This window comes from Roseiflexus sp. RS-1, assembly GCF_000016665.1.
Classification (GTDB): Bacteria; Chloroflexota; Chloroflexia; order Chloroflexales; family Roseiflexaceae; genus Roseiflexus.
In genome coordinates this window covers 5,308,329-5,539,014 of sequence record NC_009523.1, presented here as the reverse complement: position 1 = coordinate 5,539,014, position 230,686 = coordinate 5,308,329, and the positions used below count along the sequence as shown (strand labels likewise).

The 230,686-nt window shown below is 59.9% G+C and carries 188 protein-coding genes, 1 tRNA gene, 1 pseudogene and 1 CRISPR repeat array (2 of these 191 only partly in view); of the genes and pseudogenes, 99 read left to right on the top strand and 91 right to left on the bottom strand.

Going from position 1 to position 230,686, the window contains the following annotated elements; translation table 11 throughout:
- The 10 genes from asnB to ROSERS_RS22700 all read left to right on the top strand — a co-directional run.
- On the top strand, positions 1 to 237 hold the end of the coding sequence (gene asnB / locus ROSERS_RS22745; RefSeq protein ID WP_011959089.1) for an asparagine synthase (glutamine-hydrolyzing). Its footprint begins 1,761 nt before the window's first position; the window shows 237 of its 1,998 coding nt (coding positions 1,762–1,998); the start codon falls outside the window, past its left edge; its stop codon occupies positions 235 to 237.
- Positions 238 to 688: 451 nt separating this feature from the next.
- Positions 689 to 1,135 carry a type VII toxin-antitoxin system MntA family adenylyltransferase antitoxin gene (gene mntA, locus ROSERS_RS22740; RefSeq protein WP_011959088.1) on the top strand — a complete coding sequence of 149 codons (447 nt, stop codon included), beginning with the start codon at positions 689 to 691 and terminating at the stop codon, positions 1,133 to 1,135.
- Positions 1,089 to 1,502 (top strand): type VII toxin-antitoxin system HepT family RNase toxin, encoded by a 414-nt coding sequence (gene hepT / locus ROSERS_RS22735; protein WP_011959087.1) that lies wholly within the window; start codon positions 1,089 to 1,091, stop codon positions 1,500 to 1,502. The genes mntA and hepT overlap by 47 nt, the downstream gene beginning before the upstream one ends.
- A 378-nt stretch (positions 1,503 to 1,880) precedes the next feature.
- Positions 1,881 to 3,128: a glycosyltransferase family 39 protein gene (locus tag ROSERS_RS22730; RefSeq protein WP_011959086.1), complete on the top strand. Its 1,248-nt coding sequence runs from the start codon at positions 1,881 to 1,883 to the stop codon at positions 3,126 to 3,128.
- 98 nt (positions 3,129 to 3,226) lie between these two features.
- A complete protein-coding gene (locus ROSERS_RS22725; RefSeq protein ID WP_011959085.1) occupies positions 3,227 to 4,246 on the top strand; it encodes a glycosyltransferase family 2 protein in 1,020 nt (339 codons plus the stop codon).
- Positions 4,247 to 4,289: 43 nt separating this feature from the next.
- Positions 4,290 to 5,483: a glycosyltransferase family 4 protein gene (locus tag ROSERS_RS25450; protein ID WP_011959084.1), complete on the top strand. Its 1,194-nt coding sequence runs from the start codon at positions 4,290 to 4,292 to the stop codon at positions 5,481 to 5,483.
- Positions 5,484 to 5,514: 31 nt separating this feature from the next.
- Positions 5,515 to 6,495, top strand: a complete 981-nt coding sequence (locus ROSERS_RS22715; protein ID WP_011959083.1) for a lysylphosphatidylglycerol synthase transmembrane domain-containing protein — start codon at positions 5,515 to 5,517, stop codon at positions 6,493 to 6,495.
- Positions 6,492 to 7,403, top strand: coding sequence for a class I SAM-dependent methyltransferase (locus ROSERS_RS25445; RefSeq protein ID WP_011959082.1), 912 nt, complete (start codon positions 6,492 to 6,494; stop codon positions 7,401 to 7,403). Before ROSERS_RS22715 ends, ROSERS_RS25445 begins: the two co-directional genes overlap by 4 nt.
- Positions 7,404 to 7,469: 66 nt before the next feature.
- Positions 7,470 to 9,404: a DUF2079 domain-containing protein gene (locus ROSERS_RS25440; protein ID WP_198136337.1), complete on the top strand. Its 1,935-nt coding sequence runs from the start codon at positions 7,470 to 7,472 to the stop codon at positions 9,402 to 9,404.
- Between the two features lie 72 nt (positions 9,405 to 9,476).
- Positions 9,477 to 10,505 (top strand): DUF2079 domain-containing protein, encoded by a 1,029-nt coding sequence (locus tag ROSERS_RS22700; protein ID WP_041334373.1) that lies wholly within the window; start codon positions 9,477 to 9,479, stop codon positions 10,503 to 10,505.
- A gap of 102 nt (positions 10,506 to 10,607) precedes the next feature.
- On the opposite strand, the gene ROSERS_RS22695 is transcribed toward ROSERS_RS22700, so the two are convergent.
- The 4 genes from ROSERS_RS22695 to dnaN all read right to left on the bottom strand — a co-directional run bounded on the left by ROSERS_RS22695 (position 10,608) and on the right by dnaN (position 14,570).
- Complete coding sequence (locus tag ROSERS_RS22695) at positions 10,608 to 12,470, bottom strand: hypothetical protein (RefSeq protein ID WP_011959079.1); 1,863 nt, start codon at positions 12,468 to 12,470, stop codon at positions 10,608 to 10,610.
- 324 nt (positions 12,471 to 12,794) lie between these two features.
- Positions 12,795 to 13,064: a hypothetical protein gene (locus tag ROSERS_RS22690; protein WP_157041197.1), complete on the bottom strand. Its 270-nt coding sequence runs from the start codon at positions 13,062 to 13,064 to the stop codon at positions 12,795 to 12,797.
- A gap of 19 nt (positions 13,065 to 13,083) precedes the next feature.
- Positions 13,084 to 13,428 (bottom strand): hypothetical protein, encoded by a 345-nt coding sequence (locus ROSERS_RS22685; RefSeq protein ID WP_011959077.1) that lies wholly within the window; start codon positions 13,426 to 13,428, stop codon positions 13,084 to 13,086.
- Positions 13,429 to 13,436: 8 nt separating this feature from the next.
- Complete coding sequence (gene dnaN / locus ROSERS_RS22680; protein ID WP_011959076.1) at positions 13,437 to 14,570, bottom strand: DNA polymerase III subunit beta; 1,134 nt, start codon at positions 14,568 to 14,570, stop codon at positions 13,437 to 13,439.
- A 210-nt stretch (positions 14,571 to 14,780) separates the two neighbouring features.
- Here dnaN and ROSERS_RS22675 point away from each other — a divergent pair, with 210 nt between their 5' ends.
- Positions 14,781 to 15,746 (top strand): threonine/serine dehydratase, encoded by a 966-nt coding sequence (locus tag ROSERS_RS22675; RefSeq protein ID WP_011959075.1) that lies wholly within the window; start codon positions 14,781 to 14,783, stop codon positions 15,744 to 15,746.
- Positions 15,747 to 15,815: 69 nt separating this feature from the next.
- Complete coding sequence (locus ROSERS_RS22670; protein WP_011959074.1) at positions 15,816 to 16,568, top strand: sugar phosphate isomerase/epimerase family protein; 753 nt, start codon at positions 15,816 to 15,818, stop codon at positions 16,566 to 16,568.
- Positions 16,569 to 16,571: 3 nt separating this feature from the next.
- Here ROSERS_RS22670 and ROSERS_RS22665 read toward each other — a convergent pair whose 3' ends face one another.
- The 3 genes from ROSERS_RS22665 to ROSERS_RS22655 all read right to left on the bottom strand — a co-directional run bounded on the left by ROSERS_RS22665 (position 16,572) and on the right by ROSERS_RS22655 (position 20,589).
- Complete coding sequence (locus tag ROSERS_RS22665) at positions 16,572 to 17,588, bottom strand: SH3 domain-containing protein (protein WP_041334367.1); 1,017 nt, start codon at positions 17,586 to 17,588, stop codon at positions 16,572 to 16,574.
- 16 nt (positions 17,589 to 17,604) lie between these two features.
- Positions 17,605 to 19,251: a hypothetical protein gene (locus ROSERS_RS22660; RefSeq protein WP_011959072.1), complete on the bottom strand. Its 1,647-nt coding sequence runs from the start codon at positions 19,249 to 19,251 to the stop codon at positions 17,605 to 17,607.
- Positions 19,252 to 19,344: 93 nt separating this feature from the next.
- Entirely contained in the window at positions 19,345 to 20,589 is a 1,245-nt protein-coding gene (locus ROSERS_RS22655) for an MFS transporter (RefSeq protein WP_011959071.1), read from the bottom strand.
- A gap of 136 nt (positions 20,590 to 20,725) precedes the next feature.
- Here ROSERS_RS22655 and ROSERS_RS22650 point away from each other — a divergent pair, with 136 nt between their 5' ends.
- Entirely contained in the window at positions 20,726 to 22,771 is a 2,046-nt protein-coding gene (locus ROSERS_RS22650; RefSeq protein ID WP_011959070.1) for a diguanylate cyclase, read from the top strand.
- A gap of 105 nt (positions 22,772 to 22,876) precedes the next feature.
- Here ROSERS_RS22650 and ROSERS_RS22645 read toward each other — a convergent pair whose 3' ends face one another.
- Positions 22,877 to 23,803 carry a DMT family transporter gene (locus ROSERS_RS22645; RefSeq protein WP_011959069.1) on the bottom strand — a complete coding sequence of 309 codons (927 nt, stop codon included), beginning with the start codon at positions 23,801 to 23,803 and terminating at the stop codon, positions 22,877 to 22,879.
- Between the two features lie 187 nt (positions 23,804 to 23,990).
- Between ROSERS_RS22645 and ROSERS_RS22640 the strand changes: the two genes are divergently transcribed.
- Together ROSERS_RS22640 and ROSERS_RS22635 are read left to right on the top strand one after the other, a co-directional pair.
- Positions 23,991 to 24,380, top strand: a complete 390-nt coding sequence (locus ROSERS_RS22640) for a phasin family protein (protein WP_011959068.1) — start codon at positions 23,991 to 23,993, stop codon at positions 24,378 to 24,380.
- A 275-nt stretch (positions 24,381 to 24,655) separates the two neighbouring features.
- The gene (locus ROSERS_RS22635) at positions 24,656 to 27,154 is read left to right on the top strand and encodes a mannose-1-phosphate guanyltransferase (RefSeq protein WP_011959067.1); all 2,499 of its coding nucleotides are present in this window, start codon (positions 24,656 to 24,658) and stop codon (positions 27,152 to 27,154) included.
- A 7-nt stretch (positions 27,155 to 27,161) separates the two neighbouring features.
- Here ROSERS_RS22635 and cdd read toward each other — a convergent pair whose 3' ends face one another.
- The 7 genes from cdd to ROSERS_RS22600 form a co-directional block, all read right to left on the bottom strand.
- Complete coding sequence (gene cdd / locus ROSERS_RS22630) at positions 27,162 to 27,572, bottom strand: cytidine deaminase (RefSeq protein WP_011959066.1); 411 nt, start codon at positions 27,570 to 27,572, stop codon at positions 27,162 to 27,164.
- Entirely contained in the window at positions 27,553 to 28,872 is a 1,320-nt protein-coding gene (locus ROSERS_RS22625; protein ID WP_011959065.1) for a hemolysin family protein, read from the bottom strand. The genes cdd and ROSERS_RS22625 overlap by 20 nt, the downstream gene beginning before the upstream one ends.
- A 43-nt stretch (positions 28,873 to 28,915) precedes the next feature.
- Positions 28,916 to 29,854, bottom strand: a complete 939-nt coding sequence (locus tag ROSERS_RS22620; protein ID WP_011959064.1) for a ribose-phosphate diphosphokinase — start codon at positions 29,852 to 29,854, stop codon at positions 28,916 to 28,918.
- 5 nt (positions 29,855 to 29,859) lie between these two features.
- Positions 29,860 to 30,924 (bottom strand): bifunctional UDP-N-acetylglucosamine diphosphorylase/glucosamine-1-phosphate N-acetyltransferase GlmU, encoded by a 1,065-nt coding sequence (locus ROSERS_RS22615; RefSeq protein WP_011959063.1) that lies wholly within the window; start codon positions 30,922 to 30,924, stop codon positions 29,860 to 29,862.
- A gap of 31 nt (positions 30,925 to 30,955) precedes the next feature.
- Positions 30,956 to 31,029 (bottom strand) — tRNA-Gln (locus tag ROSERS_RS22610).
- 162 nt (positions 31,030 to 31,191) lie between these two features.
- A complete protein-coding gene (locus tag ROSERS_RS22605) occupies positions 31,192 to 32,058 on the bottom strand; it encodes a bifunctional 5,10-methylenetetrahydrofolate dehydrogenase/5,10-methenyltetrahydrofolate cyclohydrolase (protein WP_011959062.1) in 867 nt (288 codons plus the stop codon).
- A 187-nt stretch (positions 32,059 to 32,245) separates the two neighbouring features.
- Entirely contained in the window at positions 32,246 to 33,730 is a 1,485-nt protein-coding gene (locus tag ROSERS_RS22600; protein ID WP_011959061.1) for an O-antigen ligase family protein, read from the bottom strand.
- Between the two features lie 603 nt (positions 33,731 to 34,333).
- Here ROSERS_RS22600 and ROSERS_RS22595 point away from each other — a divergent pair.
- The 4 genes from ROSERS_RS22595 (at position 34,334) to ROSERS_RS22580 (ending at position 38,807) form a co-directional block, all read left to right on the top strand.
- Positions 34,334 to 36,721: an ATP-binding protein gene (locus ROSERS_RS22595; RefSeq protein WP_011959060.1), complete on the top strand. Its 2,388-nt coding sequence runs from the start codon at positions 34,334 to 34,336 to the stop codon at positions 36,719 to 36,721.
- Between the two features lie 89 nt (positions 36,722 to 36,810).
- Positions 36,811 to 37,416: an RNA polymerase sigma factor gene (locus tag ROSERS_RS22590; protein WP_011959059.1), complete on the top strand. Its 606-nt coding sequence runs from the start codon at positions 36,811 to 36,813 to the stop codon at positions 37,414 to 37,416.
- Positions 37,417 to 37,468: 52 nt separating this feature from the next.
- Entirely contained in the window at positions 37,469 to 38,206 is a 738-nt protein-coding gene (locus ROSERS_RS22585; RefSeq protein ID WP_011959058.1) for a zf-HC2 domain-containing protein, read from the top strand.
- Between the two features lie 22 nt (positions 38,207 to 38,228).
- Positions 38,229 to 38,807: a VTT domain-containing protein gene (locus tag ROSERS_RS22580; RefSeq protein WP_011959057.1), complete on the top strand. Its 579-nt coding sequence runs from the start codon at positions 38,229 to 38,231 to the stop codon at positions 38,805 to 38,807.
- 3 nt (positions 38,808 to 38,810) lie between these two features.
- Here ROSERS_RS22580 and ROSERS_RS22575 read toward each other — a convergent pair whose 3' ends face one another.
- The 3 genes from ROSERS_RS22575 to ROSERS_RS22565 form a co-directional block, all read right to left on the bottom strand.
- Complete coding sequence (locus ROSERS_RS22575) at positions 38,811 to 39,212, bottom strand: response regulator (protein ID WP_011959056.1); 402 nt, start codon at positions 39,210 to 39,212, stop codon at positions 38,811 to 38,813.
- A 170-nt stretch (positions 39,213 to 39,382) separates the two neighbouring features.
- On the bottom strand, positions 39,383 to 40,648 hold the full coding sequence (locus ROSERS_RS22570; protein ID WP_011959055.1) for a Glu/Leu/Phe/Val family dehydrogenase: 1,266 nt from the start codon (positions 40,646 to 40,648) through the stop codon (positions 39,383 to 39,385).
- 54 nt (positions 40,649 to 40,702) lie between these two features.
- The gene (locus tag ROSERS_RS22565) at positions 40,703 to 41,350 is read right to left on the bottom strand and encodes a GNAT family N-acetyltransferase (protein ID WP_011959054.1); all 648 of its coding nucleotides are present in this window, start codon (positions 41,348 to 41,350) and stop codon (positions 40,703 to 40,705) included.
- Between the two features lie 253 nt (positions 41,351 to 41,603).
- On the opposite strand from ROSERS_RS22565, the gene ROSERS_RS22560 reads away from it, so the two are divergent.
- On the top strand, positions 41,604 to 43,202 hold the full coding sequence (locus tag ROSERS_RS22560) for a glycosyltransferase family 4 protein (RefSeq protein ID WP_157041196.1): 1,599 nt from the start codon (positions 41,604 to 41,606) through the stop codon (positions 43,200 to 43,202).
- Between the two features lie 847 nt (positions 43,203 to 44,049).
- Here ROSERS_RS22560 and ROSERS_RS22550 read toward each other — a convergent pair.
- Complete coding sequence (locus tag ROSERS_RS22550) at positions 44,050 to 44,337, bottom strand: YkoF family thiamine/hydroxymethylpyrimidine-binding protein (protein WP_011959052.1); 288 nt, start codon at positions 44,335 to 44,337, stop codon at positions 44,050 to 44,052.
- A 4-nt stretch (positions 44,338 to 44,341) separates the two neighbouring features.
- Complete coding sequence (locus tag ROSERS_RS22545) at positions 44,342 to 45,007, bottom strand: class I SAM-dependent methyltransferase (protein ID WP_011959051.1); 666 nt, start codon at positions 45,005 to 45,007, stop codon at positions 44,342 to 44,344.
- Positions 45,008 to 45,724: 717 nt separating this feature from the next.
- Between ROSERS_RS22545 and ROSERS_RS22540 the strand changes: the two genes are divergently transcribed.
- The 3 genes from ROSERS_RS22540 (at position 45,725) to ROSERS_RS27470 (ending at position 47,906) form a co-directional block, all read left to right on the top strand.
- Complete coding sequence (locus ROSERS_RS22540; RefSeq protein ID WP_011959050.1) at positions 45,725 to 46,432, top strand: hypothetical protein; 708 nt, start codon at positions 45,725 to 45,727, stop codon at positions 46,430 to 46,432.
- 333 nt (positions 46,433 to 46,765) lie between these two features.
- Positions 46,766 to 47,317 carry a hypothetical protein gene (locus tag ROSERS_RS22535; protein WP_011959049.1) on the top strand — a complete coding sequence of 184 codons (552 nt, stop codon included), beginning with the start codon at positions 46,766 to 46,768 and terminating at the stop codon, positions 47,315 to 47,317.
- A 100-nt stretch (positions 47,318 to 47,417) separates the two neighbouring features.
- Complete coding sequence (locus tag ROSERS_RS27470) at positions 47,418 to 47,906, top strand: GYD domain-containing protein (protein ID WP_083763344.1); 489 nt, start codon at positions 47,418 to 47,420, stop codon at positions 47,904 to 47,906.
- Here ROSERS_RS27470 and ROSERS_RS22530 read toward each other — a convergent pair.
- Both ROSERS_RS22530 and ROSERS_RS22525 read right to left on the bottom strand, forming a co-directional pair.
- Positions 47,827 to 49,122: an MFS transporter gene (locus ROSERS_RS22530; RefSeq protein WP_011959048.1), complete on the bottom strand. Its 1,296-nt coding sequence runs from the start codon at positions 49,120 to 49,122 to the stop codon at positions 47,827 to 47,829. The two genes, ROSERS_RS27470 and ROSERS_RS22530, sit on opposite strands and share 80 nt — an antisense overlap.
- A 29-nt stretch (positions 49,123 to 49,151) precedes the next feature.
- Positions 49,152 to 49,946 (bottom strand): hypothetical protein, encoded by a 795-nt coding sequence (locus ROSERS_RS22525; RefSeq protein WP_011959047.1) that lies wholly within the window; start codon positions 49,944 to 49,946, stop codon positions 49,152 to 49,154.
- 901 nt (positions 49,947 to 50,847) lie between these two features.
- On the opposite strand from ROSERS_RS22525, the gene ROSERS_RS22520 reads away from it, so the two are divergent.
- On the top strand, positions 50,848 to 51,075 hold the full coding sequence (locus ROSERS_RS22520; RefSeq protein WP_011959045.1) for a DUF433 domain-containing protein: 228 nt from the start codon (positions 50,848 to 50,850) through the stop codon (positions 51,073 to 51,075).
- A 235-nt stretch (positions 51,076 to 51,310) separates the two neighbouring features.
- Positions 51,311 to 51,577 (top strand): BrnA antitoxin family protein, encoded by a 267-nt coding sequence (locus ROSERS_RS22515; protein WP_011959044.1) that lies wholly within the window; start codon positions 51,311 to 51,313, stop codon positions 51,575 to 51,577.
- 222 nt (positions 51,578 to 51,799) lie between these two features.
- Here the strand turns inward: ROSERS_RS22515 and ROSERS_RS27050 are convergent, their stop codons facing one another.
- Positions 51,800 to 52,021, bottom strand: a complete 222-nt coding sequence (locus ROSERS_RS27050) for a hypothetical protein (RefSeq protein WP_041334357.1) — start codon at positions 52,019 to 52,021, stop codon at positions 51,800 to 51,802.
- A gap of 464 nt (positions 52,022 to 52,485) precedes the next feature.
- On the opposite strand from ROSERS_RS27050, the gene ROSERS_RS22505 reads away from it, so the two are divergent.
- From ROSERS_RS22505 to ROSERS_RS22480, 8 genes are all read left to right on the top strand, one after another.
- Complete coding sequence (locus tag ROSERS_RS22505) at positions 52,486 to 52,716, top strand: hypothetical protein (protein ID WP_011959042.1); 231 nt, start codon at positions 52,486 to 52,488, stop codon at positions 52,714 to 52,716.
- On the top strand, positions 52,713 to 52,976 hold the full coding sequence (locus tag ROSERS_RS27465; RefSeq protein WP_011959041.1) for a ParE family toxin-like protein: 264 nt from the start codon (positions 52,713 to 52,715) through the stop codon (positions 52,974 to 52,976). The genes ROSERS_RS22505 and ROSERS_RS27465 overlap by 4 nt, the downstream gene beginning before the upstream one ends.
- Positions 52,977 to 53,199: 223 nt before the next feature.
- Positions 53,200 to 53,382, top strand: coding sequence for a hypothetical protein (locus tag ROSERS_RS27045; protein ID WP_232282715.1), 183 nt, complete (start codon positions 53,200 to 53,202; stop codon positions 53,380 to 53,382).
- Between the two features lie 399 nt (positions 53,383 to 53,781).
- The gene (locus ROSERS_RS22495; RefSeq protein WP_011959040.1) at positions 53,782 to 54,039 is read left to right on the top strand and encodes a DUF4258 domain-containing protein; all 258 of its coding nucleotides are present in this window, start codon (positions 53,782 to 53,784) and stop codon (positions 54,037 to 54,039) included.
- A gap of 11 nt (positions 54,040 to 54,050) precedes the next feature.
- The gene (locus tag ROSERS_RS25410) at positions 54,051 to 54,284 is read left to right on the top strand and encodes a type II toxin-antitoxin system MqsA family antitoxin (protein ID WP_011959039.1); all 234 of its coding nucleotides are present in this window, start codon (positions 54,051 to 54,053) and stop codon (positions 54,282 to 54,284) included.
- Between the two features lie 158 nt (positions 54,285 to 54,442).
- The gene (locus tag ROSERS_RS22490; RefSeq protein ID WP_011959038.1) at positions 54,443 to 54,910 is read left to right on the top strand and encodes an AraC family transcriptional regulator; all 468 of its coding nucleotides are present in this window, start codon (positions 54,443 to 54,445) and stop codon (positions 54,908 to 54,910) included.
- Between the two features lie 22 nt (positions 54,911 to 54,932).
- Entirely contained in the window at positions 54,933 to 55,307 is a 375-nt protein-coding gene (locus ROSERS_RS22485; RefSeq protein WP_011959037.1) for a bleomycin resistance protein, read from the top strand.
- An 86-nt stretch (positions 55,308 to 55,393) separates the two neighbouring features.
- The gene (locus tag ROSERS_RS22480; protein WP_011959036.1) at positions 55,394 to 56,161 is read left to right on the top strand and encodes an enhanced serine sensitivity protein SseB C-terminal domain-containing protein; all 768 of its coding nucleotides are present in this window, start codon (positions 55,394 to 55,396) and stop codon (positions 56,159 to 56,161) included.
- 117 nt (positions 56,162 to 56,278) lie between these two features.
- Here the strand turns inward: ROSERS_RS22480 and ruvC are convergent, their stop codons facing one another.
- From ruvC to ROSERS_RS22410, 14 genes and pseudogenes are all read right to left on the bottom strand, one after another.
- Positions 56,279 to 56,785, bottom strand: coding sequence for a crossover junction endodeoxyribonuclease RuvC (ruvC, locus tag ROSERS_RS22475; RefSeq protein WP_011959035.1), 507 nt, complete (start codon positions 56,783 to 56,785; stop codon positions 56,279 to 56,281).
- Positions 56,786 to 56,788: 3 nt separating this feature from the next.
- Entirely contained in the window at positions 56,789 to 57,556 is a 768-nt protein-coding gene (locus ROSERS_RS22470) for a YebC/PmpR family DNA-binding transcriptional regulator (RefSeq protein WP_011959034.1), read from the bottom strand.
- A 119-nt stretch (positions 57,557 to 57,675) separates the two neighbouring features.
- Complete coding sequence (gene ftsH, locus ROSERS_RS22465) at positions 57,676 to 59,598, bottom strand: ATP-dependent zinc metalloprotease FtsH (RefSeq protein WP_011959033.1); 1,923 nt, start codon at positions 59,596 to 59,598, stop codon at positions 57,676 to 57,678.
- 302 nt (positions 59,599 to 59,900) lie between these two features.
- Positions 59,901 to 60,611, bottom strand: a complete 711-nt coding sequence (locus ROSERS_RS22460; RefSeq protein ID WP_011959032.1) for a hypothetical protein — start codon at positions 60,609 to 60,611, stop codon at positions 59,901 to 59,903.
- 86 nt (positions 60,612 to 60,697) lie between these two features.
- Positions 60,698 to 62,488 (bottom strand): aldehyde ferredoxin oxidoreductase family protein, encoded by a 1,791-nt coding sequence (locus ROSERS_RS22455; protein ID WP_011959031.1) that lies wholly within the window; start codon positions 62,486 to 62,488, stop codon positions 60,698 to 60,700.
- A gap of 64 nt (positions 62,489 to 62,552) precedes the next feature.
- A complete protein-coding gene (gene tsaB, locus ROSERS_RS22450; protein ID WP_011959030.1) occupies positions 62,553 to 63,203 on the bottom strand; it encodes a tRNA (adenosine(37)-N6)-threonylcarbamoyltransferase complex dimerization subunit type 1 TsaB in 651 nt (216 codons plus the stop codon).
- A gap of 5 nt (positions 63,204 to 63,208) precedes the next feature.
- Positions 63,209 to 63,730, bottom strand: coding sequence for a tRNA (adenosine(37)-N6)-threonylcarbamoyltransferase complex ATPase subunit type 1 TsaE (tsaE, locus tag ROSERS_RS22445; protein ID WP_157041195.1), 522 nt, complete (start codon positions 63,728 to 63,730; stop codon positions 63,209 to 63,211).
- A gap of 240 nt (positions 63,731 to 63,970) precedes the next feature.
- The gene (gene pgi, locus ROSERS_RS22440; protein WP_011959028.1) at positions 63,971 to 65,602 is read right to left on the bottom strand and encodes a glucose-6-phosphate isomerase; all 1,632 of its coding nucleotides are present in this window, start codon (positions 65,600 to 65,602) and stop codon (positions 63,971 to 63,973) included.
- Positions 65,603 to 65,605: 3 nt separating this feature from the next.
- Complete coding sequence (locus ROSERS_RS22435) at positions 65,606 to 66,601, bottom strand: 2-hydroxyacid dehydrogenase (RefSeq protein WP_011959027.1); 996 nt, start codon at positions 66,599 to 66,601, stop codon at positions 65,606 to 65,608.
- 245 nt (positions 66,602 to 66,846) lie between these two features.
- A pseudogene (locus tag ROSERS_RS27230) lies at positions 66,847 to 67,252 on the bottom strand (glycogen/starch/alpha-glucan phosphorylase); the annotation flags it as partial.
- 364 nt (positions 67,253 to 67,616) lie between these two features.
- Positions 67,617 to 68,756, bottom strand: a complete 1,140-nt coding sequence (locus tag ROSERS_RS22425) for a DUF711 family protein (RefSeq protein ID WP_232282714.1) — start codon at positions 68,754 to 68,756, stop codon at positions 67,617 to 67,619.
- Positions 68,757 to 69,644: 888 nt separating this feature from the next.
- Positions 69,645 to 71,777: a DUF5107 domain-containing protein gene (locus ROSERS_RS22420; protein ID WP_011959025.1), complete on the bottom strand. Its 2,133-nt coding sequence runs from the start codon at positions 71,775 to 71,777 to the stop codon at positions 69,645 to 69,647.
- Positions 71,774 to 72,469 carry a 2-phosphosulfolactate phosphatase gene (locus ROSERS_RS22415; protein ID WP_011959024.1) on the bottom strand — a complete coding sequence of 232 codons (696 nt, stop codon included), beginning with the start codon at positions 72,467 to 72,469 and terminating at the stop codon, positions 71,774 to 71,776. Before ROSERS_RS22415 ends, ROSERS_RS22420 begins: the two co-directional genes overlap by 4 nt.
- Positions 72,470 to 72,644: 175 nt before the next feature.
- The gene (locus ROSERS_RS22410) at positions 72,645 to 73,208 is read right to left on the bottom strand and encodes a GNAT family N-acetyltransferase (protein WP_011959023.1); all 564 of its coding nucleotides are present in this window, start codon (positions 73,206 to 73,208) and stop codon (positions 72,645 to 72,647) included.
- Between the two features lie 434 nt (positions 73,209 to 73,642).
- Between ROSERS_RS22410 and ROSERS_RS22405 the strand changes: the two genes are divergently transcribed.
- A complete protein-coding gene (locus ROSERS_RS22405) occupies positions 73,643 to 74,833 on the top strand; it encodes an acetyl-CoA C-acyltransferase family protein (protein ID WP_011959022.1) in 1,191 nt (396 codons plus the stop codon).
- A 156-nt stretch (positions 74,834 to 74,989) separates the two neighbouring features.
- Positions 74,990 to 75,733, top strand: coding sequence for a 3-oxoacyl-ACP reductase family protein (locus ROSERS_RS22400; RefSeq protein ID WP_011959021.1), 744 nt, complete (start codon positions 74,990 to 74,992; stop codon positions 75,731 to 75,733).
- Between the two features lie 51 nt (positions 75,734 to 75,784).
- On the opposite strand, the gene ROSERS_RS22395 is transcribed toward ROSERS_RS22400, so the two are convergent.
- The gene (locus tag ROSERS_RS22395) at positions 75,785 to 76,078 is read right to left on the bottom strand and encodes a phasin family protein (RefSeq protein ID WP_011959020.1); all 294 of its coding nucleotides are present in this window, start codon (positions 76,076 to 76,078) and stop codon (positions 75,785 to 75,787) included.
- 119 nt (positions 76,079 to 76,197) lie between these two features.
- On the opposite strand from ROSERS_RS22395, the gene ROSERS_RS22390 reads away from it, so the two are divergent.
- The gene (locus ROSERS_RS22390) at positions 76,198 to 79,446 is read left to right on the top strand and encodes a BTAD domain-containing putative transcriptional regulator (RefSeq protein ID WP_232282713.1); all 3,249 of its coding nucleotides are present in this window, start codon (positions 76,198 to 76,200) and stop codon (positions 79,444 to 79,446) included.
- Here the strand turns inward: ROSERS_RS22390 and ROSERS_RS22385 are convergent.
- The 9 genes from ROSERS_RS22385 to ROSERS_RS22345 form a co-directional block, all read right to left on the bottom strand.
- Positions 79,424 to 80,422 carry a 2-dehydropantoate 2-reductase gene (locus tag ROSERS_RS22385; protein ID WP_011959018.1) on the bottom strand — a complete coding sequence of 333 codons (999 nt, stop codon included), beginning with the start codon at positions 80,420 to 80,422 and terminating at the stop codon, positions 79,424 to 79,426. The two genes, ROSERS_RS22390 and ROSERS_RS22385, sit on opposite strands and share 23 nt — an antisense overlap.
- Positions 80,419 to 81,951 carry an acyl--CoA ligase gene (locus tag ROSERS_RS22380; RefSeq protein ID WP_041334345.1) on the bottom strand — a complete coding sequence of 511 codons (1,533 nt, stop codon included), beginning with the start codon at positions 81,949 to 81,951 and terminating at the stop codon, positions 80,419 to 80,421. The genes ROSERS_RS22385 and ROSERS_RS22380 overlap by 4 nt, the downstream gene beginning before the upstream one ends.
- 248 nt (positions 81,952 to 82,199) lie before the next feature.
- Positions 82,200 to 82,943 carry a ThuA domain-containing protein gene (locus tag ROSERS_RS22375; RefSeq protein WP_041336063.1) on the bottom strand — a complete coding sequence of 248 codons (744 nt, stop codon included), beginning with the start codon at positions 82,941 to 82,943 and terminating at the stop codon, positions 82,200 to 82,202.
- A 147-nt stretch (positions 82,944 to 83,090) separates the two neighbouring features.
- A complete protein-coding gene (locus ROSERS_RS22370; RefSeq protein WP_049767561.1) occupies positions 83,091 to 83,333 on the bottom strand; it encodes an STAS domain-containing protein in 243 nt (80 codons plus the stop codon).
- Positions 83,330 to 83,776 carry a hypothetical protein gene (locus ROSERS_RS22365; protein ID WP_011959015.1) on the bottom strand — a complete coding sequence of 149 codons (447 nt, stop codon included), beginning with the start codon at positions 83,774 to 83,776 and terminating at the stop codon, positions 83,330 to 83,332. Before ROSERS_RS22365 ends, ROSERS_RS22370 begins: the two co-directional genes overlap by 4 nt.
- 13 nt (positions 83,777 to 83,789) lie before the next feature.
- Positions 83,790 to 84,443, bottom strand: a complete 654-nt coding sequence (locus ROSERS_RS22360; protein WP_011959014.1) for a cyclase family protein — start codon at positions 84,441 to 84,443, stop codon at positions 83,790 to 83,792.
- 56 nt (positions 84,444 to 84,499) lie between these two features.
- A complete protein-coding gene (locus tag ROSERS_RS22355) occupies positions 84,500 to 85,483 on the bottom strand; it encodes a metallophosphoesterase family protein (RefSeq protein WP_011959013.1) in 984 nt (327 codons plus the stop codon).
- 2 nt (positions 85,484 to 85,485) lie between these two features.
- Positions 85,486 to 86,217: a hypothetical protein gene (locus ROSERS_RS22350; protein WP_011959012.1), complete on the bottom strand. Its 732-nt coding sequence runs from the start codon at positions 86,215 to 86,217 to the stop codon at positions 85,486 to 85,488.
- 343 nt (positions 86,218 to 86,560) lie between these two features.
- Positions 86,561 to 87,244: a Uma2 family endonuclease gene (locus tag ROSERS_RS22345; RefSeq protein WP_011959011.1), complete on the bottom strand. Its 684-nt coding sequence runs from the start codon at positions 87,242 to 87,244 to the stop codon at positions 86,561 to 86,563.
- An 892-nt stretch (positions 87,245 to 88,136) separates the two neighbouring features.
- Here ROSERS_RS22345 and cas3 point away from each other — a divergent pair.
- The 7 genes from cas3 (at position 88,137) to cas2 (ending at position 97,167) form a co-directional block, all read left to right on the top strand.
- Complete coding sequence (gene cas3, locus ROSERS_RS22340) at positions 88,137 to 90,860, top strand: CRISPR-associated helicase Cas3' (RefSeq protein ID WP_442969649.1); 2,724 nt, start codon at positions 88,137 to 88,139, stop codon at positions 90,858 to 90,860.
- Positions 90,861 to 90,871: 11 nt separating this feature from the next.
- On the top strand, positions 90,872 to 91,600 hold the full coding sequence (cas5c, locus tag ROSERS_RS22335) for a type I-C CRISPR-associated protein Cas5c (RefSeq protein ID WP_011959009.1): 729 nt from the start codon (positions 90,872 to 90,874) through the stop codon (positions 91,598 to 91,600).
- A gap of 1 nt (position 91,601) precedes the next feature.
- The gene (gene cas8c / locus ROSERS_RS22330; protein WP_011959008.1) at positions 91,602 to 93,542 is read left to right on the top strand and encodes a type I-C CRISPR-associated protein Cas8c/Csd1; all 1,941 of its coding nucleotides are present in this window, start codon (positions 91,602 to 91,604) and stop codon (positions 93,540 to 93,542) included.
- 35 nt (positions 93,543 to 93,577) lie between these two features.
- Positions 93,578 to 94,552 carry a type I-C CRISPR-associated protein Cas7/Csd2 gene (gene cas7c / locus ROSERS_RS22325; protein WP_011959007.1) on the top strand — a complete coding sequence of 325 codons (975 nt, stop codon included), beginning with the start codon at positions 93,578 to 93,580 and terminating at the stop codon, positions 94,550 to 94,552.
- Between the two features lie 271 nt (positions 94,553 to 94,823).
- Positions 94,824 to 95,492 (top strand): CRISPR-associated protein Cas4, encoded by a 669-nt coding sequence (cas4, locus tag ROSERS_RS22320; RefSeq protein ID WP_011959006.1) that lies wholly within the window; start codon positions 94,824 to 94,826, stop codon positions 95,490 to 95,492.
- A gap of 118 nt (positions 95,493 to 95,610) precedes the next feature.
- On the top strand, positions 95,611 to 96,642 hold the full coding sequence (cas1c, locus tag ROSERS_RS22315) for a type I-C CRISPR-associated endonuclease Cas1c (protein ID WP_011959005.1): 1,032 nt from the start codon (positions 95,611 to 95,613) through the stop codon (positions 96,640 to 96,642).
- Positions 96,643 to 96,876: 234 nt separating this feature from the next.
- Positions 96,877 to 97,167 (top strand): CRISPR-associated endonuclease Cas2, encoded by a 291-nt coding sequence (gene cas2, locus ROSERS_RS22310; RefSeq protein WP_011959004.1) that lies wholly within the window; start codon positions 96,877 to 96,879, stop codon positions 97,165 to 97,167.
- Between the two features lie 162 nt (positions 97,168 to 97,329).
- Positions 97,330 to 104,768: a CRISPR direct-repeat array (repeat unit 33 nt; unit sequence GTCGCCTTCCCCCCGGAAGGCGTGGATTGAAAC).
- A gap of 210 nt (positions 104,769 to 104,978) precedes the next feature.
- Here cas2 and ROSERS_RS22305 read toward each other — a convergent pair.
- Positions 104,979 to 105,845 (bottom strand): hypothetical protein, encoded by an 867-nt coding sequence (locus tag ROSERS_RS22305; protein WP_011959003.1) that lies wholly within the window; start codon positions 105,843 to 105,845, stop codon positions 104,979 to 104,981.
- A gap of 315 nt (positions 105,846 to 106,160) precedes the next feature.
- Between ROSERS_RS22305 and ROSERS_RS22300 the strand changes: the two genes are divergently transcribed.
- Both ROSERS_RS22300 and ROSERS_RS22295 read left to right on the top strand, forming a co-directional pair.
- Entirely contained in the window at positions 106,161 to 109,250 is a 3,090-nt protein-coding gene (locus tag ROSERS_RS22300; protein ID WP_011959002.1) for an ATP-binding protein, read from the top strand.
- Positions 109,251 to 109,316: 66 nt separating this feature from the next.
- Entirely contained in the window at positions 109,317 to 109,880 is a 564-nt protein-coding gene (locus ROSERS_RS22295) for a YceI family protein (RefSeq protein ID WP_011959001.1), read from the top strand.
- On the opposite strand, the gene ROSERS_RS22290 is transcribed toward ROSERS_RS22295, so the two are convergent.
- From ROSERS_RS22290 to ROSERS_RS22280, 3 genes are all read right to left on the bottom strand, one after another.
- The gene (locus ROSERS_RS22290; RefSeq protein ID WP_011959000.1) at positions 109,831 to 111,906 is read right to left on the bottom strand and encodes a hydantoinase/oxoprolinase family protein; all 2,076 of its coding nucleotides are present in this window, start codon (positions 111,904 to 111,906) and stop codon (positions 109,831 to 109,833) included. The two genes, ROSERS_RS22295 and ROSERS_RS22290, sit on opposite strands and share 50 nt — an antisense overlap.
- Positions 111,906 to 113,768, bottom strand: coding sequence for a TolB family protein (locus ROSERS_RS22285; RefSeq protein WP_011958999.1), 1,863 nt, complete (start codon positions 113,766 to 113,768; stop codon positions 111,906 to 111,908). Before ROSERS_RS22285 ends, ROSERS_RS22290 begins: the two co-directional genes overlap by 1 nt.
- Positions 113,769 to 113,886: 118 nt before the next feature.
- Positions 113,887 to 114,627, bottom strand: a complete 741-nt coding sequence (locus ROSERS_RS22280; RefSeq protein WP_011958998.1) for a LuxR C-terminal-related transcriptional regulator — start codon at positions 114,625 to 114,627, stop codon at positions 113,887 to 113,889.
- A 184-nt stretch (positions 114,628 to 114,811) separates the two neighbouring features.
- Here ROSERS_RS22280 and ROSERS_RS22275 point away from each other — a divergent pair, with 184 nt between their 5' ends.
- From ROSERS_RS22275 to ROSERS_RS22240, 8 genes are all read left to right on the top strand, one after another.
- A complete protein-coding gene (locus ROSERS_RS22275; RefSeq protein ID WP_011958997.1) occupies positions 114,812 to 115,282 on the top strand; it encodes a flavin reductase family protein in 471 nt (156 codons plus the stop codon).
- Positions 115,279 to 116,349, top strand: coding sequence for an L-threonylcarbamoyladenylate synthase (locus tag ROSERS_RS22270; RefSeq protein ID WP_011958996.1), 1,071 nt, complete (start codon positions 115,279 to 115,281; stop codon positions 116,347 to 116,349). Before ROSERS_RS22275 ends, ROSERS_RS22270 begins: the two co-directional genes overlap by 4 nt.
- Before the next feature lie 55 nt (positions 116,350 to 116,404).
- Positions 116,405 to 116,737: a hypothetical protein gene (locus ROSERS_RS22265; RefSeq protein ID WP_011958995.1), complete on the top strand. Its 333-nt coding sequence runs from the start codon at positions 116,405 to 116,407 to the stop codon at positions 116,735 to 116,737.
- 20 nt (positions 116,738 to 116,757) lie between these two features.
- Entirely contained in the window at positions 116,758 to 117,321 is a 564-nt protein-coding gene (locus ROSERS_RS22260) for a hypothetical protein (protein WP_011958994.1), read from the top strand.
- Between the two features lie 43 nt (positions 117,322 to 117,364).
- Positions 117,365 to 117,832 (top strand): DNA methyltransferase, encoded by a 468-nt coding sequence (locus tag ROSERS_RS22255; RefSeq protein ID WP_041334337.1) that lies wholly within the window; start codon positions 117,365 to 117,367, stop codon positions 117,830 to 117,832.
- Between the two features lie 170 nt (positions 117,833 to 118,002).
- The gene (locus tag ROSERS_RS22250; protein WP_011958993.1) at positions 118,003 to 119,994 is read left to right on the top strand and encodes an amidohydrolase family protein; all 1,992 of its coding nucleotides are present in this window, start codon (positions 118,003 to 118,005) and stop codon (positions 119,992 to 119,994) included.
- 6 nt (positions 119,995 to 120,000) lie between these two features.
- A complete protein-coding gene (gene coaE / locus ROSERS_RS22245; protein WP_011958992.1) occupies positions 120,001 to 120,636 on the top strand; it encodes a dephospho-CoA kinase in 636 nt (211 codons plus the stop codon).
- Positions 120,637 to 120,755: 119 nt separating this feature from the next.
- Positions 120,756 to 121,808 carry a molybdopterin-dependent oxidoreductase gene (locus ROSERS_RS22240; RefSeq protein WP_011958991.1) on the top strand — a complete coding sequence of 351 codons (1,053 nt, stop codon included), beginning with the start codon at positions 120,756 to 120,758 and terminating at the stop codon, positions 121,806 to 121,808.
- 71 nt (positions 121,809 to 121,879) lie between these two features.
- Here the strand turns inward: ROSERS_RS22240 and ROSERS_RS22235 are convergent, their stop codons facing one another.
- Both ROSERS_RS22235 and ROSERS_RS22230 read right to left on the bottom strand, forming a co-directional pair.
- The gene (locus ROSERS_RS22235) at positions 121,880 to 122,374 is read right to left on the bottom strand and encodes a hypothetical protein (protein WP_011958990.1); all 495 of its coding nucleotides are present in this window, start codon (positions 122,372 to 122,374) and stop codon (positions 121,880 to 121,882) included.
- Positions 122,371 to 123,288 carry a radical SAM protein gene (locus ROSERS_RS22230; RefSeq protein WP_011958989.1) on the bottom strand — a complete coding sequence of 306 codons (918 nt, stop codon included), beginning with the start codon at positions 123,286 to 123,288 and terminating at the stop codon, positions 122,371 to 122,373. Before ROSERS_RS22230 ends, ROSERS_RS22235 begins: the two co-directional genes overlap by 4 nt.
- 387 nt (positions 123,289 to 123,675) lie before the next feature.
- On the opposite strand from ROSERS_RS22230, the gene ROSERS_RS22225 reads away from it, so the two are divergent.
- Together ROSERS_RS22225 and ROSERS_RS22220 are read left to right on the top strand one after the other, a co-directional pair.
- A complete protein-coding gene (locus tag ROSERS_RS22225) occupies positions 123,676 to 124,119 on the top strand; it encodes a DUF6623 family protein (protein ID WP_011958988.1) in 444 nt (147 codons plus the stop codon).
- A 40-nt stretch (positions 124,120 to 124,159) separates the two neighbouring features.
- Positions 124,160 to 125,836 (top strand): acyl-CoA dehydrogenase family protein, encoded by a 1,677-nt coding sequence (locus ROSERS_RS22220; protein ID WP_011958987.1) that lies wholly within the window; start codon positions 124,160 to 124,162, stop codon positions 125,834 to 125,836.
- A gap of 145 nt (positions 125,837 to 125,981) precedes the next feature.
- On the opposite strand, the gene ROSERS_RS22215 is transcribed toward ROSERS_RS22220, so the two are convergent.
- The 3 genes from ROSERS_RS22215 to ROSERS_RS22205 form a co-directional block, all read right to left on the bottom strand.
- Positions 125,982 to 126,251: a DUF3006 domain-containing protein gene (locus ROSERS_RS22215; RefSeq protein WP_011958986.1), complete on the bottom strand. Its 270-nt coding sequence runs from the start codon at positions 126,249 to 126,251 to the stop codon at positions 125,982 to 125,984.
- Between the two features lie 21 nt (positions 126,252 to 126,272).
- The gene (locus tag ROSERS_RS22210; protein ID WP_011958985.1) at positions 126,273 to 127,628 is read right to left on the bottom strand and encodes an MBL fold metallo-hydrolase; all 1,356 of its coding nucleotides are present in this window, start codon (positions 127,626 to 127,628) and stop codon (positions 126,273 to 126,275) included.
- Between the two features lie 62 nt (positions 127,629 to 127,690).
- A complete protein-coding gene (locus ROSERS_RS22205) occupies positions 127,691 to 128,068 on the bottom strand; it encodes a helix-turn-helix domain-containing protein (RefSeq protein ID WP_011958984.1) in 378 nt (125 codons plus the stop codon).
- 367 nt (positions 128,069 to 128,435) lie between these two features.
- Here ROSERS_RS22205 and ROSERS_RS26310 point away from each other — a divergent pair, with 367 nt between their 5' ends.
- Complete coding sequence (locus ROSERS_RS26310) at positions 128,436 to 128,639, top strand: hypothetical protein (RefSeq protein ID WP_157041194.1); 204 nt, start codon at positions 128,436 to 128,438, stop codon at positions 128,637 to 128,639.
- A gap of 960 nt (positions 128,640 to 129,599) precedes the next feature.
- On the top strand, positions 129,600 to 129,722 hold the full coding sequence (locus ROSERS_RS27225) for a hypothetical protein (RefSeq protein ID WP_269626647.1): 123 nt from the start codon (positions 129,600 to 129,602) through the stop codon (positions 129,720 to 129,722).
- A gap of 34 nt (positions 129,723 to 129,756) precedes the next feature.
- Here the strand turns inward: ROSERS_RS27225 and ROSERS_RS22195 are convergent, their stop codons facing one another.
- On the bottom strand, positions 129,757 to 130,998 hold the full coding sequence (locus ROSERS_RS22195; RefSeq protein WP_011958982.1) for an alpha/beta hydrolase family protein: 1,242 nt from the start codon (positions 130,996 to 130,998) through the stop codon (positions 129,757 to 129,759).
- A gap of 321 nt (positions 130,999 to 131,319) precedes the next feature.
- Entirely contained in the window at positions 131,320 to 131,928 is a 609-nt protein-coding gene (locus ROSERS_RS22190) for a TetR/AcrR family transcriptional regulator (RefSeq protein WP_011958981.1), read from the bottom strand.
- Between the two features lie 238 nt (positions 131,929 to 132,166).
- On the opposite strand from ROSERS_RS22190, the gene ROSERS_RS22185 reads away from it, so the two are divergent.
- From ROSERS_RS22185 to htpG, 3 genes are all read left to right on the top strand, one after another.
- On the top strand, positions 132,167 to 135,700 hold the full coding sequence (locus ROSERS_RS22185; RefSeq protein WP_011958980.1) for an efflux RND transporter permease subunit: 3,534 nt from the start codon (positions 132,167 to 132,169) through the stop codon (positions 135,698 to 135,700).
- A gap of 91 nt (positions 135,701 to 135,791) precedes the next feature.
- Positions 135,792 to 137,225, top strand: coding sequence for an efflux RND transporter periplasmic adaptor subunit (locus tag ROSERS_RS22180; RefSeq protein WP_011958979.1), 1,434 nt, complete (start codon positions 135,792 to 135,794; stop codon positions 137,223 to 137,225).
- A gap of 212 nt (positions 137,226 to 137,437) precedes the next feature.
- Positions 137,438 to 139,321, top strand: a complete 1,884-nt coding sequence (gene htpG / locus ROSERS_RS22175; protein WP_011958978.1) for a molecular chaperone HtpG — start codon at positions 137,438 to 137,440, stop codon at positions 139,319 to 139,321.
- A 66-nt stretch (positions 139,322 to 139,387) separates the two neighbouring features.
- Here htpG and ROSERS_RS22170 read toward each other — a convergent pair whose 3' ends face one another.
- On the bottom strand, positions 139,388 to 141,940 hold the full coding sequence (locus tag ROSERS_RS22170) for an ArnT family glycosyltransferase (RefSeq protein WP_232282711.1): 2,553 nt from the start codon (positions 141,938 to 141,940) through the stop codon (positions 139,388 to 139,390).
- Between the two features lie 158 nt (positions 141,941 to 142,098).
- Here ROSERS_RS22170 and ROSERS_RS26535 point away from each other — a divergent pair, with 158 nt between their 5' ends.
- The 7 genes from ROSERS_RS26535 to clpB all read left to right on the top strand — a co-directional run bounded on the left by ROSERS_RS26535 (position 142,099) and on the right by clpB (position 148,270).
- The gene (locus tag ROSERS_RS26535) at positions 142,099 to 142,263 is read left to right on the top strand and encodes a hypothetical protein (protein WP_011958976.1); all 165 of its coding nucleotides are present in this window, start codon (positions 142,099 to 142,101) and stop codon (positions 142,261 to 142,263) included.
- Positions 142,264 to 142,458: 195 nt separating this feature from the next.
- Complete coding sequence (locus ROSERS_RS22165; RefSeq protein ID WP_011958975.1) at positions 142,459 to 143,019, top strand: dihydrofolate reductase family protein; 561 nt, start codon at positions 142,459 to 142,461, stop codon at positions 143,017 to 143,019.
- Between the two features lie 160 nt (positions 143,020 to 143,179).
- On the top strand, positions 143,180 to 143,746 hold the full coding sequence (locus tag ROSERS_RS22160) for an IS5 family transposase (protein WP_049767560.1): 567 nt from the start codon (positions 143,180 to 143,182) through the stop codon (positions 143,744 to 143,746).
- 45 nt (positions 143,747 to 143,791) lie between these two features.
- Positions 143,792 to 144,004 (top strand): hypothetical protein, encoded by a 213-nt coding sequence (locus ROSERS_RS27035; RefSeq protein WP_232282710.1) that lies wholly within the window; start codon positions 143,792 to 143,794, stop codon positions 144,002 to 144,004.
- A gap of 128 nt (positions 144,005 to 144,132) precedes the next feature.
- Positions 144,133 to 144,348: a hypothetical protein gene (locus ROSERS_RS22155; RefSeq protein ID WP_011958974.1), complete on the top strand. Its 216-nt coding sequence runs from the start codon at positions 144,133 to 144,135 to the stop codon at positions 144,346 to 144,348.
- A gap of 114 nt (positions 144,349 to 144,462) precedes the next feature.
- On the top strand, positions 144,463 to 144,858 hold the full coding sequence (locus ROSERS_RS22150; protein WP_011958973.1) for a hypothetical protein: 396 nt from the start codon (positions 144,463 to 144,465) through the stop codon (positions 144,856 to 144,858).
- 796 nt (positions 144,859 to 145,654) lie between these two features.
- Positions 145,655 to 148,270: an ATP-dependent chaperone ClpB gene (gene clpB, locus ROSERS_RS22145; protein ID WP_011958972.1), complete on the top strand. Its 2,616-nt coding sequence runs from the start codon at positions 145,655 to 145,657 to the stop codon at positions 148,268 to 148,270.
- Positions 148,271 to 148,289: 19 nt separating this feature from the next.
- Here the strand turns inward: clpB and ROSERS_RS22140 are convergent, their stop codons facing one another.
- Positions 148,290 to 149,771, bottom strand: a complete 1,482-nt coding sequence (locus ROSERS_RS22140; RefSeq protein ID WP_011958971.1) for a tetratricopeptide repeat protein — start codon at positions 149,769 to 149,771, stop codon at positions 148,290 to 148,292.
- 187 nt (positions 149,772 to 149,958) lie between these two features.
- Here ROSERS_RS22140 and ROSERS_RS22135 point away from each other — a divergent pair, with 187 nt between their 5' ends.
- From ROSERS_RS22135 to ROSERS_RS22125, 3 genes are all read left to right on the top strand, one after another.
- Complete coding sequence (locus tag ROSERS_RS22135) at positions 149,959 to 158,631, top strand: SdrD B-like domain-containing protein (protein ID WP_011958970.1); 8,673 nt, start codon at positions 149,959 to 149,961, stop codon at positions 158,629 to 158,631.
- A gap of 69 nt (positions 158,632 to 158,700) precedes the next feature.
- Positions 158,701 to 159,450, top strand: a complete 750-nt coding sequence (locus ROSERS_RS22130; RefSeq protein WP_011958969.1) for a carboxypeptidase-like regulatory domain-containing protein — start codon at positions 158,701 to 158,703, stop codon at positions 159,448 to 159,450.
- 11 nt (positions 159,451 to 159,461) lie between these two features.
- On the top strand, positions 159,462 to 161,282 hold the full coding sequence (locus ROSERS_RS22125) for a potassium channel family protein (protein ID WP_011958968.1): 1,821 nt from the start codon (positions 159,462 to 159,464) through the stop codon (positions 161,280 to 161,282).
- Positions 161,283 to 161,398: 116 nt separating this feature from the next.
- Here ROSERS_RS22125 and ROSERS_RS22120 read toward each other — a convergent pair whose 3' ends face one another.
- Both ROSERS_RS22120 and ROSERS_RS22115 read right to left on the bottom strand, forming a co-directional pair.
- Positions 161,399 to 162,235 carry an NAD(+)/NADH kinase gene (locus tag ROSERS_RS22120; RefSeq protein ID WP_011958967.1) on the bottom strand — a complete coding sequence of 279 codons (837 nt, stop codon included), beginning with the start codon at positions 162,233 to 162,235 and terminating at the stop codon, positions 161,399 to 161,401.
- Positions 162,232 to 163,170 (bottom strand): metalloenzyme, encoded by a 939-nt coding sequence (locus tag ROSERS_RS22115; protein ID WP_011958966.1) that lies wholly within the window; start codon positions 163,168 to 163,170, stop codon positions 162,232 to 162,234. The genes ROSERS_RS22120 and ROSERS_RS22115 overlap by 4 nt, the downstream gene beginning before the upstream one ends.
- Positions 163,171 to 163,534: 364 nt before the next feature.
- On the opposite strand from ROSERS_RS22115, the gene ROSERS_RS22110 reads away from it, so the two are divergent.
- Complete coding sequence (locus ROSERS_RS22110) at positions 163,535 to 164,716, top strand: 30S ribosomal protein S1 (RefSeq protein ID WP_011958965.1); 1,182 nt, start codon at positions 163,535 to 163,537, stop codon at positions 164,714 to 164,716.
- Between the two features lie 64 nt (positions 164,717 to 164,780).
- Here the strand turns inward: ROSERS_RS22110 and gnd are convergent, their stop codons facing one another.
- Positions 164,781 to 165,680, bottom strand: coding sequence for a phosphogluconate dehydrogenase (NAD(+)-dependent, decarboxylating) (gene gnd / locus ROSERS_RS22105; protein WP_011958964.1), 900 nt, complete (start codon positions 165,678 to 165,680; stop codon positions 164,781 to 164,783).
- Between the two features lie 148 nt (positions 165,681 to 165,828).
- Between gnd and ROSERS_RS22100 the strand changes: the two genes are divergently transcribed.
- Entirely contained in the window at positions 165,829 to 167,004 is a 1,176-nt protein-coding gene (locus ROSERS_RS22100) for a diphosphomevalonate/mevalonate 3,5-bisphosphate decarboxylase family protein (protein ID WP_041336047.1), read from the top strand.
- Positions 167,005 to 167,037: 33 nt separating this feature from the next.
- On the top strand, positions 167,038 to 167,664 hold the full coding sequence (locus tag ROSERS_RS25395; RefSeq protein ID WP_083763339.1) for a hypothetical protein: 627 nt from the start codon (positions 167,038 to 167,040) through the stop codon (positions 167,662 to 167,664).
- Here ROSERS_RS25395 and ROSERS_RS22095 read toward each other — a convergent pair.
- Positions 167,656 to 168,600 carry a DNA-methyltransferase gene (locus ROSERS_RS22095; protein WP_011958962.1) on the bottom strand — a complete coding sequence of 315 codons (945 nt, stop codon included), beginning with the start codon at positions 168,598 to 168,600 and terminating at the stop codon, positions 167,656 to 167,658. The two genes, ROSERS_RS25395 and ROSERS_RS22095, sit on opposite strands and share 9 nt — an antisense overlap.
- Complete coding sequence (locus ROSERS_RS22090; protein ID WP_011958961.1) at positions 168,581 to 168,853, bottom strand: type II toxin-antitoxin system Phd/YefM family antitoxin; 273 nt, start codon at positions 168,851 to 168,853, stop codon at positions 168,581 to 168,583. The genes ROSERS_RS22095 and ROSERS_RS22090 overlap by 20 nt, the downstream gene beginning before the upstream one ends.
- 453 nt (positions 168,854 to 169,306) lie before the next feature.
- On the opposite strand from ROSERS_RS22090, the gene ROSERS_RS22085 reads away from it, so the two are divergent.
- The gene (locus tag ROSERS_RS22085) at positions 169,307 to 170,434 is read left to right on the top strand and encodes a class F sortase (RefSeq protein ID WP_011958960.1); all 1,128 of its coding nucleotides are present in this window, start codon (positions 169,307 to 169,309) and stop codon (positions 170,432 to 170,434) included.
- 7 nt (positions 170,435 to 170,441) lie between these two features.
- Here ROSERS_RS22085 and ROSERS_RS22080 read toward each other — a convergent pair whose 3' ends face one another.
- Together ROSERS_RS22080 and ROSERS_RS22075 are read right to left on the bottom strand one after the other, a co-directional pair.
- A complete protein-coding gene (locus ROSERS_RS22080; RefSeq protein WP_011958959.1) occupies positions 170,442 to 170,960 on the bottom strand; it encodes a Uma2 family endonuclease in 519 nt (172 codons plus the stop codon).
- Positions 170,961 to 170,982: 22 nt separating this feature from the next.
- Entirely contained in the window at positions 170,983 to 171,975 is a 993-nt protein-coding gene (locus ROSERS_RS22075) for a serine hydrolase domain-containing protein (RefSeq protein WP_011958958.1), read from the bottom strand.
- A gap of 40 nt (positions 171,976 to 172,015) precedes the next feature.
- On the opposite strand from ROSERS_RS22075, the gene ROSERS_RS22070 reads away from it, so the two are divergent.
- From ROSERS_RS22070 to ROSERS_RS22050, 5 genes are all read left to right on the top strand, one after another.
- Positions 172,016 to 172,447 (top strand): hypothetical protein, encoded by a 432-nt coding sequence (locus ROSERS_RS22070; protein ID WP_041334323.1) that lies wholly within the window; start codon positions 172,016 to 172,018, stop codon positions 172,445 to 172,447.
- Between the two features lie 15 nt (positions 172,448 to 172,462).
- On the top strand, positions 172,463 to 173,326 hold the full coding sequence (locus ROSERS_RS22065; protein WP_011958956.1) for an SAM-dependent methyltransferase: 864 nt from the start codon (positions 172,463 to 172,465) through the stop codon (positions 173,324 to 173,326).
- A gap of 195 nt (positions 173,327 to 173,521) precedes the next feature.
- Complete coding sequence (locus ROSERS_RS22060) at positions 173,522 to 175,594, top strand: Ig-like domain-containing protein (RefSeq protein WP_011958955.1); 2,073 nt, start codon at positions 173,522 to 173,524, stop codon at positions 175,592 to 175,594.
- 258 nt (positions 175,595 to 175,852) lie between these two features.
- A complete protein-coding gene (locus tag ROSERS_RS22055) occupies positions 175,853 to 176,782 on the top strand; it encodes a sensor histidine kinase (RefSeq protein ID WP_011958954.1) in 930 nt (309 codons plus the stop codon).
- Complete coding sequence (locus ROSERS_RS22050) at positions 176,779 to 177,459, top strand: response regulator (protein ID WP_011958953.1); 681 nt, start codon at positions 176,779 to 176,781, stop codon at positions 177,457 to 177,459. Before ROSERS_RS22055 ends, ROSERS_RS22050 begins: the two co-directional genes overlap by 4 nt.
- A 907-nt stretch (positions 177,460 to 178,366) precedes the next feature.
- On the opposite strand, the gene ROSERS_RS22045 is transcribed toward ROSERS_RS22050, so the two are convergent.
- Both ROSERS_RS22045 and ROSERS_RS22040 read right to left on the bottom strand, forming a co-directional pair.
- Positions 178,367 to 178,945 carry an IS630 family transposase gene (locus tag ROSERS_RS22045; RefSeq protein ID WP_041334319.1) on the bottom strand — a complete coding sequence of 193 codons (579 nt, stop codon included), beginning with the start codon at positions 178,943 to 178,945 and terminating at the stop codon, positions 178,367 to 178,369.
- Entirely contained in the window at positions 178,930 to 179,433 is a 504-nt protein-coding gene (locus tag ROSERS_RS22040; protein WP_041334316.1) for a helix-turn-helix domain-containing protein, read from the bottom strand. The genes ROSERS_RS22045 and ROSERS_RS22040 overlap by 16 nt, the downstream gene beginning before the upstream one ends.
- 364 nt (positions 179,434 to 179,797) lie before the next feature.
- Here ROSERS_RS22040 and ROSERS_RS24495 point away from each other — a divergent pair, with 364 nt between their 5' ends.
- The 13 genes from ROSERS_RS24495 to ROSERS_RS21975 all read left to right on the top strand — a co-directional run bounded on the left by ROSERS_RS24495 (position 179,798) and on the right by ROSERS_RS21975 (position 195,991).
- Entirely contained in the window at positions 179,798 to 182,356 is a 2,559-nt protein-coding gene (locus ROSERS_RS24495; RefSeq protein WP_011958952.1) for a beta strand repeat-containing protein, read from the top strand.
- A gap of 250 nt (positions 182,357 to 182,606) precedes the next feature.
- Positions 182,607 to 183,092, top strand: coding sequence for a response regulator (locus tag ROSERS_RS22030; protein ID WP_011958951.1), 486 nt, complete (start codon positions 182,607 to 182,609; stop codon positions 183,090 to 183,092).
- A gap of 197 nt (positions 183,093 to 183,289) precedes the next feature.
- Positions 183,290 to 185,107, top strand: a complete 1,818-nt coding sequence (locus tag ROSERS_RS22025) for a polysaccharide biosynthesis tyrosine autokinase (protein ID WP_011958950.1) — start codon at positions 183,290 to 183,292, stop codon at positions 185,105 to 185,107.
- A 17-nt stretch (positions 185,108 to 185,124) separates the two neighbouring features.
- On the top strand, positions 185,125 to 186,447 hold the full coding sequence (locus ROSERS_RS22020) for a polysaccharide biosynthesis C-terminal domain-containing protein (RefSeq protein WP_011958949.1): 1,323 nt from the start codon (positions 185,125 to 185,127) through the stop codon (positions 186,445 to 186,447).
- A complete protein-coding gene (locus ROSERS_RS22015; RefSeq protein ID WP_011958948.1) occupies positions 186,416 to 187,762 on the top strand; it encodes an O-antigen ligase family protein in 1,347 nt (448 codons plus the stop codon). Before ROSERS_RS22020 ends, ROSERS_RS22015 begins: the two co-directional genes overlap by 32 nt.
- Positions 187,763 to 188,983, top strand: a complete 1,221-nt coding sequence (locus ROSERS_RS22010) for a glycosyltransferase (RefSeq protein ID WP_011958947.1) — start codon at positions 187,763 to 187,765, stop codon at positions 188,981 to 188,983.
- Entirely contained in the window at positions 188,968 to 190,155 is a 1,188-nt protein-coding gene (locus tag ROSERS_RS22005) for a glycosyltransferase (RefSeq protein ID WP_011958946.1), read from the top strand. The genes ROSERS_RS22010 and ROSERS_RS22005 overlap by 16 nt, the downstream gene beginning before the upstream one ends.
- Positions 190,134 to 191,072 (top strand): glycosyltransferase family 2 protein, encoded by a 939-nt coding sequence (locus ROSERS_RS22000; protein WP_011958945.1) that lies wholly within the window; start codon positions 190,134 to 190,136, stop codon positions 191,070 to 191,072. Before ROSERS_RS22005 ends, ROSERS_RS22000 begins: the two co-directional genes overlap by 22 nt.
- Positions 191,003 to 192,181 (top strand): glycosyltransferase family 4 protein, encoded by a 1,179-nt coding sequence (locus ROSERS_RS21995; RefSeq protein WP_232282709.1) that lies wholly within the window; start codon positions 191,003 to 191,005, stop codon positions 192,179 to 192,181. The genes ROSERS_RS22000 and ROSERS_RS21995 overlap by 70 nt, the downstream gene beginning before the upstream one ends.
- A gap of 12 nt (positions 192,182 to 192,193) precedes the next feature.
- Entirely contained in the window at positions 192,194 to 193,384 is a 1,191-nt protein-coding gene (locus tag ROSERS_RS21990; protein ID WP_011958943.1) for a glycosyltransferase family 4 protein, read from the top strand.
- A gap of 4 nt (positions 193,385 to 193,388) precedes the next feature.
- Positions 193,389 to 194,009 (top strand): sugar transferase, encoded by a 621-nt coding sequence (locus tag ROSERS_RS21985; RefSeq protein ID WP_011958942.1) that lies wholly within the window; start codon positions 193,389 to 193,391, stop codon positions 194,007 to 194,009.
- Positions 194,006 to 194,689: an acetyltransferase gene (locus ROSERS_RS21980; protein WP_011958941.1), complete on the top strand. Its 684-nt coding sequence runs from the start codon at positions 194,006 to 194,008 to the stop codon at positions 194,687 to 194,689. The genes ROSERS_RS21985 and ROSERS_RS21980 overlap by 4 nt, the downstream gene beginning before the upstream one ends.
- Positions 194,690 to 195,355: 666 nt before the next feature.
- A complete protein-coding gene (locus ROSERS_RS21975) occupies positions 195,356 to 195,991 on the top strand; it encodes a YdcF family protein (protein ID WP_232282708.1) in 636 nt (211 codons plus the stop codon).
- 3 nt (positions 195,992 to 195,994) lie between these two features.
- Here the strand turns inward: ROSERS_RS21975 and ROSERS_RS21970 are convergent, their stop codons facing one another.
- The 5 genes from ROSERS_RS21970 to ROSERS_RS21950 all read right to left on the bottom strand — a co-directional run bounded on the left by ROSERS_RS21970 (position 195,995) and on the right by ROSERS_RS21950 (position 200,693).
- Positions 195,995 to 196,804 (bottom strand): enoyl-CoA hydratase, encoded by an 810-nt coding sequence (locus tag ROSERS_RS21970; protein WP_011958939.1) that lies wholly within the window; start codon positions 196,802 to 196,804, stop codon positions 195,995 to 195,997.
- Positions 196,805 to 196,901: 97 nt separating this feature from the next.
- Positions 196,902 to 197,552 (bottom strand): response regulator, encoded by a 651-nt coding sequence (locus tag ROSERS_RS21965; RefSeq protein ID WP_011958938.1) that lies wholly within the window; start codon positions 197,550 to 197,552, stop codon positions 196,902 to 196,904.
- A 59-nt stretch (positions 197,553 to 197,611) separates the two neighbouring features.
- Entirely contained in the window at positions 197,612 to 198,829 is a 1,218-nt protein-coding gene (locus ROSERS_RS21960) for a sensor histidine kinase (protein ID WP_198136333.1), read from the bottom strand.
- A gap of 179 nt (positions 198,830 to 199,008) precedes the next feature.
- Positions 199,009 to 199,758 (bottom strand): ABC transporter permease, encoded by a 750-nt coding sequence (locus ROSERS_RS21955; protein ID WP_011958936.1) that lies wholly within the window; start codon positions 199,756 to 199,758, stop codon positions 199,009 to 199,011.
- Complete coding sequence (locus tag ROSERS_RS21950; RefSeq protein ID WP_011958935.1) at positions 199,755 to 200,693, bottom strand: ABC transporter ATP-binding protein; 939 nt, start codon at positions 200,691 to 200,693, stop codon at positions 199,755 to 199,757. The genes ROSERS_RS21955 and ROSERS_RS21950 overlap by 4 nt, the downstream gene beginning before the upstream one ends.
- Positions 200,694 to 200,897: 204 nt before the next feature.
- Here ROSERS_RS21950 and ROSERS_RS21945 point away from each other — a divergent pair, with 204 nt between their 5' ends.
- Positions 200,898 to 202,085 (top strand): amidohydrolase/deacetylase family metallohydrolase, encoded by a 1,188-nt coding sequence (locus ROSERS_RS21945; protein WP_011958934.1) that lies wholly within the window; start codon positions 200,898 to 200,900, stop codon positions 202,083 to 202,085.
- A 30-nt stretch (positions 202,086 to 202,115) separates the two neighbouring features.
- Here ROSERS_RS21945 and ROSERS_RS21940 read toward each other — a convergent pair whose 3' ends face one another.
- From ROSERS_RS21940 to ROSERS_RS21910, 7 genes are all read right to left on the bottom strand, one after another.
- Complete coding sequence (locus tag ROSERS_RS21940; protein WP_011958933.1) at positions 202,116 to 202,898, bottom strand: SDR family NAD(P)-dependent oxidoreductase; 783 nt, start codon at positions 202,896 to 202,898, stop codon at positions 202,116 to 202,118.
- Between the two features lie 19 nt (positions 202,899 to 202,917).
- Entirely contained in the window at positions 202,918 to 203,583 is a 666-nt protein-coding gene (locus tag ROSERS_RS21935; RefSeq protein WP_011958932.1) for a carbohydrate-binding family 9-like protein, read from the bottom strand.
- Positions 203,574 to 204,314 carry a 2-amino-5-chloromuconate deaminase CnbZ gene (cnbZ, locus tag ROSERS_RS21930; protein WP_011958931.1) on the bottom strand — a complete coding sequence of 247 codons (741 nt, stop codon included), beginning with the start codon at positions 204,312 to 204,314 and terminating at the stop codon, positions 203,574 to 203,576. Before cnbZ ends, ROSERS_RS21935 begins: the two co-directional genes overlap by 10 nt.
- A 13-nt stretch (positions 204,315 to 204,327) precedes the next feature.
- Positions 204,328 to 205,188, bottom strand: coding sequence for a carbohydrate ABC transporter permease (locus tag ROSERS_RS21925; protein WP_011958930.1), 861 nt, complete (start codon positions 205,186 to 205,188; stop codon positions 204,328 to 204,330).
- Between the two features lie 13 nt (positions 205,189 to 205,201).
- Positions 205,202 to 206,200 (bottom strand): carbohydrate ABC transporter permease, encoded by a 999-nt coding sequence (locus ROSERS_RS21920; protein WP_011958929.1) that lies wholly within the window; start codon positions 206,198 to 206,200, stop codon positions 205,202 to 205,204.
- A gap of 70 nt (positions 206,201 to 206,270) precedes the next feature.
- Complete coding sequence (locus ROSERS_RS21915) at positions 206,271 to 207,656, bottom strand: ABC transporter substrate-binding protein (RefSeq protein WP_011958928.1); 1,386 nt, start codon at positions 207,654 to 207,656, stop codon at positions 206,271 to 206,273.
- Positions 207,657 to 207,851: 195 nt separating this feature from the next.
- Positions 207,852 to 209,078 (bottom strand): ROK family transcriptional regulator, encoded by a 1,227-nt coding sequence (locus ROSERS_RS21910; protein WP_011958927.1) that lies wholly within the window; start codon positions 209,076 to 209,078, stop codon positions 207,852 to 207,854.
- 281 nt (positions 209,079 to 209,359) lie between these two features.
- Here ROSERS_RS21910 and ROSERS_RS21905 point away from each other — a divergent pair, with 281 nt between their 5' ends.
- Positions 209,360 to 210,595, top strand: a complete 1,236-nt coding sequence (locus tag ROSERS_RS21905) for a hypothetical protein (RefSeq protein ID WP_011958926.1) — start codon at positions 209,360 to 209,362, stop codon at positions 210,593 to 210,595.
- On the opposite strand, the gene ROSERS_RS25630 is transcribed toward ROSERS_RS21905, so the two are convergent.
- The 8 genes from ROSERS_RS25630 to ROSERS_RS21870 all read right to left on the bottom strand — a co-directional run bounded on the left by ROSERS_RS25630 (position 210,553) and on the right by ROSERS_RS21870 (position 226,010).
- Entirely contained in the window at positions 210,553 to 210,903 is a 351-nt protein-coding gene (locus ROSERS_RS25630; RefSeq protein WP_198136332.1) for a hypothetical protein, read from the bottom strand. The two genes, ROSERS_RS21905 and ROSERS_RS25630, sit on opposite strands and share 43 nt — an antisense overlap.
- 690 nt (positions 210,904 to 211,593) lie before the next feature.
- Positions 211,594 to 212,700 (bottom strand): restriction endonuclease, encoded by a 1,107-nt coding sequence (locus ROSERS_RS21900; protein ID WP_011958925.1) that lies wholly within the window; start codon positions 212,698 to 212,700, stop codon positions 211,594 to 211,596.
- 240 nt (positions 212,701 to 212,940) lie between these two features.
- Positions 212,941 to 216,939, bottom strand: a complete 3,999-nt coding sequence (locus ROSERS_RS21895) for a DUF11 domain-containing protein (protein WP_011958924.1) — start codon at positions 216,937 to 216,939, stop codon at positions 212,941 to 212,943.
- A 711-nt stretch (positions 216,940 to 217,650) separates the two neighbouring features.
- On the bottom strand, positions 217,651 to 219,759 hold the full coding sequence (locus ROSERS_RS21890) for an outer membrane protein assembly factor BamB family protein (RefSeq protein WP_232282706.1): 2,109 nt from the start codon (positions 219,757 to 219,759) through the stop codon (positions 217,651 to 217,653).
- A gap of 443 nt (positions 219,760 to 220,202) precedes the next feature.
- Positions 220,203 to 221,057: an alpha/beta hydrolase family protein gene (locus tag ROSERS_RS21885; RefSeq protein ID WP_157041192.1), complete on the bottom strand. Its 855-nt coding sequence runs from the start codon at positions 221,055 to 221,057 to the stop codon at positions 220,203 to 220,205.
- A gap of 88 nt (positions 221,058 to 221,145) precedes the next feature.
- Positions 221,146 to 222,681, bottom strand: a complete 1,536-nt coding sequence (locus tag ROSERS_RS21880) for an ArnT family glycosyltransferase (protein WP_232282705.1) — start codon at positions 222,679 to 222,681, stop codon at positions 221,146 to 221,148.
- A 149-nt stretch (positions 222,682 to 222,830) separates the two neighbouring features.
- Positions 222,831 to 224,339: a hypothetical protein gene (locus ROSERS_RS21875; protein WP_011958920.1), complete on the bottom strand. Its 1,509-nt coding sequence runs from the start codon at positions 224,337 to 224,339 to the stop codon at positions 222,831 to 222,833.
- A 3-nt stretch (positions 224,340 to 224,342) separates the two neighbouring features.
- The gene (locus tag ROSERS_RS21870; protein WP_011958919.1) at positions 224,343 to 226,010 is read right to left on the bottom strand and encodes a hypothetical protein; all 1,668 of its coding nucleotides are present in this window, start codon (positions 226,008 to 226,010) and stop codon (positions 224,343 to 224,345) included.
- A gap of 269 nt (positions 226,011 to 226,279) precedes the next feature.
- Between ROSERS_RS21870 and ROSERS_RS21865 the strand changes: the two genes are divergently transcribed.
- The 5 genes from ROSERS_RS21865 (at position 226,280) to ROSERS_RS26290 (ending at position 227,670) form a co-directional block, all read left to right on the top strand.
- On the top strand, positions 226,280 to 226,543 hold the full coding sequence (locus ROSERS_RS21865; protein ID WP_011958918.1) for a hypothetical protein: 264 nt from the start codon (positions 226,280 to 226,282) through the stop codon (positions 226,541 to 226,543).
- 209 nt (positions 226,544 to 226,752) lie between these two features.
- The gene (locus ROSERS_RS26305; protein WP_157041191.1) at positions 226,753 to 226,890 is read left to right on the top strand and encodes a hypothetical protein; all 138 of its coding nucleotides are present in this window, start codon (positions 226,753 to 226,755) and stop codon (positions 226,888 to 226,890) included.
- Positions 226,891 to 227,012: 122 nt separating this feature from the next.
- Positions 227,013 to 227,150 (top strand): hypothetical protein, encoded by a 138-nt coding sequence (locus ROSERS_RS26300; protein ID WP_157041190.1) that lies wholly within the window; start codon positions 227,013 to 227,015, stop codon positions 227,148 to 227,150.
- Positions 227,151 to 227,272: 122 nt separating this feature from the next.
- A complete protein-coding gene (locus ROSERS_RS26295) occupies positions 227,273 to 227,410 on the top strand; it encodes a hypothetical protein (protein ID WP_157041017.1) in 138 nt (45 codons plus the stop codon).
- A gap of 122 nt (positions 227,411 to 227,532) precedes the next feature.
- The gene (locus tag ROSERS_RS26290; protein ID WP_157041189.1) at positions 227,533 to 227,670 is read left to right on the top strand and encodes a hypothetical protein; all 138 of its coding nucleotides are present in this window, start codon (positions 227,533 to 227,535) and stop codon (positions 227,668 to 227,670) included.
- Between the two features lie 168 nt (positions 227,671 to 227,838).
- Here ROSERS_RS26290 and ROSERS_RS21860 read toward each other — a convergent pair whose 3' ends face one another.
- Together ROSERS_RS21860 and ROSERS_RS21855 are read right to left on the bottom strand one after the other, a co-directional pair.
- The gene (locus tag ROSERS_RS21860; RefSeq protein WP_198136331.1) at positions 227,839 to 229,494 is read right to left on the bottom strand and encodes an outer membrane protein assembly factor BamB family protein; all 1,656 of its coding nucleotides are present in this window, start codon (positions 229,492 to 229,494) and stop codon (positions 227,839 to 227,841) included.
- 470 nt (positions 229,495 to 229,964) lie between these two features.
- Positions 229,965 to 230,686: the 3' end of a BNR repeat-containing glycosyl hydrolase gene (locus ROSERS_RS21855; protein WP_011958916.1), read on the bottom strand. Its footprint extends 991 nt past the window's final position; 722 of the gene's 1,713 nt are visible here — the last part of the coding sequence; the start codon falls outside the window, past its right edge; the stop codon is at positions 229,965 to 229,967.

Genomic DNA, 230,686 nt, shown 5'->3' with positions numbered 1-230,686 from the left:
ATCGCCTGGCGCAGTGATAAAGTTGGCTTCGAGACGCCGGAGGACGCCTGGCAACGCGACCTGCTGGCGGCGCGTCCCGATCTGTTTGCTGATGGGGCTGCCTGCGGCGCGTACCTTGATCTGCCTGTAGTGCGTCACGCTGTGGAAGAGTGGTGCGCGCATGGCGGCGATACGCGCCAGGTGTGGCGCTGGATCAGCCTGGAGGTGTGGCTGCGGGTGTGGGGGGATGAAGGTTGAAGGGTTGAAAGGTTGAAGGGTTGAAGGGTTGAAGGGTTGAAGGTTGAAGGTTGAAGGTTGAAGGTTGAAGGGTTGAAGGTTGAAGGGTTGAAGGTTGAAGGTTGAAGGTTGAAGGGTTGAAGGTTGAAGGGTTGAAGGTTGAAGGTTGAAGGTTGAAGGTTGAAGGTTTGAAGGTTTGAAGGTTTGAAGGTTGAACGTTGGGCGCTGGACGGTTGAAGGTTTGAAGGTTGAAGGTTGAACGTTGGAACGTTGAACGTTGTGATGACGGTGTGTTCTCTCTCGTGCTTGCTCGAAACCAGATATAATGATAATGATGAACGTTGAACATTTGAACGTTGAACCTTGAACATTTGAACCTTGAACATTTGAACCTTGAACCTTGAACGTTGAACCTTGAACATTTGAACCTTGAACGTTCAACGTTTTTCGGTGTGTTCTCTCCCGTGCGCGTATGAAACCAGATATGTTTCCCGAACTGGAACGATTGTCTGACATCTTCAGAACATACCCGGATATTCAGGCAGTCTACCTGTTTGGTTCAGCGGTCACCGGCAGGCTTCACGCAGAGAGCGACCTCGATCTGGCGATAGTGCCGCGACCGGGTGCGGGCGAGTTGCCGCGCCTCGATATTCTGACCGATCTGGCGCGCGCGGGATTCTGTCGGGTTGATCTGGTCATCCTCGACACTGATAATATCGTGTTGAAGCACGAGGTGGTGCGCCATAACCGGTTGATCTATCAGACGGAAGACTTTGATCGGGGAGCGTATTTTTCCAGAATCGTGCGTCAGTTCCTGGATTTTCGGCCATACCTGGATGTCCAGCGACAGGCGTATAAACAGAGGATCTTGCATGGTCAGACCCGACGTCATCCGCAAGAGGCTGGAGAAACTGGATAAGTATCTGGCTATTCTCCGCCAGTTGCAAAAGTATTCGTATGATGAGTTTGTCAGTAACCCGGAGCGATACGGGAGTGCAGAGCGCTTTCTTCAACTGGCTATCGAATCGATCAACGATCTGGGCAATCACGTTGTGGCCGAATCGGGGCTGGGAAATGTTGATTGGTATAGCGATATCCCTCATCGATTACGTGAAGGTGGATTGATAGACGCATCCCAGGAGGAAACCTGGATTAAGATGATCGGTTTTCGCAATATCCTCGTCCACGACTATCTAAAGATCGATAGAAGCATTGTTTTTCGGGTCTTGCAGGAAAATATCGACGATCTTGAAACATTCCAGCGGATATTCGCACGGTTCCTGTGATCGATCCGGTTGCAGAACGACACTCCCTCGCAGACTCGCTGCCAGAACCTGCACCACGACGGAGTGCAGCGTGTGGTTCCCGCGCAGACGCTGCCGCAGCGTCTCCAATGATGGCGGTTTTGCATACGGATTGATGCAATTCTGCGACTCTTCTCCAGGTGCAACAACGTTATACTGAAGGTAGAAACTGCAACAAGCGGTAACAGGAATGGGGGCGGCAGAGAAGACGTCAGTGCAGCGCTTGCAGGTTGAACACCGGGACGCGCCTTCGCATGGTGAACAGCCTGGCGGTTGGTGCGAAACCACGACATCCCTACGCCTCTGTGCCCCGGTGTACAATTCCTGATCACAGTCAACCACAGGAGTGAGCAAGCTCTGATGGAGGTCACGACCGACATCGGGATTGATCGATCTGTCGCGCAGACTGCGCAGAAGCCTGCAATGGCGTGGCGTTGGGCGCTGCGGCTGTATGCTGGCTATTGTGCGCTCTTCGTGCTCTGGAATGCCTGGGTTTCATTGGTCTACCCGAAGTGGGTGGAAGAAGCCTCGGTCGCGGTCTGGCCCCCGTCGGCGCCGCTGTGGACGTGGCTGGAACGTGTGGTGCTGCTGCCGCTTTTGCGCTATGACGTCATCTGGTATATTGGTATTGCACAGCACGGTTATGGGCATCGTCCGGGTGACACTGCATTTCACCCTCTCTACCCGTTGCTGACCGGTCTCCTGGGGCGAATGTTCGGGGGTGAATACCTGCTGGCAGCCTGGTTGATCGCGCACGTGTGCTGTGTGACGATGCTTGCGCTGCTCTACCGTCTCGTCGCGCTTGATGACGATGAAGCCACGGCGCAGCGCACAACACTGTTTCTGATCGGCAGTCCGCTCGGTTTTTCATTCCTGCTGCCGTACACCGAATCCCTCCTGTTGTTGAGCATCGTTGCAGCGTTGTACGCAGCGCGACGCGGGCGCTGGTGGCTTGCCGGAGCAGCCGGGGGCGCCGCAGCGTTGACCAAACAACCCGGAGTGGTGGTTGTGCTGCCGTTGCTGTGGGAACTGTGGCAGCAACACAGGGATGCTATGCGCATGCATGGGGTGCGAGTGGTGTCCGGTCCGCTGGCCGGTCTGGCGCTGACGCCGCTGGCGCTGCTGGGATGGATCGTATACCGTGCAACCCTCGGCGATGTTGCATTTTTGTGGTACAGGCCCGATACACTCATCGGCGCCCTGCTGGTGACGCCATCGTATGCTGATGTGTGGGGAGAAACGTTTAGCTGGCCCTGGGTCAATTTTGGCTATGCGCTCGACCAGTTGCGTCAGCGACCGTATTTCTACCTGCTTCTCAACGTCCTGGTCATGCTGATCATGCTGGCGCTGACCCTGGCAGCCGCCGTGCGCGTGCGACGAAGTTATGCGATCTATAGCCTGACCCTGGCGGCGCTGAACCTGTCGATCGTCTATCCATTGTGGCCCTATATGGGAATCATTCGCCGGTTCACGATCATTTTTCCGCTCTTCATTCAACTGGCGCGATGGGCGCGGTCGCCGGTTGTTCTGTGGCTCACGCTGGTCTGCAATGCGCTGCTGTGGGCGCTGATCGCGTCGATGTATGTGCGCAATGCGTTTGTGCCATAAGGGTTGAAGGTTGAAGGTTGAGGGTTGAGGGTTGAAGGTTGAGGGTTTGGGGTTGAAGGTTGAAGGCTCAGCAAAGCGCAGACGGGTCGCCAGAACCTATGACGGAAATGGTTACAGCCCACGAACCATACGCCAGAGCAGTGCAGGAACCGGACGACGCGCCTGTTCCGCATCTCTCGGTGGTGGTGCCGGTGTACAACGAGGAAGAGAGCATCCCGCATCTCTACCGGCGGTTGACGGTGGAACTGGAGAATCTCGGACTCCCCTACGAAATCATTGCCGTCGATGATGGCAGCCGTGACCGGAGTTTCGCTCTGTTGCGCGATCTGGCGCGGCGCGACCGGCGGTTGCGGGTGGTGCGTTTCCGGCGCAACTTCGGGCAAACGGCGGCATTCTCCGCCGGGTTCGACCGGGCGCGCGGCGATGTGGTGGTGACGATCGACGCGGATCTGCAGAACGATCCGGCGGATATTGCCGCGTTGCTCGCAAAGATCGAGGAGGGATACGATGTCGTGAGCGGATGGCGCGAGCGCCGCCGCGATCCGTTTCTCAACCGGCGACTGCCGTCGATGATCGCCAATCGCCTGATCTCGTGGGCAACCGGCGTCCATCTGCACGATTACGGTTGTTCGCTCAAAGCGTACCGCCGCGACGTGGTGCGCGGCATCCGTCTCTATGGCGAGTTGCACCGCTTCATCCCGGCAATCGCCAGCTGGCAGGGGGTTGCGGTGACCGAACTGCCGGTGCGTCACGCTCCTCGTCGTTTCGGCAAATCGAAGTACGGCATCAACCGTACCCTGCGCGTCCTGCTCGACCTGGTGACCGTGCGATTTTTACTGTCATACTCGACTCGTCCTATGCAAGTGTTTGGCAGCATAGGTTTGATTAGTGGCGCTATTGGGACGGGTATGTTGTTCTATCTTGGGTATGTTCGTCTTGTACTTTTACAGGCGATTGGCGATCGTCCTTTGTTACTGCTTGCAGTGCTAATGGTTCTCATTGGTGTGCAATTTCTTGGAATGGGGCTACTCGGAGAATTGATCATCCGAGTATACTATGAGGGGCGAAACGTGCCAATCTACACAGTACGCGAAGAGATCAATCGACCTGAAGAGTAACTCTAGATTTCTAGAAGCAACACGTAGAGATCAAAAGTCTGAGATGTCTCGAAAACGTATACTTATGGTAGCGCCGACCCCCTATTTCTCTGACCGTGGTTGCCACGTTCAGATTTATGAGGTTGCTCGTTCACAGCAACTAAATGGCAATAGTGTTGTTATTGTCACATATCACCTGGGCCGTGATATCGGTGAAATTCCCACCTACCGTATTCCTCCAGTTCCATGGTATCGCAAACGCTCAGCAGGACCATCCTGGCATAAACTCTACCTTGACTTTCTCCTGATGATACGTGTGCTTCAAGTGGCACGACAGTATAAGCCACACATTATCCATGCTCACCTTCACGAAGGTGCCGGTCTTTCTATCATTGTAGCCCGTATGCTTCGTGTTCCCCTCTTGCTTGACCTTCAAGGAAGTTTGACCGGCGAGATGCTCAATCACAATTTTGTTCGTAAAGGTAGCATACCCTATTTGCTTTTTCGCAAACTTGAACAGAAGATCATATCGCACGTAGACGGAATTCTTATGTGGAATTATATTAAGGAAACCCTTCAAAAACTTTTTATATTCGACTCCGGGAAGGTTTTTAGCGTTAATTACGGCGTTGACCTTCAGAGTTTTAGACCCCACAAAAAAGAGGATTTGGATGATCTCTACAATAACCTGCAAATACAGCGTAATCGCACCATAATCGTCTATCTCGGCGTGCTAAGCCCCTATCAGGGTATTGATCTTCTTATTGATGCAATTCCTCGCGTGTTGAAATTCCTGCCGGACGCGTACTTTCTCATTATGGGCTATCCTAATGAAGAATACTACCGCGTAAAGGCACACAATTTGGGCGTCTCTGACCATGTTTGTTTACCAGGACGCATCGACTACACGCAAGCAGCACGCTATCTTTCACTCGGTGATCTGGCAGTGGCGCCCAAACTTACATCAATGGAAGGAAATGGTAAATTGCTCAACTATATGGCTTGTGCTCTGCCGACAGTGGCTTTCGATCTTCCTGGCAACATTGCAACCCTCGCTGATACAGGAGTCTATGCCGTAACCGGTGATGTGCAAGCTTTTGCTGATCAGATTATCACTTTGGGAAGCGATCCACATCTCCGATCCGATCTCGGTAGACGCGCTCGTGAGCGCGCAGAGCGTTATTTTTCCTGGCACAGGATCGGGAGAGAAATTAACGATATATACGACGTTCTTCTTTCTAGAAAAGGATTAAATTGAAATTTTTGTCATCAAATTTTGGAGATAGCAGATGAAAAAAACGATTCTGAGAGTCTTGTTTACGATTTTCCTGTTCGTTTTGTTGATAAACCAGGTAGACTTTTCGGAAAAAGATGATCTTTTGATTCAAATTAGTCCGATATGGATGGTTCTGGCCATCTTAATGAATATATTTGCGTTATTAACGATAGTTTGGCGCTGGAAGGTCATTATCAACGGCATGGGTGTTCATAAGTCATTCCTTGATCTATTTTATATTAATCTAGTCAGTACATTTTTCGGTATGTTTCTTCCGTCATCAGTCGGTGGAGATGTGTCGAAAATGATAATGGTTGCCGAGAATACCTTAAATCGAGAAGCAGCAGCTTCTTCCGTACTAATTGATAGAATGATCGGTATGATCATTACTACCGTTATAGGAATTGTTTCGCTTTTTTTCTTGTCCAGCCTACGAGATAATCGTATTATCATGGGATCTTTGGTGGTGACTTTGCTGATTATTTCATTTTTTATTTTCTTAATTCTTAATCGTCGCGCTTTCGAGAAAATGATCAGTTTCATACCTCTATCGATAAGAAAGAGATTCGGAGGATCAATTTCTAAGATCGATCAAAGCATTGCAAGACTGCAGGGTGATCCAAAAATCTTAATCCTTGCGTCAATCATATCTATGTTGCGACAAATAGCCATATGCGTCTCTTTTTTCTGTGCAGGTAAATCATTTGGGATAAATGCGGAAATGGCTGTTTACTTTGTGGTAATTCCTATAGTCATGGCAGTTATAGTTTTGCCCATTTCAATAAATGGACTGGGTTTGCAGGACAATACAATGATCTTTCTTCTCGGCATGGCTGGAATTGGGTCTGTTGAGGCTTTATTCCTTTCAATTTTTATGCACATCACACGGAATATCACCGGGATTATCGGGGGAATACTCTTTGCCCTTGGACATCGACGAAATAATATATCGTCAGCTGTTTCCAAATTTTCGGAAAGAGAGAGATTCTTATGAAAGAGATGGTTTGTATCCTATGTCATAGCTCTGAGCGACGCCTGGTTTGTGCAGGAACCGATCGGGATAGTACTCTTGATAACCGTATTTATTACCTATACCAATGCCGTATTTGCGGTCTGGTTTACCTTAGTCCGCGCCCAGATACTCCAGAGGAGATAGCAGAGATATATCCGTCTACTTATGAAAGTTATGTAACAAAGAGACGATTTTTTGTAATGATGATGAGAAAAATTGCGTGGAGACCTGAAATTGCAGAAATTATAGGAAGGACATCGCCAAGTAGCAATATTATTGAGATAGGTGCTTCCACAGGAGAGTTTCTCCACGAACTACGCAAAAATGGACGTAAATTTCTGACTGGCGTCGATATTAACTCCGAGATTGCAAAGATTGCAAAAGACAGGTACAATCTGAATTTTCTCGTCGGTCAATTAGAAAACTTGAATCTTCCGGCGAGAAGTTTCGATATGGTAATCATGCGCCACGTACTCGAGCATTTGCCTGACCCAGTGCTAACTATGAAAACAGTTGCAAATATCCTGAAACCTGAAGGATACTGTATTATTACCGTTCCTAACATCGACTCACATACATCACGTATATTTGGTCCCGATTGGTATGGATACCAGATTCCTCGACATTTCTTTCTTTTTCCACAGCATACACTGACAAGAATTTTCGAGATTGCGGGATTACATATTGAGCGAGTTATTCACAGTGCAGCTCCTAACATATGGATCGGCAGTGTTCGATTTTGGCTCGCCAGAAACGGATACAAAGGGCTTGCGCAATTGATGCACTATACCAATCCTCTGGCAGTAGCCGCTTTTGCTCCCCTCGGTATTTTATCGATGCTTCTCCGCTCAAGTGGCGTTATTCGTGTCATTGCTCGACGTTCGACATAATTATATTATATGCGAATATCACCTCTTAGTCGTAATGTTATTCATGACCCTGTGCTCTGGGTAGCAGTGATCATCTATCTAGTGATGATCGGTTGGTTGAGTATAGCCCGTTACATGGGTTTCAACGCAGGTGTTCTTGATTTAGGGACTATGTATCAGGCGATTGCTTCAACACTTAGAGGTGAACCGCTCATAGTAACATCTCCTCAAGGAAACGTCTCGCGACTTGCAGGGCACTTTGAACTTATCTATTATGCGTTTGCCCCATTGATTGCTCTATGGCCTGATCCACGAGTACTGTTGATTGGACAGACATTATTGGCGGCAAGTGGCGCTTTTCCAGCGTATGCGATTGCGCTACGTCGACTGGATAGTGTGCTGGCTGCACGTAGTATTGTGCTGATCTACCTGCTCTACCCGGTTGCCCTTACCGCCGTCCTCTTCGACTTCCATGGCGATACACTGGCCATGCCTATGATTCTCTGGTTAGTCGATGCTCTTGAGCGACGTAGTAGGTGGTCAGCGGTTGTCTGGGCGGGTTTGTGCCTCCTGTGTAAAGTGTATGTTGCTGTCGCTGTGGCAGCAATAGGCGCTTATTTCTTTCTGTGGGGCGGACAACGCCGTGTCGGTCTGGTGACAAGTGTATCTGCAGTAGCCTATGGTGCGTTGGTTTTTTTTGTCCTGCGCCCCCTCTTTGAAGATGCTGGTGGAAGTCGCATTCACAACAATTATGTAGAGCAGTACTTCGGGGCGTTTGATACATTGCTGAGTACTGTCGGTGAGCGATTGCTCAATGCTCTGGTAGTCGTTGGTCCGGTGTTGCTTTTGGCATGGCGCGGGTGGCGATGGCTTTTTGTATCTACTCCTATTCTGTTTGCTGTGCTCATCAGTACTGGTCCTGGTACGACCTACCATTATGCTTACCATCACTATGCGCTGGTGGTGCCATTTATAGTTTTATCTGTTATTGAAGGTGCTGAAAAGCTTTGCCATCTGGTAAAGGTAGATCAAAAGAACGGTATAATCTCTGCTTCGGGAAACATGGTGAAATCCTCGGTCAAAACCCTTAATTCCTTCCAAAGGAGCTGGCGTTCCGACCTGGTATTCTGTACCGTAACTACTGTTCTCACAAGCGCAGCTCTGGTCGATATACCGCTAAACCCAACTTTTTGGGTCGGTTTACCAGGTTTAGGAGTCGATCAGGCTTCTTATGGCATAACATCGCGTGATTTTGTAAAGTCACGATTCCTGACCAACCACGTGCCACCAGGCTCCCCTATAGCCGCTTCAATGTTTCTTGGAAGTCACGTGGCGGGACGTTCTGAGCTCTACGTTCTGCGCTATCCAGACGATCCTGGTGGGGTGCGACTCCCCATTATTATCGATAAAATCGATTATGCTGTCGCTGATGCTCTATTTGACTGGAGAACCACTATAAATGGTCGTATGGTCGGAGGAGTTGATTATGAGGCGAAGGAAATATCAATCCTGCTGAACAATTCTAATTTCGGTTTGATCTACCAGGAGGACGGACTTCTTCTCTTTAAGAGGGGCGTAACTGCCGAAGAATCATTGCTTCAGAAGATCGAGTTTGTGAAAGGTTATAAACTAACACAAAAACAGATAGCTGATTTCGGTCCTGTGCGACTGCTCGAAGCCCGGATAGATTCGTCAGAAAATCGGTTATTCCGTGCTTATTTTTCCTGGAAGTTGGTAGGAGATTCGATAGATCGACGCCTCATCGCCGTTAGTCGTCTGGAAGGGGTAGATGGCGGCAGAGTCGTCCATTTGCCGAGCGCTTTCCTGAAACCAACAAATACATGGCCAACAGACCACGTTGTCGTGGAGCAGTTTGAAATTCGCCTTCCTGCCGATCTACCTCCTGGAAACTATCGCTGGATCACGGCGTGGTATGATCCAACACACACTGACGCATACGCGACCGATCAACGTAGTCGCATCGGTAATGAAGTTGTGATTGATACTATCACTATACGTTAGGTATTATAGTCATTCTCATAGAGGTTTGACCTGTTGGAGCAGGTTAACCACTCCGCTGCAGGCTGGCGCCTCGTGCAATATCGCAGATATGGACGACAGTCAACATATCTGAGAAATGCTGTAATCCTTACAATTGCGTTGACCCAACCATCGGATGCGACCCGGCGCGCGCGACGTTCGTGGCGCGGCGATCTCGGCTTTACCGTCGCAGTGACGGCAATCTTCAGCGCATTGCTGGTCAATACGCCGCTCAATCCGTTGTTCTGGTCCGGTGTGCCGGGGTATGGCTTCGACCGATCAATCTACGGTGTTACTCCACGTGACGCGCGCCTGGCATCATTTCTGGCAACCCGTGTACCGCCCGATGCGCCGCTCGCCGCTTCGACCTTCGTCGCTACCCATCTCGTGAACCGCGAAACCGTGTATCTGGTGCGCTACCCGTTTGAGGCGCGCGCCGAACGCCTGCCATCGCTGTTGCCGCAGGTGCAGTATGCGCTGCCTGATGCGCTCTTCGACTGGTACCTGCACCTCGATGACGGGTATGGCGGCGGTCTCGACTATGACCGCGACGCGATCACAACCCTTCTGAGCGATCCAGCATTTGCGCTGGTCGATATGGAGGATGGATTGTTGCTGTTCGCGCGTGACGCTGCCCCTGATCGCGCGTTGGTCAACCGCCTGTCGCTCATTCCTGACAATGGCGCACCAGTGTTGCAACGGTTCGGACCGTTCGACCTGGTGCGCGCACAGGTTGATACGATCGCGCCGCGCCGGTTACGGGCGACGTTTGTGTGGCGGGTGCGCGAGGCGTTGCCGCCAGGCGCACAGTATGTCGCGGTGAGTCGGCTGGAGGGAGTCGCAGGCGCGCGGTTTGTCCATGTGCCCGGCTACGCACTGCGACCGGCGTGGGAATGGCGGGAGGGCGATGTCGTCGAAGAGACCTTCGATGTGGTTGTGCCGCCTGATACGTTGCCCGGTCGCTACTCCTGGCGTGTCGGTTGGTACGATGTGCGTCATCCCGATGCGGCGCTGACCGACGAGCGCAGTCGGATGACAGGCACAGACGAGTACCCTGTTGCGATGATCGAAGTAGAACAGTGATCGAACGCTGCACACTATACGGGCGCAGCGCAGCTGCGCCCCCTGCGCCAGGGAGAGCATTCGACGTTCATGGCGCACCTTCGGACTTCACGGCGAACGTTATCACCCCTGTGCTGCAATTGTGCGTTCAATCCGCTCCTGAACCTGTTTCAGCGCCGGGTTATCGGGGGCGACTTTGATCGCCTTTGCGATAGTTTCGCGCGCCTTCTCCCATTCGCCAAGTTTCGCATAGGCGACCGTCAGTGCGTGGAGGTAATCGGTATCACGTGGCGAATTGGCGACTGCCGCCTCCCACTGTTTCATCGCCATCCACCACATGCCTTTGCGCTGCAGCGCCAGACCGGTGTTGAACAGTTCGTAGTCGGTCGAGCCGTGTACCTCAGAAACGAAACGCTCCTTGGGTCCGTAGAAATCGCGCCAGCTCAACCCGACCAGCAGCATAAAGAATGCCTTGATGCCAACATCGATCAGCACAACTGTCCCAAAGATGCCGGTGACCGCAGCGGCAGCAGTTGCGGCTTCTGATGAAGGCAGAAGCGCCTGTGCCTGAGCGATGGCGTCGCGGATTGTCGCAGCGGCGCCGAGCGCGCCAAGCAGCGATCCGCCGAGTTGCAGCGCGGTCAGTACGGCAATAATCCAGTATGCCCAACGGGCGCGGTTCAGCATTGCGCGCGCAATCGCAATTTGCCCCCCATAGACCAGGGCGATGATCACACAGACCACCACAATGATGAGCGGAAAATCGGAAAGACTGCCCCTCACCGAGTTGTACAACACGAGCGCGCCAATCAACCCTGCGATAGCCCCCAGAATCCCCAACACGCCGCCGAGAACCCACAGAATGCCAAGGATCGACAGCCAGGGAGAACGCTGCGCGCGCGCCGGACCGCGAATCATCAGGCTGCGGTCGCAACGGCGGCACCATGCCCGATCCGGCTTGTTCAGTTCGCCGCAGTACGGGCAGCGGTCGCGCGTGGGGTCGCCTTCCTCTGGTGGTAGTTCTTTCTCTTTCCGGCGTGATTTCGGCGCTGGTGTGGCAACCGGTGCAGTCATTGTCGCGCCTGCTGCGCCAGCCGCTGCCGTGGCGACCATTGCGGCAGCGGTCGGTTTGGGCTTGCTGAAGAGCGCAAACCGGCGGGCGGGTTGGTCTGTCGGTTGGGCGGTGTTGGGTGCTGGAGCAGCGCTGGCGGCGTCGGCGGCGGGTTCAGGTTTGCCGAAGAAGGCGAACCGGCGGGCGGGTTGGTTGGCTGGACGCGGGGCGTCGGACGCGGGAGCGGGAGCGTCGGCGGCGGGTTTGGGCTTGCCGAAGAGGGCGAAGCGGCGGGCGGGTTGGTTGGCTGGACGCGGGGCGTCGGACGGGGCGGCGGCAGCGGGAGTAGGTTTGGGCTTGCCGAAGAGCGAGAAACGACGAGCAGGCTTTTCAACGGTTCCGTCAGCGGACGTTTTGCCAGCAGCAGACGCAGGACTGTCAGACAGGCGAGAGTCGCGAGCGGATGCCGGTTTTGCCGACGCGCTCGACTGAGATGCTGGCGACGGACCGTTCGTCGCAGGGGGCAGTTGGAAAAGCCCTCGATCTGCATCAGACGATGCCTGTGGCGGCTGATTCGCTTCCTGGGACGGCGTCGGACGCGCCATAGACGATGGGGACACCGATGATGCCTGACCGTCAGGCGGGGCGCCTGCGGATGATGAGGTCTTCTGCGCCTGCCTTGCTTGTTGATCGAGCCACGCAATTCCCTGACGCGCATGTGGGTTCAACGGATTGATCCGCAGCGCCTGCTGCAGACAGCGCCGCATATCAGCAGGGTCATCCACCACACCTGCAAGCCAGACCCACGCCTCGTCGTTGTACTGATCCGCCTGGATGACGCGAACGAAGAGTTGCCGTGCCAGGGCGCGCTGTCCGGAGCGCGCTGCCGCAATACCTTGCTGGAGCAAATCGTTGGTCGTTGTCATGAATGGCATGCTCCATTCCCTGAGAACCAAGAACCGAGAACTGAGAACCGAGAACCAGGAACCAGGAACCGAGAACTGAGAACCGAGAACCAGGAACTGAGAACCAGGAATCAGTCAGGGGTTGGGGAACCTTCCCACGTGCAACGTGCAACGACCTTCCAACCCCTCACACCTCGCGCCCCTCACCTCGCGCCGCTCGCCTCTTACGCCCCTCGCTTCGCTCGCCTGTGTCGTGGCACACTTCTCCGACTATTGACAGCATACGACGATGGCAAGGAGAAGACAAGAGAGAAGGTAGTACTGATGAAGAATAGAACCAGGGGGTACGGCGTTTTAGTCGGGTATGGAGGAGGAGTGGGCGTGTTCGACAGACAGATCAAGACCATTGCGCCAGGCGCGATACCACAGTAACACCAGCGCTGCCAGGACAGGACCGTACGCCACCGCCGCACTCTGATTTGGAAGCAGGTTCAGACTGCTCAGAAAGATCAGTCCGCCTCCTGCCAGAAACAGAACCTGTTCGAGCCGCGTCAACCTGAGCAGTCCAACGTGGATGATATAGTGGCTCCACACCAGTGGTGTAACGAGGAGTGTTGCCGGCAACAATAGAGTTGAATAAGATTTACAACCCCACGCTGCGCAGCACGATTGCCACGGCGACCAGCGCGAAAATGAGACCCGGAACGAGATAGATCAGCGCAGGACCGATGCTGCGCACGTCGGGCAGTGCAGGACCGGCACGCGGCGCGCCGACTTCGATCCGCTGACCGCGCCAGTAGGTCACTTTGCTGCGGGTTGGAGGTCCGCCCGCACGCCGCCAGACACGCCATCCTTCGCGCAGCAGATAACCCGCCGTCACCCCCAGAACCAGTGTCACGAAGGGCCAGGGCAGGTTGCGGCTGTTCGTCAGCACCGCAACCACGGCAATCAACGCCAGCCAGCGCCAGTATGTGCGCAGCAGGTCCATTACAAACGTCAGCGCACCGTCATCGGCATGACGATGTGGATATAGCCATCAGCGCCGACAGGCTTGAAGACTGCCGGATGCTGCGGCGATTGCGTTTCCAGCGCGATTTGCGGCGTGGGAATCGCAGCGATTGCATCGGACAGGAATTTGACGTTCAGCGCAATCTGCCCCCCGTCGCCCTGGATCGTTGCATCGATCTGCCCTTTGTTGTCACCAACCTCGACCGCATTCGCACTAATGGTGATCCGTCCTGGTCCCATCTCGCCGCCCGGTTCCATGTGCAGTCGCACGATATTCGAGGAAGCGACGGCGAAGAAGGATGCCAGTTTGACGGCTTTGGTCAACTCCTGGCGGTCGAGAACGGCGCGTGTCTGATACTGCTGTGGGATAACCCGATCAACATCGGGGAACCTGCCTTCGATCAGGCGCGACACCAGATCGACGGTACTGGTATGGAAGAGGACCTGCCCGCCGCCGGGCGTGATCATCATTTCGACGGGGCTTTCATCGTCATCGACGATCCGTGCCAGTTCGGTCAGCGCGCGCGCCGGAATGATCAGTTCCTGCTGTTGAACAATCGGTTCCGGCAGTTCGATAATCCGCTGCGCCAGACGGAAACCATCGGCGGCGGCAAAGATAGCGCGGTTGTCGCGCAGGCGGAGTTGCACACCCTGAAGGACAGGGCGGGTTTCTTCCGTCGCTGCCGCGAACGCCACCTGTTCAATCGTCTCACGGAGCAGCGCCGGTGGGAAGATCGCAGCCGGCGTGCGGTCGTCGATCGTAGGGATCGTTGGAAACTCACCGGCTTCCGTGCCTTTGATGTTGGTCTCGAAGCGGGCACACTTCAGGTTCAGCGTCTGAGTGCGCACATCGAGCGTCAGATCGATCCGGTCGTTTGGCAGGCTGCCGACCACGTCGCTCAACAATTTTGCCGGAACGGTCACGGCGCCCTCGTCCTCGATTTTGGCGCCGATCCAGCAGGTGATCCCGATTTCGAGATTGGTCGCCGCCAGTTTCAGGCGCCCATCGTCGCTGGCAAGCAGGATGTTGCTGAGCACCGGCAGGGTGCTTTTCCCGGCGACGGCGTGACTGACGATTGCCAGACCGCGTTTCAGATTTTCCTGAAGGCACGAAAGCTTCATGAGCGACTCCTTGAGATGCTCGTGAGAAAACCATGACGAGCAGGGCACAACCTCCAGGCGCCCGCAATGGGAGCGAACCGCCAGCGGCGCGCAAAAACCTGGGGTTGTTATTATACCATCTTTCGCGGGTGCATTGACGCAATGCTCACTCACCGATACAATGCACGATTGAATCATGACTCCCGCACGCAACAATGAAGGTACGCACACATGACTGACCTGCTGCACGAGGTGTTGCGCGCTGCCCGGCGGCTGCGGCGCGCGCTCCGTCCAACCCCGCTCGATGAATCGATCCGGCTCGGCGCGTTGACAGGCGGCCGGGCTTTGCTGAAACTGGAAAATACCCAGCCGACCGGATCGTTCAAAGTGCGCGGCGCGCTGAATGTGTTGCTGGCGCTGCCGCATCACGTCCGCGAACGTGGCATTGTAGCGGCGTCATCTGGGAATCATGGGGCGGCGGTCGCCTACGGCGCGCTGACGCTCGGTGCGCCGGCGCTGATCTTCGTCCCTGAAGACACCTCGCCGGTCAAGGTAGATGCCATGCGCGACTTTGGCGCCGATGTGCGGATGTATGGCGATGATTGTGTCGTCGCCGAAAGGTATGCGCGGGCCTATGCCACCGAACATGGGCTGACCTACATTTCGCCCTACAACGACCCGCTGGTCATTGGCGGGCAGGGAACGATCGGTGTGGAACTGGCGCGTCAGATTGATCGGCTCGATGCCATCCTGGTCGCGGTTGGCGGCGGGGGGTTGATCAGCGGCATTGCGACCTATATGAAGGCAGTGCAGCCTGATGTGCGGATTATCGGGTGTTCGCCGATCAATTCGCCAGCGATGTACGAGTCGGTGCTGGCTGGCGAAGTTGTGTCTCCGCCCATTCTGCCGACCCTGTCGGACGGTACAGCGGGCGGAGTGGAACCGGACGCGATAACGCTCGATCTCTGCCGGACACTGGTTGACGAGTGGGTGCTGGTGTCCGAAGATGAAATTGCCGCTGCGATGCGTCTGATGATCGAAACCCAGCACACCCTGGTTGAAGGGTCGGCGGGGGTTGCGGTCGCAGGGTATCTGCGACTCAAAGACGAGATGCGCGGCAAGACGGCAGCGATCGTGATCTGTGGCAGTAATGTGAGCCTGGCAACGTTGCGAACCGTGATCGACATGAGCGTTTGACAGGTGCGGTACAATGCTCCGGGTTGCCAGAGCGGGCAACATGCTCCAATGGAAAGGATAGGGTCGCCAATGGCGCGGATTCCGATCGCTCTGCAATTGTACTCTGTGCGCGAGGATGCTGCGCGCGATCTGCAAGGGGTGCTCGCCGCAGTCGCGGATATGGGGTATGAGGGGGTCGAATTTGCCGGGTACTATGGTCACGATGCTCGCACAATCCGCAACTGGCTCGATGCGTATGGCTTAAAGGTCGCCGGAGCGCATGTCGGCATCGAAACGCTGCTCGGCGACGAACGTGAGCGCACGGTTGAGTTTCATCAGATCCTGGGCAATACCACACTGGTCGTGCCCGGTCTGGCGGAACAGTGGCGCAGCTCGCGCGCTGCCTGGTTGAAGACGGCTGCGACGCTCAACGAGATTGCGGTTGCGCTCAAGCCATATGGGATGCGCACCGGTTACCATAATCACCATATCGAGTTCGTCCCGATGGAGGGTGAACTGCCATGGGATACGCTTTTCGGCAATACCACCGATGATGTCATCATGCAGTTCGATACCGGAAATGCGCTGCACGGCGGCGCGCAGGCGGCGCCATTCCTGCGCCGGTATCCCGGTCGCGCCAAAACCGTCCATCTGAAGGAGTACTCGGCAACGAACGATGCTGCGCTGATCGGCGAAGGCGATGTGCCGTGGGCGGAGGTGTTCGAGTTGTGCGAGACGATTGGCGGGACTGAGTGGTATATCGTCGAACAGGAAAGTTACGCCTACCCTCCGCTTGAGTGTGTGCGCCGCTGCTTGCAGGCGCTCAAGGCGATGGGCAGGTAGGCGCTACCGCAGGAAGGCGCGGAAGACCCAGCCTTCCTGCGTCCCCGCCCGCACCCGCACCCACCTGTCTTCACCGCTGCCTGCGGTTTCTCCCAGATCAATGACGTCGTCGCCGCGCTTCAATGTTGTAACGACCGGATAATCGATGCCAGGACCGGCGCGCAGGTTCAGGCGCTCGACAGCGACAGACCATATCTGCGGTGCAGCGGTTGGCGCTGCCTGCACGTCAACCTGCGGAGTGGCAGGGAGGGTCGTTGGCGAGACGACATCTTCTGGCGGCTCGGAGATCGGACGGCTTGTTATCGGCAACTGCCAGGCGGCAACTGTCTGGATGATGGCATCGCGGTACACAAAGCCGGTTGCACCAACCACCAGCAGCGTTGCCGCCATCACGACGATCCGCTGCAACCGTCGAGGTTTGGGTTGGGGTGGCGTCAGCATCTGTTCCACTGTCGGCATCTGAACAGGGTGTGGCACAGGTCGTTGAGATGGACGGCGCGTTCGCAGCATTACGAGCGGCGGTTCCTCCTCTGACTCAGCGACATTGCCCGACAGAACCGGCAGTGCACCGGCAATCGGCGGCGCCGGTTCGGGGCGAATGATGCGTCCTTCCGGAACTATCTCCGGGCGCATCGGTTCGCGCGGTGGTGCGGCGGTGCGGGAAGACAGATGACGGATCACGATCATCGAAACCAGGAGTGCAATCAGGCTGCCGATCGCAAGCCCCGCTGTGGTTCCATCGATCTGTCCCACCAGACCTGTTGTGCGCTCAAACATGTATGACGCCGCTTCGATCATGATCTGCATCAGCGCCACCGCACATCCGACGAATGCGAACAGGGCGGCAGCGATCGCCAGTCCATCCAGCACAAAAGCAGGCGCTCCGACCGGCTTCCCGGCAAACCGGCGCGTGCGCGTCCAGATTCGCTCCAGTTCCAGCAGCACTACTGCGCTGAGCAGCAGAGCGATGATGATCGATGGCGAACCAGACACGGTAACAATCGGTGAGAAGGGAGACATATGCGCCTCGTGCACATCAAGACGACAAAGGCGTATTGGATTCATCGACAGTGCGCCAGCCCGACTCTTCCTGCGAATGCGAAAGATGACGCTCCGATGACTGCCCGGCAATAAACAGGTTCTCTTCGTTCATCTCCAGAATGCTCTTCAGCGTTTCTGCGAGCAAAAGGCGGCATCGAGGGTCGGCTGCGTGATTGCAGAGCGTTGGATCGTCGGTCAACCCACAGATGATCGTCTCGATTGTTTCTGGACGTTCTGCGATCGTTCGCGCGGTGTACTGGAATGCCCATGCCTCTTGAGTGCTCAACAGTTCGACCCAGCGCGCCACAATCTCGAGCCGTGAGGTCTCGCCGCTCCATAGCGGCGGCGCCGCCCATGGCAGTGAGACATCGCCATCTGCTGTTTGCGCCTGATCAAGCGCAGCTCGCCAGGCGACCCATTCAGGAGGATCGTCGCGCCCGTCCTCGTCGTCGTGCATGGGGGAGACATGCGTCGGGACATGCTGATTGTCGTTCCGAGGATCAGCGTCACACGCCGGAGCGCATGTTTCTGGTGCGACCATTCGCCATGCAGACGTTTCGTTTCCTGTCTCTTCGACGTTGGTGCGCTCATCTTCCCAAATCGGGCTGATCGATGCAGTATGGTGCGCTGATGGGAGGGGCTGATCGGCGCCGATGTCATCGTGTTGTACGGGACCTCGCGCATCTGCCGCCTGTCGTGCCCCGATAGTCTGCGAGTCGGACAGCATCGGGCGCAGCGCAGGTGCATCCAGCGCAGGCGGATGCGCAAGAATCTGCACGGCAGGTCGCAGCAGTTCGAGATTACTGGCGGCAAGTGTGGCTTTGAGCACCGTATCGTGCCACAACTCATCGGTCATCGCTGTGATTGCGTCCCGTTCCTGATGCGGGGCGAAGCGCGCAGCGACCCGGTGCAGCGAGCGGTGCACTGCGGCGTGAATAATCGGTTCAGCGGTTGCTGGTGTGTGCAGTTCGCCATCGCGTGAGCGCAAGCGGTAGAAACCGCCGACTCGTACTGTAAACGTCGCACCGGGCTGGCTGCTTTCGAGCACAAGTGACAAGATCAGCGGACGATCACGGAATTGCTCATACACTGTCTCGGCGAACTCGCGGGCGTGATGATCAAGTTCGATGGCCACATCGGCGCGTCGTAACGCCAGCCCCAACTGATCGAACCGCTGCGGCAGTTCATTGCCGCTCATGAGCGCTTCGAGGAGGTATTCTTTGAGCAATCCGCTCTGTTCGATACCGAGTTTCTGCGCAATGGCACGCGCGCGCTGAACGATTGCCGCCTCGAATTCGTGCAGCACGTCGGCGTGCTCGACGGCGATGCGCTCGGGTCGCACCACCTGATAGACAAGCCGCAGCACAGCAGTGAACGCATACCCGACATCACACGAGTCGAGGCGCAGGTTGAGTTCGAGCAGACGTTCGCGCAGATCCACTTCACGGTATTCGAATGGCCAGTCGAGATAATCCGAGAGAGTTCGGCGCGTATTCGCGGGAATAATGGAAATAACTCGCCCGCGACGGGAGATGACCAGCGCGATGTGCGGTTGCGCGGTAAGGGGCGCAAAGCGCACGATCTCGCGCCATCCGCGGCGACGGATGGGACTGACCAGCGGATCTGACTGATATGCTTCCATATCGCCGCTCCCGTGCATTCCTGCGATCTTCCAGCATAAAGGGAACGATGAACGCACCTATGAGGATACGGCAGATAACAAAAATGCAACGTTTCAGTCGCGATAGGACACGGCTGCATCGGCAACATTCGCCGGATGACGGGTAAGGTGGCGATCGAGCAGCGCCAGACCGATTGCCGAGCCGATGCCGACCACCAGACAGACCAGCCAGGGGAGTGCTGGTGCGCCAATGTGGTATCCCAGGCTGTACAACGCCCCCCCGGCATAATTCCCGATCCCGCCGCCCAGCGCCAGCGCCAGTGCGCTGACGCCGAAGTACGAGCCAAGCGCCGTCGGATTCGCCAGTTCGGCAGCGACCGTCTGTTGTCCCGGCGCAGCCAGCAAGGCGCCAAATGAAAAGATCGCCACACTCGCCAGCAGCAGCCCGGTCGTACTGGCAAGCGCCACGCTGCCCAACCCCAATGCCATCAGCGCAATGCCGATCAGCAACACCGGGAGCGGGCGCAACCAGCGTTCGGCGATGCGCACCACCGGATACTGCAACACGATGCCCATTCCTGCATTCAGGGCGTAGAGCCAGCTCACGGCATCAGCAGTCCCGGCAAGCGTGCGCGCCGCCAGGGGAAGCGAGATGGTCATCTGCACCCACATGAACCAGTATCCCATCAGCAGCACATTGAACGCCATGAAGCGCCGGTCGCGCAGCGCAAGCAGAATGCCCGCCAGCAGTTCACCGCGTTCGGTTGCAACCTGCACCGGCGGCAAGAGCAGCAACGTCACAGCCGCAGCGATGAAGAAACAGCCAGCCGCCGCAAGCGCAACAAAGGCAAAATCGATCCGTAGCAACACTGCGCCCGCCAGCGGACCGAGGGACATCCCCAGGTTGCGCACGACTCCCAGCACTGCAAAGTACCGGTTGCGCTCTTCCGGTCGCGTAAGCGCAACCATCGCCGCCGACGATGGCGAATCGAACAATGCGCCGCCAATCGCCGCCATGAGCGCGCTGATCATCAGCAGCGGATAGGTTGACGCAAGCGCCAGCGCACTGAAACTGACCGCACGAATGAACATGCCGACGACGATCAATCCCTTCGCGCCGAACCGGTCTGCCAGCGCGCCGCCGAAAACGGTCAATCCCTGCTGCGTTAACTGACGGATCGCCAGCACCAGTCCTATCGCTCCCGCCGACCATCCCAGGTCATCAACGTAGCGTATCGATATAAGGGGGATAACCATGAAGAATCCGCCCCACATGAGGAAAGTAATCACCAGCATCACCACTGCGCCGCGTCGTCGCTGTGCAGGTGGAAGGAGCACCGGGTTCCGTGCGTCTGTCATCAACTCGTCATCCTGACTATACGAGCGGCTATGGACGAATACCGTCGGGCATAGTAGCATGGAACATCACAGGCGGCGAGCTCGCTCAAAAATCCACGGCACCCGGTATCGACAGAGGCACGGAAAGTTTGCATCTATGACCCAGGCAGGTCACAGCGAAACACGGCAATCCGCCGATGCTTTGCTTCAGGCGCGTGCTGTGAACAGCGCAGCCCATATCCGGGTTGTTGCCGATACTGGCGATGGCGTCGAGCACAAATCGGTTGCGCAGACGCTCAAACGCGAACGACAGCTCAATCTCCTGACGCAACTGTTGCACAGTGCACACGACATTGAGAGCATCATGCCTGAATTGATGCGTCTGGTTGTTGACCTGGTCGAAGCAGACGCTGGCGCACTCCCGCTGATCACACCGGACGGTGAGAAACTGGAGTTTCGCTACACCTTCGGGGTGCCAGAGGCATTGCAGGGGCTGCATCTCCCCCGCAGTTCTTCGCTTGCCTGGAAGATCATTGACGAACGTTTGCCAGCGCTGGTGAACGGCTATCATCGCAGCGAGCGCGCGCTGCGCGAACTTGTTGAGCACGATGTACGCGCCGTCGTTGGTGTGCCGGTCGTTGCCGATGGGCGACCGATCGGCGTCCTCGCGGTCTATCGTATCGGACGCGATGAACCATTTACGGTTCACGACCTGAACATTCTGACGGTTATTGGCAGGCAAATAGGACTGACCATTGAGCGCCTCCGGCACTATCAGGCAGCCATTCAGGAAGCGGAGCGCCGGGCGGCGCTGTTCAACGCCAGTCAACAGATCGGCGCGATCCTCGATCTGCCGCACCTCTACCGGGCTATTCATCAGGCGGTAGCATCGCTCATTCCCTGCGATTCCTTCGCGCTATCCCTGGTCGATCCTGGCAGTGAGCGATTGAACACTGTCTACTCCAGCAGTGACCAGCCCGATCAGGACAACCATACCCTGGATGATGCAGTGGCGCAGGCGATTGCTGGCGGACAATCGCTGTGCATCACGGGTGGCGGTCGAGACACGCGCCTGCTGATCGTCATGCGGCGTGGCGACCGGATATTGGGCGTGATGTCGGTGCACGTGCGCGCGACCTGCGTGTATTCAGCCAGTGACCTTGAGATGCTTGATCAAGTGGCGACGACGGCTGCTATTGCGATTGAGAATGCGCGTCTTTTTGAAGACGCACGGCGTGAAGCGGACGTGCGCACCCGTCTGTACGAAGCGAGTCAACGTCTCGGCACCCTGTTCGATCTGAACCAGATCTACGACGAGATCTATCGCGCCACGATATCGCTGGTTCCGTGCGATGGCTTTCTGATTGCGCTCAAGATGGGTGAGCAGGGTCCAGCGGGGGTTATCTACTGCGTCGGGCGCGCATACAGCAAAGCGTGCGCCGATCTGGCGAACCGCGCAATTACGAACCGGGAATCGTTGCGCTGTGACCATGATGAATGCGGCAGCAGCGTGCTCGTTGCCGTCATGCGGCGCGGCGGGCGGGTCATCGGTGCAATTCTCGTTCGTGCGTCTCGACCATATGCGTATACTGACGCCGACTGCAGCGCACTCGAACTGCTTGGGGCGACGGCGGCGATTGCCATCAACAATGCGCACCTGTTCGCCGAAGCGCGTCGCCATGCAACCATTGATGAACTGACCGGCGTCTGGAATCGACGTACCTTCTTCGAGAATGTCAGACGCGAGTTTCAACGCAGTCAACGCACGTTGCATCCGCTGGCAATCCTCATGATCGATGTTGATCATTTCAAGTCGGTCAACGACACCTACGGGCACGCAGCCGGTGATCAGGTGTTGCGTGGCGTGGCAGAACGTTGCCGCAATCAGTTGCGCGTGATTGACATTATCGGTCGCTACGGCGGCGAAGAATTTGCGGTGGCGCTCCCTGAAACCGACATCCACGCCGCCGGACAGATCGCCGAGCGCCTGCGCATCGCCGTTGAGCGTGCTCCATTTGTGACCGATTACGGATCGATTTCGCTCACGATCAGTGTCGGCGCAGCAGTCTATCATCCCGATGATCACGTCACGCTTGATGCCGTCATTGATCGCGCTGATCGGGCATTGTATATCGCCAAGCGCAGCGGTCGCAATAGTGTTCGTGTCTGGTCATATCCGGCGACGACGGTGACTGACGGATAAGCTATCTTCCTGGTTCTTCGGAGTATGCCGAAGAACCAGGAACAGAGAACCAGACGCTGCTCGCCGTCCGCTCGCTTCCACCTGCCATCCGAAATGTCCTCCTGTTTATTGTGGCGCGCCTTCAATCTGCGCCACCAGTCGCGGCAGAACAACGGCAACCAGGATCATGCCCATCCCTGCGATTTGCAGAGCTTCGAGGCGCTCGCCGAGCAATGTGACGGCGATGAGTGTCGCAACCGGCGCTTCGATCACTGAGATCAGTCCGGCGACCTTCCCTGGAATGTGACGCAACGAAAGGGTGAACAGCGCATACCCGCCAAGGGTTGGACCGATAGCAATGATTGCCAGGATCGCCCAGGCTGCCGGGGTCTCGATTGCCCAGATATACGATCGCGTCATTGGAGCGAGTTGATCGGCTGCCAGCGCCAGCGCCAGGAGCGTGAGCGAGCCGAAGGTCATCGTATATGCCAGTGTCGCCCACGGACTGATGGACGGTGCATTGCGCTGACCAACCAGCACATAGACGGTATGGGTCAGCGCAGTCAGCAAGCCGACCATCGCGCCCAGCCAGCTGATCCGCAGGATCGCAGGATCATACGCGCGGACAACGAGCGCGCACCCTGCCAGCGCCAGCGCCAGCGCTGCCAGATGCACCTTCTTGATCGGTTCGCGAAACAGCGCCCACGCGCCAAGCGTGACAAATGCGGGATAGGTGTAGATCAACACAACGGCAATCGCCGCACCGTTCAGAGTCACCGACCAGAGCCAGAGAGCGTGGTAGATGCCGATGGAGACCATCCCGGTCAACGCAAGATGTCCGACGGCGCGCCTGCCGATATGCAAGAGCGAAGGACGGAATGCCAGAAGCCCGCCGCCGCAAACCAGCGCGATCAGCAGATCGCGCCAGAGCGCCAGCGTCAAACCAGGAGTTGCATACTGTGTCATGAGGTACGCCAGACCAGGCGCTGTCGATGCCCAGACGACCGCTGCGAGCGCACTGAGCGTATAACCGGTGTGGGGTTGGGGTTGCATAATACCGATGTTCCTTTTGAATGCTGCGCCGGTACCGGCGCGATATTTCTGCTACAATGACAGAGAGGAGCATGTCGCTTGACTTCCTTCCATCATGGTGCTATACTACAGCCATAACGCAGTGCGTTATGAGCGTGGGACGCGACATGATCCTTCGTGAACATATCGTAGCAGCAGGAGGTCACCCATGACCGAGGAAGTCGAAGTCAAAGTCACCGAAGTCGAGGAGAGCGCCCCTGGCGCCAACAAGTGGATCATCGATGGCATGCGTCGGTTGTTGCTCGCCAGCTTTGGCGCCGTCGCTATGACCTTTGATGAAGTCGAAGCATTCGTCAAGAAACTTGTGGAGCGCGGCGAACTCGCACAGAAAGACGCCGAGAAGTTGCTGCACGAAATGCAGCAGCGTCTGACCGCCAATCGCCCGCAGGTGGAGAAGGTGAGCGACCGGGTCGAGCAGGGGATGGAGGAGTTTCTCAACCGGTTGAACATTCCGTCCAAGCGCGATATCGATGAACTGAGCGAGAAGATCGCGCAACTGGCCGCGCGCGTTGAGGAACTGCGGAAGAGCCAGGGATAACCGAAGTCTGACGCCAAATCAGTACGAACAACCGGAAACCGGGAGGCGCTGTCGCACTCCCGGTTTCTGTGTCAATTCTCAATTCTCAATTCTCAGTTCTCAGTCCTCAGTTCTCAATTCTCAATTCTCAGTTCTCAGTTTTTGGTTCCCGGTTCTCAGTTCTCAGTTCCTGGTTCTCAGTTCTCAGTTCTCGGTCCCCGGTTCTGGTTTGCAGCACATCCCCATGCTATACTGATGCCATGCACAAAACCGGCACATCAAAGGCGAGGTCGTCGATGAAGGCTGTGGTCATGGCTGGCGGTGAGGGATCGCGTTTGCGCCCGCTCACAATCAACCGCCCGAAACCCATGGTGCCCATTGTTGATCGCCATGTTCTGGCACATATCATCGAGTTGTTGAAACGGCACGGCATCACTGAAATTGTGATGACCGTTCAATATCTGGCAAATGTTATTCAGGATCATTTTGGCGATGGATCGGCATATGGCGTACATATCGAGTATTCGCTCGAAGAACAGCCGCTTGGCACAGCTGGCAGCGTCAAGAATGCCGAACGTCTTCTCCGCGAGCCTTTTCTGGTCATATCCGGCGATGCGCTGACCGATTTCGATCTGAGTAAAATCATCGAATTTCATCGCAGCAATGGCGCTACTGCGACCATTACCCTGACCCGCGTGCCCAATCCGCTCGATTATGGCGTCGTGGTGGTGGATGAACGCGGGTATGTGCGTCAGTTTCTCGAAAAGCCGAGTTGGGGCGAGGTTTTTTCTGATACGGTCAATACCGGCGTCTATGTCGTCACTCCGGAGATTTTCCGCTATATCGAAAAAGGTGCATTCACCGACTGGTCGAAGGATGTCTTTCCCAGGATGTTGCGCAGCGGCAATATTCCGATCGGCTATGTCGCCGAGGGATACTGGACGGACATCGGCACCATTGAAGAATACATGCGCGCCAGCCGCGACTATATGCAGGGCAGGGTCAATCTGCCGCGCGTCGGCGAACGCATCTTCGATGAGGTATGGGTTGAGGGGGATGTGGAGATCGCGCCCGACGCACAGTTCCACGGCCCGGTGTTCCTGGGGCATGGCGTCAAGATCAAGGGCGGCGTCATCATCCACGGTCCTTCGGCTATTCGTGACTATACCATTATCGACACACGCGCAACGATTGATCGGTCGATCATCTGGCGCAACTCGTACATCGGCGAACGCGCTGAACTGCGCGGCGCCATCGTGATGCGGCAGTGCAATATCAAAAGCCGCGCCGTACTGTTTGAGGGGTCGGTGGTTGGCGACCAGACGATTATCAATGCTGGTGCGGTTATCGGTGCAAACGTCAAAATCTGGCCCAGCAAAGAAGTTGAGGAAGGCGCAACAATCAGTTCCAGCATCATCTGGGGGTCGCAGGGACGTCGCGTACTGTTCGGTCGGTCAGGAATATCGGGGCTGGTCAATATCGACCTGACGCCGGAGTTCGGCGCGCGGCTCGGCGCCGCCTTCGGCGCTACGCTGCCACGTGGCGCCGTGGTGACGACCAGTCGCGATACGCACTACACGCCGCGCATGATTAAGCGTGGATTGGTCGCTGGACTGCCGTCCGCCGGGGTACACGTCGCCGAATTGCACGATGTGCCGCTGCCGGTCGCACGTGTCATCACGAAGGCGATCAATGCTGCTGGCGGCGTTCACGTTCGCCTGTCGCCACTCGATAATCGCGTCGTAGATATCAAGTTTTTCGATGCCGATGGTCTTGATATTGATACCGCCACCGAGCGCAAGATCGAAGGGATCTTTTTCCGTGAAGATTACCGGCGGGTCTATCTCGACGAAATTGGGCGCATCAACGAGGTTGAGCATATCAATCAGATCTACACCGACATGTTCCTTGGCGCGTTGCGTCCTGATGCGCTTGCCAGCATTGCGCGCAATTTTCAACTGGTGATCGATTACGCCAACGCGAACACGTCAAACTTCCTGCCAGCGATTCTCCGTCGCCTGCACATCGAAGCGGTCGAACTGAATGCCAACCTCGATGCGCAACTGCTCTTCCAGACGCCGCAACAGTTCGAGGCGGGCATGGAACGGCTGGCGCGCATCACGCCGGTGCTCGAAGCGTCACTGGGCGCCCGGCTCGATGCAGGCGGCGAGAAACTCTTCCTGGTAGACGACACCGGACGACGCCTGCCAGGGATGCAGGCGCTGGCGGCGGTTACCGCGCTGGCAATGGCGGTCAACGGCGGCGGCGCTGTTGCAGTGCCGGTGACGGCGCCACGCGCATTTGAAGTCATAGCAGCCCGCTACGGCGGTCAGATCGTGCGCACCCGCGCCACGCTTGGCGCGCTGATGAGAACGGCAGCCGCTCATCGCGACATGTTATTGCTCGGCGATGGCGCCGGCAACCTGATCTTCCCCTCGTTCTACCCCATTGCCGACGGTATGTTCGCCATCGTCAAGATCGTAGAGTTGCTGGCGCTGCAACAGGTGCGTCTGTCGGAGATCGTGCGCGATCTGCCGCACTATTTCATGAGCCAGGCGCGCGTTCCCTGCCGCTGGGAGTTCAAGGGCAAGGTCATGCGCATTTTGAACCAGCAGTATCAGGATCGCAAACTCGATCAGGTTGATGGCGTAAAAATCGATCTTGGCGATGAGTGGGTCTTGATCCTGCCCGATCCCGATGGTCCCTTCTTTCACGTCATTGCCGAAGGCAGCAGCGATGAACAGGCGCGGGTGCTGGCGGAGAAGTATGCCGGGTTGGTGACCGGCTTACAGTAACAGCAGGTTACTCGTCGAAACTGGCAGAGGAGAATCCATCAGGCAGCAACTCGCCGATCAATGCCACGCGCCACGCGCCGCGCAGGTTTGCCATGACCACAATGGCGCGCGGCGCAAGTTCGAAGATGACCTGACGGCACCCGCCACAGGGACTCACCGGTCCAGGCGTGTCGGCGATCACTGCCAGCGCGACAATCTCGCGTTCGCCAGCAGCGTAGGCGTTGAACAACGCCACCCGTTCGGCGCAGATCGTCGATGGGTACGCAGCGTTTTCGATGTTGCATCCGGGAAACGTCACTCCCGACGCCGTCAGCGCCGCAGCGCCAACGGCGAACCGTGAATATGGGCAGTACGCCCGTTGGCGCGCAGCGGCAGCGACAGCGAGGAGATCGGCAAGATCAGGTGTCAGGGTGTGCATGTTCCTGATCCTCATTGTCGCGCACAGCGTGAACTTCGTTTTCCTGCGGTAAACGGTACTGCAGGCGCAGTCGCCGCAGGCGTAACCCATCCATCGAAAGCACCGTGATGGTCACATCGCCATCCAGATGCACCGTGTCGCCAACCTTCGGCACGCGACCCAGGCGCTCGAACACGATCCCGCCGATCCGATCCGACTCTTCCGACGTCAGGCGCAGACCGGTCAGGTCATTAATGTCATCAATCGGAACGCGTGCATCCACCTCCAGATCGCCAGCGCCAAGTTCTGTGATCGGTTGCTCATCGACGTCGTACTCATCCTGAATTTCCCCGACGATCTCTTCGATCACATCTTCGATGGTAACCAGCCCGGCGGTGCCGCCATACTCATCGACGACGATCGCCAGGTGCACTTTGCGCGCTTGCAAATCCTTGAGCAGGGCATCGACTTTCATCGTATCGGGGACGAAATGCGCGGTTCGCAGCAGTGATCCTATTGACGCCTCTCGCTGCCCGGAGCGCAACCAGAGCAGCAGATCTTTGGCGTACAGAATCCCCACAATATGATCGATGGTCTCGCGGTACACCGGAATACGCGAATGTCCTTTGGCGATGATCACATTCAGCGCCTCATCGATGGACGCCGTTTCCTCGAGCGCGACAATATCGACCCGCGGGATCATCACTTCGCGCACGGTTGTATCGCCGAAGGAAAAGATGCCCTCGATCATTTCCCGCTCATCCGGTTCGATCAACCCCTCTTCTTCGCCGACATTCACCAGCAGACGCAGTTCTTCTTCGGTCACCAGCGGCATCTGTGGCGCCGCCTGACCGCTGGCGACGCGGATGAACGGGCGGGTCAGCAGTTCGACCACCCAGATCAACGGCGCCAGCACGCGGGCGCTGAGCGCCATCGGACCGGCAAGCGCCTGCGCAGCATGGGTGGGATTGCTGATCGCCAGCGCCTTGGGCAATGCTTCGGCGAAGATCAGAATAAGGAACAACAACCCGCCAAGCGCAGCGATCTGCCACTGAAGCGGTTGACCGGCGCATAAGCGCAACAGCAGCGCAGTTGCAGCAATGGTTGCAGCGCTGTTGAGAAGCAGAATGGTCGCTTTGAAGCGGTACGGTTCGGTAAGCAGGCGGTCGATCAGTTGCGCACGCCGCCTGTCGCTCTCGTGAAGCAGCCCGAGACGATGGCGTCCAATCGCGGTCATTGCAGCATCGACCGCTGACGTGAATGCCAGGAGCAGGAGACTGACGATAATACCTGCCAGAACCAGGCCAGTTTCAACGTCCAACGTGCCAATCCTCAACCGTGCGGTCGTGCGATGTCGGGTTTTCTCACGAGAACAGCGCGCTCAACGACAGATCCTTATGGATGCGCATGATGGCTTCGGCAAACAGGGGCGCAACGCTGATCGCGCGAATGCGCGCTTCACGACATCCTTCGGGGAGTGGAATGGTGTTTGTGACGATCGTTTCAACCAGCGTTGATCGGGCAATAATCTCAGTCGCATCGCCGGCAAAGATGCCGTGGGTAGCGCAGGCGTACACCGCATTCGCACCACGTTCACGCAAAGCGCGCGCCGCTTCTGCCAGCGTTCCCCCGGTTGAGATCATGTCATCGACGATCACCGCCGTCTTTCCTTCCACATCGCCGACCATATCAAGCATCTCAGCCACGTCGGGTTGCGGGCGTTGCTTGGCAATGATCGCCAGCCCGGCGCCGATCCGCTCACGAAAACTGTTGGCGCGCCCCACGCCGCCAGCGTCGGGAGAGACCACCACCAGGCGCGGCAGGTTCATGCTCCGAATATGCTCAGCGAGAATGGGACCGGCCTGCAGATGATCGACCGGAATATCGAAAAACCCCTCGATCGCTGGCGCGTGCAGATCCATCGTCAGCACTCGATCGGCGCCAGCGGTGCGGATCAGGTTGGCGACCAGTTTTGCCGAGATCGGCTCACGCCCTGTGGTTTTCTTTTCCTGCTTGGCATACCCGTAGTAGGGAATGACCGCCGTTACCCGCGCTGCTGACGCGCGTCGCAATGCATCGATCAGGAGCAACAGCTCCATCAGATTGTGGTTGACCGGAGTGCAGGTTGGCTGGACGACGAACACATCGGAGCCGCGCACATTCTCCTCGACCTTGACGCGCGTTTCGCCGTTTTTGAATGTGCCGACCGTAGCGCGACCGAGGTTGATGTTCAGGTATGATGCAATCTCCTGCGCCAGGGGCCGGTTCGCATTGCCGCTAAAGATCTGAAGACGCCCTTCCATATGTGTTATGCCTGGTAGAATGTGTCGGCGCCATCCTGCACACCACGTAGATGGGCAAATGGACCGACGATAGCCTGTGCCGGTATCACAACTCTTTCAGCAAATGTGTAGCGCACATGTGCGCCATCAGCAACGATCGTATCGATCAGCGATGTATGGGGACCGATGATGCAGCCAGTTCCTACCCGGGTCGCCCCGCGCAGCATTGTTCCCGGCAGCAGCATCGTATCCTGCCCAACAACCACATCAACATCCACATACGTTGCCTCAGGATCGACGACGGTCACGCCGCTGCGCATCAGCGTGTCGAGCAGTCGTGCGCGTAGAATACGTTCCGCCTGCGCCAGTTGCACGCGGTCATTCACGCCGAACGCTTCGGTCGGGTCGGTTGCGACGAGCGCCTGCACCGCGCCAACGCCGCCATCAGCAATTGCCAGTGCGATCAGGTCAGTCAGGTAATACTCGCCTTTCACCGGGCTGCGCTGCACACGGTCGAGCGCGGGCCACATCCATTCGGCGTCGAAGCAGAGGATTCCGCTGTTGACTTCGGTGATGGCGCGTTGAGCGTCGGTGGCGTCGCGTTCTTCAACAATGGCGGTCACATCACCTTCCGCATTCCGCACCACCCGACCATACCCGGTTGGCGGTTCTGCGATAAAACTCAGGAAGGCGACCAGGGCGCCGTGTTCACGGCGCAGCGCCACGAGGCGTTGCAGGGTGGCGCTACGGATCAGCGGCGCATCGCCAACCAGCACCAGCACATCATCACACTGATGGCGCAGGATTGGGCGCGCCTGGAGTGTTGCGTGCCCTGTTCCAAGCCGGTCAGCCTGTACGACGTAGCAATACCGGTCACCAAAGCGAGCGCGCACCGTATCGAGCGTATCCGGGGCGAGCACGATTGCGCTGATTGCCGGTTGCAGCATATCGACCGCTGCCAGGATGTGTCCGAGCAGTGGCCGACCGCAGAGCGAGTGCAGCACTTTGGGCAGCGCCGACCGCATACGGGTGCCTTCACCGGCGGCAAGAACAACAACTCCCAATCGCACTGTCGTGAAGAAGGGGACCACAAGGTGATCCCCTGCGCTCGTCCCACTGCCATGGCTGCCGGGCCAGGATTCGAACCTGGACAGACGGATCCAAAGTCCGCCGTGCTGCCATTACACAACCCGGCACTGCTTTCTATGTACATTATAGCACACGGGCTGAGAGTTCTGACAGACGATGTGGCGACGCTGCACCCTTGCCGGTTGCGTTGCATCGGTACGGGAGAGCGCGGTCACGGCGTCCGTCCTGGCGTCGTGGCGGGCATCACAGCGGCGCCGACGGCGCACGTCTCAATGATGGCGGGACGCCAGCTGCTGTTGCGCTGCGCGCAGAACATTGCGCAACAGCATGACATTGGTCACCGGTCCTGTACCGCCGGGAACCGGGGTAATCGCAGAAGCAACGTTGACGACACTGTCAAAATCTACGTCGCCAACCACACGCCCGTCTTCGAGCACATTGACGCCAAAATCGACGACGACAGCGCCGGGTTTGACCATATCGCCGGTGATCAGGCCGGGTTTGCCGGTGGCAGCAACAACAATGTCGGCGCTGCGCACGACTGCTGCCAGGTCTTTTGTGCGCGAATGGGCAATGGTGACGGTGGCATGCTCGTTCAGCAGCAGCAGCGCCATGGGTTTCCCCACAACGACGCTGCGCCCGACAACCGTTGCGTGCTGCCCTTTGAGGGGAATGTTATTGCGCAGCAGCAGTTCCATACCGCCAGCCGGAGTGTTGGGGATCAGTCCCGGTCGCCCCATGGCGAGGAGTCCTGCGTTGTACGGATGCACGCCATCGACATCCTTAGCCGGGTCGATCTGCGCAATAGCGCGGGCGGAATCCAATCCCGGCGGCAGTGGCAGGTGGAGCAGAATGCCGTGGATCGTCCGGTCGAAACTCAGCGCGCTGATCGTTTCTTCGAGCATCGCCTGGGTCGTTTCCGGTGGCAGGGTGTGGTCGGTGAAGGTTATGCCGATCTCCTCACATCCTTTGCGGATGGTGCGTGTGTAGCGATCAGAGGCGGGATCGCCTGCAATTTTGACGACGGCAAGCGAAGGAGCGATGCCGTTGTTCTGAATGAATGCCTGCGTATCGGCGCGCAGTTCCTCGCGGAGTGTTTTTGCAAGCGCCCGCCCGTCAAGTATGATGGCAGTCATAGATACGCCTCCCTGTTGTCTGCTGCGACGTAAGTATTATTATGAGTTGAAGGTTGAAGGTTGAAGGTTGAAGGTTGAAGGTTGAAGGTTGAACGTTGAAGGTTGAAGGTTGAAGGTTGAAGGTTGAACGTTGAAGGTTGAACGTTGAACCTTGAACCTTGAACCTTCCACCTTCCACCTTCCAACTTCAACCTTCCACCCCCATCTCCTCAATCGCCACCGCCAGCCCGATCGTTCCCCAGAGCAATGCGCTCATATGGCTGAACTCGATGTTGAAGAAGTAGTGATCGAGCAGCCCCACCGCCAGCGCAGCAGCCAGCGCCGCCTGCAACGACACCAGCCATGCGACCCGTTCTTCGTCGCCAATCACGCTGGCAGCACGCAAAGCGCGCCAGTTTCGCACGAAAAACCAGATCATAATCCCCAGAAATGCGGTCAGACCGACGAGACCGGTGCGTTGAGCAATCGCCAGATAGATGCTCGACACTCCTGCAACCAGGTCGATCTCCGGCGCCTGACCAAAGCCAATGCCGAACACCGGATATGCCTGAATAATGGCGATGGCATTCTGGTATTCCGCCAGGCGCATCTGGTTCGCCCGGTCGCGGAACTGCACCCCTTCGACGATCCGCTCGACGAAACGCTCACCGACCCCAAGCCCGATGAATAGAACGGCAGCCAGGGCGCCGGTCGCCAGAATGACCCACCAGAGCTGTCGGTAACGCAGCGTCGCCACATACATGGCAGCGACGATCATACCACCCAGCGCCGCGCGCGAATACGTCAGGAACAGCGCCAGCAGAATGACGCCCGTAGCAACGAGCAGCATGCGTCGCGGCAGCGTCGGACGTTCACTGACCAGTTGCGTCGCCGCCAGCGCCCCGATCAGCGCCAGCATGCCACCAAAACTGTTGGGATCGACCGACAGACCGATCGCGCGCATCAATCCATTCGGGTCGTCTTCAACATAGCGCAGAACGCGCCCCTCGGTGGGGTAGCCGATCCGCCCAAACGACACCAGAATCTGAAGCGCCATCTGGTCGGGAATAACATACAACACCAGCGCGATCACTGCCGAGATTGCTGCACCGATGATGAGAAAACGGAAGACCCAGCGCACCGTTTGTCGGTCGCGCACGCAGTTGACGACGCTGAAGAAGAACAGGGTCGCCATTGTGAATTTGACGTAGTTGTGCAACAGCGATGGTTCCGGACTGGCATTTGAGCCAAGCAAGAAAGCAAACAGGGTGATGCCCAGAAAGCCGATCAGCGCCATGCCCATCGGTGTGATCGTCACCCGCTCATCACCGCGCACCAGCATCCGCATGATCCAGACCCCCATCAACGCCGCAAGCGCCAGGGTCAGCAGGGTTGGCGTGATCACTGCCCGGAACGGCAGCGTTGCGAAGGGCACGATCGTTGCGATCCCGATGACGGTCGCAAGCCCGACACGGGTATCGACCAGAATGGCGTAGACCCCTGCCAGAGCTGCCAGGGCTGCGAATCCAAGCCAGAACGGCGCGAATGCCGCCACTGCGCCACCGGCAAGACCGACCAGGATCGCAGCCAGCGACGCCATCAGCGGGCTGCGTCCGATCAGAGCGGCAAGACGGTCGCGTTCGCCGACCGGGAAGGAAGAAAAGCACGTTCTTAATCGCATATTGCGGGTCATAAGCAGCCTCTTGCCGGTCACGTGCCCGTTCGTAGCGTACTCGTTACTAACGAACTGGTTTGACGGACATAGTATACTGGAATTAGAATGTTAAGGCATTCACGTATTTGACCCCTTTCAGCGATACCAGTAGCGGTGTACTCATCTTGCTGGCCACGTTGCCCGACACATACTGGAATGTACGCACAAATTAACCCACGACCTGTTGTTCTAGCCACAAACCATTCCCAACAGATCTGCCCCTGCATACAACGTCGCTTCCACGCCGACATGCAGGCGCAGCGTGTAGCCATCTCTCGTCGATTATCGACCTGTGGAAACCATACGCCTACTTTCCTGCGACGGCATGTGAGTGTCAATGATTGGCGCCTGTGTCAGGAGGCAGCACGGGCGTTCCAGGAAGGAGCGCGTCATCGTTGGCGCCCGGCGCGGAATTGCCCGTTTCGCAGTCTGCACATCAGAACGCTACGGTACAGTCTGCCTGAACGGCACGCCCGGTCTGAGCAGTGGCGTCCCGTTCAACATCAGGTGCGATGCGCGCAATTGTAACCAGAACCTTTATCATCCGTTACAGTGTAACACCTGCAAGAGACTCTACCTGCTATGCACCTTCAGCGACAGCACTTCCCCTGGCAGGCGACGATTCTGCTCGTTTTTGCAGTGGCGCCGATGATTGCCGGAGCGATCAGTTTTTCCAGTTCGCTGAATCTCATCGGGAAACCGTCGATAGGCGTCCTTCCCATCTGGCAGGACGCAATTCGCTGCCATGCCGTGTCACCGATCACGCCGCCCTCCTGGCCCGCAATGGCTGATGGTTCGCTGCAAACCGGGGATTGTATCGAGACGATTAATGGCATCTCGGCATACCACTGGCCCCTGTCCGAAGTTGAGCGCTATGCCGATGCGAAGGATGGCAGAAATCTGGTCGATGTGGGGGTGCGTCGTGGCACTGAGCGATTTCCTGTCCAGGTTGCCGCGCTCCGGTTGACCTGGCTGCACGTGTTGCAGCTTCAGTTTGGCATCCTGCCGATTGCCCTGTTCGTCTGGATGCTGGCGCTCATTGTGCTGCTGGCGCAACCTCGTGCTGAAGTGAACCAGACTTCTGCGGCGCTGTTCCTCACCCTGGCGCTGGCGATCGTCGGGTTGTATCACGGCTTGAATGATGAACAGGGCCGGTATTATACCGCTTTCACCATCGTGATCAGCATGGCCTGGATCGGGCCGTTCCTCTACCATCTGGCGCTGCTCACCCCTCGTCCTCTGGCACGGTTTGCGCCGCTGCGCTTTGCACTCCATCCTGTCGGTCTGACGACGATGATCCTGCACCTCGATAGCATGCTGGCATTCGTGCCGCTGCTGCGTCCGTGGCGTGGCGACGCTCCCGGGATCGCAACGACGATCAACGGTATAACCATGCTCATTGGACTGGGAGCATTCCTGATGCGCGCGGGATGGTGGGTATGGCGCGGTGATCGGGCAATAGCCGACCAGATGCGGGTGTTACTGCTGTCGTGGGGGATTGGCGCAGGACCGCTGACCCTGGCAAGCGCGTACTATCTGCTGACGTATCGCGCACCGTTGGGCACGTCGTTCCAGCCATTTCTCTTCTTTCTGGTCATCCTCTGCTCCGGTATCGCATATGTCATGCTGCGCTACCAGCATTTTGCCGGTCGCAGTCGCGTGCTGAACAGCCTGGCGATGATCTATATCAGCGCAACCGTCGCGTGTGCTGTGATGGTCGTGGTGCTGATCGGAATCATCCGCATGCCGGTGGATGGTCTCATGTTTACGGCGCTGTGGTTCGCCACGTTCGCAACGACCGTCTTCTGGCATACCGACAATCCATTTCAGCGTTTGTATCGCCGCTTCTTTTTGCGCCATCACCATCACTATCAGGCAACGCTCGACTTTGCCACCCGGATGAACGAGGTGTCGAACCTCGAAGATGCAGCGAAGCATGGTGCAGCCCTGGTGCGCACGGCAGTAATGTGCGATTGGGCGGCGGTGCATCCCGCGCTGACGCCGGATCGAGTATGGCTGGCGACCGGAAGCGGGGTGGAGGTGCGGCGTGTATCCGCCGCGCGCGAGGTTTCGTTCTCCCTGCCCGCGTCGCCTGCAATGACACGCGCCCTCATAAGCGAAGGAGAACAACTGGGGACGCTCTACGTTGGTTCGCGGAGCACGCAGGAGCCGTTCGACGAGGAAGATGAACGGTTGATCGGACTGCTCGCAACCATGCTGGCGAATGCAATGCATATTCGCGCGCAGATTCAGCGGCTTCTGGCAGTGCCGGCGCTGATGATCGCAGCGCAGGAACAGGAGCGTGAACGCATTGCGCAGGAAATTCACGATGGCGTCATGCCATTTTTGGGCGCCATTCCACTGGGATTGGCGCAGATCCAGCGTCGCGTGCAGGCAGGCGATTCCGTTGACGAAACCATCAGTGTCTGTGAAACCTATCGGCAGCGCGCTATCAAAACGGCGCAAGAATTGCGCGCTATTATGCGCCGCCTGCAACCGCCGCTTGTTGGTGCGACCCGCCTGGGATTGGCGATCCAGGCGTTTACCGAAGAAATCTGCGCCCTATACAATGTGCCATGTATCATCAGCGGCGCCGGAGTCGCCTATCCGTTGAACGACACGACTGCACGCCAGGCATACCGGATCGTTCAGCAGGCGGTGGTCAATGCGTTGCAGCATGCCCATCCCCGTCTTTTGCGGGTGACCGTCGCCGCCGATGAACATGGCTGGGAATGCGAGGTATCCGACGACGGAAGGGGGTTTGACCCCGATCAACCGCAGCGAAAGAATCATTTTGGACTGTTTTCGATGCACGAGCGGGCACGGACGATCGGTGCTGCCCTGACGATCGACTCGCGGCCAGGGCGCGGAACGACGGTGCGGTTGAGGTTGAAGAAAGCGTTGAAGATCGAAGATGAAACGTGGGATGTCAGCCGGTATCCGGTAAGCGTTGAAAACGTTGAAGGTTGAAGGTCGAACGTTCACCTTCAACCTTCAACCTTCAACGTTGGTTTGGTTATAATACACCTGCCCTGGATCATACGGCGGGAGCGAATTCGGTGGCAAACGAAGAGTTGCGCCTGGTCGAGTCTGCGCAGCGCGGCGATATCGAGAGTTTCAACGCGCTGGTGCGATTGTACGAAGGGCGGGTCTACAACCTGTGCTATCGGTTGCTCGGTGATGCCGAGAGCGCTGCGGATGCGGCGCAGGATGCGTTTCTGTCGGCATATCGCCACCTGCGCGCGTTCCGCGGCGGATCGTTTCGTTCGTGGGTGCTGCGCATTGCAACCAACGTCTGTTACGATGCGTTGCGCGCCCGTCAGCGCCGCTCGATTGTATCGCTCGATGCTGCGGTCGAAACCTCGTCGGAAGAAGCTGCACCGCTTCAACTTGCCGATACCGCCGAGTCGCCGGATGAATTTGCGCTGCGGCGTGAACTCGCGCGCGCTATCGAGGCGGGATTGGCGCAACTGCCGGTCGATCAGCGATTGGTTGTCGTTCTGTGCGACCTGCAAGGGTTGACGTATGAAGAAATTGCTGAAGTGACCGGCGCGAATGTGGGAACGATCAAGTCGCGGCTCAGCCGCGGGCGCGCCCGCCTGCGCGACGTGCTGCGCCAGGGGGAACTTCTGCCGCTGCGGTTTCGTCATGAGGGGGAAGAGTAAGACAGGAGCGAGGGAGTGATACGGCTACGCCTCGCTTCGATGAAGATGCACGATGACGACGCAACCACCACAACTGAACGATCGCGACCTGGAGTTAATCTCTGCCTACATCGATGGGCAGTTGAGCGCCGAAGAGCGTCGTGAAGTCGAGCGCCGTCTCGATAATGAGGCGAATCTGCGGCTGGCGTATGAGGAGTTGCGCGCAACGGTGCAGGTACTGCGCGACCTTGAGCCGGTGCGCCCGCCACGCTCATTTACGCTCGATCCGGCAAACGTTGCGCTGCAACGACCACCCGCGACACGATTGGGTTGGGGGCGGTTGCTTCAGGTTGCCGGCGTGTTTGCTGCGGTGCTGGTTGCTGCAATCGGAACGTTGAGCGTGATCGGTTCGCTGGGGAGCGGCGCCCCGGCATCGGTGCCAATGGTTGCTGCCCCCACACCTGCGCCAGCGTCTCCTTTAGAACTGCGCGAAAGTGCGCCGACTCCAGAGCGCAGCGACATTGCAGCAGCGCCAGCGGCGCTCGATGATGGATCGGGACCGGTTGCGCCCCAGGCACGTGCGACGGTCGTTGCGACGGAAGTCGCCGCACTTCCCGACGTTGCTCCGCAACCAACCATCGTGACCACGCCAGCGATTTCGTCGCCGGGAACGGTTGATCTTGCTCGACCAAAGCCACCTGCCGATTCGACGCCGCCTGCCACTCCTCCTGATCTGACCCTTCTGCTCACGCTGGCTGTTGTGGCGCTGGCAGCTGGCGGCGTGCTGCTCTGGCGCCGTCGTAAAGGATAGGCTCATATCGTAGAGGTACAACGTGTCAGAAGCTGAAAGCCGCGTGACGCGCAACCAGGAGATTGTAATCACTCCGCAAAAGCGCTCCTGGATACGCCCGATGCTGGTCGCCGCCATTGCCGTTGCCCTGAACATCATCGCATACCTGATAATACCGCCAGACCTTGCGTATCGTCTCGGGTCGCTGGGATATATCGGGGTGTTTCTGATCACCCTTATTTCCAACGCAACAATTGTTGTGCCCATTCCCTACTTCGGGCTGGTAGCAGCGCTTTCACCCGGACTGAGCATGGTCGGGGTAGGCATTGCCGGCGCGCTTGGTTCGGTGATTGGCGAGTCGGTCGGTTTCTTTGTGGGGCGGTCGGGGCGCGGGGTCGTTGAACAGACACGGTTCTACCGTTGGGTGCAGCGCCAGCTCGAACATCCCTGGCGCGCGTTTGTGGTGTTGTTTGCACTCTCGGCGCCGCCCAATCCGGCGTTCGATGTTGCCGGTCTTACGGCGGGTGCGATGGGGTTGCCGTACTGGATCTTCCTCAGCGCTGTCTTTCTGGCGCGGCTCGTGCGTTTTGGCATCGTGGCCTTCTTTGGCGGCGCAACGTAAACGTCAGGCGCCGATCGCACGCGCGCGGGGTTGTATCAGCGCTGCGACACAGCGGTTGAAGGCGATCAGATCGAACGGTTTCTCAATGATCGGCACACCTGCGCTTGCCAGCATTTCGTAGATGCTGCGCGGCGGTTGCATACCACAGACCAGCAGTATCGGAATGTGCGCGGTATGTGCAGTTGTGCGCAGTTCATCGACCCATACATATCCGGCGGCATTGTGCAACGACCAGTCGAAGATGATCAGGTCCGGCTCTCGTTGGCTGAGTATGCGGTGCGCTTCGTAGATGTGGTGCGTCACGGTGACGTGGTATCCATCAATCGTCAGCACCGCTTCGAACAATCGTCCAAGGTCGTGATCTTCTTCGACCACCAGAATGTACCCACGGCACAAATCCTTCATTGCGCTCCTCCCGTGCGTCCGACGCTCACAAATAGTGTTGCGCCCAACCGCCTGATCAGGACGAAGCTTGAAGTTGTGCGGCACAGGGAAGGCGGGTATGGCAGGCTGTCGGGCGCTACGTAAAGGAACCGTTGCAGAGCGAGGGAAGGATACGCGCGGAGGAAAGGAATCTAGGGGTACAAACCGCGAATGAGATTGGCATCGGCAACCCGGCGCACCGCCAGCAGATATGCTGCCAGCCGGAGGGAAATGCCGCGCTGCTCTGCGAGATCGCATACCTGCTCGAAGGCGTTGACCATGATCTGCTCGAGGCGCTGGTTCACGTCCTGTTCGTTCCAGAAGAACGATTGCAATCCCTGGACCCACTCGAAATAACTGACGGTAACGCCACCTGCATTTGCGAGAATATCGGGTATGACCGTAATCCCGCGCTCTTCGAGAATTGCGTCCGCCTGCGGCGTTGTTGGTCCGTTCGCGCCTTCGACGATCAGTGTGGCGCGAATGCGTTCTGCATTCTGATCGGTGATCTGATTCTCCAGCGCCGCTGGAACCAGGACATCGCACGGCGTTTCGAGCAGCGTTTTGTTATCGATGCGTTCAACGCCTGGGGCGCTGTACCCTTCCAGCAGACGGCGCGGATGTCGATCGGCGAACCGGCGCATCTCAATGATATTCAGCCCATCGCGGCACAGATACCCGCCGCTGGCATCGCCGACCGCGATCACCCGGCATCCCAACGCCGCGATGAGCGCCGCCGCCACACTGCCGACGTTCCCGAAACCCTGGACGACCACACGCAGGTCTTCCAGGCGTCGCCGCTGGCGCCGCGCCCATTCACGCACCATCAGGCTGACACCGCGCCCGGTCGCTTCGTTGCGCCCCAGCGAACCGCCCACCTGGATGGGTTTGCCGGTGACAACGGCGTTGATCGTATGTCCCTGCTGCATTGAGAGGGTATCCATGAACCACGCCATGACCTGGGGATTGGTGTTGACATCGGGTGCAGGGATGTCGCGTTCGCTGCCGACCACGATGGCGACCTCGGTCGCAAAGCGGCGTGTCAGACGTTCGAGTTCGCCTGACGACAGCGTCGTCGGATCGCAGACCACCCCACCCTTTGCACCGCCATAAGGAATGTTGACCAGCGCACATTTCCAGGTCATCCACATCGCCAGCGCGCGCACTTCGTCGATATCAACGCTTGGGTGATACCGGATGCCGCCTTTAGTCGGTCCGCGCCCCAGGTTGTGCTGCACCCGATATCCGGTAAAGATGCGGGTGGAACCATCGTCCATCAATACCGGAAAGCGGACGGTCAATTCGCGCTGTGGAACACGCAGCACCTCCCGCACATTGTCGGGCAGATCGAGCAGGGCTGCGGCGCGGTCGAACTGTTCCTGGGCGATCCGAAAGGGATTGTTGCGATCAGACCTCATTGTCTGCTCCTTGTGTTCAAAGGGTTGGCACAACCAGATAGAAAGAAAAGGACCTCAGGCGAGGTCCTTTCGCATGTAGATCCAGCTCCGTTGGTGAAGAATGAGACCGGCGAGCCAGGAGCGGCGCGTCCGATAATCGACGAAGCCAGCGCTGGCGTAGAGGCGACGAGCGGGTGTGTTCGACGCACTGACGTACAACCCCAGAAACTTTTTGCCGCGCTGGCGGGCTTCCTGTTCCACGTGATCGAGCAATGCGCGCGCAATGCCGTTGCGCCGGTAACGGGCGAGCACGGCCACATCGGTGATATACCCCTCGCTCCGCTCAATGGTATGATCGAGCAGCGACAGCGCGAAGATCGAACGCACTGCGCCCCATACGCCCAGCACCTGATGAAACGCAAGTTCTGCAGCGCCACTGGCGTCGCTGGCTGTATCCCAGGTGCGCAGCGAGATGGTGCCAACGACAAGCCCGTCAGAGTCCGCAACGAACATGCCGCGCAGGGCGCTACGCCCCTGGCGACGCCAGGCTTCTGCCATCGCCTCGATACCGCGCGCTGTACCGCGAACGCCGAAGGCGGCGCCGAACTTATCGGCGAACGCTTCGCAGTGCAACCGCAGGATGGGATAAATATCGTCCATACGCGCTGCACGGATCTGCAACGGGATGGAGATCGGCATCGAAGCGCGCGAGATTGTCAGCATATCGTTGACATCAGCAGTGCAAACGATGAGTCATGCGATGCTGCGGAGAAACGCCGGTAGGCTATGCACACGCAGCGGTATCACATTGTACCGTTGCCGGGAATGGTCGTCAACTGGAAGAACAGTATCGATATGCTATAATAAGCGAACCGTGGTCCTTCTTTGTGCGGTATACTGGCCTGTCGTCAATCGCTGCCACGCTGCAACTCGCAACGCCGCATGCGGCAATTCCCTGAAAAGTTAGATGAGCGTCATGCGCATTGCAATCGACGCCCGTTTGAATGCCTATCGTACCGGTGGCATTCCTCAATATACGCGCCAGTTGATGGCTGCACTTGCCCACGTTGCGACTGATGACCAGATTATCAGTCTTCAGCATCGTGATCATCTGCGCCCGCTAGTCGTCGCGCCGAACGTTGCGCGCCATCCACTCTTTACTCCGCCGCATCATCGCTTCGAACGCTGGATATTGCCGCTGGAAGTGCTGATCACGCGACCTGACGTTCTCCATTTCCCGGATTTCATTGCGCCTCGTTATCGATTCTGCCCGACAGTCGTGACGATCCACGATCTCGCATTTATGCGCTATCCTGATATTCTTGACCGTGCCGCTGCTGCATATTACCGGCAGGTGGGTGAAAGCGCTGCACGCGCTGATGCGGTGATTGCGGTTTCTGAAACGACCCGGCAGGATATTGCTCAGTTTCTCGATCTTCCACCCGAGCGGATCGATGTGATCTATGAGGCTGCTGCGCCGATCTACACGTCGCTGTCGCTTCGTCCTGGCGAGGCGCGGGTGTTATCGGGCGTGCCTCTGACTGAAGGCTCATTTATGCTATTCGTCAGCACCCTCGAACCGCGCAAGAACCTGCCGACCCTGTTGCGGGCGCTGCGGATCTGTCTCGACCGGCGACCCGATCGCGGGTACCGGCTGGTGGTTGCGGGGGCGCGTGGATGGCGTGATGAAGACATCTTCACGACAGTGCGCGATTTGCGCCTCGCGGATGACGTCATCTTTGCAGGACGTGTCGGTCAGTACGATCTGCGCTGGCTGTATAATGCATGCCGTCTGTACGTCAATCCGTCGCTCTACGAAGGATTTGGTCTGCCATTGCTGGAAGCAATGGCGTGTGGCGCCGCCTGTCTTGCCTCATCGAGTTCCAGCCTGCCCGAAATCGGCGGTGACGCGGTCGAGTATGTACCGGCGCTCGATGCTGGCGCATGGGCGGATATGATCGAGGCGCTGTGGGACGATCCGGATCGTCGCGCCACGATGGGCCGACTCGCGCGTGCGCGGGCGGATCAGTTTTCGTGGCAGCGCACTGCACGTGAGACGCTGGCGGTCTATCGTCGCGTCGTCGCGCGCGTGCCGCGTCCATCCCCGCTCCCCGTGGCGGTGAACGTCAATCCTTCTCTACCTGAGTCACCGGAACGACTGGCGAGGTGTATCCGCTGCGGGCAGCATCTTGTGTCGGCGCCAACCGAGGGAACGATCATCGTCGGCGCGTCTCAGAAATGCCAGATTGCTCCGAGAGCGTGGATGTGCCCTGATTGCGGTCACATCGAACTGCTGGCAATACCGGCGGAAGCGCCATTCCCTGCTGACCGCGCTGATTCTACCCCTGTGATGTCGCAGCAACCGGACGTTTCATCAGAATCGTTCGATGTCGCCGTATCTGCCGCCCCGCAAGAGCCGGTATCGCTCTCCGACGAAGCGCCTGATCTGCCAGTCGATCAGGCGCACGGAGACGAGACGATCCCGGTAGCAGCGCCTGAGCGTGAAACCGCGCATCCAGGCGACCTGTCGTTGGGTATGGGCGCCCAAAGGCAGGAAGGCGTCGAGGGGTCGTAAGGGCGTCAGATCGACTCTGGTAGGACACGGTGCACAGTCCACCGGTGTTTGTTCCCTCTCTGCGCTGTGTGCCACGGAGTGCGGGCGTCCCGCCCTTGCAGGGCAGGCGGGGACGGGATGAAGATTAAGAAATGACAGCATTTCTCAGATACGTTGACCGTCGTCTGGATCCTCCGTGTCGCAGGAGGCGCCCGCTTCCGGTGGCGAGTTTAACCTTGCCTGATAGGTTCAACGGATGACACCCTCCCGCAGGCTCGGAGCCTGCGAGGGTCTTCTTAAGGCTCAACCTCTATGAGAACTGGTATAAATCGGTATTCGCCCCTTGCCGTGGGGCTGATGGAGATTGAGAATTTATTCCGCTATACCGCACGAGCCGTCGGGCTGATGGAGATTGAGAACTTAATCCGGTATGCGCCTCTTGCCGTCGGGCTAATGGAGATTGAGCAATTAAATCCGCTCTACCGCGCTAGCCGTGGGGCTAATGGAGATTGAGCATTAAATCCGCTCTACCGCACGAGCCGTGGGGCTGAAGCCCTCGGCTAGACAAGGCGAAGCCCGCCTGCGCGGGCTCGAGCGGATTATGTATTCAAAGACCATGAGCCCTTGGCTAGACAAGGCGAAGCCCGCCTGCGCGGGCTAGAGCGGATTAAGTATTCAAAGACCATGAGCGCCTGGCATTTCCGTGCGCCTTTGCCCCCTCATCCCCCTAACCCCCTTCTCCCACAAGGGGAGAAGGGGGAGTCTGGGCGTCCTGATGCCTGAAACGGAAGATGGCACGCAGGGGCTTTCCAAAAGATCTACCCCTGTGAGTTGTCCTCCTCTCCCCATCCAGGTTGCTGAGCACACGCTACCTCTGCGCAGGCGGGGTCCAGGGACAGGCATTCGACACCGTGATCACCATCACCGTTTCCCCCAGCGCAGTTGCGGCCGCAAATGCCGCGCGCAGCGCTTCCCACACGGTCGTTTCATCACCGGCGATTAGCGTGCTCATCGCCCCTGGTTGCACATCCAATTCGCGCTCACGCCAGATTGCCAGCGCCGCATCGATAGCCGGGCTGAGGTGCTGCTGGCGTAACGGGTAGATGCTGACCTGCGCGGTCAGACCGGCCGGATAGGACAGTCCTTCATTCGTCATGATGTCACCCCTTCTGTTTCAGGAGAAGCACACGCATACCGGTAAAAGCGCCCAACGGCAGGCGTGAGGAGTACCACCACAGTCCGGGCAGCAGTGTGGTACGCCACGTTATCTGAAGGTTGAACGGATGCAGCACCCGGCGCACCAGGCGCTCAAGTTCAGCAGGGGTGTAGAAACGCGCAATCTGCCAGACCGGCAATCCGCTGCGTTTTCGCTGCCATGCCAGGGGATGCCAGCGATTGAGCACACCCAGGACGATCCCATGCCGCGCCACACGCGCCGCCTCCTGCAATGCGCGTTCGGGATGTGGCAGGAACTCCAGCGCGGTGATCAGCAGCACTCCGTCGAAGGCGTTATCGGGGAACGGTAGCGCTTCCGCATCCGCGCGCGCCAGAAGCACACTGCCACGACGGGCGGCCTCGGCAATCATCGGCGCGGACAGGTCCACTCCTGTGACGCGATACCCTTCCGATGCCAGCCAGCGCGCAAAGTGACCAGTCCCGACGCCGACCTCCAGCAGACTCTGCGCCTGCGGCACCCCTGACAGCAACCATCGGATCAAACGACGCTCGGCGATGTCGGCAGTGCGCCCGTCGGTCTCGTACCAGGTTTCATAACCGGCGACCAGTTCGGGGTTGTCGAAAGGATTGAACCAGTTTTCGGCAGTCACGGCATCTCCTCTGCGGGAACGATGATCCGAATACAAGATACGACGGTTACGCACCCCTGGTTGGGCGCAGAGCGCGAATACCTTTTTCAAACAATAATACCAGATACACCCTGTCGCGCCTCTTCTGCAGGCAGGGCGCGCAGCGTTGCTGCCGGGTCACGGCCCGCGCACGCAACCAGTCTGTTCCGCACCATTGCCAGAGTCGGGAATGTGGCGAGCCTGAGTCGCCTTCTGACCGGGGCGCCATGAGGGGCAGACGCGCTTCGGGCAGAGTGGTCTGGGCGCTCTCTGTGGCGGCCGGTCGTCGCGGTCTGCCTGCACCGCAATTGTGGTGCCAGAAAGCGGTCAGTGAGGTGGAAGATGCTGGTCAGAAAGACGGTCAGAATGACCTTGACGGGTCAATTGCAATCGTGATACGATGTATCATGTTGTCTCCTCGACTTCACGAAGTACAGCCCTTTGAAGAAGGCAACCAAGGCTGCTGCGGTCTGACTCTCCGCAGAGGGATAGAAAGCCGCGTCGGTCTGATAGTAGTTGGGCGACTCAATGTCAGGCAGTGTAGTATGTGGACTCTGTCGCTCTTGATTCTCAACTCACGACAGGAGAACAAATGACTCATCTGACGACCACGACGTTTCCGAGCTCCTGTCTTGAGCACTACGGCTGGAGTCTCGTTTGTCCAGGGTTTACTTGATCTCTCTATAGATAAAGGGTAATATGGCGCACAACCAGCGCTTCCAGCCGACAGCGCCTTCGCTGCGGTTGAAGCGTATGTCGTTGGGGAGCAATATGATTGGCGCCTGGTCAAGAACATGGTGGATTGCCTTCGCAGGCTTCGCTCTCTATTTCGGTTTGCTCCTTATCCCGAAAGTTGTTCCGGGTTTCGGCGCAACCCTTTTCCTATTGTCGTTGACATTCTCGTTAATGTTGGTTGTCCCTTTACTGATTCTGCTCGCGCTGTGGGGAACCGCTGCGCTTGTTATCTCGAGAGTGAGAAAGCGCCCTGTTAGACCACGTTCAAAAGCAGCAGGGCAGATAGCTTTGGCGGGGTTTGCTGCATTTGCTGCTTTCATAGTTCTGGCAAACGTGCTGCCCTCTCCGTTACCGGGAGGGTCATACGACAGGCAGTTTGATCGTCAGGTCTGGTTAGACCCAGAATCCGCAAACTACATATCGGGAGACATCACGCCCCGGCAAAAGATGCTTGCGGAAGTCGTGAAAAAACTGCCCGGACTGCATCGCTCGGAAATTGAGAACATGTTGGGACCCTCGCTTGATACCGCCTATTTCCAAAGCACAGGGCGAGACCTGATTTACATAACTGGCCCGGAACGCGGCTCTCTTTTTGGGATGGATTCAGAATGGCTACTCATCTGGCTCGATGAAAATGGAATCTACAAGCGACATGCCGTCGTCACGGACTAATCTTGCTGCCCAACCCGTCGCTCCAGAGAGGCGCAGAGACAGCCAGCGAAGATTGCTGTCTCCGCCCCCTGAGATTGAACATTGGATGGCAGCCATTGAAACCAGTACCCCGTGTCAACGTTGTTTGAGTCTCCGCTCAGCTGTACCGCATCGAGATCGGGCGTAACGCAGATCACGCCCAGACCACGGCAGATCCTCACTGATGTGGTATCACGCGGCGGGCGGTGGCCGATAGCTATGCGGCGCCGCTGATTGACGGCGACTTTACCATGGGAAACCGATCACCACATTGATTTGGCCCGTGGTGGCTGAAAGTTGAGACATCAAACGATTATGAAACGACGCTGGGACGAGGTTCAGTACGCTTACCATGTGCCTGAGGAGCTTCGGAGACGAATTGGACAGACTCCCGTCTTTGAAGCGGGGAAGCCGCTGAAGTTTTCCAGTTTCACCGTATTTCTTTTTGGGATGCTTGTCGGATTGCTGGCTGTCATCATGCTTGGACTGGCGCTTGCTGACGGCGTCGGGAAATCTGGCTGGGAAATCACGCTTTTGCGTGGTGCTGCCGGGATTTTGCTCGGTTGGGCCGCGTGGTGGATTCTGGCTGGTTGGCATCGTGAAAGATCTGTCAGGGCGACGTGCGAGCGCGAGTATCGGGAGCATGGCATCCTCTGCCAGGCCCGCGTTGTCTTTTTTGAAATGACAGGCCTGGGGGGAGGAAATGATACAGACTTTTATGTCTACTATCAGTTTCGGGATGACTTTATCATCAAAGAACGAATGGATGACTCGAACCCTCGCAAGGTTGCGGAAGCGGGTGATCACATTCAGGTCAGTTATCTTCCGCGTGACGTCCGCATTTCCCGCATTGCGACATGGAAATGAACTGACATTTCCATATCCGGACGCGGGCTCAACTGCTTCCCTTTCTCAAGCCACGTTCTCTCAGGGACCGGTTGCAAGCGAATGATTCAGACGCGCGGCGATTGAGAAGGCAATCAAATCGGTGGGTGGCGCCCTGGAAGCCTTTTACTCTGCTTTCGACGAAACCAATGCCTGCGTGATCGCCGAAGCCCCCGACAACGTGAGCGTGGCTGCCCTTGCCCCGACGGTCAATGCCACGGGGTGTCAGCTTCACCCCTGGCTGCTGGACGTTACCGCTGCCCTGCGGCACGAGGTCGGCGGTGAGGTGAGCGCACCAGATGACGGATTCGCCCGGCGTGGGGGAATTGCAGTCCGCGCCGGGCGACGATCAGCGGCCCAACACCGGCATGAACCCGACGCGCTCCGCATCGCTCCGTGTGAAGCTGAACCCGACCGTTGGGCAGGCGCGCCAGGGCTGCGTGCGCCGCACCCGTGCTGCACACCCGTTGGCTTCTGCAGAGGTTGGGGCGCTACAACGCGCTCGGAACCGACAGGCGGCGCACTCGCCACACACCGCCGAGGATCATCGGAATGCAAGCACAGCAACTGAGGAGCGCCCCTGTCCAGATTGTTGTTTGAAGCCCGATGGCTGTCGCCAGCAGACCGCCGATGATCAGCCCGCTGGGAATGCTCGACCAGCTAATCACCCGGGCCGTCGCGGTGACGCGCCCGAGCATCTGTGATGGCGTGACGCACTGGCGTATCGTCACCTGGCTGATGTTGTAGGCCACCACTGCCGCTGCCCGCACCAGATAGCCTGTGATCAGGAAGGGCAACGGCGCCAGCGGCGCTAGCGCGATCAGCAGGATGCCACCAGCGTGCAGCACCACTGCGCTCCCCACCACCGGTCCCAACCCCCAGCGCCCAACCAGGCGCCCGGTCACGGCGGCGGCGACCAGCAACCCCACGTTGCCGACGCTGAAGATCACACCGGTCAGCCCCGCGTCAAGCCCCAGCGTGCGGATGAGGTAGAACAGAAAAATGCCCTCGACCAGCGCCCAGCCAACACTCATCAGCACCGTACATCCCACCAGTGAGCGCAGCAATGGCTCGCGCCAGAAGAACACCAGCCCTTCTTTGATGTCCACGCGCAAGGGTCGGTTGGCGCGTGTCCCCAACGGCGGCATGTCGGACACCGTTTCCGGCGCGCGGATGCCCAGGAGCAGCAAGGCCGAGAGGAGATAGCTCAGAGCGTCGAGCAGGATCGCCAGCGGCGCGGTGAGCAACGCAATCAACGCGCCCGCCAGCCCGGGACCGACGATGCGGGTGCCCGACTGGGCGATCTCAAGCCCGCTGTTAGCCGCAACCAGCTGCCCGGCGGGCACCAGGGAGGGCACGCGCGCCTGGTAGGCCGTGTCGAAAAAGGTGCTGAACACGCCCGTCAGCAGCACCACTGCATAGAGCTGCCAGAGCGAAAGCCCGCCGAACAGGCAGGCGATCGGGATGGTCAGCAGCACCACTGCCCGCGCCACATCGCACCAGATCAACACCGGTTGCCGGCGACCACGGTCGATGATCGCCCCGGCGACGAACCCCAGCGCGACCACTGGCACCCAGCCAAGCGTCGCCAGCACGCTGGTTAGCGGAGTGGCGTTCAGCATTGTGACGGCGAGGAACGGCAGCCCGAGAAAGGTGATCTGTGTGCCAAGCTGGCTGATGACAGTGGCGCCCCAGAGATACAAAAAATCACGATTGGCCCAAACCGACCGTTCCCGTGCTGTGTCGGAAAGAAGCTTCATTGGCACGACAATGTAGAAGGCGCTCACAGGACCGCCCTGTGAGCGCTTTCCCTCAACTATCGACGCTCAAGCTCTAATCGGTAGACAGCATTCCAGGATCTGTCACACACATATGCTTCCGTTCCGTCCGGCATAAAGCGAATACAGCTTGGCTCGGCAAACCCGGCGATGAACGTTTCTGCAAAGCGAGCATAACCTCCGACCTTGGGAATGCGTTTGATAACGCCCGTGCCGCGCTCGGTCACGTAGAGGTTGCCATCCACAGGGTCAACGGTCATACCCAAGGGGAGTGTCAGCCCCCACGTATAGCGTGAGGCGCGCAGCTCATCAAAGATCCCACCTGCAGTAACATCGAAAATTGCGCCGAGTGCTGAATGTGCAAGAACGAGTCGATCATCAAGGATCATGCCAACCCAGCTGCCACCACACCCAAGCAATGCAGGATATGGCTCCAGGGTCTTCACTACGGGAAAGCCATGAACGAAAACATCTTCTGGTAAGTAACGACCACCGGGTTTGATCTCGGCCATGCCCACCATTAGGTTGTCCGAGAAGGACACCAGAAGGCGCTGCCGGAATTCCACCAAGCTATACGGGTGGGAGATGCCTTCGTATAGCACGTCTCTGGCTGTTACTTCGCCCGGTTCACTGACGTCCACAATCGCGCCAGCACCGGCATCGGCAACCAGGATACGACCATCAGTGATGGGTTGGATGCTGCCGGGATTCTTGAGATTCCAGGCATAGCGACGCACGGTCGGATTGCGATAATCGCCCGGCTCTGTGACATCACGAATAATACCTGCACCAAACTCGCTCACCAGAACACGACGATCAGGAGTAATCGCCATGTGGCCCGGCAAGTTGAGGCCTGTCGCGTGGACCGAAACGCTCTTGATGCGGTAGCCACCAGGATCATAAGCGGGTGTGTAAGACGGCGGATCGTTGTAGTCAAAGACTAACGGGGGGGCTTTGCGTACTCCACGTCATAACAACCTCCTATTGGAACCATTAAGCGCTCAATATCGAAGCATGACGTTCAACAGACGCTGGTAAGGGCAATTGCGGAGATGTCTCACATAATACATCAAACCATTATTCAGGAGCAAGGGAGAAAGATCCTGAGTTCATAGGGAAGATTTTCCTGGTGCGCTGGTCGGCTGACATTGCACATCGCCCCGAACACGGCACGTTGCAACTGCGAACGGCGCCAGCCTCTGCACACCCCGGACGTGCGCATAACGGGACAACCATACCACAAATGGTCATCCCAGCCCGGCACCGCACTAACCCGGAACCACGGATGCACTTCCCGATATAGCACGCCCGGAACTGACAAGCCAAAGTGTCACGATGCGCCGGAGTCGTTCCGCTCCCTTCGGGTCGGCCCTCATCATGCCTGGTCGCCCAACACCGCATGCAGCCGACGCGCGGTCTCAGGGTGATCTGGAACGTTGTGCGTGTGCCGACCGCCCGTGCGTTGCCGGGCACTCTTCCACGCACGGCTGATGCCTGGCGTTGGGCCGCCGGGAAGCGCCTGTTGCACTCCGTGGTTCTGCCGGTAATCGGTGTAGTCCTCCGCCGGCCCTGTGGCGCGCCGCGTATGCTTCCCGCCACGCTCGACAACTACTCGTCTTATGGTCTTTAGAATAGTTACTCCGCCTTCGGCGGCATGGCTAAGCCCGACGCCATCGGGCGAGGCGGAAGAAACACGGTATAATCTGAAGGAACGATGATCCAGGGAGACTGCTTATGAACTGGCGAGATTACATTGTTGTTGATCCAGGCGTTTGTCATGGGAAAGCCTGTATCAAAGGCACACGCATTCCGGTTTCGGTCATCCTCGACAATCTGGCTGCGGGTCTCTCGCTGGATGAGGTTTTGCGCAGTTATCCATCGTTGAATCGGGAAGCGGTGCAGGCCGCTCTTTTATACGCTGCTGAGTTAGCCCGCGAGCGGGTGGTCGCCATCCCTGCATAGACAACGCGATGATGTTCAAGATTGACGAGAGTCTGTGTTCTTGAGGGCATTGAGCATCTGATGCCACTGCTTTCCAGTAAGCCGCTTGAACACCTTCTATGGATTGTTGAAGAGACGCGTGTAAGGATCAGGAGCCAGCCAGATATGTGCTGGCTCATCAGATGATTTCCCCCAGTGAACAGGCTTGTCTTTCTCACCTTCTCCGGCTATACTGCACCTGTGCGATTTGAGTGGGATGAGCGGAAGAACCAGACCAACAACTGACTGGGCGCGCATCGATGCGATGACCGACGATGAAATCGATACCTCGGATATTCCGCCCTTAACCGAAGAGTTCTTCAAACGAGCAACGGTGCGGCTGCCCAGGCACACGGTCACGGTGACGATCCAGGTTGACCCGGATGTCCTGGCATGGTTCAAAGCCCAGGGTGATGACTACGAACAACGGATGCAGGCCGCTCTCCGCATCTATGCAGAGGCGCACAAGGACCTCCAGCGCTAACCTGACCGTGTCGCCCAACACGCAGCTGGGGAAAAAGATGCCCAACCATCATTCCACGGATCTGCGCGAAAAGCTGCGCAGTCTGGTGAATTCAAATGTTGGGCGTGCGCGAGAAGATTGGCGCTACAACAGTGCTGTTCAGCATCAGAGAATGTAATCCGAAGAATACGTCCTGATCGAGAATGTGCCCGCTGGTGTATGCACCCAATGTGGCACACGCTACTACGCAGCAAACGTGCTCAAGACGATAGAAGAAAGCCTGCGCGGACGACGCCAGGCGACACGCCAGGTGCTCGTGTCTGTATACTCGCTATAGCCAGCATGGGCACGCGCCCAACCCGCGCCTGCACCTGACGCCGCTCCGCTGCGCTTCGCGGCGCCGGTGAAGCGCAGGACGTTGGGCAGGCGCGCCAGGGCTGCGTGCGCCGCACCCGTGCTGCACACCCGTTGGCTTCTGCAGAGGTTGGGGCGCTCCGACGCGCCTGAAACCGACAGGCGGCGCACACGCCGCATGCCGCCGAGGATCATCGGAATGCAAGCACAGAAGCGTTTGTAGTGGAACAGAATGGAGTGTTGGACCAGTCCGCATAAACGTTCCCAGTGTGGATGGAATAGTGTTTGAGACGCAGCGCATCGCGAACTGGTCTGGCAGTTTCCTGGGTTCTGGTTCTATTACAATTCTCGTGTTACAATAAGTCGGCGGTTGTGCGTAGATCAGAGCGGTTGCCGGGGGTTATGATACATCTCCGCGCATGGGAGCAGACTATTCGGAATCTGTATAAGACGCTCTGGAGGGGAGAAAGGCGGAATCCGTATAAAACAGGTTAGCCCGCCTTGTCTCAACCACCGCAGGTACGTATAATCAATCGTGTGGGACATATGAAAGGACTGAAAGAGAGGCTTTAGCGATGACATCTCCAGCTATTGCGACGGTGATAAAAATGCTGGAATCTTTGCCCGAAACGGTGCAAGACCAGGTGGTGGAACATCTGCGCGAGTATCTCGCAGACCTACAAGACGAACTGGAATGGGATAGCTTGTTCAAGCGAACACAACCGCAACTCGTGGCGGTTGCACGCCGCGCTAAGCAGGAAATTGCTGAAGGGCGCGCGCGACCGCTGGATTATGATCAATTATGAAATCGGCCGCCTTGCCATCTTTTTGGACGGCCTATGTGTCCCTTGAAGAAGACATCAAGCGTAGCACCAGGAAAGCCTATCGTTTGTGGGCGCAGAGTCCTTTTCATCCTTCTCTGCATTTTAAGTGCATCAATCGTGAAGAGAATGTCTGGTCCGTGAGAGTCACACGCGGCTATCGCGCTTTGGGCATTCTTGAGGGTGATACTATGACGTGGTTTTGGATTGGCAGTCACGATGATTATGAGCGTTTCTTCTCATAAGGGGGCACGGCAGGCTAACCACTCGCTCCAGCCGACGCCTCGCTACGCCCGGCACGGCTGAGCTCAGTGCTGTGAGGCACTGTTGAGGAACTATGTTTGAACCAGTCAACGATCTGGAAAGATCACTCATGCGCGCTGCGCTGAACCCATCTTAGAGGGCGATCAGAAATCCGGATTTGTGGTATTATGAGAGCAACCATGCCGTTCTGATGAGGAGCAATCTGTGATGCCGCACCGTGCGCGTCGATCCTCTCCAACGAACGATGCGACCGATCTGACCGATGAACCGTGGGCCGCTATCGCGCCGCTGGTCATCACCCCGTCGTCCAAAGGCGGGCGTCCGACCGAAATTGATCGCCGCGGATGCACGAGATTCGGGTGGATGAAGGATAGAAACAGGGGTTAGATGAATGGATGCAAAAGAACACGGCGATACGCCAGAATATCATTGAAAAACCGCCTGGACAAAAGGATTTGCCGTTATTCCGAAGCAATGGGTGGTGGAACGATCGATTGCGTGGGCGGGACGCAATCGGTTGTTGCGGCGAATAATTATTCGCCGCAACAACCGCAACCCAGAATCAAGCGAAGCCTTTCTTTATCTTGGTTCTATCGCAATGCTCCTGAATCGGCTTTATCCGAGATTTTAGTTTTTGATCACGCTCTAAGACGCCTTGGAGAAAAGAAAGGCGGAATTCGTATAATCAATAGTTAGCCTGCATTTTTTTGGAGCTGAATCGAGTAAAATTGCGATGAAGTCATCTTTTGTGTGGGGAGATCTGTGTTCCAACGCATTTTGAAGTAAATGCGTGATAAGGTTCGTAACCGCCAGTATGTGAAGACTTTGCACGCCGAAGAAGAAATGAGCGATGATGAATTGACGATTTTTGACGTAGAGCGTGGTATTCTCACAGGAGAAATTGTAGAGCGGCAGAAGGATGCCCAAACAGGCGAGTGGAAGTATCTGGTCAGAGGACACACTGTAACAGGCGATGACATCGCGGTGGTTGGCAATATTGGTCTCACGGGCAAATTGGTCATCATCACGGTGTACCGTTTGTAGGAGAAGACGCTATGGTTTGCGACATTTGTGGTAAAGAAGGCGCGCGCATTCGCTATGTGACTCGCAGTTATGGCAAGGGTGATAACCTGCTGGTCATTGAGAACATTCCGCTGGTAAGTTGTCCCCACTGTGGTGAAAGTTATTTCACGGTGGAGACATTGCACGAGATTGAGCGCATCAAACTTCACCGTCAAAGTTTTGCTACGAAGCGGCAGGTAGCCATAGCGGAGTTTGCATCATCCTAACAGGGCGGCTGGCTAACCCGCGCTTAAGCCGACTGTGTTCCGCTCGCGCTTCGCGCTTGCTCCGCGCAGCGGCTTAAGCACATACCGTTGGGCCGCTTTTGCCATCTTACCTTCAATAATGCTTGGTACAACCTCAATTTCAAGTATAGGAGAATTTGATGAATATTTATGTTGTACAACCTCTACACGTTACCATCCGAGACTTGCCACCGACAATGATTGTCTATACGTCTGTTCTTCTACAACAAATGAAAGGCAGTTATAACGACCAAATTCGAGATGGCTTTGAAAATATAAAAGATTGGGCTCGACAGCAAGGATACGACCCATCGGCGCTCAAGGTCATTGGAATTCCGAACATCAACGGCGCACAATTAATCGGTTATGAGTGCGCTTTGGAACTGGAAATCGCGCCCTTGAACACAGAAGATATTCACACCAAACAACTCCCAGGTGGGCGTTATGCAATTCTATCACTTGAGAAAGATTCGGCTACAATAGGAGAGACTATAAGACGTTTCTTTGCTGAGTATGTACCACAACATCAACTTACTGTCGATCTGCGACGCCCCAATTATGAGATCTACTATGAGCACGTTATGGACTTTTGCGTTCCGATTCAATGATTAGCAATCAAGACGGATAACCGTGCAACAAATCGCTCACAAGATGATGTTTAGATATGCCATACCAAAATTCCCCGCTTCTGATATACAGGCTTCGCTTGAATTTTACAAGAATAAAATGGGATTTACAGAAGTATTCGACTATGGCGATTATGCCGCCATCAAACGTGACGCAGTAGAGATCCATTTATGGGAATGTCAGGATAAGAATATTGCTGAAAACACTGCTTGTAGGGTGGCAGTCAGCGATATTGAATCTCTCTACGCAGAATACAAGCAAACGGGCGTTATACATCCACATGGAACTTTAGAAGAGAAGCCTTGGGGCGGCAAAGAGTTTGTTGCACTTGGTATCGATGGAAATGGATTATTCTTCTTTGAGTATAAGGGCAACTAGACTCAAACCAATGCCGCCCCACACCTACTGCACCCGACGCCTGCGGCACGGCTGAGCTCAGTGCTGTGAGGCACTGTTGAGGAACTATGTTTGAACCAGTCAACGATCTGGAAAGATCACTCATGCGCGCTGCGCTGAACCCATCTTACAGGCCACAGTTTTATCGTGATTTGTTGGAAGCAGACATTTTTATTATTAACTATGCTGAAAGCGATTCCGAGGAGCAAAACAACACCATGTCGGAAAGTTTTGAATTGAAAGTCCCCAAAATTGAAAGGAACGGACAGGCCTGGTTGCCTGTTTTTTCGTCTCTACAACGATTACAGGAATTTATTAGTTCTGAGACGGCATATGTAGTACTAAAAGGAAGAGATTTCTTCGAGCTTACCAGGGATGTCCATATTGTATTAAATCCTGATTCTGATTATGGAAAGGAATTCATTCCGCAAGAGATTGAGCGAATGTTAGACGGGTCTATTTTCCAGCCTGACCAAAGATACACTGCCCAGGAAGAGACTGCATTCCTCATTGGGCGGCCTGCTGTTTACCCTACCAGTCTGGTCAAAGCATTGTGCGAGTATTTTGCAAAAAACAAATTCGTAAATCGGGCATACCTGGTACAGTTCTACAATCCGAAAAGTGGTGAACCACCTCATTTGCTGATAGCCATTGACGCCAGTAGGGATTGGGAGAGAATTGTTGGTGATGCTGGGGTGATTAGCTCTGAAGTTATGGGAAAAGATGACATTGTTGATTTCATGCGTTTGGATGACTCTGATTTCTCTCAGCATATTATTAACTCGACACGACCTATCTACCAGAAATCTTTCCTGAAGAAACTGTTTGGGTATTGAGTCAACTGTGCCTGACACCATGATTGATTGGTTTTCGCGCAGGCGGTGGGGTAGAAGGTGAGCGCAGGGTTGTGCCAGGCTGGGTAGAGAAGGGCCATATCAGCGCCCGGCAGCAATCTACCGACCTTCCTCGATGCGCCGGATCATCGGTGCGGCGTAGGTGTGACAGATCGCAACCGCCACGGCATCAGCGGCGTCATCGGGGCGCGGAATGGCAGGGAGGCGGAGGGTCAGCCGAACCATCTCCTGCATCTGACGCTTATCGGCGCCGCCGTACCCCGCCAGCGCCTGTTTGACTTGCAGCGGCTTGTATTCGTACACGGGAATGCCTGCCTGGGCGAGGGTCAGGAGCACAACACCGCGCGCCTGCCCGACGGTCAGCGCGGTATTGACGTTCTTGCCGAAGAAGAGTTCTTCGATAGCAGCAGCGGCAGGGTGGTATTGTTCAATCAAATGGCGAAGTTCGTTGTAGAGCAGGAGCAACCGTTCTGCCTGCGACAATTCCGCCGATGTGGTCAACACGCCGCAATCGACCAGACGCAGCACTCCATCCGTTTCTTCAACGACGCCCCATCCCATCCGGGCGGTGCCAGGATCGATCCCGATTGTCCGCGTGGCAGTCACCCATTAACCCTGCACAAACTGTTCCGCCAGTTCGCTGGTGATATCCAGATTGCTGTAGACCTTCTGCACATCGTCGAGGTCTTCCAGTTTCTCGATCAGTTTCATCGCCTTGAGCGCATCGGCGGTATCAGGCTGCACCGTCGTTTTGGCGATCATGGTCTTTTCGGCGCCGGTCACCGGCAGCCCGGCGGCGATCAGGTGCTGACGCACTGCGGCGAGTTGTTTGAAATCGGTGTACACCTCAACGATATCGTCGTCGATCTGTACGTCTTCTGCGCCAGCGTCGATGGCAATCAGCATCACTTCATCTGGATCGAGGCGTTTGACCGACAGATCGATGGTGATCAGCCCTTTGGTTTCGAACATCCAGCTGACTGAACCTGGTTCGCCGGGGCTACCGCCATTCTTCGTCATGGTTGCGCGCACGTCAGAAGCGGTGCGGTTGCGATTATCGGTGGCGGCTTCGATTAAGAGCGCCACGCCGCCAGGGGCGTACCCTTCGTAGTAGATCTCTTCAATCGCAGCGGCATCGCTGCCACCTTTGCCCAGGCCGCGATCAATAGCGCGCTGAATGTTCTCCATCGGCATATTGGCGGCGCGCGCTTTATCAACTGCCAGGCGCAGGCGAAAATTTGCTTCGGGGTCGCCGCTGCCTCCCTCGCGCGTTGCAATCGTAATATCGCGCGCCAGTTTGGTGAAGAGTTGCCCGCGCCGCTGATCGAGCACGCTCTTCGTGCGCCGTATTGAGTGCCATTTCGAGTGACCAGACATAACCAGACTCTCCAGAACTGCCGCGTGTCAGAAAAAGCTATCTCATCGTTCTGGCATTATAGCATACAGAAACAAAACAGGGGAGGCATTGCCTCCCCTGTTGCTGCCTGGCGCGGTGGTTATGCCTGTGCAGACGGAACGTTCATGCCCGATGGCGTGGTCAGCATGCCGTTGCCGCCGTTCACCCGACTCTCGATCTCATCGATCTTCACCACACGGCTGAGCAATTCTCTCAGGCGTTCGCCATCGAGCGTTTCATACTCGATCAGCGCACTCGCCATATCGTTCAGCACCTCGCGGTTATGCGTCAGGATCAGGCGTGTGCGCTCATACGCTTCCGAAACGATGCGATGCACTTCATTATCGATCTCGCGCGCGACATCGTCGCTGTAGTTGCGTTGCTCGGTGATCTCTCGCCCGAGGAAGATCAGTTCCTCACGCTCACCGAACGCAATCGGACCGAGCTTCGGACTCATACCGTAGCGCGTCACCATTGCGCGGGCAATGCGCGTCACCTGCTGAATGTCACCTGCGGCGCCGGTCGAGACCTCATCAGGACCGAAGACGATCTCTTCCGCCACGCGCCCGCCGAGCGCCGACACGAGTTGTGCGGCGAACTGCGATGCGGTAGTGTAGCGAATGCTATCTTCTTCCGGCAGATAGAGCGTATACCCGCCAGCGCGTCCACGCGGCACGATCGTCACTTTCTGCACCGGGAAAGCTTTGGGCATACCAGCGGCGGCGATGGCGTGCCCCGATTCGTGGTATGCAGTCAGCAATTTCTCACGTTCGGTCAGCACCCGACTGCGGCGCTCCGGACCACCGAGCGCCACGCGCTCAATCGCGTCCTGCAACTCTGCCATGCCGATCTTCTTCTTCGAGCGGCGCGCCGCCAGGATTGCCGCCTCGTTCACTGCATTCGCCAGGTCCGCACCGGAGAAACCGGGGGTCTGACGCGCGATCACATCGAACTGCACATCATCGGCGAGCGGCTTGCCCTTGGTATGCACCTTGAGCACCTCGATGCGCCCTTTCACGTCCGGAGCATCGAGCACCACCTGGCGGTCGAAGCGACCGGGGCGCACCAGTGCCGGGTCGAGCACATCGGGGCGGTTCGTGGCTGCAATCACGATGACATTCGTATTCGTATCAAAGCCGTCCATCTCGACCAGAATCTGGTTGAGGGTCTGCTCACGCTCATCGTGGGAGCCGCCAAGCCCGGCGCCGCGCTGACGCCCGACGGCATCGATCTCGTCAATGAAGACGATGCAGGGGGCATTACGCTTCGCCTGGTCGAACAGGTCGCGCACACGGCTGGCGCCGACGCCGACGAACATCTCGACGAATTCTGAACCGGAGATCGAGAAGAACGGCACCCCGGCTTCACCGGCAACCGCGCGTGACAGGAGGGTCTTGCCGGTTCCTGGCGGACCTACCATCAGCACACCACGCGGAATACGCGCTCCAAGGGCGGCAAACTTGTCGGGAAACTTGAGAAACTCAACGACTTCTGTCAAATCCTGCTTGGCTTCTTCCTGACCGGCAACATCGGCAAATGTTACCGTCGGCTTATCGCCGGAAAACATCCGCGCCCGGCTCTTGCCGAACGAGAGCGCCTGATTGTTCGACCCCTGCGCCTGACGCATAAAGAAGATGAAGAAGCCGATCATCAGTAAGACTGGCAGCAGGAACGTGAAGACATTCAGCAGACCGCCCCATGCTGGCGCTGCGCGCACCTCGACGTTCACTGCGTCGAGCGGCACGCCTGCCTGCACAAGCAGCATCGTAATACTATCGTTCGACTCGATGCGTGACCGCACCTTAGCCCTGGTATCGCGGTACGTCACCAGGATTTCGGAGTTGCCCGACTGCGCTTCGATCTTCTCAACTCTGCCAGCTTTTGCATCGGCGAGCACCTGATAGATGCCGCGTTCCTCTTGCTGACCCTGCGCATTGTTGAAGTAATTGATGAACAGCGCCAACGCAGCAACAAGAATGATGAGGTAGACGAAACTATTTTTCAGCCAGCGATTATCACCCATAATCGTTCACGTTCTAGGAGCGCTGCTCCTGATTGATCTTGCGCGGCAAGAAAGCGAACACAACTCCACTGTGCCGGCCTCTTTCGACCTTCATTGGTGATATTATACCAGACGCCTTCAAGCCAGACAATGTAGCAAGATCACAATTTTCCCATCCGGCGTGCAGCCTGGCACAGTGGTTGATTACCCGGCGGATGGTTCTTCAGGATGCGCGGTTATGCGACCGACCGCCGTCTCAAGGCATGACGGATGGACGCGCTGTGTGGATGTATCGCGTGGACAGCAGGGAGATGCAGACGTCGTCAGGTCAACCATCCCAGGCGCAGCCATGCCAGAACGGCAAGATCACGCAACAGTAACAGGCGACGCACGGCAAAATATGTCAATCGGTACAGTCGCCCCCGGCGCACCGGATCGTAGTCGATCAGGACGATTCGATACTCTGGATCGCGGATCAGCACCAGGTTGTGCGATCGCAGCAGTGTGCGTTCAACCAGGAAACTCCAGAGGCGTTGCGGCAGGTGAGGGATTGACTTCCTGGATTTGCGTTCATCGCTGCTTCTGGCGGATTGCCCATACAGGTCGGGCATACTGCCGGTTGCCCGGTAGAAAGCGTGCGCTCTGCGGAGGATCTCGCTGAGTTGTGCGGCAATCAGGGCGCGTTGTGCCGGGAGCAGTGCGCGATAGTCAACAGCATCGAGGGGGCATGCATCAGACAGGAGTGGCTGGATCGTCAACGGATGCGCCTGCCCGTCGCTGCCGCGCGCCACAATGAAATAGTTGGGGATAGTATAGCGTTCTCCCAGGCATGCGGTGTAGCGTTCGGCGGTATCGCGCATCCACCGCGCCTGGCGGATCGCCGCGTCACGGGCGCCCCCCAGGTCGTGTTTGACTTTCACGACGTGGCGATGGTCATCGGTTTTGTACACCTCCGTCTCGTTGCCGCCTGCCAGCCGTTGCAGGACGTGGTCATCGTCGAGCGGCGCGAATACGTCATCAGCGTGCAGCGTCATCGTGTTGTACTCCGGTGTGTGTAGCGTGATCTTCCGCCGCTGAGACGCTCAGAATCGCGGATCGGTTGCAATGGAGCGGCGGGGGGTCAGTCGGGCAGGGTGATACCCAGTTCTGCCAGGCGCGCTGGTGAGGGCTGTCCCTGCTCATCCCACCCGTGGCGGCGATAGTACTCCGGCAGCATCTCTTCAAGCATGGGCAATTTCCCCGCCGCCGGTCCATCTTCGAGGGGTTCTTCCGTCCAGCGATGCGGTAGGGTGTCGCGCCCGGCGCCATATCGGATCGCCAGTGCGCGTTCGAGGGTCACGATCCGTTCGCCGATCTTCGCCACATCGACGCTGGTGAATGTTCTTCCCAGAGTTGCCGAGAGCAGTTCGTTGAGGTCGGCTGGCGCGATCTGATACGCCAGCAGCGCCAGGCGTCGGCACAACCCGGCGGCATCGACCGCCGCCGCGAAGCGTTCGTGCCAGATCAGGCGAGGCACTCTGCCCTGGATAGTATGCGGATTGTTGGGGTCGTTGGGGAGCCACACGGGTGGTTCGGCGAGGAGCGGCTCGTAGAACATTGCGTAGCGATAGTCGCCGCCGATTGGCGCTGTTGCATCGGCGAGAGCGATTTCCGGCACGGTGCGCGGATCGATCGCTGGCAGCGCCAGTTGCCGCGCCTGGGGGGCAAAAACGTTGCTGCCGTAGTAGACTTCCTGCATTTCGCCGACACCCAGCGACAGAATATCGCGCTTCTCCTGACGCTGCCCCAATCGGCGAATAGCGCCGACCACCGCATCGAGATCGCCCCACGTCAGATTGCCCACATTGCTCAAGCCCCGTTCGCGGCATTCCATCATGAATGCCAGCGCCGCGCTGGTTTCGGTCACATCGAGACCCAGGCGCAGGCAGAGATCGTTGACCAGGATAATGGCGTCGGGTGTGGTCAGACCGCAACTCCAGCCAAAACCAGCGAGCGCTTCGAGGTCGGGATAGGCGATTGGTTCGCCATTCTTGCGAATATAGGCGCTATGACAGGCGAGCGGGCATCCATCGCACCCGCGCGGCTCCCGCCGACCGCGCTGCGCCAGAGCGGTGCGACTGATTGCGCTCGCATGCGGCACGGTGTGCGCCTGACCGTTGCGCACACTGAATGCGCCCAACTCTTCGGCGCGCTGCGCGTAGTACAGACTGCCATACTGACGGAAGTCGGCAGCGACATCACTGGCGGCAATGCGTCTGGCAATACCTGCCAGGGCTGTGTCGAGCCGTTGCCGGTCGGCAACCGGGCAGGCGTTCGTGCCACGCACTGCAATAGCTTTCACGCGCTTGCGCGCCATCACCGCTCCTGCGCCCGCCGGTTCAACCGCAAAAGCGCCTTCGGCGACGATGGCGCTGTACGACACACCTGCTTCAGCAGCCGGACCGACGCACACAACAGCATACTCATCCCCAAGTTCTCTGCGCAGCGTCTGATTGGTCGCCTGGGTATCAAGCCCGATCAGATGCGTTGCCGGATGAATGTCCACCTGCGATCCATCGATCCGGATCCAGCACCAATCGGGGCTTTGCCCGTCCAGGATCAGCAGGTCGTGACCGGCGCGCCGGAGGTTTGCGCCCCATCGCCCGGACGCCCAACCATGCGAAATGGAATTGGTGATCGGTGAACGTGTTGTCACCGTGATGCCGCTGAAGGTCACGCCGGCAAGCGGTCCGGCGCTGAAGATGAGGAGGTTGGCAGGCGCCAGTGGACCGATCTTTGCGGGAACGCGTTGGGCAAGGAGCCAGGCAGCGGCGCCGCGCCCACCCAGGAAGTGGTGCTCAACATCGGCAGGCAACTGTTCTGTCATCACACGCTGATCGGTCAGTACAATCTGGAGTGCTTGCAGCGGCATGACATCTCCCTCCGTCCGCGCATTCAGGATCGAACATCTGCGTTCTATGACCTGGTGTGCTGGCTCAACCGACAGTTTTGGTCGGTTGTCCCAGATAGAGCGGTTCAAGCGTGGCAATGGCATCGCGCTCGCCGGCGGAGAGACGACGCCATGCAAGTTCTGCCAGATACGCCGGGCGGCGCGTATTCGCAGCCGGTGATGGAAACCGGGCGCGATCGTGCAGCAGGCGGCGCAGGGTTGTCTGTGTTTCAGCGTCGATATCGCCGCAGAAGAGCGTCGGTTCACTGACGGACGCGGCGAGTTCAGCCAGGGTCACGTTCTGTGGCGTCAGCGCGTCGTCGGCAAGCGTGGCCACTCTGCCGCGTCCCAGGTTGATGATCGGTGCGACGCGCAGAGGTGATGTGCGGTGCTGATATGCCAGCGCCTGTAATGTACCGATGCCGAGGAGCGGCAGATCGCGCGCCAGCGCGAACCCTTTGGCGACGCTCATTCCAACCCGCAATCCGCTCCAGCTCCCTGGTCCCAGCGCGACGGCAACCGCCCGAATATCGCTGCGCGCACAGCGGATGTGACGCAGCAGCAGATCGATCTGCGGCAGGAGTTGCGCCGTGTGGTCGCGTCCCGCGCGCCAGACGCACTCGCCGAGCACGCCACGCTCCCCATCATAGCAGGCGATACCGGCGTCGGCAGTTGAGGTGTCGATTGCAAGCAACATAGGTCTCAGTTGAACGCCGCTTTCTTCAGCGTATCGACCAGTTCTTCGTAGCGACGACCCCGCGGCGCGAAGCGCACCACGCGCTTGGTTTCACTCAGGTGACTGAGATGCACGTCGAGGCGCTCATCGGGAAGCAACGGCTCCGCGTGGTCTGCCCACTCGATCAGACACACGCCATCGCCATCGAGCAGTTCTTCCAGTCCGACGCCCTGCAACTCCGCCGGTCGCTCAATACGGTACAGATCGGCGTGATAAATCGGCAGATCGCCACGTTGTGCACTGGCGCGATACTGATTGATCAGGACGAAACTCGGGCTGTTGACCGTATCAGTCGATCCCAGACCAAGAACGATCCCCTTGACCAGATGCGTCTTTCCCGTCCCCAGGTCGCCACGCAACGCCACGACATCGCCGCGCTGCAACAGTTCCCCCAGGCGCTGCCCGACACGAATGGTCTGTGCAACGCTGTGTGACACAAAATCCAGAATGTGCGGCGAACGAACGGTATGGACGTTTCGTGTACTCATATCGCCCATTGTAGCACATGCCTGCGGTACCGGTATACCCGGACGCATGGTAAGTGTTCACATTTCTCCCCGGAGCGAGAGCATCTTGCTCTCGTAGACGCGACGAGGGCAGGACGCGCTCGCTCCCGGGCGCGTGTGTTATCCCAGGTGTGAACAGGTACGCGCCCGACGCCGGGGAAGTGAAGGCAGCGCCTTCGTCCGCCCGGCGCCTGGCGCCTATCGCATCGCCTCCCAACCGTGCTATGAGACCCGCCCGCGCAGGGTGCGGTAGCGCCGGATGAGCGCATTTGTTGAACTGTCGTGTGCCAGGTGTGGGGCGGACTCACTCATCAACTCAGGGACAATGCGCCCTGCCAGCGCCTTCCCCAACTCGACGCCCCACTGGTCGAATGGATTGATGTCCCAGATTGCACCCTGGGTGAACACGCTATGTTCATACAGGGCGACCAGCGCGCCGAGTGTTGCTGGCGTCAACCGTTCCGCCAGGAGCGTGTTCGATGGACGATTACCGGCGAAGGTTCGGTGCGGCGCCAGCCACTCCGGCGTTCCTTCCGCCAGCGTCTCCTCCGTTGTTTTGCCGAACGCCAGCGCCTCAGCCTGCGCAAACATATTCGCCATCAGCAGATCATGATGGTTGCCGAGCGGATTGAGCGGTTCGGCAAAACCGATGAAATCGCACAGCGCCAGGCGTGTGCCCTGGTGGAGCAACTGATAGAACGAGTGCTGACCATTCGTTCCCGGCTCGCCCCAATAGATCATTCCCGTCTGATACGAGACCGGCGCGCCGGACAATGTCACCGATTTGCCGTTGCTTTCCATCGTCAGTTGCTGGAGGTATGCCGGAAAACGTTTCAGGTAATTGTCGTAGGGAAGAATCGCCACCGTCTCGATGCCGAAGAAATTGGCATACCAGATAGTCAGCAGTCCATGGATCACCGGCAGGTTACGGTCGAACGGCGCCGTGCGGAAGTGCTCGTCCATCGCGTGGAAGCCGGCGAGCAGTTCGTGGAACCGTTCAGGACCGAGCGCGATCATGGTTGACAGCCCGATTGCCGATGTCATTGAGTACCGTCCGCCAACCCAATCCCAGAAGCCGAACATATTCGCCGTGTCGATGCCGAACTTCGCCACCTCGGCGGCATTAGTCGAAACGGCGACGAAATGACGTGCAACCGCAGCCTCGTCGCCGAGCGCCGCCAGCGCCCAGGCGCGCGCAGTGCGCGCGTTGGTCATTGTCTCCAGTGTGGTGAACGTTTTCGACGCCACAATGAACAGGGTTTCCGCCGGATCGAGATCACGGGTCGCCTCGGCAAAATCGCTCCCATCGACGTTCGACACAAAGCGAACGGTCAGATTGCGGTCACTGTAGTACCGCAACGCCTCATACGCCATCACAGGTCCCAGGTCGGATCCGCCGATGCCGATATTGACAATGTTGCGGATCGGTTTGCCGGTGAACCCGGTCCACCTGCCGCTGCGCACCTGTTCGGCGAACGCAGCCATGCGATCAAGCACTGCATGCACTTCAGGGACTACATTTGCGCCATCCACCAGAATAACAGCGCCGCGCGGCGCGCGGAGCGCCACGTGAAGAACGGCGCGGTTCTCGGTGGCGTTGATCCGTTCGCCACGGAACATTGCATCGATTCTGGCGCGCAGATCACATGCCTCCGCCAGCGCGATCAGCAGGCGCAGCGTCTCGTCGGTGATCCGGTTTTTCGCATAGTCGAAGAAAAGTCCAGCGGCTTCGGCGGTCAGGCGCTCGCCGCGACCAGGGTCTTCAGCAAACAACTGGCGCAGATGCACGTTACATATCGCGTGATAGTGCGTCTCGAGCGCGCGCCATTCAGGGCGGTGCGTCAGAACCGTCATGCACTACCTCCTTGGTCGCAGGATATTCTCATTTTCACGCCCTTCCTCGAAGTCGGTAATGTTGCGGATGGTCGTCTCTGCGATTGTCGTCATCGCCTCGCGGGTAAAGAACGCCTGGTGACCGGTGACGAGCACGTTGGGGAACGTCATCAGACGAGCCAGAGTATCATCGGTAATCACCCTGTCCGAAAGGTCGTGGAAGAAAACCCCTTCTTCCTCCTCGTACACATCGAGACCGACACCAGCGATCCGTCCAGCGCGCAGTGTTTCGATCAGTGCATCGGTATCGATGAGACCGCCGCGGCTGGTGTTGATCAGGAATGCATCCGGCTTCATCAGCGCCAGCGTCTCACGATTGATCAGGTGGTACGTTTCCGGCAGCAGCGGCACATGCAGACTGACGATATCCGATGAACGCAGCAGTTCTTCAAGCGTCACATAGCGCATTCCCAGCGCCAGGCAATCCGGATTCTGGGAGACATCGTAACCGAGCAGCGAACACCCGAAGCCGTGCATAATGCGCGCGAAGACTGCCCCGATCTTGCCGGTGCCAACGACGCCAACCACCGAGCCGTGGATGTCGCGTCCGAGGAGACCGGCAAGGCGAAAGTTGAACTCGCGGGTGCGGTTGTAGGCGCGGTGGATGCGCCGGTTGAGCGTTTGCAGCAGACCGACGGCGAACTCCGCTACCGAGTAGGGAGAGTAATAACTGACCCGCATTGCGGTGATACCATGCTGTTCGGCTGCCGCCAGATCGATGTTGTTGTAGCCGGTGGAGCGCTGCGCGATCAGGCGAACGCCGTTGGCTGCCAGCCGTTCGATGACTTCCGCCGTCGCCTGATCGTTTACAAAACAGCAGATCGCCGGGAAGCCCTGCGCGAGCGCAGCGGTGTGCAGGTCGAGCTGCGCGGCGGTGTAGGTGAGCCGATGCCGTCCCTGGTTGGCGGCATCCAGAAATGTGCGGTCATATGAGTGAGCATCGTAAACGAGAACGTCCATACATGTACATTCCTTTCCTGTCAGGCGTCAGGGAGCAGGTCTGCTGGACTTGCACCCTGACGCCTGTACTACCTTCCACCTGTCATCTATCACGTTTTGTAGTGCGTAGAGATGCACTGCAACGTCTCTCCTGTCGTCAACCGACGCGCTCTGCACGCTACGTCGCGGTTACTGGGGTTCATTGTGCAGAAACGTTGCACTATAGCGTCTCTCCCTTCCCGCTCAGCAACGTTCAATGACCGCCTCTACCCCGGCAACTGCACGCGCACTGGATGAATCCTCCGGATCTCGTCGCAATACTTGCGGATCGTGCGATCTGACGAGAAGTAGCTGCAGCGCGCCGTGTTCAGGATCGACATGCGCGTCCAGCGTTCCTGGTCGCGGTAGGCGGCATCGACCGCTTCCTGCACAGCGGCGACGCCGTTGATTCAGACGGATGATCAGTTTTGCCATCCAGTAGCCAGGCGCCGCCTTCGCCCCAAAAATGAAGGTGCGGGGTGCTATGTCGGGCGACGGATTTTCGAGGATGCGCCGGTAGAGCGTGATAATATGGAGCGCCTTGAGCAATTGCCGTTTGTACTCGTGCAGGCGCTTGACCATCACATCAACGAGGGATGTCGGGTCAATGGCAAGCCCGAGGCTCTGCTGAATATCGGCTGGCGTGGCGGAGCTCGCATCTTTGCCCGGAATGTAGTAAAGGTTGTCGAGCAACGCACGTTTGAACGCATCGACCGTCATATCGGTGCGGGTGGGGACGTACTGTGTCGTGGTCATCTCCTTCTCCTCCTCCTTGCGCGGTTCGTCCAACAACCTCGCGCGCAATGTCATTGTACCGGACAGGGCAGCCCCGGGCGCTGCGGCGCTACGCCCCTACGGCGCCCTGCTGCCGCTCCGGGCGCTGCGGCGCGGCGCCCCTACTGCTGCCGCTCCGGGCGCTGCGGCGCTATGCCCCTACATGTTGTCATCCCACGTTCAACGTGCAACGTTCAACCTTCAACCCCTCGCGCCTCACACCTCACGGCGCCATGATGCGCGTATTGACGAAGTACGGGAAATCAAACGCCGTCATATCGCCCGCGCGCAAGCCGGGAATGGGCATAAGGCGCGCGGTGAGCGGTTTGCGTAATGCGCCTGCCAGCGCCGCAACTTCGGCAAGCATACCTGCGATCGATTCAACCGGAGTATCGCCCGGCAACGGAATGGTGTCGAGTCCCGTGCCGCACACCGCACTGAACGTCAGCAGATCGCGCCACACGTAACGCCCCTCCGCATTGCGCTGCGCCAGAACCGCATCCTCCAGCACCGGCAGCATCACCCCGCTGAACCCGATCAGGATGACCCGCGCTGCGCGGATCGCATCGGTGCAGGCGCGAATGGTCGCCAGCGTGCCGGGTTCGCCGAACGGCGCTCCGCTGACGCGCTCAATGGCGGCGCCGATGCTGCATGGTGCGTCCGGATGCGGTGCAAGCGACCAGTCGCATCCCGCAACATAGATGTCGTCAGTGACCGCTTTGAGCGCAGCGCGAATGCGCAGATCATGCGCTTCGATGCGTGCTGTCAGATGCTGTGCGAAACGTTGCGTTCTGGCAGCGACGGATTGGGCGGCATCCTCCCCGGCGGCTTCATGCGCCGCTTCCACAGCGAGCGCGGCTGCTTCGGGACCGATCGCCAGCCACGGTTCGCCGCCGCTGTGATAACTTGCCGGGAAGAATGGCGAACCGGGCGCAACACTCGCCAGCGCCGCAAAACGCAGGTTGCCAAACCCGCCCGGCGTTGCTGATGCCAGGGTTGTTATCACCTGCGCCGCTGCGGTGACCGCTGCCGGATCGGTCTTTCCATCACGCCCGGCAATGCGCGCGGATGCGAAGACTGCATCAGTTGCGGCGAGTGCTTCCGCCAGCAGTGGCAGGCGGTCATTTGCAACCCGCCCGATAGAGACATAGTCGAAGCCGGCATCGAGCGCAAGCGTCTCGGCGCCGCGCAGCACTGTGGCGAGATCGGCGCACCGGTTCGTGCCGGTTGTGTCGAGTGCCAGGCGCAGCGTCTGCACCGTGTATCCGGCATCTTCCAGGCGCTGCCGCGCCGTGCGCGCCACAAGCGCCGCGCGCGGCACATCCGCTTCACAGGCGCCAACGGTTATTGTGCGAATGCGCATGGTCATCCTTCTGGCTTCTCTCATAGACCGACATTCCTTGTCGTCGGGCTCATGGAGATTGAGCATTTATAGCAGTTCTCAGAGCCGTTGACCCCTGTCCGGGTCTGCCGCATTGCGCGCGGCGCCCGCGTGCGGCGACAGGTGCAGCCCCGTCCAACCGGCCGTGTGAGCGCTGCGCTCCGCCTCTCCGCGCCCTCGGCGTCGCTGCGGTGGATGTATTGTTCACCGCCGAGACGCGGAGCACGCGGAGAGGATGGCGCACGAGGCGTCTGCTTTCGTTGGCGGGTGGAACCCTGCCCAACCGGACCAATCTTTGTGAGAACTGCTATAATCCGCTCTGCGCCTCGTGCCGTCGGGCTCATGGAGATTGAAAATTAAATCCACTATACTGCGCTAGCCGTGGGGCTGAAGCCCTCGGCTAACCAGGGCAAAGCCCGCCTGCGCGGGCTATACCGGATTATTTCTTCAAAGACCATCAGCCCTCGGCTAACCAGGGCAAAGCCCGTCTGCGCGGGCTATGGCGGAATAATTTCTCAAAGACCATCAGCCCTCGGCTATGCAAGGCAAAGCCCGTCTGCGCGGGCTATGGCGGATTATTTCTTCAAAGACCATCAGCCCTCGGCTCAACCCCCCCGACCCCCCGCGTGCGGGGGGCGTAGGGCGAAGCCTGCCTGCGCGGAACGTGAACTCCAACGGTGACCCTCTCGACCATCGACTATTGGCTATCGGTTATCGGCTATGATCAGCCCTCGGCTAGCCGGGGCGCAGCCCGCCTGCGCGGAACGCGAACTCCAATGGTGACCCTATCGACTATCGGCTATCGGCTATCGACTATCGGCTACCGGCTATCGGCTATCGACGCCTTCGCGTCTCCGCTAAACACGGAGATCATGAAAGTGTTGTTTCCAGGGCGAACCCGCCGGTTTCGACGCGCAGTGTACCACCGGCGATGCCCGGCGGCAACTCGATTGCCAGCGGCAGATCGGGGCGCAGGACTACAGTCGTGCTGCGAAAGATTTCACGCCCGTTATGGATCACACGCACCGGCGCTGCGGGGAGGATACGCACCGAAATGACACTGACGGTGAAACCTCCGTCTGCCCGGCGTTGCACGCCAAGTGCGCCGTGATCGCTTGCGGTTGCCAGGTCGCCCAACCCCTGGAGCGGAATCCAGTCGGCGGCGATGACACGCTGCTCGCCAGCGTCCAGCGGCGGATCGTCCCAGAACGTCGGTTGTGCGCCGCACCAGAGTTCGGCATAGTCGCTCCCATCGTCGGTGAACAGGCGGCGGTCGAAATTCGAACTGAAAGCGAACACTTTCGCGCCAGCGAAGCCTGTGCTGGACGTTGCAGCAACTCCCGCGTCCGCCTGCGAGTCGTACAACCCGATGAACGGCGTCGGACGCGCGGCGAACAACCCCACATACCCGTTCCAGGTCGATGGGCGCGAGAGATCACGATTCTGATGAAGGGTCCATTCCACCCTGGCGCGTGGTGGCGGCAACGCCCGATCTTCGGTCGCGTGAACGATCATCTGATCGACGGGCACGACGAAATGGGTGACATGTCCTACACGATTGGCGACGGGAGCGAGCGCAGCGTTCATCCACATTTGCAACGGTTGGGCGCTATCGGTGCGGTTTTGTGCGACCAGCATCGTTGCGATACTTCCCTCGTCAGCGCGCAGTCGGACGCTGGCAGTCACATCGAACCCGCGTTGTTGTTCAACAGTGGTCATGCGCACAACCAGCCCATCGCGCTGCGTTTCGAGCGCGAGATCCCATGGGAATGCTTCCAGGTAGCCATGTTCTTCGGTTGGCGCCGCCCATTCCAGCCCGCCGACACCCAACCACCAGCCGCGTTGTCCAAACGGAGCCGGCTTGATCACCGGGTTCTGGTAGAAGATGTTTTGACCGGTGGATTTGATGACCGCGCGGTACAGTCGCCCGCCAAGTTCGGGCAGGAAGGTCAGTTCCAGGAAACGATTTTCGACCACCACGGCGCGATAGGTGCGTGGTTGCAGCGAACCGACGCGCGCCAGATCGAGCCGCGGGTAGGGATGGATCGGATCGCCGGGAGAGGTCGGCACGAGCGCGCTGCTATAGTCGTATGTTGGCAGGGTCAGCGTCGTTTCGCGGGCGGTGACGCCGGAGAACGGGGGAACCGCGTAGCGCAGCGGTCGCCCGTAGCGCCAGAGGAAGTAGTGCTGTCCGACGTTTCCCATTTCGACCTGCCAGCGCGGCGGGTTGGCAGGGTTGAATGTCAGCAGGCGACGCTCGAATGCCTGAAAAAGAATCGGCAGTTCTTTTCCGCCAACGCGAACCAGCGCCCAGTACGGTTCGCTGATCGGATACCCGAAGACGAACAGCGTATCGACCGGCGACGCTGCCATGAAGTCGCGGAAGGCGCGCGGCACATTGTGCCCGGTCACCGATTCATAGCGCACAATCGTCGTCGCTGACAGCGCCAGGTCGGGTCGCTCACGCAATCCGTCGGGACCGAGCAGTGCGCTCACCCGTGCCCCGATGCGGTTGGGCGCGCGCCCGCCGCCGTCGAGCGACACGTATGCTGCCAGTTGCGCATAGGTTGGCGCCTGTGGATTGTTGATCGGATCGCCAGCGACCGGAATGGCGGCGGGCGCGCGTTGTTCGACATCGTTGAAGCCGGTTTGCATGCTGCCGGTGATCAACTCAACCACCAGCCGTCCGCCGGTGACAAACCAGGGGGACTGGCGGTCGCCACCCGGATTGTTCACCTCCATCCGCGCCTTGTCGAAGTACTGCACCAGACGCGCATCGCCCGGTGCGCCAGCGAAGCGCTCATAGCGCATCTCGCCGGGGGATGCGCCATACGTCCAGGAGCGACGCGCACTCCCCGTGGCGACCGCCCGATCGGCGCGGGTCCACAATGTTGCAAACGCCGGATCCGCGAATCCATCGGGGATCGCTGGCGCCGCAGCGACCGGTGTGACAGGAATGATCAGGGTGGCAACCAGGAGGAAGATCGGCAGGAGAAGTTTCACAGCGTGAGCCTTTCGATAAACGTCTTCCCGGCGCGTCGTGCAATCGGCATCGCAAAATCGAACACATCGGCGCGTGCGCAGAGGTCCAGGTCTGCCTGTGCGAGGTGGGGATACGCCGGATCGCCAAAGCGTCTGCCGAAGGTCGATTCGCGCACCCGACGCTCGAAGGGCGCCGGGTCGGGCGTTTCACCGCGCAGTCGGGCTGCAAGATATTCCGCGCAGGCAATATCCTCATCACCATCGCGATCAACGTAGACGCCGGTGATGAGCAGCGTCACGCGCAGCGGGGCAATGCGACGCAGAACGTGCGCCGTGGCTGCGGCGCACACCAGCGATCCGCCAAGCAGCACGGCAGCCTGGTGTGCCGCAATGACGCCGCGCACGCCGCCAGCAGTGCAGAGTGCCACGTCATACCCGGTCAGATCGACAGTGCGGAGGGCAGCCGGTGAGTTGCCAACATCGAACCCATCGATAGGAAAGCCGCCTGGAACGGCGCCAATCGTCAGTGCCGCAGGGGAACGATGAACCAGGGAGCGGGCTTCTTCGGGAGTCGCTGCAAGCATGAGTGCGCGCGCGCCGGCATGCAACACATATGCTGCGGTCGTAAATGAGCGTAATACATCAATCACAACGACGGCATCATCGGGCGCAGCACCGCGATACGTTGGCAGATCGGCGAGAATTATCTCCATATCTGCTGCATTGTACCAGAATCCGCATGGTCAGGCGCCGAAAGTCAATCACTGCGCCTCACGGCGATCAGAAACCTGTGTTGGACTGGCAACGAACAACCCCGCACATACGCGGGGCTGCACAGAAAGGACTGAATTGTCAGGCAGATCGGGAAATGTCACGGCTCACCAACGTTCAGAAACCCGCGTGTGCTCCATTCACGTGGTACGCCAGCACGTGAAGCGTATGACGATGACCGATATGATCGCGGGCGTGATCGCTGAAGGTCCCCTCAATCTGGAAGCCCAGGCGCTCGAAGATCGCAATACCGCCTGTCTGTTCCTGCAATACTTCGACAATTACCTTCTCCACCCCCAGGTCACGCGCTGCATCGACAATCGCCTGCGCCAGCGCCGTTCCCAGACCGCAGCGGCGATAATCCTTGCCCACAATCAGGTGAATATCTCCGACGTGGCTCGACCATCCCGGCAACCGCCGCACGGCACTGTAACCGACGATCTCGCCATCCTCCGTCACCGCGACGATCTGGCGCCAGTTTTCGGCAGCATACGCATTAACCAGGCGGTCAATGATCTCGGGGCTGTGAAGGTCGGTTTCCAGGTAGAGCCAGTCATCGTCCGGCAGCGAACGACCAAAACGGAGTAGCGCTTCGCGATCCTGCTCGGCAAGCGGGCGAATCATTACAGTCTGGCCGTTGCGCAACGTTGCAGCAACCGGCGCTTCAGCGCGCTCAACCATACACGTACCTCCTCTCACGATGCTACAGCTTATGATCGCCTTTCGGCGTCTTCCAGTTTCGTCGTTGCGTGCCGACGGTCTGCGCCAGAAACATTAAGGAGTGACATGACTCTACTATATCATATCAGGTTGCACATGGTCATCTTCGCTACATCTGGTGAAGAAACGGTTACTCCTTACAAAAACATGCTAACGCCAGACTGGTAGCCTTTCCATTACAATGGTACAATAGAAATCGCAACTCACCCTGCATATCTGCTGCGATAAACGAGGCGAGGACTGACCTGGGTGCGATCGTCGCTCCGCAATTCCGAACGGTCGAGCGCAGGCGGTCGAGTGTGCACATGTGGTATCCCATAGCCAGACGATCTCAGTAACGAGGGCATGCATCTTCGCTCTTGCGGACGCATGGCAATCAGTCAAAGGAGGCAGCAATGACGGCGAATGGACGCGACGTAGTGGTGCTGAGTGGTGTCCGCACCGCGATCGGCAATTTTGGCGGCAGTCTCAAGGATCAACCGCCGAGCGAACTGGCGGCGCAGGTCGTGCGTGAAGCGGTCAGGCGCGCGGGTGTCGAGCCGACGGAAATCGGGCAGGTTGTGTTTGGTAATATCATCCACACCGACGGGCACGACCACTATCTGGCGCGGGTTGCAGGGGTCAAGGGCGGCTTGCCGGTGGACGTTCCGGCGTTGACGTTGAATCGCCTGTGCGGCAGTGGCTTGCAGGCGATCATCTCGGCAGCGCAGACAATCATGCTCGGCGATGCCGATGCCGCCGTCGCTGGCGGCGCCGAGTCGATGAGTCGCAGCCCATACTGGGCGCATGCGATGCGCTGGGGCGCGCGGATGAATGATGTTGCGATGGTCGATGCAATGGTAGCGGCGCTCAGCGATCCGTTCGATGATGTGCACATGGGCGTAACAGCTGAGAATGTCGCCCGGAAGTGGGAGATTACTCGCGAGGATCAGGATGCGCTGGCTGTTGAAAGTCATAAACGCGCTGCCGCTGCCATTGCGGAAGGGCGTTTCAAGGATCAAATTCTGCCCGTTGAGATCAAGGTCAAGGGCGGGGTTCAGATGTTTGATACCGATGAAAGCGTGCGCCCTGACACAAGTCTTGAGAAGCTTGCCAAACTGCGTCCGGTCTTCGACAAGCAGGGAACCGTGACCGCCGGTAATGCATCGAGCATCAATGATGCTGCGGCTGCTGTGGTGTTGATGGAACGCAGTGTTGCCGAACAGCGCGGCTACAAACCGATGGGTCGTCTGGTGGGGTACAGCGTTGTCGGCGTCGACCCGAAGTATATGGGCATCGGTCCGGTTCCGGCAGTGCGCAAGGTGTTGGAGCGCACCGGACTGAGCATCGATGACATCGATCTGTTTGAACTGAACGAGGCGTTCGCGGCGCAGGCGCTCGCCGTCATCCGCGAGCTTGATCTACCAATGGAGAAGGTCAATCCGAACGGCAGCGGCATTTCGCTCGGTCACCCGATTGGCGCAACCGGCGCGATACTGACGGTGAAGGCGCTCTACGAGCTGCAACGCACCGGTGGTCGCTACGCCTGCGTCACCATGTGCATCGGCGGCGGTCAGGGCATCGCTGCGATCTTCGAGCGGATATAGGTGAGGCGAGAGGCGAGGGGCACAGCGCCGCTGCGCCCGTACCGGCAGCAGGGGCGTATGGAGGAGAAGCAGCGGCGCTGCGCCCGTACTGGCAGCGGGCGCTCAGTTCTCGGTTCTCAAGTCTCAATTTATAGACACACATAAGGAGGTAAAGGGATGGGTCGTCTCGAAGGAAAGTATGCGATCGTGACGGGAGCTTCACGAGGGATCGGTCGTGCAATTGCGCTGGAACTGGCGCGCGAGGGATGCACGGTCGGCGTCAATTATCAGCACAATCAGGCGCTGGCGGAAGAGGTGGCCGCCGAAATCAAGTCCATGGGACGTGAATGCATGCTGCTCCAGGCGAATGTGGCCGATCCGACCGAGGCGCGCGCCATGGTGCGCCGATTCCTGGATGCGTATGGACGACTCGATATCATGGTCAACAATGCGGGGATCACCCGTGACCGGTCGCTCCGTAAAATGACCGACGAGGATTGGCTCCAGGTCATCCAGACAAACTTGAACGCCGTCTTCTTCTGCACCACTGCGGCCATGCAGCCGATGATCGAGCAACAGTACGGTCGAATCATCAACATCAGTTCGATGAATGGGCAGACGGCGGCATTTGGTCAGGCGAACTACGGTGCGAGCAAAGGCGGGATCATTGCCTTCAGCAAGACTGCTGCGCTCGAACTGGCGAAGTACGGCATTACGGTGAACGTTGTGGCGCCCGGCTTTACCCTGACCGATATGCTTTCGAAGGTGCCGGAAGAGGTTCAGAACCAGATCAAGGCGCGCATCCCGCTGGGGCGGTTCGGCTTGCCGGAGGAAATGGCGAAAGCAGTCGTCTTCCTTGCAGCGGATGGGGATTACATCACTGGACAGCAGATCAACGTCAATGGCGGGGCGTATATGTAACGGGTAGAGACGTTGATGGCGCAACGTCTCCCCCGTGGTGCGTCTCCGACATCACTCTTTCCGGGCGGTCCGACTGATGATGTCGGAGACGCTCTCGGCATAGTCTTTCCAGACCCCCATCATTTCGCGGGCAAACCGCGCCTGGGTGTTGAGCGCGTCTTCGATGGCTTGCTCGGCGGAACTGCGAATACTACGGCTGTAGTTCCAGTTCTTCAGCACCATCTCGTAGGCCATATCGGTGCTGACGGCGATGAGTTCAGTCCAGGCTTTGACTGATTTTCCTACCATTTCCTGAGCGCTGCTGTAGGTTTTGTGTGCAGTCTCTTCAACGTTTTTGACGGTCACAGAAGTGCTCCTTTCCAGGACAGCGCTTTTCGTCAAAAGATGGTAGTATTAAGTATAATACAATCATATTTCTTTGCGACATGCTAAGTTCACGAGTTACGGGCGAGTTCGGCGCTACTGTGTCTCTCGCATCTACGGTACTGCTTCCGCGTCTGGAGCCGCCGCCGCAGCCGGCCCGGCTCATCGAGCGTCCACGGATCGATGGGTTGCTTGCTGCGGTCGCCGATTATCCGGTGACGCTGGTGACCGCGCCGGCAGGCGGCGGTAAGACGGTTGCGCTCACCGGTTTTGCGCGTCACGGCGGCTGGCCTGTTGCCTGGTGTCGTCTTGATGCTGCGGATACGCCGATCTCACTGGCGCTCCATCTGGCGACGGCGTTTCGCCCGATTACCGGTTTTGATCCCTCCTGTTTCGTCACCGTGCACCCGGTCGATGTGCTGGACCGGTTGATCAATGCGTTGACCGCGCTCGGTGATGAGACGCTCCTGGTGCTCGACGACGTCCACTGCGCCGACAGGCGTCCCGAACTGCGCGTCCTGATCGAGCATCTGATTGATCGCCTGCCGCCACGTCTCCATCTGGTGCTGGCGAGTCGCGAGATGCCTTCACTGGCGCCACTGCCGACAGTGGCAGCGCGCGGTGAACTCTACCGCCTGAACCGGGCGCAACTGGCGTTCACCAATGAGGAGGCGCGTGAATTCTTCGCCGCCTGCGGGTTGCCGCCGAGTCCTTATGATGATGAACTCAATACACTGGCGCGTGGTTGGCCCCTGGCGCTCCGTTTCTTTGCAACCGCTCGTGTTGATTTGGGCGCCACGCAGCACGAACCGATCCTGCCAGAACGGTTGCTGGAGCACATTGCACCCCAACTCGATGCGTATCTGGCGCGTGAAGTCCTGGGCGACCTGCCGTTCGATCTGCGCACCTGGTTGCTGGGTACAGCGTTGATGCGCTGGATCGATGAATCGGCATGCGCTGCCGTCGCTGAACTGGCCGATCTCCATATCGATCTCAAGATGATCGAACGACATGAGTTGTTCATTGAGACTCTGCCCGACGGTCGGTCGGTCTACCAGCCGTTACAGGCTGCCAGTTTTGCGCGCCTGGCGGAACGTGAATTGCCGAACTGGCGGAGCATCCATGCGCAGTTGGGTCAGTACTATGCAACGAAGGGCGATGATCACGGCGCGGCGCACCATTTTCTTGCTGCGGCGCAATGGGAGGAAGCGTCGGCGGCATTGAGTCGTATGGCGCTCGCCGGCGTTTCTGGGGCGCAGGCGGTTGCGCTGCTGTCGTGGATCGAACAGATCCCGACCGACCACCGGAACAATGCTGCGCTGCTCGAGGCGCGGGCAATCGCCGAACGTCGCCTCGGTCGCTACGCGCAGGCGCTGGAGTCGTACCGCCAGGCGGAGGATCGCTACCGTGCGCAGGGAGATATGGATGGTCAGGTGCGGGCATTGCGCGGTCAGGCGGAGGTGTACATCGATACGGTGCAGCCAGCGCCAGCAGCGGTGCTGTTGAAGCGCGCGATGAAACTCTTGCCGCGCCATCGTCGCGCTGAACGGGCGACTATTCTGAGTCTGCAAGCTGAGAACTGGATCAACCGGGGCCGTGCTGATGTGGCAATTTTCATCATTGCTGCCGCCCACCGCGAAGCGTATGGGAGAACGTCGCGCGGCGATCCGGGCGGTGGCGGTCTCCGCCGCTCTGCCGTTCTGTCGCCCCGCCTGCTGCTGCGGAGCGGCCGGCTTGTCGAAGCGCGACGTTTGCTCGAAGAGGAACTCGGTCTCGATACGGGCAGGGCGCGCGGTGAGCATATGCTGCACCGCGATCCGCTTCTGCTCCTGGCGTTGATCGAGTGCATGCTGGGCAATGGGGTGCGCGCGCTGGCGCTTGCACAGCGCGGCTTGCTCGAAGCACAACGCGGCGACTCGCCGCTGACCGAGGCTATTGCTCATATGCGCCTCGGTCATGCCTATCTCGTGACGGCGTCGAGCGACGAGATGGCGTATCGTCACTACCGCATTGCGCTCGATATGATCGAGTCGAGCGGTATTCCCCGCATGCGCGCCGAGGTGATGATGGGTCTGACGCTGCTTGAAGGGCATGCGGGCAACCTTGCCGCCGCCGAAGCGTATGCCCGTGAGGGTCTTGACCGCACGCTGGAGGCGGGTGACGACTGGATGGCGGCGCTGATCTGGCTTGCGCTCGGAAGCGTTGCGGCCACTGCCGGCGATCCGCGCGCGGCGCAATGGCTCCACGAAGCGCAGCAACGCTTTGTGCGGGGTGATGATCAGTATGGGCAGACGGTCGCGCTGATCTGGGAAGCGCACATCCTGCTGCAATCCGGGAAGGAAGCCGAAGCCGATCGCACTCTGGCGCGCCTGCTTGGATTGATCGATGCGTGTGGCTTCGATGGCGTCTTGACAACGCGCACGCTCTTCGGTCCGCACGATCTTGCAGTTCTGGTTCCGCTTCTGCTCCGCGGTCGGGCGCTGCGCGGCGCTGCATCGGCGCAGGCAGCAGTGGCGCAGCGTCTGTTGCGCCAGGGTTTCCCCTCGATTGCCGCCGATGACGCGGTTGACACCTATCATCCCGGCTATACACTGCGGGTCTACATGCTGGGTCGTTTCCGCATCTTCCGCGGCTCGCACGAGATACAGGCACGCGAGTGGCAGCGTGAGAAGGCGCGCCAGTTGCTCCAGTTGTTGCTGACGTATCGCGGCATGTGGTTGCAGCGTGAGCAGATCTGCGCCTGGCTCTGGCCCGACAGCGAACCGTCGGCTGCCGAGCGCCAGTTTAAGGTGACGCTCAATGCGCTCAATAATGTGCTGGAGCCGCGTCGTCCGCCACGGGTGGCGCCGTTCTTTATTCGACGGCAGGGGCTGGCGTACAGTTTTGCACCCTCGTATGGCTGCTGGATCGATGTGGATGAGTTTGAACTGCGCACTGCCGGCGCACCGGGACGCGATCCCGAAGTGGAGATCCGCAGTCGCCGCACGGCATTCCAGTTGTACCGCGGCGATTATCTCGCCGAAGCGCTATACGATCCCTGGACGCTTGAAGAGCGTGAGCGTCTCCTGGCGCGTCATCTGGCATCGACGGCGACACTTGCCCGGTTGTTGATCGATCGCGAAGAGTTCGATGAAGCGATCGATCTGTGCGAGCACATCATCCGCCGCGACCGTGGCTATGAGGAAGCGTACCAGATGCTGATGCGCGCCTATGCGCGCTCTGGCAGTCGCTCCCAGGCGCTGCGCGCCTATGCGCGCTGTGTCCAGGCAATGCAGGACGAACTGGGGATGGAGCCGCTGCCAGAGACGACCGAACTCTGTGAGCGGATCAAGCGGAATGAGCCGGTGTGACGCGCGTCACGGTCTGCTCCAGCAGTTTGACGGCAGCGTAGATCGCGTTGATGTGCGGCGTCGGCACGTCTGTCAGCCTGCCAAGTTCGGCGACTGTTCCCACCAGGGCGTCCACTTCTGTTGCTCTGCCAGCCTCGATGTCCTGCAGCATCGAGGTTTTGTGCGCACCAACCCGTTCGGCGCCAGCGATGCGCTGGTCGATGGTCATGTCGAACGTAATGCCCAGGCGCTCTGCGACTGCCTGCCCTTCCGCCATCATCGCAACGATCAGGGCGCGCGCCTGTGGATGACGGCAGATGTCGATCAACGTGGCGCGGGTGAGCGCACTGACCGGGTTGAATGCCAGGTTGCCCCACAGTTTGATCCAGATGTCGGTGCGGATGCGGGAGCGCACCGGCGCTTTCAGCCCGGCGCGCGTCAGTGTCTGGGAGAGCAGATGCACGCGCTCGCTGCGCGAACCGTCAAGTTCGCCAAGCGTAAACCGATCTCCCTCGATATGGCGAACAACCCCCGGCGCTTCCAGTTCGGTCGCCGGGTAGACGACACAGCCAATGATCCGTTCGGTTTCGATATTGGCTGCAATGATTCCGTCGGGATCGACCGATTCGATGCGTCGTCCCTCCAGCGGCCCGCCGTGCCGCTGGAAGTACCACCAGGGGATGCCGTTCTGCGCCGGAACGACGATCGTCGTGTCGTGAAACAGCGGGCGCAGCAGTGGCGCGACGGCGGGCAACTGGTGCGCCTTCACGGCAATGATGACGACATCGTGCGGTCCGGCTTTTGACGGGTCATCGGTTGCCAGCGCCGGTTGCGCCGTTATCGTTGCGCCATCGGTCTCGATCAGGGTCATGCCGCGTTCGCGGATGGCAGTCAGATTGGCGCCGCGCGCAATCAGCGTCACCTGTTCGCCGGCATGGATCAACCGCGCACCCAGGTAACCGCCGATCGAACCGGCGCCAACAATGCAGATCTTCATCGTGCGTCTCCTGATGAGTCGTCAGTCAACCCCAGCAGTTTCGCCATCCCGATCCGCTGCACCTTGCCGGTCGCGCCGCGCGGAATTTCCGGGAGAATATGAATGACGCGCGGAACCTTGAAATCTGCCAGAAATGCTGCGCAATGGTCGCGCAATTCGCGCTCAGTCGCTGCGGCGCGCAGCACGACGGCAGCGTGCACCTCTTCTCCAAGCGTCCGGTGAGGTGCAGCGAACGCCACCGCTTCCGCGACCGCCGGATGCCGGAGTAACACATCGTCAATTTCCAGCGGCGAGATCTTTTCGCCGCCCCGATTGATCAGTTCCTTGAGGCGTCCGGTGAGCCACAGATAGCCATTGTCGTCGATCCGCCCCTGATCGCCGGTGCGAAACCAGCCGTTTGTGAAGGCGGCAGCGGTGGCTTCTGGATTGTTTTCGTAGCCATCGAACACATTCGGACCGCGCACGGCGACTTCGCCGCGCTCACCGCGCGCCTTTTCCGCTCCCTGCTCATCGAGGATGGTCACCTCGACGCCGAAACCGTACCCGACGGAACCGGCGTGATGCGGCAACGGCGGCAACGGGTTGGTCGTCATCTGATGGCTTGCTTCGGTCATGCCATACGACTCAAGCACCGGCGCCTGGAACGTCGCTTCCAGCCGTTCGAGTACGACCGGCGGCAGCGGTGCGCTGCTGGAACGGATGAAACGCAACGGCGCCGCGCGGATCGCTGCGATCTGGCGTTCGGCGCGCGCCAGCAGCATCTGATGCATGGTCGGCACCGCCGAGAACCAGGTCGGACGGAAGGCGGTCAACCATCCCCAGAAGCGCATGGCATCGAAACCCGGAGGAAGAACGACCGAACCGCCAGAAGCGAGCGGCGCCAGCAGCGTGGCGACAATGCCGTGGATGTGGAAGAGCGGCATCACACACAGTGCCCGATCATCGGGACTCAACCGATATGCGTCGATGATATTGCGCGCCGAGGCGATCAGGTTGCGCTGACGCAGCGGTACCCGCTTGGGACGGCTGGTCGTTCCGCTGGTATGCAGGATCAGCGCCACATCGTCTGGTTGGGGCGGGATGAATGGTTGGGGCGGGCGCGCGCCGCGTTCGAGCGACAGGTCGAGCATCCCATCGGCACGCAGCGCCGCAACCACAACAGTCATGCCAGGGAAGGCAGCGGCGCGCGCCGCTTCCATGCCATCTGGCGGCACAATCAGCGTCGTTGCGCGCGTATCCTCGAAATAGAAGGCAAACTCCTCCTGGCGGTACTTCGGGTTGAGCGGCGCTGCGGTGGCGCACGTTGCCGCAGCCAGGAAACTCAACGCCATTGCCGGACCATTGCCGAGCGCAATCGCCACCCGTTCACCGCGTCCGACACCATATGCCGCCAGACGTTCCGCCAGTTCCACCACATGCGCACGCAGACGCCCAAACGTGAGCGGTTGGGTGTCCGGCGCCAGAAGCGCGAGCGCATCAGGTTCACCAATGTGCAGAATATCCACAAGTGTAGACACAGTTTCCCTCATCCTCGCACAGGGGCGCTGCTGCGCAGCGCCCCTACTGGCACGGGCGCTGCTGCGCGGCGCTCCTACTGGCACGGGCGCTGCTGCGCGGCGCCCCTACTGGCACGGGCGCTGCTGCGCGGCGCTCCTACTGGCACGGGCGCTGCTGCGCGGCGCCCCTACTGGCACGGGCGCTGCTGCGCGGCGCCCCTACTGGCACGGGCGCTGCTGCGCGGCGCCCCTACTGGCACGGGCGCTGCTGCGCGGCGCCCCTACTTGTTTCGCGGCTTTGCGTTGCCGAACACCGGTTTTGGTCCGCCCGACGGCGCTGCCCAGCGCGCAGCGTTGGCGATCACCCGGCGCACATTCGGATCGCGATAGGTCGGGTAGGACTCGTGACCGGGGCGGAAGTAGAAGATTTTGCCCCGTCCACGGGTGTAGCAGCAACCGCTGCGAAAAACTTCGCCGCCGGTGAACCAGCTGATGAACACCAGTTGCTCCGGCGCCGGAATATCGAACCGCTCGCCGTACATCTCCTCCGGCAACTCAAAGCACTCGTCGAGACCGGCAGCGATCGGGTGACCCGGCTCGACGACCCAGATCCGCTCGATGTCGTCCGCCTCGCGCCATTTCAGATCGCAGGTTGTGCCCATCAGTTTGCGGAAAATCTTCGAGAAATGCCCGGAGTGCAACACAATCAGCCCCATGCCGTCAAGTACGCGGGCATGCACCTTCTCGACAATCGTGTCCTGCACCAGATGGTGCGCCATGTGCCCCCACCAGATCAACACGTCGGTCGTCGCCAGCACCTCGTCGGTCAAGCCGTGTTCGGGTTCGTCGAGCGTGGCGGTGCGCACCGCGAACCCGCCATGTTCCCGGAGTCCTTCGGCGATCGCGCCGTGAATACCCTGCGCGCCGTATATGCTGCTTGCTGGATGGCGACTGTCCTGCTCGTGGCGGAACTCATTCCAGACAGTGACTCGGATTTCGCTCACACCTGTGTCCTTCTGCTTCATTGCAACGATTCCGCCGAACGGTTCTTCGGCGCGCGCCAGTATACCCGGCGCACGAAGGAACGTCAATCATCGATCCACCCGTACCGTTGAGCGTGCGCGATTGCTGCGCCTGCACTGACGCCTGACATGTGATATGCGGAAAGGCTCTCAACGTGCGGACGAAGATGTTTGCCGCCGCTTCATCACAAATGCAATCGCCGAGCGCAGATCGCTGTGGGTCATCAACTTCTTCACATCGATCCCCAACCCAACGATTGTCTGCGCCAGCTCGGGAGATACGCCAACCAGGATCGTGCGCGCCCCCAGGAGTGCGATCCCCTGCGTCGCCAGGATCAGATGGTTGGCGACCGCCGTGTCGATCAATGGCACGCCGGTAATATCGATAATCATCCATCTTGCCCGGTATTGCCCGTCATCGCTGCAAGCACGCGGCAGAACGGCGCAACGCCGTAGGTTGCCAGAAACGCCGATGGCACACCGCCGTACAGGATCCACCAGATCGTCATGTTCCAGCTGCCCATCATGCCTGCCGCCGGACCGAGCACACGGCTCACATAGACATAGTCGCCGCCGCTGCGCGGCATTGCTGCCGAGAGAAAGGCATAGACGCAGGCGGTTGGCAGCGCCAGCAGTGCGCAGAAGAGGAGCGAAAGGTAGATGTTGCCGCCAGCATACGATGGGATGATCAGCACCATCAGTGCGACCATCAACCCGACGCTGATAAAGTTGACGTTGTACACCAGCACGTCGAAGATGCCTGCCTGGCGCACCAGACCGGTCGCTTTGCGGGTGAAGGTGCGCGGCGCCGTGATTGATTGTGAACGTCCTGCCACGTTGCGCCTCCTGTCAAAAACGAAGGAAGGTTCCAAAGCGATGATCGATATCCCATGCCAGGGCGCGTGCGGGTGCGCCATCGGCAGCGTGGAGCAACAGCGGTGTGATGGCGAACATGTACGCCTGCCCGCATATCAGCGCATCGAGATTGCAGAGATTCTCAGCGATGAGCAGATCGGCGCCGAGCAGCACGGCATGCGCCAATTCGCCGCCGCCAGGGGTTGAATCGACATTCAGTGCATCGATCGCCACCAGCGACACACGCCGTTCGACCAGAGCGTGCGCCAGATCGACGCTCAGGTAGGGGTGCTGGAAGTAGCGTGCATCCTGCCAGAATGCCTCCCAACCGGTTCGGATAACGACGATCATTCCTGGCTGAAGATCGTAGCCATCGAGAATGGCGGCGCCAATCGGGGCGTCTGCCGCATATCCGCGGGCATCGACGACCATTCCTGGAGCGATGAAGCGATCAGGTGGAAATGTATCGATGCTGCGCCCGCCAGCGATGTAGTGTGACGGAGCATCGAGGTGGGTGCCGCTGTGACTCCCCAGATGCAGGGCGCTGACCTGCCACGGCGGGGTGGCAATCACATCGAGGCGCACCTGCGGATCTCCCGGATAGACCGGCATTCCTTCTGCAAGCGTTCGTGTCAGATCGTAGATCACAACGTCCTCGCCTTATCTAATGTGCTTCCAACCCTTGCCAGATTGCGCAATGTGCGCTATCCGCTCACCAGTTGATGCGCCCGAATGCGATCTCCTTCCAGGGTGATCAGTGCGCCATGCAGCACCCCTTCGCCATACGCGCTGCCGGGGTTGATGCAGAGGGTGCGCCCGATGCGCACCGCGCCGCGCGACTCGTGAATATGTCCGTGCAGCGCAAGCACCGGTTGGAACGCTTCGATCACCCGTCGCACGGCGATACTTCCCACCGGCGTCATCACGACCTGACCGCCCTCGGTGACAACTGTCAGGTCATCGCGCACCTGCGGTGCATCGTCGAGCGTGCTGCGGTACGGCGGACTGTGCAGCACGAAGATTGCCGGACGATCATGCGTAAGGCGGTCGGCGACAGTGCGGATTTTGCGCTCCAGTTCTTCTTCACTCATCTCACGCGGGCTGTGCCAGGGTGTTGGCGGCACCCATGACTCGCCGATGATCTGGTACTGTCCCCATTCCAGCATGCACCCATCCGGGTTGCGTACAAAAGTGCTGTTGCGCAGCACCTCGTCCAGCGCCGGTTCATCGTCGTTGCCAGCCATCACAAAGCAGGCAATGCCGCTTCCTGCCAGGCGTTCTTCGGCGAGCGCAACCCAGCGCCGTACTGCGTCGATCATAACGCGGCGGAACACCTGATCCAGGTAGGCGGGTTCCTCTTCCAACCGTCGATACTCGGATGGCGCGCAGCGGTACGGATAAAACCCGTTGAAGCGGATATTCTTTTCCAGCGCCGCCAGTTCAGCGTCGTCGCGGGCAAGCGTCTCCTGCCCCAGAAACGTCGCTCGATAGCCTTGCGGCTCCTCCACCAGCGGCACGAGCATTTTACCCGTCAGATCGCCGCCCATAATAATCGCCTGCGCATTGTAGAACTGCGCTGCGTTCAAAAACTTGAGCCAGCAGCGTTCCGAGCCGTGAATGTCACTGCTGTAGAACAGGCGCACCTGCGCGCTGTCGGTTGATCGTTGCTTGCGTCCAAAGATCCACATTGCTAGCCGCCTTCGTCAGGAATGTCGTACCAGCGCACACGGTCGCCGATCCGTGCGCGCATCTTCCACGCCACGGTCTTCGGATGCGCCTCGATTGCTGCACGCAAGGCAGCGATCTGCGCCGAAACCCGGTAGACGCCATACGTCGGTCGTCCGGCAGACCATTGTTCGAGTCGCTCCAGACTGAGCATCAGCGTCCGGTAGACGCCCCAATCGCGCGATGCCAGTTGTGCGATATAGGAAGCATCGATGGCGTTGGGCGCATCACCAAGCGGAAGGTCGGAAAGAACGGCGAACAGATCGCGCAGATCGTTCTCCGTTGCCTCGACCACCTGCAACTTGGTCAGCAACAGATCGGACGGCGTCAGGGTAACGGGATGCAGGATCAATCGTTCGCGCAGGTCGAACGTGTGACACATCTGAAACCGGTCGAGAAACACGTCGATGTGACGCTCATCGGTTGGGTGACGAAAGATCAGGCGTTGCGCGCCGTGCAGCAGGTTAAATTCACGGTCTGGCTCGTACCCCTGTTCGCTGAACAGGCGCTGGAGCGCAGTGCGTTCTCCCGTGCGCCCGATCATGTCGATGTCTTTATACGAACGACTGAGATCGGGATGACGCGCCGTCGGGCAGAGATGGAACACTGCGATGCCGCCAAGCAAACGCAGGCTGAGACCGGCGCCTTCCGCCGCAGCAACGATGTGTCTGGCGTCGTCGTAGAGGGTGTTCGACATATGGAGAGATGTCCGGTAGCCACGTGAGAGCGATCAAAACAGTATCACTATCAGGATAGTGACAGAGAGCGAAATTTGTCAAGCGGACGAAGGGGCGCCCCTCCAGGCAGTGCTGACAGCTTACGGGTTTTGTGCTATCATCGAATGGGTTAACAATATCTTGTTACTCCGGGTAGCAGGGGGTCAAGAACTATGGAGCCTGCAAATATCGTTCGTGAAATAGCTTCGTTGCCTCCAGAAGCGCAGAAGCAGGTTATCGACTTTATCGCTTTTCTGAAAACTCGTTATCCTGTCACACAGCCTGTCAGGAAAACGCGGCGAACCAATCTGGCCGATGAGCCGTTCATCGGGATGTGGCGAGACCGTGAGGACATGCAGGATAGCACTGCGTGGCTACGCAGTCTGCGTCAGCGCGAATGGGGTCGTAGAGCGTGAGCGGGCTGATCATCATCGATACCGACATCCTGATCGGAAACGGGTGCGCCAACAGGGTTTCGGCAGCGCCGACCAGCAGCGTGAATGTATAATCGCCGAGCGTGGCGTCGGGGTTGCGACACACCAGCACATCGCGCGTTTCAGGGCGAATGATCCAGTACTCGGGCACGCCTGCACGGGCGTAGACGCGCCTTTTGATCACCGTGTCCTGCTCAGGATTTGATGGTGACAGCACTTCCGCGATCAGATCGGGGGCGCCGCGGATACGGCGTTCGCTGATGATGCCCGCGCGATCACGGCGTACCAGCGCAAAATCCGGCTGTACCGGCTCACAACCGGGCATCAGCACGCCAATCGGCGCAGTGGCGGCATATGCCAGCCCTTGTTGTTCCAGCGGCACGCCGACGTATTGATCCAGACGACGCACGATCCACTGGTGGAAATAACCCGGTGCAGTAGTCATGTACAGAATGCCCTCGATCACCTCGTAGCGATTGCCGTCATCAGGAAGTTCGCGCTCCCAACGCTCATAGTTCCAACCTGCATCCAGAGATCGGAGCGTTATCGTTGGAAGGGCTACAGTATCAGCCATTGTTCTCTCCTGTGAATGTTCCTGTGCCCCCATGATACGGCTGACGATAAGAGAACGTCAAGCGTCCTGCGCTGTTGGGGTGCAACGTGCGCATTCATAATGAACTACGGATTGCTGCGGATGTTGGGAGAAAAAACCGTGCCGATCCACGCGCTTTTCAAAAAGAAACCACGGATTGGCACGGATCGAACGGATTGCCACGGATTCTGTTATGAAGAAATCCGTGCCCATCCGCAGTGCGTGTGCCGATCCATGTGCTCTGAAATCCGTGCCGACCTGTAATCTCCTATCCTGTATCGTTATCGTATGACCTTTGCCCCTTGTGACATTCCCTGACACATCCCCATGCTACAATGGACAAAGAACCCCGTTGTTCTCCCACTGTTCCCCGTCGCTGAACTTCCAGTTGCAAGATCGCCTTTCCCCCAGAAGGCGTGGATTGAAACGAACAAACAAGCAAACAAACAGGCAAGCAGGTGAACTCAGGATGGTGCGTCTGTCAGCGGCGCCATCGGAGCAGAGACGTGCACAGGCGAGATCTGTGACCAGGAAAAATACACATGAAATGTTGCATTACATGCAACACTCGTGTGCTAGAGTCGCTATAGCGGACCAATCGGGCCAGCGCTGCGGGCAAGCCGCCGACGAGCAGCGATCAACGGCAGCGCGAAGGGATTGAAAAAGTAGATCATTTGTGCTATATTTTGCGCAATGCACGGTGTTTTAGTCGCCTTTCCTCGCGGATTGAAACGCAGAAGGCGTGGATTGAAACAAGATCGAGCGCATTCGCCGTGCCGAGCTAACCACTGAAGCCTATCAGATACCCGACGACTTTGACCCGCGCAGTTATCTAGCCGACGCATGGGGTATCTGGACATCGGAAGATGAGCCGGTGGAAGTTGTGCTACGGTTCAGCCCGCATGTGGCGCGACGGGTGCAGGAGACGCGCTGGCACCGCTCCGAGCGCACCGAGCCGCAACCCGACGGATCGCTGGTGTGGCGAGCACAGATCGCTGAGCCGAAAGAGATGCTGCCCTGGATCCGCGGCTGGGGCGCCGATGTGGAAGTGCTGGGACCGGAGGGGCTGCGCGGGACGCTGGAAGCGGAGGTGCGAAAGATGGCGAGGGTGTATGGCGTGAGTGAGATGAAGTTGCAGGATGCTCTGATTGCGCATCGACGCGAACGCGATGGTAAAGAACAATCTTTAGTTGATCATCTGAAAGGAACCGCAGAACTGGCGAAGCGTTTTGCCGGAAAAATAGGATTGCCAGAACTTGGAGAAGTCATGGGACTGGCACACGACTTCGGAAAAGCCAGCAAGGAGTTTCAGGATTACCTGAAGTCTGCTACAGGGTTGAAAAATCCAGATGAAGATGACTATATAGATTATGAGTCGCGGAAGGGAAAAATAGATCACTCTACAGCAGGGGCACAGCTTGTATATGAGAAATGCAGCCATTTAGGCAAGGAAGGCGAGTTCCTTGCGCAATTTCTGGCTCTGGCAATAGCTTCGCACCACTCCGGACTGATCGATTGTCTGACACCCACAGGTGAAGATAACTTCAGTCGACGTATTACTAAAGATGATAGTGTAACACATGTATCTGAAGCCAGGGGTAAGTTACCTGAGATCGAGGATGGTCTCAATAAAACTCTTACGCTGGATATATTAAAACAATTCATGCAAAAACTTCAAAGTCTGAGAGAACAGAACGACTCAAAGGAGACTATTGCTTTCAAACTCGGTATTCTGGCTCGTTTCCTGCTGAGTTGTCTTCTGGATGCAGATCGCCTGAACACTGCTGATTTCGAGTTTCCTGAAAACAGTGTAATCCGTAGTTATGGCAACTATGTATCCTGGGATATGCTGATTGAGCGACTGGAGAAAACATTTAATGAATTTGCACAGGCAGTCGCACAAACGAAGGAAGGTAGCCAGGCGCGGGAAGTATATCAACTGCGATCACAGGTGGCGCGGGCATGCCGTGAAGCAGCTACGAAACCAAAGGGCATTTACCAACTGACTGTACCGACTGGCGGTGGCAAGACTCTGGCAAGTCTACGCTTTGCGCTACACCATGCAAAGCATCACGGGATGGACAGGGTTTTTTACGTGGCGCCATACATTACGATTATTGACCAGAATGCTGACACCCTGCGAACAATTCTTGAGCCTGAAAGTGAACGCGGTCGTGTCGTACTCGAACACCACTCCAATTTTGTTCCAGAAGAAGATACGCATCGTCGTCATAGCCTGCTGGCGGAAAACTGGGATGCGCCGATTGTATGCACCACGCAGGTCCAATTCTTAGAGGCCTTGTTCGGTGCAGGCACGCGCGATACTCGTCGCATGCATCAACTGGCAAAAGCGGTGATTATCTTAGATGAGGTGCAGACAGTTCCAATTAGAATCGTCCATATGCTGAACGTGGCTCTGCGTTTTTTAGCGCATAGTTGTGGCTCAACGGTTGTCCTTTGTACGGCTACACAGCCGCCGCTGGATCGACTACCGGACAATCCATACCGTTCGCTTATTGTTAAGCAGGAACAACGAATCATCCTGAACGAAGTGGAACTGTTCAAGAGCATGCAGCGCGTCGAGGTTCACTATGCACGTAAAGATGGAGGAATGACGAATGATGAGATCGTCGATCTTGCCGGACGGGCACTGGATTCGGAGGGCAGTGTTCTGATCGTGGTCAATACGCGAGCGATGGCGCGAACATTGTATGAACAAATCAAAGTCAGGCGTCTGGCGCCAACATATCATCTGAGCACCAATATGTGCCCTGCACACCGAATGGATGTGCTGAATACCATCAAGGAAAAATTAGCGGCAAAAGAACCTGTTATCTGCGTGAGTACGCAACTTATCGAGGCAGGTGTAGATATTGATTTCGGCGCAGTTATTCGCTCGCTCGCAGGGTTGGACTCGGTCGCGCAGTCAGCCGGACGCTGCAACCGCCATGGATTACGCGCGACACCAGGAAAAGTTTGGATTGTCAATCCACAGGAAGAGGATATCGACCAGCTTCTCGACATTAAGATCGGTCGAGATCAGGCGCAAAGAGTTCTTAGTGAGTTCAAATCCGGGAACGACTTTATCGGATTAGAAGCAATCACTACCTATTACAGGTATTACTATTCTTCCAGGAAAGATGAAATGGACTATCTCGTTCGTTCGAGCTCAGCGGTTGGGAGGGATGATACACTGTTCAGATTGCTGTCAACAAACGAGCTTTCGGTGGCATCATACCGTTCGAGTCGTGGGGTGAATCCACCGCTCCTCTTGAATCAGTCATTCCAATCCGCCGCTAGAGAGTTTTGCGTGATTGATTCACCCACAATCGGGGTCATTGTGCCGTATGGTGATGAGGGTAAAACGATTATTAATGCATTGTGTAGCGCGTCAGAACTTGATAATCGGGTGAAATTCCTCAGACAGGCACAGAGATTCTCAGTATGTTTATTTCGGCGTCAATTTGAAGAATTAAATCGAGTTGGTGCCATCCTTGAGACGAATTCAGGGATCCACTATCTGGATGAGCGATATTACAGTAAGGAGTTTGGTTGGAGTCATGATCCGGTTAACGATATGGATACACTCATTGTATAAGGAGGGTCTTCATGGATCATCGAAACAGTGTGACGTTCAAGGTATGGGGAAGATATGCCCTGTTCACCGATCCACTCACTCGCATTGGCGGGGAAAAATACTCATACCAGGTTCCCACGTATGAGGCGCTGAAAGGGATATTAAGCTCGGTCTACTGGAAGCCGACTATTGTCTGGATCATTGACAAAGTGCGGGTCATGAAGCCTATCCGCACGCAGCCGCGTAGCGTAAAGCCACTCAAGTATCACGCGAGTGGCAACGATCTCGCAATCTACACCTATCTTGCCGATGTCGAGTATCAGGTTCAGGCGCATTTTGAGTGGAATAAGAATCGTCCCGATCTGGAACATGATCGCAATGAACACAAGCATCATTCGGTGGCCAGGCGAATGATAGATCGTGGCGGCAGGCGAGATGTATTTCTCGGTACACGCGAATGTCAGGGATATGTTGAACCGTGCAAGTTTGGCGAGGGGGAAGGATTCTACGACAACTACGGCGAGTTGTCGCTTGGCGTTATGTTTCACGGCTTTGACTACCCTGATGAGTACAAACCTGGTGAATTTTGGGCGCGGTTCTGGCGCGCAACCATGAAGGATGGAATCATCACTTTTCCAAGGCCAGATGATCAGAACAAAATCCTGCGCAGATTTGTGCGCCCGATGAATGCTAAACCACCTGCTACGGTGGGATTGCAAGAGAAAAACTTGCTGGAAGGCGATGAAGAAGGGAGGCAGTAAGATGAACTGGATGCAGAGCCTGTATGAGACGTATGAACAGTGTGCCAAGGGAGGACTCGTCGGCTACGTTTCCGGTACGAAGCGACCGTTGCTACCGATCTGTCATATCACCATCCAGGCGCATATCGAGGTCGTCATTGACGGCTGTGGTAACTTTCGTCGCGCCCAGTTGGTTTCAAAAGACGATGCGGTGACGATCATACCTGCAACAGAATCATCCGCCAGTCGCAGCGGTAGCAAACCAGAATGCCATCCACTCTGCGATAAATTGCAGTACCTGGCGGGAGATTTTGTCAAGTACGGCGGTAAGGTGACTTCTGGTTTTCAGCGCAATCCCGCGGAGCCGCATCAAAACTTCGTCACGTTGCTGTCGGGCTGGAACTCCAAATGCCTACATCCGAAGGTTTCGGCAATACTCAAGTACATCCAAAAGGGGACACTCATGGCTGATCTGGTGAAAGAAGGTGTCTTACTGATCGATCATCGGCGATTACTCGCAAAAGATGACATTGAGCCAGAGAAACGTCGTGGAACTATCTTTGATGTATTGAATGATCAGGGTGACGCGGTCGTGCGATGGGTCGTAGAGATACCAGGAGATACTGAAAGTCGCGTGTGGCGTGATACGAAAGTATGGGACAGTTGGATCGACTATTACCTGAATCACAGATCAGGAACAAGCGAAATCTGTTTCGTGATCGGAGAAGAGCGGACGCTGACCAACAATCACCCAAAATATATTCGCCGTGAAGGAGACAATGCCAAACTAATCTCGTCCAATGATACCCAAGGTTTTACCTTTCGCGGACGATTTATCACCGACGAGCAGGCTTGTAGCGTCAGTTTAGAGGCGTCGCATAAAGCACATTACGCACTAATGTGGTTGATCGACCGACAGGGGTACCGTGACGGTGATCTGGCGATTGTTGCCTGGGCAATCTCGGGCGCGACAGTGACAGTGCCACAACCAACCGATGACCCGATTGCCACTCTCTTCGGCGATCTCCCATCTGATGACAAGAGTATTGACACTGCTCAGGACGTCGCTATTCGCCTGAAGAAGAAAATCGCTGGCTATCGCCAGGAGATTGGTGATCGAACGGACGTCGTTGTGATGGGGGTTGACTCGGCGACGCCAGGGCGATTGGCGGTTATCTATTATCGCACCTTGAAAGGTTCGGATTTTCTTGATCGCATCGAAACATGGCATGACACCTGCGCCTGGCGACACACCTATCGGGTGATTGAAGAACGCGATACAAATGGGAAGCTTTACAGGCGCAGGATTCCATTTATTGGCGCACCTGCGCCGGCTGACATTGCTGAGGCGGCGTATGGTCGTCGTCTTGATGACAGATTGAAGCAGGCAACGATTAAGCGTCTGCTTCCCTGCATTGTGGATGGTCAACCGTTACCGCGTGATCTGGTTGAGTCAGCGATCAGGCGGGCTTCCAACCCGGTCGTTTTGAGCGATGACCAGAAGGAGAAAGTCCTTACCATCGCCTGTGCACTCTACCGAAAATATATGTATGGAAAGGAGCAATACGACATGGCGCTCGATGAAACCAGGAGAACGAGGGATTATCTCTACGGTCGTTTGTTGGCGATTGCTGATGTTATTGAAGAGCGAGCACTCTATAAAGCAGAGCAAAATCGTCCAACAAACGCAATCCGCTATATGCAGCAATTTTCACAGCGCCCCTTCCGCACATGGAAGCAGATTCACGATCTGCTCATGCCTTATCTCATGCGTCTGGGCGGTAGAGCCTACTACTACAAGAACCTGATTGCAGAGGTTGAGAGCATGTTTACACCTGAAGACTTTGTGAGTACAAGATCGCTCAGCGGCGAGTATTTGCTCGGTTTCTACTGTCAGCGGCAGAAACTGCTGGAAAAACGGGCTGATGACAGGGAAGATGATAATGATGGCACATCCATCTAAATTGTACACATAGCTAAATGCGAGGAGGAACTACCATGACAACAACACTCTCGAAAAAGATCGACTTCGCCGTCATCCTGTGTGTCAGGAATGCCAACCCGAATGGCGATCCGCTCAACGGAAATCGCCCTCGCACCACCTATGAAGGGCTTGGTGAGATTTCCGATGTCGCGATTAAGCGCAAGATTCGCAATCGCGTGATGGAACTGGCAAAAGAGATAGAAAGGATCAAGGAGGAAGAAAGAACAGAGGCCCAGAAGCAGGCTTACGAACGGCTCAAGGGTGTAGAGCATCCAATATTCGTTCAATCTGATGATAATCGGAACGATGAATATACCAGTCTACGTGAGCGTGCCGAGGCGTATCTCAAGGATTTCATGAATGACAGATCGGCGTATCAGAAGAAAGCCTGCGAAACCTGGTTTGATGTCCGTGCCTTTGGGCAGGTGTTTCCTTTCAAGGGGAAGGGAAAAGGCAAGAAGGGCGATAAGAGTAATGAAGGTGAAGAGAGCGATGGCGTCTCGATTGGGATTCGCGGTCCGGTATCGATCCATCCCGCCTTCTCGGTTGTCCCTGTTCTCGACCGCGTTTCCAGCATTCAGATCACGAAAAGCGTGAGCAACGAACCTGGCGAAAAGCGCGGTTCTGATACGATGGGCATGAAGCATCGCGTTGATCACGGCGTGTACGTCTTTTATGGCAGCATTAACCCGCAACTGGCGAGCAAAACCGGCTTCTCAGACGATGATGCAGCAGTTATCAAGGAGGCATTGCGGACGCTGTTCCGTAATGACGCTTCCTCTGCCCGTCCTGAGGGTAGCATAGAAGTTTACAGGGTCTACTGGTGGAAGCACAACAGCCCGAATGGACAGTATTCCTCGGCGAAAGTACATCGTTCGCTGAGAGTTCGGGTTAGGGATGGGATTGAAGATCCGAAGAGTATTGACGACTACGTGATCGAGCTTCAAGACCTCGACGGTTTGAAGCCCGAAGTTATTGAGGGTGAATAGGCGGTTTTGAATGTTTGATGACGTTGCCTTTCGTTACAGAAGGGGTGGAATTAGTGATTTACGAGGTAGTGGTCGATATAATAATTGGATGCGGAGCGCAGATTAGAGATCAAGCCCTGGCCGGATAACCGCGAAGGTTAATAGCGCTGATAGAACCACTCCGGCGGAGGAGAAGAGAGCGCCCTTCGTTTTCGGTCGCTCTCTTCTCCAAAAACTATGTCGTCTCCCTCACCGGAGGTGCAGACTGAAACATTGCAAAATCAACAACCCTATGACCCGCGAATACACACCAGACGAACTACTGCCCCTTTCCGGCATCCAGCACTTTCTCTTCTGCCGCCGCCAGTGGGCATTGATTCACATCGAGATGCAGTGGCAGGACAATGTGCTGACGGTAGAAGGCAAACAGTTGCACGAACGGGTCGATGATCCCTTCTTTGTGGAAACGCGCCGCGATGTGGTCATTTCACGCTCAGTTCCGGTTGCATCGTACACGCTCGGTCTCTCAGGCGTCTGCGATGTGGTGGAGTTCACCCGCAGCCCGGAGGGTGTCCGGTTGCCGGGACGCGAAGGGTTCTACCAGCCTGCACCCATCGAGTACAAGCGTGGTCACCCCAAGCGCGATCCGGTAGATGAAGCTCAATTGTGTGCACAGGCGATGTGTCTGGAAGAAATGCTGGCAGTTCCCATTCCGCGCGGCTTCCTGTACTACGGCAAAACCCGTCGCCGCGAACCGGTGGAGTTGACAGAAGATCTGCGTCGTCTGGTGCGCGACGCAGCCGCCGAGATGCACGCATACATGGCGCGCGGCTATACACCGCGTGTGAAGACCAGCAAGGCGTGTCGATCCTGCTCACTGGCAGATCTCTGTCTTCCGAACCTCCAGGAAAAAACTTCTTCCGTTCAGACCTACATTCGACGGCAGATCGAGCAGGCGTGAAAGAACTCAATGATGAACAACAGGTGCATAACTCTGAAGCCACTTCTCTCACACGTAAGTCACGGAAGGAAAGCACGGAATGATATCAAGGGTTTGAGTACACATCAGGAGTCGCGTCGTGAAACGGCTGAACAATACCCTTTACGTCACCACGCCCGATACCTATCTCTCGCTTGACGGCGAGACTATCGTTGTCAAGAAAGATGCTCACGTTTCAACCCGACTGCCCCTCCATAATCTGGAAAACATCGTCTGTTTCAACTACCAGGGGGTCAGTCCTGCCCTGATGGGCGCCTGCGTTGATCGCAACATTGGACTGACATTTCTTGATGCAAACGGGCGATTTCAGGCACGGGTCGGCGGCAGGACACGCGGCAACGTGCTGTTGCGCAAAAAACAATACCGCATATCAGAGGATCGTGAATTACGCGCAGCGATTGCCACCTCATTTATACAGGGAAAAGTTTACAACTGTCGCAAAGTGCTGGAACGCACGCTGCGCGATCATACGCTCCTGATCGATGTCGAAGTCGTCAGGAACGCATCGGCGGCGCTCAAGGAAGCGCTCACGTCCATTTCCCGGTGCAGCAGCATAGAAGCGCTGCTGGCAGTCGAAGGCAATGCTGCCAGCGTCTATTTTGGCGTTTTCGACCATCTCGTCCTGCATCAAAAGGACGACTTTCGCTTCGAGGAACGATCACGTCGTCCGCCACGCAACAATATGAACGCACTGCTCTCGTTTCTGTACACCCTGCTGACGAACGAAGCAGTTTCGGCACTGGAAACAGTTGGGCTTGACCCCTATGTCGGCTTTCTGCACACCGACCGACCGGGTCGACCATCGCTCGCCCTCGACCTTATCGAGGAACTACGACCGATTTTCGCCGACCGGATGGCGCTTTCGCTGGTTAATCGCAAGCAGATCACGGCGAAAGGCTTCACATCCAAAGAGAGCGGCGGAGTTGTGATGGACGCCGATACTCGCAAGGCCGTAATCGGTGCATGGCAGGAGCGGAAGAAAGAGGAGATTCTCCACCCTTTCCTGAAAGAGCGGATACCTTTCGGTCTGATCCCGCACGTCCAGGCGACGCTTCTGGCGCGGCATCTACGGGGCGATCTCGACGCCTACCCGCCGTTTTTCTGGAACTGAACGATAGAAAGGCGAACGAATACAGGTCGAAGGTCATGCGCCCACGCATCTCGTAGCCGATAAATGATAGCCGGTAGACGATAGGTGATAGACGAAAAAATGAATATATGTCGAAGATTATCCGCTCGCGCACCGCCGCCTTTTTCCAGAACAGAACACAGAAAAGCGAAGGATATGGCTATAGCGGTGCAATAGCGACGAGGCTTATACGAAACCAGACTCACAGGAGGACATATGATGGTACTGATCACCTACGATGTCAACACGGAAACGGAAGCTGGCAAACGGCGACTGCTCAAAGTTGCAAAAGCCTGTCAGGACTACGGACAACGGGTTCAGAAGTCGGTATTTGAATGCATTATAGATGCCGCGCAACTCCGCCAGTTGCAAGCCAGGCTGGAGCGCATTATCGATGTGGAGACCGACAGCATACGCTACTACTACCTTGGCGACGAATGGCGACACCGGGTCAGGCACGTAGGCGTCGCCCCTGACGTTGACATAGAAGGGACGCTTATTCTTTAGTCTGCGAACCAGAAGCGAACATGGAATCGCCGGGAGGTTCGCAAACTCAGCAGCACCTTAAAAACCTTATATATGGACAAATTGCACCGAGAGCAACCCTGAAGATCCGGGTCATGCTACAATATCTGGCGGAAGCAGGGCATAGCAACCCTAGATATTGCGGTCGCCTTCCCCCCGGAAGGCGTGGATTGAAACATACTCGTAGATTACCTTCCTCCCCTCGGCATAGGTCGCCTTCCCCCCGGAAGGCGTGGATTGAAACCTCAAGGTTGCGGAACCGGAAGATGTGTCCGTAGGTCGCCTTCCCCCCGGAAGGCGTGGATTGAAACTCCACTCTCCGTCCTGTAGACGTAGTACGCTGTGTCGCCTTCCCCCCGGAAGGCGTGGATTGAAACAACTGCGCCAGCGTCGCGTACATCCGTCACCTCAGTCGCCTTCCCCCCGGAAGGCGTGGATTGAAACGCCGAAAGCCGCGAAGGTGCTTGAGGCGCTGGCGTCGCCTTCCCCCCGGAAGGCGTGGATTGAAACCGCGTCCTCATCTCGGTTGGTATGTCGGGGTCTGTGTCGCCTTCCCCCCGGAAGGCGTGGATTGAAACTTCGGTCATTGCGAACCACGTCGTCGTGTTGGTGTCGCCTTCCCCCCGGAAGGCGTGGATTGAAACGTCTGGCGCGAGTATGAAGGACAGTTGATAGGGAGTCGCCTTCCCCCCGGAAGGCGTGGATTGAAACAAGAGATAAACCGCTTTGGCACTCGTACCCATTATGTCGCCTTCCCCCCGGAAGGCGTGGATTGAAACATCCGGCGCGCGAACAACACCGAGATACGGTTAGGTCGCCTTCCCCCCGGAAGGCGTGGATTGAAACCGGCATCTCGCGCTGTCAAGCGAGATCAAAACCGTGTCGCCTTCCCCCCGGAAGGCGTGGATTGAAACCGACTCCCGACCGAGTCGGAAAACTCCGTACTGGTCGCCTTCCCCCCGGAAGGCGTGGATTGAAACCCCCCCCCGAACCTGATGAACCTGTTGCCGCTGAGTCGCCTTCCCCCCGGAAGGCGTGGATTGAAACACTCGAACCCGCAATCATCAACACGGATGGAAGCATGTCGCCTTCCCCCCGGAAGGCGTGGATTGAAACATCGCGTATGACGCAATGCGTTCAACCCCCCTGCACGTCGCCTTCCCCCCGGAAGGCGTGGATTGAAACAGCGCGTAATCCGAACTGATTCGGCGCGTTCAAGGTCGCCTTCCCCCCGGAAGGCGTGGATTGAAACCATCCCATACTCAACGCATCCGGGATGCGTCCGGTCGCCTTCCCCCCGGAAGGCGTGGATTGAAACCATCGTGAACCATCCCAGGTGTGCGACTCGTACACGTCGCCTTCCCCCCGGAAGGCGTGGATTGAAACTCGTACACACTGGGAATCATATCGGCGTCTGAAGTCGCCTTCCCCCCGGAAGGCGTGGATTGAAACCCTGATACGTATACGTTGTACGCGCAACCCGCTAGGTCGCCTTCCCCCCGGAAGGCGTGGATTGAAACTTCCTGGAGTACTTGCGCAAGATGGCGGATGAGCGTCGCCTTCCCCCCGGAAGGCGTGGATTGAAACTCCAACAGACGCGCCAAATCGGTACGCCGCCGCCGTCGCCTTCCCCCCGGAAGGCGTGGATTGAAACTCGCAACGCTGGCGGTGCTGCTGCTGAGCGCGCCGGTCGCCTTCCCCCCGGAAGGCGTGGATTGAAACAGCAGACGCCGGTTGAGGGGTATATCATTCCGGCGGGTCGCCTTCCCCCCGGAAGGCGTGGATTGAAACTTTGGAGTAAAGATACAACAGCGACAACCGCTCGGTCGCCTTCCCCCCGGAAGGCGTGGATTGAAACTTGACGAAGCTTCAGTAGGTACACTCGGTCTCCGGGTCGCCTTCCCCCCGGAAGGCGTGGATTGAAACGCGCAAACGGCAATCTTTGACCTGGTGAACCGGCTGGTCGCCTTCCCCCCGGAAGGCGTGGATTGAAACGAGATGCGCGTGGATCGCATCGCCGATCAGCGCCGAGTCGCCTTCCCCCCGGAAGGCGTGGATTGAAACTGCGCGGGCTGACCGAGGGGTTAGCGCCGCTGCCGGTCGCCTTCCCCCCGGAAGGCGTGGATTGAAACCGACCGCAGCGATAGAGTACTGCGGGCTGCGCATGTCGCCTTCCCCCCGGAAGGCGTGGATTGAAACGTCGCGGGCGTCGTTGCACCGACGCTGCTGCCGGCGGTCGCCTTCCCCCCGGAAGGCGTGGATTGAAACGACTGCGGGCGGGCAGCGCTGCATATACCGCCGCGGTCGCCTTCCCCCCGGAAGGCGTGGATTGAAACATCGAAGTGCTGGCGTTTGAACTGGCGCGCATTGGGTCGCCTTCCCCCCGGAAGGCGTGGATTGAAACTTCCATCTCGCCGGTGTCGCGGTTGACCAGCAGCGTCGCCTTCCCCCCGGAAGGCGTGGATTGAAACCGGCGCGATCTGCGCCAAATAGCGGTACTTCGCGTCGCCTTCCCCCCGGAAGGCGTGGATTGAAACGAGCAATCCGCCAGGCGCGCCGACGGATCGAGTAGTCGCCTTCCCCCCGGAAGGCGTGGATTGAAACCGCTGCACGCTGGAGCAGTTCCGGCTGCACCGCGGTCGCCTTCCCCCCGGAAGGCGTGGATTGAAACGTGCACGGCGCCGATGAACCACGGTGCATCGCATGTCGCCTTCCCCCCGGAAGGCGTGGATTGAAACGTCGATGGCGGCGGCGACATGGCGCCACTCCTCGGGTCGCCTTCCCCCCGGAAGGCGTGGATTGAAACCGCGCGTTGACGCCTGCGCGGCGCGGAGCAGCACGGTCGCCTTCCCCCCGGAAGGCGTGGATTGAAACCCAGCGCCGCGCCGCAGCGCACGGGGTCCCCGGGTCGCCTTCCCCCCGGAAGGCGTGGATTGAAACCGGCGATCCGCCGCGCTTACGCGCTGCGCGTCGCCGTCGCCTTCCCCCCGGAAGGCGTGGATTGAAACCACAAGCAGGACGGCGCCGCTGCCGCCCTGTCCCGTCGCCTTCCCCCCGGAAGGCGTGGATTGAAACTTTGGGACTGCGGCGCGTCACCGGACGGGCGGCGGTCGCCTTCCCCCCGGAAGGCGTGGATTGAAACCAGCATAGCCGCCGGCGCCGCGCCGGACATCACCGGTCGCCTTCCCCCCGGAAGGCGTGGATTGAAACTAGCGCTTTTGCCAACAGTTGTACGACCGTCTCGGTCGCCTTCCCCCCGGAAGGCGTGGATTGAAACTTTTTCTATGCAGTGTTGTGACACTGCTGACAAACAGTCGCCTTCCCCCCGGAAGGCGTGGATTGAAACCCCAAGCGACCGCCTCGGCGATATACCCCTCCAGGTCGCCTTCCCCCCGGAAGGCGTGGATTGAAACCGGGGAAGCGCCACGTCAGCGGACTATCGGTGCGGTCGCCTTCCCCCCGGAAGGCGTGGATTGAAACGGTGATTGCGATCTCCGCGCCTTCCTCGATCCGCGTCGCCTTCCCCCCGGAAGGCGTGGATTGAAACTTCCTCGCTTTCACCTCAACGGCAAATCCCGGAGTCGCCTTCCCCCCGGAAGGCGTGGATTGAAACTCTCCGACGTAATCTTCAGTATTCGCGCGTCCGGGGTCGCCTTCCCCCCGGAAGGCGTGGATTGAAACTCCCCGCGCTGGAGTGGTTACTCAACGAGTTGGAGTCGCCTTCCCCCCGGAAGGCGTGGATTGAAACCCTCCCCGGAACCCCGCCAGCGTCGGTGGGGTTTCGTCGCCTTCCCCCCGGAAGGCGTGGATTGAAACGGCGACGGCGATGCGGTTGATGTCGAGATGGCGGTCGCCTTCCCCCCGGAAGGCGTGGATTGAAACATCTTTTGGAGCACTGGTCGGAACCCGCGCTGCGGTCGCCTTCCCCCCGGAAGGCGTGGATTGAAACTGGAGTATACTGCGGGGTAAGGCGATTGTGCCGAAGGTCGCCTTCCCCCCGGAAGGCGTGGATTGAAACCGCTGCGCACCAACGTTGCAAGCCGCCGCTCATCGTCGCCTTCCCCCCGGAAGGCGTGGATTGAAACATCGCCGGATGCACGCACCCCAACAACCCAACCGGTCGCCTTCCCCCCGGAAGGCGTGGATTGAAACTTCGTACGCACCCGCACTTGTGAAAACCCGCCGGTCGTCGCCTTCCCCCCGGAAGGCGTGGATTGAAACGTCGGCGAGGTACGCCGTCGCCGCGCCGATTGCGTCGCCTTCCCCCCGGAAGGCGTGGATTGAAACGTCGAGGACGCGGCAGACCAAGAACTGCTGCGGTCGCCTTCCCCCCGGAAGGCGTGGATTGAAACGTCCGTCATCACAGACACACCGTATAGCGCTGCGTCGCCTTCCCCCCGGAAGGCGTGGATTGAAACCTCTCCTCGGCATCGATGTCGACCCTGATGTGACGTCGCCTTCCCCCCGGAAGGCGTGGATTGAAACGCGTCGAAAACAAGCGTCCCGATCTGCCGTATCCGGTCGCCTTCCCCCCGGAAGGCGTGGATTGAAACAAGCCGCAATTGAAGCGCTGGTTGCGGCAGCGCAGTGTCGCCTTCCCCCCGGAAGGCGTGGATTGAAACTATTTCTATAGAGTGTTGTGACACTGCTGACAACCGTCGCCTTCCCCCCGGAAGGCGTGGATTGAAACTTCCATCATCTTCCTCCTATCACTGACCTCCCCGGTCGCCTTCCCCCCGGAAGGCGTGGATTGAAACGCCGCGTCGTCTGTCGGTTCCTCACTCACCGCAGTCGCCTTCCCCCCGGAAGGCGTGGATTGAAACTGGTCGTTGGACAACGAGGACGCCGGGCGGTCGGTCGCCTTCCCCCCGGAAGGCGTGGATTGAAACTGCCCGGCGACGACACCAGCAAGTACAAAGTCTTCGTCGCCTTCCCCCCGGAAGGCGTGGATTGAAACGATGACGACGGGCGCGTCGTCATCCCCGACGCCGGTCGCCTTCCCCCCGGAAGGCGTGGATTGAAACATTATACCGTTGAACACCGCGATGTAGCGACTCGAGTCGCCTTCCCCCCGGAAGGCGTGGATTGAAACCGCTGCGCACCAACGTTGCAAGCCGCCGCTCATCGTCGCCTTCCCCCCGGAAGGCGTGGATTGAAACATCGCCGGATGCACGCACCCCAACAACCCAACCGGTCGCCTTCCCCCCGGAAGGCGTGGATTGAAACTTCGTACGCACCCGCACTTGTGAAAACCCGCCGGTCGTCGCCTTCCCCCCGGAAGGCGTGGATTGAAACGTCGGCGAGGTACGCCGTCGCCGCGCCGATTGCGTCGCCTTCCCCCCGGAAGGCGTGGATTGAAACTGTGCGCTCCGATACGTACCCGACGACGATTATGTCGCCTTCCCCCCGGAAGGCGTGGATTGAAACGTAGACCAGCCGCCCGTCGCGCACCGACCAGCCGGTCGCCTTCCCCCCGGAAGGCGTGGATTGAAACGCAGCGCGACTGCGCGGCGCTGAGATGGACGAGGTCGCCTTCCCCCCGGAAGGCGTGGATTGAAACGGCGACGGCGACGCTGTTGATGTTGAGCTGGCGTATGTCGCCTTCCCCCCGGAAGGCGTGGATTGAAACAGGTCGTAGATCACGAACTCCCCCGCCGCGCGCACGTCGCCTTCCCCCCGGAAGGCGTGGATTGAAACAACGAAGCGCTGTATCCGGCGATGCGGCGCAACAGTCGCCTTCCCCCCGGAAGGCGTGGATTGAAACGGAATTATCGGATCATCATCAAGTAGGAGGAGAAGTCGCCTTCCCCCCGGAAGGCGTGGATTGAAACAAGCGATCAGCCCGACATCCGCCACCGGCGGAATTGTCGCCTTCCCCCCGGAAGGCGTGGATTGAAACATACGCCATTACATACGCCCACCGCGCCGCCAGAGTCGCCTTCCCCCCGGAAGGCGTGGATTGAAACGACCAGCAGCGCGTCGATCCGCCCCGACACCGCGCCGGTCGCCTTCCCCCCGGAAGGCGTGGATTGAAACATTATGCCGTTGAACACCGCGATGTAGCGACTCGGTCGCCTTCCCCCCGGAAGGCGTGGATTGAAACTGCACCTCATCGATGATCAGCGGACAATCCCAGGTCGCCTTCCCCCCGGAAGGCGTGGATTGAAACCGTTGCTGCGGCAACATAGGCGTCCGCCGCGTGTGTCGCCTTCCCCCCGGAAGGCGTGGATTGAAACCGCCCACATACGCCTCACCGGAAGGGCGGGACAACGTCGCCTTCCCCCCGGAAGGCGTGGATTGAAACTGGCAGGCGCGCCGGATCGTGAGCGGGTGCGAAGTCGCCTTCCCCCCGGAAGGCGTGGATTGAAACTGTACGGCGTGCATGCCGACACCGGGGCGCCGGGTCGCCTTCCCCCCGGAAGGCGTGGATTGAAACCGCAACGCCCCGCGCCGCGTGCGCAGCCAGCGAAGTCGCCTTCCCCCCGGAAGGCGTGGATTGAAACTCCGCCGACGCGCGTATGCCGCGCCACAGCGCTTGTCGCCTTCCCCCCGGAAGGCGTGGATTGAAACTCAACCGCCAGCAGCACGTTGTAGAGACCGGGTCGCCTTCCCCCCGGAAGGCGTGGATTGAAACGCACTCGACATCAACGCCGCAGCGTTTACGCCGCGTCGCCTTCCCCCCGGAAGGCGTGGATTGAAACCGCCAGCAACTGGGACGCATCCGCAACCCGCTCGAGTCGCCTTCCCCCCGGAAGGCGTGGATTGAAACCTGTTTGTTCGGCGCTGTCACAACACGCTATAGAGTCGCCTTCCCCCCGGAAGGCGTGGATTGAAACAGTCGTTATATCAGGATCAACATCGACGCCAAGGTCGCCTTCCCCCCGGAAGGCGTGGATTGAAACAGTACGAATAACCGCCCTTCGCTGAAAGTGCGCCTCGTCGCCTTCCCCCCGGAAGGCGTGGATTGAAACGTCCGACGCGCGAACAATACCGAAGTGCGCCTCGGTCGCCTTCCCCCCGGAAGGCGTGGATTGAAACGGTTCGCCGACGCTTACATTGAAACCGAAGGACAGTCGCCTTCCCCCCGGAAGGCGTGGATTGAAACGCGTCCTCAAACGACGCAAACGAAAAGTATATCGCAGTCGCCTTCCCCCCGGAAGGCGTGGATTGAAACTGGTTTGCCGACACCTTCGTTGAGCGTGAAGGGCGTCGCCTTCCCCCCGGAAGGCGTGGATTGAAACCCACGCGTGGAGTTGGAGTTGATAGCGCGTCATCACGTCGCCTTCCCCCCGGAAGGCGTGGATTGAAACGATGTCGAACGCGAGCGTCTCGCATTCGACCAGCGGTCGCCTTCCCCCCGGAAGGCGTGGATTGAAACCCGTCTGATGACGGCGCGTAGCGCGGCAACACTTGGTCGCCTTCCCCCCGGAAGGCGTGGATTGAAACTGTAGTAAATTGTGAGTGAAGCGTACCAGCGATAAAGTCGCCTTCCCCCCGGAAGGCGTGGATTGAAACGGCCTGTGGGGCTATTACAGCGAAGCCGCTACAAAGTCGCCTTCCCCCCGGAAGGCGTGGATTGAAACCCCTCGCGCCACGCCAAAGAAACCACGGATTGGCATGGATCGAATGGATGGGCGCGAATGCAGGTAGAAAAACCCGTGGCAACCCGTGCCGATCCGCAGTTGAATTAAAAGCCTGTCCGTGGTTGATTTTTCCGGAGCGCCTGTCCCGATCCAGGGGCGATTGCGCTGGATCGGTTTCCCTTCACGCCTGTCAGGCGCCTGGAATGGCGATCACCGTATCACCAATGGCAACGCCACACCGAATGGTCGCCCAACATTTCCGATGAGCGGAATATCATCAGTAATGCCGAACGCCACAACAAACTCGGCATCCCCGCCGTCACGGGCAGTGTCGCAGAAGAAGCGCAGCACCGACGGACGATAGACGCACGGGTCATCGCGCCCGTCGCCGTTAACATCACCGAGCAGGGGAATATCCCCGGCGACGCCGAACGCCACAACAAACTCGGCATCCCCGCCGTCACGGGCAGTGTCGCAGAAGAAGCGCAGCACCGACGGACGATAGACGCACGGGTCATCGCGCCCGTCGCCGTTAACATCACCGAGCAGGGGAATATCCCCGGCGACGCCGAACGCCACAACAAACTCGGCATCCCCGCCGTCACGGGCAGTGTCGCAGAAGAAGCGCAGCACCGACGGACGATAGACGCACGGGTCATCGCGCCCGTCGCCGTTAACATCACCGAGCAGGGGAATATCCCCGGCGACGCCGAACGCCACAACAAACTCGGCATCCCCGCCGTCACGGGCAGTATCGCAGAAGAAGCGCAGCACTGACGGACGGTAGATGCACGGGTCATCGCGCCCGTCGCCGTTAACATCACCGAGCAGGGGAATATCCCCGGCGACGCCGAACGCCACAACAAACTCGGCATCCCCGCCGTCACGGGCAGTATCGCAGAAGAAGCGCAGCACTGACGGACGGTAGATGCACAGGTCGTCTCCCCGAAGTAAGGTGGTAGCAGCAGGCATCACAGCCAGAGCAGCAGGAATGGCGTGAGCAGGGGTTACAGATCGACCAGAGGCGATGAACAGCAGGAGCGGCGTGATCAGAAGATAAACGAGAACAGGTTTCATTCTCCTCCCCTCACAGTCTGCGTTGCTGGCAGCTCAACAAGGAAGGAGTATAACTCTATCACGACTATCGATCAATTGCTATATGTGGATACGATCAGGAATGCTTCCGAATGGTATAATTAAACAGAGTCCACTGCAAAAAGGGTAGGTCACCACTGCGGTGCAGCGTTCGCAGCGGCGGATTCCATCGCAAGTCACGCACCCGCATGCTGCGCTACGTCTCCATCATGGTTCATTTGGAGGGTTCTCTGTGCCCTCGGCGTCTCAGCGGTGCGTGTTTGCAGCGAAGTCATAGTATCGTCTTCCAGAGGCGTCATGCTCACCATCCTGGTACTCGGTCCGCCGCAGATCCTTGTTGATGGCGTTGCCGTGGTTGTGCCGCGTCGTCGCGCGCGGGCGCTGGTCTATTACCTGGCTGCGCAGCGGCGCCCCATCAACCGCGAGCGGTTGCTTGCCCTGTTCTGGCCCGATCACGAGCGCACAGCTGCCCGGCAACTGCTCCGCGCCGCCCTTCACGGCGTGCGGCAGGCGGTTGGTCCGCTCATTGAAGGTGAGGAAGACCTGGCTATCAGCGATGATGTCGAGGTGGACTACCGCACGCTGGAGGATGCGGTGACAGCGCCTGCCGTCGATGAGGCGGCGCTGGCGAGCGCACTGGCGCGCTACCGCGACGATCTGCTGGCTGGCTTCACCCTTCCCGATGCCGCGCCGTTTACCGAATGGCTCGCTGCCGGGCGTGAACACGCGCGTTCGCTGGCGGTGCGCGGTTACACCCGCCTGGCGCGCGCTGCCGGAGCGCGTGGCGATATGGCCGCCGCCCTGACTGCTCTCGACCGTGCGCTCGCGTTCGATCCGCTTCAGGAAGACCTGCAACGTGAAGCTATCCGGCTGCACTACCTGGCAGGCGACCGCGTCGGCGCTATTCGTCGCTATGAACAGTTCCGGGATCTGCTCGATGCTGAACTGGGGGTTCCGCCGATGCGCGAGACCCGTGACATCTACGATGCGATCGTGACTGATCGCCTGAATGCTGATCTGCCGGGTGCGTGGCGCCATGCCGAACAGCGCGAGCGCCCGATGACGTCTGGAAACGGACGGGATGCGACGACACTCCCCTTCATTGGGCGCAAGGCGGAGATGGCGACGATCGCAACGATTGGGGCGGGGCGTCTGGCGCTGATCGAAGGCGAAGCCGGGGTTGGCAAGACGCGCCTGGCGTTCGAAGCAGCGGCGCAGCACACGGCGCAGGGTGGTCTGGCGCTGGTGGCAGCGGCGCGTGAACTGGAGCAGGGGTTGCCCTATCAGCCGTGGATTGGCGCCCTGCGCGATCTGCTGGCGCATCCCGGCTGGAGCATGTTGCGCGCCAGTCTGGACATCGCGCCGGTATGGTTCGGCGAGGTGGCGCGCCTCTTGCCGGAACTGCTGCCAGGAGCAGCGCCGCCGACGCAGGCGGATGAAGCGCGCCTCTGGGAGGGGGTGGCGCGGTTACTCATCGCGCTGGCGCAGCAGAAGCCCCTTATGATCGTGATCGACGACCTGCACTGGGCGGATGCCAGCAGTCTCGCTCTGCTGGGGTACGTGCTGCGGCGCGCCGGGAATGTGCCGCTGCGCGTGGTGGCGACGGTGCGCGCAGCCGATCATCCGGCGCCGCTGCGCACACTGCTGACGGCATTGATCCGCGAGGGACGGCTGGAGCGCGTTCTGATCCGTCGCCTGGGCGTCGCCGAGACCGAATCTCTGGCGCGCGCCTTGAGTCCGCGCGATGCGGCGCGTCTGGCGTCCTGGCTCTACCGCACCACCGAGGGTAATCCGTTCGTGATCGCCGAACTCGTGCGCCATGCCCGCGCAACCGGGTTGCTTACTTCCGATGGACGGTTGAGTGCAACGCTTCCTGATGAGCCGGTTGTGCCGGCATCGGTGTACAGCCTGATCCAGGATCGTCTGGCGCGTCTTTCCGATGCCGCGCGGCGTGTGATCGACACCGCTGTGGCAGTGGGGCGCGTGTTTTCGTTCGATGTCGTCGCGCGCGCGGCCGCTCTTTCCGAAACAGCGGCGCTGGACGCGATCAATGAACTGCACGCCGCCCGTTTGATTGAGCCGCTGCCCGACGGACGCTTTCAGTTCGACCATAGCCTGACGATGGAAGTAGCATACCGCGAAGTCGGGGAACCCTGCCACCGGGCATTGCACCGGCGCGTTGCTGAAACGCTCGAAGCCCTGAACCGTGATCGGTTGGACGAGGTGGCTGGACAGATCGCCTGGCATTTCATCGAGGGAGGTGCGCCGGAACGCGCCACACCCTATGCGCTCCGCGCCGGTCGCCATGCCGCAAGCGTCGCTGCGTGGACGGAGGCGATTGCATTCTACGAGCAGGCGCTGGTCGGCATCCCGCAGTCCCAGCGTTTCGATGCGCTGATGAGCCTGGGCGAGGCGTTGTTGACCGGCGGCAGAGCGGCGCAGGCAACCGAACGTTTCCGCGAAAGTCTGGCGCTTGCCCGCACTCCAGCCGAGGCGCGTCGGGCGCGGTTGAGCCTGGCGCGATCCCTCGCACCGCAGGGGCGCTACGCTGAAATGATCGAAACCGTGCGCGGGCTGGAGTACGCCGACGACTATAATGTTCGTGTCACTGCCCTGTTTCTGTGGGGCACGGCGCTGTCACTGGAAGGGTCTGATCTGGCGGGCGCCGCGCTCCGTCTGCGCGAAGCGGCGCGGTTGCTCTCATCCCAACCTGCGCCTGATCGCGTCGCGCTTGCGCAGGTACGCTTTGAACTTGGCGGCGTGGCAGCCCAACAGGGTGACCTGCTCACTGCACTCGCCTGCTACCGCGAGGCGCTGGCGGTCGCCGATAAGGCGGCGCACGATCCGGCAGCGACAACGTGGCGCATCCTGGCGCGCAATAACCTGGCGTATCACCTGCACCTGTTGGGAAACCTCGATGAGGCGGAGCGCTGGGTGGCGGAAGGGTTGCGTCTGGCGAATGAGTATGGTACGCCGGGACTTCAGCCCTACCTGCTTTCCACGCAGGGTGAAATCGCCCTTGCACGCGGCGACCTGGCCGCCGCTGAAGCCAGTTTTATGGCGGGGTTGACGCTTGCCAGACAGATCGAACTCCCTGAACGCATTGCCGGTATCACCGCCAATCTCGGACTGGTCGCCATGCGGCGCGGGCAGACCGCGCTTGCGATTCATCACCTCTCGACGGCGCTGGCGCACGCCGATACCCTGGGGACGCGCCACCTCGCCGCCCAGATTCGTATCTGGCTCGCTCCGTTGATCCCGCCCGATGAGGCGCGCGCAGCGCTCGCAGTCGCCCGTGCGTTTGCAAGCAATGGTGAGCGTCGCCTCCTCCTGGCTGAAATCGACCGCCTGGAACAGACGCTGGCGGCATGTTCACGCCCATGTTGACGCTGGTGTTCATGCCGGGCTGGTATCCTGCGTCTGACAGACGATACGAGACAAGGAGCGCCAGGTATGGCACAGTGGATTATCGACGACAGTCACTCCCTTATTCAGTTCACCGTTCGCCACATGATGATCTCGAAGGTGCGCGGGCGATTCGACCGCTTCAGCGGCGCCATTGCGGCAGATGAACAGAATCCGGCGCATTCATCGGTCAACGTGCAGATCGAGGCGGCGAGCATCAACACCCGCGATGCGAAACGCGACGCGCACCTGACGTCACCTGATTTCCTCGATGTCGCCAATTACCCTTACATCACCTTCGTCAGCAAGCGCATCGAGGTGCAGGATGAATCCCACGGTCGCATCATCGGCGATCTCACCATCCGTGGGGTGACCCGCGAAGTGACGCTTGAAGTTGAGTACAACGGTCAGGCGCGCTCGCCGTGGGGCACGGTTAGCGCCGGTTTCCACGCTCAGACGACGATCAACCGCAAGGACTGGGGCCTGACCTGGAACGTGGCGCTGGAGACCGGCGGCGTGCTGGTTGGCGACGAGGTCACGATCGATATCGAGGTCGAACTGATCAGGCAGGAGGATCAGCCGGCGCTGACTGAGGCGGCAGCGGCGTCATAAGCAGGTTCAGATCGGCATCGACGACGGCGCGCCAGCCAGGCGGCACGATCGTCGTGGCATCGAGTTGGGCGATGATCGCCGGACCGGCGATCCCATCGCCGGGGCGCAGGTCGTCACGTTCGTACAGCGGCGCGGGTTCAAGCGCCGCTGTATCGCCGGTCAGCGCGGCGTTCACCACTGCGTGCGGCGCCAGCGGCGTTGCGCGGGGCGGCAGATCGTCCGGCGCGAAGGTAAGCGCGTCGCGCGGGCTGACCGCCCGCACCCGCAGCGTTACTGCTTCGATCTGTCGGTTACGCATCGCGTGCCCGTAGCGTCGCTCGTGCAGCGCGTGGAACCGTTCCGCCAGGTCTGCCAGCAGCGCTGGCGACGCTTCCCATCCCTGATCCAGCGGGGTTGGAAGTTCATACGATTGCCCGACGTAGCGCAGATCGAGCACGCTCTCGATCCGGCAGCCATTGGGGTCTTCGCCGTCGGCAGCCAGCGCCGCGCGCGCCTCGTCCGCCAGTGTGCCGATATGCGCCGCGAGCGTGGCAGGATCCAGTGCATCGAGCGTCATCAGCAGCGCCCGACTGGTCTCGCGGGTGACATCGGCGGCGATCATGCCGAACGCCGAAAGCACACCCGGATAGCGCGGGATCAGCACGGTGCGGATCCCAAGCGCCGCTGCCAGGTGCGCCGCGTGGAGCGGACCCGCTCCCCCGAAGGCGACCAGTGCGCAATCGCGCGGATCATCGCCGCGTTCGACCGAGATCGCCCGGATGGCGCGTTCCATCAGCGCATTGGCGACGCGCACCACCCCCAGCGCAGCGCGCTGTTCGGCAGCGGCATCGTGTGCGCCGAACAGATCGCGCGCCAGCATGGCGAACACAGCGCGCGCCCGATCCACGTCGAGCGCCATCCGCCCGCCCAGAAAATAGTCAGGTTGCAAGCGTCCCAGCAGCAGATTCGCATCGGTCACGGTTGGAAGCGTTCCACGCCCGTAGCATGCCGGTCCCGGATCGGCGCCGGCGCTCTGCGGACCGACACGTAGCGCGCCTCCGGCATCCACCCGCGCAATCGAGCCGCCCCCTGCGCCTACGGTATGAATATCGAGACCCGGCAGCCGCACCGGTACCCCGCCGACGCGCGACTCAGAGGTGCGCGGCAGCGTTCCGTCCACCAGCGCCACATCGGTCGATGTGCCACCCATATCGAACGTGATGATCCGGGTGAACCCGGCGCGACGCGCGACGGCGAATGCGCCAACGATCCCGCCCGCCGGACCGGAGAGGGTCGCGCGCGCCGCAAGTTCCCGCGCTGTGACCAGCCCCATACTCCCGCCGTCGGAAGCCATGATGCGCAACGAGCGCACACCGCGGTCCGTCAATGCCGGACCAAGGCGATCCAGGTAGCGTCCGAGCGTCGGGCTGACATACGCATTGACGACGGTGGTGCTGGTGCGTTCATATTCGCGTGGTTCCGGCAGCACGCGGTACGAAGCCGATATGAAGAGCGAGCGTCCGGCGGCGCGCGCCGCCTGTTCGAGCGCAGCAGCGACCCGCACTTCGTGGGAAGGGTTGGCGTAACTGTGCAGCAGACAGATCGCAACCGCCTCGACGGGTTGCGCTGCGATCCAGGCGACCATGCGCGTCAGTTCGGCGTCGTCGAGCGGGATGAGCACGCTGCCATCGGCACGCAACCGTTCGACCAGTTCAAAGCGCCATGCTTCAGGAACCAGCGGCTCCGGTCGGGTCACATTCAGATCGTAGAGCGCCGGTCGGTCACCGCGCCCGATTGCCAGCACATCACCAAACCCGGCGGTCGTGATCAGCGCAGTGGGAGCGCCGCGCCGTTCGAGCAACGCATTCGTCGCCACTGTCGTCCCATGCACAACCGCAACCGGCGCGCCGAGGAGATCGATCCCCTGCACCAGCGCGCGCGCCGGATCGTCAGGAGTCGAAAGGGTTTTATAAATGCGCACGCGACCATCGCGCAACAGCACGAAGTCGGTAAAGGTGCCGCCAATATCGATGCCGATCACGTCCATCACGGCGCCAGAGCAGTAATTGCACGATTGGTTTCCAGCAGGCGCGCGCGGGCATTGCCTGCCAGATCCCAGTACCAGAGCGCCGATGGCGCGTCTGGATCGACGCGGAGCGGACCCGCTGATCCTTCCGGCAGGCGGTCGAACGTCACATACGCCAGTGCATTCCGGCGCACCGCGAACACCCCCAGGTCGCCAGGCGCGATCCCGGCGGCAATCACCCGATCCGCGCCATCGAGGGTGCGCACGTGCAGGGTATACTCAAACACCGCCCCGCTTGCACACGCCGTCGAGAGATAGTAGAGCGCACCATCGGCGCTCCAGGCGACGGGGCGGTTCCAGAAGCCGGCAGCAATCGGGCTGAGACGTTCGATTTCGGCGCCGGTCGGGTTCAGGATCAGTAGATCCGCCCCCGGACGGTCGATCCGCAGCGCTTCAACGGCGATAGCGCTGCCGTTGGGATCTGCCAGCATGCGACCGAAGCCACGGTACCGCGCGCTGCGCTGCCCGCCTATTCCCGATACCAACAACCCCATACCGATGTCGAGTTCCGTGCCATCCGGTTCGCGCAGGAACAGCGTCTGCCGTCCATCTTCCGCTGTGGCGGCATAGACAATGCGCGCATCATCGAGCCACTGCGGTGCATAGCGGCTCCACTCATCGCCGGAAGGTGTCAACGCCACTGCCGGTGCACCGGGGAAGATCTGCACTGAAAAGATGCGCAGTTGCGGCGGTGAAACCCCCGACTCATCAACGGCATAAGCAATCGTCGTACCATCCGGCGACATCGCCGGGTCGGCGCACGAGCGCCCGCGCGGCGGCGGAGTCAACTGACGCACCGCGCCGCTGTCCAGTTCCAGCACCCACAGGGTCGATGCCGCTGTTACATCCGCCGCAATTGCGCCCGGTGCGGTTGCACAGAAGGCGATCAATCGCCGGTCGGCGCGCGCAGTCAGCGCCGTCACATCGCCAAACTGCCCGGCGCGAACGCTTTCGGTGAGATTTTCCGCTGTGCCGTTGCTGAGACGCCAGATATCGCCATCGGCGAGGTAGAAGATCGGCGTTGTCGGAGCGGGCGTTACGCCGGTCGGCATGCGGAGCAGATCGCTCGCCTGGCTGACCGGTCCGCTCGTTGCCACATCGATGATCAGGCGCAGCGGGTTATCTTCCAGGCGCAGGCGGAACGGCAGCGGTTGATCCACGCCGATGACCAGCGTGGCGCCGGTTGCAACGCCAGGGGGAATGCGGAATGCCGCCGCGCGCATCACCTGCGTCCCGCTCAGCGGCACGGTCGGCGCAGCGAGCGACGCGCGAAACGCCTCATCGCGCAGCCATCCGTCGAACTGCACCTCGATCAGGTACGCGCCCGCCACCTCGACCTCGCCAACCGTCTGGGGCGCGGCGGGCGCGGGGCGGCAGCGGGCGAACGCATGCGGTTGCGCCGAGTCGGCAGGAACGTCGAGCGCAACTTCGAGGCGTTCAAAGAACAGATCGACCGTCGTTGTGATTGCTGTTACCCGCATACTGAACCTGCCGCCGGTCGGGTCGCCAGCCGACTGATTGCACAGACTGAACTGCGCCAGCGCCGGGTTGGGCGTGGGAGTCGGCGGCAGCGGCGTTGGCGACGGCACAGGGGTGGCAGTGGGAGGAACCGGCGTTGCTGTCGGACCGGGGGTTGCGGTGGGAGTTGGCGACGGCGGCACAGGCGTATCGGTTGGCGGGAGCGGCGTCGCCGTCGGCGTCGAAGCTTCAACCGTTTGGAGATCGCGGATGCGCTCCTGTTCGGCAATCGAGAGGGGTCCGCAGGCGGAGAGCGCCAGTGCCAGACAGGAGACAAGCCAGAGGACGATACGGATTCGAGTCATGCCGTCTCACCAGACTTCAGGGCGACGACAGGTCGCGCAGCGTGATCCATCGCGGTTTACCGGATTGGCAGAACCGCCACATTATCGCACAGGATAGCACGTCTGCCGAAAAGCGCAACTATGTCGCCGTGTCGTCGGGCAGCGGAACTTTGATCCAGCCGCGGCGCATTGCATAGACGACCGCCTGCGTCCGGTCGTTGACCGCCAGTTTGCGCAGGATCGACGAGATATGGTTCTTGACCGTCTGATTCGAGATGTCGAGTGATTGAGCGATTGCCTTGTTGGTGTGCCCGGCGGCGACCAGTTCGAGGACCTGCAACTCACGCGGGGAGAGGGGCGAATAGACATTCTGCGTCTCCTCATCGACCGCCATCTGGCGGAATGCGTTGAGCACCTGCGCTGCCACATCGGGCGAAGAGAGCACCAGGTCGTTGATCGGGTAATGCCCGCGCCGCACCTGATGCAGGGTCTGCAACAACTTCTCCGGTGCGATATTCCGTGGCACATAGGCGGCAATGCCGGCGCGGATCGCCTTGACCACCTCCTGCCCGTCCATCGTCGAACTGAGCAGAACGATGCGAATGTGCGGATGGGCGCGTTTGATGGCGCGAGCGACTTCCAGACCGTTGACCCCCGGCAGATCGACTTCCATAACAACCATATCGGGGTCGAGCAGGTCAACGACCTGGATTGCCTGCTGGCCATTGCCCGCTTCGCCGATGACGTGAAATTCGCCCGTTTCTGTCAGATGGTGGCGCAATCCCTCACGAAACAGCGCATGCGCATTGACCAGCACTATCGAGGTTGGATTCACCCCGTCCTCCTGTTGTGATCGAGCCCACGCCATCGTGCTGGACATATAAATCTCCACAACCCCATGACCCCGCTCGACGAGCGGGGTGATCGGAGTGAGACGACAGGCAAAGCGCAAATAGTACGGTTAACTGGTATTATACTGTAGGCAATTCCTTTACACAAGGCAGAACCGGGTATAAGCGCAGTGTCGTTCTACGACGCAATTCGATACAAGCAACGGAGTATCCATGCCAGTCGATGAAGCCCGTTTTCGTCAATTGATGGGTCATTTTGCCAGTGGCGTCACCGTGGTGACGACTGAGTACGAGGGGCAGTTGTTCGGTCTGACGGTCAGTTCCTTCTGCTCATTGTCGCTCCGCCCGCCGCTGGTGCTGATCTGTATCGATAAGCAGGTTCGCGCCCACGACGCGATTGCCGCCGCCGGGCGTTATGCCGTCAATATTCTTGAGAAGCACCAGGAGTATCTCTCGCGCCGCTTCGCCACGCCGGAGATCGACAAATTCATGGGGATCGCCTGGCGTTTCGGGCAGTTGGGGTTGCCAATCCTGGAAGATACGCTGGCGGCGTTCGAGTGCCGGTTGACCGATACGTTGCCGGGCGGAGATCATTCCATCTTTGTCGGCGAAGTGCAGAACGCGGAGATCCGTGAAGGTTCACCGTTGATCTACTATCGTCGCGGCTATCACGAGTTGAAGTGACCGATCGCATCCAAACCAGGGTTCTGACCGTCGATCCCGCTGTACCCGAACCGCAGATCATCGCCGAAGCGGCGGCAGTGATCCGCGCTGGCGGGCTGGTGGCGTTTCCCACCGAAACGGTCTACGGTTTGGGCGCCAGCGCCCTCGATGAGCAGGCGGTCGCACGGATTTTTCACGCCAAGGAACGCCCGGCGACTGACCCGATCATTGCGCACATTGCCGATCTCTGCCAGCTCGACGTGCTTGCGCGCGACGTTCCGCCGGCGGCGCACGCACTGGCGCGTCGCTTCTGGCCCGGTCCGCTCACCCTGGTGGTGCTGCGCCGTCCCATCGTTCCCGCCAATCTGTCCGCCGGACGGGCGACCGTTGCGGTGCGCATGCCGGCGCATCCGGTCGCGCTGGCGTTGATCGCCGCATCTGGCGTGCCGATCGCTGCGCCGAGCGCCAACCGCTTCAGCCGTCCAAGTCCCACAACGGCGGCGCATGTGCTCGACGACCTGAACGGACGCATTGACCTGGTGCTCGACGGCGGCGCCACCCATATCGGCGTTGAGTCGAGCGTCGTCGATCTGACGGTCGATCCGCCGGTGTTGCTGCGCCCCGGCGGTGTGACGATTACGGCGTTGCGCGAGGTGCTGCCTGAATTGACCTTCGCGCCGCGCTATCTCGCCGGTGACGAAGAGGCGCTGCCAGCGCCCGGCATGCTGCTGCGCCACTACGCCCCCAACGCAACGCTGACGGTGGTTGCTGGCGACCATGCCGCAGCGCTGGAGCGCATTCGCGCTGAAGCGCAGGCGGCGATCAACGCCGGGTTGCGTGTCGGTGTACTGGCGTTCGACGAAGATGCGCCCGCCCTGGCGGATCTGCCGGTGCGGATCGTTCAACTGGGACCGGCTGCCAACCCAGAGGTGGTGGCGCAACGTCTGTTCGCCGCGCTGCGCGCCATTGAACAGACCGGCGTCGACCTGATCCTGGCGCGTGATCCCGGTCAGGAAGGGTTGAGCCTTACCATCCGCGACCGACTGGTGCGCGCCGCTGAAGGACGGATCATCGTCGCCGGACAGTGACGGCGCGTCCGTGGTATACTTGCCCATAGGAAGCAACCTGGCGGACACGACAACAATGGACTTCCTGAGACGACTGTTCGGCAGCGATGAGCGTCAACGTGATAACGCAATCCACCTGTACGTTGCGTGCGGGCGCTGTCAGGCTGTGGTTCATGTGCGCGTCGATCCGCGCAACGACCTGATGCCGGAATATGGCGACGGTGATGATCTGATCGGTTACCGGTTGATCAAAGAAATCATGGACTCGCGCTGTTTCCGCCTGATGCGCGCCGAGATCGAGTATGATGCGCGTCGGCGCGAGATCCGACGCGCTATCGAAGGTGGCGCATTCATTACGCGCGACGAGTACGAACAACGGCGATCAGCGCAACCCTCGTCGCGTGACTGAAAGGATCGTGGTCTAACCCTATGACTGCCGATACCACCCCTCTCCCCTGCTGCCCGCAGTGCGGGCAGAACGACACGGTTCGCCCGGTCAGCGCAATTGTGCAGGAGGAGCCGGAGTCGCCGCTGGCGCAGAAACTTGCCGCACCGCGCTCACCGCGCCCCGTTCCGGCAATCGGCTGCGCCACGCTCTTCTTTGGCACAATGGTCAGCATCAGCGCCGCGATCTTCGCAGTGGGGCTTACTGAACTGACGGCGACAGCGCCACGCACCAGCCTGCTGTTCGGCGTGCGCGACACGTCGGTCTTCACCGGGATCATCACCTTTCTCTTCGTCTTTGTTGGGGTGCATGGCATGTTCGTCTGGCGACAGGCGCGCCTGAACCGAGTCTTTCGTCGAGCGTTCGTCGCCTGGCACCGCGCCAGTGAGCGCTGGCAGCAACTCTTCTACTGCGCCCGCTGCGATGGCGTGTTCCTTCCAGGGCAAACGACGCTGACGCCGGTCGATCAGATGCAGACGCTGATCTATGCGCGTCGCCAACCGTCGCAGGCGACAGTTGCCCCGCCGTCGGGGGCGGAGGGAGGGTAAAAGGTTCTGCTTCATCTATTCGAGAATAACACATATGAGAACCATGGACTCGCTGCCGTCGCAATTGACCGAACCGATCGTTGTTCAGAATCACCGTGCAGCCGTTGAAGCCTATCTTGGCGATACGCGCCTCCGACCTTTGCTCCTGCTGGGCGATGCTCACGTGATTTTGGAGCAGTTCCCTGAGTCGAGCATCGATGTCGTCATGACATCGCCGCCGTACTGGGGGAAGCGCGACTATGCCGACGGCGGCATCGGCATGGAGCCTGATTACCATTGCTACATTCAGCATCTTGCGCAAATATGCCTGCGTATCAAGCGTGTCCTGAAGCCGGGCGGCTCTTTCTGGCTGAACCTTGGCGATACCTATCACAGCAGTTTAACTTTGATCATTTCCATACGCCGCCTGAAGACAACGACTCTTTTCGCATTCACACGTATCGGATGGAGACAGGAACGCAGCAAGAGTTCAGGCTTGCTCTACAATCACGTTTGGGTACTGATGCCATAGGTGTTGCTCAATGCCTGGGACTGCGGGCAGATGCTCGCATCGAACTATCGACTATAACGCAGGCGCTGACTGCGCGACTACCTGCTGCATTGCGACTCGACGACTGCTGATCGGGATCGCCGAAAAGATTGCGCTGCGCCTGCGCGTGCGTAAGGAGCGCAAAGCAACGTATGGAGACTGTCGATATTCTGCTTGTTCATGGCGCGGTGGTGACCATGGACTCCGCGTGGCGCATCTTTCTCGACGGGGCAGTCGCCGTGCGCGGCAACGAGATTGTCGCCGTCGGTCCTTCCGCCGACCTCACGGCGCGGTTCAGCGCACGCGAAACCGTCGATTGCCGGGGATGCGCGATCATCCCCGGTCTGATCAATGCCCACGCACACGTGCCGATGAGCCTGTTGCGCGGTCTGGTCGCCGATCAACAACTCGATGTCTGGCTCTTCGGGTATATGTTCCCGGTCGAGAGCCGCTTTGTCGATCCGGAGTTTGTTTTCACCGGTACGCAACTCTCGTGCGCCGAGATGATCCGCGGCGGGACGACGACCTTCGTCGATATGTACTATTTCGAAGAAGAGGTCGCCCGCGCCGCCGACCTTGCCGGTATGCGCGCGATCTGCGGGCAGACGGTGATGCGCCTGCCCACCCCCGATGCGGCGTCCTTCGATGAGGGGTTGGAGCGCGCGCGCATGTTCATCGAACAGTGGCACGGGCATGAGCGGATCATTCCAACCATTGCGCCCCATGCCCCCTATACCTGCACCGATACGATCTACCGTGAAGCGGCTGCACTCTGCCGTCGCTACGGCGTGCCGCTGGTCACCCACCTCTCGGAAACCGAACGCGAGGTCGAGGAGAGTCGTCAGGAGCGCGAGGTGACCCCTATTCGCTACGCCAGACGGGTTGGCGCGTTTGATGGCAAGTGCATCGCGGCGCACTGCGTCCACGCAACCGAAGATGATATCCGGTTGCTGCGCGAGGGACACGTCGGGGTCGTCCCCTGCCCATCATCGAACCTGAAACTTGCCAGCGGCATCGCTCCCATCCGACGCTTCATCGAAGCCGGTCTGCGCGTGGGTCTGGGCACCGATGGACCGGCATCGAACGATGATCAGGATATGTTTACCGAGGTTCATCTGGCTGCCCTGCTGCCAAAAGGGGTGAGCGGCGATCCGACGGCAGTGCCGGCACGCGATGCGCTGGCGCTGGCAACATCATCTGGCGCGCGGGCGATCCATCTCGACCACCTGATCGGGTCGCTCGAAGCAGGGAAACGCGCCGACATCGCAGTTGTCGCGCTGGGGCGGCTCCATTCCGCGCCGCGCTATCACTACGCGCCCGACGCGCTCTATTCACATCTGGTCTACGGCGCGCGCTCGGCGGATGTGCGCGACGTTTTGGTGGATGGGCGCTTCCTTCTGCGCAATCAGACGCTGCTGACGATCGATGAGGAAGATGTGTTGCGCCGCGCGCAGATCATCGCCGACCGGATCGATGTGTTCCTGGCTGCGCGGGAAGACAACCTGCTCGATAAGATCCTGGCAATCGGCGGCGTTCAGCAATCCGAGATTTTCGAGGTGCAGGCGAAGGCGCCAATCGACCCGCAAACCGCCGAACGTGTCATTCAGTCGCTCTACGAACCCGGCATTACGATTACCAAGGCGAGTGAACGCACCCAGTACGATACCTACTTCCTGTGGGACGACGAAGAGCGTGGGCGTATCCGCATTCGTGAAGATCACCGTACCGATCCAGGCGCGCGCGCCGAGCCAAAGTACACCATCACCCTGATGGCGCCCGCCCTGCGTGGCGAATACCAGTCGGCGATCCTGTTCGGTCGCGCCCGCTACACCGCCCGCGCCGACCGTACCCTGCGCTTCTACCGCGAGTACTTCCAGCCAGATCGGATCGTCGAGATCGAAAAGCGCCGCCGCCGCTGGCGTATTCAGTACCGCGACGCCGATTTTGCAGTCAATCTCGACACCCTGATCGGGCACGCACGCCCCGGACCGTACCTGGAAATCAAGAGTCGCACCTGGAGTCGGAAGGACGCCGAACACAAGGTGGAACTCATCGGTGAACTGCTGCGACGCTTCGGCGTTCCCGAAGATGCGCTGATCAGGCAGGAGTACGTTGAACTCGAACTGGCGAGTGTTGAACGGTGAGGCGGTATGCCGTACAAGGGTCTCTATCTGATCGGTCTGACCGGCAACATCGCCTGCGGCAAGAGCACCGTGCTGGCGATGCTCCAGGAGCGCGGCGCGGCGGTCATCGACGCCGATCAGGTGACCCGGCAGGTGCAGCAACCGGGTGAACCGGTCTACCAGGCGATTATCGAAGCTTTCGGCGAGGCAATCCTGGTTGCGCCGGGCGGACCGATCGACCGGCAGCGGTTGGGGGCAGTCGTTTTCTCAGACCCGCAGGCGTTGCGGCGGTTGGAGCAGATTGTCCATCCTGCGGTTCACGCACGCATCCTGGCGTGGCTCGACGAAGTTGCGGCGCATGCACAGGTCGCCGTGATCGATGCTGTCAAACTCCTGGAAGCTGGCTGGAAGCAGGTCTGTGATGCAATCTGGGTGGTGACCTGCACCCCGGAGCAGCAACTGCGCCGCCTGATCGAAACGCGCGGCATGAGCGAAGCTGAAGCGCGGATGCGCATCGCCGCCCAACCGTCGCAGGAAAGCCGGGCAGCGCAGGCGGATGTCGTGATCGACAACAGCGGCTCGCTCGACGCAACCCGCGCGCAGGTCAACGCAGCGTGGGAACGCATTCCCATCGACCGGCGAACAGGGCGGGGGAGCCAGTAATACTCCACTGCAAAAACGCACCGCAGAGACGCCGAGAGCACAGAGAACTCCAAAAACCAGACGCCGGGCTAAAACAGGCGCACCATGCTATAATCCTGGCGAACACAGGAATCAGCCATATGCGACCGCGAGCAACCGATTGGAGCCTGGCGCTGGCAACCGGCGCCGCTTTCGCCACCGGTCTCTGGACCCTTACCGTCGGGCGACCGGAGGGATGGTGGGTTTTTGCGCTGCACGGCGCGACCGGTTACCTGGTGCTGTTGTTGCTGTTCCCCAAACTGGCGCGTGTCAGCGGGCGCCTGCTGCCGGGCATGCGTGATCCACGCGCCTGGGCGGGATTGACGACAACCCTCCTGGCTGTGCTGACGATCCTCTGCGGCATCGCCTGGATCGGCGGCGGCGATCTCGTGATCCTCGGCTACAACCTCCTGAACTGGCACATTCTGCTTGGCATCGTGCTGACCGTCGCGCTTTCCGCCCACATGGTCATCCGCGCCAGACCCTTGCGTCCGACGGATCGCACCCGGCGACAGGCGTTGCGCGCAGGAGCGTTTGCGCTCGGTGCAGCGCTGATCTGGCCCCTTCAGGAGCGACTCATCGGCGGGTTGGGGATGGCAGGCGCACAGCGACGTTTTACCGGCTCGCGCGAAGTGGGAAGTTTCAGTGGGAATGCCTTTCCGGTCGTCAGCTGGATGGCGGATCGTCCGGCGCCACTCGACGTGGCGACCTGGAGGTTGCGCGTTGCCGGACTGGTTGCCGCGCCGTATGCCGCAACCCGTGACGAACTCGATGTACGCGATGAGTTGATTGCGACCCTCGACTGCACCGGCGGTTTCTACACCACCCAACGCTGGAGCGGTGTGCGGGTGGGCGCACTGCTCGACCGGGCGGGGATACTGCCGGAGACGCGCTGGGTACGCTTCGTATCGATCACCGGGTACCGCTGGAGTCTGCCGCTGGCGCAGGCGCGAGAAGCGTTGATCGCCGTGCGGGTCGGCGATGAACTGCTCAGTCATGGTCACGGCGCGCCTGCCCGCCTGGTGGCGCCCGGCGAACGCGGGTTCGTGTGGGTCAAATGGCTGACGCTGATCGAAGCGCGCGCTGAACCAGACCCCGGGCAGTTGCTGGCGATCAACATCAGTGGATTCATCGACGACCCTGAACACACGTAGCGCCCGCCTGCGGGCAGGCGCGCGTCGTTGGGGTGGTGGATGCCACGCTGCGGGCAGGTGGAACAATCACGCTACCCGCTACGCGCTCCGACAACCAGCGCCCCGGCGCGCAACGTTGCAGCATAGCGCCCCGGCGCCAGCCGGTCGAGCGGGGTGCCGTCGGGAACGATGCACCCCGGCAACCCCACATCTGTTTCGACGCGCAGACCACCTTCACCTTTGGAAGCAACGATCCAGATCTCTGCGCCGACACGCTGGATGACGATCCGCTGCGGGCTGCCGAGGTCGAACCAGACCTGTTTGCCGAACAGAAGGCGGATGCGGCGCGTCCCCGTGTGGGGGTCGGGTTCGTGACGAATACGGATGTACATCCCGGCAGCGCGATCGGTGCGGCGCGCAGATTCGCCAGGCGTCGGTTGATCCTCCGCACGTTGCGCCATACGTTCCTGTTGTTCGGCGAGCGCACGCAGTTCCGCCGCAATCTGACGCCGGCGTTCGGGTGTTGCGCGCGGACCGAGCGCCTCGACCACAGCGCGCCGCAGGATGTCGTAACTATCGCTGCTCATCGGGTCGTGTCCAGCGGAATGCCGCGGTGCAACCCAAGTGAACGGGCACAGGCGACGACCTCAGCATACTCGTTCGGTGTCAGGCGCCGCGTCAACTCAGGATAGCCAAAGGCGCGATACGCCGGGTGATACTGATCCATCAGATTGATCCACGAATCGCGCGAAATCTCTTCGGCAATAAAGCGGAGCACCTCCTGTGAACCGGCGAGTCGCCCCGGTAGCACCAGATGGCGGATCAGCAGCCCGCGCACCGCCAGCCCGCGCTCGACGCGCAGATCGCCAACCTGGCGATGCATTTCGCGTAGCGCCGGACGCACCACTTCCCAGTAGTGGGGAATGCCTGAGTACTGCTGACCGATTGCCGAGTCGCTGTACTTGACGTCTGGCATATAGATGTCCACAACACCGTCGAGGAGCCGCAACGCCGCAACCGAGTCATACCCGGACGTATTGTAGACAATGGGCAGGCGCAGACCGCGCGGAATGGCGATCGTCAGCGCTTCGAGGATCTGCGCAATCACGTGGGTTGGCGTCACCAGATTGAGGTTATGGCACCCATCGCGCTGGATGTCGAGAAATATGTCCGCCAGATGCGCAGCATCAACCGCATGCCCGCTGACGAACTGGCTGATGTCATAGTTCTGGCAGTAGACGCAACGCAGATTGCAGCCGCTGAAGAACACCGTCCCGGAGCCGCGCCAGCCGCGCAGCACATCTTCCTCGCCAAAATGCGGACCAAACGACGCAACAACCGCCTCCCGCCCGACACGGCACTCTCCCGCCTCGTCGTGCAGCCGATCAGCGCGACACGCCAGCGGGCAGAGCGTGCAGGACGCCAGCCGCTCATGCGCGATGGCAGCGCGTTCGTGCAGCACTCCCTGATCGTAGAGATCCAGGTACGCCGGATATGACATACGTCATTGCTCCAAATCAATCTGCTACGCGCAGATACATTGTACATCACAAAGGTTCAACGATCTGGCATCGTCCGTGAGCGGATGTTCACCGCTGAGCGAACACTTCTCCCATCAAGACGGGCAGATACGGTGTATACTGGAAACAGTTCGGCGGTTCGATGGAGCGCCGCTCTGAACACAAGTTCCTCACGAACCACACACACCTGAACGGTTCCTCGCAACCGCAGAACCCCAACGGAAGAGACCGCCCGGAAGACAGACCAGAACGGTGAGCGCCATAACGTCTGCCGTATCTGGATCGTTCCGAATGACGCTATCGCGCCCGCAGGAAGCGACGGGAGGGAAGGTCAATTCTGATTGCTTTTGTGTTCAAGGAGGCGTGCGATGTCAACCACCGTTCTCCAGACCATGTGGGTGCATGGTCACAGCCTGCAGATCGAAGACCACGATGCGCTTGTGTCACACTGGCGCTCTGGTTTCTGTCTCTACGTCGAAGGCAAGCCCGACAGCCTGAACTGGCTGCATGCCTCGATCCCGACGCCGGGATCCGCTGGCGACCGTCCGAGGCGCATTGGCGCAGTGATGATTACGGGTTGCACAATGTCGAACGACGCGATCGTGCGCGATATTCACGTGTACGACGGCGATATCAAAATTGGCGACATCAACGACGTCAACCTGAGCGGCGATATTGGAATGGTTCGTTTCACGCTGCTGGATCACCCGGAGGTGCACACCGCCATCGGAATTTCGCTCGGTCTCAGTTTTGGCGCAGCGCCGCTGCCACACGGGATCAGCATCACCGCTGTCGGAGCGGAGTTCGTATAATGGTATCGTTGATGATCGGCGTATTGTGAATGGAAACGCTATGATCGAACTGTTCCATCAGCAACCCCCATCGTTGGGGAACCAGTACACCGACGACCGGGTGCTCCGGTCGTTCCTGCGCCGCGCGCTGCCGCGCGATGTGCTGGCGCAGGTTGAACCCGATCTGACGACGATGGGCGAACTGGCGGGGGGTGAACTGTACCGCCTGCACCTCGCCGACCGCCTCAACGAGCCGGTACTGACGCAGTGGGACGCCTGGGGTGAACGTATCGACCACATTGAGGTATCGCCGCTCTGGAAGCGCGCTGCGAGACTCGCCGCTGAGTATGGGCTGGTCGCGCTGCCCTACGAACGAACCTACGGCGTGTTCTCGCGGATCGTACAGTTCGCGCTCGTGTACCTGTTCCACCCCTCAACCGATGTGTACACCTGCCCGCTGGCGATGAGCGACGGCGCCGCGCGCACCCTGGTGGAAGCGGGGGATGCTACCCTGATCGACCGCGCCCTGCCGCGCCTGATCAGTCGTGACCCGGATCGCTGCTGGACGAGCGGGCAGTGGATGACCGAACTCCCCGGCGGTTCCGATGTCAGTCGCACCGAAACCATTGCCCGCCCTGGTTTCGACGGCGTCTGGCGATTGTTCGGCAGAAAATGGTTCACCTCAGCAACGACCGGGCAGATGGCGCTGGCGCTGGCGCGACCCGATGGCAACCCGCCCGGCAGTCGCGGGCTGGCGCTCTTCTACATCGAACTGCGCGACGACGAAGGGCGACTCCAGGGGATTCGCGTCAACCGTCTGAAGGACAAACTCGGCACGCGCAAGGTGCCGACCGCCGAATTGAGCCTGGAAGGAACGCCGGCGCGACTGGTCGGTGCGCCGAACGGCGGAGTGCGCGCGATTGTGCCAATGCTCCAGGTCACCCGCATCTGGAACAGCGTCTCGGCAGCGTCATTCATGCGGCGGGGCATTGCCCTGGCGCGCGATTACGCCCGTCGGCGCGTTGCCTTCGATGCGCCGCTGAACCGGCAACCGCTCCACACCGAAACCCTGGCAACGTTGCAGGCGGAGTTCGAGGGCGCATTCCACCTGAGTTTTCTGACCGCCGGGTTGTTGGGCGCCGAAGAAACCGGCGTCGCCGATGAGCGTCAGCGACATCTGCTGCGTGTTCTGACCTCGATCACAAAACTGACGACCGGACGGCAGGCGGTCGATGTGATGAGCGAAGTGATCGAGGCATTCGGCGGCGCCGGATATGTGGAGGACACCGGTCTGCCGACGTTGCTGCGCGACGCGCACGTGCTCCCGATCTGGGAGGGCACGACCAATGTGCTCGCGCTCGACACGCTGCGCGCACTGGCGCAACCGGGGACATGGGAAGCCATTCTGAGTCTGGCGGACGAACTGATGGCGGGCGTCAATGATGCCAGCCTCGCCAGAGCCAGCGTACATGCGCGCACCGCACTCGACCATGCCCGGCGCTGGTTCGGCGAAGCGCGCGACCGGGCGCGCCTGGAGCGCGGCGCGCGTCGCCTGGCGCTGACGATCGGGCGCAGCCTGGAACTGGCGCTTCTGATCTCCCATGCAACCTGGTCGCTTACGGAGGAGCACGATGGACGGACGCGCGCGGCAGCACTGCGTTTTGCCCGCACACCCATCGACCTGATCGACGATGACGACTGCGACGACACCGCGCTGGCGGATGACATGCCTATGTAAGGAAAGTTGTACACGCTATCGGCATTCCAGGAGTTTGGGTCTAAAGTGGTGAGTCACTTTCGACCCGACTCTGCCGAACAGTTTGGGATAGTCGTCTTCTACTAAAATCTGTAAAAGAATGTAGTCTTTTTGCAGCGACATCATGTTACGCATCCCTGAGATGTTCACCTTTGCGCAAACGCTCTAACTTGGAAAGAATGCGTTGTCGAGCTGCTGCAGTGGCCTCAGGGTCAAGTTGAACGGTTATAATCTGATTGTCAATACGTTCAATCCGCAACCAATCTCCTTCGCGAGCAGCTGGTGGAAGACGGTGGCGCGGTATATCGTATGGTCGTTGCATCTCGCCGACTAAAATGACGGCATATTCGCCTTCGAAGCGATCGATGACAGCAGGCTCATGGCTCGATTCTCCCATAGTACACTTCCTTGTCATTGATCAGGGCAGCCTTTCACAGGCAATGCCATCGTTGTCTCCGTCTAACCTGTGTGGATCACGGTCAGGTCCACCATTGGCAAGGAAGAATGCCTGTGCCTCGGCCTGAGTTGAAAAGTCGCTACAATCCTTATCTGCGATTGAAATGTTCGATCCAGGGATAAGGGATATTGAGTCTTGCCAGTTATCAGTTGGCGGCACCTGGATGGTGGGACGATCATACTCAGTTTGTACATGATAGTTTTTGCCATCGGTGGTGATGACAATAGTACCGTGTTCGGCTGTGCCGTAAATTGTAGCGCCTATGCGCTGGAGAGCCTGGATCGTCTCAGCGTGCGGATGCCCGTAGTTATTATTGCGGCCAGCCGAATAAATAGCAACTGCCGGTTGAACAGCGGCAAGGAACTCTGGCGATGATGAGGTGTACGATCCGTGATGAGCAACTTTCAGAACTGTAGCGCTGAGTTGATCGCGGACAGTTGCAAGCATCTCGTACTCAGCAGCGTGCTCAGCGTCACCGGTGAAGAGAAACGAAATACGACCATAGGCCAGGCGCAACACAACTGAAGTGTTATTCAGTTCACTTGCATTCGGATCACTATGCAGGACGTTCAAGTTCAGGCTACCAAGAGGAATAACATCGCCTCGACGCGCCTCGTGGTACGGCACCTTCGCTGCTATGATCGCATCTAAAAAGCGCTCATATGTGCCAGTTGTGTGGGTCGCGCCGGATGTCCAGACCTCACCGACTGATAGCGCTGTCAGGACTTCTACTAAACCACCAATATGGTCAGCGTGGGGATGCGATGCGACCATCACATCAACATGTGTCACGCCTTCCGCCTGCAGATACGCGAGTGCTCTCCCATTGTCATATCCGCCGTCAATCAGAGCAGTCTTCCCTTCTGGCGTCCGGATCAGGATACTGTCGCCCTGCCCGACATCGATGACATGGACTTCCAGGAGCGATTTATCGCTCGACTCTGCTACAACATGTGTCGTTGGTGAAGGAGGCGCAACGGCAACTGTCGGCGTCAATAGGCTGTCATTTGTTTCTCTGACATCAAAAGTCGTCATCGTTGCCGTTGCTGTAATGATTGGTAGGGCGTCGCTCTCGTCCCAACCGATGACAGCGAGCAAACTCTGACGCACCGGATTGATGATAGTGAGAGCAAAACATATGAGCGCTAAGCTGATCAGGCCAGGCAAAATCTTGCCGCCCAGAAAGCGGGAGCGATGTTTGAGTGTGCTGATAGGTGATTGTGCCCGGCGAGAAAGCGGCTTTCCGCACATCCCGCAGAATTTTGCCGAGAGACGAAGAGGTTTGCCACAGTGCGGGCATGTGGACGATTGGCACATGATCGACACCTTACGTGTGGAGATCGTCAGGTTGATAGAGGCAGCGGAAAACACTCCCCAGGTTACGAATCAACGATCACGTCGACGCACGCCGCGCATGAATATCTCCACCAGACTGTCAGCGGCGCGCTGCAGGCCAGGGCGATCAGGAACGCCTCCTGTTTGCTGTCCAGTTTCGGCTGGGCGCCAGGCCGGGGGCGCTCCTGCACAGCGGCTTCCAGCCCCTCCTCTACGAACCGTTTTCGGATGTTCCGCACCGTCTGCGGATTCACCTTGAGCACATCGGCTCTCGATTGATCGGTCGCGCCCTCTGCGGAACGGAGCAGAATCCGGGCCCGAGTAACCATCCGGGCTTTCACTTCCCCCTTCTTCAGGAGATCAAGCAGGGACAAGCGCTCCGTTTCGGTCAGCGTCACCACGTATGCTTTGGGTCTGGGCATGGCTCCTTCACTCCACGAGAGGAGTGTGGAAGAAAGAATACCCTATGAGACCAGTGTGGTCAAGTACTAGGTTTCGAGTATCTCATTAATCCCCAAATCACTCTCCCCAACGGTGATGATTTTGAACTCGACATCCTGGCCTCAATCGGATCGTCAATCTACTGGATTGAGGCTAAGTCCGGTGACTACCAGCAACACGCAGCAAAGTATTCCAAGTTTGCGCGCCTTCTGGGACTCGACCCTGACCATTCGTTCATGGTGCTAACAGACGTGCCTGATAATCGTTGTGGTACACTCTCATCGCTGTTCTCAATGACCGTTTGTAACCTGCAGACATTCGAAGAGAAGCTGTTAGCGGTCGCGCGAAGTGACACTGCCCAACAAAGCGCAGCAACTGATGATCTATCGCCTGCCGCTGAGCACTAGGGACAGTAAAGCTCTGCTCGATGCGAGTCGCGGCGGCAGGCTGATTGCCTTCGGGTCACTCGAAAAGTCGAGCACAGCACACCTGATCTTTGCCGTACAAGAAGCGCTATCACTTGGCGAAAGAGACACATTTGCTCTGTTCTAATCTGTGTCCACTACAGGTGAGCTTCAGCGTTGTACGGAACAAAGGTGGGGCAAAGTAGTCCACATAACTGAAGGCAACGCCAGCACAGCTCTTCGGTGCGCAGATCGACTGCAGTGCGTCGAGCAGATGCATTTCCACTTATTGCTACGCTTTCCGGTTTCAGGGTGGCTCCCGATGTTGGCTGAATGGCGAACAGTATGGTGTATCAGGTGGGTGGCAGTAATGGTCAGATCACGCATGGTATGTAACACTTGACAACTTTACGCCGGAACGCGGCGCGCCGTCTGGCGGCGCCCCAACCCCTACCATTACCGCGACGGCGACCGCCACTGCTACTCGCGCAGCGACGCCGAGCGCCACCGCCCCGACCTTCCCCATACCTGCGGCGGTCGCCCTGCCGACGCTGAGCGAGACATATGCCTGCGACCGGCTGGGGAGGAACGGGAGCGGCAGCAGCGAGGGGTGAGAGGAAAGCAGCGCGAAGGGTGCACGTATCCTGGCGCATCCTTCAGAGTTTCATCACTGATCGAGCAACCCCCCCGCCTGACAGGTGCAGGTTTTTTGGAAGCCCCTGCGTGCCATCTCCCGTTTCAGGCATCAGGATGCCTAAACTCCCCCTTCTCCTGAAGAACCGCAAAGTTAGCAACCTCGGTGCGTTGGTTTCAGGCATCAGGATGCCTAAACTCCCCCTTCTCCCCTTGTGGGAGAAGGGGGCAGGGGGGATGAGGGGCAACGGCGCACGGGATTGCGGAAAATCACTCATCACTCCCAGGATCTACCCTTAAGAGACTCCCCCGCCCTCTCCACACGTACCACAAAATGCCATTCTGTCACCAACCGACGTACTGGGGCGCAACAGGACGTTTCACCTATAGATGGCGGTCAAATGTGCTGCTATACTACCCATCAGAAGAAACGCGGCACGGCGCTCGACCGATGCTCACCCCAAAGGAGGAACCCATGATGACGGCACTTCTCATCGCTTCTGCCATCGCCCTGATTGTCTTCGCGTCGCGTCGCGCCGCTCTGCGTCTCCGGGAGCGCCCCATTCCCGTGCGGCGCGCTATGCGTCGCTACCGCTGAAGGTCTCCCTGAAACCCAATGCTGTGTCACTGCTTCACACCCACAGTCGCCTATCGCCTGGCGTATGCCCAAACACGCGGTCGAGCCAGTCGAAGATGACCAGGTGCGCCAGCCGCAGATTGTTCACCTGGCAGTGACCGTCTGCACCTTCGGCGGCGGTAAATTCGCAGAGAGTGACGTCGACGCCGCGTCGACGGAGATCATGGTATATTTCGAGCGTCTGGCGCTTGAGTTCATCGCCTTCCCCTTCGCTCATGAGAAACAATGATGGCGTGGCGATCCCCGTGTAGTCCACTCGCTTTGCCAGGGCAACGACGCCATCAACGACGCTCTTGAAATCGGTTGCGCCAAATTGCCAGGCATACTTGTCGAGATTGATCTCCGCACTTTTGTTCAGCATGCCCGCCAACCGCATGAACGTGTTGATCACCCAGCCGGGCGCTTTCATCGCGCTGCCGAACTCGCGTCGGAACACTTCGACCAGATCGAAAATGGGAGTGCTGGCAATCCAGGCGCTGATGCGCGGGTCGGACGACACTGCCAGCGCCGTCGTGTATCCGCCTCCGCTGACGCCGTAGATGGCGATCTGCGTGGGACGAGCGGCGGAGTGCGCTTCGAGCCAGTCCAGCACGGCGCTGATCGGTCGTTCCATGTCTGCACGGAAGTGCAGCCCCCGGTCTGGCGTGACACCCTGCCCCGGCAGATCGACCATCACCACGTTGTAGCCGCGTTTCCAGCCAGGGTACCCCGCAAAGTAGAACAGGTCTTCACGGAATGTATCCCCGCCGCCGACCATCATCACAACCGGGCGCGACTGCTCATCGTGCTCCAGATAATAACCCGGCAGTGCGGCGTGCTCGAACGGAATCTCGATAGGACGCATCGGGATGCCGATCAGGTGGACACCCTGCTGAAACGCGCGCTCCATTGTTTGCACGCGCGTATTGAAATCGCTGGCGCTGGGGTGGGTGTATTGCAACGCCGAACGGTACGCATATGCGGCACCGAGGTGCAACTGTCCAGCCGCCAGTTGCTGACCGTGTTTGAGAAACTCTCGCGCCCGTTCGACCTGATAATCGCCCTGACGCCAGAAACCATCGCGCCAACCGTCTGGATCGCCGTCTCTGATATCGTGGACGGCGTAGAAGACCTGTGATGGCGACATACCGACAATCTGGCTCACACCCAGCGCCCAGTTGAACATGAAGTCCATATCGCCGTTCTTGAACCGCGTGTTGTACTTCTGCCGCTTCAGGATGACGTCCTGCTCTTGCATTGCGGTCTCCTCTGCGCGTTGTGCGCATAGCAACGTCTTACAGCCCGCACCTCGAACGTTCGCTCCGTCGACGTACCGCGCCTCGATCTCCGACAGCAGGATCGTCGTCGCGCCGCTCCTGCCGATAGCGCCTCCTATAGCGAAGAAACATAGCCGTTCCCATAGAGGTTGAACCAATTGGACAGGGTTGAACGCTCCCAGAATCGCGCTGCCAAACACGGTGACCGAAATGAATTTCGGTCTACGCTCTGCCGGAAACGGGCGCCCCGCACGACACGGCAGACCCGGACAGGGGTCAACGTATCTGAGAACCGCTATACATCATTCGGCGCTGTCATGACTGCGACGCACGCCGCGCATAAAGATCTCTACCAGACTGTCGGCGGCGCGCTGCGGATCGCCGGGACCGGGCGCTGCCACATACCACTTATGCAACGCGCTCGCCAGCCCGAAAAAGGCGCGCACCACCGCTTCCGGATCAAGCGCAGGGTCGATTTCCCCTTCCGCAATCCCCTGCTGCACCAGCGCCACAATGTCGCCGCCGATGCGCTGCATATACCCCAGCGCCTCATCGTGCGCGCAGAGCAGTCGGAAGATCTCAGGCCACGGACCGATGCCCAGCGTATGCATCTGCACCTGACGTTGCAGAATCTGGCGCATGATGAAACATAACTGATCCATGGGCGACCGGTCAGCCTGGGACTCGATCAGCGCAATCATCTGCTTCATTTCGCGTGTCGCCGCCTCGATGACCAGTTCGTCCTTGTTGGCGAAATGAGCGTAGAGCGTTGGCTTGGAAATGCCAACCCTGGCAGCCAGTTCGTCCATCGACATGGCGCCGTATCCCTTTTCCGCCACCAGTTCCTGGGCGGCGTTCATGATTTCCTCACGCAGCGCCTGTTTCTGACGCTCACGAAGTGTCAGGGTCATAATCCTCCTCTATGCGACATCCAGCATGCGCACCGGTGCGTATTGTTGAGATGAAGTAAAAAACCTACCAACCGGTCAAAATTCCTACTTGCGCGTAAAGACATTTTACTGTATAGTAGTCTTGTTGTAAAGGCGCGACGCGCAACGCGGCGCAGGCGTCGGGACGATGTCCTTCGCCGCGTTCTTGTTGTACACCCATATCTGCGACATTCATACGATAACCTGGAGGCAGACGTGCATGGCTATCCAACGACGTGAAGAGAAGCTCAATGGCATGCCGATTTCCGACACCTCGATCCGTCAGCCGGTGTTTGTCACCATGCTTATGCTGCTGACAATCGTGTTCGGCATTCTGGCATTCCGTTCGTTGCCGGTCAATCTCCTTCCCGATTTCGAGGTGCCGGTGATTGCAGTCACCGTTCCCTACCCTGGCGCCGGTCCGGAAAGCGTCGCCGATCAGGTGGCCAAACCGATTGAAGACGCAGTCAACACCATCGAGGGAATCGAGAACATTACCACCAATGCCAGTGAAGGAGTGGCATTGATCTTACTTGAATTCAAAGAGGGTACCGACGTCAACCGCGCCGAGCAGGATGTGCGCGAAAAGGTGAATGCCATCCGCCCAACGCTGCCACGCGATGTGCGCGACCCGATCTTCCAGAAGTTCGACCCGAACGCGGTGCCGATCGTTTCATTCGCCATCGCCAGTACGCAGAACCTGTCGCCGCTTGAGGTGCGCCGCATTGTGGATAACGACATTGCACCGATCATCCAGCGCGCCGAAGGCGTCGGCTCGGTGCAGGTCTCCGGCGGTCTGCAACGGCAGATCAATGTATTGATGGATCTGGAGAAACTGCGCGCCTACGGCATTCTTCCGGTTCAGATCACGCGCTCGTTGCAGCAGGCGAATGTCAATCTCGGGCTTGGCACGATCAATGCCGGGGCGCAGGAGATCAATCTGCGTGCGCCTTCGCTGTTGCAAACGCCAGACGATATTGCCAGGATTCAGATCACCGGCACGCCATACCGCATCGGTGATGTGGCCACCATCGAAGACGGCGTGGCGGAGAAGAAGAGTTTTACCCGTCTCAACGGAGTCGAAGCCATTATTATCGACGTTCGCAAGCAGAGCGGCGCCAATACCGTCGCCGTGGCCGATAATGCGAAGGCGGCGCTTGAGCGCGCACTCGGCGCTCGCAGCGATCTGACCTATATTGTGCCGCGCGACGCCTCTGAAGCTGTGCGCCAGTCGACTATCAGTTCGCTCGAAGAACTGATCTATGCATCGGTTGCGGCACTGCTGGTGGTGATGATGTTCTTCAGCGGCGTGCGCAACATGCTCGTCACCGCTGCCGCTCCTGCCGCAATTGCGCTCGTTGGTCTCGTCATCCTGCCTGCCATTGGCATCCCGGTCGATAAGGTGCTTGTTCTGGCAATTGCTATCGGTCTGCTGGTGGTGCTGACCTTCATCCGCGACCGTAACACGCTGGTGACGATGGCGGGTCTGCCGATCATTTTGATGGGCACCTTTGCGCTGATGCCGCTTTTCGGGTTGTCGATCAACCTGATCACGCTGCTGGCGCTGGCGCTCTGCGTCGGGTTGGTGATCGACGACGCGATTGTGGTGCGCGAGAATATCTTCCGCCACACGCAACGCGGTGAGACGCCGCGCGTCGCCGCCAGCAAAGGCACGGCGGAAGTGGCGCTTTCGGTTGTGGCGATGACCCTGACAGTTGTCGCCGTGTTCGTGCCGGTGACGTTTACATCGGGCACCACCGGCATCATCTTCAAGTCGTTCGGTATCACAATTGCAGTTGCTATTCTGCTCTCGCTGGTGGAAGCGTTCATGTTCGCGCCGATGCTTTCCGCCAATCTCTTCCGCCGTCAAAAGGTGCAGCCGCACCCGCACGATGAAGCCCATTCACACACCGGCGATGTCGGTCGCGCGGCGCGTCATCTGCGCGGTATCGACCCGAACCAGGCGGATGCCGGTCTGCTCCACGAAGCGGAAGAAGATCCCGGTCCGCTGGGACGCTTCTACGAACGCATCCTTTCCTGGAGCCTGAGCAGCCTGCGCAATCGCCTGATCGTCATCGCTACCGCCGTTATCGTGCTGGTGCTGAGTGTGGTGGTTGCCAGCGGGTTGAAGTTCAGTTTCTTCCCGCAACAGGATGCAGGTGAGTTCCTGGTCGGGTTCGAGTTGCCCCCCGGCACGGCGCTTGTCGAGACTGACCGCCTGGCGCGTCAGGCGGAGGAAGTTCTGCTCGCCGATCCCGATGTCGAGTCGGTCATCAGCACGGTTGGCTTCTCCGGCGCGCCGGAGCGCGCTGAGTTCTTCGTGCGCCTGAAGGACGAGGTTCCCACCCGCGCGGCAGAAGAGCGCCTGCGCCCGCAACTGGCGTTCCTGCCGAACCTGACCTTTGGCCTGCCTTCGATTGGTGTGCCGACCAGCACCGGCGTCACCGGGCGGCAGTTGCAGTTGAGCCTGCAAACGACCGAGCCGGTACAGAACCTGGCGCCGCTGATCGAGCAGATTAAGGCGGAGATGGCAGCCATTCCCGGCGTTGTCGATATTGACACCAGCTACCGCCCCGGTAAGCCGGAACTGCGCTTCGTCGCCGATCCGGAGCGCATCGGCGATCTGGGCATCACCAATGATGAGATCGCCGCGTCGGTGCGTGCGCTGGTGAATGGCGACCGCGCCACTGTCCTGCGGCAGGCGGGGCAGGATGTCGATATTGTGGTACGCCTCCGCCCCGAAGACCGCGCCACACCGGCGGCGCTCCAGAACATCGCCATTCCGACCCGCAGCGGCGCGGTTCCGCTGACGTCGCTCGGCACGATCGAACTGGCGTCAACGCCGCAGACGATCCGACGCTACAACAAACTCAACCAGGTGATCATTGGTGCAAACCTCCAGGGACGCAACCTCGGCGAGGTGCAGGCTGAACTCCAGCAGCGTCTCGATGCAAAAGGTCTCATTCCGCCGACCGTGTTCGCTGAGTTTACCGGTCTGGCGCAACAGCAGACGGAAGGGTTCGAGTCGCTCCTGCTGGCGATGCTTCTGTCGGTGATCTTCGTCTATATGGTGCTGGCGTCGCAGTTTGGGTCATTTACCCAACCGCTGGTGATCATGGTGGCGATGCCGTTCAGTTTCATCGGCGCCTTCCTGGCGCTGCGCCTGATCAACATCGATCTGGACATCACCGGCATGATCGGTCTGATCATGCTGCTCGGTCTGGTGGTGAAGAACTCGATCCTGCTGGTTGACTTCACCAACCGCCTGCGGCGCGCCGGTCTCGACAAGCACGCGGCGCTCGAACTGGCTGGCGCTATCCGTCTTCGTCCGATCCTGATGACCACGCTATCGCTGGTGGCGGGCGCTTTGCCGGTGGCTATGGGCATTCACCTGGTCGGAACCGGCGAGGGCGGCGAGTTCCGCAAAGGGCTAGCGACCGTGCTGATCGGCGGGTTGATGACCTCGATGCTACTGACGCTCCTGGTTGTGCCGACAGCGTACAGCCTGATGGAGTCGTTCACCGAACGGGTATCGACCTGGTTCCGCCGCCGCTTCGACCCCGAAGGATGGGCGGAAGAACAGGCGGCGCTTGCGGCAGAAAGCATGGTTCCTGTCAACGGCAGCGCTCCAGCGGTCGCGCTGGCTGTTCCGAATGGTGGATCGGTCATTGCGCCGCCAAACCACGCCGCTGCTGGCGAGCCGAACGGACACGAACCGGTGAGTTCGCCGCCGGTCCGAGCCGAAGAACAATAGTGCCGGGTTGTTCCTTGCGCAGGTTTCAGCGGCATCAGGGAAGGAAGAGAAGATCAATCGACACCAGTCCACATAAGAGGAGAATCGTACCGTGAAACGTGATCGTGTGATCACAGGCGTCGTAGCAGGTTTGACCGCTCTTGTACTGGCGGCGTGTGGCGCACAGTCTGCTGCGCCTTCACCGACCGTTGGTGCACCGACGGCGGTCGCGCCGACCGTCCCTGTGCCGACGCTCGTGCCGTTACCGACCAGTCAACCGATCCAGTTAGGCGTCACCGGCATCGGCGAAGTCAAGAGCGCGCAGGATGCCAACCTGTCGTTCCAGGTGCAAGGAACTGTCGCACAGGTGTTCGTCAAGGAAGGCGATATTGTCAAAAAGGGCGATCTGCTCGCTATTCTCGACACGCGCGCGTTCGATCAGCAACTGGAGCAGGCGAAAGCAGCGCTCGCCAACGCACTGGCGCAGGAAGCTGCGCTGACCGAAGCGCCGCGCCAGGTGGATCTCAACGCAGCGCGCGCCGCCGTCGCGCAGGCGCAGGCGGCGCTCGAGGCGCTGCAACGCGGACCGAAGGAGCAGGATATTCGTATGGCAGAGGCGGCGCTCGCGGCAGCCGAAGCCAATCTGCAAGCCACCCGCGACCGTCTCTCGTTCGCCAAGACCCAGGCTGAGATCCAGATGGAACAGGCGGCGGCAGCGCTGACACAGGCGCAGGCGCGGTATGCGCAGGCGAAGTATAACTGGGAGTATGCACGCGATACCGGCAACGACCCGATCGTTCCCGAAGTGGCAGCGCCCAACGGTCAGCGCGTGCCCAACAAACTGAGCGATGGGCAGCGCGAAAACTACTATGCCCAGTTCGTCCAGGCGGAAGCCGGATTGCGCCAGGCGGAAAAGGCGCTCGAACTGGCGGTGAAGGGCGCCGAGAGCGCGCGCCAGGCGGAAGTGACCGGCATCCGGGCAGCGGAAGCGCAGGTCGAACAGGCGCGCCTGACTCTCGAAAAACTCCGGTTGCCGCCCGATCCGGACCGGCTTGCGGCAGCCAGGGCAGCGCTGGCGCAGGCGCGCGCCCAGGAAGCGCGTATTGTGCCAGATCCGCGTGAATCGCAGAAAGCCGCAGCGCGCGCAGCGGTGGAACAGGCGCAGGCGGCGCTGACGCTGGCGCAGATCAACCGCGAACGCGCTGAACTGCGCGCGCCGTTCGATGGCGTTATCTCGATTGTCTCCATCGATCCTGGCGATCCGAGCGTGACCCAGGGGCTGCCGGCGATCCAGATCATCGATATGAGCAGCCTCTACGTCGATGTCCAGATCAGCGACACGGATATCGTCCGGGTGCGTGAAGGGCAATCGGCGAAGGTGACCGTCAGCAGCATTCCCGACCGCGAATACACCGGCAAGGTCGAATTCATCGCTCCAACCGCGACGGTGCAGGGATTGTCGCGCAGTTATCGGGTGCGCATCGCGCTGGACGATATCACCGGGCTGCGGGCTGGCATGAGCGCGCGGGTCGATATTCTGGAATAAGGGTTTTTTCCGGTTTCATTGCTGAAGGGACGTTGCCCGGCAACGTCTCTTTTTTGCGTCAAACTCTAACAAAAGATTAGCGCGCGCGCGCCGCCCTTCCCGTTATCATGGAGCAAGAAGACATTCCGGTTTGGTGGAGCGCGCTGCCGGTGTGGAGCGATCCGCACGGGGCGGCGCGCGCGCGATCTTCTGAAGACACTGGAGCACACCGTATGACTGCTGAAACTGAAGCCACGACCCACGCACCCACGGCGGTGCCGTTCCGCGCCGAAGTGCGTCAGTTGCTCAATATTCTGGCGCATTCGCTCTACACTGATCGTGAAATCTTTCTGCGCGAATTGATCTCGAACGCCTCCGACGCCCTCCACCGTGTTCAGTTCGAGATGGTGACCAATCAGCAGGTGCGTGATCCAGACGCCGACCTCGAAATTCGGATCAGCGTCGATAAGGATGCCAAGACGATCACGATCAGCGACACCGGCATCGGCATGACCCGTGAGGAACTGATCGAAAATCTGGGAACGATTGCGCACTCCGGCACACGCGCCCTGATTGAACATCTCGAAGAAGCGCAACGCTCGAATATCATCGGTCAGTTTGGCGTCGGCTTCTACTCCGCATTCGTTGTTGCCGATGAGGTGACTGTCATTTCGCTCTCCTACCGTCCCGACGCTGAAGCGGCGCTCTGGCGTTCGCGCGGCGGCGAGAGTTTCGTCATTGATGCTGCGGAACGCGCGCAGCGCGGTACGACGATCATCCTTAAGCTGAAAGAAGAAGCGCATGAGTTCGCCGATGAGTGGCGCCTGCGGCAGATCGTTCGCCGCCACTCGAATTACGTCGCCTTCCCGATCTACATCGGCAACGAGCGCGTGAATGAATCGACCGCCCTCTGGCGGCAACAGCCGCGCAACGTCGAGCAGTCGCAGTACAACGAGTTCTACCGCCAGATGACCTTCGATTATGAAGACCCGCTCCTGGCGGTGCATTTCTCGTCCGAAGCGCCGCTCGATCTGCATGCCATCCTGTTCGTGCCCGCGAAGCGCGAGCGTGGTCTGATCGAACGGCGGATGGAAGGGAAGATCCGTCTCTACTCGCGCAAGGTGCTGATCCAGGAAGACGCGAAAGATGTGCTCCCGCCATACTTCCGTTTCGTCGAAGGTGTGGTCGATAGTGAAGACTTGCCGCTCAACGTGTCGCGCGAAGGGGTGCAGCGCGATGTTGGACCGAACCGCGACCCGGTGTTGCAGCGGATCAAGAAGTCGCTGACCAACCGCCTGACGAAGGAACTGGTCGAACTGGCGGAGAAGGATGCGCAAAAGTACGCAACTTTCTGGAATGAGTTCAGCCCGTTCATCAAAGAAGGGATCGCAACCGACCCGCTGGCGCGCGACGACCTGTTGCCGCTACTGCGTTTCCACACCACCAGATCGGGCGATCAACTGGCGTCGCTCGCCGAATACAAGGAGCGGATGGTTGAGGGGCAGAAGGAAATCTACTACGTGCTCGCTGCCGACCTGGAGAGCGCGCGCCGCAGTCCGCATCTCGACGCCCTGACCGATCGCGGGATTGAGGCGCTGCTGCTCTACGATGTGATGGATAGTTTCATGCTCAACGGGTTGCGCGAGTACCAGGGGTTGAAACTGCGCAATGTAGACGATCCTAACCTCTCGTTGCCGGGTGAAGCGCCAGCGCCTGAGGTTTCGATCAGCGATGAGCAATTCACCAGACTGGTGAACGCCTTCAAGGAAACGCTCGGCGACCGGGTCGTGTCGGTACGCGCGTCGAACGTGCTGCGCCACAACCCGCTGCGCCTGGTGTCGCCGGAGGATCAGCAGTACAACCGCGAGATGGCGCGCGTTCAGCGCATCCTGGACCGCGATTTCAAAGTTCCGCCGAAGATCGTCGAACTGAACCGCGGTCATCCGCTGATCGTCGATCTGGCGCGCCTGGTGGAGTCGGGGAACGATGCGACGCTGGTGCGACACCTGATCGAGCAGATGTACGACAGCGCACTGTTGCTCGAAGGGTTGCACCCCAACCCCGCCGATATGGTCGGGCGCATTCAGGCGTTGATGGAAGCCGCCGCGCGCAGGTAGACACGAGAAGGGAGAGACGGTGCGTGACTGTCTCTCCCTTCTTCTATCGAGCGCTTCCCTGCATCCTTACCGGCGTGCCGGAAATGTTTCCGCCAGCAACCGCGATGCCCCGTCGCCGACGCCATACGCCAGGAACAGCGGCGCTTCACCGTTCGGCAGGAGCGGCGCTTCCAGTTCGCGCGCCGCAGGACCGAGCGTTGCCAGCGCTGCTGCGCGTTCATCGTCAGACGCATCCGGCGGCAGGATCAGCAACGCATCGCCATCCACCGTTCCCGACAACCGCACCCCGTCGAATGCGCCAACCGTCACATCGAAGGTCAAAAAGCGCACCGTGTCCTGGGCTGTCAACCGTCGATCCAGGAACACGTGCACTGCACGCAGACGCGGATCGTCTGCCAGCGCCGCTGCGCGCACCAACCGCCCGACTGCCGTCTCGGTGAGGTCGAACTCGTGGTAGACCGCCGGATTGCGCGGCATGTGAACGAAGTAGAGCCAGACGTTGAACCCCAGGCTGAGCGCCAGTGTTCCTGCAACGGTTGCGGGAACAACCTGTCGCCATCGCACTGAGGTTGCATTTCTTACAGACACAACCAGAGCGTCGAGCGCCATTCCCGCCAGCATACACGAGGGCGCAAGTGCGCCGAGCGAACGCATGGCATGTGGCGCATTCGTGCTGAAAATGCCCGGAATGAGCGCCAGCGCCAGCCACACCAGCGGAATGCATGCGCGCGTTCGCCATCGTGCGACTGCCAGCCCAACCCCGACAGCGAAGCACGCGCCCGCCAGCGGATCGAGCATCGGCGCGCCGGGCGCGTGGTGTCGCCCATTTGGATCACCGGCGATGTGCCACATCCCCAGGTAGCGAGCGACATTATCCAGCACCAGCGCTATCGTGCGCTTCTCCAGGCTCTGACTGTTAGCGATGGCAACCGCTCCCGTGCGGCGGTTGTACCCCTCGAAATCACCGGCGATGAACCACAGGAGCGGCAGGAGCACAATCATGCCCGCAACAGCCGCCGCCGCCAGTCCGGGGAGCGCCCGTCGCCAGGCTCGCGTGTCACGACCAAGGTGTAGCGCGGTGAGGAGCGCAAACACGAGTGGAGCGAGACGACCGGTATGGTAGGCGTATGCCGCCAGCGCTGCCAGCGCGCCTGCCAGCGCCATGCCAGCCATCATGCGCCAGCGTGTGGGTTGCCCCAGCGCCCGCCACATTGTCCCAATCGCTGCAAGTTCCAGCAGATGATCGAGGGTCGCAGGAAACGCCCAGCGACTCATGCTCAAGCCCCACGAAGCCCAGGCAAGAAATGCCGCACCATACACCGCCGCTCGCGCCCCCAGGATCGGTCGCGCCGCCCACCAGAGCGCCAGCGGCATGAACGCCCCCGCCAGGGCGCTGACCAACCGCGCTGAGCCTGCACCCGGTCCCGTGATCGCCAGCACCGGCGCCATCAGGTAGAAGAGCAGCGCTGGCAGATCGGCGCCAGCCACCACATAGACCGGACGATAGGTCGGGTCGTTCCAGATCCGCAGCGCCTGCATCCCATGACGCGCCTCATCGCGCCACATGCCAGCGGGGAGATCGTCGAGGCGGTAGAGACGCAACACCAGCGCCACAACTGTGATTGCGACCAGCGCCAGCGCCTCAGTGCGGTATGCGAACCGCTCGCCTGAAGCCGCTGTTGCAGCATACGCGCCAGACGCCACAACCGCCAGCGTCACAGCAGCCGCCACCCCGCTCATTCCGATCACCGGCGGCAGTCCAAGGCGCAGCGCCACGACCAGCGCCAGCGTAAGACCAGCGCCGCCCCACAGCGCCGGTACCCCCAGAGAACGCAGCCGGGCAACGCTGTGTATCACCAGCGGACGCATCGGTTGCCAGGCAACGACCAGCATCAGCGGCAGCAGGGGCCACCAGGGCCATCCAATGGTTGGAAGCCAGTACCCTGATACACGCGGAAACGCGGCGGCGGCGCCCGCCAGCAGCGCCAGGAATACAACGACGCTCCAGCGCAACAGCTGGCGTTCCAGCGCCTGGCGTGGCGCGCGCCAGAGCAGTGCAAGCCAGCCAAGCACAGGAAACGACGCAAGAAAGATCGCGCGCACCGGCGGCGGAAACCATACCGCGTCGTTCGATGGCAGCGCAGCGAACTCCGCGAGAACCACCCCAAGATCGCGCCCATCGCCGGGCGGACGGTAGGCAGCGGTTCGCAGCAACAGCGGCGTATCGCCTGCCGGATCGGTTGGAGTGAGCAGGTAGTAGCGTCGCCAGCCGGGCGCGACGGAGAAGGTTCCGACAGCGCGCCCGCGCATGCTTACCGACAGCACCGGCGGATCGGCATCGCCCCGCGGCGCGGCGAAGCGCAGCATCACCTGTGCCGGGCGTCCGTCGAAGCCGAACAGGAACAACGCCGCCTCCGGGCGCGACCAGCGAAACAGATCGGTCGGGTTGCGCTCGACATCGTAAAAACCCACCAGCACGCGCCGCGCATCCGGATCATCAACCGTCAGATGCTGATCCAGTCGCGCCAGGCGCGCCCCCAACACCAGCGACAGGATCACCAGCGCCAGCGGAACGACGCTGCCGGGCGCAACCGGAGCAGCGTCGCGAGCGTGTTGCATATGAAGCCAGCGCACAGACCGGTTCCTATACCAGCAAAAGCCGCAGCGACGCGACATCATACTCCAGGGAAGCACACACCGCAAGTCATGCTTGACATTTAGAACACCTGTGCTATACTATACGTGGAACACAAACGGCGTACAAAAGGGGGACGAGCATGTACCAGAAAGAAATCGTCTACGACCGCGAAACACACGACTACGCGATGTACCTGGATGGAGAACTCGTTGGTTTCGCGCGGACCTACCACGAAGCCGAGATCACGCTCGATCAGTTGATCTTCGAATTGATGAGCGGCGACTATTTCCGCAACGCGGCGTAGGTTTCGAGCCTATCCGAATAACCCGGCGGAACGCAAGGCGATCAAGCCACAAGCGAAGAGGTGCATCAGTTCTTCGGATAGGCTCTAAGCCGAATCCACGCCCGCCCACCAGCGGCTAACGCAAACCGTTAGCCGCTGCGAGGTATTCGTCAACAAGCGACAATCCAGCGGAACGTCAAACTCGGAGTAAAATGCGTGGGACTTCTAACCTTCAGCCTCAATGTAACCCTGGACGGTTGCGTCGACCACCGGGAGGGAATCGTCGACGACGAGACACACGCTTTCTTCACCCGCCTCATGGACGAGGCAGGAGCGATGCTGTGGGGCCGCGTTACCTACGAGATGATGGAGAGCTACTGGCCATTGGTCGCCCGCGGCAACGTGGAGGCGCCGCCAGCGATGCGCGATTGGGCGGTCAAGCTGGAGGCCAAGCCGAAGTACGTGGTGTCGTCGACGCGAACGAACTTCCCGTGGACCAACAGCCATCACATCGCCGGTGACTTGCGCACGAGCATACAGAAGCTCAAGGACGCAACCCCGGCTAGCGTGCTTCTCGGTAGCAGCAAGCTTGCGACTGAGCTCGATCAGCTGGATCTGATCGACGAGTACAAGTTCCTCGTCCATCCCAGGATTGCCGGCCGCGGCCCGACCCTGTACCAGAGCGGACTATCCAGCACGCGACGACTCGAGCTGGTCTCAGCGAAGCCCCTCCGCAACGGTGCGGTCGCCATGCACTACCGGCGGGCGCGCGGCTAACAACCGGTTGCAGCATGCGGCCCTGCGCACCGCCGCTGAGCCGGGTCGTTGGGCGGCCTACATCGGCAAGCGGAGCCAGAGGATGTGAGAGGGCGATCAGAAAACCGGATTTGTGGTATCATGATGGCGACCATGCCGTTCTGATGAGGAGCAATCTCGTATGCCACGACGTGCGCTTCGATCCTATCCAACGAAGGATGCAACCGATCTGACCGATGAACCGTGGGCCGCTCTCGCACCATTGGTCGTCACCCCGTCGCCCAACGGCGGCCGCCCGACCGACATCGATCGCCGCGCGATCGTCAACGCGCTGCTCTCCAAAAATCGTACGGGCTGTCAATGGCGCATGCTTCCGAAAGATGTTCCGCCGATGAGTTCGGTTCGCTCTTATTTTGACAAATGGAATCGTGATGGAACGTTCATCAAAATGAATGATATGCTGCGGAAACTGGCGCGACACGCGCTGGATCGCGATCCGGAGCCATCTATCAGCGTCCTGGACTCCCAATCCGTCACAACGACCGAAGCAGGCGGAGAACGCGGCGACGATAGGAGAAAAAAGGTCAACGGGCGCAAACGGCAATTCTGGGTTGATGCCAATGGGTTCTTGGTGCGCGTGCGCGTGCATCCAGCAGACATCTCGGATACCAAAGGCGCAGCATGGCTTTTGGCCGCGCATCATCACTCCTTTCCTCGGATGCACGAGATTCGGGTGGATGAAGGATAGAAACAAGGGTGAGATGCATGGATGCAAAAGAACACGGCGATGCGTATGAATATCATTGAACAACCGCCTGGACAAACAGTATGTGCCGTCATTCCGAAGCGATGGGTGGTGGAACGCTCGATTGCGTGGGCGGGACGCAATCGCTGGGAGCGGCGAATAATTATTCGCCGCAACAACCGCAACCCAGAATCAAGCGAAGCCTTTCTTTATCCTGGTTCTATTGCAATGCTCCTGAATCGGATCTATCCGAGGTGTTAGTTTTTGATCACGCTCTGAGTTGCCATCTATCGAAGCTGCCAGCGGCGCACCTGACACCTGTCGTTGGGCTACCCCATCATGCCCATCTTGTCGTATAATGCCAGCAGGCGAGCTGCAGGAGATGAGCAATGAACGCCTATCGTGTCGAGACCACAGCACCGCCGGATGGTTCACTGGCCATTCGCCATCTGCCGCTGCAAGCCGGCGAGTCCGTGGAGGTGATCATGTTGGTTCGCCCGCTACTGACGGCAATCACCCGCCGCTATCCGTTGCGTGGCACCCCAATCACCTATCGCGCCCCAACCGAACCCATCGCAGCGTCCGATTGGGAAGCCACGCAATGATCATCTTCGACACCCATATCCGGCTCTGGCGGGTTCATGATGACCCACAACTCCCGCCCACCCAGGCTTCACCCGCGACTGCACTTTATTGAATGAGAATGAGGAGGATCGGCGATGGCCCTGCAAGAACGACGACTCATCCAACAGCACACCGACACCCTGCTGCCCCAAGTCCAGGCCGACCTTAAGCAGGCTTGCGGCGGCGACATCGAGGTGTCCGTCGAATGGGATGGATTCGAGAGCGATATGGCTGCCCTGGAGCGACTGCCCTCTCAGTGCTTCGATCGGTTGGTGACGGCTATCGGATGGGTATGCAAAGAGGAGATCGGAAAAGCGGCCATGCGGGAGAAAGTGCGTCAAGTGGTGGTACGGAACGTGCGCACGGCGGCGGAGCGGAACCTGGCGTTGTCCGACGGGATACTGACGGTGGCAGGGGTGTGGGCATCAACGGAGTGGGATGGCCTGTACCACCAGAACGAGTATCACAGGTTCTTCGAGTCGCATCTGTGAGCGGGAACCTGCCGCCAGCAGCCACAAAGGTGCGGATGTTCGCCTGTCTGCTGTCGCGGTAGTACTCCGGACCGGGAGCAATCGAACAGCGCCGGATCGCATTCTCGGATTGATCGGCGGTGGCAGCGGCGAGTCGGCGCTGGTCGCTGCCTTGTCCACCCTTATCGTCTTCCCATGCTGCACGGATTCGATGCGAGGGGAATGCTCTCGATAACGACGAGGGTCTCTCACTTCTCACTCGTCACTCGTCACTCGTCACTCGTCACTCGTCACTCGTCACCCGTCACTCGTCACTCGTCACTCCTCGCTCCTCGCTCCTCACTCCTCGCCGAGGACCCGCCCACCCCACCGCCGTTGCCGCGTCAACACAAAGACGCAGGCGATACGCAACGACAAACGGCGCTTCCGACGGGTGCGACGGCGTGATCCACAGCGGCGCATGATCGCTGCTCATTCATATGTTGCTCCAACAGTTCACTAACACGCTTGAGACTGAAGCATGATATGCTACCCTCAGATGCCCGTAGGGGCGTAGCATCGCTGCGCCATTCGCAGCATAGCGTATCTTCCTCTGCGAACACTGCGCCTCGGCGGTGACATGCCCTGCACAAGCGCACCGCTGAGACGCCGGGAGCGCGGAGAACTGCACAAACGAGACGTATGTGCCCGTGACGTATGCATATGAGGACGCGACAGCGCATCTTCCGCTGCGAACGCTGCGCCCCGGCGGTGACATACCTTTTTGCCGTGGACTTGAGTATCAAACCCACGGCACATGTAACCAGGAGGGACATCCATGACCTTTAATACGAATCGACTGACTCAAAAATCCGAAGAGGCATTACTGGCAGCACAAAGCACTGCGGAGCGCAACGGCAACAGCCAGGTCGAACCGGAGCACCTGTTGCTGGCGCTGCTCGAACAAACCGACGGCGTTGTTCCACAGGTTCTGGCGCGCCTCAACGTAGCCGTTGGCGTGCTGGTGCAGCAGGTCCGCGCAGAGATCAACAAATTCCCGCGCATCAGCGGCGCAGGCGTGCAACTCCAGTATTCGCCGCGTATGCGCAATGTCGTGGTGCGCGCCGCTGACGAAATGCCGCAGTTCGGCGATGAATACATCAGCACCGAGCATCTGCTGCTCTCGATCCTGCAACATGCCGGCGGCGGCGCCGAGCGCATCCTGCGCCAGGCGGGCATTACCCGCGACAAACTGCTCCAGGCGCTGCGCGAAGTGCGCGGCAGCCAGCGGGTCACCAGTCCAACGCCGGAAGGAACCTACGCCGCGCTGGAACAGTACGGACGTGATCTGACCGAACTGGCGCGACGCGGCAAACTTGACCCGGTGATCGGGCGTGATGAGGAGATCCGCCGTGTGATCCAGATTCTCAGCCGCCGTACCAAGAACAACCCGGTGCTGATTGGCGAACCGGGGGTTGGGAAAACGGCAATCGTCGAAGGGCTGGCGCAACGCATTGTGCGCGAAGATGTGCCTGAAGCGCTGAAAAACAAACGGATCATTGCGCTCGACATGGGGGCGTTGATCGCCGGTGCGAAATATCGCGGCGAGTTCGAAGAGCGACTCAAGGCGGTTCTGAAGGAAATCCAGGAACGCGACGACATTATCCTGTTTGTTGACGAGTTGCATACCGTTGTTGGCGCAGGAGCGGCCGAAGGCGCCATGGATGCCAGCAACATGCTCAAACCGATGCTGGCGCGCGGCGAGTTGCACATGGTCGGCGCCACCACGCTCGATGAGTATCGCAAGCATATCGAAAAGGATGCGGCGCTCGAACGACGCTTCCAGCCGGTGATGGTCGATCCGCCCTCGGTCGAGGATACCATCTCGATCCTGCGCGGTCTCAAGGAACGCTATGAGACCCATCACGGTGTGCGCATCACCGATGCTGCCATCGTGGCGGCCGCCGTCCTGTCGGATCGCTATATCTCCGACCGCTTCCTGCCAGACAAGGCAATCGACCTGATCGACGAAGCCGCAGCGCGTCTGCGGATGGAGATCACCAGCGATCCGCAGGAGCTCGACGACCTGAAACGGCGCATCATGCAACTCGAAATCGAGCGTGAAGCGCTAAAGAAAGAGAAGGACAAAGCCAGCAAAGAGCGGTTGGAAAAACTCGAACAGGAGCTCGCCAACCTGCAAGAGCAGCGGCGCGCCGTCGAAGCCCAGCTGCAACGCGAACGCGAGCAACTGGCGCGGGTGCAGCAACTGAAGGAGCAGATCGACCAGACCCGCATCGAGATCGAACGCGCACAGCGCGTCTACGACTATAACAAAGCGGCGGAGTTGCAGTACGGTCGGCTCAACACGCTGGAGCGCCAGCTGGCGGAGATCGAAGAACACATGCGCGCTTCCGGCAGCGCGATGCTGCGGCAGGAAGTGACCGAACAGGACATTGCCGAGATTGTCTCGAAGTGGACTGGCATACCAGTATCCCGGCTACTCGAAGGCGAGATCGAAAAACTGGTGCATATGGAGGAGCGCCTGCACCGGCGCGTCGTCGGGCAGGACGAAGCGGTATCGGCAGTGGCGAACGCGGTGCGGCGCGCGCGCGCCGGGCTGCAAGACCCGAACCGACCGCTTGGATCGTTCCTGTTCCTGGGTCCGACCGGCGTCGGCAAAACGGAACTGGCGCGCGCGCTGGCGGAGTTTCTCTTCGACGACGAGCAGGCGATGATCCGGATCGATATGTCGGAATACATGGAGAAGCACACAGTTGCCCGGCTGATCGGCGCGCCTCCGGGGTATGTCGGCTACGAAGAGGGCGGTCAGTTGACCGAAGCAGTGCGCCGCAAGCCATACTCGGTCGTGCTTTTCGATGAGGTCGAAAAGGCGCATCACGACGTGTTCAACATCCTGCTCCAGATCCTGGACGATGGGCGGTTGACCGACGGACATGGGCGCGTGGTGAACTTCAAGAACACGGTCATCATCATGACCAGCAACATCGCCAGCCCGACGATCCAGGAACTGGCGCAGCGCGGCGCATCGCAGGAGATCATCCGCGCCAGTGTGATGGAGGAACTGCGCGCTCAATTGCGACCAGAGTTCCTCAACCGGATCGACGAGATCATCGTCTTCCGTCCGCTGTCGCGTGATCAGATCGGGAAGATCGTCGATATCCAGCTCAACCGGCTGCGCAAACTGCTGGCGGATCGCAAGATCACGCTCGACCTCAGCCCGGCTGCGCGGGAGAAACTGGTCGCCGAAGGGTACGACCCGGTGTTCGGCGCACGACCGTTGAAGCGGGTGATCCAGCAGCGCATCCAGAACCCGCTGGCGCTGCGCCTGCTCCAGGGTGAGTTCCGTGACGGCGATACCATTCTGATCGACGTCGCGTCCGACGGATCCTTCACGTTCGAGCGTGTGGTGGTTGGCGAGGTCGTCACACCCTGACGTTGACACCCTGAATCCGTCACGGCAATCCCCACACCGCCATTTGCGCCTCGGCGCGCACGCGCCATTCCGACGCAGGCGCGAGATCGGCGGCGCGGATCAACGCATCACGCGCCGCCGTCCGGTCTCCCAGCGCCGCCAGCGCCCGCCCATAGTGATACGCCGCTTCGGGACTGGCAGGATCGAGGCGGGACGCCTGCGCGGCTGCATCGCGTGAACCAGTTGCATCACCGCACACCAGGCGCGCCTGCGCCAGCGCCGACCACGCCTGTGCGTTTCCCGGCAGCCAGGCGACGGCTTCGGCAGCCGCCGGCAACCCATGCTCACACACCTGCAACGATGTTTTCAGATGATACTGTGCCTGTGTCAGCGCATACGCGCCACGTCTTTCCGGCGGCGCCAGCCGCAGCGCTTCAGCGTATGCCGCCGCCGCCGCCACATAGTCGCGCTGAGCGGCATGCCATTCTCCCAGCGCCAGCAGCACGTCGGGATCGTCCGGCGCAAGGCGGCGCGCTTCCCGGATTTCAGCGAACGCTGCGGACGCATCCTGTGCCGCAAGGTACGCCAGCGCCAGCACAATATGTGGACGGGGATCGTCCGGCGCAGTTGCGACAAGATCGCGCAGGCGCGTCATCGCAACCGCATAGTCGCCATTCAACAAATGTGCATATGCGATATATGCTTCTGCCGGTTGCGCCAGCGCTCCTCGTTTACGTGCAACATCGAACTGCGTCTCTGCCAGCGCCGTCCATCCAGCATCCAGGTAGACCTGTCCCAGTAGTTGCGGTCGAATTGCTTCATCGGACGCCAGAATCGCGGCGATCTGTGCGGCATCGGGGCGCGGCGACGGACGCAGCGGCGCAGCGAGGGGCTGTTCAGCCGGAAGCGGATCGCGCGACGCGGCGGTTGCCCGACGCAGGTCCTCCCAGGCGCTGGTCGGGTCATACCCCGCGCGCAGAGCGGCAATCCGGGCATATGCCGACCGGCGCCACGATTCGGGCAAACCAGCAGCGAGCGCAGCGCGATACCCGGCTTCCGCGCCAGCGTAGTCATCTCGGCGCAACCGTTCTTCCGCTTCCAGCGCCAGGCGTAACCCATACAGCGCCGACGACGGCGGAATCTGCGCCCACATGCGCGCCGCCTCATCGGCATACCCCATATCTGCCGCCATGCGCCCCTGATAGAGACGCGCCAGCATCATCGCGGCATCGTTCAACCCCAACTTCAGCGCCCAACCGAACTCGCGGCTCGCCGCCGAACCCTCGCCGCGCACCACCAGCGTCATCGCCAGACGCAGGCGCGCCGGGGCAAAATCCGGCGTATGCGTCGCCAGCGCATGGTATGCGTGAAACGCCTCGTAATACCGCCCCGCAGCGAAGAGCGCATCCGCCTGGCGCAATGCATCGTGCGGATCGGGTTGAAACGCCAGATGCGCCGCAGCGATCAGCAGCGTCAGCACAAACACCGCTCGCACGATCCGGATGGGTTGAACACCACTCATAACTTCACTGTATGTTTACAACTTCTGCTCGATTTCGCTACCAAATTGCAACTATTCTCATGATGTTCTCTGTAGTATAGTTGAGGTGAGCTGTGCCTGCCACGTATGCGACAGTGTGTGCGTGGCGGGCACGTGTATGTTGAAATGTCGCGTCGTCCGGTCTCCTCTTCAGCGCGAGGTGGTTCGCATGGCAACAAGCCGCTCATTCCATCGCACTCAACGCACGCATATGCGCCGCTGGGCGGCAATTGCCGCTGCCGCTTTGATGATCTCGACGCTGTTCGCTTTGTTTGGCGCACGCGTCGCTAGCGCGGTCGGTGATTTGACGATCCGCGTCTATACGGATAGTAATCGTAATGGACAGTATGACTCTGGCGAGCCCGGAGTGAGCGGAGTGCCGGTGGCGGTGTACAATACCGACAACAACCTGAGCTACCTTGTCAATACGGACTCTAATGGTCTGGCAACTTTTCCGAGCATACCCAACGGCGACTACCGCGTTGAAGTGACGAACCCCGTAACTACTGTTGTCTCTATCCCGCCATCGTCGCCAACAGAGGATAATGCCCTGGTGTTTCGTGTGACGATCAGTGGCGGGCTTGTGTGGCGTGATGTCGGGTTGCGGACGCTTGTCGGCGGCATAGACCCTGACGCACCTGACTCGCCACCTCGCCGCACGATCGTGGTGCGCGCCTGGGATGACCTCGACGCCAACGGTATTCAGGACGCCGGTGAACCGGGGATTGATGGGTTGACGCTTGGTCTGTACAATCCCTCGAACGGTTTGGTTGCCACTGCGACCACAGGACCGGACGGGACATACCGCTTTGTGGACAGTGTACCGGCAAACGTCAACAATTACACCATCCGCGTGACCGGCGGCGTTCCCGCCGGATATGTGCTGACAACGCAGAACGCAAACTTCGACAGTGAGGATCGGCGCGACTCTGATGCCTACTTTGCGGGCGAGCCGCGCATTAACGTGCCCAACCAGGCGCAGGGCGTGAATGACGATAGCCTGGATATCGGGTTTTCGCGCGGCGCGGTGAGCGGCTTCGTCTGGCGCGACCTCGACCAGAACGGTTTGCGCGACCCCGGTGAACCGTTCATCAACGGCGTGACGGTCGAGTTGCTCTCAGGATCTACCCCCATCATGACGGAAACGACGCGCTCGATCCTCAACGATCCCTTCAACCGCGCCGGTTTCTTCGAGTTCACAAGCGTGCCGCTGACGGCGACCTACCGGGTGCGCATTCCGAACGCTGAGTTTGACCAGTCAACCGACCTGCTCTTCGGACACGCAACGCCGCAAACGCAAACGGTGTCGCTGCCGCAGATCGGTAATCAGGGTCTGCGCAATGGGACAGATCCTGGTCCTGTGGTTATCGGCACGGGTGATTTCCTCCAGACGCCTGATTTTACCCTGAATGCGACCAATCGCCGCAACGAGACCTCGAACTTCGGTCTCTACGCCGGCACAGTTGGCGATTTCGTCTGGCACGATGTGAACCGTAACGGAATTGTCGATCCACTCGAAACGACGCTTGGACTGGCGAATGCCCTTGTTTTCATCGATCTGAACAGCGACTGTCTGATCAACACTGGTGAACTGACGACGACAACCGATCTCAACGGATATTACCTCTTCGACTCGCTGCCGCTCGGAGTAACGTACACTGTCGTTCTTGATGCCTCCAACTTCGCCCCCGGCGGCGCGCTCGAAGGGCTTGGCTACACCACCGGCGCAGCCTGCGGCTCAAACGAAGGCGTCTTTATTACGATGACGACAGCCCTGACTGCGACCGCTCCTTCCTTCCTGAACGCTGACTTCGGCATTGCGCGCGCTGAAATTGGCAACTTCGTCTGGGAAGATAACAACGGCGACGGAATTTTCAACCTGAGCGAAACAGGCGTTCCGAGTGTGACCGTTCAACTCTACACTGCTGATGGCGTGCCAGTTGGCTTGCCGCAGACGACCAATGCCAGCGGCATCTACACCATCACCGATATTCTCTCCGGCACATACTACGCGACGTTCGATCTGAGTGCGCTGCCGCCAGACTATGTAGCAAGCGTCTACACCCCAACCGGATGGCTCAGTGTCGATCCACCCGCTGCGAACTCCGATGATGTCAACGACGTTCGCGCGTTCGTCGGCGGGCGCGTCTGGCGCACACCCACGTTTACGATTACGCGCGGCAGCCAGAACCCCGGCGTTGATGCGGCTGTTTTCCGACCTGTTACTGTCGTGGCGCGCGTGTTTGACGAAAACCCACCGGTCGATAACGCCTACCAGATGGGCGACACCGGCATCACCACCGCCACGGTGACGATCACCACCACCAACGGGACGGTGACGCCGCTCAGCGTGACGCCCATCGACCCGACGACCGGGTTGATCACCTTCACCCTCGTGCCGACCACAACGCCCTACTGGGTCAACGTCGCCGCGCCGCCCGGCTTCACCCCGTCGCCGGGGAACAGCGGCGCCGTTCAGATTACGCCTGATCCAATCAGTGGGGACACCGTCGGACCGACCGGATTAGAATTCGGCTACTTCCGGGCGGTGACCGTCGTAGCGCGCGTGTTTGAGGAAAACCCGCCGGTCGATAACGTCTACCAGATGGGCGACACCGGCATCACCACCGCGACGGTGACGATCACCACCACCAACGGGACGGTGACGCCGCTCAACGTCACGCCCATCGATGCGACCGGCTTGATCACCTTCACCCTGGTGCCGACCGACGCTGCCACGCCCTACTGGGTGAATGTCGCCACCCCGACCGGCTTCGCGCCGTCGCCAGGGAACGGCGGCGCGCTGGAGGTGACGCCCAATCCGGGACCGGGCGACAGCGCGGGGGTGTTCCAGTTCGGCTACTTCCGGGCGGTGACCGTCGTGGCGCGCGTGTTTGAGGAAAACCCGCCGGTCGATAACGTCTACCAGGCGGGCGACACCGGCATCACCACTGCCACGGTGACGATCACCACCACCAACGGGACGGTGACGCCGCTCAACGCCACACCCATCGATGCGACCGGCTTGATCACCTTCACCCTGGTGCCGACCGACGCTGCCACGCCCTACTGGGTGAATGTGGCTACCCCGCCCGGCTTCGCGCCGTCGCCAGGGAACGGCGGCGCGCTGGAGGTGACGCCCAATCCGGGACCGGGCGACAGCGCGGGGGTGTTCCAGTTCGGCTACTTCCGCGCCGTGACCGTCGTGGCGCGCGTGTTTGAGGAAAACCCGCCGGTCGATAACGTCTACCAGGCGGGCGACACCGGCATCACCACCGCGACGGTGACGATCACCACCACCAACGGGACGGTGACGCCGCTCAGCGTGACACCTATCGACCCGACGACCGGGTTGATCACCTTCACCCTCGTACCGACCAGTAACACCACGCCCTACTGGGTGAATGTGGCTACCCCGACCGGCTTCGCGCCGTCGTCGGGGAACGGCGGCGCGCTGGAGGTGACGCCCAATCCGGGACCGGGCGACAGCGCGGGGGTGTTCCAGTTCGGCTACTTCCGGGCGGTGACCGTCGTGGCGCGCGTGTTTGAGGAAAACCCGCCGGTCGATAACGCCTACCAGATGGGCGACACCGGCATCACCACCGCGACGGTGACGATCACCACCACCAACGGGACGGTGACGCCGCTCGACGTCACGCCCATCGATGCGACCGGCTTGATCACCTTCACCCTGGTGCCGACCGACGCTGCCACGCCCTACTGGGTGAATGTCGCCACCCCGACCGGCTTCGCGCCGTCGCCAGGGAACGGCGGCGCGCTGGAGGTGACGCCCAATCCGGGACCGGGCGACAGCGCGGGGGTGTTCCAGTTCGGCTACTTCCGGGCGGTGACCGTCGTGGCGCGCGTGTTTGAGGAAAACCCGCCGGTCGATAACGTCTACCAGGCGGGCGACACCGGCATCACCACTGCCACGGTGACGATCACCACCACCAACGGGACGGTGACGCCGCTCAACGCCACACCCATCGATGCGACCGGCTTGATCACCTTCACCCTGGTGCCGACCGACGCTGCCACGCCCTACTGGGTGAATGTGGCTACCCCGCCCGGCTTCGCGCCGTCGCCAGGGAACGGCGGCGCGCTGGAGGTGACGCCCAATCCGGGACCGGGCGACAGCGCGGGGGTGTTCCAGTTCGGCTACTTCCGCGCCGTGACCGTCGTGGCGCGCGTATTTGAGGAAAACCCGCCGGTCGATAACGTCTACCAGGCGGGCGACACCGGCATCACCACCGCGACGGTGACGATCACCACCACCAACGGGACGGTGACGCCGCTCAGCGTGACACCTATCGACCCGACGACCGGGTTGATCACCTTCACCCTCGTACCGACCAGTAACACCACGCCCTACTGGGTGAATGTGGCTACCCCGCCCGGCTTCGCGCCGTCGTCGGGGAACGGCGGCGCGCTGGAGGTGACGCCCAATCCGGGACCGGGCGACAGCGCGGGGGTGTTCCAGTTCGGCTACTTCCGGGCGGTGACCGTCGTGGCGCGCGTATTTGAGGAAAACCCGCCGGTCGATAACGTCTACCAGGCGGGCGACACCGGCATCACCACCGCGACGGTGACGATCACCACCACCAACGGGACGGTGACGCCGCTCAGCGTGACACCTATCGACCCGACGACCGGGTTGATCACCTTCACCCTCGTACCGACCAGTAACACCACGCCCTACTGGGTGAATGTGGCTACCCCGCCCGGCTTCGCACCGTCGCCAGGGAACGGCGGCGCGCTGGAGGTGACGCCCAATCCGGGACCGGGCGACAGCGCGGGGGTGTTCCAGTTCGGCTACTTCCGGGCGGTGACCGTCGTGGCGCGCGTGTTTGAGGAAAACCCGCCGGTCGATAACGCCTACCAGATGGGCGACACCGGCATCACCACCGCGACGGTGACGATCACCACCACCAACGGGACGGTGACGCCGCTCAACGTCACGCCCATCGATGCGACCGGCTTGATCACCTTCACCCTGGTGCCGACCGACGCTGCCACGCCCTACTGGGTGAATGTCGCCACCCCGACCGGCTTCGCGCCGTCGTCGGGGAACGGCGGCGCGCTGGAGGTGACGCCCAATCCGGGACCGGGCGACAGCGCGGGGGTGTTCCAGTTCGGCTACTTCCGGGCGGTGACCGTCGTGGCGCGCGTGTTTGAGGAAAACCCGCCGGTCGATAACGCCTACCAGATGGGCGACACCGGCATCACCACTGCCACGGTGACGATCACCACCACCAACGGGACGGTGACGCCGCTCAACGCCACACCCATCGATGCGACCGGCTTGATCACCTTCACCCTGGTGCCGACCGACGCTGCCACGCCCTACTGGGTGAATGTGGCTACCCCGCCCGGCTTCGCGCCGTCGCCAGGGAACGGCGGCGCGCTGGAGGTGACGCCCAATCCGGGACCGGGCGACAGCGCGGGGGTGTTCCAGTTCGGCTACTTCCGGGCGGTGACCGTCGTGGCGCGCGTGTTTGACGAAAACCCGCCGGTCGATAACGCATATCAGGCGGGCGACACCGGCATCACCACCGCCACGGTGACGATCACCACCACCAACGGGACGGTGACGCCGCTCAGCGTGGTGTCTGACACGACCGGGTTGATCACCTTCACTCTGGTGCCGACGAGCAGCACCACGCCGTACTGGGTCAATGTCGACACTCCGACGGGCTTCACCCCGTCGCCAGGGAACACCGGCGCGGCGCAGGTCATCCCCAACCCGGTGCCAGGGCAGACGGTTGGACCGTCCGGGCTGGAGTTCGGCTACTTCCGCCCCGGCACGGTGACCGGCGCGGTGCGCTTCGACCGCGACGCCGACAACATCCTGTTCGCCGACACCGAGCCGGGGATGCAGGGCGTGACGGTCACGCTGCGGTTGGGCGGCAGCGACGTGCTGACCACCACCACCGACGCGACCGGCGCCTACACCTTCACCAATGTGACTCCAGCCGTCAGTTACACGGTGCGGGTGACCAACCCCGATACGCTGAACTTCCTGCTTGTCACGCCTGCGGGCGGCGACAATGATATGGCGGCGACCGACGGCGGCAACACGTATGCCGAGACAGCGCCGTTCACCGTCACCTCTGGCGCAGCCATCAGCAGGACGGCGGCGGTGCGCGGACGCGCCACAGTGACCGGGCAGGTGTGGGAAGACCTCAACGGCAACGGGCAGCGCGACGCTGGCGAAACCGTCGGCGCGCTGCCGGGGGTGACGGTCAACCTGACGGTCACCGTCAACCTGCCGGGGCTGCTGAGCACGACGATCACGACCAACACCACGACCAACGCCAGCGGTTTCTACACCTTCACCGCGCTGCCGGGGTGGGCGAACGCCAGCACCGAAGTCTCCTTCACGCTGGACTTCGCCACGCCGTCCGGGTGGTTCGCCACCCTGGCGGATGTCGGAGCGCCAGCGACCGACAGCGACGGCATCGGAACCGGACCTGATCAACTCGATGACCAGGGGTTGCAGCGCAATACAACCGAAACCCGCGACCGCGGCTACTATCGCCCGGCGGTCATTCAGGTGCGCGTCTTCGAGGAGACCACATCACCGATCAATAACGTGTATGCATCTGGCGATGCGCCGATCACTGGAGCAACGGTAACCCTGACGCCGAACGTGACGCTCGGCGGACCGTTCGGACCTGATGCGACCGGTATCATCTCGTACACGGTTACACCGACGACAACTGCGTACACGGTGGGGGTGGCGAGTGTGCCTGCCGGCTACTTCCCCTCGCCGGGGAACACGGGGACGGTAACTGTCACGGCGCCATTGACCAGCGGGCAAACGATCACGCCGCTGCCGTTCGGCTACTACCGCCCCGGCGTCATCAGCGGCACAACCTGGTTCGACACCAACGTCAATGGAACGTTCGATACCGGCGAGCCGACGATGGCAGGCGTCACTGTGACGCTCTATCTCGATCCCGATGCGACGGTCAACGGCAATGAGACATCGATCGGTACATTCACGACCGGTGATAATGGCATCTACCAGTTCACGAACATCACACCAACCGATGTGCTGACAACCGGTACGCTCTACCGCGTCCGCTTCGAACTGCCGACCGGGTACGCCTTCACAACCCAGGGCGCACCCATCACAACGGACAACAACAGCGACGCGAATACAACCAATGGCTACACCGACCGCTTCAGCGTCGGATCGAACGAGACGGTCACCTATGTCGATGCTGGCGCAGTCGGCAACCTGTCGCTGAGCGGCACGGCGTGGGAAGACACCGACGCGGATGGAACGTTCGATGCGGGTGAGACCGGACTATCAGGCGTCACGCTGACATTGACGGTGACCACATCGATCAACTCGACCAATCCCACGGTCACATACACGGTGACGAGTGGCGCAGGTTCGCCTAACTTTACCTTCAACCAGTTGCCAGCGGGCAATTACCAGCTCAGCGTCACCGCGAAGCCGCTCGGCTACCTGCTTTCGACTGCCGGGACGTTGAGCGGAACGCTGCCGGCGACCGGGCAAAACTTCGGATTGTACCGCACCGCAGCGGTCGGTGATCGCGTCTGGCTCGATGTGAACGGCAACGGAACCTACGAAGCCGGTGTCGATGCCGGTCTGCCAGGCATTACCGTCCGGCTGCGTGACGCTGCAACCGATGTGGTCATCTCTACGACCACAACTCTGGCAGGCGGCAATGCAGGCTTCTACGGCTTCGAGAATGTGACGCCCGGCTCGTATGTGGTCGAGTTTGTCGTGCCGTCAGGCTTCCAGACGGTCAATAACGGTCTCGGTTCACTGAGCGTCGATAACGACAACGACGCGCAGAGCAATGGTCGCACCGCACCCTTCGTGCTGGCAAGCAACCAGATTTCGGCAACAATCGACGCCGGACTCATCGGCAACGGGTCGATCTCCGGCATCGCCTGGATCGATGAGAACTTCGACGATATTCGCAACCCGAGCGAAACGCAGCGCATCGCAGGCGTGCAGGTCACCCTGACGATCACGCCGACCGTCCTGTCCTCGCCGTTGACGCTCAGCACAACCACCAACGCCAGCGGCGCCTACACGTTCGCTAATCTGCCACCGGGCACATTCGTGCTGACATTCACCAAACCGGCGGGATACTTCGACATCACGCCGCGCGTCGGCAGCGATCCAGCGGTTGACAGCGACGCGCCGGTTGCAATCGGAACGCTGGGGGCCGGTCAGTCGATCACCACGCTGGATGCCGGGTACCGGACGCAGACACGGGTCTTCCTGCCGCTGGTTATGGTACCGGTAACGCCGCCAGACCTGGTGGTCGAAGCGTTCACGGTCACACCCGCGAAGAGCAGTTATGCGGCAGGCGAACCGGTGCTGATTACGGTGAAGGTCAAGAACGTTGGCGGTTCACCGACAACGGTCGGGTTCTGGGTCGATCTCTACATCAACCCATCGACGCCGCCAACCACGCCGAATGTGCGCTGGAACGACGTCTGCGGCATCTCGCCGTGCTACGGCATTGCCTGGTATGTGAACCAGTCCCTGGCGCCAGGGCAGAGTATCACCCTGACCTCTGCGCCAGGACAGTTCGCCGGACCGCAATCGATCTGGCCCGGCTCCTTCGCCAGTGGCACGAATGCCCTGTACGTCTACGTCGACAGTTACAACCCGCCGGTGCCGACAGGCGCAGTGGTCGAAAGCAACGAAACCAACAATCGCGCTCAGATTACCGGTTTCGTTGTCGCAGGAGCATCGTTCAGCAACGGCGCCGATCCGGGAGCGCCCTCCGGCGCACCTGACGCACCGGTTGCCCTGCCGCCACGCGATTTGCCGGGTCCGGTTGAACCGTAAATCGTGAGTCGGACATCCTTCCCACGGAAGGCACCTTCCGTGGGAAGGGTAACAAAAAGGAGTGTTCGTATGCGTCTTCGCCATGTTTCAACGTCGCTTATCGTCTGTGGCGTGATGCTGCTGATGGCTGGCATAAGCGCGCTTCTGCCGGGCGCGGCGTTCGCGCAGCAGGATCCATTGCCGGCGCCATCGCCACGACCGGCGGTGGAATTTACCGAACAGAGCAGTGGAGGAGGATCGGCGCCCAACCGGTCGGTGATCCCCGGTCACATTGGCGGAACGGTGATTGATGTCGTGAGCAGCGCGCCGGTTCCCGGTATGCCCGTTCGGATCGGAGATAACATTGTAACAACCGATCAGGACGGCAACTACGGCATCTGGGTATCGCCGGGAACCTATCTGGTCAATGTGGCGCCAGCGCCGGGTCAGGGTGACGTCGTTGACGGACCGATGACCGTTGTTGTCGAACCGGAAACGCCGGTTATCCAGCATCTGCGCGTTGCCCTGCCCGTCCGCCAGGCGCCAGCCGCCGAACCTGCGCCGGTGGTTGAAGCAGCGCCGGTCGAAGCGCCGCGTCGCCTGCCACGCACCAATGACGCTGCCGACGGCGCATGGTTGTGGGTATCATTTGGTATCATGTTGATTGGCGGCGGTATTGCGCTAAGCCTGCTGCCATCCGGCAGGCGCGCACTCGCAGCGCGGGCGGCAGAGGTTGCGCACCTGAGCAATCAGGCGCTGCTCCGCCGGTTGCTGCACGAACGTCCGACGCCGCACCGGGAGAAAGACGAAGAATTGCTCAGAAAACTCCTTGACTCGTAACTCATAACCACATGATCCGGAACAGTCTCAGAGCGCGCACCAGAGGTAAACCGTACATTGGTCGTCTGGTGCGCGCGAATGTGTATGATCTCTGGTTGCTGCTCAACGAGTCCTGGCTGGTCCTGATTGCATTCGTCCTGCTTGCCGCACTGACATCGAGTTACCTGGCATTCCTCTATCCCGAAACCGCCGAATCATCGCGTCCGCAAGGATTGCCGGAAGCGCTCTATGAAACGCTGACCTTGATGACTCTGCAGAGCGATCTGGCGTTTCCGCGCGGTGATCTGCTCGGCGAACTGATCTTCTTTCTGACGCCGCTCCTCGGTCTGGCGCTGATCTTTCAGAGTGTGTTGAACTTCGGGCGCCTGTTGCTCGACAAGGGAAGTCGTCGTGAAGCCTGGCAGGTGGCGCTGGCTTCGACCTACCGCAATCATGTGATTGTCTGTGGGCTTGGGCGCGTCGGGCTGCGCATTGTCACGCAGTTGCACGCTGCCGGGTACGAGGCAGTTGTGATCGAGCGCGACTGGAACAGCGAGTTTGTGCAGCGCGTGCTCAACCTGGGCGTCCCGATTGTGCTGGGCGATGCCCGCGAACCAACGGTGCTGCGCCAGGCAGGTATCAGATATGCGCGCGCGGTCGTTGCGACGATTAATGATGACTTGCTGAATGTGGAAATTGCCCTGGGGGCACGCGCTGTTCAGCCGGGCATTCGGGTGGTGCTGCGCGTGTTCAACGAGGAACTGGATCGCAATCTGGAACGCACGCTCGGACCGAACAGTGCGTTTAGCGTCTCACTGGTTGCCGCCCTTACCTGTGCCGCTGCCGCAGTCAGCCGCGATATTGATTATGCGCTGACTACTGGCAGTTATCAATTGGGGGTTGCGCAGATTGTGGTTCAACAGGACAGTGAGATTGCCGGCTTCATCCGCGCCGTCGAGTCAGCATATCACGTCCGTATCGTGTATCAGGTCAGTCAGGAAGGTCGACCCAAGCTGTACAGCTCGCTCAACCGGTTGAGCGCTGGCGACCGGATAACGGTCATCGGAACCCTCGAACGGATCGAGGAGATGCGGCAGCGCAATGTGGCATTCAGCAAAGCAGCGTTTCTCACGCCAGGAAAACTGGTGCGCCCCACCGAACAGTACAATACGGTTATCGTTTGCGGATTAGGGAAGGTCGGGTTTCGGGTGGTCAACCAGTTGCACAAACTGAACCCGCGCCCACGGATCGTTGTTGTGCGCCTGGGGAATGATCGCCCGGAATTCGTCCAGCAGATCGGTCAACTCGAAGGGGTCGCCGACGTGATCGGCGATGCGCGCAACGTCGAGGTTTTATGCCGCGCCGGTCTCAATGAAGCCTATTCCGTCGCGGCAATGACTTCCGATGACCTGCAGAATGTGCAAATTGCACTCGCAGCCCGGCGTTATCGCCCCGATATCCACATCGTTCTGCGCACCTTCAGCGACGTGCTGGCAGAACGTCTGGTTGAGATTTTTGGCATTCATACGACCTACAGCACCTCGGCGCTGGCGGCGCCGACAATGGCAGCGGCGGCGCTTGTGGGGAATGTCCGCCAGGCGTTCTTTATCGACGGGCGCCTGGTAGCCACCGATGAAATCCGGTTGTGCGATGGACACCCCCTGATCGGCGTGCGCATCGACGATCTGCGCGAACGGGAATCGGCGCTTGTGATCGACGTGCAACGTAACGGTGAGAACCTTCTGCTGCCCGACCTCGATCTGTGTCTGGCTTCCGGCGATCACGTCACCCTTCTGGCGCCGATCGAGAGTATTCAACGGATACGGAACCGGGGGATGAGGACTGGGAATTGATGGAGGGCGCAACGCCGTTGCGCCCTACTGCGCCATCGCCCCGCTGCCCCTGTACGGACGCAGCGGCGCTGCCTCCCTACTGCGCCCCCGCAGCGTGCTGCGCCCCCATAGCGCCCCTATTCCCGCCGCAGGCGCTGCATCATACGCGCATAGAAGGTGCTCTGCGGATAAACGCGCGCAAAGGTGCAACAACGCTGCGAACGTTGAACAATCACCCGATCCCCCTCGTGCAGGGCAATATGATCGTGCCCATCGGCGGAGAAGCCCGCCGGGTGACGACTCTGCAACGTCAGGGTCACAACCGCATCCTCGTGGAGCACCAGCGAAGGAACATTCGTCAGGTGAGCGGCGACCGGCACAAGCACGAGGGCGGTTGAGCGCGGATCGATGATCGGACCGCCAGCCGCCAGCGCATACGCGGTCGATCCAGTCGCACTGGCAACGATGACCCCATCGGCGTGGTATGTTGTCAGGCGCGCATCGTAGATCTCAACATCGACGAGCACTGTGCGATTAATGTCGCCGCGCGCCACAATAATCTCGTTCAGTGCGAGGATCGGCGCGACGGTGATACCATCGGCGCGCTGAACGGTCGCCTCCACCAGGGTGCGCGAATCGAGCCAGAAACGCCCCGCCAGCATATCTTCAAGCCCTTGATAGAGGGTGGAAGGTTCCAGTTCCGCCATAAAGTTGAGGCGCCCCAGCGCCACCGGCAGCACCGGCACTCCGCTGGGAATGGCGAGACGCGCAGCGCGCAGCACGGTGCCATCGCCTCCAAGCGCCAGCACCAGATCGGTATGATCCACAGCGTGCTGTGCGCGCCCCTCGTGCGACACGCCCCGCCACACCTGGATCGAATGCGCGGTGAGCCAGCCAGCAATCTCATCGGAAAGACGCAGCGATTCTTCCGAATACGGATTGAAGATGATCGCCACCCGTTTAATAGGTTTCACGCGAGAGACTCCTGCGCCGCAGCAACAACGGCGTCGGCAACCTGAACAATACTGATAAGGTGTTCAAAACGTGAGGTATCGCGCCCAATCACCAGCAATGGCGTTGGGTTGCACGTATGCGTTTTCGCCGTCAGACTTTCGATATTTCCATGATCGCTGGTAAGGAGCAGCGTATCACCCGAACGCATCGTGTCGAGTACTCCGGCGATCAATCCATCCACCCGCTCCATCGCCATATGGATCTGTTCCGCCACTGCAGGTGGAGGTTGATCGGAAGAAGCCATGTGCGCCAATCGCCCGTGACCCGCAAGGTCGGTAATGAACGTCTCGAAGAACACGAGATCGTAGTGTGCAGCAAGACGCGCCAGACGCGCGCCGGCAGCGCGTGCAGAGATAATCGGCGCATCACCGCCGCTGGCGCGGATCGTTTCGCCGGTAATATCCCATGTCAGCGCGCTGCCGGCGCGCAGGTCGGTGTCGTTGCGAAAACGCACGCCTGCGCCTTCCGCCGCGATCACACTGGCAGAGCGTCGCAGGCGTCGCGCTGCCAGCGCCTCCCAGTAACGCACACCAAATGCGTTGGCGAACGCAACCCGCCTGCCACCCTCGGTGAGACGACGAAAGATGCTGTGTTCCATCAGCAGTGGTCGCAGCGCTACAGGCGGAACATGTGGTTGATGACGACCGTGGATCGCTGCCACATTCACGCCGGTCAGCAACGCCGTCTGCCCGGTGCCGCTCTGCGGCAACCCCGCGACGCCCATCGTCGCATCGACTGGGCGCAGCAGTACACCGGACGAAGCGCCAACACGCTCGATGGTGAATGCACCGTTGAGCAGTGAACGAATGGCAGGAGTCGGCGCATCCGAAAGTGGATTATCCGGGCCTTCCGGCGCCAGACCTACTCCGTCAACAAACAGAAACAGAATGCTCACAACCCGACTTCGAGACAAGAGAAGAAGATCTGTACAGGCAGTATAGAGCAACCTGAAGCAGGACGCAAACTTGACAGTCAGAGCGTCGCCGTGTATACTTTGCCTCTCGTAAATGAACATATCCGCACAGGCTCACCTCCCATACCTCGCTGGAGTAGCCGGGCAATCAGGAGCAGGCCAGAGCGGAGCCTTCGTGGGCGCCGTCCAGAGCGACGCCGTGATGTGGCGTCAGGTGTCGCGCATCCAGCGCGACACCGTTCGTGTCTGCCTGGAATCGCCCTCCCGCCTCGACGAAGGTTGTGTTACTGGCGCCATTGTGCACAGGCGGGCAATGGCTGACACTATCATGTCTGGAGGTCACTGCATGAGCGCAGTACCCGACAATGCCGTCCAGGAAACAGAAGATTTCGATTGGACGCAGATGCTCGACGACTACGATTACGCGCGTCCGCAGCGCGGCGAGGTGCGCGAAGGGGTCGTCATGAAGATCGAAGAAAGCGGTATTCTGGTTTCAATTGGCACCAAACGCGAAGGCATCATCCCAATCGCCGATGTGCGCGCTACCGGTGATGAGGTGCTGAGCAATCTGAAAGTGGGCGACCGGATCCAGGTGTATGTGCAGGACCCGGAAAATCGCCAGGGCGACCTGGTGCTGTCGCTGACGATGGTACAGGTCGCGCGCGATTGGGAAGAAGCAGCCCGCCTGAGCGCCGAGGGCGGCATTGTGCAGGGCCAGGTAATTGGCTACAACAAGGGTGGCTTGCTGGTGCAGTTCAATCGCATTCGCGGGTTCGTGCCGGCTTCGCAGGTGGCGCAACTCCACGGGCGTACTGCCGCTGAGGAGCGGCAGCAGGCGTTGCAGCGCATGGTCGGGCAAACGATCCCGCTCAAGGTGATCGAAGTCGACCGTGACCGTAACCGACTGGTGCTTTCAGAACGCAGCGCAACCCAGGAGTGGCGCAAGGCGCAGAAGCAGCGTTTGCTGACCGAACTTCAGCCTGGCGATATTCTGACCGGTCGCGTCAATCAATTGACGAACTTCGGCGCGTTTATCGACCTGGGGGGCGCCGATGGTCTGGCGCATATTTCTGAACTCTCCTGGCAGCGCGTCAACCATCCGCGCGAGGTGCTGTCGCCAGGTCAGGAAGTGCGGGTGATGGTCGTGGAGATCGATGCAGAACGCGAGCGGATCGGTCTCAGCCTGCGCCGCCTCCAGCCCAATCCCTGGGATACGATTGACCAGCGCTATTCGCTCGGTCAACTGGTCAGCGGTCCGGTGACGAATGTTGCACCGTTTGGCGCATTTGTGCAGATTGAAGAGGCGGTCGAGGGATTGATCCACGCGAGCGAGCTCGACGCCGATCCACAGGCGCAACCCCGCGATCTGTTGCAGCCGGGTCAGATCATTACGGCGCGCATTATCAGCCTCGACAAGCAGCGCCAGCGCATGGGGCTGAGCCTGCGTCACAACGGCGCCGATGAGTCGGGGGCAACCGAAACGCCCGAAACGCCTGCGCCGGTCGAGGAAACCAGCGTCGAGAACTGAAGTCGTCTGTCAAAAACGTTGCAAACATCCGGTAGACACGGGTCTACCGGATGTTTGTCTTCAATCACGCCGGTTTGACGGGATGCCCGCCAAACCCTTTGCGTAACGCGGCAAGCACCTTTGCCGCAAATGATTCCGGTCGGCGCGAGTGAAACCGCTCAAAGAGCGACAGGGTGATCACCGGTGCAGGAACATCGAGTTCGATAGCGGTCTGGATCGTCCAGCGCCCTTCGCCGCTGTCTTCCACATACCCCTGGATGCTCTCAAGATGCGGGTCCTGCCGAAAGGCATCTTCCGCCAACTCCAATAACCACGACCGCACCACGCTGCCATGGTTCCAGACAGCGGCAATCTTGTGGAGATCGAGATCGAACCCGGTTTTGGAGCGCAAGATCTCGAACCCTTCGGCATATGCCTGCATCATGCCGTACTCGACGCCGTTGTGCACCATTTTCACAAAATGACCGCTGCCGACCGGTCCGCAGTGGAGATAACCATCTTCCGGTGCAAGTGTGCGGAATGCCGGTTCAAGCCGCGCAACCACGTCTGCATCGCCGCCGACCATCAGGCAGTAACCGAGTTCCAGCCCCCAGATGCCGCCGGACGTTCCCTGATCGACATAGTGAATGCCGCGCTGTTTGAGCTCATCCGCGCGACGCAGATCATCCTTGTACATCGTGTTGCCAGCGTCAACAATCGTGTCGCCCGGCGTCATAAGGTCTGCAAGTGCAGCAATCGCGCGTTCGGTCACGTCGCCGGCCGGCAGCATCACCCACACCGCGCGCGGCGGCGCCAGCGCAGCGATCAGTTCTTCGAGGGTATACGCAGGAACAGCGCCGACGGCGGCAAGTTCGTCGATCGGTCCGCGACTGCGATTGTGAACGACGACGCGGTGACCGCCGCGCAGCCAGCGGCGCGCCATATTCGCGCCCATACGTCCAAGACCGGTGATACCGATGTCCATACCTCTTCTCCCCAGGATTTGTAGAAGCAATCGAAAGCCCGTCAATCATACGCGACCACAGGCAACGTGGCAAGACGCGGCTCGCCTTGCGTTGCAGGAGGTATGGTATAGTACCGCTGCGACCGCATTCAGGAAAGGAACTGTGACGTTGGCAACGACCGTCCCCGTTTCATATGTCGATCTGATCGAGCCGATGGCTTCCGCCGATGCCGAACTCCGTGCAGCGCTGCGCGCTCATGGGCTGAGGTGGGAAGCCTACCCGGATCTGACAGGGGCTGCGCGCGTGCGTGGCGTGGCAGCCGCGCTCGCCTACCCGATGCAGGGGGTCTTGAAATACCACGGACTGAGCGACTGGAAGTATCGCATCGCCTTCCTGCCGAGCATCTCGCTCTGCAACGACGCAGGGCATACCCTGACGCTGGTTGAGTTCGATCCCGATCTGCCGGACGACAGCGCAACCATCAATGGTCAACCGGCGCGTGGGCGTGAACTCGAACGGGTGCAGCAGAGTCTCGACGCGATCCGCGCCGTATCCGGCGCGACCGTGCACGCCCGTGTGACGTCACGCAATGTCACCCGCGGAACACGCTTCGGAAAAGGGCTTGGGTCGAGCGCGTCGGCGTCAGCGGCGCTGGCGCTGGCAGCAATCGCCGCCCTGTACGGCGAGGAGGCGGCATCCAACCGTCGCCTGGTCAGTTGCATGGCGCGACTGCTGGCGGGTTCCGGCTGTCGCAGTGCAGCTGGCGGATGTTCCATCTGGCTGTCGTACCCTGGCATCGCGCACGAAGAGAGTTTTGCCGTGCGCCTCGATGATGCCGGGCAACTCGATGATGTGCGCCTGATCACTGTACCGATCGATTCGCGCATCGGACTGAAGACCGAACAGGCGCATATGGACGCGCCTGCGAGCGCGCTGTTCCGCTGCTGGATGCTCAACCGTCGTGACGAGGCGCTGGCGTGCATCGCGGCGGCGCGTGCAGGCGACTGGCGCACCCTTGGGCAATGGGCGGAACTGGACAGCATGCGACTGCACGGCATCACCATGTCGGGGAGTCTGGAGAACAAACTGATTGGCTGGGAACCGGAGAATATTGCACTGTTTCGCATGTGCAACGATCTGCGCAGCGGTGGCGTCCCCGTCTACTGCTCGACCGACACCGGTCCGACAGCGGTGTTCATCACTCACCGCGACTATGAGGAGGCGGTCGTCGCAGCCATCGAGGCGACCGGTCTTGGACTGGAAACGATCCGTGGACGGATCGCCGGTCCGGCGCGCCTGGTCGATGTCGCCTGGGCGCAGGGAGCGTTGGGGGTTGAAGGGTGAACATCTCGTGCGAAAAAGGGGAGAAAGTAAGCAATGGGTGGCACGAACGAAAAAGAGGCATGCACACCTGAACCGGTAAACCCAGCGTGCTTTAATTCAAAATGTAGCCTTCCCTATAGCTTAGAAATCGAACATATTCGTCAATCCATGGAAGATTTCATACACTTTCTAGGCGTCATAAACAGACAGCTTAATTCGGAAGGAATGCCCAGAATCGAGACATTTCTGATGGCTGCCAGCTTTAGTAGCATCGTTGGAGAGTTCATAGCTTCCAGAATCCCCAAATACTGCCCAACTCTGGTAAAGAATCGATACCATAACGGACATCCTGATCTCATTCCTAAGGGTATGTTTTCCGATGACGCGGTACAGTATACGAACGAAGGCATTGAAGTCAAAGCCTCAAGATACACAAGCGGCTGGCAGGGACATAACCCGGAACCCGTCTGGTTGATGGTGTTCCACTTTGATAGCAATACACCCGGTGATGCGTCTCCCAGACCATTCTGCTTCAAGGGCGTTTATTCCGCAAAGCTGGATAAAAATGACTGGTCCTTCTCCGGCCGCTCAGGAACCAGTCGTCGAACAATAACAGCAAGCGTCACACGAGAGGGTGTAAAGAAAATGAAAGAAAACTGGATATACAAAGTATCATGCTAACTGGAGCAGTAACTGTGTCCCTTCACTATCCAGCGAGGAAAGAGCAGGAATAGATTGCAGGCTCATCAAGAAATACTCCCTGTACTGTTCGACACCGAGAGCGGAATATCCCACTGCTTCAGCCGCAGCGACGGTGGAACCAGAACCCATGAATGGATCGAGCACGATCCCTTCACCGAGGGGGAGCGAAGCATACACTATCTGGCGAAGAAACGATTGTGGTTTGAGACTCGGATGATCTGCGATGTACCGTTCTTTTTGCGGGGTACGTTCACTCTCAATCACATCCTCAAAAGGATTCCCATCGGGTTTCCTTCGTAAGCCGCCGGTCTGGAATGTGCGCAAACACTCGCCGATGGTCATTCCTTTTGGGACAGGTTTGCGGAAGATGCCCCACGGTTCATAGCAACCGCGTGGCATGGAACAAACACCTGGAAATTCATCTTCCGCATTTTTTGGTCTGTCACCACCCCGAAGCGTGCGTACAAGTCGGATGACCTGCCCGCGAAACTCCAGACCGGCTCGTACAATGGATGCAAAGACGATTTGTGAAAGGAAAACGTTTGATGCAAGAAAGAGATGAGCGCCTGGTCGTAAAATCTGCATGGCGAGTTTTGCCCATTCATAGAAATACTGCTCGATTCGCTCTCTTTCCTTTGAATTGAGCGCAGTAAACCTCGGCAGAGGGGAGCGCACATGACCATCGAAAGACGGAGGAATGCGCCAGATTCCTCCATGACCGTTTGAACGCTTCTCCAGTTGCTCAGAGTCATATTCTTTCACGCCATATGGCGGGTCTGTAACAATCGCATGGATGCTCTCAGTCGGAATCCGGCTCATCCATTCGAAACAATCGGCGTGGATCACGAGCGACGTTTGGAAAGAATGAGACTCATAGTCAAGAGCATAGCGTTGCTTAAGCAGGTCGATGTTCATGGGTATTCCCCTGTTCATCAACAGTTTCGCCGAGCCGGTAGACTGGAGCGATTTCTCGAAGCAGACGCCCTACTGCTGATCGTTCGTGATCATCAGCGGCGAGTAATCGTTCAAAATCCGATAAACTCAGGAGTATGACCTGTGACGAACCTCGACGTTTGATCACGTAGCGCGAGTCGTTTTGTATCACGTCATCAAGAATGCGACCGAAGTTATTCTGGGCAATAGTGGAAGAGATGGTTTTTGTCGCCATTTTCTCTTTCCTTACTAAGACAGGTTGTTCAAATTGGATAAATTGTATAACAAAACCACCATCTTGTCAAGAGTGTTGCAAACTCAACACACCGCACGGGAAACGTCAACCGGTCAGATCTGCCCATTCATGAGGTGAACTCCGCGCGCTCAACGCTGTTCGCCCGCCAGATTCTGGGGTATGATTGAGACAGAGTGATCTTTCCGACTGACGGGAGATTGCCCCAACGCAGGTGCAGATCGTAACGTCGATATGCCTGTGGACGTATGACAGACTTCGCCGCAAAAACGCACCGCTGAGACGCTGAGCGCGCAGAGAACGCCAAAAACGAAACGTGGTTCGATGCGTAGTGAAGCACACGTCTGAGCCAGACAATGGATTTCCTCTGCGAACACTGCGCCTCTGCGGTGACACACCCTTTTTGCGGTGGACGTATGACAGGAAACAAAAGGTATGCCCGCAACACTTTCACGCTTCCTGATCGCCACAGCAATCTGCGTGTGGCTGGCGGCGCCGCATGGTGCGTTTGCACAGCGCGGCGAGCGTTGCTTCGCTGAGACGGGGTACTGCATCAGTGGTCGCATCCGCGAGTTCTGGGAACAGAACGGCGGGCTGCGCGTCTTCGGGTATCCGATCACACCGCTGCAAAGTGAAACCATTGAAGGGCGCTCGCTTCAGGTGCAGTGGTTCGAACGCGCCCGGCTCGAACTGCATCCGACGAATCAGCGACCCTACGATGTGCAGCTGGGGCGACTCGGCGCGGAACTGCTGGCGCGCGGCGATCGCGGCGGAACGCCGGTCAATGTCGCCACGTCGGGTGAGTGTCGCCTCTTCCCGCAGACCGGCATCAGCGCCTGTGGACCGATTCTGGCGGCATGGCGCTCCGCCGGTCTGCAACTCGACAGTCAACCTGGCGTGAGCGAGGCGGAGAGTCTGGCGCTCTTCGGCGTGCCGTTGACCGAAGCGCGCCTGGAGACGTTCGCCGATGGAAAGACCTACCTGGTGCAGTGGTTCGAACGTGGACGATTCGAGGTGCATCCCGACAATCCCCCGCCCGCAAACGTGCTACTTGGATTGCTCGGACGCGAGTATGGTCCGGTGGCGCGTGCGCCTGAAGCGACAACTGCGGTGCGATCAGCGCCAGCGCGCATCGTCGCCCGCGAGATCGGGATGGACGCCCGGATTGTCCCGGTTGGACTGGATGCGCAGGGGATGCCCGTTGTGCCGGATCACGATGTGGGCTGGTATAACCGCAGCGCCTTGCCTGGTCAGGGTGAGAATGTGGTGCTGTGGGGACACGTGCTGCGTTTCAGCTACGCGCCGCGCATCCCCGCTCCCTTCGCCCGGCTGAAAGACCTGCGCACCGGCGCACGCCTGACGGTGTACGACTCGAACGGAACCGCCTTCGATTATGTGGTAACGCGCCAGGTCTGGGTGCGCCCGACGGAAGTGGAATGGATGCTGCCGCAGGGGAGCGAACGCCTCACCCTCATTTCGTGCATTGGTGATAAAGTAATCGTTGGGCGCGAAGTGATCGATATGAGTCATCGCCTGATCACGATTGCGGAACCGGCGCGCTGAGACGCACTCAGATGGTCACCTGACAACCGCAGTGCAACTCAGCAGTATAGTGCCACGGATGGGTGACAGGCGAGCGACCGTGACTGAAGTGGCGCACCCAGCGCTCGCGCGGCTCGACGATCAGGACGTCTTTAACGCCTTGCGACAGATACCAGGGCGGATTGATGCTCAGATCTTGTTCTGTATAGCCAGGACTGACGATCTCGATCACCGCTTCAGGCACGCATTCCCACGCTTCATCGATGTTGGGCGGTTCGATGCAGAAGATGGCAATATCGGGGCGGCGATACGACCCGTCGGGGAAGATCAGCGAAACGTCCGCGAGATGATAACATCTGCATGCTTCCGCCCGCCCGGCAACCGGAACGATCATCGCACGAATGCGATCAATGACCTTCTGATGCCGCACACCGGGAAGCAGACGCCAGGTTGGTACGCCGCCGGTTATTTCCAGCTTAATCCGCTGTTCACGCACCAGTCTCTCAAGCAGGTAACCTGGATCAGTCGCCGGAGTTGTCTGCGCCATCGTGGTCTCCACATATGTTATCTTACTGAGCAGCCTCTACCAGCGCCCACGCGATGGGCAGCGGTTCCGCCTCGCTGCGATTCGCCAGAACGATCGCCGTGCAGCGGCGGTCGAGCAGGCGCACCATGGCGGTGCGAAAGCCAATCGTCTCGCCGGTATGACAGGCGGCGCGTTCACTGCGGATGTTCGTCAGAAACCAGCCGTAGCCGTAGTGATCACCGGAAGGCGTGGCGACATGGGGCGTGAACATGGCGGTACGCCATGTTTCAGGAAGAAGCGTGTCGCTGGCAAGCGCCGCATCCCAGCGTTCGAGATCGATGATCGAACTGTAGACGCCGCCATCGCCCTGGGTGGCGCTCGTCTGATTCTGGTCGGTGCGCACGAAGACTCCGTCATGCAGCGAATAGCCCCAGGCGCGCCGGGGAATGACGCTTCCTTCTCCCTGATAGACGGCGGAGAAGTGCATGCCAGCCGGTGTGAATACCTGCTCCTGCAGAAACGCCGCAAAGGGTTGGGCAGCGACCCGTTCAATGATCAGAGCGAGCAGGCAGTAGCCGGTGTTACTGTAGCGAAAGGCGGCGCCTGGCGCCGCATAGCTGCGTTCGACACGTTGCACCAGGTCGAGAACATCACGGTCACACAGTTGTGTGGCGACATCCGGTTCAATCAGTTCCTCATAATCAACCAGCCCGGATGTATGGGTCAGCAGATGATGGATGCTGATCTGACGCCAGAATGCAGGCGGGCGCTCAAAAAAGGATGCTATCGGCATATCGAGCGTGAGCGCGCCATGCGCTGCCAACCGCAGGATAGCAACCGCCGTGAACTGCTTCGTCAACGATGCCAGGCGAAAGTTTGTGGCAATGGTGACTGCCGCACTGCGCTCCAGGTCCGCCATTCCCAGCGAGCGGGCATAGACGGCATTGCCATCGACCAGCAGTAGTACGCTTATACCGGGAACATTCCCATCGAACGGACGCAACAGGTTGTCGGCAGGGTGCGTGTCTGGTATCATCAGCGTGCTCCTGGTTCAACGACGATGATCATTGTACCGTATGCAACGCCTCAGATACAATCCATTCCTGCCTGGTCGCATACTTCCTGCCTGGCGGCAAGTGCGCGGGGCGCTGGTTCTCGCAGGTATCGGGTTTGCAGCGACAGCATGGTTCGCAGGAATGCCGTGGGTTGCGATCCTGATCGGCGGGAGCGGCACGGTGATCGGCGGCGCATACGGTTGGTGGCGATGGGCGACACGCCAGCGCCCCCCTGTGCGTCCGACGCTCTTCGTCGTCCGCCATCGCCACCATAGCATCCTGCGCCTCCTGCGCACAATGGAAGCTGATCTGAAGCGGGACATTGCCACCGTTGAAACGCTGATCCGGCAGGTTGACATGCCGGGCGCGCCAATGAACGCCGATCCGCCTGCTGAACCCGGCAGAACCGTGGACATCGGAAAAAAGGAAGTTGCTGATCGCCGCGTCACTTGAAGAGAGCACACATCGATGCAGTCACTTTCACCCTCCGAAGCGTCGATCCGCGCAGTCCGGCGCTATTACGAACAGAACACGCGCCTGTTTCGCGCCGCAGGGCTGGGCAACCGGTCGTATGCTGTGCATCGCGCGCTCTGGGACGCATCGGTGACGACATTCGATGCTGCATTGCAGCGGGTGAACGCGCTGGTGCTGGAGGAAGTGCAGGCATTTCTGGAAGCGTCGCCTCCCGTGCAATTGCACCTGATCGACCTTGGATGCGGTCTGGGCGGAACGCTGGCATACTGCGCGCGCGCGCTGCCGGAGGCGCGGATGGCAGGCGTGACCCTGAGTATGACGCAGGCGCGGATTGCGCGGCGGATTCTGCCGCGCGCGCGCGCGGCAGTGATCAGCGCTGATTTCCATGACCTCCCATGCGCGCCATGCTTTCACATTGCGGTCGCTATCGAGGCGTTCGCCCACTCGCACGATCCACAGCGCGTCCTGGAACAGGCGCACACAGCACTCGTTCCCGGCGGGCGCCTGATCATCTGCGACGATGTTGTTGCGCGCCCGCCTGCGTCGGAAGTGGAGGAACGCTGGCTGGCAGCATTCCGGGAAGGGTGGCGCGTCCCCGGAGTGCAACCGCTCGACGAGACCATTGCTGCGGCGCGCCGCGCCGGATTCGCGCTCCGTACAACCCGCGACCTGACCGGTGCGCTGCGACTGCACCGCCTTCCTCGGTTGCTGGCAGGCGCGGCGCGCGACCTCGTGCGCCTGGCAGGGCGAACTCACCCCTTCTTCCAGAGCCTCTCCGGCAGCCTGGCGCTGCAAGAGTGCCTGGCGCACGGGATCGTCGCGTATCGCCTGATGATCTTCGAGAGACTCGCACGATAGGCGATAGCACTTCTGGTTACGTTTTGGTTATACGCTGACGGATACTGAAAGCGAAACAGAACGGTCGATCCATTCTGACCCACCGCGTGTGTGGAACACTGTTACGAGATGCACCGCCTGTAGCGATGGCGTGCCATCTTTCCATATCGGCTGCTGTGCACCTGGAAACATGTGCATGAAGGAAGGTGTGCCGTGATGCACAACATTATTGCGCCCTGGCGTGCATTGATGGCGCTGATGCTCATCGGGATGCTTGCAATGAGCGCCATCCGACCAGTCTATGCTGCAAGCGGCGCCTGGTTTCTATCCGGCGATGGTGACTGGGATGTCAATTCGAACTGGAATCCAGGTCCTTTTCCCAACAATACGAACGACGACGCAACCTTTGGCGCTGTCAACACCGGTCCGGCAACCGTCACCATTCGGAATACCAACATTGCAACCCGCCAGATAACGTTCGACAGCGCGCAGCCGTATGCCGTCGTCAGCGCAGTCGGGCGCACTCTGACCACGCGCCAGATCAATGTCGCCAGTGGCACGCATACCATTGCCGCGCCGGTGCTGATTCCCAACAACCTCATTATCACTCCAACCGTCGGTACGCGCCTCACCCTCGCCCGAACTATCGACAATGCCTTTGGTCGCTCGCTGCGTCTGATCGGACCCGGATCGCTTGTCCTTTACCTGAGCGGCAACAACAACCCCGGCGGATTCATCCGCAGTGAGGCGGGCGCCGGTCGGTTCGATGTCTACGGCACAGGGAGATCGGCGGAGATTGTGTACAACGCCAGCGCCGCAGGAGGCACACTGGGGATCGGTGAAACGTTCGGCAGCGTTAGCAGCGGCACAGGCGCGCTCCTTACCATCGGCGGGTTGGTCCTCCAGTCGAATGTGACGATGGAATTCGATCTCAATGGACCTGTTCAGGGCGCAGTCAGCAATGGTTATGATACGCTGCGATTCGACCAGGACGGCGTCTCGCCTATTCCCAATCGTCACGTGCAGCTCAACAACGCTACATTGATCGTGCGTCTTGGTGCAGGGTATACGCCCGCCCCAGGCGACATGTTTACGCTGATTGAGCGCATTGGCGGAACTGGCGCCATCCTGGGGACATTCGCCAACCTGCCGGACGGCAGCGTATTGACAGTGGACGGGCTTCAATTCCTGCTCCGCTATGTCACGACCGGCGGCATAACCACCAGCGTGACGCTGACGCGCGTCGATCTGCCGCGCATCGATCCTGGCAGTGGCAATCGACAACAGGCAACTGTCGGCAGCGCCTTCGCCGCGCCGCTGGAGGTCGTTGTCGTTGGCGAGAATGGCAGCCCGGTCGAAGGAGTGCTCGTCACCTTCAGCGCGCCGGTTTCGGGTGCAAGCGCACTGTTTCCCGGCGGCAACACTGCCCTGACCGATGCGAATGGACGCGCCAGCGTGGTTGTGGCAGCCAATACGGTCGCCGGAACGTATCAGGTGACAGCAACGACCTCCCCCGCCACCACGACGCCAGCCGTCTTTACACTGACCAATCTGGCAGGCGCGCCGAATATGATTGCGGCGACCGGCGGCGCGACCCAAAGCGCCCCGGTGAACACCGCCTTTTCCGCGCCGCTGGAAGTGACCATTACCGATATCTACGGCAATCCGGCGCCAGGTGCAACCGTGACGTTCAGCGCACCCTCATCTGGAGCAGGTGCGACGTTTCCCGCTGGGACGACCGCGACGACCAACGCCGAAGGAAAAGCCAGCGTGACGGCAGTTGCCAATGATGTGGCGGGCGGTTATCAGGTGACGGCTGCCGTCGCCGGTGCGGCGACGCCAGCAGTGTTCAACCTGACCAACACGGGTGCACCGCGGTTGCGTGTGACCGTCGAAGCGGCGCCGCAGGCGATAGCCGGTACGTCATTCGCGTATCGGCTGCGTTACACGAACAACGGTCAGATCACTGCACCCGGAGCGACGCTGCGCATCGTTGCGCCCCAGGGAACAACGTTTTCTTCAACAGGAAGCGCACCCGGCTGGACGTGCGCCGACGGCGCGCCGGCTGGCGCTCTGTGCGCCTTGAGCGTGGCTCGTCCGCTTGCGCCCGGCGACTCAGGCGAGGCACAGTTCGCCGTGAAGGTGCAACCCAATCCTGGCGTTGCAACAATCACTATGTCGGTCGAAATCGTGCAGGGCGATGCCAATCTGTACGATCTCGCCGATGACACGGTAACCATCGAACGTACCATTGTGTATCAATTGTTACTGCCGCTCGTCGTGCGCTGAAATGCAAGAAATAGGAAAGATATGGACTCTTACAGCATAAAACATCCGGGTTAATAGCGATATTCTGTTGCGACCCTATTATTCTTGCAACTTGATGACAGTTCTACGAATATGCATAGTAAACGCAAAACTTACTATATACCCTCATAAACAATCAGTTTTTGACGACTTTTAGCAACCATTTCGCAATCATCGGTGCTGCATCGTGGCATTATGATAGAAGCGTAGTTTATTCGAGCACGACAATGCAGCACAACTATGACACACTTCATCCTGGAACACTCACAGCCTATTTCGCTTCCCCTTGATCGCGTGCGTCCGTCGGCGACGCGCCTTTCTCCCGAACAGCAGCGTCTGGAACGTGAGCGGTTGTTGGCACTGCTCGCCGAGCGTGAGGAAGAGATTCGTCTCCTGCGCAGCATGCTTGCTGAGGCGCGGCGCGCCGGGCAGCGCCAGATCGCCCGTGAACTGCACGATGGTGTGGCGCAGCACATTACTGCTGCATACCTGCATCTCCAATCCCTGAGCGACATCTACCGTCCGCGTTCGCCGGAGTCGCGCGAAGCGTTCGCGCGCGCCATTGAGTTGACCCGCCGCGCCGCCGATGAGGTTCGTCGGGTCATTACCGGATCGCCGCCAGCGCCGCTCGATGGGCGCTGCCTGGCAGAGGCTATCCGTGGCGAAGCGACGGCGTTGAGCCGTGACGGGTGGCAGGTGACGCTGCACATGTCCGACATCGGTTTCGTGCCGACGGATATCGAACTGGCGCTCTTTCGGATGACGCAGGAGGCGTTGCAGAACGTGCGCCGCCACGCGGGACGTTGTCGCGTGCGGCTCACCCTGGAGCGCGACGGCGCACAGGTGCGCCTCATGATCGCCGACAATGGGTGTGGTTTCGACCCGCAGCAGACTCCGGCGGCGCGCTTCGGTCTGGCAGGGATGCGGGAGCGCGTGGCGCTGCTGGGAGGCACGATCAATATCCAGAGTCGTCCCGGCGCCGGCACAACGATTGTCATAACGATACCGCTGGACGTTCAACTGCCGGATTCGGGTGACGCGACATCTCTGAAAATCGCGCTGCGGGAAAACGGCAAGTCGCGCACGCCAATCGACAGGATCAGCGCCGGAGCGCCCACCCCGAACATGGCGCGCTGCCAGAACAGCAGAGATAGAGGAGGAGCGTCGTGACGATCAACCCGATTGCTCCAGTCACGTCTTCGCCTGTGCGCGTGCTGATAGTAGACGATCACGAACTGGCGCGCGCCGGGATTGCGGCAGTGCTGATGCGCGAACCGGGCATCGAAGTTATCGGTGAGGCGGGCGACGGCGCCGCCGCACTTGATTTTGTGTCGCGCCATCCGGTAGACCTGGTGATGATGGATCTGCAGATGCCTGGGATGGACGGGATCGAGGCGACGCGGCGGATCAAGGCATTGTGCCCCGCCATTCGGGTGATTATGGTGACGGTGCAGGCAAAACCCGATGCGTTAATGGACGCGCTGCGCGCTGGCGTCGCCGGGTACCTGCTGAAGGACGCGAGTCGGCGCGAGATCATCGGCGCAGTGCGGCAGGTGCTGCGCGGCGACGCGTTCCTGAACCCCGATCTGGTTATGCAGACGCTGCGGCGTCTGGCAAGCGCCACACCCGATGATGAGCCGCCGGTCGAGCCGCTGACGGCGCGTGAGCAGCAGGTGCTCAAGTTGTTGATGCAGGGCAAAACCAACCGCGAGATTGCGCGTGAACTGATCATCAGTCCGGGGACGGTTAAAGTTCACGTGGAGCACATCATCGCCAAACTGGGCGTTTCGGATCGCACGCAGGCAGCGGTGCGCGCGCTGGAGTTGGGGTTGGTTTCGTTGTCGTGAAAGTCTCGGATGTCGGGCAAGCCCTACGGGCTGGATCAACCCAGGTCTCTCCGGCATATGGCAAGGATAACCGAAACGCCAGCCCCGCAGGGGCTTCCATGCGCTCAGGGAGGGCTTATGGAGATTGAGCATTTAATCCGCTATACCGAACTAGCCGTGGGGCTGAAGCCCTCGGCTATCTAAGGCAAAGCCCGCCTGCGCGGGCTCTACCGGATTATTTATTCAAAGACCATTAGCCCGCACGCGCGGGGTCCCGCCGCAGCGCGCGCGGACGCTGTACCGGCTGTTCATCTTGAGCCCGCGCGCGCGGAGTCCCGCCCGACGACGGACGATGTCGGGTGTCTTCTCTTACCGATCGCTATGCATGGCGGTCGCTGCGTAGGGCGCTCGATGGTGATTGCAGTCGTCCGAGGAGTGTTCGCCCTCGTCTGCCAGGTTCAACCTTTGTGAGAACTGCTATAATCCGGTACGCGCCTCTTGCTGTGGAGCTAATGAAATTAAGAATATAAACCAGTATTCGCCCCTTGCCGTCGGGCTAAAGCCCCCGGCTAGCCAGGGCGAAGCCCGCCTGCGCGGGCTATACCGGATTATTTATTCAAAGACCATCAGCCCACGCGAGGAATGTTCAACCTTGTCCGACAGGTTCAACCTCTTCGAGAACTGCTGGAATTGCCCAACAACCACGAGCCTTCGGACAGGTGGGGCGAAGCCTGCCTGTGCAGACCAGAGCGGAGAAATTGTTCAACAACCGTCATTTCGGTCGCCGCGTGCGAAGCGCGACGTTCATTGCGGTCATCCATGGGGTGTTCAGCCCTGTCCAACATCAACCTCTGTGAGCACTGCGACAAGCGCCCTCCCCTCCCACTGCTCCCGCCCTGTCATATCAAATCTGGTAAGATAGTGTGCATCACTGCTGGGGCCACCAGTGGTAGTTGGTCAGACCCTTGACGGTAGTCTGCTGAGTTGTCAGGTGCGCGCAGCGCGCCACGAGTACGGTCTGCAACGTGGCCAGGTCATCAAACGGGCGATTGACCACGGACTCGTGCAGCAACGGCCAGAGCCGCTCTGCCGGCTGTAATTCCGGGGTGTGAGCAGGGAGCAGGAAGAGGTGAAGCCCCTCCGGCACGTCCAGCTTGCCACTGGTATGCCATCCCGCGCCATCCAGCACCAGCACCACCTGCTTCTCTGCGCCCACGCCATGCGCCTGTGCAAACTCCCGCAGGGCTAGGCTCATCACATCGGTTCGAACCGTGGGCAGGATGAGCCGCCAATTACGACCGCTGACCGGATGGACAAAGCTGTAGGCGTACCACCACTCGTAGCGATGGTGATTGACGGCACGAGGGCGGCTGCCCCGCTTGACCCACACCCGCCGCACCATCGGCTTGAGCCCAATGCGACCTTCGTCCTGGCGCCAGACTTCAACCGTGGCCGTCGGCTGCGCGGCTTGCACCGCCGCCACTGCCGCGCTCAATTTTTTTTCCATGCTGCCTGCTCCGCTGCCGAAGCGACGTCCTGATGTTGGGGGCGAGGCTCGCGCCGCACGAAGCCCAGCTTCTGCAGGTAGGCCCAGCCGAGTTGCGGGTAGATGCGGCGACCAGTGCGCTCGGCAATCCAGGCGGACACGTTTGGGCCGGTCCAGAGGCCGCCATCGGGGGCTGGCCTGGCAATCGCCTGTTCCAGCTCCTGCTGCTGCTCCGGGGTGAGATAGGGTTCCCGACCACCAGGATGGAGCTGGTGCTGGTCAGCGACTGCGTCCGGCCCCTGCTCGTTGTAGCGCTTAAGAAAGGTCCGCACCCAGTTGCGATGGAAGCCGACGAGCTCGGACGCCTCGCCGATCGACTTGCCCGCGCTGAAGAGCCACAGCGCGTGCCAACGGCGAGCTTCTTTCGGGTTGTCGCAGGCGCGGTAGCGCTCCTTCAGCTCTTCTGCGCTCAAGTGCGGCGCCAGCGTGATCTTTGGGTAGCGTGCCATGCATACTATCATACCAGATTTGATATCATAGCGACGCGGTAGAGCGTTGCATGCCATTGGCAGTGCAACACTACAATCTGTTATACAAATGAGAAATTCAAGCGTTATTATGACAAGTTAACCGAAAAATAACCGAAAATGATATGATATGCTAAAAGGCAGTAAACGATAGTGGTCAGTTACGAGAAAGGAGTGAGCAGGAACGCCTGTCGTCACCAAAAAGCATCCGGCCGTGCTCGAAGGGCGGAAAGGATCAGGTTGGCACTGACGACACTGACGGCTTGCCGGTTCGGGGCATTCGACGCATCTACGCCGTTGTCATCAGCAATCGGAACGTCAGCAACCTACACTCAGGAGGAAGCGCATGTCCGCATCACTCAAATCGCCTGCCACGCTCTTCGTTCTTGGGGTCTTCCTGATCATGACCGCCGTTCTGCCAGCGCCCCGACCTGTCAGCGCCTCCAGCGTGCTCTACGCCGCGCCGACTGCGACCGGCAGCGCTGACTGTTCCTCGTGGGCGAACGCCTGCACCCTGCAAACGGCGTTGACGAACGCCACAAGCGGCAACCAGATATGGGTCCGGCAAGGCGTGCATCGTCCCGGCTCGAGCCAGACCGACACCTTCACCCTGAAGAACGGCGTGGCGGTCTACGGCGGCTTCGCCGGAACGGAGACATCGCTCGCCCAGCGCGACTGGCAGACCAACGTCACCGTCCTCAGCGGCGATATCAACCAGGACGACATCACTGACGCCAATGGCGTGGTGACCAGTACGGCGAATATCGCAGGCGTCAACGCCTATCATGTCGTCACCGGCGGCGGGACGAACAACACCGCTGTACTGGACGGCTTCACCATCACTGCCGGGAATGCCAACAGTCCTTCCCCCCCCGACGACGCTGGCGGCGGGATGTATAACAACAACAGCAGCCCGACGCTGCGCAATCTGATCTTCAGCGGCAATGCTGCCAACAGCGGCGGCGGGATGGCCAATTTTAACAGCAGCAACCCGACCCTGACCAATGTCACCTTCAGCGGTAATTCTGCTGACCTCGGTGGCGGGATGTATAACGAGAACAGCAGCAACCCGACCCTGACCAATGTCACCTTCAGCAGTAATACTGCGCAGTCTGGCGGCGGCATGTACAACTTTTATAGCAGTCCCACCCTGACCAATGTCACTTTCAGCGGCAATGCTGCACAGGCTGGCGGCGGGATGTTTAACAGTAACAGCAACCCGGTCCTGACCAATGTCACCTTCAGCGGCAATACTGCGTCAGGGATGGGCAGCAGCGGCGGCGGGATGTTCAACTACGACAACAGTAGTCCCACCCTGACCAACGTCACCTTCAGCAGTAATACTGCGCAGTCTGGCGGCGGGATGTACAACTTTTTTGATAGCAGTCCCACCCTGACCAATGTCATCTTCAGCGGCAATGCTGCACAGGCTGGCGGCGGGATGTTCAATGAGAACAGCAGCCCGATCCTGACGAACGTCATTTTCAGCGGCAATGCCGTAACAGTCAGCGGCGGCGGGATGGCCAATTTTAACGGCAGCAACCCGAACCTGATCAATGTCACCTTCAGCGGCAATACTGCCAGCTCCGGCGGCGGGATGGCCAATTTTAACGGCAGCAACCCGACTCTGACCAACGTTATTATCTGGAACAGCGTCGGAGGCAGTATCATCAATAGCTCCAGCACTCCTGACGTCACCTACAGCAACATTCAGGGCGGCTACTCCGGCACAACCAACATCAATGCCGATCCGTTCTTTGTGGACGCCGACGGTCCCGACAACATCGTGGGCACCCTCGACGACAACCTGCGCCTGCAATCTGGCTCACCCTCCATCGATACCGGAAACAACGCTGCCGTTCCCACGGGCGTCACGACCGACCTGGAGGGCAAGCCCCGCATTCAGAACGGAACGGTGGATATGGGTGCGTATGAATATGACAATACTCCTCCCACGGTGGTCTCTATCACCCGCGCCGACCCGAACCCGACTAATGCGGCGAGCGTGACCTTTGTCGTCACCTTCACCGAAGCGGTCACCGGCGTGGGCGTCGCCGACTTCGCCCTCACGCTTACCGGCGGCGTCAGCGGCGCGAGCGTCACCGGGGTGAGCGGGTCGGGCGCCGTCTACACCGTCACGGTGAGCACCGGAACCGGCGACGGCACGCTGCGGCTGGACATTCCGAACACCGCCACGATCACCGACCTGGCGGGCAACGCCCTGAGCGGGCTGCCGTTTACCGGCGGCCAGGTTTACACCGTGGACAAAACCGCGCCCGGTGTCACGATGACCTCAAGCGCGCCCAATCCGACCAACAGCGCGCCCATTCCGGTCACGGTCACCTTCAGCGAGCCGGTGACCGGCTTCACCGCAGGCGACATCGCCGTGAGCAACGGTTCGGTGAGCAACTTTGCGGGCGGCGGCGCATCCTACACCTTCGACCTGACCCCCGCCGCCAACGGACTGGTCACCGCCACGATTGCCGCGAACGTCGCCGTCGATGCAGCGGGCAACGGCAACACTGCCGCTTCGTTCAGTCGCACCTACGACACGACCGCGCCCGGCGTCGCGTCGATCACTCGCGCCGACCCGAACCCGACCAGTGCGGCAAGCGTGAACTTTATCGTGACCTTCACCGAAGCGGTCACCGGCGTGGGCGTCGCCGACTTCGCCCTCACGGTCACCGGCATCAGCGGCGCGAGCGTCACCGGGGTGAGCGGGTCGGGCGCTATCTACACCGTCACGGTGAGCACCGGAACCGGCGACGGCACGCTGCGACTGGACATTCCGACTGCCGCCACGATCACCGACCTGGCGGGCAATGCTCTGAGCGGGCTGCCGTACACCAGTGGCGAAACCTACCAGAAAGGCTATCGGGTATTTTTGCCGCTAATAGTAAGATAAGGAACGTGCCATCGTTCTGGCGCCCCATCGCAAGACGCTGAGCCCTGCAGGAGGGTGACAGAATATCTGGAACTCCCTGAAATAACAGGCGGATGGACGAGGGGAATAATGCCCTCGTCCATCTGCCTTCATCACATAACTCCGCCGCACGGCATAGGCGACAAATAGCCAACCGGCAGACGCGCCCTGGCAGTTGCTTCGCTACGATGAACTCAGCGCTGAAGATCGAGCGAGTTGCAAGGAACCGCCTATGGATTGCTCAGGAGTGCCGACGCCAGGTCGCGTGCGCACGCTTGCCGCGGCAGCAGCCGAAAGGCGCGCACTGTTCCGTTCGTTGCTGGAATGCTTCCCCCAGACTGTGCTGGTCGCCGAGACTGACGATGGGCGTGTTGCGCTCGACTATGTGCGGCATCGACGCTTCGACCTGGCGCTGCTCGACATTCCGCTCCGGCGCTTGAGCGGGCTGACCGTCGCTCGTCAGGCGCTTCGCGTTCTCCCCGGCATCGCTGTCGTCATTATTTCGGATATTGACGATCCCCCCTGCCTTCTCGAAGCGCTGCGGATCGGAGTGACCGGCTATCTGCCCGCTGCTGCCGCCCCCCACGATCTTGTCGGCGCGCTGCAACGCATCCTCGCCGGAGAAGTGTTGTTCGATGCGGGGTTCGCCACCCGCGCCCTGCAGCGACTGGCAGTCTCCGATCCGGCGCGACCGATGTTTTCTCCGAAATATCGTTGACCATTGAAGGCATTGTGTCAGGGTCCTCGCCCCGCACGTCGCTTCCTCCTGTCGTGCGACACAGGAACGCCGCCCGGCAAGATATGCCACCCGGCATAGGCGCGATTGCCCAACAGGCAGACGCTGTTGCGCGCCGGTGATGCTACAGTCGAAGCGAGCGGAGACCTTCCGCCAGTTGTGTGAAAAGTGAGCATTGTATGACCCTGCAACGTTACCTGACTCTCTTCTGGCGCTGGCTCTGGCTCATGCTGTTGATGACGCTGATCGCTGGCGGCGCAGCATACCTGGTCAGTCGCCAGATGACACCGATCTATGAAGCTTCGACCACCCTGCTGATCAATCAGGCGCCGGCTGGCAGTTCGTCACCCGACTATCAGGCAGTGCTGACCGCAGAGCGTCTGGCGCGCACCTACGCTGAATTGCTGGTGAAACGTCCGGTGCTTGAAGATGTTGTGCGCGAACTGAACCTCTCGATTGCCCCATCGTTGCTTGCCGAGCGTGTTCGCGTGCGCCCGATCCGCGACACGCAACTGATCGTCGTGACCGTCGAAGACATTGATCCGCAGCGGGCGGCTGATATTGCCAACCGGATCGTCGCCGTCTTCAGTGAGCAAAACCGTGAGTTGCAGTCCGAACGGTTCGCCGAGTCGAAACGCAGCCTGATGAACGAGATCGCCAAACTTCAGGCGGATATCGATGCAACGCAGGCGGAAATCGCCGTCCTGCGCGGTATCGACGACCCAACGCGCCGGGCGCGCCTGGAGGAGGCGCTGGTGCAGTATCGCAGCAGTTATGCCACCGTGCTGCGTAGCCTGGAAGAGGTACGGCTTGCCGAAGCGCAGTTGACCAACAGCGTCAATGTGGTGGAAACCGCCGTTCCCGTGACTACCCCCGTGCGCCCACGGATCGTGACGAACACTGCCATGGCGGCTGTCGCCGGTCTGTTGCTGGCGGTTGGATTGGCGCTGCTGATTGAATATCTCAGTGATCGGGTCAGTTCCGCCGAAGACGTGACTGCCGCTACTCACGTTGGCATGCTGGCAGCCATCGGGCGGATTGACGGCGCGGAGCCGTCAGACAAACTGGTGATGCTGAGGGATCCGTTCTCGCAGGTCGCCGAGGCGTACCAGATGTTGCGCGTCAAACTGGAGATCGCCAGATTTGAGAAGCCGCTGCATACGCTGCTCGTGACCAGCAGCAGTCCTGGGGAAGGGAAGAGCACGACTGCGGCGAACCTGGCGCTGGCGATTGCGCGCTCCGGTAAGCGCGTCATCCTGGTGGATACCGACCTGCGGCGTCCATCATTGCACCGCTTTTTCCGCCACGCCAATCTGCGCGGCGTGACGACGGCGCTGGTGCGCGATCCGTCGGATAGCCTCTACAACCACATGATCGCCACCGGTCTGGAGAATCTGCTGGTGCTGCCGAGTGGTCCAGTTCCCTCCGATCCGGCGGTGATGGTCAGTTCGAAGAAGATGCTCGACCTGATCGATGAACTCAAACGCATGGCGGATGTCGTGGTGTTCGACAGCCCTCCCATTCTTGCCGTGGCGGATGCGATACCGCTGGCGCATATCTGCGATGCCACGCTGCTGGTGGTGCTGGCTGGAGCCACGCGCACCAGTCAGTTGCGCCGCGCCTGTGATCAGTTGCTTCAGGCGGGCGTCGAGCCGCAGGGGGTCGTCCTGAACCGGGTGACGAAAGAACAGGGCGGGTATGACCATTACTACTACTACTACGGACAGAACCGGAAGCGCAGTCGTCGCGGGGTGTTGAGCCGGCTGTTCAAACGGCGACGACGTCGCAATGCCGTTCCAGGAGTTGTCGATACATTGGATACGGTCATGAGCGGCAGCGGGCAGACGCTCTATGGCGCACCGGACGTGGTGGAGGCAACAGTTCACCGGCGCGCGCCGGATATGACCACGCACCCCGACGCACAACCGGCAGTGACCGCCACGACTGCGGTGCAGGGCCTGGACGAGCGGCGGAATGGCAGGGCGCCTCATCAGTGAGGGGAAAGAAGCGCACAATGGCGCACCGACCACAACCAGGAGTTGCGCGTCTCGTGACTGAGACCTACGCCATGCGTCTGATCGCACTGGGATGCCTGGTGATCGCGGCAATTCTGCAGGCGCGCCTGCTCGGTCCTGAAAGCAAAGGTCTGCTTGCAACCGCGCTCGCCTGGTCGGCGCTGATCGGCGGGGTGGCGCTCTTCGGCTCGGATAGCGCCGCGATCTACTTTGTCGCGCGCGCCGCGAGCCATGCGCTGTGGCTGATGCGCACCGGTCTGATCTATGCTGTCGGTCTCGTCATCCTCGCAGGAGCGCCGGTCGGTGCAGCAATTGCATTCATGCCCCTGGCATCGGCAGATCTGAAGATCATCCTGGCAATTGCACTGTTAGCGCCGATTTTTATTCTTACGTCGATATTCAATGCTATTCTGGCTGGATTAAACCATATCCGGTCAATAAACAACGTCAATGTTGCTTCAGCGATTCTCTATACCTTTGCGCTTACAGTATGTTTTTTGCTGCATATTGAGACATTTGAAGCGATCACGGCGGTTGTGATCGGTATACAACTTACGACGCTGATGATGTTCGTTGCTGCTGTGCAGCGCGCTGGCGCCGCCGAATGTCGCGCACCGGAGCTTCCGGCGTTTATGCGCTACGCATTGCAATCGTTCCGCGGCAACCTCGCCGGATTGTTGTTTCTGCGCAGCAGTCTGCTCGTGTTGGGGAGCTTCGCGCCTATCGCGCAGGCTGGCATCTACTCGATAGCGGTCGTTTTTGCGGATGTGGCGTTGATGATGCCCAACACGCTGACCAACATCCTGCTGCCGCGTCTGGCAGGACAGCATCCTGCATTGATCGCTGTGCGCGTCGCTGCCACAGCGCGCTACGCCTTTGCCGGGGCGCTGGCGCTGGCGCTAATGATCGGAGGTGGTGCGTTTCTGGTCGTGCCGGTTGGATTTGGTGAGGCATTCCGTCCGGCTGCACCGGTGGCGCTGCTGCTCTGCATTGGCGCTGCGCTTGGCACACCTGGCATGATCCTGTCGATCTATTTCAATGCCTCTGAACAACCGGAAACGCCAGCAACCGCCGCCTGGATCGGGTGCGGCGTTGTGATCGCCGGTTCACTGGCACTTGTGCCCTTCGCCGGTGCAGTCGGCGCAGCAGTGGCGACCGGTATCGCGCGCGCAGTGACGTCGCTGTTCATCATAGCCCGCTTTTGTCGTGCCAGTGGGCTGAACTGGCGCGCATCACTGGTGTTTCAGGCAACGGATTGGGCGAAGAGTGAACGAAAGATTCATGCTCTCTATGAACAGGTTATCCGCGCTCGTCGCGCCTGAAACTATCCGGACAGGATCGGCGTTGCTGATCGGATTGACTGTCGCACCACTGGTCGGGGTGCTGGCAGCGACACAGCCAGTGCTGCTGCTGTTGTTGCTGAGCGTCGCGGTATGGGTGTTCCTGGTGTTGCGCAGCGACAGCAGTGCTCTCTTCGTGCTCGGCGCTGCGGCGCCACTCCTGTACCTGATCGATATGCGCAGTGCGCTCTTCAGCCAGGCGATCCTGGCGCTCTACGGCGTGGCATTCATCCACGCAGCGCATCAGATCGTCCATCAACCGGAAGCGAAGCGCTGGGACTGGCGACTGGCGATTCTCGTTATCGCCTGGGGCGTGATCGTTGTGCTGGCTGAGCGCGAGCTTTTCAGCGAAGGATTAAGTCTGCGCCGCTTCATTGTTGCCACCATTGGGATGCTCCCCTATCTCTGGTTCGGGATGGCGGCACCACGGATCACAGGGAAACAGGCACACGTGCTGCTCGCCGGGATCACAACCGGCGCAATCATCACGGCTGCCGCGTTTCTGCTCAATTCGCGCACGCTGACCGAAGGGCTTCAGGGGCGCGATGCCTGGATCGATACCTACACCATTATCGGGAGCCTGAAGAACTCGCTCGGACTATTGTGGGTCATCGGATGGATACTCCTGATCGGATGGCGCACCAGAGGAGGTTGGGCGATCAAGGCGCCATTGCTCGCCGTGGTACTGGCTGCCATCCTGTTCTCGTTCAGTCGCTCTTCATATATGGCGTTGATCGCTGCCACGCTGCTGCTGTACCGGGGACGCTCCTCTGCCCTGTGGCTCGCCATCGGTGCAATAGGCGCTTTCGTGCTGTTCGGCTTGCCTGAAGCAGTGTGGGCGCGCCTTGAAATGACCTGGTCGCCGATACGCGGGTTCGATCCATCGGCGGAAGCGCGCATCGAGTTGTGGATTGCTGCGATCAACGCTTTTCTCTCGGCGCCGCTGACGGGCATTGGTTGGGGGAAGTTCAGCGACTACCTGGTGCGCACCGGTCAGGCGCCGGCAGCCGCCGGGCAGGCAGTGTATGACCTCGCATACGCTCACAACTATATTCTGAGCGCATTTGCAATGCTTGGCTTCGGCGGTGGCGTATTGAGCGTGAGCGTTTTTCTCGCTGCGTGGCAACGCACACGCGCACTCATTGCCCGTCAGGTTCATCTGGCGCGGTTGGTGCAGGCAGCAGTGCTGGCGGTCGTGATAGCATCGTTGTTTGGCGAACCGCTGTTCGATCCTGTTCTTTCGTTCGTATTTGTGCTGATCCTGGCATGCCTGGTCAGGCAGGAAAGTGAGCAGTGAATGTCCCGGTCATTACGAATCGTCCATATCGTTGGAAGCGCCTTTGCCGGTGGATGGGCGTTCCATCCACTCTGCCTGCTGCGCGACGCCGGGCACAATGTCTTCCTCATCTGCCCGGAAGAAGGTCCGCTGCCGGAACGGGCGCGTGCAGCCGGCATACCGACGCGGATCGAACCGTTTCCGCGCCGCATCCGGCATGCGCGCAGCGCTGCGGCGTATATCGCGCGTGTGGCGTCCTGGTTGCGCCGTGAGCGGATCGATGTCGTGCACAACCACCTGGCGCCGACCAATGTGTGGGGGCGTCTGGCAGCGCGTGTGGCGGGTGTTCCGGTGCGCCTGACCCAGTGGCCTGGTCCGTTGCCGCTCGAAATTCCTGTGTCGCGGCGGATCGAGATGGCGCTGGCGCCGCTCGACAGTGCAATTATCGCAGCCAGCACCGCAACCCGGCGCATCTATGAGGCATGCGGCGTGATGCGCGGACGGATCCGCCTGATCTACTACGGCTTTCCGTTCGACCCGTTCGATCCAACGCTTGACGGCGCTCCGATCCGGCGCGAGTTCGGCATTGCACCAGATGCGCCGCTGGTGACGATGATTGCCTATATGTACTCTCCCATGAAGGAGCGTTCGTTGCGCGGGCTGAATGTCTTCGACGGGATCGGGCTGAAAGGGCACGAAATCCTGATCGAGGCGGCAGCGCACATGCGCGCGTCACTGCCCGATGTGCGCTTCCTGATCGTCGGCGATGCGCTGGCGCCGGGTGAGGCGGAGAATTACAAACAGAAGTTGTACCGGATGGTTGCCGACCTGGATCTCCAGCAGACGGTGCTATTTGCCGGGAAACGCACCGATATTCCGGCGATCCTGGCGGCGAGCGACGTGGCGGCCGTGCCATCGCTTTCGGAGAATGTCGGCGGCGCGGTCGAACCGTTGCTGATGGAGCGACCGGTGGTTGCCAGCGCCGTCGGTGGGTTGCCCGACGTGGTGCGCAACGGTGAAACCGGCTGCCTGGTTCCGCCACGCGACCCACAGGCGCTGGCGGGTGCGCTGCTGCATACCCTGACCCTGCCTGCCACTGCGCGGCGCGCGATGGGGCGCAGGGGACGGGCAATTGTCCAGGAGTTGTTCGACCTGAACAAAACCGTCGGGCAAACCATGCACCTGTACGAGGAACTGTTGAGTGCTCCTGCAATGAGAGGTCTGCGATGGGCGCGCCGCTGACCATTCTGTATGTCACCGGCTATGGCGCCCACGCATGGGCGTTGCATACGCCACAATTTCTGGCGCGTCGCGGTCACCGGGTCTCGATGGCATGCCCGACCGATTCGCCGATGGAACGCCTGGCACGGCAGGCTGGCATGGAGGTGCATGGCTGGAAGGCGCCACTCCGCCTGACAGAAACCGGTTCCATAGCAGGCGCCGTCAACGCGCTCTACCGCCTGTTTCGGCGGCAGCGCCCGGATGTAGTGGTGTCCTATGCGCTGCCGATCAGCCTGTGGGCGCGGCTGGCGGCGCGGCTGGCAGGCGTGCCGGTGCGCCTGTTCAAGCCGCCGAGCCTGTGGGATCTGGAACTGCCCTATTATCGCATCGCAGAGTACAGCACCGCCTGGATGGACAGCGCGATCCTGGCGTCGAGCCGCGCGCTGGTGCGCTACTATCGGCGGGTGCCGCTTATGCGCACGCCGGTGATGTTGAGTTACTACGGTTTTCCGCTCGAACGGTTTGATCCATCGCTGGATGGGGGAGGCATCCGTCACGAGTTCGGCATCCCTTCCACAGCGCCGGTTGTGACGCTGGTCGCGCATCTGATTCCTCCCATTCGGCGCTTCGACCCGCACTATGGCATCAAGGGGCACGAGGTGCTGATCCGGGCGGCGCGCGACGTAGTGGCGCGTCTGCCGGAGACACGCTTCCTGATCGTCGGCGCGGAACCGGAAGGCGCTGCACGAGGCGCATATGAGGCGCGTTTGAAGCAACTGGCGCACGATCATGGTGTTGATCGCCATGTCATCTTTACCGGAAAACGCACCGATATTCCGGCGATCCTTGCGGCGAGTGATGTGGCGGCCGTGCCATCGCTCTCGGAGAATGTCGGCGGCGCGGTCGAACCGTTGCTGATGGAGCGACCGGTGGTTGCCAGCGCCGTCGGCGGGTTGCCCGACGTGGTGCGCGACGGTGAAACCGGCTACCTGATTCCGCCGCGTGATCCGGGAGCGCTGGCGGATGCGTTGCTGCATACCCTGACCCTGCCTGCTGCTGCGCGACGCGCGATGGGACGCAGGGGACGGGCCATCGTCCAGGAATTGTTCGACATCAATTGCGTGGCGCTGACCGAAGAGCGTATCTTTTACCGTCTGCGAGGCGAACCGGTATGTGCGACCTCAGCATTGTAATCGTCAACTGGAACACCCGCGACCTTCTGCACGCCTGTCTTGCGTCGCTGCCGGAAGCGGCGCGTTCCCTCGCCTGCGAAATCATCGTGGTCGATAACGCTTCGACGGATGGCAGCGTCGAGATGGTGCGCACGACATTCCCGCATGTGCGCCTGATCGCCCTGCCGGAGAACGTGGGGTTTGCGCGCGCCAACAACCTGGGGTTCGCCCAGGCGCAGGGGCGTTACTTTCTCCTGCTGAACCCGGACACCTGGCTGCCATCGGGCGCGCTGGACGACATGGTGGCGCTGATGGATCAGATGCCCGACACCGGCATCCTCGGTCCGCGGCTGCTGAACGCCGATGGCAGCCTTCAGCCGTCGTGCAGTCATTTCCCGACGCTGCTGAACATTGCGCTGGAGAGTTGGGGTATCAGTCGCCTTGCGCCGCAGAACCAGTGGCTGGCGCGGTTCAAGATGACGTACTGGGGGCACGATGACGCGCGCGACGTCGATCAACCGTCCGGCGCCTGCCTGCTGGTGCGCCGTGAAGCCTGGCAGAGCGCCGGTCCGCTCGACGAACGCTTCTTCATGTACTTCGAGGAAGTTGATCTGTGCTGGCGCGTGCGGCGGGCGGGATGGCGGATCCGCTTCACGCCGACGCCGCAGATCACGCACTACGGCGGTCAGAGTTCGCTCCAGAACCTGGATGCGCGAATCACGCAACGGTACGCCAGTCTGTTGATCTTCTTCCGCAAGCACTACGGCGCGCTGACAACGGGTGCGCTCTGCGTTGCGCTTGCGCCGGCGATCCTGTTGCGCGCATGCCTGACGACCGTGCGCGCCATGCTGGCAGGTCAGCGGCGACAGTGGGACTACGCCGTGCAGTACTGGCGCGTAACGGCTTATGTGTGCAGGTTGGCGATCGGTATGCAGTAATGCCAGAGGAAGCGATGAAGGTGCTCTTTCTCACACGCTACAGTCAGAGAGGCGGCAGCAGTCGCTACATGGTGCATCAGTATCTGCCAGCGTATGCACAGGCCGGCATGACCTGCACGGTCGCGCCCCTGTTCGACGACCGCTACTTCGATTTTGGCGTGCTTGATCGTCCGACAGGGATCGGGGAAATTGCGCGTCACAGCCTGTACTATGCACGCCGCGTTCTGCTGCGGTTGCGAGCGCTGATCGATTCACACCGCTACGACCTGGTCGTGCTCGAAAAGGAACTGTTCCCGTATGTGCCGTATGGCTTCGAGGAATGGCTGCGGCGGCGTGGTGCGAAACTTGTTGTGCTGTTCGATGATGCCACATATGCGTACTATCGACAGCATCCATTTCCCCTGGTGCGCCTCCTCTGTCGCGGCAAGATCGAACGCATCGTGCGCGGCGCCACGCACGTGATCGTCTGGAACGACCATCTGGCAGGGTATATGCGCCGCCTGAATCCGCGCGTTTCGGTGGTGAACAGCGGGGTTGACATCACCCGCTATCCGCCGAAGGATTACCGCGCACCTCGCACGACGGATCGACTGGTCATCGGCTGGATCGGCACGCCGAATGGTTTTCCCTACCTCCGCTCATTGGAGACGGTCTTTGCCGAACTGGCGCAGCAGTATCCCATCGAACTGCACGTGATCAGTTCGATGGCGTACAGCAGCGCACATGTGCAGGTAGTCAACCGCACATGGAGTATGCAGACCGAAGTGCAGCATCTCCACGACCTGGACATTGGCGTGATGCCGTTGCCGAATGATGAGTGGACGCAGGGCAAGAGCGGCGTCAAAGCTGTGCAGTACCTGGCGGTCGGCGTCCCGGCGGTCTGTTCACCGGTCGGCGTGGCGCGCCGGTTGATTACCCACAATGTGAACGGGATGCTGGCAGACCACCCGACTGCGTGGCGCTGCGCATTGACGCGATTGCTCGACGATCCAGACCTGCGGGAGCGCATGGGCATGGCGGGTCGCGCGACGGTCATTCAATCGTATTCCACTCAATCAGTTGCGCCGCGTCTGGTCGATATCCTGCTCCAGGCAGGGCGCAGTGCATAGAAAGGACGTTCCATGACCCTGCGGGTGGCGCATATCACAACGGTCGATCAGTCGCTGCGCTATCTGCTGCTCAACCAGATGCGCAGCATCGCTCAGGCGGGCTATGAGGTGACCGGCATCTCCGCGCCGGGGAGCGACGTTCCGGTTATTGAGTCGATGGGCATCCGCCACATCGCTGTCCCCCTCACGCGACGCCTGACGCCCTTCGCCGATCTGCGCGCGCTGGTGCATCTGTACCGCATCTTTCGACGAGAACAATTCACGATTGTGCACACTCATACCCCCAAACCGGGACTGCTGGGACAACTGGCGGCGCGCATGGCGGGGGCGCCGGTGGTGGTCAACACCATCCACGGCTTTTATTTTCACGAGCACATGCCGCCTGCGCAGCGGCGCTTCTACATTGCAATGGAACGCATCGCAGCTCGTTGCTCCGATCTCATCCTCTCGCAGAGCCGCGAGGACCTGGATACCGCCATCCGGCTGGGCATCTGTCCACGCGAGCGCATTCAGCTGCTCGGCAACGGCATCGATATCCAGCGCTTTGATCGGAACCGGGTCGATCCAGCAACCCTGGCGCACCTGCGCTCGACGCTGGGATTGCCGCCGGACGTCCCGGTGATCGGGTTCGTCGGGCGATTGGTGGTCGAAAAGGGTATTCTCGAACTGGCGCGCGCCGTTCAGCAGGTACAGTCGCGCTTTGGTCCGGTAACACTGCTGATCGTCGGCGGCGTTGATCGAGAAAAAGCAGGGGCGCTCAACCACGAGGACATTCAGGCGGCTGCGGGAACGGCGACATGCATCTTCGCCGGGGTTCGCCAGGATATGCCCGACATGTATGCATTGATGGACGTATTTGCGCTACCTTCGTACCGTGAAGGATTTCCGCGCGCGCCGATGGAGGCGTCGGCGATGGGAGTCCCGTGCGTGGTTACCAATGTGCGCGGTTGTCGCGAGGCGGTGGAGCACGAACGCAACGGGCTGATCGTGCCGCTGCGTGACGTGGATGCGCTGGCGGAGGCGTTGATCAGCCTGTTGCGCGATCACGACCGACGCAGGGCGATGGGTGATGCCGGACGCAGGATGGCGCATGAGCAGTTTGACGAACGGCTGGTGTTTCAACGGGTTCTTGCCGCATACCATCGGCTCCTGCACGAAAAAGGCGTCCAGGCGTCGGAGAGCGCGGCGACCGGCAAGGCATAGCAGTATGTATCGCCGTCATCTGAAGCGTGTGTTCGATCTCTGCGTCGCCAGCATTGCGCTGGTTGCATTCGCGCCGTTGCTGTTGATCCTGGCGGCGCTGGTGCGGATACAACTGGGTGCGCCGGTGATCTTTCGCCAGCAGCGTCCGGGGCTGCACGGACGACCATTCACGCTGCTGAAGTTTCGCAGCATGACCGATGCGCGTGATGCGGAAGGCAACCTGCTGCCAGACGAGCAACGCCTGACGCCGTTCGGTCGTTTTTTGCGCAGCAGCAGCCTCGATGAACTGCCGGAACTGATCAATGTGATCCGCGGCGATATGAGCCTGGTAGGACCACGCCCGCTGCTGATGGAGTATCTGGGTCGCTACACCCCTGAGCAGATGCGCCGGCACGAGGTGCGTCCCGGCATCACCGGATGGGCGCAGGTCAACGGACGGAACGCAATCAGTTGGGATCAGAAATTCGTGCTGGATGTCTGGTATGTCGATCATCTCTCGTTCTGGCTCGATCTGCGCATCCTGGCATTGACGATCTTGCGGGTTGCGCAGCGTGACGGGATCAGCCAGCGTGGGTGCGCCACAACGACCATATTTCAGGGAACATCGGAAGGCGGGTACCAATGAAGCGTGTATTGATCATTGGCGCTGGCGGGCATGCGCAGGTGGTCGCCGACATTCTGCTGCGGATGCACGAAGCGGGCGCCAATCTGTTGCCGATCGGGTACCTCGACGATAATCCGCACCTCTTCGGCGAATGGCGATTGGGGTTGCCGATCCTCGGTCCGCTCGCTGTCATTGACGCGATTGAACACGATGCGCTGGTGATCGGGATCGGCGATAACCAGACGCGCAAGGCGATCTATGAACGTCTGGCTGCGTGTGGTAAGCAGTTCACGGTTGCGTGTCACCCATCGGCAATTATTGCGCGTGATGCCATCATCGGTGCGGGAACGGTTATTGCTGCGCGCGCCGTCGTGAATGCGAGTGCGCGCGTCGGCGTAAACGTTATTCTCAACAGCGGAAGCATTGTCGAGCATCATAACTGCATCGGCGCCCACGCTCACATTGCGCCGGGATCAACCCTCGGCGGCGGCGTTGTGGTCGGCGAAGGGGCGCTGATCGGCATCGGCGCAACCGTGCTGCCACAGTGCACGATTGGCGCGTGGAGTGTGGTTGGCGGCGGTGCGCTGGTGACCTCGGCGGTTGATGATCACCTTGTGGTCACCGGCATCCCGGCTCGACCGCATATGACTGTCCCGCGCAACGGACATCCCCGTCATCGGCGCGCCCACGTGCGGGTATAACGTCCGGTCGCACCTCCTGGTAGAAGATCGCCCTCCAAACCCTCGTCTGGATGCCCTGTTTCCCTGCTGCATTTCCAGGCGCTGTTGCCCCTCATCCCCCCAGCCCCCTTCTCCCACAAGGGGAGAAGGGGGAGTCTGGGTCTCCTGCTGCCTGAAACGGGAGATGGCACGCCAGGGCTTGCCAAAAAACCTGCCCCGTAAGCCTGCGAGGTCGGGACATCCTCGCTCCACTTTGTGACCCATCATGGGAGCGCGGGCAGCGTGCTCTCGACTGCTATCCTGACGCCCTTTTTCCCTTCTGCGTTCCCGTGCGCGTTTGCCCCTCATCCCCCCGACCCCCTTCTCCCACAAGGGGAGAAGGGGGGGTCTGGGCGTCCTGCTGCCTGAAACGGGAGATGGCACGCCGGGGCTTGCCAAAAAACCTGCCCCGTAAGCCTGCGAGGTCGGGACACCCTCGCTCCACTTTGTGACCCATCATGGGAGCGCGGGCAGCGTGCTCTCGACTGCCCTGCGAGGTCGGGACACCCTCACTCCACGGCAAACGTCGCCGATCTGACTGCGAACAGATGGTTGGCGGCGAGCGTATGTTCGGTGTATAATGCCTGTGCTGAAGGAATGGATACTCAATACCATTTTATCGAAGCGCAAAGCGCTTCCTGAGATGCTGTGTCTGCGCTACCCTATCGTCGCTCGTCAGTTCGCACTGTTTCCTGGTCAGGAATGGGATTTGGCGTTCTTGTGCTGATTGCCAGCCTGATCCTCCCGCTGCTTGTCGCGCCCTGGCTGATTGTCGATGATGCTGGCGAAACGGCGGATGCGATTGTTGTTCTGGGAGGCGAGGCATATCCGCCGAACCGCACCATCCACGCGCTGAACCTCTACAAACAGCAGCGTGCGCCGGTGGTGGTGTTCACCGGCGGCGCGCTGCCCGGTCAACCGCCTGAAATTTCATCGGCACGGGTTGCACTGCGGTATGCGCTGGCGCGTGGGTTGCCAGCAGAGGTCGCGCTGGTGGTGGATACCGCGCAGAGCACCTACGACGAAGCGACGCTGGTGCGCGACCTGGCAGCGCATCACGGGTGGCGTTCGCTGATCATTGTCACCGACCCGTACCACACGCGACGCGCTGTGCGCACCTTTCGCTCGATCATTCCAGATGTGCAGGTGACGGCGAGTGTTGCGCCGTTCCTTGACACCTTCGCCGACCCATTGAGTCGCGGTGTGCGTGTCTGGCGTTACGCTGCCGCTGAACTGATCAAAATGGCGTTCTACCGACTGCACTACGGCATTCCGCTGAGGTAGCGGTTACTTTCTGGTTGCCCATACTGGCGCGCGTTTCTCGATGAACGCATCGACGCCTTCCTGCGCGCACGGTTCCATCATATTGCATGCCATCGTTTCGCCCGCCAGCCGGTAGGCATCTTCGATGCCCATTTCGATCTGGCGGTAGAACAGCGATTTGCCGAGTGCAATCGCTTCGGCGGGTCTGGCGATGATCGCATCGACCAGCCGCTGCACTTCAGCGTCGAGTCCGGCAGGTGGCGCGACCCGGTTGACCAGACCAAGCGCCTGTGCGGTGCGGGCGTCGATAAAGTCGCCGGTGACCAGCATCTCGAAGGCGGCTTTGCGCCCGATATTGCGTGACAACGCCACCGCCGGGGTCGAACAGAACAACCCGACGCTGATGCCGGAAACGGCAAATGTTGCATCTTCGGAAGCGACGGCCAGGTCGCACATGGCGACCAGCTGGCATCCGGCGGCTGTGGCGATGCCGTGCACACGCGCAATGACCGGTTGCGGCATGCGCTGGATCGTCATCATCATGTGCGAGCAACGCGCAAACAGGTCTTCATAGTACGCCTGACTGGGATTGGCTCTCATCTGTTTCAGGTCGTGACCGGCGCAGAAGGCTTTCCCCTGCCCCGCGATGACGACTACTCGCGCCTGCGGGTTGGCTGCTATGGCGTCCAGTTCCGCCTGGAGCGCGGCGAGCATCTCTTCGGAGAGCGCGTTGAACTGTCGCGGGCGGTTCAGCGTCAGTCGCACCACGCCACGCGCATCATAGTCGGCGAGCACGTATGGCTCGGTGACAGGAAGGGCTTCAGTTGTTTGCATGCAGGTCTCCTCTACGTCTCAGTCCGGGCGGCGCTGTGTTGCATGATACCAGAAAAGCGTCCAGACGCCAGGAAACGGTGCAAAAACACGCACCATCCTAATCCGTCAACCCTTCCCGGCGGGCAATGTTGGCGGCTTGCGTGCGGTTCTCTGCCTGGAGTTTGGCAAGAATATTCGAGACGTGGTTCTTGACCGTGCCCTCGGTGATGGAGAGACGCCCGGCAATCTCGCGGTTGCTCAACCCTTGCGCCAGCAACACCAGCACCTCGCGTTCGCGCTCCGACAGGTCGAAAGGTATGGTCCCGGCGCGCCGTCTGCCGGTTGCCGCTTCGCGCAGGGTGCGCGAGGCGATCTCTGGCTGGATGAAGACCTCACCGGCGTGAACGCGCCGGATCGTCTGCAGGAGCGCTTCAGCTGGGGCATCTTTGAGCAGGTAGCCCATCGCACCGGCGCGGACGCTCTGAAACACATAATCATCACGGTCGAAGGTGGTCAGCACAATGATGCGCGCCTGAGACCACGCGGCAATAATCGCGCGTATGGCCTCCACACCGTTCATGACCGGCATCTGCACATCCATCAGGATGATGTCGGGCCGTAACCGGAGCGCCTCTCGCACCCCTTCTGCGCCGTCCCTCGCTTCTCCGACCACACGGATGCTTTCTTCAAGATCAAGAATGGTCCTCAAGCCCTGGCGCATGAGGGTCTGATCTTCGACGATCAGGATGGATATGTCCGACTGCTGCACGATGATGCCTTCCCTTCGTCTGGATGCGTTCTATCACATCCCGCCGGATTGCTGCAACATCAGCACGCTTTGCGTTCCTGCGCAATGAGCGGTAGCGCCGCCTCAATCGTCGTCGCCCATGAATGATGCCCATGTGAGGTTACAGACAGGATGCCGCCGACTCCCTCCACCCGTTCCCGTATGCCGCGAAGACCATAGTGACCAGGGCGCTCGAAGGCGTCCGCAGGCAGACCCACGCCGTTGTCGCGGATGCAGAGGCGCACCTCCTGTGGCGAAACTGTTGCGGCCACTTCTGTGGATGTGGCGTGTGCGTGCTTCTCGACATTGGTCAGGGCTTCCTGCGCGACCATCCACAACGTTTCGGCAAGGACTGGCGGGATGCAGTCGATTGCAGGATCAATGTGGCAATTGACGTTCATCCCGCTGCGCTGGCTGACTGCCACGCAGTGTTCCAGCAGCGCCTGATGCAACGAACGATCACCCAGACCGGGGGTGCGCAAACCAGCGATAGTGCGCCGGAGCGCAGCCATGCTTTCGCGCACCTGGGTCTTCATCGCATCTATCTGCGCATCTGCGCGCTGCGGATCGACCCGGTAGAGGCGCTGCGTCGCTTCCAGTTGCACGCTCAACGCCGCCAGCGTGTGACCCAGATAGTCGTGCATGTCGCGCGCGATGCGTTCGCGTTCCCGTAGTTTCGCCAGTTCGATAGCCTGGTCCCGGCTACGCTCCAGTTCACGGCGCGCTGCTTCGAGTTCGGCAATGAGCCGCCCGCGTTCGCTACTGGTGCGCATCGTATAGTACAGGAGCAGATATGTCCCGATGGTCAACAATCCGATGCCGCCATTCGCAGCCGCCAGACCTGGATCAAGGTTCTGGATGCGCCAGTCTGCCGATTGGAGCATCGTCAGCAGCAGAATCGTCACAACAGTGACGATGGCGGGCAGTGGCGTCAGAAGCCCGAACGATTGCCCCACCATCATGAAGATCAGACCAAAAAAGTGCTCGAACAGGTGCGACTGGATCAGCCAGGCGACGAGGCCTCCGCCGAAATAGATCGCCTGCTGCCAGAGTGACGGGGGCCAGCGTTGCGCAAAGACATAGAGCCGCAGATACACCCCCAATTGGGCCGCCAGCAGCGCCGTAACCACTGCGACGCGCCAGTCCAGCGCCGCACGCTGCTGCCAGATCGTTCCGACTGCATATGCCAGATAGATCAGGGTCGTGACGATGTGCCAGAACCGGACATAGGGTACAAAAATGTGCGCAGGCAATGGCAAATCAGGATGGTCCTGAAACATCCTGTTTGCCGGAACGGACCTTGCGCGGAGCGATTTCATAGCCAGAATCCTACACCACGATCAGCCTGCCTGCAACCGATCCCTTGCGGACGCCCCAACGTCGCAGTCCTGCGTCGGGCGTCCACGTCTAACATTCCCATCTTCCACCTGCAACCTTTTCACCTGCTTCCCTGCCAGCGGAAAAAGCGAACCGCCAGGATGCCCGCCGCCAGGGTATAGCCGATGGCGAGCGCCAGGTTGCGCGCTCCATCTCCACCCAGGTCGCCGGTGATCAATGGCGCTCGCACCAGATCGCCGACGGCGTAGGCGGGCAGAAGACGCGCCGCTCTTTGCAGCCATTCCGGCATATTCGTGACAGGAATGACCAGCCCGGCGATGAACAACTGTATGAAGTACAGCAATTGCCCGACAGCAATGGCGATTTTCTGATCGGGCGACAGACTGCTGATGCATTGCCCCAGCGCCACCGAGACAATCACCGCCAGCAGGATCATCGGCAGACTCAGGATCAATCGGTCGAACGGGACGCTCCAGCCAAATGCGATGGCGGCGAACCCCATAACCAGCGCCGTCTGTGCAAGACACATCACCACATTGACGATCATGAATGCGCCCACGAGGTATGCCGCAGGTGTTGGCGTCGCCTTTAAGCGCCATAACACGCCGGTTGCGCGCATGTTGGTCATAAATGCAGAACCGCCGAGCATGCCGAACGATAGAATATTCAGCACGACAATACCCGGTACGACCCACTGCATGAATGTGGCGCCATCAACATCCGTCCCGCCGAAAACAAAGCGATAGATGACCAGCAGGAACACCGGGAAGACCAGGTTCCAGAATACGACCATTGGTTCACGCGCATACGACAGCATCAGCGCTCTTGCGAGGATGAAAAAGCGTTTCATAGCTGGCTCAGGCTCCTTCCTGTCAATTTGAGGTACACATCTTCCAGGTTAGGCTGGCGCACAGTAATATCGCGCACCAACCGTCCGTACTGTTGCGCCGCCATGTAGAGCGCCTGCAGCGTGGCTTCAGGATTTGCCGTCTCGATTTCGAGTCGTTCGCCGACGTAGCGCATCTCCAGTGCGCCAGTCAATGGCGGAAGGGCGTCCAGCGGCAGATCAACCGTTGCTTTCAGCACCGGTCGCACGTCGGCTGCGGCGATCAAGCGGTGCGGCGAGTCGCACGCCACGATGCGCCCCTCATCTAAGATCGCTACGCGCCCGCACAGCGACTCCGCTTCGTCCATACTGTGCGTTGTGATCACAATCGTGCGCCCCTGATCCTTCAGTGTGCGGATCATGCGCCAGACTTCGCGGCGCGCAGCCGGATCGAGCGATCCAGTCGGTTCGTCGAGCAACACAATTTCCGGGTTGGTGGACAGTGCGATTGCCAGCGCCAGACGCTGCTGCTGCCCGCCCGACATCTGTTTCGCCCGCCGGTGCGCCTGATCAACAAGGGCGAACTGTTCCAGCAGTTCCAGTATCCTGCTGCGCGATGGGTAGACTTCGTAGAGCGCAGCGTAGACTTCGATGAGTTCGGTCGCAGTCAATCCGTCGATCAGCGCAGTGCTCTGGAGTTGAATGCCCAGTTTGCGCCGGGCGCGTTGCGGATCGCGCAGCACATCGATGCCAGCGACGACGATGGCGCCGGTATCCGGGCGATGCAAGCCCTCGATGCACGAGAGCAGCGTCGTCTTGCCTGCGCCATTGGGTCCGAGCAGACCAAAGATGTCGCCGCGCTGCACGTCCAGAGAAACGCCCTTCAGCGCCTCGACGCGCCGTTGCCCTTTGCCATAGTGCGCGCGCACATCACGTATGTCAATCGCCAGTTCGCTCATGGCAGCCTCCTGTTCGTTCGCTCTCAGCGTAGCGCGAAACCGGTGATCGGTGAAGTGCGGGAGGATAGATTGTGAAAATGTGCGAGAAGGGGGATGCCGCAATGTGACGAAGGTCATAGTGACAACGGGCGATAGTTGCATTCCTGCGCCTTTCCATAGATAATAGCGCCCCACGGTTTCCTTCAGCATGGCAGTGAGCAACATATGTACGACCTTCTCATTCGCGGCGGGCATGTGATCGACCCGGCAAACCATCGCAACGCTCCCTTCGACGTTGCGATCAGCGGTGGACGCATTGCGGCGGTGGCGGAGTCCATCGATCCGGCGCAGGCGCGCGCTGTGATCGACGCGACCGGTCAGATTGTGACGCCTGGACTGGTCGATCTGCATACCCATGTCTACTGGGGCGTTACCTACTGGGGAATTGAAGCCGACCCGGTTGCGGCGCGCAGCGGGGTGACCACCTGGGTGGATGCTGGCAGCGCTGGCGCGTACAGTTTCCCCGGCTTTCGCCACTTCATCTGCAATGCCAGCCGGGTGCGCATATTCGCGTTTCTCAACCTGTCAGCGATCGGGCTGATTGCGCCAACCTGGGAGTTCGCCAATCTCGATTATTGCGACATCGATCTGGCAGCCAGGACGATCGAAGAGAATCGCGATATGCTCGTCGGGATCAAGGCGCGCATCGATCACAACACCACGCGCGGCGTCGGCATCCGCCCGCTGGAACTGGCGCGCACCCTCGCCGACCGGGTGGCGCTGCCGCTAATGGTGCATATCGGCAACGCTCCGCCGGCGCTTGACGAGATTGTTGCGCTCCTGCGCCCCGGTGACATTCTGACCCATTGCTTCACCGGCGGCACGCATCGCCTGCTCACCGACGACGGACGCCTCTCCCCGGTTGCACGCACGCTGCAGGAGCGTGGCGTGCTGCTCGACATCGGGCACGGAACCGGGTCGTTCAGTTATCGGGTGGCTGAAGCAGCACTGGCGGAAGGGCTGCTGCCCGACATTATCAGCAGCGACATTCATCAACTCAGTGTGCAGGGACCAATGTTCGATCTGCCAACGACACTCTCAAAGTTTCTCAATCTGGGCATGTCGCTCCCCGATATCATCGACCGGGCAACCCGCCGACCGGCGCTGGCGATCGGGAAACCGGAACTCGGAACATTGCAGCCTGGGGTGCCAGCGGATGTGGCGCTCTTTCGCCTTGAAGAAGCGGACGTGACATTCTACGATGTCGAGATGAATCCGCGCGCTGGCAACCGGCGCCTGGTCTGCACGATGACGATCGTTGATGGGCAAGTGCTGCCGCAGCGGGCGGAACGCGCACCGGCGATCTGGGCGATTTTGCCGGAGCATCAGCGGCGCATCCTCGATCAGGGTTGAATTGCAGCGAATGTTCGCAGCGCCGTCACCTCATCCGTACAACCGCATCCCCACCCGGTACCCGCCATCGACGCAAAGGGCGCTGCCGGTGATGTAATCGGCATCGTCGCTGGCAAGAAACACCGCCGCACGACCAATATCGTGCGGCGTTCCCAGGCGTCCCCATGGTATCTGCTGCGCTGCACGCTGCAACTCTTCCTCGGTGGCGAATTTGCGTTCGCCGGGGGTGTCGATATGCCCTGGATTGATGACATTCACATTGATGCGGTACGGCGCCAGTTCCGCCGCCATTGTCGATGCCAGGTGGTTGACCGCCGCTTTTGCCATGTTGTACGCTGCGCTGGTCGGCAGCGGAATCTGCGCCAGGATCGAACCAATAATGATGATTTTGCCAGGACCGCCGCGCGCGACCATGTGGCGCGCCGCCGCCTGGCAGGTGTGAAAGACGCCGAACTGCGTCACCTCGATGGTGCGCAGCACATGCTCCCACTGCGCCTCCACCACGAGTTCCCGGATTGAAAACGCAGCATTGGCAACCGCAATATCGACCCGTCCAAACTGCTCGATGGCTGCGGCGAACACCTGATCGACGGCATCCCGATCCGCCACATCGCCGTACACCACCAGCGCACGCCGACCGATTGCCTCGATGTCGGCGGCGGTGGCGCGGGCATCGACCACCCCCGGAGCGTCGGGCGGCAAATCGTTGAGCACGACGTCGGCGCCCTCTTCCGCCATGCAGAGCGCAATCCCCCGACCAATGCCACGCGCTGCACCGGTGATGAGCGCAACTTTATCCTTCAATCGCTGCATTGCGAATCCTCTCACCGTGTTATTCTGCGAGCATCAGATACCCGAAGCAGGAGGGTTTGTGAAAATCGGCAGGCGTTGTGTATGTTGGCGACCAGCAACTGAACTCCGGTTCTCCATCGCGCGGACGTTCGATCCGAAAAAAATTGGCGCGCCAGAGCGACGGAAGCGGCTCACACGTCAGGCAGCGCCAGGGCAACGCCAGAATCGCCGTCCAGCGCCCCACAGCGTCCTCACGGCGCGCCCACCAGCGCGCATCAGCGTTCCATGCCGTATCGACGCGCAACGTGGCGCGTCGCTCGTCCGGGTTGCTGATCCGTGCATCGAAGAAGATGCCATTCGGACTGATCTCAAACTCGAAATAGTCTACCGGCGTTTCCTTGCCGGGGCTGATGAACAGTTCGACCGCTTCTTCATCGTAGATCGGATCGTCGCGCTCGCAATATGTCCCCCAGATGTCGCAGTCGTCACAGTCGAAACGAACATACAGCGCGTCCGCATCGTACCCAAGACGTACAACCGTCTGCTGGGTGGCAGGTCCGCTTCCATCAGCCAGGATGAATGGCGTTATTGCTGGCAGCGTAATCCACTCCCACGAGAAGGGATCGCTGCCAGCTGACCAGTGTGCTGGAACGTGCGGGACAGCGTGGTACGGTAGATCGGGCATCGTCGCCTCTCCTATTCCCATATGCGCAACTCCTGGCGCACGCCGCGCATATCAACCTCAAACTCCAGACCGGCAATCGGCGGACGGCTGTAGTACCAGTGGAAGGCATGCACTGCGGCGACGCCGAGCGGCGAAAGCAGGATATCGGTCAGAAAATCGAGCGGCGAGTGAACCGAATAGACCGTCATATCGGTCACATCATCGATGCCGCATCCCAGCGCAGCCAGGCGTTGCAGCATCACGCGCATCACAAACGACGCTTTCGTGCGCATTGCCTCCGGTGACGTCTGACCTTCGGCAATAATCCCGTGCTCGTCAAGATCGCCGGCGCCAGCAATCACGAACGTGCGACCGGTCGTGGCTGCTGGCACGGTATAGGAGAAGGCATAGAGCGACGGTTCTTCAGGCGGGAGATAGGCAGGCGCGACATTGGTGCGCGCCACCGGGTTCACCTCATCGAGCAGAATGCCGCGCGTTTGCAACTCGATGCGATACTCAGCGTTGAATGCACGGAAGTCTTCCATGCTCCACGGCTTCGGGGAACGGAGTTCGATGGCGCACAGCGCAGTCGCCGGTCGTCCGACCGTTGCGAGATAGCGGTCGATCAGGGCGAAACCGGCGCGATACGGCAAGGGACGCTGCAATGTCGCCCGCACAATCTCGAACCCCGGTAGCGCAACGACACCGGCGGAATAGGGGGGACCGCCGGGCAAAAACGCAAACCCGCCAGAAGGATGATTGACCAGGTGCATGACACGCTCCCTTTCACAACTTGATCGCCCCCTCGGTCAACCCTTTGAAATAGAGACGCTGGAAGAGGGCGAAGATAATGATACCAGGAGTCACGGCAATCACATACACCGCAGCGATGCGCGGATACGCCCACTGCCCCATGCCGGAGTGCGCCGAAGCCAGCACAACCGGCAGGGTGCGCGTCGCCTGATCGTTCGTCAGGGTGACTGCCAGCAGGTACTCGCCCCACACACCGACGAAGTTGACCATGGACACGACGACAATGCCGTTGAGCAGGAGCGGCAGGAGCACCAGAAATAGGGTGCGCCACGGTCCGCACCCATCCATACGGCTTGCCTCGACCAGTTCGTGCGGCAACTGCTCGAAGATCCCGCGCATGATCAGGACGCTGACCGCCAGGTTCAGCGTCACATAGGGAAAGATCAAACCGACGACCGTGTTGAGCAACCCCAACTGACGCTGAATCTCATAGATCGAGATCAGCGAGAGCAGGCGCGTCGGGAAGAAGAGCGATGCGATCAACAGCCAGATCAACAGCATCCGTCCGGGCAACTTCACATGCACCAGCGCATAGCCGCCGAGAATAGCGCAGAAGGTTGTGATGGCAACCGTTGCCAGCGTCACAAAAATGCTGTTGAACATATTCTGCGGCAATGTCTGAATGCGGGTGAGCACGAACCCGTAGTGGCTGAAATCGAATTGGCGGGGCCAGAAGTTCGTTGAGTACGACTCTGGCAGCGACTTTACCGACATCAGCAACACCCAGATCAGCGGCAGCACGATGATGACCAGAAAAACGTTGATCACCGCATGTCGGGCGATGAGACCGGTTGGGAAACGGCGCCGGCGATGGCGCTGAATTGCCGCAGCCACAGACCACCTCCAACTAATCGCGCGACCGGAATACGTAGAGCATCCCGACCACAAAGACCATCATGATCAGCGCCCCCAGCCAGCCAATCGCCGCAGCATATCCCTGCAACCAGTCGCCGATACGGAACGCCAGATCGTACATATAGACCGTCCAGGTATACGTTGGCGAGGTACGCTGAAAACCGCCGAAGATCAGATACTCATCGATCACCGACATTGCGGTGCCAAAGCGTAACACGACCAGGATCGAGAGGATCGGTAAAAGACGGGGAACGATCACGCGCCAGAAGAGTTGCCATTCACTCGCGCCGTCGATGCGCGCCTGCTCGGAAAGGTCTTTGGGTACGGCAGCAAGACCGGCAAGAAAGAACATAGTGTGGTATCCAAGCCCCCACCAGACTTCCATGATGATCACGGCTGGCAGTGACAGGGGTGTGCCGCCCAGCCACTGCGGCGCCGTCTGGCGGGTGAAGATGCCCAGCCACTCGACCAGGATGGTATTAACCGGACCGATCTGGAAATCGAAGAGCCACTTCCAGAGCACGAACACCAGCGGACCGGGAATGACAGCGGGAATGAGCAGTACAATCCGGTAGAATGACGAGAGCCACGGCGTGGTCACCCGGTCGATCAGCACTGCCAGCACCAGCGGGATCAGGATGGTGAGTGGAACGAACGCTGCGGTAAATGCAAACGCGCGCAGGAGGCCAACATGAAAGAGCGGATCATTGAGCGCGTTGATATAGTTCTGCAATCCAACGAAGTTCGGCGGATTGCGTTCCAGATACTTGTAATCGGTGAAACTCAGAACAAAGACGCGGATGATCGGATAGATCTGCCAGCCGACAAAGAAGAAGGTTGCCGGCACAAGAAACAGCAGGTTGGCGTAATCAGCCATCCGGTAGGTCGAACGCCACGTGCGCGCTGCACTTGCCACCCTGGAAGTTACCGTCGCCATACTCGCCTCTTCCACGATCGTCCATCCGTCCTTGAGATCGTAGAGACGTTGCAATGCAACGTTCCTCCACTGCAACGTCTCTGCGCGTTATGCCCGCCTGCAACCTGCAACCTGCAACCTGCTCCTACCCGGCTTTCGCAATCTCCGCCGCCACTGCGTCCTTTGCCTTCTGCAACGCCGCTCGCGGATCCGATTCCTTGCCGGTGAGGTATTCTTCCCAGAACGGCTTCCCGATAACGAACTGCGTCAACCCAAAGGGATGGTTCGTGATAGCGCGCGCACGCTCGAACTGTTCCCGCACCAGCGCCACGAACGGCTGCATCCAGTCAGGCTTGTTCGCCTCCCATTCAGCATAGATCGATTTATACGGCGGCAACTGACCTGGATGCGCAGTCGGCGATCCGGCGATCGAGTCCTTCCAGATCTGCTGATTGTACGTCAGCGCACGCATATACTCGACCGCCTTTTCCTTATTCTTGCCGTACTTGAACAGACATGCGCCGGTCGTCCAGAAGACGGTGCCACCCTGACTGTTCGCAAAGCGCGGCAGACCCGCCATTTGCAACTTGTCGGAGAACCCGCCGGTCTGGGCGAAACGGAGCGGTGCGTTGAAATACTTCGTGTAGTAGGCAACCTGTTGCGCCGCAAATGCTCCTTCGTCGGGGGTGTTGTTCACGCCGCCGTCGGTTGTCCCTTCATTGAGAATATCGGGGTTCGCCAGGTCTTTGATCTTCTTCATCAGGATCAGCGCTTCGACGGCTGGCTCGCTGGTAAAGTCGAACAAACCTTCGGGCGTGTAGACGTTTGTGCTCAGGCTATGGGTGAATGGCGCCAGCGAGCGCCACCCGCGCGCGTCGTACGTCGCGCCATACGGCGCCGCGCCGGAGTCGACCACCTGCTTCGCGTTCGCCAGGTATTCGTCCCAGGTCGTCGGAACGGTCGTAATGCCTGCCTTGTCCGTCAGATTGCTGTTCCAGGCCATGCCGATCACGTCGAGCAGGAAGGGCCAGCTGTAGAGTTTGCCATTCACGGTGCACTCTTCGCGGATCGGCGGAAGAATGTCGTCAAGCACATCTTTGGGAATATAGTCGTCCCACGGTTCGATCACATCCGCCTTGATCAACTGGCTCATTTCGACGAACGGTGTCATACCGACATAGACATCCCACGTGCTTTCCTGGTTCTTCGCCTCGGCGACAAAGCGTTCGATGCCAAAACCCTGCACCGGCGCGATCTGGAAGTTCAACCCCTCGAATGTGCTGTTGACCTGTGGAATAGATGGATGGAGATCGACGATCCATTGGTAGAACGTTGGCGTCAGCGGTCGTGTCGATGTTTGCGCGGGCGCGCTCCCCGGCGGGGTAGTCGGCGCTGTTCCGCCACAGGCGGCAAGCAGCGCGCCACCGGCGGCAGTGACCGCACCGGTTGCCAGCAGCCGCAACATCTGGCGGCGGGTGAGGGTTGAACGGGATCCGTGTACCTGCGTGTCTGATCGTTCGGGAATCTTCATGCGACGCCTCCTTCCGATAAACGTGACCTACGTCGAATCGGCAACAAGACGCCTGACCGTCTTGATTGCTCACCGGCATGCTGCATTGAGCAGATGCGCCCTGGAAGATGCCACGGGCGACTATGTTGGGAAATAGCAGCGCAAGAACGTAGCGAGCGCGGGCGGGCGCGCCGCTACCATCGTCAAACCGGCAACTCAGTGCTGCATGTGCGCCTGACTATCCAAGCGCAGCAACCCAAACTCATGATCGAGCACCATTGCGGCGATACCCAGCAGCACCGCGTCATGTCGTTCGGGAACCAGATCGACCCTCGTCATCGCTGCCAGCGGAGCGAGCGCGTGACGTGCAAGCGAGGTTTTGACCGCTTCCAGCAGTGGTGGACCAAGCGCGGCAATCGCGCCGGTCAGCACGATGCGCTCGACATTGAGCAATCCGACGATATGCGCCACTGCGATTCCGAGGTAGCGCCCGACCTCTGTGACGATCCCGGCAACACCATCATCACCCTCTTCGAGCGCCCGGCAAAAGGTATTGAAGTCGATCGCCGCAGCTGCCGACGCCAGTGAGCGCAGACGTGACGACGGATCGGTGGCAAGCCTGCGCGCAGCGCGAACGATTGCCGTAACGCTGGCAACCGTTTCCAGACAGCCGACATTGCCGCAGTTGCAGCGGATGCCATTGTCAGCAACGACGACGTGACCGATTTCGCCAGCGCCAAACCCGTCACCTGAAAACAGGGCGCCGTTGAGTACAATGCCAGCCCCCACGCCAACCCCGATACTGATCACCACCAGGTTACCGCTGGCGGCGCCATCGCCGAACATGTACTCAGCCAGCGCCGTCAGACGCGCAGCATTGTCGAGATACACCGGCAAACGGTACTGATCCTGAAGCAACTGCCGCAAAGGGGTATCGACGAGACCAAAATTGACCGCGCGCCGCACCATGCCGCGCACGGGGTCCACAATCCCCGGCATGCTCAAACCGATCCCCAGGATGTGCGGCGCCGGGTCTGCCGTCAGATCGTCGAGCAACTGCGTCAGATAGCCAGGCAGATCTTCAGGACGATACCCCTGCAACGGGACGCTGACCCGTCGCTGAATACCGCCGCGCATATCAACGAGCGCCCCGACGATCTGCGTATCCTCGAAACTCAACGCCGCCACACAGTGCGACTCGTGTACCACGCGCAGCAGAATGGGCAGTCGCCCTCCCGACGATTGACCGGCGCCGGTCTCCTCAATCAACCCCTGTTCGATCAGTTCGTTCACGACTGCCGAGACGGTTGTGCGGGTCAACCCGGTCTTCCGCGCAATATCCGCGCGACTGATCGCTTCGTCTTCATAAATGACACGCAGCACCAGCCGACTGTTGTGGTTTCTCGTGTGTTGCCGCGTGGCTTTTGCCAGCAGACTTCTCATGGATGCCCTGAAAACGACCGGCGTCTTCAGCAGGATTGCTGAGACCAACCCGTCCACTATCGACAAAAACGCCTGAGATGCGTTACAATGGCTGCAGACGATTTCATTAGTTCAGTGAACTGACAAAGGTACTGTATCATACCCCATGGCGTTTGTCAATACTTCATTAAGAACGTCGTGGAGCAAAACCATGAGCGCTTCGTGCGCTGGTTGCATGGAGCATCATGATCTTTCCCGGAGAAGGGCGCATTCCCGTTGCATAGCACGACAGGAGAGCCAGTATGCAGACGTCCGTCTTTGTGTTCGCGTATGATCTGGTGGATGAAGGCTACGGTCATGTCCTCGACACGATTCGCAACCGCGCTGGCGCCACAGCGGTCAACCTGGCGTGCAGTTATCATCACGCCCGCGATGTATTCCCACATAATCCCCGACGTAAGGTGCGGTTCCTCGAAGGCGGCGCCTGCTTCTTCCGCCCCGACCCGGCGCGCTACGCCGGTCTCAAGATTCAGCCGATCCGTAGCCGCCTGACCGACGACCACGATCCGCTGAGTCACTGTATCGAGGAAGCCGAACGTCGGGGTATGGCGGTGCGCGCCTGGACGACCAACCTGCACAACACCGGTCTCGGCTCGCAATACCCCGACTGCGCGCTCCAGAATGCATTCGGCGATCCGTATATCACCTGCCTCTGCCCGGCGAACCCGCACGCCCGCGCCTACCTGTGCGCGCTCAGCGCCGATCTTGCCAGTCGTGGCGTGCAGGCGATTCTGCTCGAATCGATCGGGTACCACTCATTCGATCACGGGTATCACCACGAACGGAGTTTTGTGCCGCTGTCACCCATTATTCGTTTCCTCCTCGGTCTCTGCTTCTGCCCCCACTGCACTGCACAGTTGACGGCTCGTGGCGTCGATATGGAACGTGTGCAACGCTTTGTGCAGGGTGAGGTGGAACGTGTTTTCAACGGTGAGACCAGCGCAGTCGAACACATGCCGGTCGAGCGCTCTACGCTGGCAGCGCTGGCAGATGGCGAACTCGGCAACATGCTCGAACAGAGATGCGCAGTTGTAACATCTCTTGTAACAGAGATCACCGAAGCGGTCAGCGCCGTCGGTTCGACACAGGTCATTGCGATGGACATGTCGGGAGCAGAGGTAGGATATGCGACCGGCATGCCTGTTGGCGATCCGGCGCCGTTGCGCGCCTGGGAGGATGGTCTCGACCTTCCAGCGGTTGCATCGGCGTGTCACGGCATTGCCGTGTTAGCCTACGCCCGCGATGTGAACCGCGTGCGCGCCGATCTCGACGCTTACACGAACCTGCTGCCGGACGGCGTCCACCTTACCGTTGGCGTGCGCCCGATGCCGCCGGATTGCTATGACGCCGGAGAGATGACGGCAAAAGTCGCTCTCCTGCGCGAACGCGGCGTTGCCAGCATGGACGTGTACCACTATGGCTTGATGCGCCTGCATCATCTTGATTGGGTGGGACAGGCGCTTCGTGCGCAGGGGTAGGTATTCGGTCTGGTCTGTGCAGGCGGGTTTTGCATTCGATAGCCGATAGGCGATAATCGATAGCCGATAGGCGATAGGCGATAATCGATAGCCGATAGGCGATAATCGATAGCCGATAATCGATAGCCGATGGTCGATAGGGTCGCCGTTGGAGTTCGCGTGACGCACAGACGGGTTTTGCATTCGATAGCCGATAGGCGATAATCGATAGCCGATAGCCGATGGTCGATAGCCGATAGCCGATAGCCGATAGCCGATAGCCGATGGTCGATAGCCGATAATTGATAGCCGATGGTCGATAGGGTCACCGTTGGGGTTCGCGTTCCGCGCCGGCGGGCGTCGCCTTGCATAGCCGAGGGCTTATGGTCTTTGAATAATTATTCCGGTATAGCCCGCGCAGGCGGGCTTCGCCCTGGCTAGCCGAGGGCTTATGGCCTTTGAGTAAATAATCCGCTACAGCCCGCGCAGGCGGGCTTCGCCCTGGCTAGCCGAGGGCTTATGGTCTTTGAATAATTATTCCGGTATAGCCCGCGCAGGCGGGCTTCGCCCTGGCTAGCCGAGGGCTTCAGCCCCACGGCTAGCGCGAGATAGCGGATTTATTTCTCAATCTCCATTAGCCCGACGGCACGAGGCACATATCGGATTAAATGCTCAATCTCCATCAGCCCGACGGCACGAGGGCGAATACCGGTTGATATTCTTATTCTTCATCAATTCGGTTTACAGCCGGGAACGGCAGTCAGAGGCTTCGCGCCGGGCGCCTTTGCCCCTCATCACCTCTGCCTCTCAAGGGTAGATTTCTTGGGAGAGATGAGTGATTTTCTGCATTCCAGGGCGCCTTTGCCCCTCATCCCCCCCTGCCCCCTTCTCCCACACGGGGAGAAGGGGGAGGTTGGGCGTCCTGATGCCTGAAACGGGAGATGGCACGCAGGGGCTTCCAAAAAACCTGCCCCTGTAACCGTCCAGGGCGACCTGGCGCGACCTCCCGGTTCCGTTGTTCACGGCGCTACCACCTCCAGACGCTCACTGATGTCTGCTTCGAGAGTCAGCAGGGTGCGGTGCGTCCAGCCAACCTGACCGCGCGGATTGCGGATATAGAGCCAGTTTCCGTCCGCCGAACGACCGAGCAGTTCGACAATCTCGCCAGCGTGCACCTGATCGAGCACCGTGCCCCGCATATTCGGCGCAGCGCGCACATTCCCGCCATTGAAAACGGTTGTGGTCGGGACGGGGGGTTCTGTCGGCGCCACCGTCGGTGTCGGCAGCGCTGTCGGTTGAGGTTCTTCCGAAGAAGGAGTCTGGGTAGGCAAGGGAAGAGAAGATGCGGTTCTTCCCAGAGGTGATCCGGCAATACTTTCAGGAGAGGGCGTCGGCGCTGTGCGAATAGTTGGTGGCGCAGACGATGGCGGACCTGCAATCGCAAATGCTGACAGAACGCTTAACCCGTTGATCACCACCAGTGTAATGAATGTTGCAAGGCGTCGCCGTTGCACCGCCTGTCTACGTGTCGGGTCTTCACGCAACCTGGCAGCTTCGCTTATCTTCTGCTCCAGAATAGCGCCATCCCACAGTTCCACTGCCTGATCGCGCGCCTCGGCATACCCCTGCGGCGTAAACGAACTTGTCGTCACCAGCAATGCGCGGTCGGCTTTCTGAATGTGCAACGCTCCGACGAGATCGCGCACCGCTGAGGGAGAAACCGACTTATTGTGATGGTAGCGCTTACACTGGACGACATACCGTGTACCCTGAAACTCGCCTTCCAGATCAACGCCGCGATCTCCACTGCCGCCGCGCAATCTGAGATGACTCCAGCCCAGGTCTTTCAACAAGAGCAGCACCCGTTCTTCAAATTCGGTCGGCGTGAGCGCGTACAGTTCCTTACGCACCAGGCTCCGCTGGCGCGCATGACGTATCAAAAGACGCACAAACCACAGGATCACAAACGCAACCGAGAGGATCAGCACCGCAGCAGCGATCTGCCAGGGGAGGGCAAGGTTCGTTACGGTTTGCCAGAAAGGACGAAATCCGATCAATCCGAGCAGGAAAAGAGCGCCGATGGCAGACCCGGCATCGGGCGAGTGACGTGAACGACGACGAGACATAGGCTGAGTACGTTGATCTCAAGAAACTTCACCGGGGTTGCAATCTGCACACCCTCTCGATGCCCACTGTACGATACGTCGTCGTCGATTGCGATTGCAGTATGCGTGCGATTTGTTTTCAGATGTGCAATCAATCCTGAAAAGCGCACTGATCGCTGTCACTTCCCGTCTCAAAAGAGATCGGGGGAGCGGGTTCACGCTCCCCCGAAGCCCTGATTGAGACGGACGCGCCGTTCGCGCTCATCGCGCAATGACCGGCAGGTTCACCACATACAACGCCTGTGTTGAACCCTCCGCCCGGTTGTTCGATGGCACGGGGTCTTCCGCGCCTGTCGGTGCGGCAACCGTACTGGAGAAGGGCAACGCCCCTACTGCCCGCCGGAAGACAACCCCGGTCACTGTGTAGGTCACGGTTCCGCCCGGCGCCAGCGTCACCATATCATCGACGGGTGCGCTGCCGCTTGCTGCACCGCAGGACGACCCGCTCGACGCTGCACACGCCCAACCGGTCACCGTCACGAGCGCCGGTGGCGTGTTGCTCACCCGCGCGCTGGCAGCAACACTCGGACCGTTGTTTTGTACCGTGACCGTGTACACTATGGTTTGTCCTACAAATGCGTGCACAGGGAGACTCTGTGTCACCACCAGATCGGTGTGCGGTTGAAGCGTACTCGAAATCGTGACGCTGTTGTTGGCGAACGTCGGGTCGTCCACGCCGACCGGCGGCAAGACCTGCGCCGTATTCACCAGGTTGCCGGTTGCGTCTGCCGCCACGACGCCTGCTATGGTGATCGTCGCCGCTCCGCCGACCGGGAACGACGGCAGGCTCAGCGTCAGGTTGCCGCTGCCGCTTGACTGCGCGCATGTTGCGCCATTCGCGCCGCTGCATGTCCACACCACCCCGCTGATCGTCGGCGGGAACAGGTCGAGCACGGTTGCGCCATCAGCATTTGCGCTGCCGGTGTTCGTCACCATAATCGTATAGGTCACCGGCAGACCAGGAACCACAACCGCTGGCGCCACCGTCTTGCTGATCGTCAGATCGGCAGGTCGCCCCAGGCCGCCACCGTCGGTGAACACGTTGTTGTCCGGATCAGGATCGGTCACATTCCCCGGCACTGTCACGATTGCCGAATGCGGCGGCATCGTCAGCGCTGCTGGCGACACCACGCCGGTGGCGGTGAAAACCGCATTCCCGCCCGGCGCAAGCGTGACCGGCGCATTGATGCTTCCGCTTCCCGACGAGGGGCATGCCGACCCGGACGTCGCGCCGCAATTCCAGATGACATTCGTGACGCTGATCGGAAAGATGTTCACCACCGTCGCACCGACCACGGTGCTCGGTCCGGCATTCGTTACCGTCAGCGTATAGGTGATTGGCTGACCTGCCTGCGGAACCGCCGGGTTGCTCGTTCGTGTTATTGCCAGGTCGCCGCGGACACTGATCGGCGTCGAGAGTGTGGACGTATTATTGGCGAACGTCGGGTCGTCCACGCCGACCGGCGGCAAGACCTGCGCCGTATTCACCAGGTTGCCGGTTGCGTCTGCCGCCACGACGCCTGTTATGGTGATCGTCGCCGCTCCGCCGACCGGGAACGACGGCAGGCTCAGCGTCAGGTTGTCGCTGCCGCTTGACTGCGCGCATGTTGCGCCATTCGCGCCGCTGCATGTCCACGCCACTCCGCTGATCGTCGGCGGGAACAGGTCGAGCACGGTCGCGCCATCGGCATCTGCGCTGCCGGTGTTCGTCACCGTAATCGTATAGGTCACCGGCAGTCCGGGAACCACAACCGCTGGCGCCACCGTCTTGCTGATCGTCAGATCGGCAGGTCGCCCCAGGCCGCCACCGTCGGTGAACACGTTGTTGTCCGGATCAGGATCGGTCACATTCCCCGGCACTGTCACGATAGCCGAATGCGGCGGCATCGTCAGCGCCGCTGGCGACACCACGCCGGTGGCGGTGAAAACCGCATTCCCGCCCGGCGCAAGCGTGACCGGCGCATTGATGCTTCCGCTTCCTGACGAGGGGCACGCCGAGCCGGACGTCGCGCCGCAATTCCAGATGACATTCGTGACGCTGATCGGGAAGATGTTCACCACGGTCGCACCGACCACGGTGCTCGGTCCGGCGTTCGTTACCGTCAGCGTGTAGGTGATCGGCTGACCTGCCTGCGGAACGGCCGGGTTGCTCATTCGCGTTATTGCCAGGTCGCCGCGAACACTGATCGGCGTCGAGAGTGTGGACGTATTATCGGTCGGCGTCAGTTCATTGATGCCGTCAGGAGTCGCCACACCGACGGTACTGACCAGATTGCCGGTTGCCGTGCTTACCAGATCACCGGTGACGGTAAATGTGACGCTGCTCCCAACCGGCAGATTGAGGGTCTTGTTGATCCAGTTGCCACTGCCGCTGGTTGGCGCGCAGGAAGCCCCGCCCGACGGAACACACGTCCAGGTCGTGCCGCTCAGTTGCGCCGGGAATGTGCTGTTCAGCACCGCCCCGGTGACCGCATTCGGACCCACGTTGCTGACCGTAACGGTGTACACTGCCGGTTCGCCAGCAACGACCGAAGCCACACTCTGGGTCACCCGGAGATCGCCGGGAACGACGCGCGCGCGTTCGAGCACCTTGTGGGTGTCGAATGTCTGGATCAGGAAGGTGGACGGGTTGGGTGCGCCAGCGCCGAGATTAAACCGGATTGTTTTCGGTCCGAGGACGGCGCCGTTCGGCAACCGGATCAGGATCGCATCCCGCGCGGCGAACCCGCTGTACGCATCGGTGACCGCCGCGCGTTCACGGAGGAGCGAAGCGCCGGGTTCAAAACCTTGCAGTTCGACCGCAGCAAACTGATCGAGCGCAACGTCTGGCGGCAGGGTGATCAAGACACTGCCATCGGGCGGGATTGTTTGTTGCGTGGTCATGGTGATCGTAAACTCATCACCGTTGCGCAGCACGGTTGGCGTGATCGGCGATCCCTGCGTCATCTCAGCCAGACCGAAGCGCGTACTGTTCGGCGTTCCGGCGGTGGCATACCACATCCGATAGGTCAGGTCTTCCTTCAACAGCCGCACGACCCACACATCGTCGTTGGTTCCAGGGGGATTGACACTGATCGTGTCCATATCACCGCTGAACGCAAGCAGATTAGGATTGGGGCGCACCCAGTTCACTCCATCCACTGAGGTGACATGTCCGATGGTGAACCAATCGCCAAAGGGGTGCTCTGGTGGATTCTGGTAGCTTTTGGCCTGGTACCACATCCGATAGATAGCGCCATCCTTGATGACTGCCGTCAAACCGACATTGTTTGAGTCAAACGCAGCAAAGCCGAGCGGACCATTCGGATCTCCAGCCAGCACTGATCCGAGAGGCGCCGGTCCGTTGACGATTGACCAGGATATCCCATCGGAAGAAAGCGCGTGTCCTACATAGAAGGTGTTATTCGCACGGAACCCTTCATACCACATGCGGAAGCAACGCCCGCTGGTGCGCCCGCCTTCGCACGGTGCGATAGCGCTGGCTTCATCAATCAGCACAAACGGTCCGATAATGCGATCATCGTCGAACAAACCCGAACCAGGACGCGACGTCAGGACCGGCGCTCCGCCGTTCTGTCGGACCCAGGTAATGCCGTTGGTCGAAGTTGCGTAACCGAACCCTACCCAGCGCCAGTCGCTACTGACGCCGGTGTACCACATGTGATACTGTCCGCCGTCCTTGATCACATGAAATGTTGTCACGCCGTTCTGATCAAAAGAATGTCCAGACGTTCCAGACCCTTCGAAGACGCTGCCGCCGGTATGCGTCCCCTGAACGCGATACCAGGAAACGCCGTCCGGTGAGACGGCATACCCGATCCGGCGATACGGCTCGCCGGGACGCGTGCCGACGTACCACATCCGATAACACAGACCGCTTATGCGACCGTTTTCGCATGGTGCGGTGACACTCGCTTCATCTCTGAGAACGTTGGGCGGGAAGACCTGACCGGTATCGAACTGATTCACTGATGGCGCCCCAGAGGTGAAAACGCCGCAGTTGGGCGCTCCGGTCGCCGGATTCCAGTTCGCAAACACGGCGCCCTGGAACGCCGGATCACACGTTCCTGGCGTGAATATCCAGTTTTGATTGTTTGGAACCGTTGCACGCGCAACCGGCGTTTGCCCTGTTGTGGGAATGAACATTATCAGACCGCCGATCAGACCGGATAGCCAGAGCCAGACCATACCGCGACGCATACCTGTAACCTCACTGGCAGAGCTTAAGCGTATTGAGTAGCGCTATGATAATGATGGTCTATGAAAAAAAGATGACACTCTTGCGCAGCGTGTCTATCACAGAGGAGGCGCTGATACCGGCGAACGAGATACAGGGTGCGTGAAGCGCGGTTTGTTTGGGGCGAACTTCTCGTTACAAGTTGTATCACACACATCTGGTGTAACAATGTAGTATGCGCTCCAGCCATCACGTGTGTGCGACCCTTGAAGGGGTGCGAGGTTCCGTGAAGAATCGGGAGGGGCAGTTTGCGAACCACCCCTCCCGGTGTGGAATCGTGGGTGCGCACGACCGTGCGCCCCCTCCGTTAGCAGTTCTCACAAAGGTTGAACCTGATGGACAAGGTTGACCACTCCTGGGAATGGCGCACCCCACGCGATGACCGAAATAATGGTCTTTGATCAAATAATCCGCTACAGCCCGCGCAGGCGGGCTTCGCCTTGGCTAGCCGAGGGCTTCAGCCCCACGGCTAGCGCGGTATAGCGGAATAAATTCTCAATCTCCATCATTTCGGTCTACACTCCGCTGAAAGCGATACCTCGTGCGACACGGCAGGTCCAAACAAGGGTCAACGTATCTGAGAACCGCTAACGACGCCTCCGTATCAAAGTGGCGACTATCTGTCGAGAAAGAGACGTGCACGGCGCACTGGTCAGTGTGCTTTGCCGTTCGGGTTACTGCGCCTCCTGCGCCAGCACCTGCTCCAACACCTCAATCTGCTCTGGCGTCGTCACAAAGATCGCCGGGTCTCCCTGATACCACGCGATGACCCCGCGCACCCGCACCTCCTGCCCGACCTGATAGCGCGCCTCCGGTCGCCCGCCGAAGCGCTCCCAATCCGCCTTCCGAATGAGCGCCTTGAAACTCCCCTGGTGTGGGTTGCTGAACCCCAGCAACACATATTTGCCATTGTTGAAGATATAGCGCAGCGTGCCGGTCACAGTCACCATTCGCCCTTCCCAGGCGCGCGCCTCGGTGTACGGAATGGTCGCCACCGGTTGCGGGTCGGGCGGCGGCGGCGGCGCCTCAACCAGCGGGAGGGATGAGACTTCGCTCGCCTGCGGATTGCCGCTCGTCAGCGCCACCACCGCGCCGTCGGTGCTGACAAAGTAGACATTCTCGTTGCTCACCGTCCACGAGGCATATTCGCGCCAGTACTTGTCGTACACCTTCCCCTGCCGATAGTAAATGTAAAACCCGGCATCATAGAAGCGCGTGTTTTCCAGTCCGCTCGCGCAGTAGTGCGATGCGTTGAACGGGCACGCGTCAGCGTTATCCTGCGAGGTCGCAATCGTCGCCAGGCGCTGGGTTGTAATCTTGTTGCTGAAACTGCCGCGCGCCGCCGAGCGGTCCAGGATGCGCATCGCAAAACCCGCCTCCCAGTGCGCGCCGAACAGATAGTCGCCCGCCATTGACACATTCGGCTGTTCGTCGGTCAGCAGGTAGGGATCGGCGCTGCCCGGCGGATAGTCGTAGGCGATGAAGCGCACATCGCCGCCTTGCAGCCCGCTGACCGTCTCACTGTCGAGCATCATCTCGCCGAAGTGCGAATCCCAGCGCGAATCGTAGGCGTGTCTGGCGCGAATGATGGTGTAGACCACCTCGCGCCCGTTGGCGAGCCGCTTGACGACCGGTTGCGGTCCCATCGGCATATAGCCGCCGTCGCCGTAGCCGCCGTGCCCGACATTGGCGATGAACGGCCTGCTCCCGTCGTCGAGGTCGAGCACGAACAGCGCCTGATAACCGGGATTCTGGATCAGAAACTGGCGCATCTCGCTGTTGGTTTGGGGCCAGTCACGCCACGTGGTTTCCCAATCCAAACGGACCTTGACCAGCACATACCCGGCGCCGTCCGCAATCACGGGCCAGCCGTAGCGGAACTCGGTCGGGTCGCCAAAGGTGCGACTGGCGTGGACCGGGCGCACGCGCCATTGGCGGGCGCCGCTGGCGTTGTTGATGGCGTGGACGAAGAGGTCTGGCTCGGTGGCGACGATGACGACGTTGCGCGAGGGGGAATAGGATGGCGGAGTGGCGACGGTTGCGCCAGCGTTGTACCGCCAGAGTTGGTGCATAGTTTGCTTGTGCACAGCGAAGACGGCGTTCCCCATCGAGAAAATCACACGGTCGCTAAGGACAGCGGGCGGCAGCGGCAGGTCGCTGGTCTGTCCGGCGTTGAAGTCGGCGAGGATGGCGCCGTCCTGGGCGCGCAATTTGTAGAGCCGCCCATTGGCGGAGACGGCGAACACGGCGCTGGTGTCGCGGTCGTAGGCGACGGTCGAGCGGATGGCGCCGATGCCGCTGCGTTGCCAGAGTTGCCGACCGGTGGCTTCGCTCAGAGCGAAGACGCCGTCCACGCCAGCGGCGATGTACACGCGGCCTCCTCCGGTGACCGGCTGAACGTTGCGCGGCAGCGAGCCGCCGGTGGTGACCTTGGCGATGCCGCCGCTGGTGTTAGGACCGTTCCAGGACCAGCGCCAGCGCCAGGGGTACGGGACGGTCTGCGGGGTGTAGCCAGTGCGCTGCGCATCGTGCGCGTGCTGGCTCCACTCCTCCGGCGGCCCACTGACTGGCTGATCACTGACCACAAGCGGCAGATACAGCGAGGCTGCATTTGCCGGCGCCGGTACAGAGGTGGCAGTCACAGATACGGCGCGTGCCGTCTGCCAGGTTGTCTGCACCCTGGGTGCGCTCGAAGGTTGCACCAGATGCTCACCTCTGGCCGGTGTTACCTGCGTCGTACCTGCGAGCGGCAGGAGGATGCCTATGACTGTTAAGATTGCCACGATCTGCAACCACCCGAAACATCCGCTCCTCATAACTGCCTCCACGAGTTATCGTCATTCCAAATACGTTTGAGACATCTCCCTCAATCCGCTCCCGTTCCTGGGAGACGACTGAGATGACGCAGGCGTTCGGCAGCGCGATAGGCGTCACTGCGCGTTAGCGTGTCTCATGTGCTGTCGCAATGACGAGACGACGCACATCCCGTCATTGCCCGTCGGGGGCGCGGCATGCCGCGCCCCGACAGGTGCGCCCCGGTGCGGCAAGCGGCGCCCCGACAGCGCCGCCCCGACATAGAACTTTTACCAACCCTATCGTACAGATTGTGCATAGAGCGTGTCGCGTCGCTGGATGACACTTTGATCACAGCAGACACCCTCAAAGACGCCTGAACTGGCAGCATCCGGCGCCTGAGACTTCAGTGGCAGGCTTCATCAGTCCAATGCTATCGGTTGGGGTTCGCTATCACATTCCTTGATCGCAGGGATGAGCATGATCCCGACACGTGCACAGCGCTCCACGCATCGAGTTGCTGCACAAGCGCTTGCATTGCTCCACGGTGATAGCGGTCGACCCATGCAGGATCAGTCCAATCAATCGGACCATCACGGATGTCGAAGAGGGTATGTTCAGCGCCGTCGGCGATGTACAATGTCGAACCCGCTGCGTAGCGCGCATTGTGCGCTGCTGCCGCTTCCGGACCGATGGCGTTCAGATCTGGTTCGCTATCAGCCACAATGATGATGATCGGCGCCGCGATGCGCACAATATCGTCGGCACGCAGCAGATTCGAGAGGAGCGCCACGCCGCGTGGACGCTGTACCTGAAGGTATGCCTGATACTGCGCAGCAAGGTGTTGCGTCCCTATGCTCTGCGCCACAATGAAGACGCGACAGCGGTCAATCCCGGCCTGCGCTACGGCTGCGCGATAGGCGGCCAGTGCATCGTCACGCTCGCAACACCCGTACACCCCGCCGCTCGCGCCAGTGCCGCGTTTGTCGAAACGGAAGACGGCATATCCAGCGCGCAGCAGAATCTCTGCCAGATACCCGTATGCGTCGCGGGGAACAGGACCGGAGTGGTGAATGATGAACACCAGTGGGTGCGGACCGGAACCCATCGGCAGATCGAGTTCGCCAGCCAGTTCCACGTCGCCGCTGACGAAGCGCACCTCCCGCCGCTCGGCGGCGATGCCTTCCAATCGCGGCGTCGGCAGCGCATCGGTAAGGAGCGGCGTTGGTTGGGCTGCGCGATCCGTGACTGATGGCGCACATGAGGTCAGCAACAGAACCAGCAGCATCCATCCAGATGCGAGCCGGAGAACCGAGAGAGAACACGGATCGACACGGATACGACGGTTCAGCACGGATGTTGATGAGTGAAACGTGTTAACGGTGCATAAAGAGCGCATAGGTTCCGATCTGCGCCACCTGAATATAGTGGCGTTCCAGTTCCGGCGTATTGTACACGCCAGTATAACTGCCGAAACCGCCAACCACGACATACGTCGGGCGCTCCGCATACCAGTTGTACTGAACCGGCGCACCCCCCAGCCAGGTGGAACGCACTGCCTGATCGAGCGTCGGTTGCGGCGGGTAGCGATAGTTGTGGTCGGTCAATACGCCGAGTTCTGGCTCCCATGTTGCGATGATTGCCGTTTCCGGCACGGTGGCATTCAGATACGCCGCAAACCGCTGTGCACTGTCGTCGGGAGTGAACACAACGCGCGCCGTCAGAGCGAGCGGCAACGCAATGATCGCAATCAGGTAGACAACCGCAACTGTCGCGGCAACCGGCAGCAGACGGCGCAACCAGGCTACCGTGTCGAATGCCAGACGGGCGACGGTCAGCGCGCTCAGGGCGACTGCCGGGAATGCATAGCGGGGCCAGCCCAGCGAAGCGCCGACGAACCATGCCAGCCACAGACCGATCAACAGTGCCAGCAGCGCTTCGCTCAACCCCTGCGACGTGCGGCTGCGCGCGCGCCAGATGGTGTACGCCATCGCCGGAACGATCAACCCGCCGTACAGATCCGGGCGCAACAGGTAATATCCGGCGCGCAGCGTTGATCGGATATTAAAGACGAAAATCGCGCCTCCAGCTGCCTGACGTGTCTGCTGAATGTTCTCGAAGAAAGTTCCGGGACCGAGCAGCGCAAACTGCGTCAACGTCCAGACGCCAAAGCACGCGACCGACACGACAAGAGGAACCAGACGCAGCACCCAACTGCCAGCCCGGTAGTAGCGCCAGTCGAGCAGCGCGGTCAACAGGAGCGCCAGGGGTACAATCAGCACGAACTGATTCTTCGTGACCAGCGCCATCCCGAACCCCAATCCTGCCAGCACGCTCCAGATGAGATGCGTCCGCTGCGCCGACAGCTCTGTCGCCGTCTTCAACGCAGTCAGCCATGCCAGCATTCCCAGAAAAACGAATGCGACCCCCGGCGCCTCGCCGAGCACCTGCCGCCCATACTCGATCAACCCCTCATAGTTGACCGTGCGCGACGCCAGCAGCAATGCCAGGGCGATGAGCGCGGGCCACCCGCCATAGAGACGCTGCGCAAGCGCATACCCGGCAACAACTGCAATAGCAAAATAGATCACGATCACCAGTCGCGCCTGCGTCAGACCGATGCCGAACGCCTGATAGACCGCCGCAACCGGCAGCATAATCGTCGGACCGATGCCGATCGTGGGACCGTGGTAGCGGAACTCGACGCCGCCATCAGGAGTGGCGCTGATGTCGGCATACTTCCCGTATCGGACCAGCGTCTCAGGTACGTGGAGATGCGATCCCTCATCGAACCAGGTGCGCGGCGCGTAGGGCAGGTTAATCGTCGCCAGCAATGCCGCCGCTGCGAACAGCATGATCACAACGATCCGGTACATCGATCCGGTCGCCGTCGTCGTTTGAAGATGTGGCATACGATGCGCCTCTGGACGGATCATTGCGTTGGTGCTCCTCATATGCTGTCAGATCTGCACTGCCCCGCCCCACTGTCATCCCTGGGACGGGACTTCTCACAACTGCCGGGGTTTTCCCTGCAGCTGTACTCGCCTGTCAGGCACAGCCTTCAACCCGCAACCCCCCGCGCTCTCACAACCGGCTGATCGGCGCGTTCCGTCATGCCAGAGCCACGGATCACGAAAAAGAGCACGGTGATGCTCACCGCCAGAAACAGCGCCAGCGGCAGCAGGCTCGACCAGCCGCTGAGATTCAGCGCCATGCCCAGGTTGCGCGCCACATTGCCAGCGGCGAGTTCCGGCAGCGAATAATCCAGCAATGGGTTCGGTTGATACTGCGGAAAACTCTGCCCGCCGATCGTTTGCGCCCATACATTCAGCAACGACCAGCCACCTGTGATGACCAGCGTCACCCGCGCCTGCCAGCGCGCGCCCCACATTGCAAGGAACGCGCCCATACCGAACGCCAGAAACGGCAGCATCGGCACGAGGTAGCGCGGTCCGACGCCAAAACCGCCGCTCCACATTACCGATGACCCGTTGAACAGCAGGAAACTCGCAACCGCCCAGATACAGACCGCCAGTTCACGGCGGTAGATTCCGGCGCGCCACCAGGCGACAAATCCTGCCAGCCCGGTCAGCAACACCGGCGCCAGCAGAAACAGACCACGATGGACGCCGAAAGTAATGCCCCACAGCGCTTCGCGGTTCGGTCCTGCCAGGCTCATAAAACCGGATTGATGCTCCGCCTGCCACAACTCCGAGTATTTGTAGCCAACGGGTAGCACGGTGCCAAAGATCGCAAAGTTATACGCCATCATGAGCGCAAGCGGCGGAATGCCCGCCAGCGCCGCGCCCACAATCCAGCGTCTATCAGGGAGAACGATGAGCGCATATAATCCAATGCCAGCAACGATCAGCGCCGCCGGATATTCGGTGATCAGCGTCCATCCCAGCAGAAAGCCCACCACCAGCATCCAGCGCGGTGAGAGGCGCTGTCGCCCGATGAGGAAGACCAGCCAGAACGCCCCAAAGAGCAGAGCGGCGACCTGCTGGTGACCCATAAACGCATTTGAGTAGGGGAACGCTGGCGTCGCCAGACCGTAGATCAACGCAATCGTTGCGCGCCACCCCATCCCCAGGTCGAACAGTTCAAGGAAACGGTACAGCACGACACCCAACAGCGCAGCCGGGATCGCAACCGTCGCAAACGACACAATCATCAACACCAGCGCGAAATAGACCTTCTCTGTCGCCAGCCCGCTGCCACCGGGACGCAGCGTTTCCCCAAATGCCGCCGATGAACCGAGACGTTCGATGAAACGCTGAACCGGCGCCGTCTGCAACACCGGGCGAACGGCGGCGTACACCGGCACTGCGAGAAACGACGTGCCGGGCGCTTTGTCGCTGTAGTAATGCCCGTTATACTTCGCGTAGTCGCCGGTATTGGCAACGAACCGGTCGATCTGGAATGACCGGTCATCGACAATCGCCAGCGTCAGGTTCAGCCGCGAATTCTGGTTCCAGTCGGCCCAGCGCGGCGGGAAGTAGGCGTAGCATGCCAGCAAAATGAGGAAGAGCAGGATTTCGACACGGAATTGGCGAACGATTCTTATCATGGGTCACCCATTCGGCAGATGTGTTGCTGTCACCCGATAGACCGTCGTATCGCCTGAAGAAAAAGCCAGCGTCAGATAGCGCCCGACCGCCGCAGACAGTGCCTCATCAGCATTGTCCCGCTCACGAACGACGAGATAGGTCACCCGGTACGCTGTCAGGATTTCCTGCCGCCGTGCATCGGAGACAGCGGGATCGAAAACGTCGCGCACCATTGCCCGTTTCCCGTGGAAATCGAGCGTCCCCGCCCAATGCGCCAGGAATGCGCGCGCATCGGTGCGCACCGGCACATGCTGCCCATACTCAAGATCCGCCAGCACCACATCATCGGCGGTGACGTGCGCTTCCAGCCATGCGAGCGACTCCACTTCCCCATGGGTCAGGTAGTATGGGGCTTCGAGGCGACGAAAATCGACAAACCGCCATGCAACGAGATACACATTCGTCGCCACAGCCAGCACTGCGAGGAGCGCGAGCGTCGGTCGCAGCAGCGCCGGACGGCGGCGTTGCAGCCAGGGCGCGACACGGGTGAAAACTGCCGCAGCCGCCAGGATCGCTATTGGCATCTGCCAGCCGAGAAGCAGGTGGATCTGAAACTTGACCGGCAGGTATGCCAGGACAAAATGGCTCAGAAACCAGACAACGACCAGGAGTTCGGCATCATTTCGGCTCTGCAAGGCGCGGAGGCGAACACTGATCAGCGCCAGCAGAAACGGAACACCCAGCAGGATGGGCAACTCCCACGGCGGCGGTGTCCAGGCGCCGGCATTGTCGAACTGGCTCAGTTTTTTACCCCACGTCGGATCGAGCAGCACCAGCGCCGACAGGTATGCCGCAGCCGGCGCCGAGAGCGCAAAGATGATGATCCCGCAACGGAACAAAAACGCCGGAAAACGCCGGTCACGCGCCCATACGAGCACGCCAAACGATCCCATCACGGCATAGATCGTGATCAGGTCATAGGCGTGCTGTAACCCCAGGATCGCCCCCAGAACGCCGCATACGACGGCATAGCGATACTGTCCGGTGCGAACCGCCTGAAGCAGTAACGCCATCATTGCCACGATCAGCGCCAGCGCCATACCGAAATGGGGGAACGCTGTCAAAATCCAGAACGTATTGGCTTCAGCGGTATAGATGTTGAATGGAAACGGCGCTTCTGGCAATCTGTAGATATACTTGACAATCACCCAGATGAACCCCAGACCGCCGCCGAACACAAAGAGGAGATACGCCAGGCGACGCTGTCGCACATCGGCAACTGCCAGGTTCAGGAAAGCATACCCGGACGCCAGCACAGCCATCACTGCCACAATCCGCAGCCCCGACCAGAGCGCAGCATACTCCAGACCGGTCAGCGCCCCGATCCGCCCAACCGTCCACCAGAGCAGGTTGAAGAACGCCGGTGCATTCGGTTCTGGTGTCAGTCGGTTTGGCGCCAGCGGCGCGCGCGCCAGATCGCGCATCCAGGCGAAGTATTGCGCGTGATCCGGCATGTTGTACACAATGCCAGCAAACTGGCGCTCTGGAGTCGCAAACAGATGCCCCGCGAGGATCGGCAGCGAGCTGAGTATCAACGCCAGTGCGCCGACCAGTGCGATAAACGAGCGCTCGTGCAGACGAGTCGCTGATGTTGCAACGTCTGTCGCTGCCGCTGATGTGGTGACCGCCATAGGATCGTATTCTCCGTGCGTGCTGCTCGTGGCGTTTGTGCGATATTCAAGCGGATATACCGTAGCACGCCGGGATGACGGCGCCCTGTATCGAGGTGGATACCGGGTGATAATTCTGTAACTTTCTTCCGTCGTTGGAACTGTGATGCGCATTGTCATGTTGTGCGCAGGATCGATCGGCTAGTATTTCTGCGAGGGACCTGTTACCCGTCTCGACTTTCGTGTGGAATTTCCCTTGCGTAAGTCGTATTGCCAGATGAGGATCTCGTATGAAACTATTCTTCCCAGGCGTTCCTTACTCATGGGATGCAACGATCGCTGTTGCAACGATCGCTGTTGCTGAGGCATGCGCTGCCGGAACGCCGCTCAACATTGCACTCTACACGGCAGCCGAGCCGATGCATACCAGCAAGTACTTACATTCTTCGGAAGCTGGGGATTTCGCTAATGAAGCGCGTCCCACGCTCATTGTGACCTGGGGCGCGCCGGTAGAGGTGCGGTCGAGAGTGTTCCTGCCGCTGCTGTCGCGATAGCAGTCTCAGATGCGGCGATTGATAGACGTTTCACCTACATCGCTCGCCTGGCGTCTGAAAGCACGGCGCCTGGACACGAAGCCAGCCTGCACGGGCTGAGCGGGTCACTTTTTAGAGCCTATCCGAATAACCTGGCGGCACGCACGGCAATCACGCTGCAGGCGAAAAGGTTCCAGTTTTGCGGATAGGCTCTCAGCACACCGGGTCGCATGACGGTTTCGCGTGGCGGAACGACGAACCTGGTGCGACAGGGTGTTTCCGCTCGCCGCCTGGCGACTGAAGTCGCGGCTGGCAGGCGGGAAGCCCGCCTGCGCGGGCGTGAGGGGGCGCATCCCGCTCGCCCGTAGACCAGCCCGTCGGACTTCCACGTCTTAGAGCCTATCCGAATAACCCGGCGGCGCGCACGGCAATCACGCCGCAGGCGAAAAGGTTACAGTTTTTCGGATAGGCTCTCAGCACACCGGGACGCATGACTGTTTCGAGCGTCGGAACGACGAACCTGGTGCGACAGGGTGTTTCCGCTCGCCGCCTGGCGACTGAAGTCGCGGCTGGCAGGCGGGAAGCCCGCCTGCGCGGGCGTGAGGGGGCGCATCCCGCTCGCCCGTAGACCAGCCCGTCGGACTTCCACGTCTTAGAGCCTATCTGAATAGCCCGGCGGCGCGCACGGCAATCACGCCGCAGGCGAAAAGGTTACAGTTTTGCGGATAGGCTCTCAGCACACCGGGTCGCATGACGGTTGCGAGCGTCGGAACGACGAACCTGGTGCGACAGGGTGTTTCCGCTCGCCGCCTGGCGACTGAAGTCGCGGCTGGCAGGCGGGAAGCCCGCCTGCGCGGGCGTGAGGGGGCGCATCCCGCTCGCCCGTAGACCAGCCCGTCGGACTTCCACGTCTTAGAGCCTATCCGAATAACCCGGCGGCACGCACGGCAATCACGCCGCAGGCGAAAAGGTTACAGTTTTGCGGATAGGCTCTCAGCACACCGGGTCGCATGACTGTTTCGAGTGTCGGAACGACGAACCTTGTGCGACAGGGTGGTTCCGCTCGCCGCCTGGCGACTGAAGTCGCGGCTGGCAGGCGGGAAGCCCGCCTGCGCGGGCGTGAGGGGGCGCATCCCGCTCGCCCGTAGACCAGCCCGTCGGACTTCCACGTCTTAGAGCCTATCCGAATAACCCGGCGGCGCGCACGGCAATCACGCCGCAGGCGAAAAGGTTACCGTTTTTCGGATAGGCTCTTAGTATGCAATTTGTCAGGGGAGGGGTGAAGGCGCCACCTCCACTCCCTCCAAGCACACCAATTATGGTCCCACAGCGATAATCGCACCGTCCACTGTTTTCCAGTAAATCGTTTTGTTACTGATGGCGGCGCTACGTACCGGGCTTGCCGGAGGAAGATCGGGATTGTTCGGATTACCGGTGGAAGAGGACCACCAAAGGTCGTACTGGGGTTGGTTCGTATAGTAGATATAGAAACCGGGATCCTGATTGGGCTCGTTATTCGGCAGAAGCATCGCTTCAGGACAGAAGTAATTGCTCCGGCTCGGACATGTGCCGACACGAATGCCGTTGACAACCGGATAGACCTCTTCGGTGCGGATGGGATTGGTATAACTGCTGCCATACCTGGATGAACGATCAGTAATGCGAAGACTGCCCAGCGTCATCCAGTGCGCATGGAAGATCGTATCTCCCGCCATAGATAATGGGCTTTGCTCGTCGCTGTGGATACGCATCGTCCCTTCATTCCGCCAATCCTGTACAAACCGGATATTTCCGGTCGCAAGATCCATCTCGCCCAACGTCGTATCGTCGCGCGCATCACACGCAGAACCGCCCAACGATTCGCACGCCTGGTATGTGCGCCACAGCACATACGCAACTTCGGAACCATCGCTCATCTTCTTGACAACCGCCTGCGGTCCGACGGTCCAGATACCGTCGCCGACTCCGCCCACCGCAATCGGAGCAACATATTTCCTGGCGCCGGTATCGAGATCCAGAACATAGAACGACTCAAAATCCGGTCGCTGTGTCAACAGCGAGCGGATTTCTTCCACCGTGCGCGGTGCAGTATTGTTCGGAGAGCCAGCATTCATGTACTGTCGCTCTTGCGAGCGATAGGTACGGACGATAACCACGTTATTCACATCTGATACCACCGGGTAGGTGTCCAGGAAAGCCAGATTGTCGCCACGATCCTCAGGATCGAAACCCGGAACGCCATTTTGCCGCCAGCGACGCGATCCGTCACCGATCTGCAGCGCGTGCACAGAAGGACGAGGAGTTCCTTCGACCAGAATAATCACAAGACCGCCATACCTGGACGAGTATGCGGGTGAACCGTAGAGGGCGCCACCAGCATTGTACGACCATCGTGGCTGTAACGACACTTTATCCAGGGCGTAGAAGGTTCCGTTTGTCGATCCAACATAGAGCGTATTATCGACCAGAAGCGGCGCCATGTGGATCTGCCCGCCAGCATTGAAATTGCCCAGAATTACGCCATCGGCGGAATTCAGACGATACAAACGCCCGTTGGTCGAACCCACATAAACACTGCGTGTCGCATGGTCATACGCAGCAGTATTCAGGATCTGCCCGCCAATGCTGGTTGACCACACCACATCACCGGTCGCCTCGGAGAGTGCCCGAACAATGCCGTCGTAGTGTCCAATATACACTTTGCCATCACCGGTAATGGGCTGCACACCGCGTGGTAAACGCAGATGCCCCGGCGCCGGCGTCCCATCTCTTCCTTTCGGAGGTCCGTTCCAGATCCACTTCACGCGCCACGGTTTGGGCAGATCTACCGGCACATAGGCAGTACGCTGCGGATTGCCTGCCAGTTGAGTCCACTCAAGAGCCGCTGTGCCACCGCCCAGAACCAGTGGCAGATAGACAACCTGCGTACTTGCAGGAACCGCAAAAGGAGTGGCGTAATCGACGCGACTCAACGAATATGCTGTAGATTGACCGGGTATTGAGCACGATGAAATAATGACAATAATCACCATCATCGAACTAAAAAATACAGAAAACCTCAGATTCGCAAGATATTTCCTCATATATCCCACTCCTCGAATTAAAGTCCATACAACCACGACATAATCTCGCAATCCTTGCGTCTTCTCCAAAACGAGCCAGATAAGCAAACATGCTTATAAAACCTGGTTCGTCTATCCCTCACACCAACCTGGCAGCGTGACCATCATACTACACTACTGGACCGGATGCAATTAAATCGATGTGAATTTCAGACTCGAGTTTAGACAAATCATTTTTCCCCGACCGATGTATCAGGGGAGGAACAGCACCTTGCCCAACCGGATTTCAGGCGATTTGTGGACGGCAGAACCGCGTCACGCGAGTTGCACGCTTCCGGTTAAGTGTTCAACCTCGTCCAATTCCAGCCTATTTTGAGAACTTATATGCGCCAGCGCATACCGCGTGAGTGAGCGATTGCTACGATTGCTACGAAGGCAAGCACCGGCAGTAACGCAATGCTCATGACGGTCAGTGCCACCGACTCCCAGGCTGGATATCCATTCGGTGGCGGGACTTGCTGTATCGCTGATGGTAACGGGGTCGGCGAAGGCGCAGGCGATGGAATGATTGTAGGGGTTGGTCCGTCAGTTGGCGCAGGAGTAAACGTTGGCGCTGCCGGCAATGGCAGTGCATCGATAGTCGCGCTGCTATACCACACCCGATAGTTCGCATTATCACTCTTGAAAATGTCTTCATCGCTACGCGTGAACCAGACGAGATGCAACTGCTGTCCGTGCACGACGAGGCGTGGCCATTCGGGATACAAGTCATTCGCAACAACAACTTCTGGACGAGACCAGTAAGCGCCATTCCAGACCAGATGCAGCAGTGAGGGCTTCTGGCGGTTCGTCGGAGCATTCCCTGTATCCAGCAAACCGGAGAGAATAAGATGGACATTTCCCGAGCCATCGGTAGCCATCGTGTATGCATCCCATGGTGTTTCTCTAAGGTCACGTGCGCGCACGCCATGGAGTATACGCGGATTGCTCCAGGTTATACCATTGTCACGTGAAACCTGATAGTAAATCCGATCAGTTCGTGTGCTGCGGTACACAACAATCGGATCACGGTGCTGAAAAAGTCCAAGCGTCGTTTGCTGCG

Bases quoted from the DNA above. Each gene is read 5' to 3' on its own strand.
- ROSERS_RS22380 (WP_041334345.1), bottom strand. From the start codon at position 81,951: ATGAGGGAAACTGTGTCTACACTTGTGGATATTCTGCACATTGGTGAA.
- ROSERS_RS22255 (WP_041334337.1), top strand. From the start codon at position 117,365: ATGGACTCGCTGCCGTCGCAATTGACCGAACCGATCGTTGTTCAGAAT.
- ROSERS_RS22505 (WP_011959042.1), top strand. From the start codon at position 52,486: ATGACATCTCCAGCTATTGCGACGGTGATAAAAATGCTGGAATCTTTG.
- ROSERS_RS22080 (WP_011958959.1), bottom strand. From the start codon at position 170,960: ATGGCGCAGACAACTCCGGCGACTGATCCAGGTTACCTGCTTGAGAGA.
- ROSERS_RS22045 (WP_041334319.1), bottom strand. From the start codon at position 178,945: ATGGAAAAAAAATTGAGCGCGGCAGTGGCGGCGGTGCAAGCCGCGCAG.
- ROSERS_RS22570 (WP_011959055.1), bottom strand. From the start codon at position 40,648: ATGAGGTCTGATCGCAACAATCCCTTTCGGATCGCCCAGGAACAGTTC.
- ROSERS_RS21940 (WP_011958933.1), bottom strand. From the start codon at position 202,898: ATGCAGCGATTGAAGGATAAAGTTGCGCTCATCACCGGTGCAGCGCGT.
- ROSERS_RS22375 (WP_041336063.1), bottom strand. From the start codon at position 82,943: ATGAAGCAGAAGGACACAGGTGTGAGCGAAATCCGAGTCACTGTCTGG.
- ROSERS_RS22415 (WP_011959024.1), bottom strand. From the start codon at position 72,469: ATGGAGATAATTCTCGCCGATCTGCCAACGTATCGCGGTGCTGCGCCC.
- ROSERS_RS22650 (WP_011959070.1), top strand. From the start codon at position 20,726: ATGACCCAGGCAGGTCACAGCGAAACACGGCAATCCGCCGATGCTTTG.
- ROSERS_RS22040 (WP_041334316.1), bottom strand. From the start codon at position 179,433: ATGGCACGCTACCCAAAGATCACGCTGGCGCCGCACTTGAGCGCAGAA.
- coaE (WP_011958992.1), top strand. From the start codon at position 120,001: ATGCCGTACAAGGGTCTCTATCTGATCGGTCTGACCGGCAACATCGCC.
- ROSERS_RS22265 (WP_011958995.1), top strand. From the start codon at position 116,405: ATGGACTTCCTGAGACGACTGTTCGGCAGCGATGAGCGTCAACGTGAT.
- ROSERS_RS22215 (WP_011958986.1), bottom strand. From the start codon at position 126,251: ATGGGAGAATCGAGCCATGAGCCTGCTGTCATCGATCGCTTCGAAGGC.
- ROSERS_RS22540 (WP_011959050.1), top strand. From the start codon at position 45,725: ATGGCGCACAACCAGCGCTTCCAGCCGACAGCGCCTTCGCTGCGGTTG.
- ROSERS_RS25445 (WP_011959082.1), top strand. From the start codon at position 6,492: ATGAAAGAGATGGTTTGTATCCTATGTCATAGCTCTGAGCGACGCCTG.
- ROSERS_RS22260 (WP_011958994.1), top strand. From the start codon at position 116,758: ATGACTGCCGATACCACCCCTCTCCCCTGCTGCCCGCAGTGCGGGCAG.
- ROSERS_RS22300 (WP_011959002.1), top strand. From the start codon at position 106,161: ATGCTCACCATCCTGGTACTCGGTCCGCCGCAGATCCTTGTTGATGGC.
- hepT (WP_011959087.1), top strand. From the start codon at position 1,089: ATGGTCAGACCCGACGTCATCCGCAAGAGGCTGGAGAAACTGGATAAG.
- ROSERS_RS21990 (WP_011958943.1), top strand. From the start codon at position 192,194: ATGACCCTGCGGGTGGCGCATATCACAACGGTCGATCAGTCGCTGCGC.
- ROSERS_RS22005 (WP_011958946.1), top strand. From the start codon at position 188,968: ATGGGCGCGCCGCTGACCATTCTGTATGTCACCGGCTATGGCGCCCAC.
- ROSERS_RS22110 (WP_011958965.1), top strand. From the start codon at position 163,535: ATGAGCGCAGTACCCGACAATGCCGTCCAGGAAACAGAAGATTTCGAT.
- ROSERS_RS22220 (WP_011958987.1), top strand. From the start codon at position 124,160: ATGATCGAACTGTTCCATCAGCAACCCCCATCGTTGGGGAACCAGTAC.
- ROSERS_RS22030 (WP_011958951.1), top strand. From the start codon at position 182,607: ATGGATTGCTCAGGAGTGCCGACGCCAGGTCGCGTGCGCACGCTTGCC.
- cnbZ (WP_011958931.1), bottom strand. From the start codon at position 204,314: ATGCACCTGGTCAATCATCCTTCTGGCGGGTTTGCGTTTTTGCCCGGC.
- cas4 (WP_011959006.1), top strand. From the start codon at position 94,824: ATGACCCGCGAATACACACCAGACGAACTACTGCCCCTTTCCGGCATC.
- ROSERS_RS22195 (WP_011958982.1), bottom strand. From the start codon at position 130,998: ATGCAAGAGCAGGACGTCATCCTGAAGCGGCAGAAGTACAACACGCGG.
- tsaE (WP_157041195.1), bottom strand. From the start codon at position 63,730: ATGAGTACACGAAACGTCCATACCGTTCGTTCGCCGCACATTCTGGAT.
- ROSERS_RS22515 (WP_011959044.1), top strand. From the start codon at position 51,311: ATGAGCGGAAGAACCAGACCAACAACTGACTGGGCGCGCATCGATGCG.
- ROSERS_RS22275 (WP_011958997.1), top strand. From the start codon at position 114,812: ATGCCAGTCGATGAAGCCCGTTTTCGTCAATTGATGGGTCATTTTGCC.
- ROSERS_RS21950 (WP_011958935.1), bottom strand. From the start codon at position 200,693: ATGAGCGAACTGGCGATTGACATACGTGATGTGCGCGCGCACTATGGC.
- ROSERS_RS24495 (WP_011958952.1), top strand. From the start codon at position 179,798: ATGTCCGCATCACTCAAATCGCCTGCCACGCTCTTCGTTCTTGGGGTC.
- ROSERS_RS22715 (WP_011959083.1), top strand. From the start codon at position 5,515: ATGAAAAAAACGATTCTGAGAGTCTTGTTTACGATTTTCCTGTTCGTT.
- ROSERS_RS22210 (WP_011958985.1), bottom strand. From the start codon at position 127,628: ATGTGCCAATCGTCCACATGCCCGCACTGTGGCAAACCTCTTCGTCTC.
- ROSERS_RS22155 (WP_011958974.1), top strand. From the start codon at position 144,133: ATGAACGCCTATCGTGTCGAGACCACAGCACCGCCGGATGGTTCACTG.
- ROSERS_RS22350 (WP_011959012.1), bottom strand. From the start codon at position 86,217: ATGTCGAACACCCTCTACGACGACGCCAGACACATCGTTGCTGCGGCG.
- ROSERS_RS26290 (WP_157041189.1), top strand. From the start codon at position 227,533: ATGACTGTTTCGAGTGTCGGAACGACGAACCTTGTGCGACAGGGTGGT.
- cas5c (WP_011959009.1), top strand. From the start codon at position 90,872: ATGGATCATCGAAACAGTGTGACGTTCAAGGTATGGGGAAGATATGCC.
- ROSERS_RS25450 (WP_011959084.1), top strand. From the start codon at position 4,290: ATGTCTCGAAAACGTATACTTATGGTAGCGCCGACCCCCTATTTCTCT.
- ROSERS_RS21910 (WP_011958927.1), bottom strand. From the start codon at position 209,078: ATGAGAAGTCTGCTGGCAAAAGCCACGCGGCAACACACGAGAAACCAC.
- mntA (WP_011959088.1), top strand. From the start codon at position 689: ATGAAACCAGATATGTTTCCCGAACTGGAACGATTGTCTGACATCTTC.
- gnd (WP_011958964.1), bottom strand. From the start codon at position 165,680: ATGGACATCGGTATCACCGGTCTTGGACGTATGGGCGCGAATATGGCG.
- ROSERS_RS22000 (WP_011958945.1), top strand. From the start codon at position 190,134: ATGTGCGACCTCAGCATTGTAATCGTCAACTGGAACACCCGCGACCTT.
- ROSERS_RS22425 (WP_232282714.1), bottom strand. From the start codon at position 68,756: ATGCGCATTCGCACAATAACCGTTGGCGCCTGTGAAGCGGATGTGCCG.
- ROSERS_RS21870 (WP_011958919.1), bottom strand. From the start codon at position 226,010: ATGGCGGTCACCACATCAGCGGCAGCGACAGACGTTGCAACATCAGCG.
- ROSERS_RS22490 (WP_011959038.1), top strand. From the start codon at position 54,443: ATGAATATTTATGTTGTACAACCTCTACACGTTACCATCCGAGACTTG.
- dnaN (WP_011959076.1), bottom strand. From the start codon at position 14,570: ATGAAGCTTTCGTGCCTTCAGGAAAATCTGAAACGCGGTCTGGCAATC.
- ROSERS_RS27035 (WP_232282710.1), top strand. From the start codon at position 143,792: ATGAATATCATTGAACAACCGCCTGGACAAACAGTATGTGCCGTCATT.
- ROSERS_RS22025 (WP_011958950.1), top strand. From the start codon at position 183,290: ATGACCCTGCAACGTTACCTGACTCTCTTCTGGCGCTGGCTCTGGCTC.
- ROSERS_RS21945 (WP_011958934.1), top strand. From the start codon at position 200,898: ATGTACGACCTTCTCATTCGCGGCGGGCATGTGATCGACCCGGCAAAC.
- ROSERS_RS22605 (WP_011959062.1), bottom strand. From the start codon at position 32,058: ATGACTGCCATCATACTTGACGGGCGGGCGCTTGCAAAAACACTCCGC.
- ROSERS_RS22150 (WP_011958973.1), top strand. From the start codon at position 144,463: ATGGCCCTGCAAGAACGACGACTCATCCAACAGCACACCGACACCCTG.
- ROSERS_RS22135 (WP_011958970.1), top strand. From the start codon at position 149,959: ATGGCAACAAGCCGCTCATTCCATCGCACTCAACGCACGCATATGCGC.
- ROSERS_RS22620 (WP_011959064.1), bottom strand. From the start codon at position 29,854: ATGGAAGGGCGTCTTCAGATCTTTAGCGGCAATGCGAACCGGCCCCTG.
- ROSERS_RS22170 (WP_232282711.1), bottom strand. From the start codon at position 141,940: ATGCAACACGCTCGCGACGCTGCTCCGGTTGCGCCCGGCAGCGTCGTT.
- clpB (WP_011958972.1), top strand. From the start codon at position 145,655: ATGACCTTTAATACGAATCGACTGACTCAAAAATCCGAAGAGGCATTA.
- ROSERS_RS21900 (WP_011958925.1), bottom strand. From the start codon at position 212,700: ATGTCTCGTCGTCGTTCACGTCACTCGCCCGATGCCGGGTCTGCCATC.
- htpG (WP_011958978.1), top strand. From the start codon at position 137,438: ATGACTGCTGAAACTGAAGCCACGACCCACGCACCCACGGCGGTGCCG.
- ROSERS_RS22185 (WP_011958980.1), top strand. From the start codon at position 132,167: ATGGCTATCCAACGACGTGAAGAGAAGCTCAATGGCATGCCGATTTCC.
- ROSERS_RS22140 (WP_011958971.1), bottom strand. From the start codon at position 149,771: ATGAGTGGTGTTCAACCCATCCGGATCGTGCGAGCGGTGTTTGTGCTG.
- ROSERS_RS22470 (WP_011959034.1), bottom strand. From the start codon at position 57,556: ATGTCTGGTCACTCGAAATGGCACTCAATACGGCGCACGAAGAGCGTG.
- ROSERS_RS22585 (WP_011959058.1), top strand. From the start codon at position 37,469: ATGACGACGCAACCACCACAACTGAACGATCGCGACCTGGAGTTAATC.
- ROSERS_RS21895 (WP_011958924.1), bottom strand. From the start codon at position 216,939: ATGCGTCGCGGTATGGTCTGGCTCTGGCTATCCGGTCTGATCGGCGGT.
- ROSERS_RS22295 (WP_011959001.1), top strand. From the start codon at position 109,317: ATGGCACAGTGGATTATCGACGACAGTCACTCCCTTATTCAGTTCACC.
- ROSERS_RS25410 (WP_011959039.1), top strand. From the start codon at position 54,051: ATGGTTTGCGACATTTGTGGTAAAGAAGGCGCGCGCATTCGCTATGTG.
- ROSERS_RS22535 (WP_011959049.1), top strand. From the start codon at position 46,766: ATGAAACGACGCTGGGACGAGGTTCAGTACGCTTACCATGTGCCTGAG.
- ROSERS_RS22290 (WP_011959000.1), bottom strand. From the start codon at position 111,906: ATGGACGTGATCGGCATCGATATTGGCGGCACCTTTACCGACTTCGTG.
- ROSERS_RS22065 (WP_011958956.1), top strand. From the start codon at position 172,463: ATGCAGTCACTTTCACCCTCCGAAGCGTCGATCCGCGCAGTCCGGCGC.
- cdd (WP_011959066.1), bottom strand. From the start codon at position 27,572: ATGCACACCCTGACACCTGATCTTGCCGATCTCCTCGCTGTCGCTGCC.
- ROSERS_RS21915 (WP_011958928.1), bottom strand. From the start codon at position 207,656: ATGAAGATTCCCGAACGATCAGACACGCAGGTACACGGATCCCGTTCA.
- ROSERS_RS22345 (WP_011959011.1), bottom strand. From the start codon at position 87,244: ATGGCTGATACTGTAGCCCTTCCAACGATAACGCTCCGATCTCTGGAT.
- pgi (WP_011959028.1), bottom strand. From the start codon at position 65,602: ATGACGGTTCTGACGCACCGCCCTGAATGGCGCGCGCTCGAGACGCAC.
- ROSERS_RS22015 (WP_011958948.1), top strand. From the start codon at position 186,416: ATGAACAGGTTATCCGCGCTCGTCGCGCCTGAAACTATCCGGACAGGA.
- ROSERS_RS22125 (WP_011958968.1), top strand. From the start codon at position 159,462: ATGATCCGGAACAGTCTCAGAGCGCGCACCAGAGGTAAACCGTACATT.
- cas2 (WP_011959004.1), top strand. From the start codon at position 96,877: ATGATGGTACTGATCACCTACGATGTCAACACGGAAACGGAAGCTGGC.
- ROSERS_RS21980 (WP_011958941.1), top strand. From the start codon at position 194,006: ATGAAGCGTGTATTGATCATTGGCGCTGGCGGGCATGCGCAGGTGGTC.
- ROSERS_RS22090 (WP_011958961.1), bottom strand. From the start codon at position 168,853: ATGGCGACAAAAACCATCTCTTCCACTATTGCCCAGAATAACTTCGGT.
- ROSERS_RS27465 (WP_011959041.1), top strand. From the start codon at position 52,713: ATGAAATCGGCCGCCTTGCCATCTTTTTGGACGGCCTATGTGTCCCTT.
- ROSERS_RS22640 (WP_011959068.1), top strand. From the start codon at position 23,991: ATGACCGAGGAAGTCGAAGTCAAAGTCACCGAAGTCGAGGAGAGCGCC.
- ROSERS_RS22495 (WP_011959040.1), top strand. From the start codon at position 53,782: ATGCGTGATAAGGTTCGTAACCGCCAGTATGTGAAGACTTTGCACGCC.
- ROSERS_RS22070 (WP_041334323.1), top strand. From the start codon at position 172,016: ATGCAACGCCTCAGATACAATCCATTCCTGCCTGGTCGCATACTTCCT.
- ROSERS_RS22455 (WP_011959031.1), bottom strand. From the start codon at position 62,488: ATGCCGCTGCAAGCACTCCAGATTGTACTGACCGATCAGCGTGTGATG.
- ROSERS_RS26305 (WP_157041191.1), top strand. From the start codon at position 226,753: ATGACGGTTTCGCGTGGCGGAACGACGAACCTGGTGCGACAGGGTGTT.
- ROSERS_RS22725 (WP_011959085.1), top strand. From the start codon at position 3,227: ATGACGGAAATGGTTACAGCCCACGAACCATACGCCAGAGCAGTGCAG.
- cas8c (WP_011959008.1), top strand. From the start codon at position 91,602: ATGAACTGGATGCAGAGCCTGTATGAGACGTATGAACAGTGTGCCAAG.
- ROSERS_RS21875 (WP_011958920.1), bottom strand. From the start codon at position 224,339: ATGATAAGAATCGTTCGCCAATTCCGTGTCGAAATCCTGCTCTTCCTC.
- ROSERS_RS22230 (WP_011958989.1), bottom strand. From the start codon at position 123,288: ATGTCATATCCGGCGTACCTGGATCTCTACGATCAGGGAGTGCTGCAC.
- ROSERS_RS22645 (WP_011959069.1), bottom strand. From the start codon at position 23,803: ATGCAACCCCAACCCCACACCGGTTATACGCTCAGTGCGCTCGCAGCG.
- ROSERS_RS22225 (WP_011958988.1), top strand. From the start codon at position 123,676: ATGTCAACCACCGTTCTCCAGACCATGTGGGTGCATGGTCACAGCCTG.
- ROSERS_RS22250 (WP_011958993.1), top strand. From the start codon at position 118,003: ATGGAGACTGTCGATATTCTGCTTGTTCATGGCGCGGTGGTGACCATG.
- ROSERS_RS21935 (WP_011958932.1), bottom strand. From the start codon at position 203,583: ATGGGAATAGGAGAGGCGACGATGCCCGATCTACCGTACCACGCTGTC.
- ROSERS_RS27225 (WP_269626647.1), top strand. From the start codon at position 129,600: ATGATGACGGCACTTCTCATCGCTTCTGCCATCGCCCTGATTGTCTTC.
- ROSERS_RS22160 (WP_049767560.1), top strand. From the start codon at position 143,180: ATGCCACGACGTGCGCTTCGATCCTATCCAACGAAGGATGCAACCGAT.
- ROSERS_RS26300 (WP_157041190.1), top strand. From the start codon at position 227,013: ATGACTGTTTCGAGCGTCGGAACGACGAACCTGGTGCGACAGGGTGTT.
- ROSERS_RS22305 (WP_011959003.1), bottom strand. From the start codon at position 105,845: ATGAAACCTGTTCTCGTTTATCTTCTGATCACGCCGCTCCTGCTGTTC.
- ROSERS_RS22130 (WP_011958969.1), top strand. From the start codon at position 158,701: ATGCGTCTTCGCCATGTTTCAACGTCGCTTATCGTCTGTGGCGTGATG.
- ROSERS_RS22670 (WP_011959074.1), top strand. From the start codon at position 15,816: ATGGCGCGGATTCCGATCGCTCTGCAATTGTACTCTGTGCGCGAGGAT.
- ROSERS_RS21905 (WP_011958926.1), top strand. From the start codon at position 209,360: ATGCAGACGTCCGTCTTTGTGTTCGCGTATGATCTGGTGGATGAAGGC.
- ROSERS_RS22480 (WP_011959036.1), top strand. From the start codon at position 55,394: ATGTTTGAACCAGTCAACGATCTGGAAAGATCACTCATGCGCGCTGCG.
- ROSERS_RS22235 (WP_011958990.1), bottom strand. From the start codon at position 122,374: ATGAGCAGCGATAGTTACGACATCCTGCGGCGCGCTGTGGTCGAGGCG.
- tsaB (WP_011959030.1), bottom strand. From the start codon at position 63,203: ATGTTGCTTGCAATCGACACCTCAACTGCCGACGCCGGTATCGCCTGC.
- ROSERS_RS22055 (WP_011958954.1), top strand. From the start codon at position 175,853: ATGACACACTTCATCCTGGAACACTCACAGCCTATTTCGCTTCCCCTT.
- ROSERS_RS22525 (WP_011959047.1), bottom strand. From the start codon at position 49,946: ATGGCGATTACTCCTGATCGTCGTGTTCTGGTGAGCGAGTTTGGTGCA.
- ROSERS_RS22595 (WP_011959060.1), top strand. From the start codon at position 34,334: ATGCACCTTCAGCGACAGCACTTCCCCTGGCAGGCGACGATTCTGCTC.
- ROSERS_RS22075 (WP_011958958.1), bottom strand. From the start codon at position 171,975: ATGATACCAGACACGCACCCTGCCGACAACCTGTTGCGTCCGTTCGAT.
- ROSERS_RS22190 (WP_011958981.1), bottom strand. From the start codon at position 131,928: ATGACCCTGACACTTCGTGAGCGTCAGAAACAGGCGCTGCGTGAGGAA.
- ROSERS_RS22405 (WP_011959022.1), top strand. From the start codon at position 73,643: ATGACGGCGAATGGACGCGACGTAGTGGTGCTGAGTGGTGTCCGCACC.
- ROSERS_RS22370 (WP_049767561.1), bottom strand. From the start codon at position 83,333: ATGATTATCGATATTACCGGCGTGCCATTGATCGACACGGCGGTCGCC.
- ROSERS_RS22685 (WP_011959077.1), bottom strand. From the start codon at position 13,428: ATGGACCTGCTGCGCACATACTGGCGCTGGCTGGCGTTGATTGCCGTG.
- ROSERS_RS22600 (WP_011959061.1), bottom strand. From the start codon at position 33,730: ATGACCCGCAATATGCGATTAAGAACGTGCTTTTCTTCCTTCCCGGTC.
- ROSERS_RS22010 (WP_011958947.1), top strand. From the start codon at position 187,763: ATGTCCCGGTCATTACGAATCGTCCATATCGTTGGAAGCGCCTTTGCC.
- ROSERS_RS26295 (WP_157041017.1), top strand. From the start codon at position 227,273: ATGACGGTTGCGAGCGTCGGAACGACGAACCTGGTGCGACAGGGTGTT.
- ROSERS_RS22675 (WP_011959075.1), top strand. From the start codon at position 14,781: ATGACTGACCTGCTGCACGAGGTGTTGCGCGCTGCCCGGCGGCTGCGG.
- cas7c (WP_011959007.1), top strand. From the start codon at position 93,578: ATGACAACAACACTCTCGAAAAAGATCGACTTCGCCGTCATCCTGTGT.
- ROSERS_RS21885 (WP_157041192.1), bottom strand. From the start codon at position 221,057: ATGCTGCTGGTTCTGTTGCTGACCTCATGTGCGCCATCAGTCACGGAT.
- ROSERS_RS22635 (WP_011959067.1), top strand. From the start codon at position 24,656: ATGAAGGCTGTGGTCATGGCTGGCGGTGAGGGATCGCGTTTGCGCCCG.
- ROSERS_RS22730 (WP_011959086.1), top strand. From the start codon at position 1,881: ATGGAGGTCACGACCGACATCGGGATTGATCGATCTGTCGCGCAGACT.
- ROSERS_RS22695 (WP_011959079.1), bottom strand. From the start codon at position 12,470: ATGCCATTCATGACAACGACCAACGATTTGCTCCAGCAAGGTATTGCG.
- ROSERS_RS22410 (WP_011959023.1), bottom strand. From the start codon at position 73,208: ATGGTTGAGCGCGCTGAAGCGCCGGTTGCTGCAACGTTGCGCAACGGC.
- ROSERS_RS22565 (WP_011959054.1), bottom strand. From the start codon at position 41,350: ATGCTGACAATCTCGCGCGCTTCGATGCCGATCTCCATCCCGTTGCAG.
- ROSERS_RS22665 (WP_041334367.1), bottom strand. From the start codon at position 17,588: ATGTCTCCCTTCTCACCGATTGTTACCGTGTCTGGTTCGCCATCGATC.
- ROSERS_RS22285 (WP_011958999.1), bottom strand. From the start codon at position 113,768: ATGACTCGAATCCGTATCGTCCTCTGGCTTGTCTCCTGTCTGGCACTG.
- ROSERS_RS22280 (WP_011958998.1), bottom strand. From the start codon at position 114,627: ATGTCCAGCACGATGGCGTGGGCTCGATCACAACAGGAGGACGGGGTG.
- ROSERS_RS21865 (WP_011958918.1), top strand. From the start codon at position 226,280: ATGAAACTATTCTTCCCAGGCGTTCCTTACTCATGGGATGCAACGATC.
- ROSERS_RS22355 (WP_011959013.1), bottom strand. From the start codon at position 85,483: ATGTGGATCTTTGGACGCAAGCAACGATCAACCGACAGCGCGCAGGTG.
- ROSERS_RS22060 (WP_011958955.1), top strand. From the start codon at position 173,522: ATGCACAACATTATTGCGCCCTGGCGTGCATTGATGGCGCTGATGCTC.
- ROSERS_RS22020 (WP_011958949.1), top strand. From the start codon at position 185,125: ATGGCGCACCGACCACAACCAGGAGTTGCGCGTCTCGTGACTGAGACC.
- ROSERS_RS22560 (WP_157041196.1), top strand. From the start codon at position 41,604: ATGCGCATTGCAATCGACGCCCGTTTGAATGCCTATCGTACCGGTGGC.
- ROSERS_RS21985 (WP_011958942.1), top strand. From the start codon at position 193,389: ATGTATCGCCGTCATCTGAAGCGTGTGTTCGATCTCTGCGTCGCCAGC.
- ftsH (WP_011959033.1), bottom strand. From the start codon at position 59,598: ATGGGTGATAATCGCTGGCTGAAAAATAGTTTCGTCTACCTCATCATT.
- ROSERS_RS22400 (WP_011959021.1), top strand. From the start codon at position 74,990: ATGGGTCGTCTCGAAGGAAAGTATGCGATCGTGACGGGAGCTTCACGA.
- ROSERS_RS22575 (WP_011959056.1), bottom strand. From the start codon at position 39,212: ATGAAGGATTTGTGCCGTGGGTACATTCTGGTGGTCGAAGAAGATCAC.
- ROSERS_RS21970 (WP_011958939.1), bottom strand. From the start codon at position 196,804: ATGCAAACAACTGAAGCCCTTCCTGTCACCGAGCCATACGTGCTCGCC.
- ROSERS_RS21955 (WP_011958936.1), bottom strand. From the start codon at position 199,758: ATGAAACGCTTTTTCATCCTCGCAAGAGCGCTGATGCTGTCGTATGCG.
- ROSERS_RS22085 (WP_011958960.1), top strand. From the start codon at position 169,307: ATGCCCGCAACACTTTCACGCTTCCTGATCGCCACAGCAATCTGCGTG.
- ROSERS_RS22550 (WP_011959052.1), bottom strand. From the start codon at position 44,337: ATGACGAATGAAGGACTGTCCTATCCGGCCGGTCTGACCGCGCAGGTC.
- ROSERS_RS25395 (WP_083763339.1), top strand. From the start codon at position 167,038: ATGGGTGGCACGAACGAAAAAGAGGCATGCACACCTGAACCGGTAAAC.
- ROSERS_RS22655 (WP_011959071.1), bottom strand. From the start codon at position 20,589: ATGACAGACGCACGGAACCCGGTGCTCCTTCCACCTGCACAGCGACGA.
- ROSERS_RS22435 (WP_011959027.1), bottom strand. From the start codon at position 66,601: ATGGACGTTCTCGTTTACGATGCTCACTCATATGACCGCACATTTCTG.
- ROSERS_RS22460 (WP_011959032.1), bottom strand. From the start codon at position 60,611: ATGACGCTGCACGCTGATGACGTATTCGCGCCGCTCGACGATGACCAC.
- ROSERS_RS22660 (WP_011959072.1), bottom strand. From the start codon at position 19,251: ATGGAAGCATATCAGTCAGATCCGCTGGTCAGTCCCATCCGTCGCCGC.
- ROSERS_RS26535 (WP_011958976.1), top strand. From the start codon at position 142,099: ATGTACCAGAAAGAAATCGTCTACGACCGCGAAACACACGACTACGCG.
- ROSERS_RS22205 (WP_011958984.1), bottom strand. From the start codon at position 128,068: ATGCCCAGACCCAAAGCATACGTGGTGACGCTGACCGAAACGGAGCGC.
- ROSERS_RS22240 (WP_011958991.1), top strand. From the start codon at position 120,756: ATGCGACCGCGAGCAACCGATTGGAGCCTGGCGCTGGCAACCGGCGCC.
- ROSERS_RS22095 (WP_011958962.1), bottom strand. From the start codon at position 168,600: ATGAACATCGACCTGCTTAAGCAACGCTATGCTCTTGACTATGAGTCT.
- ROSERS_RS22385 (WP_011959018.1), bottom strand. From the start codon at position 80,422: ATGAAGATCTGCATTGTTGGCGCCGGTTCGATCGGCGGTTACCTGGGT.
- ROSERS_RS22520 (WP_011959045.1), top strand. From the start codon at position 50,848: ATGAACTGGCGAGATTACATTGTTGTTGATCCAGGCGTTTGTCATGGG.
- ROSERS_RS21880 (WP_232282705.1), bottom strand. From the start codon at position 222,681: ATGCCACATCTTCAAACGACGACGGCGACCGGATCGATGTACCGGATC.